A 226,625-nucleotide genomic window follows, 5' to 3' on the forward strand; every position below is an offset into this window, starting at 1 on the left:
TCGCCGTCGTACGCACGGGATCCTTCGAGCGCGCCGCACGCGAGCTCAACGTCACGCCGTCTGCGGTGTCCCAGCGCGTAAAACTGCTGGAGGAGCGTGTGGGGAGCCTGCTCGTGAAGCGTGGCCAGCCCTGCGAAGCAACGGCATCCGGTGCGCTGCTGTGCCGCCATACCGAACGCGTGCAATTGCTCGAAGCGGAACTCGGCGGGCGCATGCCGGCTTTGCCGGGTACGCCGAACGAGCGGCGCGCGAAGCTGCGCATCGCGGTGAATGACGACAGCATGAGCACCTGGTTCATCGATGCCGCGGCGGACTTCTGCATCGAGCGGGGACTGATACTGGATCTCGTCGTCGACGATCAGGATCACACCGCGCGGCGCATCCGCGAAGGCGACGTGCAAGGCGCGATCACGACGCAGGCCGAACCCGTGCCCGGCTGGCGTTCGATGAAGCTCGGGCGCATGCGCTATCGCGCCGTATGTTCACCCGCATACTTCGCGCGCCATTTCGCCGATGGCCTCACGCGCGACGCGCTGCGCCGCGCGCCATGCGTCAACTTCAACGAAAAGGATGAATTGCAGAAGCGCTTCATCAAACGTGTGAGCCGCGCGGATATCGAGCCGCCCGCGCATGTCGTGCCGCACGGCGAGGGCTTCGTGCGCGCGTGCACGTCCGGACTTGCGTGGGGTATGTGTCCAAGCCGGCTCGTCGCGCGGCAACTCGATAGCGGCGCACTCGTGGAAGTGTCGCCCGGTTCACGCTTCGATGTTGATCTCTATTGGCAAAGCTGGCGTCTTTCCCTCGGCTGGCTCGACAACTTCAGCGCGATGCTGAAGCACCGCGCAAAAACGTTCCTCGACTGAGGGTCATGCGTCGCGCGTTTCGAACGAATCGACGCGATCGCGATAGAAAGCAAGATGATCTTTGATCGGCGCAACCGCATCGTAGGGCGACTCATAGGACCACACTGCGTTGGCCGATTTTTGTCCACCCGACACAATGCTGTAATAGCTGCACTCGCCTTTGTAAGGGCAGTATGTCGTGTGAGCGGTGCGCTCGAGTTGCGTCATGTCGACGTCCTTGCGCGGCACGTACAGCACTTCGGGATACGATGCCTCGCGCAAGGACAGCGCCTCGGTCGTATCGACGATGACACGCCCGCCTGCTTTCACGGTCACGCGTAACGGACTAGCTTCGATCGTGATCGGATGATCGGGGCCGGGAATCTTGACGGCTTTATCCATGAGTGTCTTCCTGCGAATGAACGCGACAATGCACGCGGAAGAATCGATGGTAGCGTCGTTGCGTCAAACGTGCAGAATGCATCCCCGGCCCGAGCGGTCAACGGCCGAAATATATTGGCTTCGTGCCGTCGTTGTCCAAAGGCGGCATCGTGTTGCGCGTGCCCGAGGCCGACGCGCCGGGGACGGTCCCGCCGTAGCCGCCGTTCTGACGTGATACGCGGCTTTCAGCGGCCTGAATATCCGACGGATACGAGGTCTGATCCGCGCGCGATGGATCATAGCCCGCGGCTTCGACCTGCCGCAGATCCTGCTTCACCTGGTCGCGCGTAAGCGATGAATCGGTTTGCGCGAAAGAAAGCGCCGGCGCCACCGCTACAGTTGCGACGGCCACGGCCTTGACGAACAATTTCATGGCGAACCTCCGGTATGTTGGGCTGCGCACGGTGTTTTCTGTGCGTGCTGCATAACACAGCATCGGCCGTGCCCGCCTGCGCGCTCCCACCCCGGATTGCGGCTATGAAGCCTTGCTTTCGATCGCCTTGACCAGTGCATGCAGCAGGCGATTTGCGGGCGTCGGAATCCCGAGCGCCTCGCCGCGCCGCACGATCAGGCCGTTCAAATGGTCGATCTCGCTCGTCTTGCCACGCGCCAGATCTTGCGCGGTCGACGAGTACTGGTTCTGCATCGTCTCGGCGATGCGGCGCACGGCGGCATCGACGTCACCCGGAATGATCACGTTATCGGCTTTCGCAACGGCAAGGCATTCGTCGACCACATCGCGCATCGCACGCGTGATGCCCTCGCCCTGCACGAGCTTGCCGTACGGCAGTTGCGTGATCGCGGACAGCGCGTTGTAGGCGCAATTGAGCACGAGCTTCGCCCATAGCGCGCCGCGCACGTTCGTGGATATCTCGGTCGGTACGCCGGCCTCGACGAAAGCGCGTGCGACATTCTCGCTTTTCGTCGACGGCTCGATCACGAGCTCGCCGCGCCCGTTGTGCTTCACGTGCCCCGGCCCCGCCATCTCCGCCGCCACATACACGACCGCGGCCGCCGCTTCCTGCGGCAACAGTTCGCGCAGACGCTGCGCATTCTCCACGCCGTTTTGCAACGACAGCAGCAACGCGTCGCGTTCGAGATGCGGCGCGAGCGCCTGTGCCGCGCTGTCGGTATCGGTGGATTTCACGCAGAAGAGCACGAGTTGCGCGCCCTGCACCGCGCGCGCGTCGGTGCTCGCGGCCACGCGCACGCGCTCGTCGAAATGCTGTGTGTCGAGCCGCAAGCCGTCGCGTTCGATCGCTGCGACATGCTGCGGCCGCGCGATCAGCACGACTTCGTGACCCGCACGCGCGAGCATGCCGCCGTAGTAACAACCGACCGCGCCCGCACCCATGACGGCGACTTTCATGTTTCGCTTCTCCTTCATTCCTTGTTGCATTGCTGTGGCTCGAAAAGGTAACACACAGGCACTGCATCGACCGAAAGAGACCGGTGTGTTCGATGCTTCGCATAACCGACGACGCGCAAACGCTTGCGTGTTTCAAGGCCATTCGCGCGGCGCTGCGTGCCCGCGAGATTTTGTGGGCGGACGCACGATAGTCAGTCGAATTAGCGGTGCGCCATATTGTTAAAACAGGGCACGCAGAGATACGCTTCTTTCAGCGGATCGACGATGCTGTCCAAACAATGCCGACCGCTGCGGGGTTAGGCGGCGCATGCCGCATCGACAAGGTGAATCCGGGGACCAAATACACGGCGTGCCGGGGGGGAGCACTGCGCGAGCGTCCGGGCGCGCGGCGCACCGGCACGCCGTGAACTTAGACAAGCGCTGGCTCTGCCGCTCGGCGACGAGTAGCGGAAAGCCACAAGCGTGGGCGTTATCACGAGAACAAAAACATGAATCATGGCTATGAAGCATCGCTCGTCAAGCGCGTGGTGAATCAGCTCGTTGCGGGCATCGTGAGCGGCGAATACCAGGACAACGTGCTGCCGCCACAAGTCATTCTTTCGAAGCAGCACGGCGTGAGCCGGACCATCATGCGCGAGGCGCTGAGCATTCTCATCTCGCGCCGCATGCTCGACGTGCGACCCAAGACAGGCACGCGCATCAAGCCCGCGCGGGAATGGCTCATCATGGATCCCGAGGTCGCCGAGTGGCGCATGCGTGCGCTGCACGATCCGGACTGCATACGCAGGCTCATCGAGTTTCGCTCGCTGGTCGATCCGCCCGCCGCCGCGCTCGCCGCGACGCGCGCGAACCGGCATCAGCGCATCGCCATCAACGCGGCCTTCCAGCGCCTCCTGCATGCGAGCCCGTCCGAACCCTTGCAGTCCGCCGCCGAAGAGGCGCTGCAGGCCGCTATCGTCGATGCGAGCGGCGACGAAGTGCTGCGCCAGATGGGCAGCGTCGTGCGCGTCGGCATCCGTACGCTGAAAGCCGCCCTGCGCGCGCAGCCGCATGCGTTGCCGCGCGTGCCCGACTCGCAGCTCGGCGATTACGGCCGGGTCGTGCGGGCTATCGAAACGGCCGATGGCGACGGCGCGCGCACGGCCATGTCGCAGGTCCTTGCGCGCACGGCGTCGCTCTGGGTCGAAGAAATCGCCTGAACGCAGGGTTTTCCGCCATGCCGGTGCCGCGGTCGCGAGACCGCCCGCATCGCCTCCACAGCCGTTCCGGGAGCGCATCTTGCGCGCTCCACTGCCGCAGTTTCGCCTCGCATGCGCCCTGCGCGTGACTACAATGAGTGATGCCGCGGCATGCGACGAGTCATGGCCTCCCCGTGACACGGAGCGCCTGGCGTTGGACACACGGAGGCAGGAATGGCAGAGCTCGAAAAGGAAAAGGTCGTCGGCGTCCTGAACAGGATTCTCGAATCCGAACTGGCGGGCGTCGTGCGCTACACGCACTATTCGTTTCTCGTGTTCGGCTTCGGGCGCATACCGATCGTGTCGTGGCTGCGCGCACAAGCCGACGAATCGCTCATGCATGCGCATCAGGCCGGCGAATGGATCACGACGCTCGGTGCGTATCCATCGCTTGAAATCGGCCCGCTGCTGGACAATCACACCTTCGACATCGCGACGATCCTGCGCGAATCCCTGCAGGCGGAGAACGTCGCGCTCGATCTCTATCGCGACTTGCTGAAGCTCGTCGAAGATCGCTCCGTCGCGCTGGAGGAATACGCGCGGCAGATGATCGAGGTCGAGGAGATGCACGCGGGCGAAGTGGACAAGATGTTGCGCAGGCCCGGCGAAGTCGAAACGTCGCCTGAACGCCGCAGCGGTCACAACTGAGCCGAAAAAAACGCCGGCCCGCGTGTGCGGACCGGCGCCTCTTCGCACTGACACGCGTGCGTTACTTCGGCTGCGCCACCGTGCGCAGATAAGGCTTCAGCGTCTTGAAGCCGTCCGGATACTTCTTTTTCGCGTCCTCGTCCGACACGGACGTCGGGATGATGACGTCGTCGCCCGGCTTCCAGTTCACGGGCGTCGCGACCGTGTGCTTCGCGTTCAGTTGCAGCGCGTCGAGCAGGCGCAGCACTTCGTCGAAGTTGCGGCCCGCGCTCATCGGATACGTGAACGTCGCCTTCACCTTCTTGTCCGGGCCGACGATGAACACGGCACGAATCGTCGCGTTGTCGTTCGCGGTGCGCGGGCTACCGCCGCTCGCGTTCGGGTGGATCATGTCGTAGAGCTTCGCGACGTTCAGATCCGCGTCGCCGATCATCGGATAGTTGACCGCGGTGCCCTGCGTCTCCTCGATATCCTTCGCCCACTGCGAGTGATTCGTCACCGGATCGATCGATAGACCGATCACCTTCGTGTCGCGCTTGTCGAACTCCGGCTTGAGCTTGGCCATGTAACCGAGCTCGGTCGTGCAGACGGGCGTGAAGTCCTTCGGATGCGAAAACAGGATCGCCCATTTGTCGCCGATCCACTCGTGAAAGCGAATCGTGCCTTCGGTCGTCTCTGCCGTGAAATCGGGGGCTTCATCACCAATGCGTATAGCCATATCAAATCTCCACGTGAGGAAAGTCCGGTGAACGCTCCGCGTGCAAAAGGAACGGATTCCGGGTTGAAAATCGCAACTGTCGAACTGATTATAGTTCGCCGCGCATCGAGGTCCGGCGCACTTGGGGTATGTCCTTGACTGCCGTGGGGTCTTGCGCTGCGCCGATGACACCAAACCTCGCGGGGGAGCGCGGCATGTTTCCTGCTGCCAGGCCGCTCGGCGTGAACCGGCGTTCTCGTAAAACGCATCGTTGCACGCAAATCGCTTAGCGGCGCTCGAATTCCCCGGCAAAATCTGCTATCACGAAACGACAATACGTCAGAACGAACGTGCAGGTGTGAAGCAGCAGGCGTGCATCATCCCGCACTTGAACGGGCGACAGACTTCGTCGCGCCACGTGGCGCGGCCTCGCTGCGCCGCACAGGAGGCGAACGTGACTGTCATGCAAAGAAAGTCCGTTGCTTCGCTGCAAAGCGAAGCGGCCGAAAGCGAAGAAGTGCTTCAGGAACACGGCGGCCACTCGCTGAAACGTTCGCTCAGCGCACTCGACGTCGTAATGCTCGGCATAGGCTGCATCATCGGTGCGGGGATTTTCGTGCTGACGGGCCACGCGGCCGCGGCCAACGCCGGGCCCGCGATCATCCTTTCGTTCGTGCTCGGCGCAATCGTCTGCGCGCTCGCAGGCCTTTGTTACGCCGAAATGGCTTCCACGGTGCCGGTGTCAGGCAGCGCCTACACATACGCCTACGCGACCATGGGGGAGTTGATCGCGTGGCTCATCGGCTGGGATCTGATCCTCGAATATGCGGTCGGCGCGACGACGGTCGCCATCGGCTGGTCGGGGTATGTCGTGAGCTTTCTGCATTCGCTCGGCATCGACATACCGGAGCGGCTTGCGAAAGCGCCCTTCGCCTACGATCCCGGCCACGGCTGGAGCCATGCCGGCGCGATTCTCAACGTGCCCGCAATGGTGATCGTCGGGCTCATCACGATCCTGCTCGTCATCGGCATACGCGAGTCGGCGCGCGTGAACAGCTTCATCGTCATCATCAAGGTGCTGATCGTGCTCGCATTCATCGCGGCGGGCATCGCGTATGTGGATACGAGCCACTGGGTCACCGCACAAAACCCGACGGGCGCGTTCATTCCGCCGAATACCGGCGAATCGGGTGTGTTCGGCATGAGCGGCGTGCTGCGCGGCGCGGCGGTCGTGTTCTTTGCCTATATCGGTTTCGATTCGGTGTCGTGCGTAGCGCAGGAAACGCGCAACCCGAAACGCGACATGCCGATCGGCCTGCTCGGTTCGCTCACCATCTGCACGATCCTCTACGTGCTCGTGTCGTATGTGCTGACGGGTATCGTCTCTTACGACAAGCTCAACGTGTCCGATCCGATCGCGGTCGGCGTCGATGCGATCGGCATGCGCTGGCTCTCGCCGATCGTGAAGCTGGGCGCGATCTTCGGCCTCACGTCGGTGATTCTCGTACTGCTGCTGTCGCAGCCGCGCATCTTCTATTCGATGGCGAGAGACGGCCTCCTGCCGCCTTTCGCATCGAAGATCCACCCGCGCTTTCATACGCCCTACATCACGACGATCTTCACCGGCATCATCGTGATGATTCTGGCGGGGCTCTTGCCGATCGGGCTCGTCGGCGAGCTCGTGAGCATCGGCACGCTGTTCGCGTTCATGGTGGTGTGCATCGGCGTGCTGGTGCTGCGCATCACGCAGCCGAATCTCGAGCGCGCATTCAGAACGCCGGCGGTGTATGTGGTCGCGCCGCTCGGTGCGCTCTCGTCGCTCTTCCTGATGTCCGGCTTGCCCGCCGATACATGGATACGACTCATCGTATGGATGGCGATCGGCGTCGTTATCTACTTCGGTTACGGCATACGCCATAGCCGCCTGCGCAATCAGCGCGAGACTCCGCAGCAACGCACCGCGCGAGGATGATCCGCAATAGGGCCGCATTCAGCGCGGCCCTTTGTCACGAATCCGACGCGCGTTTCGATTCGTGTTCGCGCGCTTCTTCCGGGCTTTCGTAAATATACGGCGCGACGCCGCGGCGCTTCAATGCGTCGCCGAGCTTCAGGCGCAGGAAGCTGCTCGTCGTATAGCGCGTCACGCGGTCATAATGACCATCGACGAGCTTCGTTACCATCTCCGAATACGCGTCGAGCATGTCGGGGCGAATCGAAAAGTTATCGTAATTCACGATTGCATGCGGTTTCGTCCTGGCACCCGCCAATTGCTTTTCGACTTCGCGGCGTATGGCTTCGACGTCGTTCAGCGTCTTCACTTCATGGCCTTCGAAGTTGATGAAGAAGAGATTCTTTTCCGCGTCGTAGCTGAAGCGTTCCGAGAGATCGAGCCGCAGCAGCACGTTGCGCAGGCCCATCGGCGCATCGCGGAAGATGCGTTCGTCCATCAGACGCGGCGGCGTATCCATGATCGGCGTAAAGCCCATTTGCGCGACGATGTCCCGCTCGATATCGATGCCGGGCGCGACTTCCGTGAGCGCGAGGCCCTTGTCCGTGAGTTCGAACACGCAGCGCTCGGTGATATACAGCACCGTCTTCCCGCGCTCGGCCGCATAACGGCCGCTGAACGTGCGATGCTCCACCGCATCGACGAACTTCCGGCAATCGCCTTCGCGGCGAATCCTGAGCTTGCCTTCGTCGATCGCGATATCGAGCTTGCCCGCGTTGAACGTGCCCACGAACACGACTTTCTTCGCGGCCTGGCTGATGTTGATGAAACCGCCCGCACCGGCCAGCTTCGGCCCGAACTTGCTCACGTTGAGATTGCCCTCGCGATCAGCCTGCGCAAGGCCGAGGAACGCGATATCGAGGCCGCCGCCATCGTAGAAATCGAACTGATAAGGCTGATCGATGATCGCCTGCGTATTCGTCGCCGCGCCGAAGTTGAGGCCGCCCGCCGGAATCCCGCCGATCACGCCGGGCTCGGTCGTCATCGTGAAGAGGTCGATCACCTGCTCTTCGTTCGCGACGCTCGCAATGCCTTCCGGCATGCCGATACCGAGATTGACGACGCTGTTGGCCATCAGCTCGAATGCGGCGCGCCGCGCGATGATCTTGCGTTCAGTGAGGGCCATCGGCGGCACCGAACTCGCGGCCACGCGCAGTTCGCTCGAGAATGCCGCACTGTATTGCTCGCCGAAGGTCTGCCAGTGATTATCGGGTTTCGCGAGCACGACGCAGTCGACCATCACGCCGGGAATCTTCACCTGACGCGAATTGAGCGTGTTCGATTCCGCCAGCCGCTCGACCTGCGCGATCACGATGCCGCCGGAATTGCGCGCGGCCATCGCGATGGACAGCGCTTCGAGCGTCAGCGCTTCCTTTTCCATCGTGACGTTGCCGTTGAGATCGGCCGTGGTGCCGCGCACGATCGCCACATCGATCGGGAAGGTCTTGTAATACAGATAGTCCGTGCCGTCGATGGGCATGAGCCGCACGAGATCGTCCGTGGTGCGCGCGTTGAGCTTGCCGCCGCCGTTGCGCGGATCGACGAACGTGCCGAGGCCGACCGTCGAAAGCTGCCCGGGCCGATGCGCAGCGATATCGCGAAAGAGTTGCGAAATCACGCCTTGCGGCAGGTTGTACGCTTCGATGCGGTTCTCGATCGCCATCTTCTGCAGGCCCGGCACGAGTCCCCAATGACCGCCGATCACCCGCTTGATCAAGCCTTCGTGCGCCAGATGATTGAGGCCCTTGCCACGGCCATCGCCCTGACCTGCCGCATAGACCAGCGTCAGATCAGCGATCGGATCATCGCCTTCGACAAAGCGCGCCTCCAGCGCGATCGCCACTTCCTCCGCGAAGCCGATGCCCACGAAGCCGCTCGTCGCGAGCGTATCGCCCGAGCGGATCAGGCGCACGGCCTCGCGCGCAGAGACGATCTTGCCGCGCTCGACGAGGCGCACGGTCGAGGGAAAAGAATGGCGGCCTGGCGTGCTGCTGGCGGTCATGGCGTCTCCTCGGTGCCGATTTTCTGTCATGAGTCTCGCGCAATCCTTCGCCGACTGCTTGCGTCGAATGCACGCGAATCAGCCGATTTCCGCCGTCATATCTCGACCCGCGCGCCAAGCTCGATCACGCGATCGGCCGGTAATCGCAGATAGGCCGCCACGTTCCCCACATTGTGCAGCATGATCGCGAAGAGCCGTTCGCGCCATAACGCCATGCCGGTGCCCGGCGTGGGCACCACGGTGGCGCGCGAAAGGAAATACGAAATCGTCGCGCGATCGAACTTGAGCCCCGATGACCGGCACTTCTCCAGCGCGGCGGGAAGATCGACTTCGTCCTTGAAGCCGTAGCTGACCGTCACCTGAAAACAGCCGTTGCCGAGCGCCTCGAGGGACACGCGGCGCGTCTCGTCGACCCACGGCACCGGCTCGGTCGTGACCGTCAGGAACACCGTGTGTTCGTGCAGCACGCGGTTATGCATGAGGTTGTTCAGCAGCGAATGCGGCACGCCGCTCGGATCGTTCGACATGAAGATGGCCGTGCCCTCCACGCGTGCGGGCGAGCGCGCGATGAGGCTCTTGAGGAACGGCTTGAGGGGCGTCGCGCCCGCGCGCGCGCGGGCTTCCTGGATCATCATTTGCGCGCCGCGCCCCCACGTCGCCATGACCGTGAACATCACGAGACCGATGGCGACGGGGAACCAGCCGCCCTCCCTGACTTTCAGGCAGTTCGCCGAGAAGAACATCGCGTCGATGACGAAAAAGAACGCCGTCGCGAAGACGCACAGCGCCCAGTTGTAGCGCCACGCGTAGCGGATCACGAAGAAGGTCAGCACCGTCGTGATGAGCATCGTGCCGGTGACGGCGATGCCGTACGCGGAGCCGAGCGCCGTCGACGAGCCGAAGCCGAGCACGGCGGCGACCACCGCGAGCAGCAGCGTCCAGTTGATCCCTGGCACATAGATCTGCCCGATCTCCTTCGCCGACGTGTACACGACGCTCATGCGCGGCAGGAAGCCGAGCTGCATGGCCTGCTTGGTCATCGAATAGGTGCCCGAGATGACGGCCTGCGACGCGATGACGGTCGCGATGGTCGAGAGCACGACCATCGGATAGAGCATCCACGATGGAAACAGCCGGTAGAACGGATTCTGCAACGCGCTCGGATCGGCGATCAGCAGCGCGCCCTGACCGAGATAGTTGAGCGCGAGCGCCGGAAAGACGACGGCGAACCACGTGAGGCGGATCGGCCGCGAGCCGAAGTGGCCCATGTCGGCATAGAGGGCTTCCGCGCCCGTGAGCGAAAGCACGACGGCACCGAGCGCGACGAACGCGAGCCAGCGATGATGCGCGCAGAATTCGAGCCCCGCGAGCGGATTGAGCGCGAGGAGGATCTGCGGCGCGTCCTTGATGTTCATGACACCCGACACCGCGAGTATGACGAACCACAGCACCATCACCGGCCCGAACACCGCGCCGATGCCCGATGTACCGTGCTTCTGCATCACGAAGAGCGCGATCAGCGCGACGAGCGTCACGGGCACGACATAGGGCTGCAAGCCCGGTGCGGCCACTTCGAGCCCTTCCACCGCGCTCAGCACGGAAATGGCCGGCGTAATCACGCCATCGCCATAGAAGAGCGCCGCGCCCATCACCCCGACGAGCAACAGCACGTGTTTCAGCCGCTTCTTCGATTCGACCGATGACGCCGCGAGCGCAAGCAGCGCCATGATGCCGCCTTCGCCGTGATTGTTGGCGCGCAGGATCAGCGTCACGTATTTGAGCGAGACGATGACCGTGAGCGACCAGAAGATCAGCGACACGATGCCGATCACGTTCGCGGGCTGCAACGGCAGGCCGGACGCTGGATCGAACACGGTTTTGAGCGTATAGAGCGGACTCGTGCCGATGTCGCCATAGACGACGCCGAGCGCCGCGAGCGAGAGCCCGAGCAACGCCGGATGGCCGTGCGGCTCGGGCGCGTGCTTGTCGTCGGCCGGAATGCCGGGTGCAGTCGATCCCATGATTCCTCCCTGCCTTTTTCCGGGCCGCCGCGTAGGCGGCCTATTTGTCAGAGGATGAGCGTCTGCGCTGCTGTGTCGATCAAAGCTGGGTCAATCGAAGTATAGAAACGATGCGCGTTCATGTCCGCGCGAGCTTCGTTACGCGTATTTGATCTGCGCGACCGCGCGCAATTCGTCGGCGGTGGCGGTGCCGTAGCCGAAGAATTCCAGATATGCCGGGATCATTTCGAAAAGCATGTCCGTGCCGACCTGCACGGCGCAGCCCTTGTCCTTCGCCGCGCGCAACAGCGGCGTGTACTCCGATTTCATCACCACTTCGCCGACGAACGTACCCGGCGCGATGCGGTCGATATCGAACGGCAACGGGTCTGTTTCCTTCATGCCGAGCGGCGTCGCGTTCACGATCACGTCGAAGCCCTCGGGATCTTTCGTGTCGGTTCTTACGATCAGCTCGGAATAGTGCTCGCGCAGGCGCGACGCAAGTCCTTCGACCGAAGCCGTGTTGGTATCGAAGATCGCGAGTTCCGCGACGCCCGCCGCCGCGAGCGATGCCGCGATCGGCGAGCCGACGCCGCCGCTGCCGAGCACGAGCACGCGTGCGCCTGCGAGCTTGCGGCCCTTGCGCTCGACGCCGCGCACGAAGCCTGCGCCGTCGAACTGATCGCCGACGAGCGTGCCGTCCGACCGTTTGAGAATCGCATTGCAGGCCCCGGCGATGCGCGCGGTCGGACTGACTTCATCCATGAGGCCGACGGTCGTGATCTTGTGCGGCATGGTGACGAGCGCGCCGCGAATGTTCGTCAGCTTGAACAGATGCGGCAGGAACGCGACGTAATCCTCGGGCTTGACGCCCATCGGCACGACGACTGCGTCGATGCCCTGTTTGTCGAACCATGGGTTGTAGATCATCGGCGCCTTGAACGCTTCGGTCGGGTAGCCGAGGTGAGCAATCAGAGTGGTCTTGCCGCTGATCATGGCAGCTCCTTGTGAGGATGTCGCGCTCGCGTGTTCGCGCGCGCCCGTCACCATGATAGTTCGGCTTGCGGTTGCCGCAGTGCGGCATTTGCTCGAGTGTCAGTGACTCGCGCCGAGATAGGCGGCCTTCACCGATGGATCGTTGCGCAACTGCTCGGCCGGGCCGTGTGTCGCGACGCGGCCATTTTCCAGCACGTAGCCGTAATCCGCGACATTGAGCGCTGCGGCGGCGAACTGCTCGACGAGCAGCATCGTGACACCATCCGCCTTCAGCCGCTCGATGATGCGGAAGACTTCTTCGACGAGAATGGGCGCAAGGCCCATCGACGGTTCGTCGAGCAGCACGAGGTCGGGGTTGAGCATGATCGCGCGCGCCATCGCGAGCATTTGCTGTTCGCCGCCCGACAGCGTGCCTGCCAGTTGATTGCGCCGTTCCTTCAGGCGCGGAAACAGCTCGATCGCGCGTTCGAGATCGGCGTTGATGTCGCCTTTCGGGCGTGACCATGTGAGACGCGGGAACGCGCCGAGGAGCAGATTGTCGGTAACGGACATCGTTGCGAAGACGCGGCGTCCTTCGGGTGAATGCGCCAGTCCGAGGCGCGCGATCCTGTGCGACTCGAGCGAGTCGATGCGCTTTGTGTTGCTGCCGACGCCCATTGTGATTTCGCCTTCTGTCGGCCTGATCATGCCGGAGATTGCCCGCATGGTTGTGGTCTTGCCCGCGCCGTTGGAGCCGATCAACGTTACGACCTTTGCCTTCGGCACGTTCAGGGAGATGCCGTGGAGGACTTTTACTTTGCCGTAGCCGGCGTGGAGGTTTTTTATCGTCAGCATGGTGTTTTCGCTGTTGTTTCCGCGGGGTTTCTGGCGGTCGCGTGGGCGTCTATTGCTTTCGTGAAAATCCTGTTTTCGTGTCGGTCTATTTGCTCGGCCCCGCGTGGGGCAACGCTAATAAACCAACACGAATAAGGAAAACATCAAGCCACCTGAGCAGCCTGCCCCCCCAAATAAGCCTTGATTACCTTCTCATTAGCCTGAATCTCGGAAGGCTTCCCTTCAGCAATCTTCTGCCCGAAGTCGAGCACGGAAACCGTATCGCAAACACTCATCACCACATCCATGTGATGCTCGATCAACACAAGCGTAATGCCATGATTTCGCACCTTGCGAATGATCGCGACAAGCTCGCGAATATCCGGCGCGGTCAAACCGGCCGCCGGTTCATCGAGCAAAAGCAATTGCGGATCGAGCGCCAAGGCCCGCGCGATCTCGAGCAGACGCTGCTTGCCGTAAGGAAGATTGCGCGCTTCCTCCGCAGCAACATTCTCCAGCCCGACAAAGCGCAACATGTTGAACGCCCGCTCACGCGCCGCGCGTTCTTCACGCCGATAGCGCGGACTCATCACGCCGACATCCGCGAAGTTCGACCTGAACGTGTGATGCAAGCCGACCAGCACATTCTCCAGCGCCGTCATCTCGCCAAAGAGCTGCACGTTCTGAAACGTCCTCGCAATACCCGACAGCGCAATCTTCGACGACGTCCGCCCCGCAAGCGACTGCCCCTCGTATTCGATCGCACCGGCCGTCGGCACATAGATACCCGTCAGCACGTTCATCATCGTGCTCTTGCCCGAACCGTTCGGGCCGATCAAGCCGTGAATCGTGCCGCGCTTGACCGTGAGGTCCACGTCGTTCAATGCCTTCAGGCCGCTGAACTGCATCAGTACGCCGCGCACGTCGAGGATCGCGTCGGTGCCGTGCGTTCCGACCGCCGACACCGCATCGTCCTCACGCGTGTCGGTCGCGAGTGCATCGGTATCGACCTTCGTCACACGCACGCGGCCCAGATTCAGCGTCTTGCGTACGAAGCCGACGATGCCGTCCTGCAAGTAATACACGACAAGCAGGATCATCAGGCCGAAGATGGTGAGGCGCCAGTCAGTCAAGGCCTCGATCCAGAAGGAAAACACCGCAAGACCCGCCGTGCCGATGATCGGCACCGCCACGCGCTGCGGCGTCGTGGTCCTGCGCGCGAGCGCGAGCACCGCACCCGCGACGACGATCACCGCCAGCGCGGTCGCGACGACGCGAAAGGTCGCTATATCGTCGAGCAACTTCGGCAACATCACAATGACCGTCGAGCCGATGATCGCGCCCGTGCGCGTCTTGCGTCCGCCCATGATGATCGCGAGCAGGAACAGGATCGTCAGCTCGAAGTTATACGTGTTCGGCGAAATGTACTGCTCGGAATATGAATACAGACAGCCCGCGAGTCCCGCGAAGCCCGCGCTGATGACGAACGCATACACCTTGTACCGATAGACCGACACGCCCATGCAGTCCGATGCGATCGGGCTGTCGCGCAAGGCCTCGAACGCTCGTCCGAGATGCGACTTCAGCACGCGATGCACGACGATAAGCGACACGACGAGCAAGGCCGCGACGAGCCAGTAATACTGCACCTCGTCGAGCCGGTGACCCGCGAACATCGGCTTCGGGATCTTGAGGCCCATCGGCCCGTTGGTCAGGAAATCCATCTCGTTGATGAGGATCTGGATGATCGTGCCGAACGCGAGCGTGACCATCGCGAGATAAGGGCCGGACACGCGCAGCGCGGGCAAGGCGAGGATCGCACCGAAGCCGGCCGTCACCAGAATCGAAAGCGGCGCCGTCACGTAGAACGGCATGCCGAGCTTCATGAACAGCACGCCCGCCGTGTATGCGCCCACGCCGAACAGCCCCGCATGACCGAGCGATACCTGGCCGGTATAACCCACCACGATATCGAGCCCGAACAGCAGGATCGCGTAGATCATGATCGTTTCGACGAGGTGGATGTAGTACGGGTTGCCCGACACCACCGGAAATATCGCGAGCGCGGCAAGTCCGGCCAGCGCCGCAATCCAGTTCTTTGCTTTCATCGCCGCCTCAGACTTTCTTGATCGCCATCTTGCCGAAGAGACCTGCGGGCTTGACCGCGAGCACGATCAAGAGCAGCACGAGTCCCGGCACATCCTTGTAGCCGGTGGAAATGTAGAAGCCGGTCGTCGTTTCGGCGATGCCGAGAATCATCCCGCCGACGATGATGCCCATGCCGCTCGACAGGCCGCCGATGATCGCCACGGCGAACGCCTTGAGGCCGAGCACCGCGCCCATCGTCGCGCCGGTCAATGTGAGCGGCGCGATCAAAACCCCTGCAAATGCAGCGGTCAGCGACGAAAGCGCATACGAGAAGGTGATGACGAGCCCCGTGTTGATGCCCATGAGCGACGCCGCATCGCGATCGTTCGCGGTTGCGACCACGGCCTTGCCGAAGATCGTCTTGCGGTTGAAGAACTCGACCGCGAGCATCATCACGAGCGCGCCGCCGACGACGAGCAGTTCCATCGGCAGCACGTTCGCGCCGAACACGTTGAGCGGCGCTTCGGGCAGCGGCGACGGAAAGCGCAGATCGTCGCGGCCCCACACGTTTTCCGCGACGTTCTTGAAGATGATGCCGAGCGCGATCGTCGACATGATCCAGCCGAACTCGGACTTGATCTTGATGGCGGGCCGCACGCCGATGCGCTCGACGAACGCGCCCTGCACGAGCCCGAAGAGGCATACGAGCGGAATCATCAGCCAGTAGTTGACGCCCGCCGAGACGAGCGTGAGGCCGACGAGTGCGCCGAGCATCAGCGCATCGCCCTGACCGAAATTCAGCGTGCCCGATGTGGCGAACGTGAGTTGATAGCCGAAGGCGATCACGGCGTAGATCATGCCGAGGGCTATGCCGCTGTAGATGAGTTGCAGAAGGATCATGGGAGGCTTGCGTTTGGGTGCGATGCGGTTTGCGCTTCTGTGAAATCCTGAATTCGTGTCGCTCCATTGGCACTGCCCCTGTGCGGGGCGGCAGTCACTTTGCAGCAGCAAAGAAAGGATCAGCGCCAAACGGCTCCAGCCCGCTTTGCGGCCGATGGGTCAATCGGGTCCGCCCGTACCTCTTCAGTAACGCGTCCATCTCACTGCATGTACAGACCGATGTTGTCCCTTCCATACCTGTCGGCAGCGCGTGCTGAACCAGCGCCCTATGACTGCTGGCTTGTCAGACCGTGCGCGATCCAAGCCCGGTATTCTTGTGAGGGCGACACTCAGGTAGCCCACGATCACATGGCAAGCATGGCCAGACTGCGTGTGACCGCGGGCATATCGAGCTGCCTTCTTTGGTTACTTTCTTTGCAGCAGCAAAGAAAGTGACTGCCGCGCCGCACAGGGGCGTGCTAAGGTCAATTAGAAGCAGTAGTAGCCTGCTTGCTACGCAAAGTCCCGCCGCCTTTCTTGTCGTCGTCATACGCATAGACCACGCGGCCGCTCTTCACTTCGCCGATCACCGGCACGTTCGGCGAGATCGCTTCGTGATCGCCCTTCTTGAAGGGTTTGTCGTAGACCATCACGACGCCTTCGACCTTCGTGTTCAGGCTTTCGAGCGCGTCCTTAACCTTCGGGCCGTCCGTCGTGCCCGCCTGCTTGATCGCGGCCGCGAGCAGATACACCGAGTCATAACCTTGCGCCGCCGACACTGGCGAATCGATGCGATCGTTCTTCGGCTTGAATTCCTTCAGGTACGCATCGATGAAGGCCTTGCGCTTGGGCGTATTCGCTTCCTGAATGAAGGTCTGCGGCATGCGCGCGCCTTCGCCGTTCGTGCCCGCGTTGTCGATGTAGTTCGCCATCGAAAGCGTCCAGCTGCCGATCAGCGGCACCTTCCACCCGAGCTTGGCCATGCCGTTCGCGATTTGTGCAAGCTCGGGCCCGATGCCATAAGTCAGCACGGCTTCGGCGCCCGCTTCCTTCGCCTTCAGCAACTGGGCCGTCATGTCGACGTCCTTGATGTTGAACTTTTCGACGGCCACGGGCTTCACGCCTTTTGCGGCCAGCGCCTTCTCCAGATCTTCACGGCCGAGCTGGCCGTAGTTGGTCGAATCGGCGAGAATCGCGACCTTTTTGAAGCCGCGCTTCGTCACCGCTTCCTCGACGATCATCGGCGCCTGGATGCGGTCGGCGGCCGCGTTGCGGAACACGTAGTTATCGGGCTGATCGTCGAACTGCTTGGTCACCACCGTGCCGGTCGCGACGTTGTTGAAGACGGGAATCTTCGCTTCCTGGAAGAAACGCTGCGACGCGAGCGCCACACCCGTATTGATGTAGCCGACGACCGCGACGACCTTCTCCTTGTTGATGAGTTCCTGCGCGATCTGCACGCCGCGCTCGTTCTTCGCTTCGTCATCGCGCTCGACGAGCACGATCTGACGGCCCAGCACGCCGCCGGACTTGTTGATCTCCGCGGTGGCGAGACGCACGCCGTCGCGCATGCTGACACCCATGGAAGACGAACCGCCCGTGAACGGCCCATCGACGCCGATCTTGATCGGATCGGCCGCGTGCGCCAACGAGAAAACGCCGAACGCGAGCGTGCTCGCAATGAGCTTCATCTTCATTCCCATGTGTGTCTCCGTCGCCTGATTCGTTATTTGAAGTCCCATGCAACGCGGGAAATGCCAGCAATGCTTTTTAAATGCATTACGCGTTATCGATTACATAGGCTGTGAGCGAGTGTAGAAAAATGTAAGGATATGACCATATTCGGACATACCCGAAGAGCACGAGCGTTAGCGCACACCTGACGCCTCGTAAGGGTGCAGAGCGATGAACCGGCGCGAAAACAGGCATTGCGAAGGCGCGATTTGGACAGCATCCCGAAGCGTTTTTTAAGTCACGGGCAAGCGAAGAGACAGCGGGTATACGCGTAAAGCATCGAATAAAAAACGCGCGGGTTCCCGGAGGATCGCCGCGCGCAACCTTGCGCACTCTCAGGTTCTTTCAGCGAATTTCTTCATGCACCTCTTTAGCGCGGCGCACCGGTTTCGATCGCGTGAGCGAACTGGCGCAGCACCGCGCCCGATGCATCGGTGACGGCCCAGAACGTCATGCCGTCGTGGTTCCAGCGCGCAAGCGCGTAACCGTCGTCGGACTGCGTGACGACCGGCGAGAACGCCTTGTCGTTCGCGTCGCTCTTCACGTCGCCCTTGCGCTCCGGAAACACGTACACGTCGATCGGATGCTTCAGGTAGCGATACACCACGACCGCCACCGGCCGATGATCGATGTAATCCAGCCGCCCGCCGACGAGCGCGAAGCCCGGCCCCGCCGGATCGATCACCGGCGGCGCGTAGTCGATGCGGCCGTTGAACCACGGCTTCACCGTGTGCTTGTCGCTGGAAAGCACGTCGATCGGACGGTCCGACATCAACGCGCGCACATGACTCGACACGATCTCCTGCGCAATGGGCGAAGCGCCCGCTACGCCGGTCATGAGCGGCGCCGCCTGGAACCACAGCATCGTGCCGAGCACGAGCGCGCAGAGCGTCGCGCCCGCGAATGCGCCGCCGAAAAACGGCCAGGGCGCAGCCAGCAGGTCGCTCCAGCCGCGCTTGCCGGCGCGCGCCGGCTCACGTTTGCGGGCGTCCCGCTCGGCTTCCTCCCGCACGCGCGCGAGCACTTGCGCCCGCAGATGCGCGGGTGCGCGCTGATAGAGCGAACCATCGGTGAGCCTCGTATCGAGCGAGGCGGTGTCGTTATTGTCCATTTCCCGACTCCTCTGCATGTCCCGGTCCCGCACGGCGCACGAGGCGCACGCTCGGCTTGTCCTGCCCGCCCTGTGCCGCGCGTACCGCCCCCGCCAGCATCTTGCGACCGCGCGCGAGCCGCGACATCACCGTGCCGATGGGCACGCCCGTCACGGATGCGACTTCCTTGTAACTCATGTCTTCGAGCTCACGTAACACCAGCACTTCGCGAAAGACGATCGGCAGCGCCTCCAGCGCGCGATGCACCAGATGAACTTCGTCGCGGCGCACGGCGAGCGTCTCCGGGTCGGCCGCGCCTTCCTCGGACCAGCCCGGCAATGCTTCGTCGCCGCCCAGCTCTTCGTCATAGGGCGTCGCGTCCGCGAGCTGCACGCGCCGCCGCCATTCCGTGAACCACGTATTGCGCACGATCGCGAGCAGCCATGCCCGCGCGTTCGCTTCCTCGCCGCCCTCGAATCCGCCGAAAAATCGGAACGCGCGCAGATACGCTTCCTGCACGACATCGTCGGCGTCGCTCGCACTGCCCGACAGCCAGCGCGCGAGGTTGTACGCGGCGTCGAGGTGCGGCATCACCGTCGCCTCGAAGCGCGCGTGCATCGCCTCGGCGCCCGCCTGGCCGCGGCGCCCGGACTTGTCTTCTCTCGACCTGCCTGGCCACATCGCGCGAGTCTCCTTTTACAGCCACGTTCGGAAAACATTCCTTCGGGCGCGGCTGGCATTGCTTTTCCGCGCCTTCCCCTCCGTTACTCCCCGCGCGGACGGTTTATTCCCATTTGCGGCAGCGACTCGAAAAAATATAGCGGGAATATCCCGCCCCCTTCGCCGGTTCGATGAACGGATGCCCAAGCGACCTCGCCCGAGCGAGCGGACGTCGCCGGCCTCGCGCCCATGCATCGAGCCGCCGTGGGCGCGACTTTGCCGATTCGAACGACAAGAACCGCGGCCGCAATCCCTAGAGGAACCATCATGACACCCGACCCGACCGCACTGCCGCCCGCGCCGGAACGCGACGAACTCGACGAGCACGGCAAACGCCGCCGCACCGCCCTCTCCTGCATGGCCTGGGCGGGTGCCGGCGTCATTTGGACCGTGAGCGGCGGCGTGCCCGTTTCGCGGCTGATTTCGTCGGCGGAGGCTGCAGAGAAGACGAGCTCGTTCAGCTTCGTGCAGATCAGCGACAGCCATATCGGCTTCAACAAGGACCCGAACACCGAGCCGACGAGCACGCTCGAAGAAGCGGTCAACCGCGTGAGCACGATGAGCACGCGCCCCGCCTTCATGATCCACACGGGCGATATCACGCATATGTCGAAGCCCGCGCAGTTCGACACGGCGACGCAGATCATCGGCCGGGCGGGCATGGACGTGCATTACGTGCCGGGCGAGCACGACGTGCTGGTCGAGGAAGGCAATCCGTTCTTCGAACGCTTTTCCGGGCAGTACGGCAAGGACAGCACGCGCCACTGGTACAGCTTCGATCAGGCCGGCGTGCATTTCATCGGCCTCACCAACGTGATCGACCTGAAGGGCGGCGGCCTCGGCTTTCTCGGCGATGCGCAGCTCGCGTGGCTCAAGGCCGACCTTCAGGGCAAATCGAGCAGCACGCCGATCGTCGTGTTCGCGCATATCCCGCTTTGGGCGCTGTATCCGCAATGGGGCTGGGGCACCGACGACAGCGCGCAGGCGCTCGCGCTACTGAAACGCTTCGGCTCGGTGACGGTATTGAATGGCCACGTTCATCAGGTGGCGCAAAAAGTGGAGGGAGAGATGCGTTTCTATTCGGCGATGTCGACCGCGTTTCCGCAACCCGCGCCCGGCGCGCCGTCCGGCCCTGGGCCCATGAAGGTGCCGGCGGAGCAATTGCGCACGATGCTCGGCTTGCGGGAGGTCACGCATGTCGCGGGACGCGGGCAGCTTGCCATCACCGACACGGCGCTCGCCGCCGCGCAATCATGAACGCCGCCACGATCGCGAGCTACGTCTCGCCTGCCAATCTGCGCCCGCTCGCCGGCAAGTTCCTGCGCAAGGCCGCGTTTGCGCTCGTCGTGAAGGGCGTCATCAGCGCCGCGATTCCGACGGCCTGCGCGCAGGAGCCAGCGCAACAGGTCGCCGTGGCGAACGCGCCGACCATTTCCATCGACAACTTCGCGTTCAGTCGGCCGGCGCTCACCGTGCCGGCCGGCACGAAGGTGACGTGGGTGAATCACGACGACATGCTGCACACCGTCGCCGATGAAGGAAAGAGCTTCAAGTCCGATCCGCTCGACAGCGGCGAGAGCTTCTCACACGTGTTCGACAAGCCGGGCACATACAAGTATTTCTGCTCGCTGCATCCGCACATGACGGGGACGATCGTCGTGCAATGAACGCCGCCCGCCGCGGCGCGCGTGGTGGTCCGGTCAGCCCCGCGCCTTCGCGATCGCGGCGAGGTTGCCTTCGCCGAATCCGTGATGCCCGCGCCGCTCGACGATCTCGAAGAACATGTCGCCGGGCTGGCGCTCGACGAAGGTCTGGAGGAAAAGCTGCGGCGTGCCATCGGGGAGAATTTCGCCGTCGACGAGAATGCCGCGCGTGCGCAGCTTGTCGATGTCGAGGCCGTGGCCCGGAAGCCGTTCGCCGATCTCGTCGTAATAGCGCGCAGGCGGCTGCAGGAAGCGCACGCCGCGCGCCATCAAAGCATCGACGGAAGCGAAGATATCGGCCGATGCCAGCGCGATATGCTGCACACCCTCGCCTTCGTGATCGGGCAGATACTGCTGCATCAGGTCCGTGCGATACGTGCCTTCCTCATAGACCGGAATGCGGATCGAGCCGCACGGCGACAGCGTGACCGCCGAATCCTGCGACACGTGCCAGTCCGGGTGCACCTGATGAATCTCCGAGAAGTGCAGGACTTCACGATAGAAATCGAGCCATTCCTGGATGCGGCCCGCGCCGACGGTCTGCGTGAAGTGATCCACCTCCAGGAGGCCGGTGCTCGACGGTTCAGCGCCCGCGCCCGCGCATGACGAATCAAGCGGACGAAAGTCGATATCGTAGATCGACGCCTCGCCGCTGTTCTTGCCCGGCCAGTGATCGACGAAATAGATATGTGAGTCGCCGATGCCCTGAATCGCCGGAATCGCGAGTTCGTTCGGGCCGATCTTTTCGCCTTCGAAATCCCACGCGCCGAATTCGAGCGCGCGCTCATGGGCGACCTGCGCATCGAGCACACGAATGCCGATGGCGGCGATGCCCACGCCATGCGACTGGGCGAAGCGCGTCGCGAACGAATCCGGCTCGGCGTTCAGCAGGAAATTCATGCTGCCCTGGCGAAAGCGCGTGACCGCCTTGCTGACGTGCCGCGCGACAGGCACGAAGCCGAGCGTCTCGAAGAGCCTGGCGAGCCCCTCGGGATCGGGACTGGAGAACTCGACGAACTCCAGCCCCGCGATGCCGAGCGGATTGTCGCCGAGGGTCGATTCGGGCGTCGCGCGGGCGGAGGAAGAGGAGTCGGGCTGGGTCATCGGCAATACCTCGAAAATGTACGATCTGGTTCACGGACGCAAAACTACCACGACCTGCCGCATCCGTGCGACCCGGCGACTTCAATGGCCGCGATGGGTCCACCTAGAGTAGCGGCAGCGGGATTGCCGTGTCAAAGCCGGGGCAGCCCGACGCGCGCCGGCTTGATCGTACGCGCTTCAGGCGGCGAGCCGCTGCGCGCTCATCGACGGACGCTTCGCCTGCGGCGGGAACACGTTCCAGGTGCCGTCGTCATGGCGGAAGAAGATGATCGCGAGCGGGCCGCCCGGATGCTGCGCCTCTATGCACACATAGCGCGCGCCGGTGACATGCGAGCGGCACAGACGCACGACGCGTGCCGGACGCGCGGGTGTGGGGGCGAGCCACTTGTCGACAGCCCAGTGCAGCGAGTTTTCGATGGTTTGCATGATGGTCTCCCCGGAATCGATGGCAGGACGTGCGGTTCAGGCTGCGAGCGCCGCGTTCATGCGGCGGCGCTCGGCGGCGACATAGGCGCGGAACAGTCCCGACACCGCACGAAGCGCGGCGCGCGGATGCACGAAGCACGCTTGCACCTGACGGCTGCGGGCGCGGCCGTCGAGGCACCACGTGACGAAGTGCTCGCAGTTGTTGGTCAGCAGGTGGTATTGGTCTTCGCCGAGGCGGCTGCGCGCGCGGCGCACCGCTTCCATGCCGACGAACTTCGCGGCCGGGTTCTGACGGATCGTGACTTCGTGGCCTGCGGCGAACTGCGCGACGGTGACTTCCTCGACCGGGCCGCGATGCAGCGACTTCGCAAAGCCGGCATAGTGGATGACCATGCCGTTGCCCGCATAGATGCCGTGGTGTTCGTAGCCCGAGCGGCGCGTGACGAGTTCGGTGCCGAGCGCCGGTTCGTCGTCGAGCGAGAAACCGCTCGCGGCGGCTTGCTGGTCGATCACTCCGGATTGCTGGTTGGTTGACATGGCTGGCTCCGATGCTTTTCTGCTTGGCGCCAGGGTGTTTGTTTGGCGCCGGGTTGCCATGTCATTTGCATCTTCCCTGCCAGCCCTCATAACTTATTGATTTTGCTAGATTAACCATTGTTCGCTGCCGATTCGCAACGAGGTTGTGTGCTTGGCCAGCCAACACTTTCGAAGTGTGTTTGTTGGGTTGCATGCGCCAGAACGCGTCTCGCCCGGCCGCGTGCCTGCGAGCGTGGGAAGCGCCGGCATGTGTTGGTTGTTCAGCACTGCGCCAACATCGCTTGTTGGCGAGGACCCAACGGATGTCACCCCTCGCGATGCGGCCCATGCCGCGAGAACGCCGCCCGATCGGCCACGCGCGGAAAAACGCTAGGGCGGCCGCGGATCGGCATGGGCCTTGCATTGACTCCGGACGTCCTGCTCACAGGCCCATCCCGGAGAAAACGACATGTGCGCCCTCACCGTCACCGATCTTGAATACGACCGCGAGCTGGATCACGCGGCGATGTCGGCCATCAGCGGCGGAGGCGGTGCGCCGTGGGTGTACGGCTGGATCACGCCCTACGTGGATCGTCCGTCGGGCGGCGCAGGGGCAGGCGGCGCCGTGGTGACTCTCATCGACGTGACCAACAACGTCTATGAAGTCACCAACAACATCACCAACATCACGGTCGGGCAGATGGTCAATCAGTTTCAGAACGTCGCGGTCAGCAACACGGGCAACGGCGCAACGCTTACGGTCAATCCGAGCTCGGTGGCAGGCAATCGCGCGGGTTGAACGGTGCATATCAAGATTCGCTTCGGGCGCGCGTTGGTTCACAATGAGCGGGACCGTCCGCGACGCGCGGCCGACGCCGCGCCACCCAGGATTCCGGAGGTTGCCGTGACCTTCAACACTGAGTTTCGATGGACTTCCGCCGCCCGCACCGACACCGGCTGCGTGCGGCAGATCAACGAAGACGCGCTGCTCGACGCCCCCGAGCGCGGCTTGTGGGCCGTGGCCGACGGCATGGGCGGACACGCGGTCGGCGATCTTGCGAGCCGCATGGTGATCGAGAGCCTGGCGAGGGTATCGGCGGCGAACGACCTTACGGGCGTGATTGACGATGCGCGCACGCGGCTTCTCGACGTCAACGATGAGTTGCGCGCGGAAGCGGCGCGGCGGACGGTATCGCGCATCGGCAGCACGGTGGTGCTGCTCGCGGCGCGCGATGGCGCATGCGGCTACATGTGGGCCGGCGACAGCCGCATCTATCTGCTACGGCAGGGGCGCCTCGTGCAGCTCACGCGCGATCACAGCCATGTCGAGGAACTCAAGGCGCGCGGTCAATTGACGGCGGAGGAAGCGCTGCATCATCCGGCGCAGCATCTGATCACGCGTGCGGTCGGCGCGCTCGACGTGCTCGAACTCGACGAAAACACGCTCGCATTGAACGACGGCGATACGTTCCTGCTGTGCAGCGACGGCTTGTCGAACGAGGTGAGCGAAGCGGAGATCATCAGCGAACTCGCGCCGGGGAATTGCGAGATGGCGGCGCAAAGGCTGCTGGAGATCGCGCTGGCGCGCGGCGGGCGCGACAATATATCAGTCGTCGTCGTGCATGCAGAGGATTTGACGGCGCCGGACAAGACGCAGGTGAATCCGTCGGTTTAGCGGCGTTCAGGAATGACGCCGTTGCTGAGTCTGCAAAAAATCGACGTCGGCGTCCTTCATCTTCGCCGACCGCGCGCCGAGATGATACGGATCACATCCGCCAATGACGCGGACAAGCACTCGACGCCAAGATGCTTTGGGCGGTCAGGCCGCTACTCTGCCGCTTCCTTGTTCTTCTGCGCCGCCGCTCGAAACTCCTTCGAATGCAGCCCATGCTTCTTCAGAAGCATCTGCAGATGCGACCGGTTCATCTCATACCGCCTGGCAAGCTCGGCGACCGTCCCGCCGGTTTCCTGCAACCCGCGCTCGAGAAACGCGCGCTCTGCCTCATCGCTTGCGACGCGCTTCGCTTCCGCCAGCGAACTCGCCGTCGCGATGACGTTGCCGCTTGCGGCCGGCCCGCCCATTGCCAGCGAGAGCGATGACTTCGGCCGGATATCGACGGGCAGATGATCGATGTCGGCCATATCGCCCGCAAGACACGCGATCCGGTACACCACGTTCCGCAACTCGCGGATATTGCCGGGATAGTCATAGTTGCGCAGAAAGTCGCGCAGCCTCGGCGACAGCTTCACCGGCCTGCGCTTCAGGGTCGCGGCGGCTTCATCGCCGAAATAGGCGAGCAGCAGCGGAATCTCGTCGCGCCGCTCGCGCAACGCCGGCAGCGTCAGATGAATCACGCTCAGCCGATAGAACAGGTCTTCGCGAAAGCGCCCCTCGTCACAGAACTTGCGCAAGTTGCGATTCGTCGCCGCGACGATGCGCGTGTCCACCCCGATCGGCTCATCCGAGCCCACGCGCTGAATCTCGTGCGCTTCGAGCACACGCAGCAGCTTCACCTGTCCCGACAAAGGCAACTCGCCGATCTCATCGAGAAAGATCGTGCCCGTATGCGCGCTTTCGAATTTGCCCTTGCGATCGTTGGACGCGCCCGTGAACGCGCCCTTGCGATGCCCGAACAGTTCCGACTCCAGCAGATTGTCGGGAATCGCGCCGCAGTTCACCGAGATATACGGCTTGTCCGCGCGCGAGCCGTTGGCGTGAATGACCTTCGCCATCAGTTCCTTGCCGGTGCCGCTCTCGCCGTCGATCAACACGGGCAGATCCGTCGGCGCGGCTTTTTCCGCGATTTCCAGCGCTTCGAGCAGCTTCGGGTTATCGCCGAACGTGCCTTCGAACACGAAACTGCGTTCGATCAGCGCCTGACGCCGCGCGCCCGCCGGCAGGTCGCGCTTCGGCTCCGCGGCAGCCGCCTGCACGAAGCGCTCCTTGTGCGACAGTTGCATGACTTCGTCGCGCAAGGTGCTCGCCTGCCGCAGCAGCTTCTCGATTTCGGGCCGCTCGAGACGCGAGGTCCATCTGAGTGTCGAGCGCAGGATCTCGATCTTCTCGATGAGCCCCGCATATGAAATCGCCGATGACGCGGGCGCGCTGGTGTCACCTTCCGGTTGGTCGAGTATTTTCATGCTGCGCTCAGTTGCTTTTGCACGAGTTGGTAGTACATGCCCTTTCGCGCGACGAGTTCGTCGTGCTTGCCCTGCTCGACGATGCCGCCTTCGTATAGCACGAGAATCTTGTCGGCGCGCATGATGGTCGAGAGCCGGTGCGCAATAATCACGGCCGTGCGGCCCTTCAATATCTCCTGCATGTTGCCGAGAATATTGCTTTCCGATTGCGTATCGAGCGCGGACGTGGCTTCATCGAACACGAGCAGGCGCGGGTCGTGATACAGCGCGCGCGCAATGCATAGCCGCTGAATCTGTCCGCCCGAAAGCCCCACGCCGCGCTCGCCGACCACTTGCTCATAACCGAGCGGCATCTTGACGATGAACGCATGCGCGTCGGCCATCTTCGCGACTTCCTCGATGCGCCGCCTGTCGGGTGCTTCGTCGCCGCTCGCGATGTTCTCGGCGATCGTCCCCGAGAACAGCAGATTGCTCTGCATCACATAACCTATCTGCGCGCGGAAAAAACCTTTGTCGACGACGTTGATATCGTAGCCATCCACAGTCATCTTGCCCTCGCTCGGCGCATAGAAACCGACGAGCAGCTTCGCGAGCGTGGTCTTGCCCGAGCCGCTGCGCCCGACGATCGCGATCAGCTCACCCGGCTTGATATCGAAGCTGATGTTCTCCAGCACGTAGGGCGCGTCGCCTTCGCCATAACGGAAATACACGCCGTTGAAGCTGATATCGCCCTGCAAATCCGGCAGCATCACGCGCTGCTGCATGTCTTCGGGCTTCTGCTCCGGCTCGATGTCGAGCACGTCGCCCAGGCGCTCCATTGCGACGCCCGCGTCGTTCAAGAGACTCCACAAGTTGATGAGACCCATCAGCGGCGCCAGCACGCTGCCCATGTAGGCGTTGAACGCGATCAGTTGCCCGATGGTCAGTTCGCGCGCGAGCACGAGATTCGCGCCGACCCACAGCACGCCGATGGTCGTCGCCGCGTTCAGCAACTGGCTGCAGAGGCCCACGGCGATATTGAAGCGCTGCGACTTGTACTGCACTTCCAGCGACTTCGCGTACTTCTTCTCCCACTTCAGGCGCACCGGGCGCTCGATGCCCATGCCCTTCACCGTCTCCACGCCGCCGAGCGCTTCCATCAGATACGAACGCGCATCCGTGCCTGCCGAAAAGGTCTCGCGCGCGTTCTGCTTGATGCGGGGCGTCGCGACGATCGTGAGCACCATCATCGGAATCACGAACGCGATCAGCAGCAACGTGAGCTTCACGTTGTAGAGGAACATGATCGTGAAGTAGATGAAGATCATCAGCAGGTTCAGCACGGTCGATACGGTCGATTCCGTGAGGAACGCGCGGATCGTGTGATTCTCCTGAAAGCGCGCGAACACGTCGCCGGTCTTGCGCTTCGCAAAGAAGCCAAAGGGCAGCGAAAACGTATGCCTGAAGAACTGCGACATCATCGCGAAATCCATGTTGCGGACCATGAAGTTCGCGAGGTAAGCGCGGATCGTCGTCATGAGTTGCGTGAACAGGCTCGCGATGACGAGCCCGCCGATCAGCACGTGCAGCAAGTTGACGTTCTGATGCACGATCACGCCGTCGAGAATGTTCTGGATGATGAGCGGCGGAATCACGCCCAGCACCTGAATCACGAATGTGGCGAGAAAGAGATGCAGCAGGATCTTCTTGTACGGCTTCAGATAACCGACGAAACGCAGCCACGGCGAGCGCGACACGGCCCTTTGCGTGAGATCCTGGCCCGGCGTGAACAGCAGGCACGTGCCGCTCCAGCCGCGCTCGAACTCGCCGACCGTCATCTTCCTGAAGCCGATCGCCGGGTCCGCGACCCACACGTTCTCGCTCGACACGCCGTAGATGATGATGTAGTGATAACCCTCCCAGTGCGCGATGAACGGCATCTCGAAGCCGCGCAGCGATTCGAACGTGCACTGCACACCGCGCGTCGTGAAGCCAAGCGATTCGCCCGCACGGGCGAGTGAATCGAGCGTCGCGCCGGACGTCGTCACGTTGGCGAGTTCGCGCAGCTTCCCGAGCGTCATGTTGATGCCGTAGTGACGGCAGATCATCGCGAGACAGGCCGCACCGCAGTCCATCTCTTCGGCCTGCTCGACCCACGCGAAGCGCTTGATCACACGCTCGCCCAGTTCGGGCTTCGTGTGCAGGTCGAGCATCGCGGGCAACTTGCGGCGCTCGGCAAGCTTCTTCTGGCGCTGCAGTTCGCGCTCGGTGAAGCGGATGCGCTCTTCGAGCACTTCGCGCAGCTTCACGTTGCGCTCGATGATGAAATGCACCGTTTTTTCGGGGATCACGAGCAGGCGCGTATCGGCGCTGGCGATTGCCGAAGCCATCTGCTCCTGACGCATCACGCAGGCCTTCTCTCCGAAGATCTCGCCGGGGCCGAGCGTGGCGAGCACATGTTTTTCGCCGCCCTCTTCGCGCACGATGCGCACTTCGCCCTGCCGCACGACATAAAGACGCCGGTCGTCGCGCGATTCCTGCTTGAGAATCTCCTTGCCCTCGGCGACGCGCTTCACGCCGACGCTGCGCACGCATTCCTCGAGCTCCGCCTTGTTGAGCTTGCCGCGCAGATCGAAGAGCTTCGCAACGAAGCCGCCCGCCGAATTGATCGCGACGTAGCTCGTCACGAACGCGAGCGCGGCGGGATTCTTCGCGATGACCGGATCGATCGCGGCGCGCGGGATATACAGCAGCTCGGTCTTGCCGGAGGAGCGCACCGACGACTCGTGCCGGTAATCGCGCAGCATCGCGATATCGGCGAAGGTCTCGCGCTCCTTCTTGACCCCCATGCTGATTTCCTTGCCGTGCTCCTCGGTGAAGATGCGCACGGACCCTGCCTTCACGATATAGAGCCCGTCGGCCGCATCGCCCGCATTGCATACAGTCTCACCGAAGCCGAAACGGCGCGACTCGGCATTGGCCGCAAGATGCTCGATCTCTTCGCGCGTGAATGGCGAAAGAATCTCGACCGACGACAGAAAGTCGGCGGGGGAATCCAGGCTCGATGGCGCGTCCATGTTCTGTCGCGTTCCGTCAGTCAACGTGCTTCGATGACATGTTCCTGCGCGCGCGCCAGCATCCACTCTTCGCGCAGCAGGCGGCGGATTTCCGCGGATACGTCTTCGTCGAGCTTCGCGGGATACTTCGCCGTCACCGCGAAAATTTCATACGACGCGCCATCCGCGGAAATGAACGGTCCGAGCAGATCGCCGACTTCCGCGTTGAACACTTTCGCCTCGACGTCCGGCTTCATCTGACCGCGCATCACCCGGCCGATCACGCCGCCCGCGTCGCGCGTGTCGGCCAGCGAATGCTCGCGCGCCATCTCGGCGAAGCTCTCGGGATCGTCGTTGAGATAGGAGATCATCTCCTTCGCGCTACCCTCGGTATCGAGCAGGATGTGACTGACTTCGATGCTGTCGAACTTCGGCGAGTTGAGCTGGAAGTATTCTTCGATCTCGCGCTCGGTGCCGACCTTGTCGAGCATCTTTTCCTGATAGAGCGTGTCGGTGATATAGACCTCGAACTCGTCGAGGCTCACGTGCAGCGCGTCGAGATAGTTGTTCATGTCCGCCGCGCGATGCAGCCCGCGAATGCGGCGAAACTGATCGGCGCGGTTCTGGATTTCCTCGTCGCTCACGGCGACGCCCGACTTCTTCGCCGCGCGCACGGTCAGCTTGTCGCGCACGAGTTGCTCGATGAGACCGTCGAACTGGCCGTTCAGCTTCAATAACCTGACAAATTCGCCGACGTCGACCACTTCGTCGTCGATACGCACAATCGCCGTCATGTCGTTCTCCGTTCAGTTCTATGTTGAATTGCGCATCATGTCCGCGTTGCGGCGCTCGTGTAACCCTCCATTCCTATCCCGCCACACTGCGGAATGGATCGAGCCCGAGGTCGATCAGGCGCCGCTCGCGCACTACGATTTCCGCGGTCGCCGTCATGCCGTAGCGCAGCGGATACTTCGTGTCCGCGATCTGATAGAAATCGCGATCGAGCGTCACGCGTCCTTCATAGACGGGTTGCTTGGTCGACGGGCTCGGCTTGGTCGCGGGCGAGATGAACGCGAGCGTGCCGTCGATCACGCCATAGCGCTGATAGGGAAACGCGTTGAACTTGAGCTTCACGCGCTGCCCTTCGCGCAGGAACGCGCGGTCGTGCTCGGCGATCTCGATCTTAAGCACCGGCTTCGCATTCGCCGGCGCGATGCCGCCGAGCGGCGTGTTCGCCTGAATCTTGTCGCCCGGCTGCGTCGATGTGACGTCGGTGACCACGCCCGACACCGGCGCGAGAATCAGCAGAAAATTGTCCTTGTCGATGTTCTCGAACCTGATGCGCGCGGCCGCATCCGCGACGAGCCGCGCCGTCTGTAGTTGCAGACGCAACTTGTCTTCCGTGCTCGCGACTTCGCGCATCGCGGCTTCGTACTGCAGCCGCAGAGTCGTCGCCTCCTGACCGCTCGTTTCCAGTTGACGCTTCGCCTGCGTGAAATCGTGGCTCAGGCGGAAATCGAGTTCGGCGAGCCGCGATTGCTCCACGCGATATGCACCGTCCGCTTCCAGATACGCATTGCGTTTCGCATCGACCTGCGCCTCCGCCACGCCCCCGCCGCCCGGCAGCGCGAGCAGACGTTGAAAGCGGTCGAGTTCCACCTTGGCCGCATCGCGCGCGCGGCGTGCGTTTTCGAGCGTGCTGCGCGCTTCCTGCAACTGCGCCTTCTGGCCTTCCGCGAGCTTGCTCGTGCCTTCCGCCACACGCTGCTGATGCTGATGCTCCTCCACATCCATCTGGTCCTTGAGCGCGGCGATCTTGCGCTCCATCAGCAGCTTTTTCTCGGGAAACTGCTTCCACTCGCGCTCGGCATCGTCGAGCTTCAGTTGCGCTTCGAGCGCGTTGCTGGCCGCCTCGATTGCACCACGCGCGTTCAGGCGCGCGACGACATCGTCCTTGCGCACCGGCTGCCCTTCGGCGATATAGAGGTCGGCCAGTTCGCCGTCGATCGGTGCATAGAAGCGCCGCACTTCCGATTCCGGCGCGAGCGTGCCCTGGGCGCTGACCATCACGTCGGCATGGCCGACGAACGACCACACGAGCGCCGAAGCGACGAGCGCCACCATCGCGAAGACGAGCCCTTGCGTGAGCCCGAGCGGCTCGGCCGTGAGTATCGCGATGCCTTCTGCGCCGTGTTCCCCGAGCGCCTCCGACAACGGCTTAAGGTGTGTGTCTCTCTTCACTGCGCGTGCCTCCGCCGATCAGACTCAGCTTGGTATTGAGAAGTCCCGGTTCGAGCACCATGCGCAGATCCTGCAGCGAGCGCCGCTGCAAATCCGCCTCGGTGTCGATCTCATTGGCGAGCGCGGTCCACTTCGCCGTCGCGCTGTCCGCCTTCACTTGCCTGAAGATGCGCATGCCGCGCGTGGCCGCATCCTCTGCGTCCGACAAAAGCCGCGCCTGGGTCCTGAACGTATCGGACACGCCCGATTCGAGCCGCTGGGACCCGCCGATGCCGCCATTCGTCCGATACTGCTGCCAGAGCGTCTGCGCCTGCGTCATCAAGGCCTGCGCGCGCGCCGTCGCCTTGTCTTTCAGCGATGCGACATCGGGCGCGACCGCCTTCGCATAGAACGGGTCGGCATCGAGATCCAGTGTTTCGTAGAACGACAGCAACGCATCTTCATAGCCCTTCGTCCCGCGCGCCTTCTGTAAATCCGCAAACTGGGCGGCCACGGCCTTCTTGTGGGCGAGCTCCTTTTGCACGGTCGGCGACCACGAACCTTGCGGCAGCTTCTGCAGGCCGTCGATCGCCTGCGCGCTCTGGCCGCGGTTCCACGCATCGGCGACGCTCGCGTATTGCGTGAGCATATCGGGTGGCGGCAGCTGGCTCGCGCTCATCTGCCTGAATTTCTCCTTGAACGGCGGCGTCGAGAAATTCGTCTTGCTGACCGATCCCGCGAGCGGCGCGAGGCTTGCGGCGTCGAGACCGCGCCGCAGGCCGGTATAGGCATCGAGATCGGCGCGCACGCGATCGAGGCCCGCGAGGCGCGGGTACTTGTCCGCGTATTCTTTCAGCGATGCGTTGATCGCATCGGGATCGTCCTGGCCGAGGCTCTTGACGATGCTCGCATCGAGCCTGTCGATGGCCGCGAGATACACGGAATCGTCGCTTTGCAGCTTGCGCAGATGACTCAGCGCGAGCGCATACGGATCGCGAAACTCCGGCACGTAGCCCGCGATGCGGTCGAGATCGCGCTGATGGCCCGCCGCATCCGCTTCCCAGTGCTTCAGGATCGCGCCGATGCGCGGCTCGTCGGCGTACATGCGGATCGGCGCCTCGGCGCCGCCGCGGCTCATCACGAAGCTCTCCAGCTTGCCGATCCACTCGAGCTCGTCGACGAGCGAATGCACATCGGCGTTGTGCGCGGCGAGCGTTCGCATCTGCGCGATGATCGCGTCCGCGCTCGCGAAATCGCCCTTTTTCAGCGCGGCGAGCCAGCGCGGCACGTTCGACTTGAGCACGGCCTCGGTGTTCATCGACGTGAACTGCGCGTCTTGCGGATGCGTATTCAGATAGTCGTTCGTGACGGTCGCCGCCTCGCCGAACTCGCCGTGCGACATCAGCGATTTGGCGTGACGCTCGGGCGAGCCGCTATAGAAGAGCGCCGTGCCGCCCGCGACGAGCATGGCCAGCACGCACACGATGATGATGCGCGTGCGGCGCGCGGCGCGTCGGTCATCGCTTGCGAGCGCACGATGCAGTTCGGCCACGAAGAGCGCGAACTTGCTGCGCTTCTTTGCGGCGCGCGTGTCATGACGGCTTTCGATTGCGGGTTTCGGCTGCGCCTCCTCGTTGACTTCGTCCTCGCGCGCGGCGGCCTGATCGACGCAAAAGATATCGAGGAACGAGTGCGCCGAGCCGACGAAGGTCGTCTTGTCGCTCTCAAGCTCGTCGTCGTGGGTCTGCGCTGCCTGTGCGACCATTTCGGTGAGCGTCGACTCGCCCTCTTCGCCGTGCAGATGCACCGTGTACGCGAAGTGCGTGCCGCCGAACGCGACGGTGTCGCCGTTCTTCAGCTCGACCGCCGACGCGCCGAGCCGCTCGCCATTCACGAAGGTGCCGTTGGTGCTGCCGAGATCCTCGACGAACGGCGCGCCGCCCTTGATGAACACATGCGCGTGCCGCCGCGACACGTAATTGACCTGATGCGGATACTGCTCGCGATAGCGCGAAAAGGTCTCGTCGGTCTTGCTGACGAGAAACGGAAATTGGGCGAGCTCGACGGGATGAAGACCGAGATCGTTGCGCTGCGGCGTGAGCGTGATGCCGATCGGCTTCGGCATGTTCACACGCCGCGTGCGCGGCGCGAACTGCACGCGATACGACAGCCGGCTGCCGAACGAAACGATGTCGCCGTTTCTCACGCGCGCGGGCGTGTCGCGCACGGGCGTGCCATTCACGGCGGTGCCGTTCTTGCTGGCCAGATCGGCGATATAGACGAACCCGTGCTCGATGAAAATGCGCGCGTGCCGCCGCGAGAGTTGCGCGACGGCTTCGGGCGGGCTCGTGTCGAACGGCGCTTCGGCGCGGCCGATCGCAAAGAGATTTTCGTCGATGCGGATTTCCGTCAGCCTGTCGGCCATCTCGCCGGCAAGCTCGGGACCCGGCATGGGCTTCAGGATGACGTCGAATGCCTCGCCCACGCCCGGCTGTGGTTCCGCTATGGAGAAGCCTTGAGCCATGTCCATGTCACGAGGTACGTCCAGCCGCTGCCGCCGACGCGCCAGAGGAATGCCCGGCATCGTCGGGCGCATGGACAGGTTGGTCCGCGCCGTCATGGAAGTCATTCGTCACCGGCGGCTGTTGAGAGTTTAAGTCACGCATCGTCGTAGTCAATCGTGCGGCACCGGTTCGTCACGCAAATGGCGAGCCATCCTGGAACGATCGTTAGTTATTCATATCATTGCGAAGGAGACAATGAATGAAGCGCTTCACTTCGTCGTGTCCTTGCTTGCGCTTTGCACATCGATCATCGGCCAGCCGCCGCCTAACGCCTTATAGAGCGTCACGGTGTCGGAAAGAATCTGCTGATGGTTCGCGAGCAGCGCGAGTTGCGCCGCGAGGAGCGTGCGCTCCGTCTCGAACACCTGGAGTTGCGAGATCACGCCTTCTTTCAGTTGCGCGTCGATCTGCGCGGCGACCACCGTCAACTGATCGACTTCCTGCTGCAACTCGACGCGCTGCTTCGTGTGCGAATCGAGATTGACGAGCGCGTTCTCCACTTCCTCGAAGGCGTTCATCACCGTGCTGCGATATTGCTGTTCCGCGACCGTCGTCTGCGCTTCGGTCGTCTTCACGTGCGCGCGCACCGACGGATCGAGAATCGGGATATTGATGCTCGGCACGAAGCTCAACGTGAACATCTTCAACAGATCGGTCAACTGAAAGCTCGCCGTGCCGCCACGCCCGGTCAGGTTGATGGTCGGCAGTTGCGCGAGCTTCGCCTGCCCGACGAGGTCGTAGGCTTCGAGCACGCGATATTCGGCCGCGATGAGATCGGGACGGCGCGCGAGCAACTGCGACGGCAGTCCGCCCGGCACCGGGGGAATCTGCACGCGCTTTTGGAGCTTGCCGTCGGGCATTCTGAACTCGCCCGCGGGCACGCCGATCAGCGTCGAGAGCGCGTTATTCGCGAGGTCGCGCGAGCGGCGCAGTTCCAGCAACTCGCGCGTCAGACGATTCAGTTCCGCACGCTGCGTGAGCACCTGCGTCTTCGGCACGAGGCCGTTCTTCTGCATGCCTTCGAAGATCGTCAGGATCTGCTGGTTCGTTGCGATGGTCTGCTTCTGCTGCTCGATCTGATCGTCGAACTGGAGTATCTGGAAGTATGTCGTCGATACGAGCGCGACGAGTTCGAGATAGCCCGCGCGCCAGTCCGCTTCGGTTGCGCGAAATTCGGCTTTCTGCGCCTGCACGCCCTTCTGGACCGAGCCCCAGATGTCGATGTCCCAACTCACCTGCGTCGCGAGGTTGTACTGTTTCGAGAACGGCTGGCCGGTCGTCTTTTCGAAGCTCGCGCCCGCGCCGAGATCCATCGACGGCAACGCGCCCGCACGCGCCTCGCCGATCTGCGCGCCTGCCACCTGGATGCGTGCGGCCAGCACCTTGATATCGAAGTTGCCGTTGATGGCCTTCTCCACCAGCGCGTCCAGAGTCGGATCGTGAAACTGCTTCCACCAGTCGGGCTGTATCGTGTCGGCCGCGGCGACCTTCGCTGCGTCGATCTTCGTGAAGGCGGTTTTCTCGGGTGTGTCGGGCCGCTGATAAGTCGGCACCTTCAAGTCGATACAGCCGGACAGCAACACAGCGGCAATCAGCCCTGGCAGCACGGCCCACTCGCGCCTGATGGTCACGCGCAACGATGGCAACAAGGCTCGCACGATCTCGCTCCCGGTGAACGCGCACCGACGGTCAGTTTGATGGGTGAGAAGCGCGGCGCCGGCCGTTCGGTCCTTCAAGTAAATCACACGGCGCGCCGGGACTCCATACGGGTTAAGTCACGTGGCGCGCGCGTGCTCTGTGGCACGTCGCGCTTCGTGACGCGGTCCGGCGGGATGCGACCCCGGCCGAACCGCAGCGCCCGATGTCGCGGGCGGTGTTACAGCAGAGCTCCCCGTGCCCCGCTTTTACTGCCGACTGCATGACTGCATGAATGCTTACCGCACCGGCATCCGGTTCATTCCTCGCGGCGTTCGCCTCACGCGAGGTTGCCCGCCACACCGAAGTTGACGTTGGCGATGTTCTTCGCGTCCTGCGTCGGCGCGACCGTCGATTGCGACTTCAGCGCCTCGGCGAACGCGATGTTGCTGCCGTTCTGGTTGAACGTGGTCTGCGTCTGGTTGATGATCTGCTGCGGGTTGAACGGCATCGAGAGCGTCGCCCCGTTCATCGAGATATAACCGGGGAACAGGGTCGCATAGCCGCCGCGCACCGCGGACATCGCGCGGCTGTCCAGTTCTTCGGTGACGGGAAGGTCCTTGATGATCAGCGTCTTCATTTCCGCTCCTTGGGTGCGCGTCGCGCGTTTCGGTGGTGGCTTCGAGCAACTTGTCTGCTCGCGACCATGTAATGCATAGGGTGTGCCAATTACATCGGGCGTCGGCTGCTTTTCGCCGTGTGCGTTGCTGTGCAAGGCTTCGATCATTCGATGCTGCGCCGGCATCCGCGCCTTCGTGGTGCTGTTCCCCCAACACTTCGCTATTGCACTGTCGGTTGTCAAGCGACACCCCTACGGATTGCACTCACGAGCGTTTCCCTCCGCCATACAGCGCGCGGAATCGAAGTCGATAAAAGAAATCGGGAAAGGCGCCGCTCAGTGCCTCACTCGGCGCCCGAACTCATTTGACGTAGATCGTGATCTTCTTGGAATAGACAGGCGGGTTATGCGGTATGTGCTTGTCATCGCCCATCAGAAGCTGAATCGTGTGCTTGCCCGGCGGCAGTTCGAGCATCGTTTCGGTTTCGCCGGCGCCGTAGTGCAGGTGATTGCGATCCGATGGAATCTCCTGATCCATCGGCGGCAAGTCGACATCGATCAGCAAATGATGATGCCCCGTGTTCGGAAACTTCACGCCGCGCGGCGCGACACCCATGAAGCGCAGCCCGAACCAGACCTTGAAGGGCTTGCCCGCGGGCAAGGTCTGCCCGTCGTTCGGATAGCCGATGTACGCATAGGCGTTGGCGGGCGCGGGCGTCGGCCCGGCGAACGCGCAAGGCGCGGCGATCGCCGTCGCCAGCGCGGCCGCAACGAGGAGCGAACGCGCGAGCGCGAGTGCGTCAGCGGATCGTTTTTTCATGTCATGTGCCCTCGGCAAGTGCACAGCTCATTTCACGGTGATCGTGATCTTCTTCGAATACACCGGCGGATCATGCGGAATGTGGTTGTAGTCGCCCATCAGCAACTGCAGGGTGTGCTTGCCCGGCGGCAGTTCGAGGCGCGCATCGGTTTCGCCCGCGCCGTAATGCAGATGGTTGCGGTCGGACGGTATCTCCTGATCGAGCGGCGGCAGATCCGCATCGACCAGCAGATGGTGATGCCCCACGTTCGGAAGATCGACGCCCTTCGGACAGATGCCCATGTTGCGCAAGCCCATGCGCACCCAGAGCTTGCCGCCCGAAATCACGGCGCCGTCCGGCGGCCAGATGATGTACGCCTCGGCGTTCGGCGGAGCGGGCGTGCGCGCACGCGCGGCGGCGGAGAACGACGAATCGGCGGCCAGTGCGGCCAGGGAAGCCAGCGCGCCAAGCACGGTTCTTCTCAGCATGTTATGCACGCCTCTCGTTGAAAGGCCTCGCGGATGGGCCAGGGAAAACGTTCCTTGCACGTGCGAACGCTCGTGCCCGGAGCGTGATGCGGGTTGCGTGATGCACCGTCGTTGGCTTTTAGATTAGGACGTAACGTTTAAAAAAGATACGTACACAGGGGTGTCCTTCAGCCCTCATGACGGATACCTCCCTTCAGGGGATTAAGCGGCGCGTGAGTGCGTGCTATCGTTGGTAGTGCTGGACGCAGAGCCTCGGCATCGGGCCCGAATGCAGCACGATGCCCTCCACTCAAAGCCGGACGGACAGGGTGTGAATATGTGGCGAACTCTTCTTATCGCGGGCGTGCTGCTGACGATCGGCCTCGCCCCCGCACCAGCGAGCGCGGCGTCTGTCGCAGCGCTGTCTTCTCCTTCTACCGCGACGACCGCGCACGCGCCCAGGCATCTCGCGCTCGTGATCGGCAATGCAGACTATGTCGACCATCCGCTCGCGAGCGCATCGCACGATGCCGATGACATAAGCAAAGCGCTCGGCGCCCTCGGCTTTCACGTCACGCACCGCACGAACCTCGATGAAGCGGCAATGCGCGAGGCACTCGATGCCTTCGCCGCGCACCTTGGCCCGAACGATACGGCGCTCGTCTATTTCGCCGGCCACGGACTTCAAGCGGGCGGCGACGCGTTGCTCGTGCCGCTCGGCGCACGCGAGCGCCGTCCCGCGACGCTCGTGCGGGATGCGCTCTCCGCGAAAGAAATCGTCGAGCGCATGACGCGCGTGCGCCCGGGCGCGGCGAACATCGTCGTGCTCGACATGTGCCTCACCGATCCTTTCGAGAAAGCGAACGCGCGGACGTGGACGCTGCCGCCGCGCACGCTCGTCGCTTATGCCGCCGCGCCCGGCGATGCCGCGATAGAAGGCGAGCGCAACGGACGCTATACCGCGGCGCTCTTGCGCGCGCTGGGCACGCGTTCACCGGTAACGTCGTCGACGTTCGCGGCGGCTGCGTCCGATGTCACGCAGGCATCGCGCGGCGGGCAGCGGCCGTGGATCGCGTCGACGCTCGATGCGGGCTTTCCGATCGCGGAGGCATCGGTGAACGCGCGCATCGCGGACGCGAACGCCATCTTTCCCGCCGATTCCGCCAATGCCGTGCGCACGCGCGGCATCCTTCCTAAGGACAGCAACGAGCAGTACGAACTGACGTTCTGGGAATCGATCAAGGACAGCACCTATCCGGGCGATTACGAGGCGTATCTGAAGGCATATCCGAACGGGCGTTTCGCCACGCTCGCCAAGGCGCGCATCGAGCGTCTGCGCGCGGCGGGCAACGCTAAACCAGCGGCATCGTCGCCAGCGGCGCCCCCGGCGGCGACGGCGACGCCCGCCGCCCCGACGCCGAAGCCTCCGCCATCCGCGCCGGCGACCGCGGCCGCGCCGGAAAAGCCTCGCCCGAGCCCGCCGGCCGCGCCCGCCGCCGCTGTGACCGCGCCGCCCGCCGCCATCACCACGAAGCCTGCGGCGAAGACGGCGAGCGGCGGCGAGATCAAGGATTGCCCGGCATGCCCCATCCTGATTCCGCTTTCGTCCGGCAGCTTCACGATGGGCAGCAACAACGATGATCCGGCCGAGAAGCCGCCGCATCGGGTGTCGATCGGGCGGGCGTTCGCCATCGGTAAATACGAAGTCACGGTCGAGCAATGGAACGCCTGCGCCGATGCGGGCGCGTGCACGCGCGTGGCGGCGGAGGGCGAGTCGGCGACACCGCCGCCCGGCAACGCGCCGATGCGCAACGTGAGCTGGGACGACGCGCAGGTCTACGTCAAATGGCTGAGCAAGGTGGGCGGCAAGCCGTATCGCCTGCCGACGGAAGCGGAATGGGAATACGCCGCGCGCGGCGGCACGCAATCCACGTACTGGTGGGGCGATCAGATGAAGAAGGGCACGGCCGACTGCAAGGATTGCGGCGACCCGTACAAACCCGATGCGCCGACGCCCGTCGGATCGTTCGCGGCGAATCCCTATGGCCTGTACGACATGAACGGCAGCGTCTGGGAATGGGTCGCCGATTGCTGGCATAGCTCGTACAGGAACGCGCCCGTCGATGGCCGCGCCTGGGACGATCCGTCTTGCTCCGTGCGCGTGATTCGCGGCGGCTCGTGGCGCGAAGGCGCGCCCTACATGCAGTCGGCGACGCGCTTCAAATACAGTTCGAGCGTGCGGCAGTCGCAGAACGGCTTTCGCGTCGCGCGGGACATGGAGTGAGCTTCACCGGCCGGCTGCCTTGACGATGATCTGCGCCTGCGCATCCCGCTCGATTGTCTTCAGCGCGGGAAGCGCCGCCCGGAATTCGTCGGGCGTGCAGACCTGCTTGCCGAAGCGTGCTTCCAGCGTGCGCGAAATCTGGACGACGTTGGTCGACGGATCGAAAAGATAGCGCGAGCGGTAGCGGAAGAAATCGCTCGTCAGATCCTGATCGACGGGCACCTCGGCGACGCGCATCGTTTTCGGCAGCGTGATCTGCGAGACCTCGTCGAACGTGCCGCCGATGCACAGATACGGCTGCGTGCGCGTGCGCTCGGCGAGCCAGTTGCGCGTCGCCGTCGCGATGCCGCCCGACAGGCTCGTGAGCGCGGGCAACGCCGTCGTGCCGGTCGGCCAGACGACATCGTCGAGCGTGCCGCGCAAGGTCGTCGCGAATGGGCCGCCGGTTGCATCGACATCGCTCGTCGTCAGGGCGCCCGCGCCGCGCAGGTTCGTGTAGCGCAGCCGGTCCGCCGCGATCTGGTCGCGCCGCTGCGCGTTCGCGAGCCGCAGGTTCATCCGCTCGATCTCCGCGCTCCATCCCGAATCTTCCACCCAGTACGCGAAGCTCGCCTCGCCTTGCGGCGCGACCTCGATCTGCAGCCGCGCCGTGCGCGCGAGCGGCTGGGTCGCGGGCGTGCGGGCGAGCACGCCGGTGTTCACGAGCAGCGCGGGGCGATCCATGTCCGCGAGCGGCAGAAAGCCGAACTCGACGCTCGACGCGGTGCTGTCCGCATACGTGTTCAGATCCGGCAGCCACGTGACGATGTGATTGATCGCGCCCGAACCGTAGCCCGGCACCGACGGCAGCGTATAGACCGAGCCGAGGCCGATCAGCGCGGGCTCGTTGCGAATGCCGACGGCATCGAGCAGCGCACCGTAGAGCGCGACGTCATCCTTGCAATCGCCGTAGCGGTTCGCGAGCACTTCGGTCACGCGATGCGGCACGGCGGGACTCTGGCCGATGAACATCGCGACGTAGCGGATCGTGTGGCGCACCCAGTCGTAGAGCGTTCTGGCTTTCGCGCGGTCGTCGGTGTCGTTCTGCGTGAGCGATTGCGCGAGTGCGCGGATGGCGGGATCGTCCGTTCCCGGGTCCGCGGCCGCTTCCCGATAGCGCTTCGCGAAGCTCGCGTAATCGGGGAAGGTCGTGACCATCAGGCGGTCGCCGTACTGGGCATAACCCACCGAGCCGCTTTCGATGCGCGCGATACGCTCGCGCCGATACGTGAACGCATGACGCGTGCGGCCGTTTTCCGTGACGGGCGGCTCGGCGACATAGCCGCGCGCATCGGCGAAAAGCGGCTTGTCCGCCGGCAGATCGAAGACGAGCCGCTGCTGCAACACGGGCCGTTGCCCCGGATCGACGTAATAGTTGAACTGCCCGGGAATCACCGCCGCCGCCTGGCTCTTGCGGGCGCGCAAATGCACCGTCGAGCCGATGCCCACCGCCGGGAAGATCACCGCGCGCAGTTTCGCGTCCTGAAACGTGGGCGCGCCCGCCGAGCGCGGCTCCTGAATATCGCGGATCTGCCCGGGCGAGACGTCGTGGCGCGCGCCGTTCGCATCGACGGAATACGCCTCGACGATATCCACCTTCGACACGCTCCTGTCGTACCAGACGTAACGCTGCGCGATCTCGTCGACGCCCGCCGACGTATTCGCGCGCAGCACGGCGGTGTCGTCTTCGGTCAGCGAGCCATCGGCGGCGACGACGAACTCGTGAACGTCGCTGACGAGGGTCGACGGATCGTCGTCCGTTGCGGCGGCCGCGCACGACCACGTGCACGCGCCGACGATGACGCACGCCAGACCGGAAATGAAGCGACGAGCCATGTAGAAGTGTCCGCGACCTGCGGGAGATAAGTGATCGTACAGGAGGACGCGCGCGTCCGTTCAGCCGCGACGCACCACGACGCGCGACAATTTGTATCATATTGCGATATAATTTTGCGTTCGTCGCACGCTTGCTTTCGCGCCATCGACCCGGCCGGCCAGTGTGACCCTCCACTGACTTTCCCGGAACGCTGAAAAAAGTGTCGCGTATCGCATTGCTTCGCTGGCTGCATGGCTTTCTTCCCGCGCCCGTCACGCTGCGCTGGACCGAGCGGCTGCGCGCCGGTCTGGGCGCGCTGATCGGCATTGCGCTGACGGGCGGGCTCGCGCATCTCCTGATCGGCGATGCCTCGGCCACTCCCTATCTCATCGCGCCCATGGGTGCCTCCGCCGTGCTGCTCTTCGCCGTGCCGGCGAGTCCGCTTGCGCAGCCGTGGTCGATCATCGGCGGCAACATCGTGTCGGCGACGGTCGGCGTCGCCTGCGCGATGCTCGTGCACGATCCGATCGACGCCGCCGCGCTCGCCGTCTGTCTCGCGATCTGCGCGATGTTCGCGCTGCGCTGCGTGCATCCGCCTTCGGGCGCGGTCGCACTGACCGCGGTGCTCGGCGGACCGTCGATTCATGCGCTCGGCTTCGGATTCGTGGTCGCGCCGGTGGCGATCCAGTCGGCGGCGCTGCTGTCGTCGGCGATCGTGTTTCATGCGCTGACGGGCCATCGCTATCCGCACGGGCACGCCGCGCCGCAACCCGCGAACGCGCCGCCCGACGCCGCCTCGTTCACGCGCGCCGATCTCGAAGCCGTGCTTTCGCGCCGCAGCGAAATGCTCGATGTCGATCCGGACGATCTCGAAGCGCTTCTTCGCGAGACGCAGTTGCAGGCCTATGCGCGCCGTTTTACCGAGTTCACGTGCGCGGACATCATGTCGCGCGCGGTCGTGTCGGTGACGCCCGATACGAGCGCACAGGCGGCGCTCGCGCTCATCGACAAACATCACGTCAAGGCACTGCCGGTGATCGACGCGACGCGCCGCGTATGCGGCATCGTCACGCGCGCGGATCTCGCGCCGGTGCGCGGCGGCGGCATCGTCGAGGGCATGAGGCGCGCGATCGAGCGGGTCATGCGCGGCCCGTCGACGACACCGCCGCTCGTCGCCTCGCTGATGACGACGGACGTCTGCACGGTGAAGACGCACACTGCGATCGCCGAGCTGGTGCCGATGTTCGCGCACTTCGGGCACCACCACGTACCGGTGGTCGGCGCGCACGATCAGCTTGCGGGCATGATCACCGAGACCGACCTGATCTCCGGCCTCTATCGACAATCGTTCGCGGGCGAGCGCAAAAGCGCCTGAACCGCCCCGCGCTGACTGGAATCCGATGACAACCCCGCGCAACCTCAACAAGCCGGACTTCGAGCAGTTGTCCGAATTCCGCTATCAGATGCGCCGCTTCGAACGCTTCTCCGAGCGCGCCGCGCAGGACGAAGGCATCACGCCGCTGCAGTATCTGCTGCTCCTGCACATCAAGGGCTATCCGGGCCGCGACTGGGCGACGGTGGGCGAACTCGCCGAGCGGCTGCAATCGCATCATCACGGCGTGGTGGCGCTCGTCACGCGCTGCGAGGCGGCCGGGCTCGTGCGCCGCGCGCCGAGCGACGAGGATCGCCGTCAGGTGCGGGTGCATCTCGAAGCGCGCGGCGAAGACGTGCTCGAACGGCTCGCCGCGCTGCATCGCGCGGAGCTGAAGTCGCTCGAAGGCGCGTTCCGCGTGCCGCGCATCGATCTTTGAATATCCTGGAGCGCTGATCATGGACCATCACAAACGCGACTTTTCGGTCAACGACCGGCTGCTGAAAATCTGCGGGCTCGCCGCGGTCATCGGCGGGATCGCCACGCTCGCGGCCGTCCTGCTCCTCGGGCTCATCCATCTCTTCACGAACCTGTTTTTCTTCGGCACGTTCTCGATCGCGGACCGCTCGCCCGCGCTCAACACGCTCGGGCCCTGGGTAATCGCGATTCCGGTGATCGGCGGCCTGATCGTCGGGATGATGGCTCGCTTCGGCTCGGAGAAGATTCGCGGCCATGGCATTCCCGAAGCCATCGAAGCGATTCTGTTCGGCAAAAGCCGCATGTCGCCCAAGGTGGCGATTCTGAAGCCGTTGTCGTCGGGCATCGTGATCGGCAGCGGCGGGCCGTTCGGCGCGGAAGGCCCGATCATCATGACGGGCGGCGCGCTCGGGTCGCTGATCGCGCAATGTTTCGACGTGACGGCCGCCGAGCGCAAGACGCTGCTCGTCGCGGGCGCGGCGGCGGGCATGACCGCCGTGTTCGGCACGCCGGTCGCGGCGGTGCTGCTCGCGGTCGAACTGCTGCTCTTCGAGTGGCGTCCGCGCAGCTTTTTGCCGGTCGCGCTCGCTTGCGCCGTCGCGGGTTTCGCGCGCGCCGCGGTGTTCGGCACGGGCGCGCTCTTTCCGCTCGACACGCAGCCGCCGCAGATGATCTCGCTGCTTTCGTGCCTCGTGGCCGGGCTGCTGTCGGGCGCGCTGGCATCGGGGCTGTCGGCGGCGCTCTACAAGCTCGAAGACGTATTCGGCAAGCTGCCGATCCACTGGATGTGGTGGCCTGCGATCGGCGCGGTGTTCGTCGGCATCGGCGGGTACATCGAGCCGCGCGCGCTCGGCGTCGGCTATGACGTGATCGGCGACTTGCTGCATCAGCACATCGCGATTCAGGTGGCGCTGTCGATCCTCGCCGTGAAGGCGATCAGCTGGGTCATCGCGCTCGCCTCGGGGACCTCGGGCGGCGTGCTCGCGCCGCTCCTGATGCTCGGCGCAGGCTTAGGCACCGTGCTCGGCGCGATCCTTCCGGGCCATGACGCCGCGCTCTGGCCGCTCGTGTGCATGGCCGCGACGCTCGGCGCGACACTCGGCGCGCCGCTCACCGCGATCGTCTTCGCGTTCGGCCTCACCCACGATGCGAACGCGCTGTTGCCGCTGCTCGCCGCGACGCTCGTCGCGCACGGCTTCGCGACGGTCGCGATGAAGCGCTCGATCATGACCGAGAAGATCGCGCGGCGCGGGTATCACATCTATCGGGAATACGGCGTGGATCCGCTGGAGCGTCATCACGTCGAGGAAGTCATGACGCGCGACGTGCTGACGGTCGATGCCGCCACGCCTTTGAGCGACGTGCTCGCGAAGCACTTCGGACCGCATCAGGTGCATCGCGCATATCCGGTCGTGCAAGACGGCGCGCTCGTCGGGATGCTCGATCGGGCGGCGCTCGGGACGCTGACGGATGGGCAGGCGAGTGTGGGCATCGGCGAGGCGTTGGAGCAGCTTCAGCGTGGCGCGCCCGTGTTCGCGCTGCCGGGTGAGCCGTGCCGGCTCGCCGCGACGCGCCTCGCCGTGCATGAACTGGAGCGCCTTCCGGTGGTCGCGGACGAGCAGTCGCTGCGGCTCGTCGGCATCGTTTCGCGCAGCGATCTCGTCAAGCCCGCGCGCGCGCACTTCGACGAGGAACATCGGCGCGAGCGTTTCAGGGGCTTTCGGCGGACGACGGCGCTACGGAAGCACTGAGCGCGGCGAGGTCGGCCTGCATGTCCGCGAGCGGCTGGGCCCAGTTGCCGAGCTCGGTCTGACGATAGAGGCGCATCGACGGATACCACGGCGTAAAGCGCTGGCAGTCGAGCCAGCGTGGATCGCATGCCTGCGGCAGCAGCACCCAGACGGGGCGATTCAGCGCGCCAGCGAGATGCGCCGTGCCCGTGTCGATGGTGATGAGCAGATCCAGCTTTTCGAGCACGCGAGCGGTGTCGCCGAAGGTCGAGAGATGCGGCGCCATGTCGGTCACGCCGTGGCGGTTCATGACGGCGCGCTCTTCTTCGCTGATCTCGCCTACCTGCAGCGAATAGAGACGACAGGTGCCGCTTGTTAGCACAGATTCGAGGCGCTCCAGCGGAATCGAGCGATACGGCTCGTGACGCACGCCGCTCGCGCTTTTCCAGATCAGGCCGATTTTCGGGAGCGTCGTTTCGACGCTCAACTGCGCGCTCGCCTCGTCGGACAACACCCTGGCTGGATCGATGGCAATGCGCGCCCCGGGATTCTCCGCAGGAAAGTACGGCGAGCGCTGATATCGCGCGTAAAGACTGAAGCCGAAGGTGATGCGATCGCAGCGCTCGATTTCGATCGCGCGCTGCTCGGCTGTCGCCTTCGACAATGTCACGTCGTCGCTCTGGCGAAAAATGCCTTCCCATGCCGGGATGTGCTCCACGACGACCGCACGCGCCCCGTCCCGAAGAAGGAGATCGATGTAGCGCGAGAAATGCACGAAGTCGCCGAAACCGCCCTCCCCGCAAATGAATATCCGTTTGCCCGCGACAGGTTCTTCCATGCTGAGGAAATCGTCAGCCCCTACGCCCTGCCAGACGGGATCATCTCCGATAATCAGACGGTGAAAGGCTTGGGCATACTCACGCCCGCGCAGCGCGCGGTATCCCTCGTGCGCTTCGTGAAACTTGCCGAGGATGAATTGCACGCCGCACAACTCGTCGATCACAATATAGCGATCGACGTAAGAGAGCGACTCGTTCGCTAATGCGCGTTTCAGTTGCGTTTCGGCGTCGGCATACATGCCGAGATAGCTCAAATCGATTCCAAGCTGGGCGATCACGCAGCCGGGATCGTCGCAGGCGGACAACTGCGCGCAAAGGGCGCGGGCTTCGGCGGCGCGGCCAGCCAGACGCAGCGTGCGAATCAGTTCCAGGGGCTGCATGTTTTGCAGATCGTTTCGGCGGGTCATGGCGGATTATTGTGGACTGAGATCGCTGGCGAGAGCGAGGTATGCTAATTCCTCGAAACGTCCGAAACGCAAAAAAGCATAGCTTCAAACGTAGACGCAACGGCCTGAAAGCAGGAACGAACTTGCGTCATCGTGCGTTCCTCACGGCGAAAGAATCGAACGGACCGTCATCGAGCAGGAATTCGCGACATGCCTTTTCCCCCAGCCGAATCGCACAACCCGCGCTCACCGCCCATGACCACCCGCCGAGATTTCCTCTGCCTCACCGCCGCCGCGCTCGCCGCACAAACCGCCCTTGCAGCCAAACCGCCCGTCCAACCCATGAACAAGCGCCCGATCCCCGCAACCGGCGAGCCCTTGCCCATCGTCGGCTGCGGCACCTGGCGCACCTTCGACGCAGGCAACGACGCAACCCGTCGCCGCGAGCTCGCCGACGTGCTGGGCGCGCTTTTCGCCGCGGGCGGCTCGGTCATCGATTCATCGCCGATGTACGGCTCCTCCGAAGCCGTCGCGGGCGCGCTGCTCGCCGAGTCGCACGCGCGCGACAAGGCGTTCATCGCCACCAAGGTCTGGACCGACGGACGCGAGGCCGGCATCGCGCAGATGGAGCAGTCGATGCGCCTCTGGCGGACCGATCGCATCGATCTCATGCAGATTCACAACCTGCTCGACTGGCGCACGCATCTCGCCACTCTGCGCGACTGGAAAGCCGCGGGCAAGATCCGCTACATCGGCATCACGCATTACACGTCGAGCGCATTTGCCCAAGTCGAGGCCGTGCTGCGCTCGGAGCGCGTCGATTTCATGCAGATCAACTACGCCGCCAACGACCGCGACGCCGAAGCGCGCCTCCTGCCGCTCGCCGCCGAGCGCGGCGTCGCGGTGATCGTCAATCAGCCGTTCGGCGGCGGGTCGCTGCTCGCGAGCCTGCGCAACCGGCCCTTGCCCGCGTTCGCACAGGAACTCGGCTGCGCGTCGTGGGCACAGCTTCTGCTCAAATTCGTGCTGGGCAACGCCGCCGTGACCTGCGTCATTCCCGGCACGGGACGGCGCGAATACATGATCGACAACGCGCGCGCGGGCATGGGCATTTATCCCGACGCGGCGATGAGACAGCGCATCGCCGACGCGCTCCCTTAAGGAGAGAACCATGAGCGATCCCTACGACCTTCAGCGTTTCGTCGACGCGCAGGAGAGCGTCATCGACGACGTGCGCGCCGAACTCTCGGCCGGCCGCAAGCGCACGCACTGGATGTGGTTCGTGTTTCCGCAGATCGCCGGCCTCGGGCACAGCGCGATGGCGCAGCGCTATGCGATCTCGTCGCGCGACGAAGCCCGGGCGTATCTCGCGCATCCCGTGCTGGGCGCGCGGCTCGTCGAGCTGACGCGCATCGTCGGCGGCGTGCAGGGGCGCAGCGTCGGCGACATCTTCGGCTATCCGGACGACATGAAATTTCATTCGTCGATGACCCTTTTCGCGCACACGGCCGACGACCCCGGGGTCTTTCAGGAAGCGCTGCGCCGCTATTTCGGCGGCCAGGACGACGAAGCCACGCTCGCACGCCTGCGATGACGGGCATGGCGGTTGCGCCTTCTGAAACGTCCACGTTCCTTCAGGAGCCAAGCGCCATGCGCAAGTCTTTCAAGCTGCACGATCACGTCCGCTGGAACACGCCGCAAGGCGAAACGACGGGGCATATCGTGCGCATCGTCACCGAGCGCACGACGCTCGACGGCCATACCGTCAACGCGTCGCGCGAGGATCCGCACTTCGAAGTCGAAAGCGACAAGAGCGGCAAGCGCGCCGTGCACAGGGCCGACGCGCTCACGCGGCTATTGCATTGATTCCGTTTCAAATCCCGCGGCAGCACGCGCCGCACGTTCGCACTATTGCAGTGCGCGCGGCGCAAGCTGACACCGTTCCTGCATAATCCACGATTAACGTTCAAACTTCTACCGCGCCGGAAGCTTGAATCGCGCATTTCCATTGACGGCTTTCCTAATCCTTTGAGGAATCGAAACAATGAAATCGAAACTCGTGGCACTGCTCGTTGCATCGTCGGCACTCGGCCTGACTTCCACGGCATCCTTCGCCCAAGTCGCGGGCACGCAACCGCTCGGCGTATCGGTCGAGGTCTCGACGGCCATCATCGATGGCTGGAGCATCAAGAAATCCGTCCTCAACAAACCCGTCGTCAACGATCAGGGACAACGCGTCGGCGTGATCAATGACATCATCGTCGCGCCGGACAAATCCGTTTCGTTCGCGATCATCGCCGCGAACAAGTTCCTCGGCGTGGCGCGCCACGACGTCGCGATTCCCATCGATCAACTCGACGTCAAAAACGGCCAGTTCGTGCTCGCGGGCGCGACCAAGGACGCGATCAAGGCGCTGCCCGAGTTCCAGTACAACAAGGTGAAGGCGACGCCGAAGCCGCGCGCGGAATTCGAGCATCATTAAGCTTGCCGGGAGGCGGCCGCGCGCCGCCTCTTTCGCTCAACCTCCTCCGGAATCCGACGATGTTCAAAGCCCTCATGCTCGACAAACAGGACGACCGCACGGTCGCGTCCATTCAGTCGATCGACGAATCGCGCCTGGCTTTGTCCGGCGACGGCGGCGACGTGCTCGTGCGCATCGACTTCTCCACGTTGAACTACAAGGACGGCCTCGCGATCACCGGCCGGGCGCCGGTCGTGCGCATGTGGCCGATGGTGCCGGGCATCGACTTCGCGGGCGTCGTCGAGGCGAGTTCGCATCCGGATTACGAGCCCGGTGACAAGGTCGTGATGAACGGCTGGGGCGCGGGCGAAACGCATTGGGGCGGGCTCGCGCAGAAGGCGCGCGTGCCGGGCGACCATCTGATCGCGCTGCCCGCGAACATCACGACGCGCCAGGCGATGGCCGTCGGCACCGCGGGCTATACCGCGATGCTGTGCGTGCAGGCACTCGAAAAACATGGCATCGGCCCGAAAGACGGCGACGTGCTCGTGACGGGCGCGAACGGCGGCGTCGGCAGCTTCGCCGTCGCGATTCTGGCCAAGCGCGGCTTTCGCGTGATCGCGTCGACCGGCCGCCCCGAGGAAGCCGCGCGGCTGCGCGAGCTGGGCGCGGCGGATATCGTCGAGCGCGCGACGCTTTCGGACCCGGGCAAGCCGCTGCAGAAGGAACGCTGGGCGGCGGCCGTCGATTGCGTCGGCAGTCATACGCTCGCGAACGTCTGCGCGAGCTTGCGCTACGGCGGCGCGGTTGCCGCGTGCGGGCTCGCGCAAGGCATGGATCTGCCGGCGTCCGTCGCGCCGTTCATCCTGCGCGGCGTCGCCTTGCTGGGCGTGGACAGTGTCTACGTGCCGCGCGAGCGGCGCGTCGCGGCGTGGAAGGCGATCGCCGACGAAGTGCCGGTCGCGACCATCGAAAGCGTCGCGACCACCGTCGCGCTCGCGGATGCGCCCGATGTCGCCGCGCGCTTGCTGCGCGGCGAAGTGAAGGGCCGCGTCATCGTCGATGTGAACGCCTGAACCGGCGTCAGAAGGTGCTCCAGCCGTCGGTGGTCGCCGGCTTCGCGACCGCAATCTGAGCGACCCGGGCAACGCGAGGTGCGGACTTCGCAACCGGCGCGCGGGCCACGTGCGTCTCAGAGCGCGTGAACGTCGATGCCGGCGCGTCCACCGTGAAGAACGCGACCGCTTCGTTGAGCCTGCGTCCCTGTTCTTCGAGCGACGATGCCGCCGCGGCCGCTTCTTCCACCAGCGCCGCGTTCTGCTGCGTGACTTCGTCCATCTGCGTGATGGCAAGATTCACCTGCTCGATGCCGCGTCCCTGCTCCGCCGAAGCCGCCGCGATCTCCTGCATGATGTCCGTCACGCGCGCGACGGCCTGCGTCACCTCGGTCATCGTCGTGCCTGCTTCGCCCGCCAGCACGGAACCGTCGCGCACCTTGTCCGTGGAGGCCGCGATCAGTTCCTTGATCTCCTTCGCCGCCGTCGACGAGCGCTGCGCGAGACTGCGCACTTCGCTTGCGACGACCGCGAAGCCCCGGCCCTGCTCGCCTGCCCGCGCCGCTTCGACCGCCGCGTTGAGCGCGAGAATGTTCGTCTGAAATGCGATGCCTTCGATGATGCCCGTGATCTCCGCGATCTTGTCGGAGCTGTCGCTGATGCCGTTCATCGTCGCAACCACGCGGCCGACGACATCGCTGCCTTTCCTCGCGATATCCGATGCATTCGACGCGAGCGAACTCGCCTGCTGCGCGTTCGCGGCGTTCTGGCGCACCGTCGACGTGAGCTCTTCCATGCTCGCCGCCGTCTCCTGCAAGGAAGCGGCCTGCTCTTCGGTGCGCTGGCTCAGATCGGTGTTGCCGGTCGCGAGCTCCTTCGCCGCGCCGCCGACCGCGCCGCTGCCTTCGCGCACGCGGCCCACGGTTTCGGTGAGGCGCGCGTTCATCGTCGCGAGCGCGCGCAACAGGTCGCCGGTTTCGTCCTTCGCATCGGCGACGATATGGCTCGTCAGATCGCCGCGCGCCACCGTCTGCGCGATGCCGACCGCTTTGCCGATCGGCGTCGTGATCGAGCGCGTGATCGCGATGCCCGCACCGACCGCGAAGAGCGCCGCGGCCGCGCAGAGCGCGATCAGCACGTTGCGTTGCATCCGATAGCTGGCCGCGTCAGCGCGCACGATGTCCTCGCGGCGCGCGGCGGTGTAGGTCGCGTAATCGTCGGTGGCCTTGACCAGTTGCGCGAGCAGCGGGCGGCATTCGTCGTCCATTTTTTGGATCGCCTCGTCGCGCTTGCCCGCGAGCGCAAGTCCGGCGATATTCGTCGCGACCGGCCCGTACAGGGTCTCCACGCGTCCCATCTCGGCGACGAGGCTCTTCGCCTTTTCGCTGGTATCGGTCGCGGCGGCGATCATGTCGTTCAGTTGCTTCAGGCGCGCCTGCACGTCCTCGTGCGCACGCGTGACGTTGGCTTTCTCGAGATCGATATCGGAAGGTTTCGTGACGAGCACGAGATTGCGCGCGGCGATGGCGCGCCGGTCGACGGCGGTGCGAAGCTGGCTGGCCACGTCGGCGCGCGCGTTGATGCCGTTCACGTAGTGCGCGAAGCCGTCTGACGCGACGGATAGCGCGCGCAGGGACATGCCTGCCACAAGCACCACCAATACGGCCAGAATACCGAATCCAGCAACCAGCTTGTTCTTGATCGTGATGTTCTTCAGGTTCATGTTTCAGGTTCTCTCAGGGTCCGTTCAAGGGACATACGGCGTCGTGCGCGCGCTTCGCGCGGACTGCCCCGCACGAGCGGACGTTTCGCCGCACCGGGCGCGTGACGCTCTTCCTGCTGATTACGGCCCGCCGGTTTGAGCTCTGAAGGCGAAAGATGCAAATAGTCCGCATTTTGTCCGGGCGCAGCGGTAAGCCCGTGCCATGAAGCATGATCACGCCAAGTAATTTTTTCCACCCTCATCGACTTCCGATTCCGATGCCCGACCTCCTCGACTACCGCACGCCCGATTTCGAAGCCGCGCTCGCGGCGCTCCCGCCCACGCCGGCGACCGGCCTCGCCACGAACGAAAACTACTGGGACGCGGTACGCGCCTTGTGGCGCCAGTCGGACGCGCTGATCAATCTGGAGAACGGCTTCTGGGGAGCGATGACCGAGCCGGTCAAGGCGATGTTCCATCACTGGACCGAACGCGTGAATCGCGAGACGACGCTGCTGATTCGCCCGCATCTGATGACGCTGTATCAGGGTCTGCGCGAGCGCGTCGCGAAGGAAATGGGATGCGCGGTCGAGGAAATCGAGCTGACACGCAACGCGACCGAAGCGCTGCTCGCGCTCATCAGCGGCTACAACCGGCTCTCTCCTGGCGACACCGTGCTTTACAGCGATCTCGACTATCCCTGCGGCAAGGACGCGATGGAATGGCTGCGCGAGCGGCGCGGCGTCACGCCCGTGCGCATCACGATGCCCGAGCCGGCGACGCGCGAGGCGGTGCTGCAAACCTACGCCAGGGCCTTGAGCGCGCACCCGCGCACGCGGCTCGTGCTGCTCTCGCACGTGTGCTTCGCGACGGGACTCGTCCTGCCGGTCGCGGACATATCGGCGATGGCGAAGGAAGCCGGCGCGGACGTGATCGTCGATGCAGCGCATTCGTGGGGGCAGCTCGACTTCGACGTGCCGGACCTGAACGCGCCCTTCGCCGCGCTGAATCTGCACAAGTGGATCGGCGCGCCGCTCGGCTGCGGCGCGATCTATATCCGCCGTGGACACGTCGCGTCGATCGATCCGTATCTGGGCGACCGGACCTGGCCCGCCGACGATATCCGCGCGCGCGTGCATACCGGCTCGCCCAACTTCGCCGCGTGGTTCACGCTGCCGGCGGCGCTGGACGTGCATCTGTCGATCGGGGCCAAGGCGAAGGAGGCGCGCCTGCGTGCATTGCGCGATGCCTGGGCAAAGCCGGCGCGCGAACTTCCCGGCGTACAGATCATGACGCCCGACGATCCCGCGATGACCGCAGGCATCACCGCTTTCCGCCTGCACGGACGCGCGACGAAAGAGGGCTGCGATGCGATCGTCGCGGCGCTGCGCGAGCGCTTCGGCGTGTTCACGGTGACGCGCCCCGGTCCGGATGCGGGCGAAGTCGTGCGCGTGACGCCTGCCCTCTTCACGCGCATGTCGGACGCGGCGCGCCTGCTCGAAGGCATCGCAGCGCTCTCGCGCGAGCTGAAGTAGCCGCTAGCCCGCCACCGGCCGCGCGTCGAGGCGCTCGATCAAGCGTTCGAGCGCCTCCGAGCACGGCGCTTCGACTTTCAGCGCGAGGAGCGCATCGGCGCGCGTCTTGCCGATGTTGATCGCCGCGATCGGCTTGCCGCTCTTCGCGGCCCACTCGCAAAAGCGGTAGCCCGAGTACACCATCAGCGACGAGCCGACGACGAGCATCGCGTCGGCGGCTTCCAGCGAGCGCGCCGCGTCGTGGACGAGCGCGCGCGGCACGCTCTCGCCGAAGAACACCACGTCGGGCTTGAGCACGCCGCCGCAGCGCGTGCAGCCGGGCACGTCGAACGATGCGAAGTCGAGATCCTCGATGTGCGCGTCGCCGTCCGGCACCGCGGGCGCCGTATGACCGACGAAATCGGGATTCGCCGTTTCGAGCATGCGCTGCACCGCTGCGCGCGTATGTCGCTCGCCGCAATCGATGCAGCGCACCCGCCCGATATTGCCGTGGAGCTCGATCACATCGGGATTGCCCGCGCGCGTGTGCAGCCCGTCGACGTTCTGCGTGACGAGCCGATGCACCCGCGAGCGCGCCTCGAGCGCCCGCAACGCGTGATGCGCGCCGTTCGGCTGTGCGTTCTGCACGATCGGCCAGCCGATGAGACTGCGCGCCCAATAGCGGCGCCGCGCGTAGTCCGAGCCGAGAAAATCCTTCAGCAGGATCGGCGCGCGGCCCGTGCGCTGGCCTTCGCGGTCGCGATAGCACGGAATGCCCGACTCCGTGCTGATGCCCGCGCCCGACAGCACGAAAAGCCGCGGATGCCGCTCGACAAATTCATGAAGCTGCTGCACGTGCAGTCCTTTTTACGTGTTTTTGCGGGGTTCGCTGTGATGAAAATATAAGGCGAAACCGCGCCCGCCGCTGGCCGCGATTCTGGCCTTACCACTTTCGCATTAATGAAATTGGCTTGACCAAATCGACCGGCATCGTTAGATTGTCGAACGCCCCACTCCAACGACATCACGAGACAAAGCATGCTGACCGTCATTTGCGAAACGCCCGGAACCCTGAAAGCCGAACAGCGCGAGAAGCCGCAGCGCGGCGAGAACGAAGTGCTGTTGCGCGTGAAGCGCGTCGGCGTGTGCGGCACGGACCTGCACATCTTCACCGGCAATCAGCCTTATCTGTCGTATCCGCGTGTGATGGGCCACGAGTTGTCCGGCGTGATCGAGGAAGCGGATCCGGCGAGCGGCCTGAAGGCGGGCGACACGGTCTACGTGATGCCCTATCTCTCGTGCGGCGAATGTATCGCGTGCCGTCAGGGCAAGACCAATTGCTGCGTGAACATCCAGGTGCTCGGCGTGCATCGCGATGGCGCGTTCACCGAATACCTGAATTTGCCCGCACAGTTCGTGCATAAGGCCGAGGGCGTCACGCTCGATCAGGCCGCGATGGTCGAATTCCTCGCGATCGGCGCGCACGCCGTGCGTCGCGCGGACGTGACGCCGGGCCAGCGCGTGCTGGTCGTCGGCACAGGGCCGATCGGCATGGCGGCCATCACGTTCTCGCGCCTGCGCGGCGCGAACGTCACCGCGCTCGACACGCGCGAAGACCGCCTCGCGTTCTGCAAGCGGGAACTGAAAGTGGATGCCACCGTGCAGATCGGCGAGCAGGACAAGCAAGCTCTGTCGGCGCTCACGAATGGCGAATTTTTCGATGTCGTCTTCGATGCGACCGGCAACTCGCGCGCGATGGAACGCGGCTTCGAGTTCATCGCGCACGGCGGAAAGTACGTGCTGGTCTCGATCGTGCCGGATCGCATCTCGTTCGCCGATCCCGAGTTCCACAAACGTGAGGCGACGCTGCTCGCAAGCCGCAACGCGACGCCGGAGGACTTCGAGACCGTGCTCGCGGCAATGCGCAAAGGCGAAGTGCCGACCGATGCGCTCAACACGCATCGACTGACGCTGAGCGACGTGCCCGAGCGCTTCTCGTCGCTGCTCGATCCGAAGGCGGGCGTCGTGAAGGCGATCGTCGAATGCTGATGGTTTGATCAGGGCGCGCCGCGCGCAAAACGCGGCCGTCCCTGCGCGTCGTGCCAGGGCTCCGCGCTCTTGCACCAGATTTCGTATTGCGGCGGATAGAGACCGGTTTCGTCGAAGATGCCGGTCGGCACTTCGATTTCGTCGACACCGTCGAACGCCAGATAGACCGGCGACCCGCACGTCGGGCAATGGTGCCGCTTGCCTGTGGTCGAACTCTCCCACGCCACCGTGTCGCCCGACACCTGAAACGCGTCGCGCGCAAAGATCGCATAGACGCCGAACGGCGCGCCGTGAATGCGCCGGCAGGTCATGCAGTGGCACAGATTCACTTCCTTCGGCTCGCCCGCGACACGCACGCGCACGGCGCCGCATGCGCATCCGCCTTCGTGAATCGGCCGAGAGTTCATCCGTCGTTGCTCCCGCAATCGACGCACGCCCGCGATCGATCGGGCGCGCTTCGACGATTCATCGCGTGAAGTAGCCGCGATTCTGCATGCACTCGCTGTAAGCGCGCCAGTAACGCGTCATCGGCGGCTCGGGCGGCGGCAGCGGCGGCATCTTCATGTCGCCGCCGTAAATCGCATCCGATGCGCCGGACGCGCCGGCCGCCATCGATGCGGGCATCGCGGGCATGCCGGGCATCGGACCAGATGCGCCGGGCAGCCCGGATGCACCGGAGACCCTTCCCGGCGGCAAGCTCGACGCCGCGATCGCCGCCGATGCGCCCGATGCCGGCGCAGCAGCGGACGCCGCCATCGCGCCCGACGCGCCCGACGGCAAGGGCGGCTCGACGGGGCGCGGCGGCGTGAGCACGCGCGTTTCACGCTGGGCATCGCGCGGCGGCGCCTGCGGCTCGCGCGCCACGTTCACTTTCGTCGTCTGATTGGCGTAGCCGTAGCAGGCGGCGTTATCGACGGATTGCTGCCACGCGCTCTGGCTGCGTCCGGGCACGGCGAGCGGCTGTTGCGCGAAAGCGGCGCCACACGCCGCGAGCAAGGCGATTCCCGCGTAAGTGGAAGGTCTCATTGGCTTGCAGTTCCCCGATGCGGTTTTATTAGTCGTTGCAGGTCGCACGCCGTTCGCGCATGCGCGAGCGGCGCGAGTCTGCGCCGGGCCTGCTGCCAAGGATACCGCGCCCGCGAAACCGTCCACGCCAGAAGCACCGGTATCTTCCGCCAATTTCCAGACACAAGGCGGCGCGGCGCACACTCGCCGGAAAAGCGCACATGTCAGAACTTCATGCCGACGCCGATACCGATGACCCACGGATCGATCTTGAGCGAGCCGAGATCGGCGCCGTCCGCCGACGCGCTCGTGCGCATCCAGATCTTTTTCAGATCCGCGTTGACGAAGAGATTTTTCGCCACCTGCACGTCGACGCCCGCCTGCAGCGCCGGGCCGAAGCTGCTGTGCCGGATCGACACCGGCGTATCGCCCGCTTTCAGCTTGTCGTTGTAGAAATACGTGTAGTTCACGCCCGCGCCGACATACGGACGCACGCGGCCCGCGTGATTGAAGTGGTATTGCAGGAGCAGTGTCGGCGGCAGCACGCTCACGCCGCCCAGCCCGCCGATGCTCGACGTCACCTGATGCCGCGACGTAGCCAGGATCAGCTCCACGCCGATGTCATCGCGGATCATGTAGGTGAAGTCGAGTTCCGGCACGATCGCATTGTTCACGTCCACGCCGAGCGTGCCGAGTGCGCCGCCCGCTGTCACATCGGGCTGGATGCTGATCGCGCGCAGGCGCACCAGCACGTCGCCGGCGTGGATGCCGCCCATCGAATCACTCGACGGCGCATCGCCCGCCGCGTGTGCCACGCCTGCAAACAAGGAGGCGCACGCCATCACCACTGCCCCGAAGACTTTTTTCATTTCTATCTTTCCCGCGTTAAAAGCGGGAATTTTCCCGGGCGGGGGCGCACACGCCATTGACCGCGCGCAAGGCATGATCGCGCGCGCTCGTCAGCGGCGACGAGGTTTGAGCGACGACAAGCCTGCGCTCGAACGCCGCAAACCGCGGGTCCGCGCTTTGCTAGATAAAGTTAAAGTACAAAGGGAGGCAGCAGATGAGACCCACACTCGGCACGCTCGGGCGCATGACGGGGGGTCTGCTCGGTGGCACGCTCGCCGTCGTGGCGAGCGCTCAGCAGGCGCCGCAAAAACCGAACAAGCTCGAATACGACAGCACGCCCGCGTATCAGGAGAAAAACGTCACGCCGCCTGCGGCAGCGGCCGCGAACGCCAGCGATGCACTGAAGACGCGGCCGGGCAAGACATCATCGGGCAAGGGCGCCGCGCCCGACCGGCCCAACGGCCTCGGCTTCGATGCGGGCGCGAGCGGCATGAGCAAGAAGCAATAGCCTTCGATTACGCGTCGCCTGGCTTGTCGGGCCACGGCCATGTCGAATAGCGCGATGGCTTTTCGGACGCGGCCTTGCTCTTCTGCTTCTGCCGAGCCGGCGCCTGCGCTTCATGCGCCGGAGCCGCGCTCTTCGCGGTTTCGGGCAGCTCCTCGCCGAACCACGGCACGTCCTTGCGCCGCTCTTCCACATAGGCGCCCCAACCCTTCGCGTTGTCTGCGAAGAGATCGTGCCTGACGGTGTTGGCGAGCAGTTGCCGATTCAGCGTCTCGTCGAGAAGCGCCTTCGGCCAGACGAAGAACGCGCCCGATGCGCGCCGGATGAAATCGCGCGGCGTCATCTTCTCGTCGATGAAGCCGAGCAGCGTGAAGCCAGCAAGCGCGTCGTTGCCCTTCACCGCTTCGCCGATGCTCGCGTATTCGTCGGCGCATTGGCTCAGGCAAAACACCGACTCCATCACGTCGCCGAGATGCAGCAGCAGCGCGCGTCGTTCGTAGGGATCCTGCGTGGCGGTCTCTTGTTTCGTCATTCGCTGTTCCGATATGTCGAGGGTGGATTCGGCGGCGCGCGCGCACTGCTGCACGTACCGCATCATCACGAAGTTTAGCGAACTCGGCGTGAGGCGTCGGCGTACAAGCGCGCCAATTACTTCGTGAAGCGCGTGCGGAAGCTCAGCCGATAGTCGTTCGGCGACACGCCGAGCCGCCGCGTGAAAACGAGCCGCATCCGATCGGCCGTGCCGAAGCCGCACTCGTATGCGACGGTTTTCAGAGGCGTGTCGCTGCTCTCGAGCATATTGCGGGCCGCGTCGACGCGCGCCCGTTCGACGAACTCATGCGGCGTCATCTGCGCGAGTTGCACGAAGGCGCGCGCGAAGTTGCGCTCGCTCATGCCGGCGACGCTCGCCAGTTGCGCGACCGACAGCCGCTCGCCGATGTGCTCCATCACATACGCCTGCACTTTCGCGACCGGCGAAGTCTCATCGGCGGGTGCGCTCAAGTACGGGCTGAATTGCGATTGCCCGCCGCGTCGCTGCGCGAAGACGACGAGGCGCTTTGCAACCGCGAGCGCGACCTGCGCGCCATGATCTTCCGCGACGAGCGCGAGCGCGACATCGATGCCCGCCGTCACGCCCGCCGAGGTGACGAGCCTGTCGTCGCGCATGTAGATGCGGTCCAGCTCGACGCGTGCGCGCGGAAAGCGCTCCGCGAGGCGCGGCGCGTTCTGCCAGTGCGTGGTCACATTGCGGCCGTCGATCAGGCCCGCGTGTCCGAGCGCGAATGCGCCCGTGCAGATCGAGCCGTAGCGCTCGCAGTGCGAGGCGACATCGGCGAGCCAGGCCGTCAGCCGCGAATCCGGCGCATCGGCGGGAAGCGCCGGGCCGCCCGCGACGAGCGCGGTGCCATAGCGCCGATGCGCTTCGTCGAAAGACAGGTCCGCGACGAGACGCGTGCCGTTCGACGCGCGCACGATGCGCTCTGCGGGACCGACGAGCGTGATCTCATATGCGTTCGATTGGGCAATGAAGCCGTTCGCTTCCGCGAACACATCGACGGGACCGGCCACATCGAGCGCCTGCACGCCCTGGAAGATTGCGATTGCGACTGTAGGCATCGAATGGAAGGTCCGTGATGAGCGCGCATGGCAGAAGACGGCGTGCGCTTGGCAGGGTTCGACGCGCCGTTTCGATTGAGACGTGAAGGCGTTTTGACGAGACTAAAGCCATCCGACGCGCTGCGCGATTTTAGCAACGCACCCGCATCCGCGTCGTCGATCGACCCACATCACGGAGCCATACTCATGAGCGAAATCATCGCAGGCATCAGGATTCCCGACAGCCAGATGGCGCGCGAAGCCACGCAACTCGTGCGCGATACCGAGCCCGATCTGCTCTACCACCATTCGCGCCGCGTGTTCCTGTTCGGCGCGCTCGCGGGCGAGCGCAAGCAACTGAAGTACGATCCCGAACTGCTGTATATCGGCGCGATGTTCCATGACATGGGCCTCACCGAAGCGTACAGCAGCGCGCACGACCGCTTCGAAGTCGATGGCGCGAATGCGGCGCGCGATTTCCTGCGTCGGCATGGCATCGGCGAATACGAGATCGAGCAGGTGTGGGACGCGATCGCGCTGCACACGACGCCCGGCATTCCGCAGTACAAGAAGCCGGTGGTCGCGCTGGTCACGGCGGGCGTCGAGATGGATGTGCTCGGTCTCGCCTACGACGAGTTCAGCGCGGATGAGCGGCGCCTCGTGGTCGCGGCGCATCCGCGCGAGGCGAACTTCAAGGAAGGCATCATCGACGCATTCGCCAAAGGCACGATCGGCAAGCCCGAATCGACCTTCGGCAATGTCAAGGCCGACGTGCTCGCGTTGAAGGACCCGAATTACAGGCGGCTGAACTTCTGCAGCATCATCCTCGGGTCGGCGTGGAACGATCAGCCTCACGATCATGCGGCGTGCCGCGACCCGGCGCACCGCCACGCGTAGGTCAGCGGCACATGCGATACGGTCCCATGTCGACGTGAAAGTGCGTCTCGTGCAGCGCGTTGTAACCGGGGCCCAGCGCGGTGGCGAACGCATGGCACGCGCCTTCGTGAACGCGGCGCAGGAACTGTCCATCGGGAGAGGCCGCATCGCTCCAGCGCGCGAGCGTGATGCGGCGTCCGTCTTCGAGCACGAAGCCCGTCAGGTCGATGGCGTTCGCGCTCGCATGCTGGCTCAGCGCAGCGTCCTGCTGATGATTCACGTTGCGGCACGCATAGCTGCCGACATGCTCGATGCGCGCGACGCGCTCGCCGTAGATGTCGAGCGCGGCGGGCTGAAGATACTGATGCTCGAAATAGGCGATGCCGAGCGCGAGCGGACACGTCGCGAGAAAGGGCGAACTGATGCGCAGGTCTTCCATCTGCGTGACGCGCACTACGTCCTTGAGCGCACAACCGCCCGGCCCTGTTGCATCGGCCATCGCGCGATACACGAGACCGGAGCGCGCGAGCGCGGCGTCGCAGAGTGGCGCGTCGTGCATCGTGCGCCATAGCCTGAAGCGCGTGAGCGGACCTTGAGGCGCACGCACGTCGAGCGGGGCGAAGGGATCGTAGCGCTCGGACAGCACGATGCGCTTCGAGTACACCGCGTAGCCGAATGCGGCCGCGCCCACGAGCGACGCGAGCAGCAACCACGCGACGATGCGCGCGATCATGCGAAGCGCTTACGCGTCGCCGGTTGCGTGCGCGGCGTTCACGCGTTCGGCGAGCTTCGCGTCATAGCTCGAATGCACGTGCACGCGCTTCTTCTCGGGATACGCATACGAATAGGCCTTGCGCAACGCGAGCGACGCTTCATGGAAGCCCGACAGAATGAGCTTCTGCTTGTTCGGATAGTTGGCGATATCCCCGACCGCGAAAATGCCCGGCCGAGAGGATTCATAGTTCGACGTATCCACTTCGATGCGCCCGCCGCGCACATCGAGGTTCCAGGTGGCGATCGGGCCGAGTTCGGAGACGAGACCATAGAGCGCGACGATCTTGTCGGCGGCAACATCCGTCGAACCTTCCACCTGCTTGATGCGCGCGCCGCGCAGCGTGTTATCGGGCGCATCGAGCGATTCGATCATGCCGATGACGAATGCCATCTCGCCCGCGTCCACCGCGCGCTTCATCGTCGCAACCGAGTTCGCCGCCGCCGAAAAGCCGCTGCGCCGATGCACGAGCGTGAGCTTCTTCGCGATGTCCTTCAACGCGAGCGCCCAGTCGAGCGCAGAATCGCCGCCGCCCGCGACGATGACCTCTTTGTCCGCGAAATCCGCCACGCGCGAGACGCTGTAGTGCACGTCCTTGCCTTCCAGCGCGGCGACCTCGGGCAATTGCAGCCGCTGCGGCACGAACGCGCCGTTGCCGGCCGCGATCAGGATCGCGGCGCAGTCGACGGTCATGCCGCGTTCGGTCGTGACCGTCCAGCGATGATCGTCTTCGCGCTGCGTGACGGACTGCACGCGCTGATCGAGATGGATCGGCACATCGAAGGGGCGGATCTGCTCGAGCAGGCGATCGACGAGCTCGCGTGCGGTGCATGAAGGAATCGCGGGAATGTCGTAGATCGGCTTGTCGGGATAGAGCTCGATACATTGGCCGCCGATGCGCCCGAGGGTGTCGACGATTTGACACGTGAGGCCGATCACGTTTGCCTCGAAGGCGGCAAATAGGCCTACCGGGCCGGCGCCTATGATCAATACGTCGGTTTTTATCGCTTCGCTTTGAGATTCCATTTCGGTTCGCTTTCCTTTGCTTGCTGAATTTTTCAGCATTCTTCGGGTCACGATACAGAAAGGTTTTTGCGGGGGCAATGAAGTCCCTGTTTGCTTAGCGGCGATTTTTTTTCGCCGGATCCCGTTTTCTTGTTGGTTTATTAGCACTGCCCCTGTGCGGGGCGGCAGTCACTTTCTTTGCTGCTGCAAAGAAAGTAACCAAAGAAAGCAGCTCGATAGGCCCGCGGTCACACGCAGTTTGGCCATGCTTGCCATGTGATCGTGGGCTGCCTAAGTGTCGCCCTCATAGGCCCAACCGCGCTTGGATCGCGCACGGTCTGTCTCATCGCACCACTCCACTTGCTGGTTCAGCACCAAATAGCTTCGGCACAGCGCTGCGCGCTGCCGACGGGTCTACCAGGGAAACCAACCTATCGCACATGCAATGAGATGGATGCGTTAGCGACGAAGCGCGCGCAAACCCGATGAACCCATCGGCCGCGAAGCGGGCCAGAGCCTTTTGGTGCTGAACCGCTCCGCTGTGCGGCGCGCGGCGACAGACCGTGCGCGAGCCAAGCCCGATTAGTCTTGTGAGGGCGACACTTAGGCAGCCCACGATCGGCTGGCAAGCGTGGCCAAACTGCGTGTGACCGCGGGCGTCTCGAGCTACTTTCTTTGGTTACTTTCTTTGCAGCAGCAAAGAAAGTGACTGCCGCCCCGCATAGGGGCAACGCTAATAAACCACAAAGAAAACGGGATCCGGCGAAATCAAAGTCAACCCCAAAAACAAATCACTTAGCATTCGCATTCAACTCCCGCGCGTAATACATCGCCGCCGCATCGATCTCCTCCGGCGTCATGTTGCGCGCAACATTGCGCATCACCTCGTTAACATCGTTCGTCCGCGTGCCATTGGCAAACGCGATCAATTGCGACTTGGTATAAGCCGCCGGCAAGCCATCGAGCCAAGGGCTACCGGCCTTGTTATCGATGCCCCCATGACACGCCGCACATGGCGCGATATTGCGCATCGGCGCACCATGCGCGACGATCGCCGGCGCGAGCGCGTCGCTCACCTTCCGCTGCGCCGGCGGCCGCGGCAAATTCGCGTAATACGCCGCGAGATCGCGCATATCCTGATCGCTCAGGTTCATCGCCATCGGCGACATCACCGCGTTGGTGCGCGCGCCCTTCTGGAAATCGATCAGCTGCTTGTAAATCACCGACGCATACTGCCCCGCCAGATTCGGCGAATTCGCGTCGCTCATGCCGCGTTCCCCGTGGCACATCGTGCAGCGCAAGGCCAGCGTCGCGCCACGCCCGATCGAATTCGCGCTTACGTTAGTGAGCAACTGCGGGGTGATCTCGACGCCCGTGAGCTTCACCTTCGGCTCGACGGCCGCGCCGCCCGCATACCACTCGCGCGGCACGCCCGCCGCGCTGCAGATCGCATTCCAGATACCGGTGAACGGCGCGTCGCGCTGCACGGAAGGCAGCCATACGAAACCGATCAGCGCCGACACCACGGCGATGCCGATCGTCCCCAACACGCTGACGGCGAACCAGCGGTTGCGGAAGGTGAAGAGGCGTTCGTCGCTCATCGCTGCGCTCCGATCGGCACTGCGGGCACCGCCGTATCCGAACGCGCGAGCAACTGCGCAATCGGGTAGCCGTAGTTGACGAGCGTAAGGCCGATCATCAGCACGAGCCACAGCGCAAAACTGTTCAACGCCACGGGAAGCGTGCGCGGCTCATGCACCGCGCGGCTGAAGCGGAACTCCTCGATCGCCGTGCGCGGCGCGCGATGCGCCTTGATCAGGACGATGAAAAACAGCACCGCCGATACGACCAGAATCAGCCCGCCCAGCACTGAGATCACCACATAGACCGCTTGCGCGGCGATCGCCGGATCGCTGTAGTCGTAGAACGCCATGCGCCGCGGCATCCCCAGAATGCCGACGAAATGCCACGGGAACGTGAGCACGATCATGCCGATGAACCATAGCCACAACTGCCAGCGCATCAGCTTCACGCTCTCGAGTGCGCGCCCGGTCAGATGCGGCCACAGATCGTACGCGATCACGAAATACATGATGACGATCGCGCCGCCGAAGATCAGATGAAAGTGCCCCGTCACCCATTGCGTATTGTGGACCGTCGAGTCGAGCTGATAGCTCATGTTGATGAGCCCGCCCGCCCCGCCGAAGCCGAGCATCACGAAAGAGAACGCGACGGCCAGCATCATCGGGTTGTCCCACGGCAAAGCCTTAATCCAGCCGAGCGGCCCGCGTCCGCCGCGCAGCCGCGCTGCAATCTCCACCGATGCGCAGATCGTGAACACGGTGAGCAGTGTCGGCACCGCGACGAGCGCGGTGAACACCGAGTGCATGAACTTGAAGCCCGAGCCCACTTGCGGATCGGCGAAAAGGTGGTGAATGCCGATGGGCATCGACACGACGAGGAACAGGATGAACGAGATGCGCGCCATCGAATCGCTGTAGAGACGGCCGCCGATCGCACGCGGAATGATGGTGTAGTACGCGATGTACGCGGGCATCAGCCAGAAGTAGACGATCGCGTGCAACGTCCACGAGAAGAACACGCGCGCGAGGCCCGCGTCGATCGTCGACTTCCAGCCGATCGCGACGGGCAGGATCATGAACAGCACTTCGATCGCCGCGCCCACCGCCGTCCAGCCCCACAGATAGGCACCGGCGACGGTCGCGAACATCGCGAGCGGCACCGGCTTGCCCGCGTTCTCGCGCTTCCACGACGCGAGGTTCACCGACATCAGCGCGACCCACACCCACGAGCCGACCACCACGAACACGACGCCGATGTAATAGAACACGTTGCCGATCATCGGCGGATAGAAGGTGTAGAGCACGGACGCGAGGCCCATTGCGACGGGCACCGTCGCCGTGACCGCGCCCACCGCGACCAGCCAGAAGCCGAGCCACGCCCAGCGCAGGCCGACGAGCGGGCGCTTCAGCGCAAGCTCGCTCACCGCGTAGCCGAAGCCCATCGCGATGAGCGTCGGGAACGCATAGCCCATCACGGTGCCGTGCTCCGTCACCGAGCGATAGTAGAGTTCCGGATTCTGCAGCCACGGATGCAACGGGCTGCGCACGAGCATCTGCCATGCGCCGAGCAAAAGCGCGACGCCGAAGGCGATGAAAGCCAGCCAGAAATGCGCGAGTACGAGGCGCTTGCTATTGAACACAGGACACTCTCCGCGAATTGGCCGGCATCTTGTCGGCCATCTGCATGAATTCGGCGCGGTCCACCACCTTCACGTGCGCCCACATGTTCTGATGCCCGGTGCCGCAGTACTCGTGACAGGGCATCAGATGCTCGCCGGGCTTGTCGAAAGTCGTCTTGAACGTCGAGACATAGCCCGGCTCCAGCATCGAATTGATATTCGTGTCGGTGATCAGAAAGCCATGCACGACATCCGAGCTCGTCGCGCGGAAGGTCACCGGCACGCCCGCCGGCACCACCAGGCATTGCGGCGTGAACGAGTACTGCTGCGCGACGATGCGCACCGTCACCGAGCCATCCGCCTCGGGCGCGGCGCCGAGATTGCTTTCGATGAATTCGCCCGACACATGCAGCGTTTCAGGGCGAATCGTCTCGACGCGCGACGGCGGCATCATCGACCAGTGCACGCCGGTATAAACGACCATGCCGACGAGCACGACGACGATCGCGAGCACGAGAATCGCCCAACGCCGTTCGACCCGTTCGGCGATGTCGTGCGAGCTTGGATTGATGGCCATATGCGATGCCTTAGTGAACCTTCCGAATCGTTGAGGTCGCTGAGATCACTGAATCACGCCACGCGGCAGGAACACGGCGAAATAGAAGACGAACCAGAGGCCGATGACGATCGCCGTCGAGATGCCCGCGAGCGCAATCGCGCCCGATGGGCCGCGCTTCACGATCTCGTCGAGCTTCGCGTCCTGCCTCGCGATTTCATTCGGGTCTTCAGTCATGGTGTCGTCGATGCTCAGTAAAGTGGCGCCGAACGCAGCTCGTTCACTTCCTTCACGCTGACCGGCGTGCCGCGGTTGCCCCACGCGGTGCGGATATACGTGACCACGGCCGCGACCTCGACATCCGAGAGCGACTGCGCGAACGGCGGCATGCCGTAGGGCTTCGGGTTTTTGAAAGTGCCGGGCGGATAGCCGCCGTTCAGCACCATTCGAATCGGGTTCACGGCCGAACTCATCACGATCGACTGATTGTTCGCGAGCGGCGGAAAGTCGGGTGGCTTGCCCTGGCCCTGCGCGGCATGGCATTCGGCGCATTGCGCGTCGTAGATCTTCTTTCCGAGCGGCGAGAGGCTCGTCTTTTCTTCGACGGCCGCCTGGCTCGGCGGCGCCGACTTGTCGCCGGAGCGCGCGGGCAGCGCCTTCAGATAGACGGCCATCGCGCGAACATCTTCCTCGGTCAGATATTGCAGGCTGTCGTAGACAACTTCGGCCATCGGCCCGTACACGGCGCCGCGATTCGACACGCCCGCATGCAGAAGACCGACGATGTCGTCGAGGCTCCAGTCGCCCAGACCCGCTTCCTTGTTCGACGTGAGCGACGGCGCATACCAGTTCTGGATCGGGATCAGGCCGCCTTCGAACGCCTTCGATTTCACGTTGCCGCCGAGCGCGTTGATGGCCGTATGGCACATCGAGCAGTGTCCGAGGCCTTCCACCAGATACGCGCCGCGATTCCATTCGGCCGATTGCGACGCATCGGGCTCATACGCGCCTTCGCGGAAGAAAAGCGAACGCCAGCCGAGCAACAGCTCACGACGATTGAAGGGGAAACGCAGCTCGTGCGGCCGGTTCGGCTGATGCACCGCCGGCGTGGACATCAGGAATGCGTAGATCGCGTCGGAGTCGGCGCGCGTGACTTTCGTGTATGACGTGTAGGGCATCGCCGGATAGAGCAGCGAGCCGTCGCGGGACTTGCCCGTGTGCATCATCGCGAAGAACTCTTCGGCGGTCCATTTGCCGATGCCCGTCTCCTTGTCCGACGAAATGTTCGGCGTATAGAGCGTGCCGAAGGGCGTGTCCATCGGGCGGCCGCCGCCGAACGTCTTGCCCGCGGGCAGCGTATGACACGCGATGCAGTCGCCCGCGCGCGCGAGATATTCGCCGCGCTTGACGGTGGCGGCATCCGCGCCTTGCGCCGCGGCCTGGCCGATCGGCGCGGCGCACGCCGCAATGAAGACCGCGACGGTCAGCGCTCGGAAATGTCGAAAACGGAGCACGTTGGGGTCTCGGTTAGTTATGGACGCTGCCGCAGGCGAGCGGCATCCTGAGCGAGCCGGCGGCGACCGGCACCGGATTCGCCGGCGCGGGCAGCGACGCGAGATAGGCCGCTATCGCGGTGATGTCGCGGTCGTTCAACAGTTTCGCGACCTGCCCCATGCAATCCGGCGCGACGGTCGAGCGCGTGCCGTAACGCCACGCGCCGAGTTGCGCGCTGAGATAGTCGGCATGCAGGCCGAGAAGGCCGGGAATCGCGGGCTCCATGCCCGTCATCGCCGCGCCGTGGCAACTCACGCAGGCGGGCACATTGCGCGATGCATCGCCCTTCGTGACGAGCGTCTTGCCGAGATCGAGCGTTTTCTCGTCGACCCTCACGGCCGCGGGCGGCGCGAACGGCGGGCGTTCGCCCGCGAAGTAATCGGCCATCTGCTTCAGGTACGCGTCGGGCAGATAAGCGAGCAGGTAGTTCATCGGCGGATATTTGCGCCGGCCGTCGCGGAACGCGAGGAGCTGGTTGTACAGATAACCGGCGGGTTTGCCGGACAGGCGGGGGAAATAGTCGTTGTCGGTGCCCTCGCCGTGCGCGCCGTGGCAGGCCGCACAACCCATCACGCGGGCCTGCATGGTATCGGGGGCGCGTTCGAGCGCCGCGCCTCGCGCGGGGGCGTCCGCCGCGAGTACGCCGAAGCTGAAAAACGCGAAAAGCGCGGACAAGAAGAAAGCGCAGAGCTTTGCCACGTTTCGCACGTAACCCCCGTTGTCTTTGCCGTGTTCGATTTGCCGGGCGTGTGAGGCATGCGTCCGACGCGGTTTTTCAAGGCGCTGCGATGTTCTTGATGCCGATGGGTTGCGCTTGGCTTTTCTGATCTTAGAAGAGACGGCCTCTTTTTCCCAGTCTGGAGATTGTCTCAATGCACGACGTCGATGCGCATGACACAACGCATCGTTATTTGCGCTCGAACAATGAATCGCACATTTTTGAGATGGGCAATTGCGCCAGATCAACCCGCTGGGGATTGCATACAGCAGCTTTGAACGATCAGGTCGATTATTTCGAGACGGGTAATGAGTTGCGGCGCGTTCACTTGAGGCCGAGGCGCCGGGCGAGGCGATTGAGATTGGCGCGATCCAGACCGAGCTCGCGCGCCGCCGACGCCCAGTTCTGGTTGTGACGCTTCAGCACATCGAGAATGAGCGTGCGTTCGTAGGCGGTCACCGCGTCGCGGAAGTCCGTGCCCGGCGCGGGCAACGGCGATGCCTCCGCCCGCGGCGCGCTAACCGTGGCTGTCGCGCCATCGCCGTTGAGCGTCAGATCGGCGGCGGTGAGCGTGAGGATGCGCGGACGCTCCCGATGCGCCGCGAGCGCCTTCAACGCGCTGCGCCCGATCAGATGCTCCAGTTCGCGCACGTTGCCGGGCCAGCGATACGCGAGCAGCGCGGCCTGCGCGTCGGCGGAAAGACGCAGACTCAGGAGGCCGAGGCGCGAGCGGTTCTCTTCGAGGAAGTAACCCGCGAGCAGCAATACGTCGCGCCCGCGCTCGCGCAGCGGCGGCACCACGAGCGGATACACCGACAGGCGATGATAGAAATCCGCCCGAAAGCGCCCTTCGCGCACTTCCTCGGCGAGATCGCGATTGGTTGCGGCGATGAGCCGCACGTCGACCTTGTGCTCGTTGTCCGAGCCGATGCGCTGCAACTGCCCGTTCTGCAGCACGCGCAGCAGCTTCGCCTGGACGGGCAGCGGCAGTTCGCCCACTTCGTCGAGAAAGAGCGTGCCGCCATCGGCGAGCTCGAACTTGCCGCGCCGATCCGACGACGCCCCCGAGAAAGCGCCGCGCACGTGCCCGAAGAGCTCGCTCTCGACGAGCGTATCCGGCAGCGCCGCGCAATTGAGGCTGACGAGCGGCTTGTCCGCGCGCGGCGACAGCGCGTGGATCTCGCTCGCAACGAGCTCCTTGCCGACGCCCGTCTCGCCGGTGATCAGCACGGTCAGATCGCTCGACGCGACGATCGCGATTTCCTCCAGCAAGCGGTTATGCGGCCCGCTGCTGCCGATCATTTCTCGCCGCCGCGGCCCGTTCGCCTGCCGATACACCTCCGCGCGCTGACGCTCCGCCTCGCCTCGTCTCGCGAGCGTGTCGATGCGCTCGGCCACGCGCACGGTCGCCGCCGCGAGACTGAGAAACGCCTGGAGCGATGCCATGTCGATACCGTCGAAGCGCGCAGGATCGAGCGCGTCGAGCGTCAGCAGACCCCACGCGCGCCCGTCGATGATGAGCGGACAACCGAGGCAATCGTGCACTTCGAGATGGCCGCTTACGCCCTTCACGAGGCCATCGTACGGATCCGGCAGGTCGGAGCCGGCGGCAAACCGCGTCGGCGCCTCGCGCGCGAGGATGCGCGCGAATCGCGGATGCTCGCTGACGCGAAACCGCCGGCCGAGCGTATCGCTCGACAGACCGTCGATGGCAAGCGGCACGAGTGTGTCGCCATCGAGCCGCAAAAGCGCAGTGGCGTCCCCCGGAAAGAGCGCGCGCAGCGTGTGCAGCAAACGACGGTAGCGCTCGGTGTCGGGCATCTCGCTCGACAGGTCCTCGATCAGCGGCACGAGGGCGTCGAGCAGCACCCTTGAAGTCATTGCGACTACTTCTGTAGTCTTTTGGACCAGAGTCGAATCGACCATGAATTTCGATAAACGATTGATTTAACGCCAATTCTACTCTGGCACGGAACGTGTATTGGTCTTGCCCGAGGATTGCGACGCGGAAGCGCCCGCTTCCGCCTTTCATCATGAGGAACCGAAGAATGCTGTCAGCCGAACACCGAGCCATCGTCAAGGCAACCGTCCCCCTGCTGGAAAGCGGCGGCGAGGCGCTCACCAGGCACTTCTACAACAAGATGCTCACCGAATACCCCGAAGTTCGCCCGATGTTCAATCAGGCGCACCAGGCAAGCGGCGCGCAGCCGCGCGCGCTCGCCAACGGCGTGCTGATGTATGCGCGGCATATCGACGAACTGGAGAAGCTCGGCGGCCTGGTCGGTCAGATCATCAACAAGCACGTCGCGCTGAACATCCTGCCGGAGCATTATCCGATCGTCGGGCGCTGCCTGCTCGCGTCGATCCGAGAAGTGCTCGGCGAGGAAATCGCCACCGACGCCGTCATCGAGGCATGGGCCGCCGCCTACGGGCAACTCGCCGATCTGTTGATCGGGCTCGAGGAAGGCATCTATAGCGAGCGCGAAAAGGCGCCGGGCGGATGGCGCGGCACGCGGCGGTTCGTCGTCGCTCGCAAGGAGCAGGAAAGCGACGAAATCACGTCGTTCTATCTCGTGCCCGAGGACGGCGGCGCCCTGCTCGACTTCCATCCGGGCCAGTACATCGGCCTGCGCCTTGTCATCGACGGCGAGGAACTGCGTCGCAACTATTCGCTCTCGGCGGCGCCCAACGGCCGCGACTATCGCATCAGCGTGAAGCGCGAGGCGAACGGCAAGGTGTCGAACTTTCTGCATGCGAACGTCCGCGAAAACGACGTGCTCGAGCTTTATCCGCCCGCAGGCGACTTCAGGCTGGAAAAGAGCGAGAAGCCGCTCGTGCTGATCAGCGGCGGTGTCGGCATCACGCCGACGCTCGCGATGCTTCAGGCCGCGCTCGAAACCAGGCGCCCGGTGCACTTCATCCACTCGGCGCGGCACGGCGGCGTCCATGCGTTCCGCGCGGTCATCGAAGAGCTGGCGGCGCGTCACCCGCAGCTCGAGCGCTTCTACTGTTACGAGCACAAGCGCGACGGCGATCACGAAGCGCATGGCATCGGCTTCGTCAACGAAAAGCTGCTCGACGCGTGGCTACCGAAGAACCGTGATGTCGATGCGTACTTCCTCGGCCCGAAGGCGTTCATGAAGGCGGTGAAGAAGCATCTGAAGGTGCTCGGGGTGCCCGAGGCGCAGAGCCGCTACGAGTTCTTCGGCCCCGCCGCCGCGCTCGACTGATTCCGCGCGCGAGGCTGCGCCTGTGGACCCGCGGCGCGTGCCGCCGTGGGTTTTTTTGCGTCCTGATTCGAGCGGAAAGCAGTCCGGCGCCGATGCGGTGGCTACCTGAAATTCCATAAAACCGGTCATTTCAAACAGCCACTCCGAGGCCTAATCTTCTCTTGCCGCGCCGCTCTGGCGCGCTTTCCGAACCAAGCAAAGAGGATACGTCAATGGAACCCCGTCTCGACTTCTACAAGGCCAGCCCCGCCGCGATCAAGGCGCTCGTCGGTGTCGAAGAGCGCATCGCCAAGTCGGCGCTCGAAAAATCGCTGACCGAACTGGTGCGCCTGCGCGCATCGCAGATCAACGGCTGCGCGTTCTGCGTCGACATGCACACGACCGATGCGCGCAAGGGCGGCGAAACGGACCGGCGTCTGGCGACGGTCGTCGTGTGGCGCGAGACGCCGTTCTTCACCGATCGCGAACGCGCCGCCCTCGCATGGACAGAAGCGTTGACGCTGGTGTCGCAGGATCACGTACCCGACAGCGTGTGGGAAGCCGTGAAGCCGCACTTCAGCGACGAGGAAATCGTGGACCTGACACTTCTCATCTCCGCGATCAATAGCTGGAACCGCTTCGCCATCGCGTTCCGCAAGACGCCTGCATGAGGACATGGACATGAGCATGCGCAAATCTTTCGTTCTGGCCGCTGCGCTGATGATCGGTGCGGCGAATGCCGGCGCGCACGATACGAAGGGCGCGGAGGTCGTCGCGCCGGTGATGAAGCAGGCCATTCCCGAGGCAGCCGGCAAGAACGTGCTCATGGCGACCGTCTCGTACAAGCCGGGACAGGCATCGGAAGCGCACATGCATCCGGGGTCGATCTTCGCTTACGTGCTCGCAGGCCACGTCACATCGCAGCTCGAAGGTTCCGCCGCGAAGACGTATGGTCCTGGGCAATCATGGTACGAGCCGCCGGGCGCGCATCACATCGTGTCGAAAAATGCGAGCGCGACGAAGCCGGCGAAGCTGCTCGTGTTCGCGATCGTCGGCGACAACGATCCGGTCAAGCAGCCGATTCCGCACTGATCGAGGCGATGACATCGTGAACCGTCCGCGCGTTGCCGCTTGGCTCTTGAGCATCGTGCCCGGGCTCTGCGGGCTCGGGCAAGCGTGGTGTGTCCCGGCGCGGCTGTGACGCGCCGGTGCAGCTTCGGCCTGGCCTTGGGGACGCTCGCATGCGTGAAGCTAGCGCTCGCGTTGCCGATGTTCGCCGGCGCGAACCTGTTCATCGGTTACCCGTGCGCGCACTCGCGCGCACGGCGGTTCCATCGTGAGGATGTCATGAAGATCGCAGAACCCAGCACCGTTTTTGTCGCGGCGTCGCAAAAGCGCGAGCCGAGCCATTATCAGCGCGGCGCGCTATTCAATCTCGGCTTCCGGCCGTTCTATTTGTGCGGCGCGGCGTTCGGCGCAGTCGCGTTGACGGTGTGGTTGCTCGTGCTGTCGGGCGTGCCGCTTTCCGGCGGCTATCTGCTGCGTGCGGACCCGATCGGCTGGCACGCGCATGAAATGGTGTTCGGCTTCGCGGCGGCGATCATCGCCGGTTTTCTGCTGACGGCCGTGCGCGCCTGGACCGGACGCGACACGGCCAAAGGCGCGGTGCTCGCAGCGCTCACGCTGCTGTGGCTTGCCGGGCGCGTGCTCGTGTGGAGCGGTCCCGCGCTGCCGGCTGCGATCGTCGATAGCGCGTTCTTGCCCCTCGCCGCACTCCTGCTGCTCCGCGTGCTCATGAAGGCGGGCAACCGGCGCAACTATTTCCTCGCCGTCGTGCTGCTTGCGTTCGGCGCGCTGAACGCCCTGTTTCACGGCTTCGCGATCGATACGCGCGCCGATCTCTCGATGCGCGCCGTGTATGCATCCGCGGGCATCGTCGTATTGCTCGTCAGCGTGATCGGTGGACGCGTGATCCCGATGTTTACCGCCAACGCGATCCCCGGCTTCGTCGCGCGGCGCCGGCGCATCGTCGAGGCGACGGTCGCGCCGCTCACGCTCGCGGCGTTTTTCGCCGATGCCCTCGCGCTCGATGGCGCGATCGTCGCGCCGCTCGCCTTGCTGGCGTGCGGGGTGCATCTCGCGCGGATGATCGGCTGGCGCTCGTACGCCGTGCGCGGACGGCCCATTCTCGCGATTCTGCATCTGGCTTATGCGTGGTTGCCGCTCGGCTTCGCGCTGCTCGCTGCGTCCTCGCGAGGATGGACGCGCGTGCCCCATGGCCTCGCGATGCACGCGTTCGCGGCCGGCGCGATCGGCGGCGCGATCATCGCGATGATCACACGCACCGCACGCGGACATACGGGACGCCCGCTCGTCGCGGACAAGCGCGATATCGCGTGCTATGCGCTCGTGATCGCGGCAGGCGCGCTGCGCGTGCTCGGGCCGCTCGCCGCGCCTGCATGGCATTCGACGTGGATCTTCGCCGCGGGCATCTGCTGGGTGCTCGCGTTCGCGCTGTACGTCGCGGCGTACGCTGCGCCGCTATTCAGACCGCGTGCGGATGGCAAGCCGGGTTGAGAGGCAACACGTTTTGACATCGGGATGCGCCGGTTCCGCGAGAATCGCATCCCGCTTTCCCATTCCGATGTCACCATGAAGCACCTTCGTCATATTTGCGCCGTGGCGCTCGCCGTCGCTGCGCTCACGCTTTCCGGCTGCGGCCTTCTCGGTTGCAGCGCCTTCGCCACCAATGGCGGCGGCTTCGGCGGCTGTAGCGTCGGCACGCGGTTCTGATTCACCATCCCTCCATATGCGGGGCTCGCTTCATCCGTCTCCTGAATAATCGTGCGTTCCCCGCGCGAGCCGGGTTGGCCCGCGCGCCCTTCGCGACGACACTACGTTCATTGGACAACCGTCGGCGACATCTAGCGCCGACATCGACTGGAGACAGCATGAGCGCTCACGTAAGTCTGGTTCTTCTCGCTCTCGTGTCGCCGGCGTGCGCGCTGGCATTGCGGGCGGGGATCGCCAGCATCGATACACGCGTGCCCCGCCTGGCGTTCTGCGCCGCGCTTCGAGGCGTGTCGAATCCGCGGCGTCATCTGCTTTCGTTTCGCGCGTCGCCGTAGCCCGCGACGGCGCTGAACGCCCATCCTGCTGCCGCAGGATCGCTCGAATCACGGGGATAAGGGAGCGAGGAGACCACCTGCCGGCGGCAAGACGAAACGCGCATCCGCAACGCGGCCTCGAGCGCCGCATCATCAGTCGCAAGCCGCGGAAAGCGCGAGCTCGATAACTAGAAACGGGCGACACGCCGGGTCGCCCGCCCAGCCGACCTCACGCCGTACGCATCACTCCTTCACCGCCGTGTAGGACATGTCCAGCGACGCCGCGCGCGCGTGCTTCTGCGAATGCGCGTTACGCATCGGCTTCAGCACGAAGAGCGCGAGCAGCGCCGATATCGCCGCCATGCCCGCCGCGAGCATGAACACCGCGTGCCAGCTTCCGGTCGTCGTCGTGATCACGCTCGAGAATGGCACGAGCAACGCAGCCGTGCCCTTCGCCGTATAAAGCAGACCCGCGTTGGTCGCCGCGAACTTCGGACCGAACGTGTCGCCGCACGTCGCCGGGAAAAGGCTGTAGATTTCGCCCCACGCGAAGAACACGATGCCGGTCAGCACGACGAACGCCGTCGGATTGTGCCCGTACTTCGACAGCGCGACGATGCCCACCGCTTCGATTGCAAACGCGACGAACATCGTGTTTTCCCGCCCGATGCGATCCGACACCCAGCCGAAAAACGGTCGCGTCAGGCCGTTGAGCACGCGGTCGATGGTGAGCGCGAAGGTCAACGCGGGCAGCGTCAGACCGAGTATCGACACGGGCGAATCGTGCAGCCCGAAGTCCTTCGCGATCGGCCCGAGCTGGGCCGTCGCCATCAGTCCGCCGGCTGCCATCATGACGAACATCAGATACATGACCCAGAAGATCGGCGATGCCAGCACCTGTTTCGGACTCGCGTTGTAGACCGCCGCCTTGACCGCGCTCTTCACCGACGCGATCATCTGCGCGGGCGGCGCGTAGAGCGCCATGCCGAGCAGGAACACCACGAGTCCCTGCCCCAGACCGAACCAGAGGAACGTCGCTTCGTAGCCGCTCGACTTGATCATGTGCGCGATCGGCACGACCGTCGCGGCGGAGCCCATCCCGAAACCCGCCGCCGTGATGCCCGCAGCCAGTCCGCGTCGCGCCGGGAACCACTTGAGCGCATTGCCGACGCACGTGCCGTACACCGCGCCCGCGCCGACGCCGCCGACAGCGGCCGCGAAGTACAGAAGCGGCAGCGACGACGCCACCGAGTTGATCGCCCATGCGATCGCGCACAGCAGGCCGCCGCCGACCACGACCGGCCGCGGCCCGTACTTGTCGACGAGATAACCTTCCACGGGCACGAGCCATGTTTCCGTCACGACGAAGATCGTGAACGCCACCTGAATGGCCGCGCGGCCCCAGTGATATTTCTCGTCGATCGGGTTGACGAAGAGCGTCCAGCCATACTGCATGTTCGCGATCATCGCCATGCAAATCACGCCGAAAACCAATTGCACCCACGGCGACGCCAGGCGCGACGCCTTGTCGTCGCGGTCCATCTGGTTCATTCCCATGCCTGTCTCCTTGGCAAATTGCCTTGTGTATTCGGACGCCGAACGGCGCCTCACGCGACGCATTTCATGTCGCATCGCATATACACAGTATGTGATATATCAAGTAAGTCAAGCGAAAGAAATGGCGGGGTTTTCACTAAGCGGATCTTGCTTCGAAAGCGCATGAAAGCTGCAGTGAGGAACAACCGCGCAGACAAAAAAAAGCCCGGCAGAAACAGGCCTGCCGGGCGATGAGCGTGGGCGAGACATGGCAATCCGCAGCACGCCCTTCCTTTATAAATGAAAGTTAAACGTAATGTAAACGGGTATTTCTGTAGGGTTTACGCTTTACCGCGTTTCGACAATTTCAGAAGATGTTGACGGGCACGTTGACCATCAGCCGGTACACATCGCTGGTGCCGTCCGGGTAGTAGGCGCTATTGCTGTGATGGTGCATGTAGTAGAACTTGACCGACGTGTTCTTGAACTTGCCATCCGGAATCGTATAGCTCGGAATCACGCCGATTTCATAGTGCGTGCCGTGGATCGGTTCACCGTTGACGAGATAGTTGGCCGCCTGAGCCGTGCCGCTGTTGGCCATCGCACTGCCATCGGCGTCCCAGCCATATGCACCCCACATCGTGAACTTGAGTCCCGGCACGCCGTACTGCTTCATGTTGAGCGTGTAGGACAGGCTCAACGACTTTTCATGCGGCTGGTTGTAGTCCACGTCGAGCGAGTTCGAGAGATAGTCGCCCGCCGACTGGCCCATGTAGTCGAACGTCTGATCGCTCACGATCTGCTGGAACGCGACCTGCACCGTATGCGCGCCGTGCGTGCCGGCAAGTGCCAGCGAATACGCGTTGTTGTTGATCGCGCCTTGCCGCTTGTCGCCGATCGCGCCCGTGTAGTAGTAGTTCAGCGAGCCGGTCCAGCGCACGGTCTTGGGATCGCCGATGCTCTGCGTCGCCGTCAGGTAGTACTGTTGCCACACGTTGTTCGCGACGCTGCCATACAGCGACACCGACGTATCGTCACCGTGCGTCCAGTCGCCGCCGAAGTACGTGAACTGCGAGACGTGCGTGCCGCCGTATTCGGTCGTCAGGCCGGTGACGGTCGTCATGCCGCGCGCGAGCACGCCATCCACCGTGCCGGCCTTGAGCGTCAGGTTCTTGATTTCATCGCTCGCAAGCGAGAAGCCGCGATAAGTCGGCGGCAACGCGCGGTTGTCGTGCGGTACGAGAAACGGGTTGTCGAAGAGTTGCTGACCGTACTTGAGCACCGTGTTCGACACGCGCGCCTTGACGTCCCACACGCCCGGATAGGCCCACGCCAATTGATTCGATCCGCCGCCGTCCGTGCCCACGTGCACGCGATTACCCGCCCCGTTGCCGCCGTTCAGCTTGAACGCGCCGAAGAGCGACACGTCGCCGCCGAGCCCGATCAGGCCCTTGGTATAGCCCGATTCGAAGACGGCCTGCGCGCCGAGCACCCACGCGTCCTTCTTGCCCGCGCCCTTGAATTCGTCATGCTCGGTAAAGGAGCGCATCAGCACGTTGAAGTGCGAATCCTCGAGGAAGCCCTTCGACTTCGCCTGACTGCTCACCGGCGCGTCCGCTTCGGTGTTGGGCGGCGAATCCGGCGGCGCTTCGGTGTGACGCGAAACAGGCTGAGTTTCGGCTTCATCGGCGTGCGCGGCGACTGTCGCGGCCATGAAACCGCTGAACAACAAAATCGATAGCGCTAGTGAACGTTTTTGTTTTGTCACGAAAAAGATCTCCACTTATTTTGATTCAACTGCTGACGGCTTGATCGAAACGAAGGATTGCGAAACACCTCGCCCGGCGACGCTAGAAGCGTCGAGGCGTACAGGCGGATGAGCAAACGGAGCAAAGGACGGGCGACGCGTGTACTTTATTTATTGCGGGTGTGTCTTCCTCGAATATCGTTGATTTTCTGATTGGCGCGGATTGGCGCGAATCGCCATTCAAGCAAACAGGCACGCCGCCGATGAATCCGCCCCGAACGTGCGCAGCGCCGGCACTTCGCGCGAGCAGCGCGTCTGTGCCATCGGGCAGCGCGTATGGAACACGCAGCCCGAAGGCGGATCGATCGGGCTTGGAATGTCGCCCGACAGGATCTGCACGGTCTTGGCGCGCTCGACCGACGGATCGGGCACCGGCACCGCCGACAACAGCGCGCGCGTGTACGGATGGCGCGGCGTGCCGTAGAGCGCATGTTTCTCCGCGAGCTCCATCACGCGGCCGAGGTACATCACCATCACGCGATCGGAGATGTGACGCACCACGGCCAGATCGTGCGCGATGAAGATGAGCGCGAGCTTCATCTCCTTTTGCAGCGACTTGAGCAGATTCACGATCTGCGCCTGAATCGACACATCGAGCGCCGACACGGGTTCGTCGCAGATGACGAGCTTCGGCTCGACGATCAGCGCGCGCGCGATGCCGATGCGCTGGCACTGCCCGCCGGAAAACTCATGCGGATAGCGGTTGATCATCTGCTCGCGCAGGCCGACCTTCGCCATCATCGCGCGCACGCGTTCGTCCATGTCCCGCTTTGCGATACCAGGCCGATGCTCGACGAGCGGCTCCGCGATGATCTGTCCGATCGTCATGCGCGGATCGAGCGATGCGAGCGGGTCCTGGAAGATCATCTGCACGTCGCCGCGCACGCGATGCCATTCGCGCGCCGATGCACCCGAGAGCGTGGCGCCCATCCATACGATGTCGCCGGCCGTCGCGGGAATGAGGTTCAGGATCGCGCGCGACAACGTGGATTTGCCGCAGCCCGATTCCCCGACGACGCCGAGCGTCTCGCCCGCCTTTAAATCAAAGCTCACGCCGTCGACGGCCTTCAGCGTGCGGCGCGGCGCCCACGGCAGGCGGTTTTTCGACTTCACCTGAAAATGCACGCGCATGTCGCGCACGGAGAGGATCGTCGCGTCAGACATGGCTCGTTTCCTTCGTGACTTGATGAACCGGACGATGACAGGCCCGCAGCCAGCCCGGTCCGACGGCCTTCAGCGCGGGCGCATCGACGGCGCATTCGTCGCCGGCATCGGCGCAGCGCTCGTGGAACGGACAGCCCGCCGGCGGATGCGCCATGTTCGGCGGATTGCCCGGAATGCCGGTCAGCTCACCACCCTCGTGATCGAGGCGCGGCAGCGCGCGCAACAGGCCGATGGTGTACGGATGCGAAGGCTTCGCGAACAACGTGGCGGCATCGCACTGCTCCATCACGCGGCCGCCGTACATCACCATCACCTTTTCGCACAACCCGGCGACGACGCCGAGATCGTGCGTGATCAATACGATCGACGTGCCGAAATCGTGTTGCAGGTTGCGCAGCAATTGCAGGATCTGCGCCTGCACGGTGACGTCGAGCGCGGTGGTCGGCTCGTCGGCGAACAGCACTTCGGGTTCGCACAGCAGGGCCATCGCGATCATCACGCGCTGGCGCATGCCGCCGGACAGCTCGTGCGGATACTGCCCGATGCGATGCGCCGCCTCCGGAATGCGCACGGCTTCGAGCATCGCAATCGCGCGCTTCTTCGCTTCACGGCGCGTGACGTTCTTGTGCAGTTCCAGCACTTCGGTCATCTGCCGCTCGATCGTGAGATACGGATTGAGCGAGCTCATCGGATCCTGAAAGATCATCGAAAGGCGATTGCCGCGGATGCGGTTCATCGCGCGATCCGACATGCCGATGAGATTCTCGCCGCGATACATCGCCTGTCCGCGCGCGCGCCCGTTCGATGCGATGAGGCCCAGCATGGCAAGCACGCTCTGGCTCTTGCCCGAGCCCGATTCGCCGACGATGCCGAGCGTCTCGCCCTCTTCCAGCGAAAAGTTCACGCCGTTCACGGCGCGCACGGTGGCGTCGTGCGTCCTGAACTCGACCTGCAGGTCATTGACTTCGAGTAACGGCATGGCTCACCTGTCCTTCGGATCGAGTGCGTCGCGCAGCCCGTCGCCGACAAAATTGATGCAGTAAAGCGTGATCGACAACAGCGCCGCCGGGAACAGCAAGATCCACGGCGACGATTCCATCACGCCGACGCCGTCCTGAATCAGCACGCCCCAGCTCGTCATCGGCTCCTGCACGCCGAGTCCGAGAAACGACAGCACCGATTCCGTGAGGATGACGGCGGGCACGGTGACGGTCGTGTAGATCGCGACGATGCCGAGCAGATTCGGCACCACATGCCGCGCGATGATGCGTCGCGTCGGCACGCCGATCGCGCGCGCCGCCTCGACATACTCCTTCGAGCGGATCGAAAGCGTCTGGCCGCGCACGACGCGCGCCATGTCCATCCACGAAAAAATGGTGATGGTGACGACGACGAGATAGAACTCGCGGCCGAGCAGCGTCACCATCAGGATCGCGATGAGCAGGTACGGGATGGCGTACATCATGTCGACGATGCGCATCATCGCGTTGTCGACGCGTCCGCCGACGAAGCCCGCGATCGCGCCCCACACGATGCCGAGCGTGACGGACGTGAGCGTGGCGAGCGCGCCGATCATCAGCGAGACGCGGCCGCCGATCAGGCAGCGCACGAGCAGATCGCGGCCGGTGTCGTCGGTGCCGAAGAGGTGCCAGTTCGCGAGCGTGGGCGCCGCGCTCGTCGCGTTCCAGTCGGTGGAGTCGAATTCGTTCGGCAGGAGCCACGGCCCGACGATGCACGCGAGCGTGACCAGAACGAGCAGGATCAGGCTCACGACGGCGGCCTTGTTGCGCAGGAAACGCGCGCGCGCGTCCTGCCACGGGCTGCGGCCCGCGACGGCCTTTTCGAGCATGGGTGCAAGAGAAGCAGATTTCATCGCGCGCCCTTTCAATAACGGATCTTAGGATCGAGCCACGCATACGCGAGATCGACCAGCAGGTTGAGCACCACCGCCACGACCGTGACCAGCACGACGAGGCCGAGCACGAGCGTGTAATCGCGATTGGCCGCGCCGTTCACGATCAGCTTGCCGATGCCCGGCAGCGAGAACACCGATTCCGTGACGACCGCGGCCGTAATCGACGAAATGGCGAGCGGCCCGATCACCGAAACGACCGGAATCAGCGTCGGCTTCAGCGCATGACGCAGCACGACGGTGCGCATTGGCAGTCCCTTTGCGCGCGCGGTGCGGATGTAGTTCGTGTTCAGCACCTCGATCAGGCTCGCGCGCGTCACGCGGCCGACTGTCGCCACGTTGATCATCACGAGCAGCGCGACGGGCAGCGCCATGTAGCGCAGCTGGAAGTCGTTCCAGCCGCCCGCGGGCAGCCACTTCAGCAGGATCGCGAAAACGAGGATCAGCACCGGCCCGAGCACGAACGACGGGAACACGTTACCCGCGTTGCTGACGAGCATGAGCGCATAGTCCGCGATGCTGTTGCGATAGAGCGCCGCCGCGACGCCCAGCGCCACGCCGATCACGATCGCGAGGAGCATCGACACGCCCCCGATCGTGAGCGACACCGGCAGCGCCCGCAGCACGAGGTCGTTCACGCTCCAGTCGGCATAGCGGAACGACGCGCCGAGATCGCCGTGCATGAGACCGTCGAGATAAAACAGATACTGCTTCCACAGCGGCTCGCCGAGGTGGTACTTCGCCTGCAGGTTCGCAAGCACTTCGGCGGATACCTTGCGCTCGCCGTCGAACGGTCCGCCGGGCGTCGCATGCAGCAGCAGATAGCAGATCGTCACGACGATCAGCAGCGTCGGCAGCGTGAGCAGCACGCGCCGCAACGTGTAGGACCACATGAGCGTTCCCCTTCGCCTATGGCAGTGAATTCAGCGATGTCAGTGCTTGACGATGTAGAGATCCTTGCTGCCGTAGTGATCCATCGGGTTCTTCAGCGAGTAGCCGCCGACATAGCTCTTCACGAGACGCGGCAAGCCGTATTGCAACAGCGGCAGCATCGGGTAGTCGTCCATCACGAGCTTCGCGGCCTCAGTCTGCAATTGCGCGCGCTTCGCGAGATCCGCGGTTCCGGCCGCATTCTTGATGAGTGCGTCGGCCTTCGGGTTGCAGTTGAAGTTATCGTTCTGCTCCGACTTGCATTGCACGAGCGTAAGGAAGGTCGTCGCGTCGTTGTAGTCGGCCACCCAGCCATTGCGCGCGATCTGATAGTCGCCTTCATGGCGCTTCTTCAGCAGCACCTTGAACTCCATCGACTCGATGTCCATCGTGAGGCCGAGCTTCGTCTTCCATTCCGACGCGACGAAGATCGCCATCTTCTTGTTGTAGTCGCTCGTGTTCATCGCGAAACGCAGCTTCGTGCCCGGCTTCACGCCCGCCTGTTCCAGCAGCTTCTTCGCTTCCTCGACGCGCTTCGCCATCGGCCAGGCCGACCATTCGTAGTTCGAGACGTCCGCGCCGCTCACGCCCTTCGGCAGCAGGCCGTACAGCGGCGTCTGGCCATCGGCGGTCACGCGCTGCGCGAGCAGATCGCGGTCGATGACCATCGAGAGCGCCTTGCGCACGCGCACGTCCTTCAGCAGCGGATCGCGATTGTTGAAGCTGTAGTAGCGCGTGCCGAGAATCAGCGAGTTGCGGATGTCCTTCGGAAATTGCTGGCTGTACTTCGCGTACGTGCCCGTCGGCAACTGATACGTCATGTCGTTCTCGCCGGACTGGAACAGCTTGACGTCGGTGTTCTCGTCCTCGACCGGCAGGTAGGTGACCTGCGTCAACTGGACGTTCTTCTTGTCCCAGTAGTTCGCGTTCTTCGTCAGCACGAGCTTGCTGTTGACCTGCCAGTCCTTGAGCTGAAAGGCGCCGTTGCTGACGAGATTGCCTGGCTTCGTCCAGTCCTTGCCGAATTTTTCGACCGTCGCGCGATGAACCGGCCCGAAGTTCGGATTCGACATCAGTTCGGGCAGGAACGGCACGAGGCCGTCAGTCCTGACTTCGATCGTGTTCGCGTCGATGGCGCGCACGCCGAGCGCGCTCGCCGGCTTCTTGCCCGCCACGATATCCGCGCCGTTTTGCACGAAGGGGCCAAACACGCTCGCATACGACGACGCCGTTTTCGGATCGACGAAGCGCTGGCAGCCGTACACGAAATCGTTTGCGGTGACGGGATCGCCATTGGACCAGCGCGCGTTCTTGCGCAAGTGGAAGATCCAGGTCGTCGCGTCCTTCTGTTCCCACTTTTCCGCGACGCCCGGCACAACTTTGCCGTCCGGGTCGGTGGCGGTCAGGCTCTCGAACAGGTCACGCGAAACGTTGGCCGCCACCACGCTTTCGACCAGCGCGGGATCGAGCGTTTCGACCTCGGAGCCGTTGTTGCGCACGAGTTCCTGCTTCGCGGCGAGCGTAACGCCAGTCGGCACGATGGCGGCCGTCGCGTGCAGCGCGGAGAGGGCCAGCAGCGTCGCGGCGGCGGCGAGCTTCGTGCGTCGGATCGATACGTGGGGAACAGCAAAAAACGTCATGGGGAATCCTCTTTCTTTGTCTCGACTATTGGTTGTTGACTTTCGTTTTCCTTGCGTACGTTCGCAGTCCTTCGTGTAAGGGGTGTTTATCGCAAGTAGGATAAACAAGCTGACCGCAAACTTGGCAAATCTAACGAAAAGCTTTCTTGATGCCACCGCGTCGCTGCGGCGAAGTCACGTACAGATCACGCGCCTGGCGGACGATTCTTTTGCGGGACGCTTTCATTCGCGCTTCAGGCTGGCGGCGAGTATTTCGCATCAATAAGTCAGATGCCACTCACATGTGCTTATAGTCACTAAATTTTTCGAATAGTCGTTCAATTTGTTGAATCGAGGCACTTTGCGGTTTTTGCTGCATAGCTGGCCTTAAGGCAGCAAGTGCTTGTTTCCTATAAGATTGCGTCGCCGTATAACTGCCGCTTCAATGCCGTCCGAAAGATGATCCGTTTTCGCCAGATCGAGGCTTTTCGCAGCCTCATCATGACCGGCACCAGTGTCGGTGCAGCAAAAAAACTCCATGTGACGCAACCCGCGATCAGCCGGCTGATTGCCGACCTCGAAGCCGATCTCGGTTTCAGCCTGTTTTCGCGCATCGGCGGCCGTCTGAATCCGACGACCGCAGGGCTGCGCTTCTACAAATCCGTCGAGGAGAACTTTCTCGGCCTGGAGCGCCTGAAGCAGGTCGCCGACATGATCCGCGAGGAAGCGTCCGATGGCCTCACGGTCGCGTGCATGCCCGTGCTCGCAACGACGCTCCTGCCGCCCGTGCTCGCCGATTTCACCGAGCGGCACCCTGGCGTGCCGATCAAGGTGGACTCGGTGAAGGTGCCCGAGGTGCTCGTGAACCTGCAGAATCACAAGGCCGATATCGCGCTGAGCCTCGCGTTTCCGGCGGTCGCGGGCATCGAGGTCGAGACGCTGCTCAAGGCGCGCGCTTCCTGCGCGATGCCCGCCACGCACAAGCTCGCAAAAAAGAAGATCGTTCGACCATCCGACTTGCGCGGCGAGAAGCTGATCGGCTGGTTGCCGAATTCGCGCCAGCCTTACGAAGCCGAGCAATCGCTCATTTCATCCACCGAGGACCGGCCGCGTTATACGGTCCTCACCGACACGGCCCACACCCGCTATGCGATGGTCGCGGGCGGCCTTGGCATTTCGATCGTCGAGCCCTTCGGGGCGAAGGTCTGGCGCGCGCATGGTGTCGTCGTGCGGCCGTTCGAGACCGACATCGAGTATGAATATGTGTTGTCGTATCCGAGCAGCGGAATTCGCTCGGACCTTGTCGCGTCGTTCCGCAATTCGGTGAAGCGCGTCGTCGAGCACTATTCGTTCGAGGCCCCGCAGGAAGTCCTCTCGGGGGACGCCCCGAAGCGAGTCCCCCAAAACGACGCGCCGCACGATGACGCCGCAAGTGATACACCGGACGCGGTTTCTTCGAGCGCCGACTGACGCCCTGCGCGCCGTTCAGCCGCCGAGCAGTTTTCGCGCGCGCTCGCGCATCTGCCCGGCGGAGACATCCTCGATGTGAGTCGCGATCCACCAGACGTGCCCGAACGGATCGCGCAGCTTGCCACCGCGGTCGCCGTAGAACTGGTCTTCGACCGGGCGCAGGATCGTCGCGCCTTCGTCGGTGGCGCGTTGCGCGACCGCGTCGACGTCCGTCACGTAGAGATGCAGCATCACGGGCGTGCCGCCGACCGAGAGCGGCCCGATCGTCCCGTGATCGGGAAACTCGTCGCACAGGTAGATGACGTTGCCGCCGATTATCAACTCCGCATGTCCGATACGTCCGTCCGGCTGCTCGATCCTGAACGTTTCGGTCGCGCCGAACACTTTCGTGTAGAAGTCGATGGCGCTGGCGCAGCCCGCTACCGCCATGTAGGGAATCACGCCACGACGGTCATGTGGAATCGGATCGACTTGCGAGGCCATGTCACTCTCCTGGAATGTCGCGGACGCCCTGCCCGCGTCTGCTTCGACACGCATGCACCGCCGATGGTGCCCGGCCTTGATCCGGCTCCGCGTCTCGGGCATGCTGTGGGCCAATTCCGGCGGCCTCGCCTCGAACGCGCATTCGCGCTTCGCTTCATACTCTTGCTTGTCGTAGTCGCTTCAAACCCCATCCACACGGAGCACTCATGCACGATCTGAAAGGCAAAACGATCCTCATTACCGGCGCGAGCACCGGCATCGGCGCGGCGGCAGCAAGGGCGTTCGCGCAGTATGGCGCGAATGTCGCGGTGCACTACAACAGTTCGAAGGACAAGGCCGAGGAAGTCGCGAAGGACGTGCGCGCGCTCGGCGTCACGGCCATCACGGTCGGCGCGGACGTACGCGACTCGAAGGCAATCGACGCCGCCGTCGCGCAAGTCGTCGATACCTTCGGCAAGATCGACGTGCTCATCAACAATGCGGGCAGCCTCGTGAAGCGCGAGCCGATCGCATCCGCGAGCGACGAACTCTTCGACGAGATCATGCACATCAACGCACGCTCGGTGGTCGCGTTCACGCGCGCGGCGCTGCCGTCGCTGCGCTCGGGCGGCGGCGGGTCGATCATCAACGTGACGTCGGTGGCGGCGCGCAACGGCGGCGGCCCCGGCGCGCTGCTCTATGCGGCATCGAAAGGCTTTGTCAGCACGATCACGAAAGGCATGGCGAAGGAACTGATGCCTGACCGCATCCGCGTGAACGCGGTGGCGCCGGGCGTGATTCAGACGCCGTTCCAGGAACGCTTCACGACGCCCGAGCAGCTCGAATCGTTCCGCAAGTCGATTCCGATGGGCTTCATCGGCGAGCCCGACGATTGCAGCGGCGCGTTCCTCTACCTCGCGTCCGAGGCGATGTCGCGCTATGTGACGGGGCAGATCATCGACGTAAACGGCGGGCAGCTGATGCCCTGATCGTCGCACCGCGGCGCTCGTGGTATATAAAACGTCTGCTCTTTCGTCGCATGCAATAAAGGAGAAATACAGGAGATGCTTTTGAAAAAAGAACCGCGCATCCGGTCCCTCGCGCTCGGCGCCATCGTCGCGTCGGCGCTCATGACGGCGGGTTTCGTCGAGACAGCGCCGGCCTATGCGAAAACCGCCGACAACCAGCCGGCCGTTCTGACCGCGTCGGCGGTCGCCGTCGCGGACAAATACGCCGCCGACACCGCCGAGCAGATCTTCAAGCAGGGCGGCAATGCGGTCGATGCAGCCGTCGCCATCGCCTTCACGCTCGCCGTGACGTATCCGGAGGCGGGCAATATCGGCGGCGGCGGCTTCATGACGCTCTACGTCGATCATCGCCCGTACTTTCTCGACTACCGCGAGCGCGCGCCGCTTGCCGCCACGCGCAACATGTACCTCGACGACAAGGGCGAGGTCATCAAGGGCATGAGTCTCTACGGGCACCGCGCGGTCGGTGTGCCCGGCACGGTCGACGGCATGTGGGAAGCGCAGAAGCGCTTCGGCAAGCTGAAGTGGAAGCAGGTGCTCGCGCCCGCCATCAGGTACGCGCAGGACGGCTTCGAAGTCGACGATCAATTGATCAAGCGCCGCGACGACGCCTCGAAGGATTTCGCCGGCAAGACCAACTTCGACCTCTACTTCGGCGGCATGAAGGCGGGCCAGGTGTTCAAGCAGCCCGACCTCGCGAAGACGCTGCAGCGCATCTCCGACAAAGGCGCGAAAGGCTTTTACGAAGGCGAGACCGCCAACCTGATCGCCCGGTCGATGGAAGGCCACGGCCTCATCACCGCGCGCGACCTGAAGGACTACAAGGCCGTGTGGCGTCAGCCGATCACCGCGAGCTGGAACGGCTATCGCGTGATCACCGCGCCGCCGCCGAGTTCGGGCGGCGTCGGCCTCGTGCAGTTGCTGAAGATGAAGGCCGATATCAAGGACAAGTTTCAGGACGTGCCGCTCGATTCCGCGCAGTACATTCACCTCGTCTCCGAAATCGAAAAGCGCGTCTTCGCGGACCGCGCGCAATATCTCGGCGATCCCGATTTCTACAAGGTGCCGGTCGCGCAGCTCATCAACGACGACTACATCCTGAAGCGCGCGCAGGAAGTGAATCCCGATACGCCTTCGGACACGAAGAGCGTCCAGCCGGGACTCGGCACGTCGATGCCCGAGAAAGCGGAGACGACGCACTTCTCGGTGGTCGACAAGTGGGGCAACGCGGTATCCAACACCTACACGATCAACGGCTACTTCGGCTCGGGCGTGGTCGCGGAAGGCACGGGCGTCGTGCTCAACGACGAAATGGACGACTTCGCGTCGAAGCCGGGCGTGCCGAACATGTTCGGTGTCGTCGGAAGCGATGCGAACTCCATCGCGCCGAAGAAACGCCCGCTTTCGTCGATGACGCCGACCATCCTCACGAAGGACGACAAGGTCGCGATGGTGATCGGCACGCCGGGTGGATCGCGCATCTTCACGTCGATCTTCCAGGTCATCACCAACGTCTACGACTTCAACATGCCGCTCGCCGAAGCCGTGGGCGCGACGCGCTTCCATCATCAGCTGCTGCCGCCGAACACGATCTTTCAGGAGCCGTTCCATCAGCTCGATCCGGAGGTCATCAAGCAGCTCGAGGAGAAGGGCTACAAGTTCACGATGCAAGGCTTCAACGGCGACATTCAGGCGATCCGCATAGACGGCGACAAGCCCGAGCCGATGTCCGACCCGCGCGGACGCGGCGTGTCGCGCGTCATCCAGTAATGCGCCGCACAACGGCGAGCAAGTAAAATAGCGGACCGCGCCGGACTAGCGTTTGCCCTAGTCCGGCGTCGTGCCGGTCTTGCCAAAGCCCCGCCCCGCGAGCGATTCCGGGCATATAAGCCCCTCGGCATGACCGGCATGTTTTTCATGGGATTGGACCCCGCGTTCTGTTCCCCTAGTCTCTGTCCTGACCGAGTGCAGCCGCAAGCGCACGTCACTCGGCATCATCCAGAACTACATACGAGACGACCCTGACGATGGCCCCGCAGTGCCCGCCCCGCCACGAGCGCGGCGCACGGTTGCCGTTTCAGCGTGCTGATAAAGGAGCAGCTCATGATGGAATCCCCCGCCCAGCAGCTTGGCGACATCGATATCACCTCCACGGAACGAGACGAAAGCGAGCAGGCCGCGAGCGGCGGATTTCTCGATCGCTACTTCGGCATTTCGCAAACCGGCAGCACGGAAAAGCGTGAGGTCGTGGCGGGCGTCACGACGTTCCTCGCGATGGTCTACTCCGTGTTCGTCGTGCCGGGCATGCTCGGCAAGGCCGGTTTCGACACGAGCGCGGTGTTCGTCGCCGTGTGTCTCACCACCGCATTCGGCTCGCTCCTGATGGGCGTCTGGGCGCGCCTGCCGATCGCCATCGGCTGCGCGATCTCGCTGACCGCGTTCACGGCCTTCGGCCTCGTGCTCGGCAAGGGACTCCCGCCGGCGATCGCGCTCGGCGCGGTGTTCCTGATGGGCGTCGTGTTCACGGCGATCTCCGTCACCGGCGTGCGCTCGTGGATCCTGCGCAATCTGCCGACGGGCGTCGCGCACGGCACGGGCATCGGCATTGGCCTGTTTCTGCTGCTGATCGCGTCGAACGATGTCGGCCTGATCATCAAGAATCCCGCGCCCGGCATGCCGGTTTCGCTCGGGCATATCACGGCGTTTCCGGTGCTGATGTCGGTCGCCGGTCTCGCCGCGATCTTCGGTCTGGAGCGCCGGCGCGTGCCGGGCGGCATCCTGCTCGTCGTGGTCGGTCTGTCGGCAATCGGCCTGATCTTCGATCCGTCCGTGCGCTTTCACGGCATCTTCGCGCTGCCGTCGCTGTCGGCGCCGGGCCATGCCTCGCTGATCGGCGCGATGGACATCAAGGGTGCATTGTCGATGGCCGTGCTTCCGAGCGTGCTGGCGCTCGTGATGACCGCCGTGTTCGACGCGACCGGCACGATCCGCGCCGTGGCCGGCCAGGCGGGCCAGATCGACAAGAACGGTCGCATCGTCAACGGCGGCCGCGCGCTGACCGCCGATTCGCTCAGCTCGATCTTCTCCGCGTGCTTCGGCGGCGCGCCGGCGGCGGCATACATCGAATCGTCGGTGGGCGTCGCGGCAGGCGCGAAGACGGGCCTCGCGGCCACGGTCGTCGGCGTGTTGTTCCTCGTGGTGATGTTCCTCTCGCCGCTCGCCGCGCTCGTGCCCTCCTATGCGACGGCGCCCGCGCTCATGTACGTCGGTCTGTTGATGCTCGGCAATGTCAGCAAGCTGCATTTCGAGGATACCGTCGACACGATGTCGGGCCTCGTCTGCGCGGTGTACATCGTGCTGTCGGCGAATATCGTGACGGGCATCATGCTCGGCTTCACCACGCTCGTGATCGGGCGCATCGTCGCGGGTGAGTGGCGCAAGCTGAATGTCGGCACCGTGGCGATTGCGGTCGTGCTCGCGGTGTTCTATCTCGGCGGCTGGGCGATCTGAACGCTGGCTGCATCGTTTGAAACGCAAACGGCGCGCTGTCCGAAAGGACAGCCCGCCGTTTTTTCTCTGAAGCCCGCGGGCCCGTCAGCCAGCGACGCGCGTGCCGGCCATCTTGCGAATGCTGCGATCGACACGGAACATGATCAGCGAAAGCACCAGCGTAATGAACAGGGCTGTCGCACCGGCGACTACGCTGAGCGACTGAAGCGCCGAAATACGCTTTTCGGAAGCCTCTTCCTCCGCCGCGGTCTTTTTCAACGCGATGGCGGCGTGTTGCGTCTCCCACTCGGAACTGAACTGCGTGATGGCCGAACTGACCACCGAGAAGAATTGGTCTTGCGAGCCGTTGACTTTCTTGCCCACGTCGGCCCGCGACAGCACGTCGTCCAGATACTTCGTTTCCGCTTTCCCGAAGTTTGCGCCGCGATCGGGATTGTCCATCCATGAACCGACGAGTCCTTGCAGGTCGCTCTTCTCCAAGGCGAATCCGGTCCCCACGAGACGCTTTCCATGCTTGAGCAGGACGGTATGCACGCCGTCGACGAGCGCGGCTCTTTCCTTTTCCGCCGGGTCTGTCGGCGCGGCGTCGGTTTCATGCTGATCGGCGGCTGGTTCTGCGTTTTCCAGATGGAACGCCGACGCGCTGACTGAGATATCCGAAGGTACGGCCACTGCCTTCGCTTTGTAATTCATCGCGGCCGGCACGCCAGCCACGACCGCGACGATCAACGCCAGTGTCGCGAGCACCAGAAAGATGATTCTGACGAGTTGCAAATAGCCGTTCTCCAGCTTGCTTATGAAGTACATCGTGTGCGCCCTCTTATTCGAGATTTTTTGTCATGCCGACCACGTGGCGCGGCGGCATGGAGTCGAGACCGTCCGCTCGCGCGAACCGGTACGATTATCTCTGAGAGGAATCCTCACGATCCAGGCTTTCTGTAAATTTTCGAATTACCTGCGCGCTGGCGACACGGGCCGCCAGCACGCGTTGCTCGGGCGCTTCTACTTGTCGACGAGCGCCACTTGCCCCGTCTCCAGCAACGACTTGAGATTCGACAGAATCTTTGGCCACCCGCCCGACACGGCCTCGATGAACGGTTTGCTGTCGCTCACGTGCGTAATGGTGAGTTTGACCGCATCGCCCTGCTGCTCCAGTTCGTAAGTGCAGCGCGAATAGCCCGCGTCCTTCAGATCCTCGCGAAACTCGTTGCGCCATTTGAGCACGAGGCGTTTGCCCGGCTCGGCTTCGAGCACTTCGCCCGCGTCCGCGACGCGCCCGTCGGAGAACAGCATCTTCCATGACGAACCGGCCTGCCAGTCGGATTCCTGGTGCATGCCGAACCAATAACGTTTTATATGTTCCGGCGTCGTCAATGCTTCCCATAATTTATCGGGCGTCGTGCGGATGTAGGTCACATATACAAAGGTGTCGCTACTCATGATCGTCTCCTTCAAGCGTGCGTTTGAGGTCGGACAGAGCGTCCAGGCGCGGACGCTCGAACTTGCTGATCCAGCGTTGCGCGATCTCGTGGATCGGCACCGGATTGAGGAAATGACGCTTCTCGCGGCCGTGACGCTGCGTCGACACAAGATTCGCGGCCTCGAGTATCGCCAGATGCTTCGACACGGCCTGTCGTGTCATGCGAAGGCCATCGCATAGTTCGCCGAGCGTCTGCCCATTAGCTTGATGAAGCCTGTCGAGTAGTTGCCTGCGGCTGGCGTCCGCGAGTGCGCGAAAAACCGAATCGTCATCCATGAGCGCATTATGCAACCATTTGGTTGCATGTCAAGCGGCTTCGTTCGATAAAGCAGCGGCCCGAATGCAACAACGCCCCGGAAGCCTAGCGCTTCCGGGGCGTTGTTCGATGCTCTGACCGGGATGCAGTCGCGCGGTGCTTACTTGCGGCGATAGGATTCGACGAGAATCTCGCAGTTTTGCAGATGCAGTTGCAGCGCACGGTTCCACTCGCGACGCACCGCAGCCTTCGACGCGCGCAGCCAGGAACCGAACGAAACGAGCAGGGATTGTTGTGCAGTGGTTTTCATGAGCGGCTCTCAGGGTAAGTAGCTAGGGAATAACCCTAACTATACGCCCGTTTACGCTGCATTGCAACAATTTCACAAAAATGCAACAGGGTATCCCCTAGGTCGCCGGTCAGACTTACTGCGGCACGTCCGGCGCGAGTTGCACGCCTTTCTTGAAAATGAAGCAGCCGTAGCCGCGCGTCTCGCCGGTGGCGATCACGCAATACGCCTTCTTCGCGCGCTCGTAAAACGCGAAGCGCTCGACCGACGCAAACGGCACGGCGCGACCTTCGGCGACGTCGATCTCGCGCTGGGCCTCGCGTTGCACGGCGGGCAGCGCGGCCGCGTCGCCGACGACTTCCATCCGCTCGGCGGGATGATCGACGAAGGTATCGAGCGGCAGCACCGAGAGCACCGCCTGCACCGCGCGCGGCGCGCCAACGCCATCGAGCCGCAGCACGCGGCCGAGCACGGTCTGACGAGCGACCGAATCGGCGGGAAAGTTGGCGTCGCAGATCACGACCTCGTCGCCGTGGCCCATCGCGCAAAGCGCGTGCAGGATGTCGGCGTTGAGCAGCGGATCGATATTCTTCAGCATGTTTTCTTGTTCTCCATGACGTTAGGCCCAGTCGATTTATGGTACGCGCCGCCGCGCCGCTAGGGCACGAGCAAGTCGCCCTGCCGCGCCGCGCCGTCGCCCGCGATGCGCGCGACCAGCATTCCCGCCGTCGCGAAACGTGTCCAGTGCCGCGCGTACAGCACGCCCTCGGTCTGCGCGACGAGCGGCACGAGCCGGTCATCGAGCGGGTCGAGCACGTCGGCGATGACGTCGCCCGCGCGCACCGTCTCGCCGATATCCCGCCGATGCAGAATGACGCCCGACACCGGCGCGTGCACGTATTCGCATCCGGCGAGTGGGGTCGCGCGATGACGCAGCGGCGGCGGTTCCTGCGCCTCGCCCGCGATCATGCCGATATGCGTCAGATAATCGACGATGGCCTGAGCATCGCGCGCAGCCATGTCGTGCGACACGTCGCGCACGCCGCGCAGTTCGAGCGTGACGGAGCGCGTGGCCATCGGAATCGGGAAACGATCTTCGAACGCGCCGCGCAGATAGCGCCACGCCGCCGTGCACGCCTCGTCGAACGGCTCGCCGCCCGACACGTCCGCGAGCAACTGCGCCTCGCTGCCGAGATAGCGCGCGAGCGGCTCGATCGCGGGCCACGCGTCAGGCGTCGTATAAAGATGCGCAACGGCTTCCCAGTCGCAATGAAGGTCGATGACGAGATCCGCATCGCACGCGAGCTTCATCAGTTCGAGGCGCTGCGACTCCAGTTCGGTCGCGGGCCGGCGCGCCGCGAGCGCATCGGAAAGCGCCGCGCGGATCACGCGCGCGTTGTGCGCTTCGTCATCGGCGAGACGGTCTTTCAGTTGCAACGCGAGTCCGGCGCCGAACTCGGGAAAGCGCCGGTTGAAGTCCTGACCCGAGCGCATCTCGAAGCGGCCCATCTGCGCGCCGAACCAGTGCTGATTCAGGCCCGCCGGATTCGCGACCGGCACGAGCACCACGCGCGCACCCAGACGTCCCGCGGCTTCCAATCCGGCAAAGTGCTGCTTGAGAATCCACGCGACGACCATGCCGGGCAATTCGTCCGCATGCAGCGACGCCTGGATATAAACCTTTGGGCAAATCGCCGTCCTGCGGACCGAACCGATAGCTCGTGATCGCCCGCCCGGTGCCCAGCGACGCACCGACGAGCGGATGGTGATGAATCTGCATCTGCGAAAGTTCTCTCGTCGAAAAGAAAAGGCATCGCGAGCGATGCCTTTGCGGTCGAATGCGTCGGACGGCGATTAGTGGATCGAGATATCCGTCTCGAAGTACTTCGCCATGATGCGCTTGAACGTGCCGTTCTTCCTGATTTCGACGAACGCGTTGTTCAGGCCGTTCTTCAGATCGGCGTCGCCCTTGCGCAGCCCGATGGCCGTGCCCGGACCGATGATCGCCTTATCCTCCACGATCGGCCCGACGAGCGCGAACGGCTTGCCTTGCGGCTTCTTCAGAAAGCCGATGGCGGCTTGCGCGGCGTCGGTAAACATTGCGTCGATACGGCCCGCGACGAGATCCGCCTCGACCTGTTCCTGATCGCCGTACGGCACGACCGTCACGCCCTGCGGCTCCCACTTCACCTTCGCGTAACGCTCCTGCACCGTGCCCTGCTCGACGCCCACGCGCTTGCCCTTGAGCGATTGAGGCGTCGGCAGAATGCCCGAGCCGGCGCGCGCGACGAGTTGCGCGTGAGTGTCGTAGAGCGGCTCGGTGAAATCGATCTGCTTGAGGCGCTCTTCGGTGATGCCCATGTCGGACAAGACGGCGTCGAACTTGCGGGCCTTCAGGCCGGGAATCATGCCGTCGAAATTGTTTTCGACCCACACGCACTTGACCTTCATCTGCGCGCAAAGCGCATTGCCGAGGTCGATGTCGAAACCGGCGAGTTTGCCGTCGGCCTGCTTGGATTCGAACGGGGGATAGGAGGGATCGACGGCGAAGCGGATTTGCGTGATCTCTTTGGCGTGCGCCGAGAATGACACAGCGGCGAGTGCGGCCAGCACCGCCAATGATGCGGACTTCTTGAATGACATGCTTTTCCTTCTGGACTTTCGATGAGACGGCGAACCATCGCGCGCGAACGCGCGAAAAACCGTGAATGGTAACAAAAGCACACGATTGGCCGCACGACGCCGGTCAAGGCACGACCGAAAGAAACAGGAAAGTCGCAAATATCACGAGATGCACGACGCCTTGCAGGACCGTCGAGCGCCCGGTGCCGAGCGTGATGACGGACACGAGCAGCGTCAGCGCCAGCATGACGATTTCCTTGGGCGCGAGCCCGAGCGAAATCGGCTGGCCGATGACGATGGACACGACCGCGACCGTCGGAATCGTCAGGCCGATGCTCGCGAGCGCCGAGCCGAGCGCGAGATTCAGGCTCGTCTGCAGCCGGTTCAGGCGTGCCGCGCGCACGGCGGCCAGGCCTTCGGGCAGGAGCACGAGCGCGGCGATCACGATGCCGACCACGGCTTCGGGCGCGCCCGCCGCCGCGACGCCCGCCTCGACCGCCGGCGAAAGAAGCTTCGCGAGGCCGACCACCGACACGAGCGACAACATCAGAAAACCGAGCGCAAGCCACGCCTCGCCGTTGCTCGGCGGGGGCGCGTGCGGCGCGTCGTCTTCGTCGTGCGCGCCGGCGGCGACGGGCGGGGTGAACGGCAGGAAGTAATCGCGATGGCGGATCGTCTGCACGAACACGAACGTCACATACAGCACGAGCGAGATCACGCCGACGAAAATCAGTTGCGATGTGGACAGCGCAGGACCGACGACCGTGCTCGTGAAATTCGGCAAAACGAGCGTGAGCACGGAAAGCGCGCAGAGAATCGCGAGCGCGGCCGCCGCGCCCTGCAGTTGAAAGTCCTGAACGTGATGCCGCAAGCCGCCGATCAGCAGACACAAGCCGACGATCGCGCCACTGCAGATCATGATCGCGGCGAACACGGTATCGCGGGGCAGTCCGGCTTTTTCGGGGCCGCCGGAGAGCATCACCGAGACGATCAGCGCGACCTCGATCACCGTGACCGCGATGGCGAGCACCAGCGTGCCGAACGGCTCGCCGACGCGGTGCGCCACCACTTCCGCGTGATGCACGGCCGCGAACACGGCGAACGCGAGCGCAATCGCCGCGAGCACGATCATCACGGTGCTGTGGATGAACGCGGCGGCGGCCAGCACGACGAGCGCGAGAATCGGGGTGGCGAGGGTCCAGTCCAGCTTGAGTTTCATCGGCGCTCCGGGCGGATCGGGTGAATGGGATCGTCGGCTCAATGCGATGTGGCCGCAAGGTCTGCAAATCGCGCCGAATGAATCGGACCCGCTCGGGCGCCGGGCGTGCGAAGTGACTGCCGTGACAAGGGGCCGCAGACCCATCGGCATGATAGCGAAAACGCGGCGTGGCGCGTTCGCCCGTGTGCACGGTCGGTTATGCCGGGAAACTCGAGAGACTTGCTCCTCGCGCCGGCACGCCCGCCGGACAGCGCGCGAACCGGCGGAGGTGCCGATTGCGGCCGTGCGCCTCGCCGTCGGTCACGCCGCCTTGCGGGAGGCGTTGCGGGAAAGAGATGTGATCGAACCAAAGGGCGGCGAACGAGTTCGTCGCCCTTCTGACTACGAGAACACGAAGCACGCGACGAAAAGCGGCACGAAGCGCCCGAACACTTCGCGGTGGACCGGAGCGAAGTCGCGCGGCGCGGCTATGCAATCCACGTGCCTTCGATCTTGTGTCGGGTGCGACGCTATCCGCTATCAGTAAGTCGCGCGTCCTCCGGACAAGTCGAACACCGCGCCCGTCGTGAACGAATTTTCCGACGACGCCAGGAATGCAACCATCGCCGCGATCTCCTTCACTTCGACGAAGCGCCCGCGCGGAATCTTCGACAACATGTAGTCGATATGCTCCTGCTTCATCTGATCGAAAATCTTCGTGCGCGCGGCGGCCGGCGTCACGGCGTTCACCGCGATATCGAGGCCCGCGGTTTCCTTGCCGAGACTCTTCGTCAATGCGATCACGCCCGCTTTCGCCGCGCTGTACGCCGATGCGTTCGGATTGCCCTCCTTGCCCGCAATCGACGCGATATTGACGATGCGTCCGTAGCCGCGCGCGATCATCGTCCTGACGACTGCCTGATTGACGTGAAACGCGGCGTTCAGATCGACGTCGATCACGCGCGACCATTCTTCCGGCGCGTAGTCGGCGACCGTCGCGTTCGCGCCCGCGATGCCTGCGCTGTGCACGAGGACGTCGATCTTGCCGAAGCGATCCAGCGTGCGCGAAGTGGCGTTGGCGACCGCATCGCGATCGGTCAGATCGACGTGCATGGTCTCTACATCGCCCAGACAGACCCGCGCCTCGGACAGCGCGCCTTCATCGCGGTCCCACAGCGCGACGCGTGCGCCGCCTTCTCGCAGACGCTCCGCCACCGCGTAGCCGATGCCTTGCGCGCCGCCCGTCACCACGGCCGCGCGATTCGTGAAGTCGTACTGGTTCATGCGTCGACCGTCCGTTGCCGTTGTTCGCCGAGCCCTTCGATGCCAAGGCGCATGGTCTGCCCGGCGCGCAGATAGACCGCTTCGGGCTTCTGTCCCATGCCGACGCCCGGCGGCGTGCCCGTCGAGATGACATCGCCCGGTTGCAGGCTCATGAAGCGCGACAGATAGGACACGATTTCGCCGACCTTGAAGATCATCGTGCTGGTGTTGCCGTTCTGATAGCGCTTGCCATCGACTTCGAGCCAGAGCGGCAGCTTATGCGGATCGGGCACTTCGTCGGCGGTGACGAGCCACGGCCCGATCGGGCCGAACGTGTCGCAGCCCTTGCCCTTGTCCCAGGTGCCGCCGCGCTCGATCTGATACTCGCGCTCGGACACGTCGTTGATCACGCAATAACCGGCGACGTGGCTCATCGCATCGGCTTCCTCGATGTATGCGCCGCCTTTGCCAATCACGACGCCCAGTTCCACTTCCCAGTCGGTCTTCTTCGAGCCGCGCGGAATGCGCACGTCGTCGTTGGGGCCGACGACCGCCGACAGCCACTTGTTGAACACGACCGGCTCGGTGGGCACGGGCAGATTCGATTCCGCCGCATGATCGGCATAGTTCAGCCCGATGCAGATGAACTTGCCGATGCGCCCGACGCACGGGCCGATGCGCTCGCCCGAAGGCACGACCGGCAGCGTCGACACATTGAGCTTCGCGAGGCGCGCGAGCGATTCGGGCAGCAGCGCGTCGCCCGCAATATCGCCGATTACGCCGGACAGGTCGCGGATCGCGCCGCTGGAATCGAGAATGCCGGGCTTTTCCCGGCCGGGCGCGCCGTATCTAAGCAGCTTCATGAGTCGGTGTTTCCTTGACGGTTGGACAGAAGCCCACAATGTAGAGAAGCGGCTCACGCCTGGATAATGAAAGCTGCTGCCTGGGTGATAACTTTCAGTTATCTTCTCGTAGTCCCCTAGCCGCTCTCAGCCATGCTGCCGAATGCCGATTCCATCGCCGCGCGCCTGCGGCTCAAGCAACTGCGCCTCCTGATCGCCCTCGACGATCATGGATCGCTTCATCGCGCCGCCGACGAAATGGCGCTCACGCAGCCAGGCGCCACGAAGTCGCTGCGCGAAATCGAAGCCACGCTGGGCGCAACGCTCTTTACGCGTTCGCCGCAAGGCATCCAGCCCAACGAACTCGGTCGCTGCGTGATCCGCTATGCGCGGCTGATTCACATGGACGTTGCGCACCTGCGCGAGGAAATGGCGGGGATTCTGCAAGGCACGGGCGGGCGGCTCGCGATCGGCGCGATCACGGGTGCGGTCTCGGGCGTGCTCGTCGATGCGCTCGCGCGCCTGCGCGAGCGTCAGCCTCTGCTTACCGTCGAAGTGGTCGAAGACACGAGCGCCCGGCTTCTGGCCCTGCTCGATCAGGGCAGACTGGATGTCGCGATCTGCCGGGCGAGCGTCGCGCGCCAGCCGGATCAATATCACTACGTCGAATTGCGAGATGAGCCGCTCGCGATCGTCGCGGGCGTCGCGCATGCGCTCGTCGATGCGCCGCGAGTCGAACTGAGCGAACTGGCGTCCAGCCGATGGATCGTCTATCCGGCCATCATGCCGATCCGCAGCCTCTGCGAGCGCGAGTTCAAGGAAGCGGGCCTGCCGCTGCCGTTGCATCCGATCGAGACGGCATCGACCATCACCACCGTCCTGTTGCTGCAACGCGACCCCACGCTCGTCGCGATGATGCCGCTCGATATGGCGAGCTTTCTCGCCGATCACGGACTTGCAAGGCGGCTCGCAATCGCCGTGCGATCGCGCACGGAGCCGTATGGCGTCGTGACGAGGAAAGGCGCGACGCTGCCGGCGCCCGCGCGCCTCGTCATCGAAGAACTGACGCGCGTAAAAAACGCGGACGGGTGATGTGCCCGTCCGCGCCTTTGCATTTCTGTCCGACTGCCCGCCCGATTACGACACGAGTTCCGCGTTCAGCGTGATCTTCGCGTTACCCGCGAAGAGCTTCGACACCGGACAGCCTTCTTTCGCGGCCTGCGCGGCCTTGTCGAAGGCGGCTTTATCCGCGCCGGGAATCTTCGCCTTCAGATCGAGCTGGCAGGCGGTGATCGTGAAGCCTTCGCCGTCTTTTTCCAGCGTGACCGTCGATTTCGTTTCGAGGCTCTCGGCCTTCATGCCGGCCATCTCCAGTTGCAGCGAAAGCGCCATCGTGAAGCAGCCCGCATGCGCCGCGCCGATCAGTTCTTCCGGATTCGTGCCCGGACCTTCCTCGAAGCGCGATTTGAAGCCGTACGGCGCTTCGTTGAGCACGCCGGTTTGCGTCGAGATGAAACCCTTGCCGTCCTTGATGCCGCCGCTCCATTTTGCCGATGCTGTCTTTTGCACGAGAGTTTTCCAGAAGATGAAGTGGAACTGCGATGAACGGCGCCGCGCGATGTCGGCGCACGCGTAATGCACGTCTTGGTAATTCGCATGCGCCGTGCCCGGACCGGCACGCTCCGAGCGCGTCGCTTGCATCGTAGCGGATCGCGCCAGCGGGCGCAGAGAGCTTGCGCACCGGCCTATGGCGTTCGGACTATGCCGCCCGCTTTGCCTTGTGCAGCGAGGATTCTCGGGGTCCGGCTGCCGCTGGTCGATTTCATTCGTATGGTCAAAAGCGCTTGCTTCACTTAGCATCCTCTGACCCGCGGATCGACACGCCGCAACCACACGATAACGAACACCACCTCACATGGGTCCACCCACCGAACGCATCCCCGAAGATCGCACGCTTCCCAGTCACGTCGATGTCGTCATCGTAGGCGGCGGCGTCATCGGCATCAGCACCGCGCGTGCGCTAATCGAGAAAGGCCTGTCTGTCGCCGTATGTGAAAAGGGGTACATCGCCGGCGAGCAGTCGAGCCGCAACTGGGGCTGGTGCCGCGCGACGCACCGCGACTTGCGCGAGCTCGAGCTGAGTCTGGAAAGCCTCAAGCTCTGGCGACACATCGATGCCGAACTCGGCATCGACACAGGGTTTCGCCAATGCGGCATCCTCTACGCCGCCGACGATGCGAAAGCGCTCGCCGATCACGAAGCATGGCTCGCGCGCGCCGTGGCGCTCGTCGGCCGCGACGCGCTCGATTCGCGCATCGTTTCGCCGGATGAGACCGGCACGTTGATGTCGGGCGCCGCGCGGCGCTTCGCGGGCGGCATCTACACCCCGAGCGATGGCCGCGCCGAGCCGCAACGCGCCGTGCCTGCGATGGCCGTCGCATTGCGCGAACGCGGCGTGAAAGTGCTGACGCCCTGCGCGGTGCGCGGCATCGAGACGAACGGCGGCGCGATCAGCGGCGTCGTCACTGAGTACGGACGCATCGCGTGCGGGAGCGTGGTCGTCGCGGGCGGCGCATGGACGCGATATTTCGCCGGCAGCATCGGCGTGGATGTGCCGCAACTCATGGTGCGCTCATCGGTGATGCGCACGTCGCCGCTGGAGAATGGCCCCGACGTGAGCGCATGCAATCAGGAGATGGGATACCGCAAGCGTCTCGACGGCGGCTACACGATCGCCAACGCGTTTCATAGCTATCACGACATCACGCCGGACAGTTTTCGCCTGTTCACGAAGTTCCTGCCTGCGCTGAAAAGCCAGTTCGGCTCGACCAAGCTCGCACTGAATGCGCGGTTCTTCGAGGAATTGCGCCGGCCGCGCCGCTGGCCGCTCGATCGGCCGACCGTCTTCGAGACCTCGCGCACACTCGATCCCGCGCCCGTCGAGGCCTTCAACAAGGCCGCGGTCACGGAGTTCCGCGCGCTCTTTCCGGCGCTTGCCGGACTGCGCATCGAACAGGCGTGGGCCGGATACATCGACGTGACGCCGGATGCCGTGCCGGTCATCTCCGCCGTCGACGAAAAGCGCGGGCTCTTCATCGCGACGGGCTTCTCGGGGCACGGCTTCGGCATCGGGCCGGCTGCGGGCAGGCTGATGGCGGACCTCGTCGCCAACGACGCACCGCTCGTCGATCCGCGCGCGTTTCGCCTGTCACGATTCTTCGATGGCAGCAAGATCGAGATGGACGGCGGCTTCTGATACATCGGGCATGCGCGCGCCTGCGGTCGGCACGCGCTAACATACCGGTTTTGCGGACGCCGCCGTCTCGTGGCGTTCGCCCGGTTCAGTTAAACGGCGCACACGCGCCGTTCGTTTTTGAGGCTTACATGGCATCCACGTCTGTCCTTTACATCGACGTCTGGTCGGACTTCGTGTGTCCGTTCTGCTATCTCGAGACGCCCGTGCTCGATCAGTTCCGCAATGCCTACGGCGATGCGGTCGAGATCCGCTGGCACGCGTTCGAGTTGCGCCCCGAGCCCGCGCCGCTGGTCGATCCGAACGACGAGAAGATCGTCGAGTCCTGGGAAAACTCGGTCCGTCCGCTCGCGGAAGAACGCGGCGTGACGATGCGCTTGCCGCCGGTCACGCCGCGCAGCCGCAAGGCCTTCGAGACGGCCATGTTCGCGCGTGAATCCGGCCGCTTCGATCTCGTGCATCGGGCGATCTTCAAGGCGTATTTCGAGGAAGGCATCGATATTGGCGACACGGACTCGCTGCTCGACATCGCGGCAACCTGCGGTGTCGATCCGGAGATGCTCGAAGAAGCGCTCGATGACGGCACGTACACCGATCTCGTGATCGAAGATGAAGAGTTCGCGAAGAAGCTGGGCGTGAGCGGCGTGCCGTTCGCGGTGCTCTCGCGAGAGGCCGCGCCCGGCCAGGAACCGCCGCCGCCGATCGCGCTGCGCGGCGCCGCGCCGATCCAGCATTTCGAGGCGGCCGTCGAGCGGCTCTTTCCGGACGGCTTTCCGGGGGTCTGAACCGCCTTCGCGGTCGGTCGCGCGCGAGCCTAGCTGTGCTCGGCCATGAACGATTTCAACGCGATGCGCTGCGCCGGTTCGAGCGATTCGAACTCGAGCCCGTAGGCCGCACTGCCGTCGACGGGATCGGTCGAGCCCACATGACGCACGATCGCGATGGTGTCGATCTTCACGTCGACTCCATCGGTCTTGAACTGAAACGCGAGGTGCAGACGACCGCCCACTTGCGCGGCGGGATTGGCGACGGTCAAGGACATCCCGTAAGGGCTGATGTCGCTGACACGGCCCAGTTGCCGCGCAGTCTGCGGCTCACCATCGGCCACAAAGTGCGCGGCAAGCCGCGTCGGCATGCGCGCGAATTTGCGCGTGCGCAATCTGCGGATCGCGCCCGGCGCGGACAGCACCGCGTAGTTGAACGGCTCGCGACAGGTGGCATCGACGGTACAGGCGAAGCGGAACACGCCCCGCCCCGTGAGCGCGACCAGATCGACTTGCTCGCCGAGCGTCAAATCGAGCGGATCGAACCCGGCCATCAACGGTTGCGTCACGAATAGCGAGCGCTCTCCATTGCGACGCGGCGTCGAGAATCCGATCACCCGGCTCGCGTACATTGCGGAGCCCGTACCGCCGGTGCCGCGCAACCCGACCCGCGCGCCGATGGTGAGACCGATGTCTTCGAGCGTCAGCGGTCCGTCCTTGACGGCGTCGTCTTCAGCCACGCTCGGTGCCGGCTCCCGGAGCGCGCGGTGCGGCTCGAAATGGCGGAACATGAATTCGAGCGAGTGAGTGTCGGGCACGGTGGCGCCCGCATCGAAGAGCAGGGCGCCATCGGCGGCGACGATCGGCCATTCGAGGCAGGCGTTGAGCGGAATCTCGGAAGCTTCAAGGCGCACCAGCGACTGGCGCGCGTCCACGGCGGTTTCGGCGGTCATCTTTCGGACGATTCTTAAGTTTTTCGCAATCGTCGTGCTTGCCGAGTTTGCCGTCAAGTGCCGCCTGGCAAATTTTACGTTGGCGCACTTAGGTTTTTATCGCCAAATGGACTTCCTACCGGTTAGCGGCGGCCGCCGGTTTATGCGCATAAACGTTTTGATGCGAATGCGTTCTCAGCGAATCGTCGCGCCGGACTCGGCTGAACGAGAGAGCGGCGTGGAGCGCGCATTCGTCACGCTCTCGATCGCGGCGAGTACTTGCGGCACATCGGGTGGCGCGCCCTCTTCGCCGACCGAAATGGAACGCCCCGGATCGTCTACGCCGAAATGTTCGCGCGAGGTCGCGGCGAACAGCATGACCGTGCGACGCTGCAGCGCATGCGCGAGATGCACGAGCCCGGTGTCCGTGCCGACAACGAGTTCCGACGCCTGAATCCAGTGCGCGCATTCGACTACGGATAGCTTCGGCAGAACGACGGCGCCCGGCACGAGCGCTGCAATGGCTTGCGCTTCGCCCTGCTCGCGTTCCGTGCCCCACGGCAGCGCGATCGAGTAACCACGTGCGGCGAGCCAGCGGCCCACCTCGCCCCAATGCTCCTTCGGCCACTTCTTCACATCTGCCGACGTCGCGTGAAAAAGCATCGCAAAACGCGCGTCACGCGGAATATTCAGTTCGCGTGTGAGAGCCGGAAGGCGAATGTTGTAGTCCGGCGTGTCGTCGAGTTGATAGCCGAGTGCGTCGGCGACACTCACGCGCATGCCGCGCCACGCGTCGGTGAGCGGCCGAGGGCCGAAGCGCGCGTTGTACGCGAACGCCGCGCCGCGCTCGCCGAGATCCTGATTCTGGTAGCCGTAGCGCCGCCGCCCACGGGCGATGAACGCAATGATCGCGCTCTTGTACACGCCGTGAATATCGACGATAACGTCGTACTTCTCTGCCCGCAACTCGCCGATCGACGCCGCGATCTCCTTGAGATCGTTCCAGCTGCGCGCCTTCTTGAACTTGCGCAGCGGTGCGCTCAGCACGCGGTCGACGCCCGGATTCCAGCGGATGATATCGGCGAAGGCGGCGTCCGCTGCCCAGTCGATTTTGGCGGACGGAAACGCGCGCCGCAGATCGGACACGACCGGGAGCGTCTCGACGATATCGCCGAGCGACGTGACTTTGACGATCAGAATTCGCTTCATGGATGGTACGGGAATGCTCCGGTGCATGTTTCGGCACAGCAACACGCTGTGCCAGGACCGGAAAACCAGCGATTCTAATGAATTTGAGACAAAGGCACTGTCAGCGTTTGTAAGCGTCGTGCGTAAGCGGACGCGGCGACGGTTCCAGAATAGTCCAATCGGGCATGCCCGTCGCCGCGCGCGATGACGATCAGAGCGAGCGCGCCGAGAAGGTGTCGCACTGGCCGACGTCGCCCGACGACATGCCGCGCCGCAGCCAGCGCTGGCGCTGCGCGCTCGTGCCGTGCGTGAACGCTTCGGGCACGACACGCCCTTGCGACTGCTGCTGCAGACGATCATCGCCAATCGCGGCAGCCGCGTTCAGCCCTTGCTCGAAATCGCCCGGTTCGATCAGCTTCGCGTTGTCGCGTTGCGCGACCGCCGCCCAGACGCCCGCGAAGCAGTCCGCCTGCAACTCGACGCGCACCGACAGCCCATTCGCCTGCTCGCGCGTCATCCGCGAGCGCGCCTGATCGACCTTACCCATGATGCCGAGCACGTTCTGCACGTGATGCCCGACTTCATGCGCGATCACGTACGCCTGCGCAAAGTCGCCGCCCGCGCCGAAGCGGTCGCGCAACTCGCGATAAAACGAAAGATCGATATACACCTTGCGGTCGCCGGGACAATAGAAGGGGCCCATCGCCGACTGTCCCGTACCGCACGCGGTCTGCGTCGCGCCCGAGAACATCACGAGCCTGGGCGCCGGATAATCCTGATTCAATTGCGCCCGGAAGATGTGCTGCCACGTCTGTTCCGTGTTGCCGAGCACGCGGCGCACGAACACGGCGCCGGGATCGTTGGCGGGCTGCGCGTTGCGCGGCGCGGCCTGTTGTTGCGGCGCGTTGCCCTGCAAGACTTGCGCGCCGTTGATGATCGTCATCGGATTGATGCCGAAGAAATACGACGCTGCAAGCGCCACGATGATCGTCCCGATGCCGAGCGACCCGCCGCCGATGCGCAAGCCGCCTCCGCCGCGCCGGTCTTCTACGTTCTGACTTTCTGGCTGGTCATCGAGGCGCATGATGCTTCTCCTACCCGCGCGGTGCGCGTGGTCAAAAGCCATTATGGTACCCGCGCCCGCCGCACGTCTCGTGCCGCTTCAACGTAAAAGTTGTTTCTCAGCGCTTCATCGTGCGGCGTGCGATCAGTGCGGTCGATTGTCGCGAAAGCGTGTGCGCGCTCGTGCCGCACTGCACTATGCCGTCGCCCCGAAATAATCGAGGAATCAACCTCATAGCACCGCTAACCCCTTGAAACCGCGGCATTTGCGCGCAATGCACATTCACTGACGCAGCGCAACACTTTCTCGAAATAGCGCTAAGCTCCGCCCCGTTACACGTCTGGTGTGAACTTCAAGGCACAAGTCATCATGCATTCGACTCCCGAAGCACTCGATCTGGCGCGGATCCAGTTCGCGTTTACCGTCTCTTTCCACATCATATTTCCTGCGCTTTCCATCGGACTCGCGAGTTTCATCGCGGTGCTCGAGGGCGCCTGGCTCAAAACCGGCAAGCCGGTCTACAAGGAGCTGTGTCTTTTCTGGTCGAAGGTCTTTGCTGTCGCATTCGGCATGGGCGTCGTGTCGGGCGTCGTGATGGCGTACGAATTCGGCACCAACTGGGGCGGCTTTTCGAGCTTCGCCGGTCCCATCACCGGGCCGCTGCTCACGTACGAAGTGATGACCGCCTTCTTCCTCGAAGCGGGCTTCCTCGGCATCATGCTGTTCGGCTGGAACAAGGTGGGTCCGAAGGCGCACTTCGGTGCGACGCTGATGGTCGCCATCGGGACGATCATCTCCACGTTCTGGATTCTCGCGTCCAATAGCTGGATGCAGACGCCGCAGGGCTTTCGCATCGAAGGCGACCATGTGGTGCCGGTGGACTGGTGGGCGATCATCTTCAACCCGTCCTTCCCGTACCGGCTCGCGCATATGGCGATTGCGGCGTTCATCGTCGCGGCGCTCGTCGTCGCCGCTACCGGCGCGTGGCATCTGCTCAAAGGCCGGCGCGATCCGGCCATCAGAAAGATGTTTTCGATGTCGCTCTGGCTGCTGCTCGCATTGACGCCGGTCCAGGCGCTCGTCGGCGACGCCCACGGCCTGAACACGCGCGAACATCAGCCGGCCAAGATCGCGGCGATCGAAGGCATCTGGGACACCGAGAAAGGCGGCACCGCGCTCAATCTCTTCGGCATTCCCGACATGGAAGCCGAAACCACGAAGTACGCCGTATCGATTCCGCATCTCGGCAGCTTGATCCTCACGCATAGCTGGGACGGCGAGATTCGCGGACTGAAGGAGTTTCCCAAGCAGGACCGCCCGAATTCGACGCTCGTGTTCTGGAGCTTTCGCGTGATGGCGGGTCTCGGCGTGCTGATGATCGTGATGTCGGTTGCCGCGTGGTGGCTGCATCGCAAGCGCAGGCTGTTCGATGCGCGCTGGTTCCATCGCTTTGCACTGGCGATGGGCCCGACCGGATTCATCACGCTGCTCGCGGGCTGGGTCACGACCGAAGCCGGGCGCCAGCCGTGGGTCGTGTACGGCGTGATGCGCACGGCCGATGCCGTGTCGCCGGTCACCGCGCAGCAAGTCGGCGTGTCGCTGCTCGCGTTCGTCATCGTCTACACGATCGTGTTCGGCACCGGCATCTACTACTTGCTCAAGCTGCTGCGTCACGGTCCCGCGTTGCCGGGGTCGCACACGCCCACATCCGACGGCAGCGCGCGCCGGCCGCTCAGCCTTCCGCATCAGTCCATCGAAGGAGCCTAAGTATATGGACCTCACACTCGCCTGGGCCGCGATCATCGCGTTCGGTCTTTTCCTCTACGTGGTGCTCGACGGCTTCGATCTCGGCATCGGCATTCTCTTTCCGTTCTTCCCCGACCAGCGTGATCGCGACGTGATGATGAACACCGTCGCACCCGTCTGGGACGGCAACGAGACCTGGCTCGTGCTCGGCGGCGCGGGACTCTTCGCCGCCTTCCCGATGGTCTACTCGACCGTGCTGTCCGCGCTTTATCTGCCGCTCGTGCTGATGCTCGTGTGCCTGATCTTCCGCGGCGTGTCGTTCGAGATCCGCGCGAAGGCGCAGCGCACGAAGCCCATGTGGGATCTCGCGTTCATCGGCGGATCGGCGGGCGCGACCTTCTTTCAGGGCGTGGCGCTCGGCGCGTTCCTGGGCGGCATTCCCGTCGCCGATGGCCGTTTCGCCGGCGATCCCTTCGGCTGGTTCTCGCCCTTCTCGATCTTCACGGGCGGCGCGCTCGTCGTCACGTATGCGCTGCTCGGCGCGTGCTGGCTGATCGCGAAAACCGAAGGCGATCTGCAGCGGCGGATGTATCGCGTGGTATGGCCGCTGACGCTTTTGCAGCTCGCGACGATCGCGGTGGTCAGCGTCTGGACGCCGCTGCAGGATGCGGGCATCGCGTCGCGCTGGTTCGATTCGCCGCTGTTCTACCGCCTGCTGCCGGTGCCGGTGCTCGTCGCGGCTTGTGCATGGGCGATGCGCCGCTCGATTCAGTCGCGTCACGAGAAGCGTCCGTTCGCGGTGGCGCTCGGCTTCGTGCTGCTCGGCTACGCGGGACTCGTCGCGAGCATTTCACCGCACGAGATTTTCCCCGGCGTGTCGATCTGGGACGTGGCCGCGCCCCGTTCGAGCCAGCTCTTCACGATCATCGGCGCGGCGGTGATCCTGCCCGTGATCGTCGCTTATACGACGTTCGGTTATTGGGTCTTCAGGGGAAAGGTACGTCATGGCGAACATCATTACCACTGAACGCGCACGGAAGATTTTCTGGTTCGTCGCGCTGTGGATGGCGGGCGTCGGCGGCACGATGCTGCTCGCGCTCCCGTTCAAGTTGCTGATCCGGGCGGGAGCCGCGATTCACTGACGCGCGAAGCCCGCCCGCTCAGAACCACGCCGCCGCGATCAGCCCGCCCACGATCCCGAACACCACCACCGCGGCCGCCACGAACGCGAGCACGCGTGGAGGAAACGACCGCGCGAGCATCGCGAGCGACGGCACGCTGACGGGCGGCAGCGTCATCAGGAGCGCGCCGGCCGGGCCCGTCGCCATGCCGAGCGACAGCATCGCCTGAATGATGGGCACCTCGCCCGCCGTCGGAATCACGAAAAGCGTGCCCGCGACGGCAAATGCGGCGATCCACAGCATGCCATTGCCGATATCCGGCCCGATGTGCGGAAAGAGCCACGCGCGCGCCGCGCCGAGCAGCAGCACGAGCACGATGTACTCCGGCACGAGCCGCAAGGTCATGCGGCCGAGGATCTTGACCCAGCGGGAGAACGCAGTGCCGGGCTCGTCTTCTTCGATCAGCTTCGCGAGCGCCTGACGCGACGCTGCCGCCTGCGCCGGCGTCACCATGCGGTTCACCGCGTAGCCAAGGCCGAACACCATCAGAACGCCGAGCACGAGGCGCAAACCGGTCCATTGCCAGCCGAGCACGAAGCCCATGAAGACCAGCGCCGCCGGATTGAGCACCGTATTGCCGAGCCAGAACGCGACAGCCGCGCCCGGCGCCGCCTCGCGCGCGCGCAGGCCCGCGACGACCGGCGCCGCGCAGCACGTGCACATCATTCCCGGCAAGGACATGAGGCCGCCATTCACGACGCTGCCGAAATTGTGCTCGCCGAGCGCCCGCGCGACCCAGCGCGGCGGAATCAGCGCCTGCACCGCGGAGCCGAGCAGCAGGCCGAGCACCATGGCCTGCCAGATCGCTTTGCCGTAGGCCATCGCGTAGTCGAGCGCAGCTTGCCATGAAGGTTCCGGCGCGCTGGCGGACGTGCCCATCAAAATTGACTTACCGATCGAATGCTGGCTCGCCGCGACGAACGCGCGGTTGTAGTAGGGAAACCATTTCACGTAGAAGAGGCCTGCGACGGCGATCAGCAGGAACACCATCCAGCCGAGGGCGACGCGCGGTTGTCGGAGCGTGGTCATAATTTTTTGTTTCGTGGGGTGAAAATGGGTCAGCCGAGCGCGGGCGTCGTCTCGGCAAGTTGCGCGAGAAGGGCCTTCGCCTGCTCGATGTTGTCGGCGTCGTTCGGACGGAACAGCACGTGCGCCGCGTGCGGCAATTGCGTGTAGAGCGCCTGATTGCTGCGCCGGTACGCGGGATCGTAATGGTGGTCGATCAGTTCGGCAAAGAGCGCGGCGCGCGCGTTCTCATCGATCAGCCGATGCCAGTGCGCCACGCGCTCGCGGCTATGCAGTGCGACGAGCTTCGTCAACTGCGCCTTGAAGAACGCGGGATCGTCGAAGAGATGGCCGTAGTCCTGCAACAGAAACGCGATGCGGTCCTCGCGGCGCGCTTCCACCTGCACGCACGACGCCACGTGCAGATTGTCGAGCACGGCATCGGGCATCGTGATCGAGCCGATGCGCCGCCCTTCCGCCTCGACGAAAACCGGCTTGGCGGGATCGAAACCCGAGAGCGCGTGCACGAGCGCCGAATCGAATGCTTTTTGCGACGGCTGCGCGCGCCCCGGCAGCGCGCCGAGCAGCGATCCGCGATGCGCCGCGAGCGCTTCCAGATCGAGCGTCTGCGCGCCCGCCGAGTCGAGCGCCTGCAATAGCCGCGTCTTGCCGCTGCCGGTATGGCCGATCAGTGCGATATAGCGAAACCGCCCGGGCAGCGTGCCGAGCCGCTCGATCACGTCGCGCCGGTAGCTTTTGTAGCCGCCGTCGAGTTGGCGCGCCTGCCAGCCGATCATGTTGAGCCACGTCGTCATCGAGCCCGAGCGTTTTCCTCCGCGCCAGCAATAGACGAGCGGCCGCCAGTTGCGCGGCTTGCCGGCGAAGATCGTGTCGAGATGCGTTGCGATGTTGCGCGCGACCATCGCCGCGCCGACGCGCGTCGCCTCGAACGGCGACACCTGCTTGTACATCGTCCCGACGATCACGCGCTCCTCGTTGCTGAGCACGGGCGCGTTGATCGCGCCGGGAATGCGGTCTTCGGCGAATTCGAGCGGCGTGCGGACGTCGACGATTTCGTCGAAATCGCTCAGACGATCGATGGAAACGAGCAGGTTTTTCACGGGCTGCGGGCGGGTTTTGGCTGAATCAAGCGGAAAATTATCGCATGCAGGCGGATTTCGGCCCGACGGCGCATTTTTGAGCGCGGCGCGGCGCGCGCGAAGCGGCTAAAGTGCATCAATCGATCCATCCGGGGGAAGCGATGAGCTATCACGAGACGATCGGCGCGCGCCGCTACCGCTTCGACGATCTGAAGACGCTGCTCGCGCGTGCCAGCCCGCGCCGCTCCGGCGACGAACTCGCGGGCGTCGCCGCGGCGACGGAGGAAGAGCGCGTCGCCGCGAAAATGGCGCTCGCGCAGGTGCCGCTCGCCGCGTTTCTCGACGAGCCGCTCATCCCCTATGAAGACGACGAAGTCACGCGCCTGATCGTCGATACGCACTCGCGCGAGGCCTTCGCACCGATCGCGCATCTGACCGTCGGCGAATTCCGCGAGTGGCTGCTCGCCGACAGCACCGACACCGCCGCGCTCGAAAGCATCACCATGGGCGTCACGCCGGAAATGGCCGCGGCCGTTTCCAAGCTGATGCGCAACCAGGACCTGATTCTCGCTTCCAGGAAGCGCCCGGTCGTCACCCGCTTTCGCACGACCATCGGATTGCCCGGACATCTGTCGGTGCGCCTGCAGCCGAATCACCCGACCGACGATCCGAAGGGCATTGCCGCATCCATGCTCGACGGCCTCCTTTACGGCTGCGGCGATGCGGTCATCGGCGTGAATCCCGCCTCGGATTCGCCCGCCGCCATCGGCAAGTTGCTGGCGATGATGGACGACTTCCGCCAGCGCTACGACGTGCCGATGCAATCGTGCATTCTCACGCACGTCACCAACACGCTCGCGGCGATCGAGCAAGGCGCGCCCGTCGATCTCGTGTTTCAGTCGGTCGCGGGCACCGAGCGGGCGAACGCGAGCTTCGGCGTATCGCTCGGGCTGCTGGAGGAAGCGCACGATGCGGCGCTGTCGCTTCGGCGCGGCACAGTTGGCGACAATGTCATGTACTTCGAGACGGGACAAGGCAGCGCACTGTCGGCGAATGCGCATCACGGGCTCGATCAGCAAACGTGCGAAGCGCGCGCATACGCGCTCGCGCGGCGCTTCAGACCGCTTCTGACGAACACGGTGGTCGGCTTCATCGGCCCGGAGTATCTTTTCGATGGCCGGCAGATCATCCGCGCCGGACTCGAAGATCACTTCTGCGGCAAGCTGCTCGGTGTGCCGATGGGCTGCGACATCTGCTACACCAATCACGCCGAAGCGGATCAGGACGACATGGACACGCTGCTCACGCTGCTCGGCGTGGCGAACGTCAACTTCATCATGGGCGTGCCGGGCGCGGACGATGTCATGCTCAACTACCAGAGCACGTCGTTTCATGACGCGCTCTACATCCGCCGCGTGCTGAACCTGAAGCGCGCGCCGGAGTTCGAAGCATGGCTTGCGAAGATGCGCGTCACCGATGGTCACGGCAGCCTTCTCGCGGCGCCCGCGCAACCTCTGCTCGAATGGATCGACTCATGACGGACGCCGACGCATGGAACGCGCTGCGGCGCTTCACCAACGCGCGCATCGCGCTCGGCCGCGCGGGCAGCAGTCTGCCGACCGCGCCCTTGCTCGCGTTCGAACTGGCGCATGCCCAGGCGCGCGACGCGGTGCATCAGCCGCTCGATACGGCCGCGCTGGGCGCGACACTGCGCGCCGCCGGTTTCGAGACGCTGGACGTGCAAAGCGCCGCGCCGGATCGCGATCATTATCTGCGTCGCCCGGATCTCGGCCGCATGCTCGACGAGGCGAGCGTTGCCCGTTTGAGCGCGCACTCCGCCGCGACCGACGATCCGCCCGAACTCGTCTTCGTCGCCGCCGATGGCTTGTCGGCTTTTGCTGCGCAACGTCATGTCGCACCGTTGCTTATGTGTCTGCGCGGAACATTCGACGGCTGGAAGGTGGCGCCCGTCGTGATCGCGACGCAGGCGCGTGTCGCGCTGGGCGATCGCATCGGTGAGCTTTTACGGGCGAGGATCGTCGTCGTGATGATCGGCGAGCGGCCGGGACTCAGTTCGCCCGACAGCCTCGGGCTTTATGTGACTTACGCGCCGCGCGCCGGGCGCCACGATGCCGAGCGCAACTGCATCTCGAACGTGCGGCCCGAAGGACTCGATTACGAGAATGCGGCCTTCAGGCTGATGTGGCTGTTGAATGAAGCGCGCAGGTTGAAGCTCACAGGTGTCGGTCTGAAGGATCATAGCGGCTCGTTACCCGCGCGGGATGATGGGATTGTTGAGGGTTAGGTTTTTGTTTCGCCGGATCCCGTTTTCGTATTGGTTTATTAGCACTGCCCCTGTGCGGGGCAACGCCAATAAACCACAAAGAAAACGGGATCCGGCGAAAAAAACCAGCCATCCACGGCAATCTCGCTGGCCGAGCAAAAAAAACCGAAGCGTCGTCAAACCCGCAACTTCCGATACAACGTCGTACGCGAGATGCCGAGCGCCCGCGCCGTCGCCGACACATTGCCCCCGTGCGCCCTGAGCGCCGCGGCCACCGCGCTCGCTTCGATATCCACGAGACGCGCCCCGCTCACCGGCAGCGGCGCGTCTTCGATCAAACCGCCTTCACCGAGCTCATCGAGAAAATCATGCGGCAGATGTTCGACACCGATATGCGTGTCGTGATCGTCGAGCATGGCCGACGCGGTGCGCAGCACATTGCTCAATTGCCGGAAGTTGCCCGGCCACGGATGACGCGCGAAGAGCGCGAGCACGTCGTCATCGATGCCGACGATGCGGCCCGCGAAACGCTCGTGGCGCAGCATCTCGTCGACGACCGCGCGCAGATCCGTCCGTTCCGCGAGCGGCGGCAGCGTCACCGAAAGGCCATTGATTCGGTAATACAGGTCCTCGCGAAACGTCCCCTGCGCAACGCACTCACGCAACCGGCGGTTGCTCGCGCAGACGAGCGTGAAATCGACCGGCACCGCGCGCGCCGCGCCGAGCGGCTCGACGACGCGTTCCTGCAGCACGCGCAGCAAGCGGCTTTGCATCGCGAACGGCATATCGCCGATTTCATCGAGGAAGAGCGTGCCGCCGTTCGCCTGCACGATCTTGCCGATCGCGCCGCGCTTCGCCGCGCCCGTGAATGCGCCCTGCGTATAGCCGAAAAGCTCCGATTCGATCAGCGTCTCCGGCAACGACGCGCAGTTCACCGCGACGAACGGCCCCGTGCGGCGCGGCGAATCGCGGTGAATCGCGCGTGCGAGCATTTCCTTGCCGGCGCCCGTCGGCCCGCCGATCAAAATGGCGATGTTCTTGCCGATGACCTTCCGCACGCGCGCCACGATGTCGTTCATCTGCGCGTCGCCGGTGCAGAGATCGGCGAGGCTCGACCCGCTTTGCTCGCGCACGGCCATCGCGGTTGTCGCAGGCGACACGCTGGATGCCGGACGCGCATGAAATTCGATACTCGCGAACACCGCGACGCCGCTATGCAGTTCGAGACGGCACGGTGCGTCGCCCGCGCACGCGATCAGCGAGTCGACGCGCTCGCCGAACAGCGCCTCGAGCGTCTGTGAGCGCAGATGCGCCAGTTCGAACCCGAGCTGGAATTGCGCGCTGCGGTTCGCGCACAGAAGGCGGCCGTCGAGATCGAATACGGCGAGGCCCTCCATCAGCGTGCCGATAAACTCGGGCCGGCTGTGAAAGCGGATGCGCAACCCGTCGCCGAACGCGCTCGCGATCAGGCGGTTCTCAATCATCTGCCCGGACATCTTCACGAGCGCCATCGTGTGCTGGTGATAGCCGCGCCGGTCGCCAGTCACATCGAGGACGCCGGAGAGATTGCCGTGCGGATCGAGGATCGGCACGCTCGAACAACTGAGGAAATGATTGGCGCGCAAATAATGCTGGTCGCCATGAACGGTGACGGCGGTGCGCTCCGCGATCGTCGTGCCGATGGCGTTGGTGCCCTGATGCGCTTCACTCCACACCGCGCCCGCCCTCAGCGCGACTTTTTCGGCACGGGCGAGAAAATCGTCGTCGCCGAGCGAATGCAGGATAAGACCGCTCGCATCCGTCAGCGCGATCATGCTGTGCGTATTGGCGATCTGCGCATACAGCGTTTCCATCACCGGCAGTGCGTGCGCAAAGAGCGCGCGGCTCTCGCCGACCTTGACGGCGAGTTCCGCGCCCGACAGCACGGCGTAATCCGGGCGCATCGTCTCGCACAACCCGAATGTGGCGGAGCGCTCGTGCGAATGACGGATGACGTCGCATTGCGCAGGCTGCAAGGCCGCGCCGATGGCATGCTGCATCGCCTCCTCCTTTCCGGTTCACTGTCGCTCGCTTGTCTCTCGCGGCAATGTAACACCGTCGCGGCGTGCGGGTCGATGCGAGGAAGCACGCAGACGCGCCCGCACGGCGTTTCCGACGTTCCCGGCGCTACAGCACGAGCGAACCCGCCGTGATCGCGATGACCAGGAACACGACGAACAGGATCAAGAAGATGAAGAAAAAAATCTTGGCGATGCCCGCCGCGCCGGATGACACACGTGTAAAACCGAAGAAACCGGCGACGACGGAAATGATTGCGAACAGGATGGCGAGCTTCAGCATGACGAGTCCGTTGTGTGTTGAACTGCCTTCAGCGTGCAAGCTGCATGCCATGACGGTCATCGTCGATTTTTGTCGCGTGCGACGAGAAAATTCGACAGTTAGTTGCGCATCGGCTCAGAAAAAAGCGGGCAGCGAACTGCCCGTCTGAATAGCGTTCTCAGCGTACCGCCCGCGCCCGAGTGTCGGCGGTTGCTGCGACGGTCGCACGCGCGGCAGTGGCTACCGGCGCCGGCTGTCGCGTGCCGAGCCACGTCGCGACCCGACGGTGCGCGTGCGGCACGGCGAGCAGCGCGCCGATCGCGATGGCATCGGCGGCAAGGCCGGCTGGCACGTTGACGAGGCCATCGGTGAGGGTGAACAGGATCGAATCGACGACGAGCGAGATCACCGTCCCCGCAACGAAGGACACCATGCCGTCACGCCCCAACGCGCCGACCCACGGCAAACGACGCGCCACGGCCTTGACGACGCCGTAACGCGCCAGATTCGCTGCAATCCACGCGATGGCCAGGAAATTGACGACGCGCGGTCCGGCCAGATCGCGCTTGAAAGCGCTATCCAGCACGGGCGGCAGCACGAGCAGCTTGTAGTACGCCATGCCCGCGATCAACGCGACCGCGCCCGCACTCACGATCCAGCCGAAGCGGTTCGTGCTCACTCGCCGGTAAACCGGCTGGCAGCGCGCCAAAACGCCCAGCACGAACATCAACTGCCACGCGGCGGGATTGAAATCCCACAGGTTGTCATCGACGGACGGCATGTATTCGCCAATCTGCGATGCGAAGGCCCACAACGCGAGGCTCAGACCCAGCAACAGCCAGGGCTTGCTGCGCGCGAGCGGCAGCATGAGCGGCACGGCGAGCGCGAAGAGCGCGTACATCGGCAGAACGGCGGCAAGATACGGCTGGCGCTCGAATGTGAGAATCTGCGCGATCGACGAAAGCGGCTGCGACATCAGGCTGTCGAGGTCATGCAGCGCGAGATTCGGCGCGTGGCCGAAAAACGGCCGCAGCAGGAAGGACGCGACGAGCATCAGCGAGGCGGTGACCAGAAACGCGCGATAAAGCTCGAACGCGCGTTTGAGGAAGCGCACGCGGGCCACGCTTTCGGAGCGTCGCTGCGCGAGCGACCCATACGCCGTCGCCGTGGCGAAACCGCCGAGGAACACGAAGACTTCGGCGGCGTCGTTCAGCGCGAACGAATGAAGCGTGAAGCGCGACACCATGCTGCCGCCGATATGATCGACGACGATGATGAGCAACACCAGTCCGCGGAAGAAGTCCAGCTCGACGAGACGTTGTGATTTTCCCTGCATGCGGCTTGAGTTCGGTGTGTCCTGGCGACAGGAAGTTGGACGGCGGCCACGGACACGCGGCACGAAAGCATAGGAGTTTACCCGTAAATGCGGCGGCGCATCATCAGAACAGGCGCAAATAATCGTTTTAATTCCGGTATTTGCGACCGATAACGACCACAGCGCGACGACGGGTGGGCTTGTCACCGCGGCTTGAGCATCACGATTTGCATGAAGTTTTCAAGTTCCTTTCACTATCGGCGGCGATCAGGCTAATATCTCGCCCTCACCTGTCGAATCATTCCCCGGACCATGGACTATCTCGTCGCCCTTCTCGCCGATCCCGCCGCCTGGGCCGCGCTCGCAACGCTCGTCGTCATGGAAGTCGTGCTCGGCATCGACAACCTGATCTTCATTTCCATCCTGACCAACAAGCTGCCTGCGGCGCACCGGGAGCGCACGCAGCGCATCGGCATCGCGCTCGCGCTCGTCATGCGGCTCGGGCTGCTCGGCACCGTCGCGCTGATCGTGCGGCTCACAACGCCCATCTTCGAAGCGTTCGGTCACGGCTTCTCATGGCGAGACCTGATTCTCATCGCGGGCGGCGCGTTTCTCGTCTGGAAGGCGACGACCGAAGTCCATCACCACGTTACGCACGACGACGACGGTCATGCCGGCGCCGAATCGGCCAAGTCGCTGACGCCGCTGTCGGCGATCGGCCAGATCCTGCTGCTCGACCTCGTGTTTTCCATCGACAGCATCGTGACCGCGGTCGGCATGACCGAGCACATTCCGATCATGTTCGTCGCGGTGATCGCCGCCGTGACCGTGATGCTCTTCGCCGCAGGCCCGCTGTCGCGCTTCATCGAGCGCAATCCGACGATCGTGATGCTCGCGCTCGGCTTCCTGCTCGTAATCGGGATGACGCTGATCGCCGAAGGATTCGGCACGCATGTGCCGAAGGGCTACATCTACGCGGCGATGGCGTTCTCGGCGCTGGTCGAGGGGCTGAACATGCTGTCTCGCCGGGCGAGGGGACGACGAGCCCCGGGCCCGCGATGAACGGCGCCCTTGCTCGCGAACGCGGCTAGCGCTCACCCGGCGCCGTGCGCGGGAGCGCCTGTTGCGCCATCGTCCTGCCCGCCGGACGAGTCACGCTGAACGGCGCATCAGAAAGGTAATTCGCGCTGCGGATTGTCGGGCGCGGCGTCCTTCGCAGCCGGCAGCGGTTGCGCGCGCAGCCAGCGCGCGATCGCATCGACGACATGTTGTCGCCCGGCGTCGTCGAGCGCCTTGCCTGCCGCGATGCCGTGCCACTTGGCGAGGCACGTACGGCAGCACGTCGCCGTCGCGTGCTGCGCGATGAACACCGGATGCCCGCGAAACGGCGTCTGCTTGCCGTCGTTCAACGGCGCTTGCGGCGCGAGCCGCTTGCCGATCAACTCATGCGCCTGCGCGATCACCGTGTCGACGCCCTTTTCCCGCAGATATTTCCCCTCGCGCACGCCGAGCGCGAAACGCCGCCGGAAAGCCGATTTCGCGAGCGCGTCGAACACGGTGTCGAGGTCGCGCATGGCGTGATCAGTCCTTCGCGTAGAGCGTCGAATCCGCGAAGCCGTCGGCGGCCAGCACGCGGCCGACGAGAATCATCGCCGTGCGCTCCACGCCCGCCGCACGTACTTTCGACGCAATCTCCGCGAGCGTTCCTTCGATGCGCGTCTCGTCCGGCCAGCTCGCGCGAAACACGACCGCCACCGGACAATCCGCGCCGTAGTGCGGCACCAGGTCCGCGACGATGCGCTCGATATGCCGCACGCCGAGATGGATCGCGAGGGTCGCGCGATGACGTGCGAGATCCGCGAGACTTTCCCCTTCCGGCATCGACGTTTTCGTCGCGTAGCGCGTGAGGATCACGGTCTGCGAGATGCCCGGCAACGTCAGTTCCCGCTTCAGCGCCGCCGCCGATGCCGCCGTCGCCGTCACGCCCGGCACGACTTCGTAGGGAATCGCGAGCGCGTCGAGCCGGCGGATCTGCTCGCCGATCGCGCCGTAGAGCGACGGATCGCCGGAATGCACGCGCGCCACGTCCTGCCCGTTCGCGTGCGCGTCCTGCAACAGCGCGACGATGGCGTCGAGGTCGAGCTCGGCCGTGTCGATGCACTTCGCCGCGCGATGCCCGTCGAGCACGTCCTTCGGCACGAGCGAGCCGGCATAGAGAATCACGGGACACGTGCGGATGAGCCGCTGTCCCTTGACGGTGATGAGTTCGGGATCGCCCGGCCCCGCGCCGATGAAATAGATCGTCATGTTTCCGATGTGTCGATTGAGTCGAGCCAGCGCAGCAGCGCGTCGCGCGCGCTCGCGGCGTCGTCGAACGTTCTGTGCGCGTCCGGCAGCGACGGCCGCGTGAGCATCACGACCGGCAAGCCGCGTTCGCGCGCGACGGCGAGCTTCGCTTCGGTCGCGCGGCCGCCGCTGTTCTTGCTGACGACCACATCGACGCCCGCCGCGTCGAACAGCGCGCGCTCGCCTTCGAGATCGAACGGGCCGCGCGCGTCGATGATCTTCGCGCGTTCGTTGCCCGGATGCGCTTCGAGACAGCGGACCGTCCAGCGCTGCGACGCGGGAATTTCATGCAGATGCGCGAGCGCCTCGCGCCCGAGCGTGAAAAGCGGCCGTTGAAATGCCGCGATACGCGCCACGATTTCGCGCCAGTCGGCGGCATCGCGCCAGTCGTCGCCCGGCTGCGGCTGCCACGCGGGACGTCGCACCGCCCAGAGCGGCACGTCCGCGAGCGCACAGGCGGCGTGCGCGTGACGGCTCATCTGCGCGGCATACGGATGCGTCGCATCGACGACGAGCGCGATGTTCTCCGCGCGCAGATAGCGGGCAAGTCCGTCGATGCCGCCGAAGCCGCCGACGCGCACCGTGCACGTCAGGTCGCCCGGCACGCGCCCGAGGCCCGCGAGACTGTAGACATGCGCGGCGGGCAGTTCGCGCGCGATGGCGAGCGCGTCGCCGGTGCCGCCGAGCAGCAGCACGCGCTTCGAGTTTCCCGGCATTTCCTTACGCATGACTCGTCACGGCTTGCTCGCATGCAACAGCGTGATCGGCAGCGCCTGACGCCACGTATCGAAGCTGCCGAGCGGCTCCGCCTGCGCGACACCGATGCGCGTCAGCTCGCCGCCATGCCGCCCGCGCCATTCGACGAGCGCCGCCTCGCTTTGCAGCGTCACTGCATTGGCGACGAGCCGCCCGCCCTGACGCAGGCGCGCCCAGCACGCATCGAGCACGCCCGGCACCGTCAATCCCCCGCCGATGAATACGGCGTCAGGCGCGGGCAGGCCGTCGAGCGCGTCGGGCGCCTCGCCCTTCACGAGCTGCAGCGCGGGCACGCCGAGCGCGTCGCGGTTGTGCTCGATGAGACGCTGCCGGCTTTCGTTCGCTTCGATCGCAATCGCGCGGCACGCGCCATGCGCGCGCATCCATTCGATACCGATCGAGCCGCAACCCGCGCCGACATCCCACAAGAGTTCGCCCGGTTGCGGCGCGAGGCGCGCGAGCGTCACGGCACGCACGTCGCGCTTCGTGAGCTGGCCGTCGTGACGATAAGCGTCGTCGGGCAGGCCCGGCGTGAGCGGCGGACCCGCGTGCCCGGCGTGCGTGCGGCATTCGATCGCGACGAGATTGAGCGCGGCGACGAGGGGCTCGCGCCAGTCGTCGGCACGTTCGTCGATGCGGCGCTCCTCGTCCCCGCCCAGATGCTCGAAGACGGTCATGCGGCTCGCGCCGAAGCCATGCGCGGTCAGGAGCGCGGCCACGGCGGCGGGCGTCGCGCCGTCGGCGCTCAGCACGAGCAGACGCACGCCGCGATGCAGGCTCGCGAGCAGCGACGCGACCGGCCGCCCGACAAGCGATACGCACACGGCATCCTGCAGCGCCCAGTGCAAACGCGCCGCCGCGAACGACAGCGACGACGGCGCGGGAATGACGCGCATTTCGCCGTTGGCGACTTCACGCGCGAGCGTCGCGCCGACGCCAAAGCACATCGGATCGCCGCTCGCGAGCACGCATATGCGGGTCTTGCCGTCGCCGCGTCCGGCGAGCACGGCGTCGAGTGAAAAGGGTTTAGGCCACGGCACACGGCTCGCGGCAATGCGCGCCGGCAGCAACGCGAGATGGCGCTCGCCGCCGTGAATCGACTGGGCGTCGAGCAGCGCGCGGCGCGCGACGCGGGACAGGCCGTGCCAGCCATCTTCGCCGATCCCTACCACGGTCAGCCAGTTCGACATGCGCGGCCTCCTTCATGCGATTTGGAATGCGCTTCGGGCGGCGGCCCTGAAGCGCCTGGATGGTCGATAAAAGCGGGCATAATACAGGTCCGTCGGTGCCCGGAGTCGAAGAGACCCAGGGCCTAAGAGGGAACACAGAAAACTGTGGCTGCCCCCGCAATTGTACGCAGCGAGTCCGCGCTCCACTGCCACTGGTTTCTACCGGGAAGGCCGGCGCGAATGAAGACCTGCCAGCCAAGAGACCTGCCGACTCACCGCATTCGCGCGACGCCGACCGGGCGGGGTGTACCGGTTCGCTCATGACGCGCGAAGCCCAACGGGTCACGCTTTTGACTTCATTCGACCGCTCATCGCTCACGACCGCGCCGCGCGCTTTTGCGTGCCCGGGCCTGATGCGCATCGTGCCCGCGCGGGACGGCGGCCTCGCGCGCCTGCGACTGGCGGGCGGCGTGTCGAGCGCGCACGCGGCGCGGGCCGTTGCGCGGGCGGCGCGCGAATGCGGCTCCGGCGTGATCGAGGTGACCAATCGCGCGAATCTGCAGTTGCGCGGCATCCGCGACGACGCCCACGCCGCGCTGATCGACATTGCGCTCGAGGCGGGCCTCGGCCCCTCGACGGCCGGCGCCGACGACATCCGCAACGTGATGCTCAGTCCGCTCGCGAGCGACGACACGCGCGCGCTCGCCGATCGGATCATCGACGCGATGCAGGCCGACGCATCGCTTCATGCGCTCTCGCCCAAGTTCGCGCTGCAACTCGATGCCGGCGAGCGCCTCGCGATGCTCGATCATCCACACGACCTGTGGCTTTGCGCAATCGACGATGGCGCGCGCTTCGCGTTCGGCTTCGCGGGCACGATGCGGCAGCGTCCGTCCGGCGCGATTCATCGCAGCGATGTGGTGACGTTCGTGTCGGGCGTGCTGCGCAGGTTTCTCGCGCTGGCCACGCCAGAAGAGCATCGTATGCGCGATCTGCTCGCGCGTATCGGCGTCGCGCGCTTTCTCGAAGCATTCGATGTCGATGCAGCCGTTCAGAACTGGCGACGCGGACCCGCCGATGCATCGCTGCGCCTCGGCGCCCACGCGGAGCCGTTTCGCGCGACGTGGTACGCAGGCGCGCAAACACCCCTCGGACGCCTCGACGCGACCACGCTCGAAGCCCTCGCCGATATCGCCGACACGCAAGCCGAAGGCCGCCTGACGATGACGCCGTGGCAAAGCGTGCTGATACCCGGCATCGCTGCGCATGACGCGCATGACGTACTGCAGCGCCTTCACGCGCTCGGCCTTGCGATCGACCCGCGCGAACCGCTCGCGCGCCTCATCGCGTGCGCGGGCTCCGAAGGCTGCGCGAAAAGCCGCGCCGACACCAAAGCGGACGCGCATCGCCTCGCTTCGCTTCTGCCTTCGGATGAAGGCGAAGTGCATCTGAGCGGCTGCGAGCGTTCGTGCGCGGCGGCGCATCCGGTCCCGGTGACGCTCTATGCAGTCGCGCCGGGGCGCTATGACCTACATCGCGGCGCACGAACCGTTGCGCACGATCTGACCATCGAAGAGGCGGCCGGACGGCTCGCCCGGAGCCATGCCGATGCCTGACTACATCCGCGACGGAGCGGAGATTTATCGCCAGTCCTTTGCGACGATCCGCGCCGAAGCCGACCTCGCCGCCATTCCCGCCGATCTTGAAAAGCTCGCGGTGCGCCTGATCCATGCGTGCGGCATGGTCGATATCGTGAGCGATCTGCGCTTCTCTTGCGGTGCGGGCATCGCCGGCCGACGCGCGCTCGCAACCGGCGCGCCGATCCTGTGCGATGCGCGCATGGTCGCCGAAGGCATCACGCGCGCGCGGCTTCCCGCCGATAACCGTGTCGTCTGCACGTTGAGCGATCCATCGGTTCCCGAACGCGCCCGCGCGATGAACAACACGCGCTCGGCCGCCGCGCTCGAGTTGTGGCGGCCGCATCTCGAAGGCGCGATCGTGGCGATCGGCAATGCGCCCACCGCGCTCTTTCATCTGCTCGACATGCTCGATGCCGGCGCACCGAAACCCGCGCTCATCCTGGGCTTTCCGGTCGGTTTCATCGGCGCGGCGGAATCCAAGGCGATGCTCGCCGCCGATAGCCGCGGCGTGCCCTTCGTCGCCCTGCTCGGCCGCCGCGGCGGCAGCGCGATGGCGGCAGCGGCGGCGAACGCACTTGCTTCGGAGGCCGAATGATGCGCGGGCATCTCTTTGGATTGGGCGTCGGCCCGGGCGATCCCGAGCTGATCACGCTGAAGGCGCTGCGCTTGCTCAAGTCAGCTCCCGTAGTCGCTTATTTCGTCGCGAAGGGCAAGAAGGGCAATGCGTTCGGCATCATCGAATCGCATCTCGACGATACGCAGACGCGGCTGCCGCTCGTCTATCCGGTGACGACCGAGGCGCTCGAACCGCCGCTCTGCTACGAGACGATCATCAGCGCGTTCTACGACGAAGCCGCGCTCACGATCTCCGGTCATCTCGAAGCCGGGCGCGATGTCGCGGTGATCTGCGAAGGCGATCCGTTCTTCTACGGCTCGTACATGTATCTGCACGACCGTCTCGCCGGACGCTTCGATGCGCATGTGGTGCCCGGCGTATGCTCGATGCTCGGCGGCGTCGCGGTGCTGGGCGTGCCGCTCGTGTATCGCAACCAGAGTCTCTCGGTGCTGTCGGGCGTGTTGCCGGAAGACGATCTGAAGCGCCGTCTCGAAGCGGCGGACGCGGCCGTCATCATGAAGCTCGGCCGCAACTTCGAGAAGGTGCGGCGCGTTCTCAGCGAGCTCGGACTCGATGAACGCGCGCTATACGTCGAGCGCGCGACGATGGCCAATCAACGCATCGTGCCGCTCGATGAAGTCGATCCGATGGCGTCGCCGTATTTCTCGCTGCTCGTCGTGCCGGGGAAGAAATGGCGCGCGTGAGCTCTTCCATGCCGATGGCGATCGTCGTGCTCGGTGCGGGGGCGCTCGACACGGCGCGGCGCATTCAGGCGAAATTCCAGCAATCGCGCGTGCATGGCCTCGCCCGCCGCGTGAACGCGGACATCGCGTATGACGACTTCGGGGCGCACGTGCGCGCGCTGTATGCATCGGGCACGCCGGTCGTCGCGCTGTGCTCGGCGGGCATCGTGATTCGCGCGCTCGCGTCATCTCTTGCCGACAAGGGCGCCGAACCACCCGTGCTCGCCGTTGCACAGGATGGCAGCGCGGTCGTCCCGCTGCTCGGCGGCATGAGCGGCGTGAACGTGCTGGCGCGCGAAATCGGCACTGCGCTCGGTGTCGCGCCCGCGATCACGACGAGCGGCGAACTGCGCTTCGGTCAATGTCTGCTCGCGCCGCCCGAAGGTTACGCCCTCGCGGATATCGAGCAAGGCAAGCGCTTCGTGTCCGGTCTGCTCGCGGGCGACGCCACGCGCATCGAAGGCCACGCGCCCTGGCTCGACGATGCCGACCTGCCCCGCGCCGACCATGCGCGTTTTGCCGTGCGCATCACGCCCTTCGCTGCGCACGATGATGACAATCTCGTGATCCATCCGCGTTGCGTGCTCGCGTGGATCGGGCATGTATCGCCCGATGACGATGTCGCTGAACGCATGCGTGCGGTCATGCGCGCGCAGGGACTATCGCCGCTTGCGCTCGCGGCCCTGGCAGCGCCTGTGCGTTACATGACGACGCGATCACTGGAAGACGCCGCGCATGCCTTGAATGTGCCCCTGCGCTTTTGCGATGCCGCGCCATTCGACGCCGGCGATGCGCCGCGCATCGCATTGCACGTAAGCGATGCGCCCATCGACGCGCAATCGATCGGGCGTGCGCGCGGCACGCTGACCGTGATCGGACTCGGCCCCGGCAGCGCGGAACTGATGACGCCGGCCGCACGCGCCGCGCTCGTCGCAGCGCAAGACGTGCTCGGCTACGAAACCTATGTGCGCATGGCTGGTCCTTTCCGTGACGATCAGCGCGTGCACATGACCGACAACCGCGAGGAACTGCAACGCGCGCGTCACGCCTTCGAACTGGCGAGCGAGGGACGGCGCGTGGTCGTGGTGTCATCGGGCGATCCGGGCGTCTTCGCGATGGCCGCCGCCGTGCTCGAAGCACTGGACGAAGGCCACGCGGCGCATCCCGAATGGAGCGCGGTGAAACTCGCCATCGTGCCGGGCGTGTCGGCATCGCTCGCGACCGCCGCGCGTGCAGGCGCGCCGCTGGGCCACGATTTCTGCGTGCTGTCGCTGTCGGATAACCTGAAGCCGTGGAGCGTGATCGAGAAACGCATCGCGCATGCGGGCGAAGCCGATCTCGTGATGGCGTTCTATAACCCGCTGTCGAAAGCGCGGCCGTGGCAATTCGATCGTGCGATCGGCATCGTGAAGCGTTATCGCGATCCGCACACGCCCGTCGTGCTGGGAAGAGACATCGGACGCCCGGCTGAAGCGTTGCGCGTCGTCACGCTTGGCGAACTGAAAAGCGAACTCGTCGATATGCGGACGATGGTGATCGTCGGTTCATCGACCACGCGTGTAGTCGGTGATTGGGTCTATACGCCGCGATGGTATGAGTAATCATCGCCTTCGCTCAGCGCATCGGCGGTGATGTATCGTGCGCCCCAGTCATGCGCGAGTGCCTTGCCGCGTCCGGCTGGAATCGAACCCTCTTCGAAATCGACGACGACGATCTCATCCGCCGACGCCGGCGCCTGCGGCTTTTCATTCGTGCGCCCGTCGGTCAGCACCCACAACCAGCGCCGTTGCGACGGTCTTTGTCTTGCCGCGCGTTCGAGCACCGTGGCGGCGCTCGCCAACCCGAGCGTAAGCGGCGTGCCGCCACCGCCGCCGATCGGCGCGACCCAGCGTTCATTGAACCAATGCGCCACGCCCGGCTGCCGACGCACTTCGGCACGCCCGCCGCCGAAGCACACGAGCGCGATCTTCGCGCGCTCGCGATAGGCCCGATCGAACAACGCAACGAGCATGCCTTTCGCGCGCGCAAGCCGCTCGCCCGCGAGCATCGAGCCGGAGCAATCGAGGAGAAAGCAATGCAGCACCGCGCCCTCGCCCTGCGTGCGTCGATAGCGAAGATGCCGCGCCTCGAAACGCATCGACCGCTTCGCGCGCAACGTGGACAGCCAGTCGATCGACGCGCTCGCGTCACCCTCGCGCCCAGCGTAGCGGCCTTTCGTGCGCGATTCGTTCCATCGAGGGCGACGCCCTGCGTCGAGGGCATCCGCGTCTCGCCTTCGATGGATCAGGCTTTTTTTGCGGCGAGCGACCTCACTTCCTTGACCTTCGCGGTTCCGGCCGGCTCCGGCGGCATGTAGCCCCAGTCGGATTCCGCCGCGCTCGCATCCCGCGGCGCGGGTTCACGTCCGGCCGGTTCGCGTGAAGGCGATCCGGCTTCTCGCCGGCGATGCTTCAACACCGCATCGGCGACACGCTCGACATGCGTTACGGCCACGTTCGCTGCATTCTCCAACGCGGCCAGCGCCCGCGCCGCGCGCAGCATCACGATGTCCGCACGCAAGCCGTCCACATGCGCCTCGATGCAAAGCTCGCTCACGCGCGCATGAACCGCATCGTCGAAATCGAATTGCGTGAGCGCCGCGCGCGCCGCATGAATGCGCTCGGCCAGCGACGCCTGTTCGGTCGCGTGCCGCGCGCGAAACGCATCGGGATCGGTATCGAATGCAAGCCGCGACTTGACGATGCGCTGCCGCACGAGCGCATCGAAGCAATTGCTCATCTCCACAGCCAGACCAAAACGATCCAGCAGTTGCGGGCGCAACTCGCCCTCTTCCGGATTCATCGTGCCGATCAGCACGAAGCGCGCGTCATGCCGGTGCGAAATGCCATCGCGTTCGACGATGTTGACGCCGCTCGCCGCGACATCGAGCAACTGATCGACGAGCGGATTCGGCAGAAGATTCACTTCATCGACATACAGCACGCCGAGATGCGCCTTCGCGAGCAGGCCGGGCGAAAACTTCACGCCGCCGTCACGCAATGCGCTTTGAATGTCGAGCGTGCCGATCAACTGCTCTTCGCTTGCGCCGAGCGGCAAGGTCACGAGCTTTCCCTCGGGCAACAGTTCCGCGAGTGCGCGCGCCGCCGTGGATTTTGCCGTGCCGCGCGGCCCGCTGACGAGCACGCCGCCGATCGAGGGATCGACTGCCGCAAGCAAAAGCGCTTGCTGCAAGGGCGCTTGTGCGACTAACGCGGTGAAGGGAAAAGTGAGCGGGTTCAATTGTGTCGGCCCTCGATGCTTTGTTCGACATCGAGCAGATGCCGTTCTATCTGCTCGCGGTAGCCGGCGGGTTCCTGCCACAGGCCGCGTTGCATCGCTTCGAGCAGGCGCTCGCAGATCGATTGCAGCGCGTGCGGATTGTGTCGCGTGATGAAGTCGCGCGTGTCGGCGTCGTTCACATAGGCGTCGGTGACGAGCGCGTATTGATGATCCGACACGACGCGCGCGGTGGCGTCGTAGCCGAAAAGATAATCGACGGTTGCGGCGAGTTCGGATGCGCCCTTGTAGCCATGCCGCTTCACGCCATCGATCCACTTCGGATTGACGACGCGCGAACGCACCACCCGCGCGATCTCTTCGTTCAATGTGCGCACGCGCGGCGCGGCGGGATTGCTGTGATCCGCGTTATACGCCTGCGGCTGCAAGCCCGATAAATAACGCACGGCCGCGACCATGCCGCCCTGAAACTGATGATAGTCGTTCGAGTCGAGCAGATCGTGTTCGCGGTTGTCCTGATTCTGCAGGACGACATCGAGCGTCGAAAGCCGCGTGCCGAAGGTCGCGCGCGCTTCGACGCCATCGCCCGTCTGCGAATACGCGTAACCGCCCGTGCTTTGATAAGCCGCGGAAAGATCCGCGTCGGATTGCCATTGTCTTGCGTCGATCAGTTCCTGCAAACCCGCGCCATAGGCCCCCGGCTTCGTGCTGAAAACGCGCCAGCCCGCGCGCCGCCGCGCTTCCTTGCCTTCGATGCCGCGTGCGATCAATTCGTCGCGTTCGCGCAGGATGCGCGCGCGGATCGGGTTGACGTCGTCGGTCTCGTCGTCGAGCTCGGCTACGGCCTGCACGGCGGCATCGAAGAGATGGATGAGGTTCGCGAACGCATCGCGGAAAAAGCCCGATACGCGCAGCGTCACGTCGATGCGCGGCCGGTTGAAGATCGATATCGGCAGAACCTCGAAGTCGGTCACACGATGGCTGCCCGCCGCCCATTTCGGCCGCACGCCAATCAGCGCGAACGCCTGCGCGATATCGTCGCCGCCGGTGCGCATCGTTGCCGTGCCCCACACCGACAAGCCGATCGCGCGCGGAAAATCGCCGTGATCCTGCACATGACGCTCGACCAGCGCGTTCGCCGACTTGAGCCCGAGCGACCAGGCCGCTTGCGTCGGCAATGCGCGTGTATCGACGGAATAGAAGTTGCGGCCCGTGGGCAGGACATCGGGCCTGCCGCGCGATGGCGAACCGCTCGGACCCGGCGGCACGAAACGCCCCTCGAGGCCGCGCTTGAGTTGCAAAAGCTCTTGCGGGCCGCATGCGTCGAGGCGTGCGAGCACGTCGCCGCGCAAGCGTTCGAGCACGAGCGATGTATGCGAACCGGGCGCGGCGGCATCGTCAGTTGACAATAGTTGCGTCGCTAACGATTCGAGGCGTTCGCGCGTATCGCCCTGATGACGCCACGGCGCATCGTTCACTTCGACGAGCGCGCGCGGGCGCGGCCCGCTCCACGGCGCCGCCCAGTCGGCGTCGAGCGGATCGAAGTGATCGGGCAGTTGCAGATCGCGCGCGATCGCCGTGATGAGGCTCGCGTTCGCGCCCTGTCCATCGCCGATCGGAAAGCGGCCGAGCGCGAGCAACGTGTCGCGGCGCTGCACGCCTTGCGGCGATACGCCGAACACGTGCAGCCCGTCGCGAATCTGCGCTTCCTTCAACTCGCACAGATACGCATCGGCGCGCGTGAGCAAGGCGTCTTCGCTCGTGACGTCGCGTGGCGCATCGAGGCCAAGTTCTTCGTGCAACCTGTTCTCGACGATGGTCGCGAGGATCGACTTGCGCAACAGCTTCGCGCGGCGCGCATCGACCATCAGCGCTTCGTAGTATTCGTCGACCTGACGCTCCAGATCCTGCAACGGCCCGTAGTTCTCGGCGCGCGTGAGCGGCGGCATCAGATGATCGATAATTACGGCCTGCGCGCGGCGCTTCGCCTGACTGCCTTCGCCCGGATCGTTCACGATGAACGGATAAAGATGCGGCATCGGTCCGAGGATCGCATCGGGCCAGCACGACGACGACAACGCGATGCTCTTGCCCGGCAGCCATTCGAGATTGCCATGCTTGCCGACATGCACGAGCGCATCCACCTGAAAGCGCAGACGCAACCAGAAATAGAACGCGAGATACGAATGCGGCGGAACGAGTTCGGCGTCGTGATAGCTCGCGTAATCGTTGCGTTCGCGCGAACGCGAAGGCTGAATCCCCACGAAGACTTCGCCGCAACGATAGCCCGAGATCATGAAGCGGCCGCGTCTCACCGTAGGGTCGTCTTCGGGCGCGCCCCAGGTCTTTTCCAGCGCGGCGCGCGCATCGGCGGGCAGCGTGCGGTACGCATCGAGATATTCATCGACCGAAAGACTTTGCAGCGCGGGCCGCAAGTCGCGCACGATGGGATCGTTCGTGACGCCTTCGGTCAGCGCGGCGATGAGCGCATCGCCAGTCTCTGGAATGTCGCCCACGCGATAGCCTTCGCGCGCGAGCATCGACAGAATGCCGATGGTCGATGCGGGCGTGTCGAGTCCCACGCCGTTGCCGATGCGCCCTTCGCTTGCCGGATAGTTCGCGAGCACGAGCGCGATGCGCTTCTGCGCGTTCGGCGTCTGGCGCAGCCTGCACCAGCGGCGGCTCAGTTCGGCGACGAAGCGCACGCGTTCCGCATCGGCCTGATAGCGCACCACGTCCACCTGCGTATGCTTGCAGTAATAAGCGAGTCCCTTGAAACTGATCGCGCGCGTGATGATGCGGCCATCGACTTCGGGCAGCGCCACATGCATCGCGACGTCGCGCGAGTTCAGGCCGTGATTGTCCTTTTGCCAGTCGTCGCGATTGCCGCCGCTCAGGATGACCTGGAGCACAGGCGCATCGCCCGCGACTTCGAACGTTTCGTCTTGCCCGATCACGCTCGCGGCGAAGGCCGTCGTATTCAACACGAGCGATGCGCGATGCTCCGCGCATAAACGTTCGACGACTTCGCGGCTCACGCTTTCCTTCAGCGATGAAATTGCGATCGGCAGCGGATTCATGCCTTCTTTCTCGAGCGCTTCGATGAGCGCATCGAACACGGCGGTATTGCCCGACTGCAAGTGCGCGCGATAGAACAGGATCGCGGCGACGGGTGCGCCTTCTGTCCATCGTGCCTGCCAGTCTTCGATGGCGGCGGTATCGCGTTCGGGATGATAGATCGCGACCGCGGGCAGCGGCCTCGGCGGTTGCGGTTCGCGCCCGAAACCGAACGCGCGATGCGCAATCGAGCGCAGGAATTCTTCCGCATTGCGCGCGCCGCCTTCGCGTAGATAGCGCGACAGCTCGCGGCAAAACTCCGCATCCGCCGTGCTCTTGCCGATGAGATTCGGATCCTCCGTGAGATCGCCTGAAAACATAGCGAGCATCTGTTGCTCTTGCTTCGCGAGCGCGACGAGCCGCTCGATGCCATAGGGCCAATACGATTCGCCGCCGAGGTGATCGACGATCACGACCCTCGCGTGACGCAACACGTCGTCGACATAGAAATCGACCGATGCCGGCTGGCGTAAAAACGATTGATTCGCGAGCCGCACGTCGGGAAAGCCCGCTTCGAGTCGCGGAAAGACGCTCGCGAGCAACGCAAGCGTCGTGTCGGCGGAACTGAGCACCACGATCGGCGCACGTGTCTGCTCGATGCGCATGACGCCTTGCGCATCGTCGACGAAGCCTCCCGGTGTCGTGCGAAGCAGATGCATGGCTGTTACGCCTGCACGGAGGCGCTTGCGAGCGCCGCGTCGAAGGCACGTTGCAGCGCGTCGCGATCGAGGTCTTCGCCGATCAGCACGAAGCGGCTTTGCGTCTTCGCTTCATCGGCTTGCCACCGGCGATCGAAATAGCTGTCGAAACGACGTCCTACGCCCTGCACGACGAGCCGCATCGCCGCGCCCGGCAATGCCGCGAAACCCTTCACGCGATAGATCGTGTGATGCTCGACGAGCGTGTGCAACGCCGCGATGGCCTGCTCGCGGGATTCGACCCTGCCATGAACGACGACCGAATCGAACGCGTCATGATGATGATCGGCATGGCCTTCTTCGTCGGGCGAGCCGTGATGATCGTGCCGCAGATGGATCGTTTCTTCCGATGCAGCTCCGAGGCCGAGCAGCGTATGCACGTCGAGCCTGCCCATTTGCGCGGGCACGATCTTCACTTCGGGCGGGATCTCGGGGCGCACGAGCGCTTCGACTTTGTGCAGCGCTGCCTCGTCCATGAGGTCGGTCTTGTTCACGATGACGAGATCCGCCGACGAAAGCTGATCTTCGAACAACTCATGCAACGGCGATTCGTGATCGAGATTCGGATCGGCCTTGCGCTGCGCATCGACGGCGACGGGGTTCGACGCGAACTGGCCGCTTGCGGCAGCGGGGCCATCGACCACGGTGACGACCGCATCGACCGTGAACGCGTTCTTGATCGACGGCCAGTTGAACGCCTGCACGAGCGGCTTCGGCAACGCAAGACCCGATGTTTCGATCAGCACGTGATCGATGCCATCGCGCCGCTCGACGAGCTGCTCCATCACCGGATAGAACTCTTCCTGCACGGTGCAGCACAGGCAACCATTTGCGAGTTCATACAGATTGCGGTCTTTTGAGCCGGCTTCGTCGTCGCAGCCGATGCCGCAACCCTTCAGGATTTCCCCGTCGATGCCGAGCTCGCCGAACTCGTTGACGATGACCGCGATGCGCTTTCCTTTCGCGTTGGACAGGATATGGCGCATCAGTGTGGTCTTGCCGCTGCCGAGAAAGCCGGTCACGACCGTGACGGGGATCTTGCGGGTTTGCATCGTAGCTCCGTGGCTTCGTATGCGTGCGCTTCGTGTCGCGCGATGCGTGGCAACGCTGCGGCATGAAAAAGGAAAGCACACGCTTGAATGAACATGGGCCGCGCCGCATCCCCGCGACAGCGATCCTCCGTGAAAGTCTGGCCGGTATCCGGGCTGACGACCGCGCCGCTTCGCCTTCCCGCGCGTTACTACGCGCAGTGGCCTCGAAGCCGGCTTCCCGATCGTGCGATGAAAACATCGCGCGCGCGGGGAATCGCTTACCGTTGCGGGGGCAGCGCAGGTTGACGTCCGCTCGATCGGTCGAAAGGAACGTGTCCTGCTTCCCGTTTAACTGCGCACGAGAGAATCCGCGCGCGAGCACCAAAACTGCGTGAAAGTCTAGGCCCGGCGCGCGCGAGCGTCAAGAAATGACGCCGCTCGCGCGGTGTCATAATGTCGGCCCACGCAGCGCACTCTCGTCATTCACCATGAAATCTTCGATCGTTCGCATGAATGTGCCTGCAATCATGCGGCTCGCCGTCGGCATCGGCTGCAGGCGCGACACGAGCGCCGATGCGATCGAACATGCGGTGCGCGTCGCGCTGGGCACGCTCGAATTCGGCGACATCGCGATCGTCGCGAGCATCGATGCGAAGCGAAACGAAGCGGGCTTGCTCGCTTTCTGCGCACGTCATGGCCTGCCGCTGCGCTTTTATACCGCCGATGAGATCGCGCGCACGCCTCGCACGGCGATGTCACATCACGCGGCGAAACATATGAACGTCGATGGCGTATGCGAGCCATGCGCGCTGCTTGCAGGCAACGCGCACACGCTCATCGTGCCAAAGACGATCGGTTGCGGCGTAACTGTCGCGGTCGCAATGGCGCATGAACCCGATGCGAACGGAACATGAACACCGGTTTGGCCGTGGTGCGCGGGCGCGCCGTTTCGGCGAGCGGCTTTGCAACGGGTGGCTTGAACTTATCGCGGCAAAGCCAGACGAGAACGGCCAGCGCCACGAGTTCCAGATAGAGATAGAGCGCGTCCATTTCCTTGCTCCTGAAGTCGGTGATTGCGTGACTGCATGATGCCCACCGTCTGTTAGCGCAGAATTAAGCCGAAAACGCGGCCGCTGCTGATGTACGATACGGCCGTCTTTCGTCATGCAAAGACCCGCTGCAACCCCATTCGAATGGAGTCGATGTGAAAACCGATACCGAATCGCATCTGCGCATGACCCAGCGTCGCAAGGAAGGTCACGAGAAAAAGCAGGCCGCCGCCGATCATGAAAAAGGCCTGCTGATCGTGAATACCGGCAACGGCAAGGGCAAGACCACGGCGGCGTTCGGCATGGCCGTGCGCGTGCTCGGTCATGGGATGAAGCTCGGCGTCGTGCAGTTCATCAAGGGCGCGCTGCATACGTCCGAGCGCGATTTCCTCGGCGCGATCGCGCATTGCGATTTCGTCACGATGGGCGACGGCTATACCTGGAACACGCAGAACCGCGAGGCCGACATGGCCACTGCGCGCAAAGGCTGGAACGAGGCGCGGCGCATGATCGAAAGCGGCGATTATCAGATGGTCGTGCTCGATGAACTGAACACCGTGCTCAAGTATGAATATCTGCCGCTCGATGAAGTGCTCGACGTGCTCAAGGCGCGGCCCGCGATGCTGCACGTGGTCGTGACCGGCCGGCATGCGCCCGATGCGCTGATCGAACTCGCCGACCTCGTCACCGAGATGCGGCTCGTGAAGCACCCCTATCGCGAGCAGGGCGTGAAGGCGCAACGCGGCGTCGAGTTCTGAACGCAATGCCCGACTGCCCCGCTCTTTTCATCGGCGCAAGCGCGTCGCATCAAGGCAAGACCACGGTGACGGCCGCGCTTGCGCGCCATCACACGCGCCGTGGCCTGAACGTGCGCGTGTTCAAGACCGGCCCGGATTTTCTCGATCCGATGATCCTCGAGCGCGCATGCGGCGCGAGCGTGTATTCGCTGCATCTCTCGATGGTCGGGTTCGACGCGTGCCGCGCCTTGCTTGCACAGGCCGCCCGCGAGGCCGATCTCATTCTCATCGAAGGCGTGATGGGTCTTTTCGACGGCACGCCAAGCAGCGCCGACCTCGCCGCCGCGTTCAACGTGCCCGTGCTCGCGGTGATCGGCGCGCACGGCATGGCGCAGACCTTCGGCGCGATCGCGTTCGGGCTCGCGCGTTATCGCGCGGACGTGCCGTTTCATGGCGTGCTCGCCAATCGCGTCGCGTCGGCGCGCCATGCGCAGATGCTGTCGGAGACCATTCCAGAGGGGCTGCTTTATTGCGGCCATCTGTCGAACGCGGACGATATCGCGCTGCCCGAGCGTCATCTCGGTCTCACGCAGCCTGACGAAATCGCGGGCCTCGACGCGCGCCTCGATCGCGCCGCCGACGCGATCGCGCAAACCGCGCTCGCGGATCTGCCGCCGCCCGTTCATTTCGACGATACGACCCTTCCCGCGCCCCCGCGTCTGCTCGACGGGATGCATATCGCGATTGCGCGCGACGCAGCGTTCTCGTTCGTCTATCCGGCGAACGTCGATCTGCTCGCCGAGATGGGCGCGCGCATCAGCACATTCTCGCCGCTCGCCGACGAATCCGCGCCCCACGATGCGGATGCGCTCTATCTTCCCGGCGGTTACCCCGAGCTGCATGCGGCAAGTCTCGCGGTAAATGCGAACGCGCGCGCGTCGATCGCCGAACACGTTGCAAAAGCGAAGCCGGTCGTCGCGGAATGCGGCGGCATGCTCTATCTGCTCGACACGCTGACGGACATCGAAGGCACACGGCACGCGATGCTCGGCATTCTTCCGGGCGATGCCGCAATGCAACGCAAGCTGTCGCGCCTCGCGATGCAGCGTATCGACACGACGCACGGCGCGATGATGGGCCACACGTTCCATTACTCGACTCTGCACACGCCGATGCAGGCCGTCCTCGAGGCGAAACACGCGACGACGGGCACATCGGGCGAAGCGCTCTATCGACACGGGCCGGTCACGGCCACTTACATGCACGCTTACTGGCCGTCGAATCCGGCCGCCGCTGCCGCGCTCTTTCGCGGCGAATCACTATGACGACGACGCAAGACATTCGCACGCCGCTCGATCTCGCATTCACGATCGAGCGCGCAAAGACGCAGGAACCCATCGGCTCGCCCTGCACCGACGTCTGCAAGCTCGATCCGGAAACGGGCTTATGCCTTGGATGCTTCAGAAGCCGCGAAGAAATCAAGACCTTCAAATCGATGGACGAAGCCGCGAAGCTCGATTTATTCGACGCGTTGCTCGCACGGCGTGCGGCAAGCGCGAAATAGAAAGCCCACGCTTCGATCGAAACGTGGGCCGGACAATCGAGCCTGCAAGAAGCGTCAAGCCGCCGCCATTCTCCTGACAGCCGGCCGGTCCAGTTCACGTGCGGCGAGTGCGCCGAACACGAGACCGAGCGTCGTCCAGATCAGCGCCTGAATGCCGATCGCGGCCAGGCGGAAGTTCCACAAGAGCGACGCGGAGAAATCGGCGGGCACTTCGTCGATGCGCGGCAGTGCAAGCTGCGCCACCACGATCACGACGAGATACGCGGCCGAGGCGATAAGCGTCGCGTTCCAGCCGTCATGTCGCGCCGCCATGCGCCGCCAGAGCCACAGCGCGAACACGGCCGCCGCGATGGAAATGGCCACCATGCCGAAGAAGAGCGCCGTGCGCGGCCCGATGGTGTCGGGATTGCCGACCGCCGGCGGATTCGGCGGGTACTTGAGGAACGGCACGATGGCGACGCTCACGAAGCCGAACAACGCCAGAAGCGCCGACGTGCCGCGCGCGTGCAACGCGCCGAGGCGCCCATAAGCAAACGCGAACACGAGCGAGAAGAGACCGCCCAATGCGGTGCCGAACACCGCAACGCCCGTCAGGAGGCCGAGACCCGCTTGCGTATCGCGGGAGACGAGTTCTTCGTCGCCGTGATCGTGCGAATGCGCGGCGCCTCTCGCGGCATCGGCATGCTCATGGTCGTGCGCCTGCTCGTGATGTTGCTCGAACGCGATGGCGCGCGCCACCGACGGCTCCCCGAACGCACGAGCGAAACCGAAGCCGATCAGGCCCGCGATCAGCCCCGCGATCATGCCGCGTATCAGCAAAGTGCGAATCATGACGCGTCCTCAGTGGCACGGAAAGCCGAGCAGATGCCGGCCATCGTGAACGAACTCGTGGACGTACATGCCCGAGAAGATCGACGTCGCGCCCTGCTCCGCGCCGACGAAATAGATTGCGATCAACAGAAGAAGGCCGATGAAAACGGCCCACGGGAGCACTTCGCGCACCGGAAGGGGCACGGGTGCGTCGAGCGACGGGGAAACCGGAGCGGAAAAGGCCGGCGTGTTGGAAGCATTCATGGTGGTTCTCCAGGGAAAAGCGCGTCCCGATTGACGAAGAGCATGCAGCGGGGTCTGACTCGCGGCGCAACGCTTTCACGCTGACGAACGCATACAGTGGCGCGACCGTGCCGGATTTGCACCGGCTTCCTCGCACTGCAAGCTTGCCATTCTATGATGATCGGCGGCAAAGTAAAACGATTCCGATTCGCCCGGCGACTCCCTTGGAACTCATTCTGTTGTGCCACGCCGCTACGCGCGCGATGAAAACCGGCCACTTTCCCGGAGGCGACGATCATGCCGAGCATGATGCACGCATTCAACTCGCGCCGCTGCGGGTGGGGCCGCGCTCCGTGCGGGATACACGCGTGATCGCGAGCCCGGCGCGCGTAGCGCGCCAGACCGCGCAATGGATCGCCGATGCTTTCGAAATCGCGCCCGCGTTCGACGATATCGACTATGGCCGCTGGCGCGGGCACTCGATACGCGAGACAGCCGAGCGCGAGCCCGAGCAGGTCGCCGCGTGGCTTGCGGATCCAGAAGCGCGCGGACACGGCGGCGAGAGCGTTGCCATGCTCGCAGCGCGCGTCGCGCAGGGGCTTGCATTCGTCGATCGCCTGAATGCGCGCGAGCGCTGCATCGTGGTCACGCATGCGATCGTCGTCAAAGTGGCGCTCGCGCATATGCTCGGCATGCCGCTCCAGTCCGTGTACGGAATGAATTTCGCGCCGCTTTCATCGACGGTGCTCAAACGCGCCTCGCCCGCCGACGCATGGACCGCCGAATCGCCGCATGAAGCGGCCTGAACTTCGTTGCTGACACATCGCTCAAACGAGCAGCGCATCGCACGCGCGGTCCGCTCTCGAACCGATTCAGGAGACTCAGATGCCGCATTACGTGGATGGATTCGTCGTACCCGTGCCGATCGACAAGATCGACGCCTACCGCACCATGGCCGAGGCCGCCGGCAAGATCTGGCTCGAGCATGGCGCACTGCAGTTCGTGGAGACCATCGCCGACGACGTCAAGCCCGGCAAGCTCACGTCGTTTCCGCAGAGCGTGCAAATGAAGGAAGGCGAGACCGTGGCGTTCTCGTATTCGTCTACGCGTCGCGCGAGCAGCGCGACAGCGTCAACGCGAAGGTGATGGAAGACCCGCGGCTCAAGGCGATGATGGAATCCGGCGATCCGCCATTCGATCCGCAGCGCATGTTCTTCGGCGGTTTCACGACGCTCGTGGAACTGGGGCGTAGCTGATTCTTATGTTTTTGACCTGACGAGAAGGAAACGCTTCGACATGTATATCGCCATGAACCGCTTCAAGATCGTGCCCGGCGCCGAAGCCGACTTCGAACGCCTCTGGAGCAGCCGCGACACGCATCTCAAGGATGTGCCGGGGTTCGTCGAGTTTCATCTGCTCAAAGGACCGGTCAAGGACGACCACGTCCTCTATTCGAGTCATACGATCTGGGCGAACCAGGCGGCCTTCGAGAATTGGACACGATCCGACGCGTTTCGCGCCGCGCATCGCAACGCCGGCGGCGAGACGCGCCAACTCTATCTCGGCCACCCCGAATTCGAAGGCTTCGAAGTGATTCAGACCGTCAAATAAGCGCTCCGAGCGTGCCCTCGAACGACCGGGCGCTTTTCCGTGAGCACGCGCGTTTTACACTGATGTGAAAAAACGCGCGTTCAGCGAACTCTCGTCAGGCCTTTGCGCCGCGTGCCATGCGCTGCAACGTCGACGAATCGATCGCTGCGGCGCAGATGCGCACCGCTTCTTTCAGCGTGCGCGGCCGGCCCTCGCCGAACTGCGATTCGAGCATGGCCACGGCGCGCAGACGCTCGTCGTTGCCGAGCTTTTCGCCTGTCGCAAGCTCCAGCACGGAGATGAAGTAGCCCGCGGGCGGCGCGGCGCTCGCCTGGGGAGCCGCCGGGCGCTTCCCTTTAGCGCTTTCGCGCCCGTCACCTTGCGCCGGAATCCACGGGTGCCATTTGCTGTCATATCGACTTGTCATGGGTCAGTTCGCTGGCTTGATTGCTGTGGCGCACATTGCGCGCCGTTAGTCTCGGGACGCTGTCGCCCCTCTTTTCAATAGACAAACAATTAGCAAGTCGCGTTCCAAGCAGCATTTCCCTCGTGCGGTCTATCGCACCTGCGAGCTTTCCTCCGACAAAACCGCCCGCGCCACGCGACAGGTCGCGAGATCCCACGCCGCACAGCCGACCGATTTGAACACGACGGGCCGCTCGGCCTTTTTCGGAGCGGCGAGCGCTTCGGCGAGCGCATGCACCGCGTTCCAGTCGACGCCCGCGAGAATGAAGTCGCCCGCTTCGTGACGCGCGCCCGCGAGGTCATCGACATAAAGCTCGCTCGCGTGGACGGTCGCGGCGGCGATCTCTGCGGCATCGGCGGTAAAGGCGCCCACGCCGATCACGAGCCGCCCCGCACGCGCGGGCATCGTGTAGACGGGCGTCTTGCTCGTGGTGGCGGCGATGACGACATCGACCGAATCGGGAATCGTGGTGTCTTCGAGCACGGCGAGATTGCCCGAAGCCGACGCATGCGCGGCGCAAAAATCGCGTGCGCGTTCAGGACGGGAGCCCTGTACGCGAATGCGCGCATCCGGATAAACGGCGGCGAGCGCCTCGACGTGATACGCAGCCTGCTTGCCCGTGCCGATCACGAGCACCTCGCGCGGCGCGACGACGTGAAGGGCGCGGATCGCGAGCATCGACACGGACGCCGTGCGCCGCCCCGTCACGGTGGGACCGTCGAGCATGAATTGCGGCACGCCCGTCGTGGCGTCGTACGCGGTGACCTGACCGTGGATCGTCGGCAAGCCGCGTGCGCCATTGCCGGCGCATACATTGACGAGCTTGTGCATCGCGATATCGGCGGCGCTCGCGGGCATCGACAGCATGACGCCGCCCTCGATCGGCACGACCATGCGCTCCGGACTCACGATGCGGCCCGCCGCGTAGTCGAGCATCGTTGCGGCGAGCGTGTCCACGAGCCGGTCATAAGGCACGAGGCGCGCGGTTTGGGCTTCGTCGAAACTCTGGATCGTTGCGGTCATCGTGTTCGCTCGCGGTAGATGTTGAGATGAGGTCGACAATGCCATTGGCATGCCATCGAAATGCCGGAACATTCTAACGGCGCGCGGCGCCGTGTCACAAAGCCGTGCGCCGGATTTGAGGCCGCACGCGCGGCTTTCTACAATGTTTGAATCGACCGTTGTCGTATGAATGCCATCGAATACCGTCATAATCGCCCGGCCCGCGCCGCGACCGGTCAAACGCGACGGCGGCAGCCCAGGAACGCCCACGGAGCCCTTCATGAATCAGACGGAAAAACAGCGCCGCTTCCACGCCGACATCATCGACAGCTACGACGAAGAGTTCGAGATGGAAGTCGACGACCGCTTCCTGGACGGCGAATCGACCTTCTCGGAAGAAGAACGGCGCTTGCGCAAAACCTATTTCCGCGAGCTGTTCCGTCTGCAGGGCGAGCTCGTGAAGCTGCAGGACTGGGTCGTGAACAAGGGGCATCGTCTGGTCGTGCTGTTCGAGGGACGCGATGCGGCGGGCAAAGGCGGCGCGATCAAGCGCATCACGCAGCGCCTGAATCCGCGTGTGTGCCGCGTGGCGGCGCTTCCTGCGCCGAATAATCGCGAGCGCACGCAGTGGTATTTCCAGCGTTACGTGTCGCACTTGCCCGCGGCGGGCGAGATCGTGCTGTTCGACCGAAGCTGGTACAACCGCGCGGGCGTCGAGCGCGTGATGAACTTCTGCACCGACGAAGAATATGAGGAGTTTTTCCGCTCGGTTCCCGAGTTCGAGAAGATGCTGGTGCGCAGCGGCATCCAGATCATCAAGTACTGGTTCTCGATCACCGACGACGAACAGGAAGTGCGCTTCGAGGCGCGTATCGAAGACCCGCTCAAGCAGTGGAAGCTGAGCCCGATGGATCTGGAGAGCCGACGCCGCTGGGAAGCGTACACGGTCGCGAAGGAAGTCATGCTCCAGCGCACGCACATTCCCGAAGCGCCGTGGTGGGTCGTGCAGGCCGTCGACAAGAAGCGTGCGCGCCTGAACTGCATTCATCACCTGTTGAGCCAGGTGCCGTATCACGAGATCGAGCATGAGCCGATCAAGCTGCCCGAGCGCGTATTCAATCCCGATTATCTGCGGCAACCCGTGCCGGATGAAATGTACGTTCCTGAGGTGTATTGACGTTCGATGATACGGCTCGCGTCAGCAGCAGTTGCTGCAGGGAACGCGCTTCACGGCGACATTACCGCGCTGACGCGCCACGGTGTGACGCAGCGCGAACTGATATGCGTGCTGCGAACCCTTGAGCACCATCACGAACATGACCTGCGCGAGATTGAAGTCGAGCGTGACCATCAGGCGCGTCAACAGTAGCAGTGGCAGCACCACCGCCGGCTGATACAGTTGTCTTGCGATCAAGTCTTTCATCATCGGCTCCCTATCCCATGATCAGAATTCTAAGGAATGGAGCCTCGCGGATAAACGCCGCCCAGGTGAAGACATATGTTCCGGGAGACGAACAATCCACTGCGTCTCTCCGATCCTTCTTTTCAGCGAACACTAACGAATTGGCCCCGCGCAATGCGGGGCCATATTCACGTCACTTCTGAGCGAGACTCGGTTCGGGCACCGGCGCGGGCTTTGCATCGCCCCAGCCGCCGCCCAGTGCGCGGATCAGATTCACCGTCGATACCGCCTGTGTCCCACGCAGCTGGACCGACGCGCGCTGCGTCTGCAGCACGGTACGCTCCGCATCGATCACGTCGAGGTAGTTCACCGCGCCTTCGGTGTACTGCGTGCGCGAAAGCTGCGCGGCACGCACCGATGCTTTCACGGCATCGTCCTGTGTCGCTGTCTGGTCTTCGAGGATGCGCAGATCGGAAAGGTTGTCCTCCACCTCGCGGAACGCAACGAGCACCTGTTGACGATAGCTCGCGACATCCTCTTCATAAATGGCGCGCGCATTCGCGAGATTGCCCTTGCGCCGGCCGCCATCGAAGATCGGGATGTTCAGCGCCGTGCCCGCGAACGGCCCGAGCAGGAACGTGCGGCTCGACCACTTGAAGAGATCGCCGAGCGTCGCGGATTCGAAGCCGCCCGAGCCCGTGAGCGTCAGCGACGGGAAGAACGCCGCCTTCGCCACGCCGATGCGCGCGTTCGCCGCCGCCATCGCGCGTTCCGCCGATGCGATATCCGGCCGACGTTCGAGCAGCGCCGAGGGCAGCCCCGGCGGCACGCGCACCGTGACCGGCTTGAGCGGGTTCGCGGCTATAGAGAACTCGGCGGGCGCCTTGCCGAGCAGCACGGCGAGACTATGTTCCGATGCCGCGCGCAGACGTTGCACCGTCATCGCATCCGAGCGCGCCGTCGCCAGTTCCGACTTCGCCCGCGCAACATCGAGCTCGCTGATATCGCCTTCGGTGTAGCGGCGTTGCACGAGCTTCAGCGCTTCCTCGCGCAACTGCACGGTGCGCGTGAAGACATCCGTCTCGGCATCGAGCTCGCGCAGATTGAAGTAGTTCTGCGCGACGTCCGCCTGCAACGCCAATTGCACGGAGCGGAACAAGGCCTCGCTCTGCTGCGTGTCCGCATTCGCGGCCTGCACCGAGTTCGATACGCGGCCGAACAGATCCACTTCATACGACGCACTCGCCTGCGCGCGCCACAACGTCTGCGCGGGCACGTTGCCATCGGCCGGCAGGAACTGCGATGCCGGCGAGAGCTTCTCGCGCGTCGGGCCGAAACCCGCGTCGAGCGTCGGAAAGAGGCCCGCGCGGGCCGTCTGGTTGATCGCGCGCGCTTCCTTCACGCGCGCCGCTGCCGCCTTCAGGTTCTGGTTCGCGTCCTGCGCCTGCTTCTCCAGATCGTTGAGCGCGGCGTCGTCGAAGATCGTCCACCATTCGCCGCGCATCATCTCTTCCGAAGGCTGCGCGGTCTTCCAGGTGCCCGCTTCCGATGCATCGAGCGGCTTTTGCGGCGTTTCCTTGTACGCGGACGGCGCATTCACGTCCGGCTTCTCGTAAGTGGGCGCGAGCGAGCAGCCCGCCACCAGCAACAGCGAAGCCATCAGACTCGATAACACATGTAGCTTATTCATCATCGACCTCATTGCGCCTCGTAGGAGGCACCGATACCGCGCATCTGCGGATGCGAGCCGTGCTTGTCCGTCACATGCTCGGTGCGGGACAGCTTGCGCAGGATCACGTAGAACACCGGCGTCAGCATCAGACCGAAGAGCGTCACACCCAGCATGCCGAAGAACACCGCGACGCCCATTGCGTGACGCATCTCCGAACCCGCGCCCGTCGAGAGCACGAGCGGCACCACGCCCATGATGAACGCGATGGACGTCATCAGAATCGGGCGCAGACGCAGGCGGCTCGCTTCGATCGCGGCCTGCACGATCGAGCGGCCCTGCATCTCCAGCTCGCGTGCAAACTCGACGATCAGGATCGCGTTCTTCGCCGACAAGCCCACCAGCACCATCAAGCCGATCTGCGTGAAGATGTTGTTGTCGCCATCGGTGAGCCATACGCCGAGCAGCGCCGACAGAATGCTCATCGGCACGATCATGATCACCGCGAGCGGCAGCGTCAGGCTTTCGTACAACGCGGCAAGCACGAGGAACACGAGCAGCACGCTGATCGGGAACACCCACAGTGCCGCATTGCCCGCGAGGATCTGCTGATACGTGAGATCGGTCCATTCGAACTTGATCCCGCGCGGCAGCACTTCCGCCGCGATGCGTTCCGCCGCCGCCTGCGCCTGGCCCGACGAATAGCCCGGCGCCGGGCCGCCGTTGATGTCCGCGGCGGTATAGCCGTTGTAGCGAACGACCATTTCAGGGCCATACGTCGGCGTGACCTTCACGAGCGACGACAAAGGCACCATGTCGCCATTCGCGTTGCGCGTCTTCAACAGGCCGATGTCTTCCGGGTTCGCGCGAAACGGCGCATCCGCCTGCACGCGCACCTGATACACGCGTCCGAAGCGATTGAAGTCGTTCACGTAGAGCGAGCCGAGATAGACCTGCATCGTGTCGAACACGTCCGTCACGGACACGCCGAGTTGCTTCGCCTTCACGCGATCCAGATCGACATTCAACTGCGGCACATTGATCTGATAGCTGGAGAACGTCGGTCCGAGCTCGGGCGTCTGCGATGCGCGCTTGATGAACGCCTGCGTCGCATCGGCAAGTGCCGCATAGCCGAGCGCGCCGCGATCCTCGAGCTGCATCTTGAAGCCGCCGAGCGTGCCGAGACCGAGGACCGGCGGCGGCGGGAACACGGCGATGAACGAACCCTTGATGCCCGCGTACTTCTGATTCAGCGCACCCGCAATGGCATTCGCCGACAGCGCCTTGTCATGCACGCGCTCCTTGAAGGGCTTCAGCGTGACGAACACGATGCCCGCGCTCGACGAGTTGGTGAAGCCGTTCACCGACAAGCCCGGAAACTCCACCGCGCTTTCCACGCCCGGTTGCTTCAGCGCGATATCCGACATCTGACGGATCACGCCTTCGGTGCGATCCAGTGATGCACCGTTCGGCAGTTGCGCGAAGCTGATCAGATACTCCTTGTCCTGCGCGGGCACGAAGCCGCCCGGCACGACCTTGCCCATCAGCACGGCGCCGGCGAGCAGCACGGCATACACCACCATCATCAAGGCCTTGCGATTGATGACGCTCTTTACGCCCTTGCCATACGCGTCCGAGCCGCGATGAAACACCTTGTTGAAGCCGCGAAAGAAGCCGCCGAACACGCGGTCCATCCCGCGCGTGAGCCAGTCCTTCGGCTCGTCGTGGCCTTTCAGCAGAAGTGCTGCGAGCGCGGGCGACAAGGTCAGCGAGTTGAACGCGGAGATCACCGTCGAGATGGCGATGGTCATCGCGAACTGCTTGTAGAACTGGCCCGTGAGACCCGACATGAACGCGAGCGGCACGAACACTGCAACCAGCGTCAATGCGATCGCGATGATCGGCCCGCTCACCTCGCGCATTGCCTGATACGTGGCTTCTCTCGCCGACAAGCCCGCCTCGATGTTGCGCTCCACGTTCTCCACGACCACGATCGCATCGTCCACGACGATACCGATCGCGAGCACCATCCCGAACAATGACAACGCGTTGATCGAGAAGCCGAACGCGAGCAGCAGCGAGAACGTACCGACGATGGACACCGGCACGGCGAGCAACGGAATGATCGACGCGCGCCACGTCTGCAGGAACACGATCACCACGAGCACCACGAGCGCGATTGCTTCCGCGAGCGTATGAATCACCGCTTCGATGCTCGAACGCACGAACTGCGTCGGGTCATAGACGATCTGATATTCCAGGCCCGCGGGCATGTCGGCCTTCAGCTCCTTCATCGTCTTGCGGACTTCGTCGGAGATCTGCAGCGAGTTCGCGCCCGGCTGCTGATTGATTGCGATTGCAACCGCCGACTTGTTGTCGAGCAACGAGCGCAAGCCATATTCCGATGCCGCGAGTTCGACGCGCGCCACATCGCTCAGATGCGTCACCGCGCCATCCGGCGATGTCTTCAGCACGATGTCGCGGAACTCCGACTCGTTCTGCAGGCGGCCGCGCGCATTCACGTTCAGTTGCAGCGGCACGTTCGGCAGCGTCGGCGAACCGCCGATCACGCCCGCGGCGACCTGCACGTTCTGCTCGCGGATCGCGTTGACGACATCCGTCGCCGTCATGCCGCGTTGCGCGACCTTCTGCGGATCGAGCCATACGCGCATCGAGTAATCGCCCGAGCCCCATAGCTGCACTTCGCCCACGCCCGCAATGCGTTCGAGCCGGTCCTTCACGTTGATCAGCGCGTAGTTGCGCAGATACGTCATGTCGTAGCGGCCGTTGGGCGAGTTCAAGTGAACCACCATCGTCAACGTCGGCGATGACTTGATCGTCGTCACCCCCAGGCGCTGCACGTCCTGCGGCAGACGCGGCAACGCCTGATTCACGCGGTTCTGCACGAGCTGCGTGTTCTTGTCGGGATCGGTGCCGAGCTTGAACGTGACCGTGGTCGTGAGGTTGCCGTCGCTATTGGCCTGCGACTGCATGTAGAGCATGTCCTCCACGCCGTTGATCTGCTCTTCCAGCGGCGAGGCCACGGTCTCCGCGATCACCTTCGGGTTCGCGCCAGGATACTGCGCATGCACGACGACCGAAGGCGGCACGACTTCCGGATACTCGGAGATCGGCAGCTTGAACATCGCGATGATGCCTGCCAGCAGCACGACCACCGATAGCACGCCCGCGAAGATCGGGCGGTCGATGAAGAATTTGGATATGTTCATGACGGGTTCTGTGTGTTGCGGATGACGCGCATCACTGTGCCGATGCGGTCTTCACGGCGGGCGCGGGCGCAGCGCCGCTGTCGTTCATGGCGACGTTGTTGGCCTTGATCATGTCGTTGGGACGCACGCGCTGCAAGCCGTTGACGACGATGCGCTCGCCCGGTTGCAGGCCCTTCGAAATGACACGCAAGCCTTCATGCGTCTGCCCGAGCGTCACTTCGCGGTACTGCACGCGGTTGTCCTTGTCGACGACCATCACGTACTTCTTGTCCTGATCGGTGCCGATGGCTTCGTCTTCCACGAGCACGGCCGGATGCGGCGTGCCGCCACCCACTTTCACGCGCGCGTAGAGGCCCGGCACCAGCGTGCCGTCCGGGTTGCTGAAGCGCGCGCGCACGCGGATCGTGCCGGAGGTCGTATCGAGCCGGTTATCGACGGAATCGACAACGCCCTCGCGCGAATAGCCGTCTTCGTTCGCGAGACCGAGCGACACTGGCACCGCGCTGCCCGCATCGCGGCCGAGATAGCGCAAGTACGTTTGTTCATCGACATCGAACGATGCGTAGATCGGCGACACGGACACGAGCGTCGTCAGCAACGGCGCATTCGCGCCCGTAGACACGATGTTGCCGACGGTGAGCTCCGCGCGCGACACGCGCCCCGCCACCGGCGCGACGATATGCGTGTAAGCGAGATTGATCTTCGCGGTCTCGAGCGCAGCCTGCGCGGCCTTCAGGTTGGCGACGGCCTCGCGCGCGGCGTTCTGCTTTTCGTCGTAGTCGCGCTTGGCGATCGCGTTATCGGCGAGCAGCCGCTCTGCGCGCGCCGCATCCGTCGACGTGTAGCCATTGCGCGCCTGCGCCGCCGCGAGCTGCGCCTGTGCGCGATCCACTTCGGCTTCGTAAGGGCGCGGGTCGATCGTAAAGAGCGCATCGCCCTTCTTCACGAGCTGGCCATCCTTGAAATGTACGGCGACGATCGTGCCCGGCACGAGCGGGCGAATGTCGACGTGATCGACCGCTTCGAGACGGCCCGAATAGCTCTGCCAGTCGGTGATGGTCTTCGACACCACGGCCGCGACGTCGACTTCCGTCGCGGTCGGACTGTGAGCGGCAGCCTTGGCTTCGTTTATTGCTGAATCGCCGTGTCCGCGCCAGGCGGTATATCCGCCCGCGCCCACGATGATCAGCGTCGCGCCTAGCGCGGCGTAGATGCGTTTGCGAGTGAAAGACATGGTGAGAGCTCCGGTTGCGTTGAGATTGTTGTTGTGTATTGCGTGCGATGCGCGCCGTTTCTTGCGCTTGCTTCCGTATTTACTTCGCGCGCGCCAGCCGTTTTCTGAAGAACGTCACGACGTCGGCGAGCGCATCGGGATGCGCGGCGAGCGCCTGATGGGACGTCTTGCCATGACGCGTAACCTCGGTCGGCACGCCCGCCGCGATCAGTTCGCCCGCGTATTTCTCCGCTTCGATATGCAGGAGGTCGTGCTCGGCGCTCGCGATGATCGCTGGCGGCAAGCCGCCGAGACGGCGCGACTCGAGCGGCGCGGCATACGGATGCAGGCGTTGCGAAGCATTTGGCAGATACGCGCGATACCACTGCGCGCATTCGCATGCTTCGAAATCGGGGCACAGCACTTTGCGTTCGTCGGCGAGACGCGTCATGCTCGGATCGAGCAGCGGCGCGAGCAGCGCTTGCGCGGACATGCGAATATCGCCGCGATCACGTGCGATGGCAGCGACGCAAGTCGCGAGATTGCCGCCCGCGTCATGACCGGCGACGCCGATACGCTGCGGATCGGCGCGCTGCGCGCGGGCCTGCGCGACGGCCCATTGCGCCGCGCGATAGCCGTCCTCGGGCGCGGCCGGAAACGGAAACGCCGGCGCGAGCGAATAGCCGACCGATACGACCCACGCGGGCGTATCGCGTGCGATCGTCGCGGCGGCAATATCCGCGTCGTCGAGCCCTCCGCGAATAAAACCGCCGCCGTGGAAGTAAAGAACGATGGGCAACACCGTGCCATCCGATGCGGGACGATAGCTGCGCAGCGTGATGGGTTGCGTGTGTCCCGTGATGTGCACATCTTCGATGCACAAGCGGGGGCTCGACTCCAGATCCAACAGTGATGCCATGGTTATTTCCGGTGCAAGGCCTGTGCTGCAAGGCCTGCACGCATAAGTTGCGATGCTGCGAATTCTGGAGTCCGCGCCTTTTTTAATAAATGCCTATAATCCGGCAACACAATTCGGTCGCACCGAACAATCGTGGTTATCCCTTGCGATCGTTCATTCCGTTATTTTTTAGCGCTCGCTTAAATAGTTGCGTCGCTAAGTAAAGAAGGTGAGAGAACATGGATCGGCTACAAGCAATGCAGGTATTCACCCGCGTCGTGGACACCAATAGCTTTTCGCGCGCAGCGGATACGCTCAATCTGCCGCGCGCCTCCGTCACGACGATCATTCAGAATCTGGAAGCGCATCTGAACGTGCGTCTGCTTCAGCGCACGACACGCAGGCTCAATCTCACACCCGATGGCGCCGCGTATTACGAGCGCTGCGTGCGCATCCTCGCGGACATCGAGGAAGCCGAAGGCTCGTTCTCGAACAACGGAAAGGGTCCGCACGGCAAGTTGCGTGTGGATATGCCGGGGGCGATCGGGCGGCTCATCGTGATGCCGCAGCTATGCGATTTCCATACGCGCTATCCGGAGATCGAGTTGATGATGGGCTTTGGCGACAAGCCGGTCGATCTCATTCAGGAAGGCGTCGATTGCGTGATTCGCGTGGGCACGCTGCAGGATTCGAGTCTCGTTGCGCGCCGTATCGGCGTGTTTCAGGGCGTGACGGTAGCGGCCCCGCAATATCTCGAACGCAACGGCACGCCGAGAACGATCGAGGATTTGCAGAATCACACGGCGGTGAATTATTTTTCGAGCCGCACCGGGCGCGTCATGGATATGGATTTCGTCATCGACGACGAAACCATCGAAGTGAAGATGCGCGGCATGATCGCGGTGAACGACGCGGAAGCGTATCTCAGTTGCGGGCTGAAGGGCGTCGGCATCATTCAGGTGCCGCGTTTCATGGCGTTGCCGCATCTGCGGGCGGGCGAGCTCGTCGAAGTGCTGCCGCAATGGAATCCGCTGCCAATGCCGATTTCCGCGGTGTATCCGCATAACCGGCATCTGTCGCCGAAGGTGCGCGTGTTCGTCGACTGGGCAGCCGAATTGTTCGAACGCTGCCCGCTTCTGCAAGGCCAGAAGGATGCGGAAGAACGCTGCCTTCCTACGAGCACGTCATCGCCGACCATCGTGCGGCACGGCACGCCTGAAGTCGCGGGCACCGAAGATATCGTCGCATAGCCGATTATCTTCCGGGGCGGTGCAAACGCCCGCCCAACAAGCCCTCGCGCCATTATTCGCCGAAATCGATAAATCTATTCGCGGATACGGCATTTATCCGCGTGTGCCGCGCGACTACATTCACTCCCAACGCAGCGTGCTCATTTTCCAATTGCAATTCGCAATTGCCCGCACGCCGCAATCGGAATGAAAGGAGTCGCAAGCATGAAACAGCTCATCACGGGATTTTCTCTCGCAGCCATCTCCGCTGTCGTCACGACTACCGCATTCGCGGAAGGCGGCCAAGGCATCGGCCGCGCAGGCACGTATCAGGTCCAGACGCAGACGGAAGCGACCTCGAGCGATACGCCCAAGACGCGCGCCCAGGTGCGTGCCGAACTCGTTGCAGCGTATTCGAACGGCTCCCTGCCGGCATTGAATCGCAACTCGTATCCGGAACGCGGCATGTGGGGCGATGCCGTCGCTGCGCAAAGCGAGCAACGCGCACGCGATGCGGCGCAGGCGGAAGCGCGCAACCGCGAGATCGTCGAGTACGCCAATGGCTCGGCGGCGCAAGGCAATGTGACGACGCGCTGATCGTCGCGTCAGAAAGGATTCAAGAGGCCATCATGTTCGAAAACACGTCACTCGATCAGTTCTCGCTTCTCGACGAACTGCCTTCACTCACGCCGGTGTGGCACCCGTTCACGCAGCACGCTGCGCATGCGCCGGCCGTTGCGCAAGAGACGAAGCAGGAGAGCACTGAACGCTCGCACTGAGCGAGACATGAAAGGCGCGGACAAAAGCCCGCGCCTTTTTTATTCAACTCAACCGCACGCGCCGATTTCGCCGCATGCCGTGCAGAAGTCGCAGCCGTCCTTGCGGATCACTGCATTTGCACCACACGTCGCGCATTTCCGGCCGTGCATCAGGGAAAGGCTATGCGGATCGATCTCACCTCCCGCGATACCCTCGGATACCTCCTCGCGTTCATCGGCTACAGCTACCGGATGCGGCGCGCAATCGGCACGCTTGCGCGCAAGCACGCGCGACGGTACCTGGTTTCCTTCTGCGTCGAGAAAACCGCGACGATAAAGAATCTGCTGGATCGCATACGCTAACGCGGCGACTTCCGAATCGTGCCAGCGCGGACTGCGATGTCCGTCGAGCCGTTCGACATCGCCGAGTCGCACCTGTCCGCGGTCCCACGACACTTTTCGCATGTCCTGCAGCGTGCGCGCCGCGAAACCGCCGCGCGCGGCCAGTGACAGCGAACGCATCGTCGCCGTGATCCATTGCTGTGATTCGTCGCGCTGCCCCGTGGGAATGAAGAACTCGATGGGCCGCTCGATCGTCACGTCCTCGCCGCCGATACGCCCCGTCACTTCGATGAACGAGACCGCGAGATAAAGCGACTTCTTTCCCGCCTGCGTCAGATACTCGACCTTCTCGATGATCGCGGGCAACTCGCCTCTCGGCCGATGATCGATCGCAATGCGCAACGGATCGAGATCGAGTTCGGGGTCGGGCGAATCGCTCGGCGTCTCGGCGGGCGTGACGGAGAGCACCGCGCCCAGCGTCTCGTTCGGCCGATATGTCGCAAGCCCCTTCAGTCCGCGCCGCCATGCCTCGAAATAGAGATCCTGAAACTTGTCGAATGGATAATCTGCGGGCACGTTCACGGTCTTCGAAATCGATGTATCCACGAACGGTTGCACCGCGGCCATCATCTCCATGTGATCGTGCGCGGACATCTGCAGCGCGCTGATGAAATAGTCGGGCAGCGCGTTCACGTCGCCGCCCATCTCGCGATATAGCCGGTACGCGTGATCTTCGACGGGGAAGGTCTGACGTGAACCGTCCGCCATGCGTTTCGTGCGTTGATAGGTCCACGAGAACGCCGGCTCGATGCCGTTCGATGCGTTGTCCGCGAACGCGAGGCTCACGGTGCCCGTCGGCGCGATCGACAGCAGATGACTGTTGCGAATGCCATGCTCGCGTATCGCGCGCTTGATGTCGTCGGGCAGGCGCGAGGCGAACGTGCCCTCTGCCAGATAATGCTTCGCATCGAAGAGCGGAAACGTGCCGCGCTCTTTCGCGAGTTCGACCGATGCGCGGTACGCCTCGTCGCGCATCGTGCGCGCGACCCGCGTGGCGAAGTCGCGCCCTTCCTGCGCGTCATAGCGAAGCCCGAGCATCACGAGCGTGTCGCCGAGGCCGGTAAAGCCCACGCCGATGCGGCGCTTCGCTGCGGCTTCGCGTGCCTGCTCTTCGAGTGGCCAGAGCGTGACGTCGAGCACGTCGTCGAGAAAGCGCACTTGCGTGCGCGTCGTGCGTGCAAGGCCGTCCCAGTCGAAGGACGGCGCGCCGCCGCGCATCTGCGCGAACGGATCGTGCACGAAGCGCGTGAGATTGAGCGGACCGAGATTGCAGCAGCCGTATGCGGGCAGCGGCTGTTCGCCGCATGGATTGGTCGCGCGAATCGATTCGACCGCGCGCAGATTGTTATCGTCGTTCATGCGCGACATGAACACGACACCCGGCTCGGCGACGTCGTAAGTCGAGCGCATGATCGTGTTCCATACTTCGCGCGCCTGCACTTCGCGATAGACCCAAAGGCCGTCCTCGCGCTGGTGCATGTCCTCGGCGGCACGCTGCGCCGGTGACGGTTCGGCCTTGTGCACGAGCTGCCATGTGGCGTCGTCGGCGACGGCCTGCATGAACTCATCGGTCACCGCGACCGATACATTGAAATTGTTCCAGCGCCCTTTCGTATGTTTTGCCGCGATGAATTCGAGCAGATCGGGATGCGAGCAATCGAGAATGCCCATTTGCGCGCCGCGCCGCGAGCCCGCGCTTTCGACCGTGCGGCACGATGCGTCGAACACGTCCATGTAGCTGCATGGACCCGATGCCGCCGATCCCGTCGAATGCACACGCGCGCCGCGCGGACGGATCGCCGAAAAGTTATACCCGACGCCGCCGCCGCGACGCATCGTCTCGGCTGCCTGCAGCAGCGCGACGTAAATACCCGGCAAGCCGTTGCTGTCGACGTTCTGTATCGCATCGCCTACGGGCTGCACGAAGCAATTGATGAGCGTCGCGTCGATGCCCGCGCCGGCCGCGCTCATGATGCGCCCCGCGCCGAGCGCGCCGCGCTTGAAGTTATCGACGAACTCCGCTTCGATCTTCGCGCGCGACTCTTTCGGCTCGGCAAGCGCGACACCGCGCGCCACGCGCAGGTAAATATCCTCGACGCGCGTCTCGTCGCCCTTGGCATATTTTTCGAGCATCACGTCGACGGAGAACTGCTGCGGTGCGAGAGCGGTGCTGGGATTGTCTTCAGCCATGTCGGAGATCCTTTGATTGCTGAGCCTTGCGCGATGGGGTCGGAAAGGCGTTGCGCGCGCTTGGCATGAACTGCCGCAAAGGCAATGCCCGACGATAGCGCGATTTCTCGACGCTCGCCATCGACCCGTTAAACTCGTCTGATCGAAACCAGTTCAATCAGCCGACCATACGCATGAATTCGCGTCATCCGCCGTTCTTCGGCATTTCGGGCCGCTCGGGCCAGGGCAAGACCACGTTGATCGAAGCGCTGCTGCCGTGGCTGCGCGCACACGGCCTCATGGTCAATGTCATCAAGCACAGTCATCACTCGATCGAACTCGAGCCGCCGGGCAAGGACAGTGCGCGCTTTCGCCGCGCGGGCGCCGCGGAAGTGCTGATCGCATCGCCTTACCGGTATGCGATCGTGCGCGAATTGAACGGCGACGCGGAGCCGCCGCTTGCCGAACTGGCAGCACGGCTGTCTCACGCGGACCTCGTGATCGTCGAGGGATTCGCGCGTGAAGCGATGCCGCGGCTCGAAGTCGTGCGGCCCTCGGCGGGCCGCGATCCGCTTTACGAGACCGATGTGGAGATCGTTGCAATTGCAACCGATGATGCCGCCGCGATCGAATCGAGCTTGCCGATACTCGATCTGAATGACATCGCGGGCATCGGCGCGTTCATTTGCGAGCGCGTGGGCATCGTGCTGAAAGATCAGCTTTCGGCGAGGCCGTGACGCGCCATCGCGAGTGCTTCTTTCAAGACGTCGTTATCGCCGATATGGTTCGCGAGCAGCAGCACGAGCTTCGCGTTGAGCATCTGGCTCGCTTCGTCGGAGAGTCCGTTGTGCGCGTCGATGAGGCGCTCGTAGAACGCATCGTGATCTGCGATATTCAGTTCGAGATTGAGCTTCATACGATTCATCATCCGTTGCAGGTTGCACGTTTGACCGCCGCTGCGACCGATGCGGCATCGAAGGCGCGCCAGCGCGCGCACACATGTTGATCGGGACGCAGCAGATAGAACGTGCCGGGCCGTGCATCGAAGCGATGCGCGACCATGCCTTCCACGTCTTCGATCACGGTCACGCCCGGCACCGCGCAGGTCATGCCTCTCGGCACGACGATCAGCGCACGCACGGGCAACGGCGCCTTCGACAACGCCGCGAGGCTTTGCGCGCAAACCTCCGGGCCGTGACCGAGTCCGCAGAAATAGATGCCCGTGAACGCGCCGCCGTGAGTCTGAGGCAAGAGCCATGCGTCGCGGTCATCGACGCGCACGGGCGCATCCACGCACGGCGCGCCGGGAATCATCGCGCAATCGAAGGCATCGCCATCCGCGTCGGGTGTATTGAGCGTCGAGTCGCGCAGCACCGCGGGCACCGAAAGACGCCCGCTGTTCGCCATGCGCCGCGCGAATGCGCAATCCTTCGCGAGATTGAGCGTCGCATCGCGAAAGAGGCGTGATACCGCGCTCTTCGGGGTGATGAAGTCGGTGGCGCGCGTCGAGTTGAGGATGTTTTCGTCGGCGGCGTATTCGCGTTCGGACGCGTAGGTATCGAGCAGCGTGTGCGGCGCATCGCCGTTCGCGACGAGCCTGAGTTTCCACGCGAGATTGTCCGCGTCCTGCACGCCGCTGTTCGCACCGCGCGCGCCGAATGGCGACACGCCGTGGGCCGAATCGCCCGCAAAAATGATGCGCCCGTGTCTGAAGCTGTCCATGCGCAGACACGAGAACGTGTACACGCTCACCCATTCCAGTTCGAATTCGGCGTCTTCGCCGAGCAGCGCCTTCACGCGCGGAATCACACGCTCGGGCGCTTTTTCAGCGACGGGGTCCGCGTCCCAGCCGAGCTGAAAGTCGATGCGCCATACGTTATCCGGCTGACGATGCAATAGCACAGACTGGTTCCGATGAAACGGCGGGTCGAACCAGAACCAGCGCTCGGTGGGAAACGGCGCCTTCATCTTCACGTCGGCAATCAGGAAGCGATCTTTGAACGTGCGCCCGTGGCTGTCGAGACCGAGGGACTTGCGCATCGGGCTGCGGGCACCATCGGCGGCCACGACATACTGCGCCTTGAGCGAATAGTTTCCATCGGGCGTTTCGATCTGCAATTCGACGTGATCGTCATGCTGCGTGACGCCGGTGACAGTGCTCTTCCAGCGCAATTGCAGTTGCTCCAGCTCCATCGCGCGTTCGGCGAGAAAGCCTTCGACGTAGTACTGCTGCAAGTTGATGAACGCGGGCCGCGCATGTCCTGTTTCCGGCAAGAGATTGAACGTGTAGACGAGGTCGTCATGCAGAAATACCTTGCCGACGTTCCAGCTCACGCCCTTCTCGATCATCCTGTCGCCGCAGCCAAGGCGATCGAAAATTTCCAGCGTGCGCTTGGCAAAGCAGATTGCGCGCGAGCCGGTCGACACCGTGTCGTCGTTGTCGAGCAGCACGGTGCGCACGCCTTGCTGGGCGAGGTCGATGGCCGTTGCAAGACCGACCGGGCCCGCGCCGACCACGGCGACGGGATAAGGCGAGGACGCGGGCGCATCGTGCTCGGGCGCGCGCTCGTATTCAAAGCGCAGACTGGCGTAATTTACGGACATTCGATCGTCTCCATCGTCGAGCCTGGCTCGGCTCACGCGCGAATTTCTTCGCTCTCGGTTATCTGTTCATCATTGTACAAGTCGTTTTATATGGTTGAATTTAGGTTTACCCGTATGTCGACCGGTGCTGGCTCTTGACGATTGCAAACTTTCGGCTGGATCCCGTTTTCGTGTCGGTCTAATAGTTCCCCCTGTGGGGGCAGCACCTACTTTCTTTAGGACCGCGCCGCTGCCGAGGGATACGCGGGGGAAACCATCAAAAGGGAGCACACGCGGACCCGGTTGACCCATCGGCCGCAAAGCGGGCCGGAGCTATTTCGCGCCGAACCCGTTTGTCGTCCAGCGCAAGGTGACAGACCGTGCGCGATCCAAGCCCCGGGCGTTTTGTGGGGGCACTCGCTATTGCCGGGCCATTAAGTCAATCGCCTGTGCGGCGGCCGGCATGAAGCACTTTGGATGGGAGAAGCTGTTTCTTTGGTCACTTTCTTTGCAGCAGCAAAGAAAGTAACTGCCGCCCCGCACAGGGGCAACGCTAGCAAACCAATAACAAAACGGGATCCGGCGTCAAACCGAGAGGAACCACCTACGGACGCTCGGAACGCACCGAATCAGACAGCGACGAAACCGAGCATCTTCGATACGCGCTGCGCGCACGCGTGCAGTCCCTTCGCGATGTCGCCATCCCATGCGCCGTCGAACGAGCCGCTCGGTCCGATCGCCGTGATCGCGAGCACGATATGGCGCGTGTGATCGAACACCGGCGCGCTGATCGCGCTGATGCCGGCGACGGGTTCGTCGATCGCTCTCGCGATACCGTGCTCGCGCACTTCGGCGAGCATCGCGTCGATCTGCGCGCGCGTGTACTCGCGACGCTCGGCGCCGGTCTGCAACGCGCCCGCGCGCTCGATCGCGACGAGCGCATCGACCGTCATCGGCGGCAGGTAGGCGGCGAACGCGCGGCCCGTCGCGGTCTGCAGCAGCGACATCACCGTGCCCGTGCGCATTGTCACGTGGATGGGCACGCTCGCCTGCTGGATGTGAACGATGGTCGGTCCATAACTACCCGCGCTCGCGAGCGCGACCGTATGCTCGATGCGCGGCGTCATGTTCGCCACTTCCGCAATCGCGAGACGCACCGGATCGACGCGCTGCAGGCTGATCAGCCCCATTTGCAGCGCGAACGGGCCGAGTTCGTAGCGGCCCGTTGCGGGGTCCTGCTGAATCAGGCCGAGATTGCCGTACGACACGAGATACGGATGCGCCTTCGCCGAGGGCATGCCCGCCTTTCTCGCAAGATCGCCGAGCAGCATCGGGCCGCCATGATCCACCAGCGCACGCAAGAGCGCGCCTCCGACTTCGATCGATTGAATCCCGCGGCGCACTCCGCTCATGCCTGACCTTCTGTTGTTGTCGATGATGCGCGCGATGATAACCGCATCGTCACGGCTTGAGGCCTAGCCTGGCGATCAACTCGCGATGTTGCGGATAGCGTGCTTCCAGCGTCCCAGGCGTGGCGAGTTCGAACTCGCTGAACTCGAAGCCCGGCGCGACCGTGCAGCCGGCGAGCGCCGCGCCTTCTTCATCGTGACATTCGGCCGCGAACCAGTCGCCCGCTTTGACGACGGCCTGAAACAGGGTATCCGCATGCTCGAGCGCGTTGCCGAGGCGATGCGTGACGAGCGTGCCGTTCGCATCGAGCACATGGACGTCGATGGGATCGCCGGCGTAGAAATGCCAGACTTCGTCGGAGCGGATGCGATGCCATGCGGAATGCCCGCCGTCACAGAGCAGGAAATAGATCGCGGTCGAGGCCGAGCGCAATTCGCCTTCGCTTTCGCGCGTGACGTTGCCGCTCGCGCGATAGGTCTCCCGGAAGAACCCACCTTCAGGATGCGGTTCGAGCTTCAGCCGCGCGATCAATTCCCGGCTGTCGATGCGTGTGCGCTGCATGTCGTTCCTTTGCCAGAGCGGTCGTGGTTCGCGTATTCTGCATCGGATTGCCCGTGTGAATACTTTCCTTCATTCAAGCGACGGACACCATGACTCTCTCCTCTTCCTTGCTGAACGCCTTCGCGCCGACAGGCACGCTGCGCGCATCGATCAATCTCGGCAATCCGATTCTCGCGCATCGAACCGACAGCGGCGAGCCGGGCGGCGTATCGGTGGATATCGCGCGCGAGCTCGCATCGCGGCTCGGCGTGCCTGTCGCCTTCACGTCGTTCGACCGGGCCGCGGAGTCGGTCGAAGCGGTCACGAACGATGGCGCCGATATCGGCTTCTTCGCGATCGATCCGCTGCGCGGCGCGGGCATCGCGTTCACCGCACCCTACGTGCTGATCGAAGGCTGCTACCTCGTGCGCGATGCGTCGCCGCTCACGCGCAACGAGGATGTCGATCGCGAAGGCAACCGCATCATGGTCGGCAAGGGCAGCGCATACGATCTCTTTCTCACGCGCGAGATCAAACATGCGCAAATCGTGCGCACGGCGTTGTCGCAGACCGTCGTCGATGAGTTTTTGCGCGACAACCTGGAAGTCGCGGCGGGCGTGAAGCAGCAACTCGAAGCCGATGCAGCGCGCACGCCCGGCTTGCGCCTGCTCGAAGGACGTTTCATGGTGATCCAGCAGGCGATGGGCCTGTCGAAGACCCGCAGCGACGAAGCTGCGCGCTATCTGAGCGAATTCGTGGAGGATGTCAAACGCTCAGGCTTCGTCGCCGAGGCGCTCGCGCGGCACGGCATCAAGGGCGCGTCGGTCGCGCCGGCCGCGCAGAGCTGAGCGATCCGATATGAGCGCAGACGTCACCGTCGCCGTGACCGACTGGATCGACGCGACTTTCGAGCAAGACGTCGCGGGCGCCCTCGCCGCATTCAATCGCGCGCGGCTCGGGCCGAGCCAGCAGCGCGATCTCGCCGTGTCGCTGTATCGCGATGACGATTTTCTCGGGGGGCTCGCGGGCTACACCGCGTGGGATTGGCTCTTCGTGAAATGGCTGTGGATACGCGAGGACGCGCGCGGCGCCGGACTCGGCGCACGCGCGCTCGAAGCCGCCGAAAACGAGGCGAGAAAGCGCGGCTGCCGCGCCGCGTGGCTCGATACGGTCAACCCCGCGGCGCGCGCGCTCTACGCGCGCTGCGGTTACGAGACCTTCGGCGAGCTTGCCGATTTTCACGCGGGCCAGGCGCGCTATTTCATGCAGAAGCGATTCTGAACACCCGGCGTTTTGCATTCTGCATTCATTGAGCCTTCTTGCATGATGCGTTTTGTATTACGCATTCAATTTCAGTCGCGCTGCGGCGCGCGCCGTGATCGCGCCGCGCGCCGCCAGCGACGGCGCGCAACGTTCGCGCACATCGCTGACGACGGCCGCGGGCGCATGCGCCGGATCGCCCGCGTCGAACGGCGGCGCGGGCGCGTATTCCATCTGCAGTTGGATCGCCTGCGCCTCGTGCTCGCCGACGAGTTCCGCCGCGAGCGTCAACGCGAAATCGATCCCCGCCGTGATGCCGCCACCCGTGAACAGATTGCCGTCGCGCACCACGCGCTCGTGCACCGGCATGGCGCCCAGCTCCGCGAGCAGTTCGTGGTAGGCCCAGTGCGTCGTCGCACGCTTGCCGCGCAGCAGGCCGGCCGCGCCGAGCACGAGCGAACCGGTGCAAACCGACGTCACGTAACGCGCGCTCGCCGCCTGCTCGCGAAGGAACGCGAGTGTCTCCTCGTCTTCCATCAGATCTCCGACGCCCGAGCCGCCGGGCACGCACAACACATCGAGCGCGGGGCAATCGGCGTAGGTCGCGTCGGGCGTGAGGATCATGCCGGCGCTCGATTTCACCGGCTCGCGCCTCTTCCAGACGAGATGCACCTTCACGTCGGGCATGTGCGCGAAAACGTCGTAGGGGCCGGTCATGTCGAGTTGCTGCAGGCGCGGGAACAGCAACAGGCCGATATGTAGCGTCATGGTCTTCTCCTTGGTCGATGGTGTGTGCAGTGGACGAACCGATGCTACGCCGCTAGGCTATGGCGAAATTGACACACGCCCCACGTTTTCCGCCAACTTCGTTTCCGGAGACCGCCATGCCGGCCGACGCCCCACGCACCATCGACGTGCTCGCCTTCCCTGATGTCCAGTTGCTCGATGTCGCCGGTCCGTTGCAGGTCTTCGCATCGGCGAACGATCTTGCAAAGGCTGCGGGCTTGCCGCCGCCGTATCGTCCGCGCGTCGTCGCGCGAGGCGGTACGGTGCGCGCCTCGGCTGGACTGGGGCTCGTCGGCGACGCGCTGCCCGCGCCGAACGAAGCGTGCGACACGCTGATCGTCGCGGGCGGTTGGGGCGTGCACGAAGCGGTGCACGATCGCGAACTGGTCGACTGGGTGCGCGCGCGCTCGGCGCACGCGCGGCGCACGGCGTCGGTCTGCACCGGCGCATTTCTGCTCGCGGCGGCGGGCCTGCTGAACGAGCGGCGCGCCGTCACGCACTGGACGCGCTGCGCGGAACTCGCCACGCGCTTCCCGTCGGTCCACGTCGAGCCCGATCCCATCTTCATCCGCGACGGCGACGTGTGGACTTCCGCCGGCGTCACGGCGGGCATCGATCTGTCACTGGCGCTGGTCGAGGACGATCTCGGGCGCACGCTCGCGCTCGACGTCGCGCGCCAGCTCGTCGTGTTCCTGAAGCGCCCCGGCGGGCAGGCGCAGTTCAGCGCGGCGCTGTCGCTGCAGAAATCAGGCGAACGCTTCGGCGAACTGCATGCGTGGATCGCCGAAAATCTGGCGGGGGATCTGTCGGTCGGCGTGCTGGCTGCGCGCGTCGGCATGAGCGAGCGCAGCTTCGTGCGCCATTACCGAGCGCAGAAGGCACGACGCCCGCGCGCGCGATCGAACGCATGCGGCTCGAAGCCGCGCGGCGCCTGCTCGGCGATACGGCGCTGCCCGTGAAGCGCGTCGCCGCGCGCTGCGGCTTCGGCACCGAGGAAACCATGCGCCGTGGTTTTCTGCGTTCGCTCGGCGTGTCGCCGCAGGCTTATCGCGAGAGATTCACCGGGCACGACCGCGCCGACGCCGCGCAACCCGCATGAACGCCCGCACGTGCCGGCGCGACGGCTTTTTTTGTCCTGCGTACTCAAGGCTGTAAGCTCGCTGCCGTTACCCCATTAAGAACGTTTGCTTGAGGCGCGCGCCCCGGGCGGCGTGCGAGCGCAGTCGCTGAACGAGAACCGCCCGCCGTGGCGACAAAATGGCCTGGAGCGCCGATGAGTGTGTTTCCCGCGTACGACGCGCAGGTTGCCCGCGCAACCGCGGTCGAACCTGCAGCCGTAACGGCGACCGACGACAAGGTCTTCGCCAGCGTCGCGCCATCGATCGACGCCCTGTTGCACGAGGCCGCCGCGATGGGCTGCCCGCAACAGTGGGCGTGGTATCGCGCGGGCGAGCAATTGCATCTCGAGCGGCGCGGCGATACGCCGCTGCCCGGCGCGCAGACATGGCCGCATAGCATCGCCGAGGAACGGCTCGCGGAGATCTGCGGCGCGCAGGGCTGGCACTGCTGGCCGACCGGGCGCGGCGAAAGCGTGCTCGGCTGGCTGCTTGCGCCCGTCGCGCATCGCGACGACGCGCATCTCATCGAACTCGCGCGCACGCTCGGCGAGCGCGTGCAGGCCGACGCGCTCGCGCGCGCGCAACTCACGCAGCGCGTGCTCTATGAGATTGCCTATCTCGCGAGCTCGGTGCCCGAGCGCGCCGATTTTCTGCGTGGCGTGCACGAACGGCTCGGCACGCTCATCGACGCCGAGAATTTTTATCTGGCGCTCTACGATCGCAAGTCGGGGAAGATCACGTACCCGTATTACGTCGATGTGATCGATACCGATGTCGTCGCGGCCGAGAACTACGACATTCTGAATCCGGCGCGCCTGTCGATGACCGGCCAAGTGCTCACGAGCGCGCAGCCGCTTTTCATCACCGCCGCCGATATCCGCGCGGCCGAGCGCGCGGGCCGTTTCTACTGTATCGGCGATCGCCCCGAGTTCTGGATGGGCGCGCCCCTCAAGAATGCGAGCGACGAAGTGTTCGGCATGCTCGCGATGCAGGTCTACGACGTGTCGCGCATTTACACCGCCGAGGACCGCGCACTCTTTCTCGTCGTCGCGCGCCATGTGGCGATGGCGCTCGACCGAATCCTGCACCGCGCGGATCTCGAAGAGCAGGTCGCGCGCCGCACCTCCGAACTGTCGAAGCTCAACGCGGCGCTGCGTCATGGCATCGCGGAGCGCGAGCGTTCCGAGCACTTGCAGGCGGCGCTGTATCAGATCGCCGAGCTGTCGAGCCGTCCGGGCGACATGATGGAATTCTTTCGCAGCCTGCATGGCATCGTCGGCGAGTTGCTGTATGCGCGAAACTTCTTCATCGCGCTCTTCGAAACGGAAACGGGCGAAGTGTCGTTCCCGTATTACGTCGACGAGATCGTGCAGGAGCGCCCCGCGCCACGACGCGGTCAGCGCGGCCTCACGGAATACGTGATACACGAGCGGCGTCCCCGCCTCATCGATCATTCGGAAGCGTTGCGTCTCATCGAAGAAGGCGCATTCGAGATCGAGCATCGCGAAGTGCGCCTGCGTTCGTGGCTCGGCATTCCGCTCTTCGATGGCGACGTCGTGCGCGGCGTGCTCGCCGTGCAAAGCTATTCGCCGCTCGTGCGCTATTCGCTGCGCGATCAGGAGTTGCTGACCTTCGTGTCGCGCCATATCGACACCGCGCTCTCGCGCCGTCGCGATGCCGAAGCGCTGCATGCCGCGAATCTGGAACTCGAAGCGCGCGTGCAGGCCCGCACGCGCGAACTCGACGATGTCAACGCGCGCCTGCTCTACGAGAACTCGCACGATTCACTGACGGGCCTGCCCAATCGCAGCCATCTGATGCAAAAGCTGCGCTGCGCATGGCGCGACTATCAGACGCGCGGCGACCAGCTCGCGGTGATGTTCATCGACCTCGACCGCTTCAAGGTCGTGAACGACAGTCTCGGCCATCACTTCGGCGACATGCTGCTCGTGCAGGCGGCCGCGCGTCTGCGCGACTGCCTGCGCTCGACCGATCTGCTTGCGCGTTTGGGAGGCGATGAATTCGCCGTGCTCTCGCCGAATGCGCACGTGCGCGACGCGGTATCGATCGCCAAGCGCATCCTGGCCGCGTTCGATCTGCCGTTTCATATCGAAGAGCATGTCGTGTTCTCGTCGTGCAGTATCGGCATCGTGAGTGCGGACAGTCAGTTTCATACCGAGCCCGCCGATCTGTTGCGCGATGCCGATACGGCGATGTATCGCGTGAAGAACGCGGGCCGCGACAGCTTCGTCGTATTCAATCAGGAACTGCGACGTCAGGTGTCGGATCAGGTGGAACGCGAAGGCGCGCTGCGCAACGCCATCAAACGCGACGACGAACTGGTGCCCTACTTCCAGCCTATCGTCGATGTGAAAAGCGGCGAAGTCGTTGCGCTCGAAGCATTGATCCGCTGGCGTCAGCCCGATGGTCACCTCGTCGGGCCGGGTGAATTTCTTCCTTCGGTCGAAGGCTTGAGGCTCATCGGCAGGCTCGATCTGTATATGCTGGAGCGTGTCGCGGCCATCCTCTCCAATGCGCGCTTTGCGCACTGGCCGCCGGTGCATGTGAACTGCTCCAGCTACAGCATGACGCGTCCGGAATTCGCCGACGACGTGCTTGCATTGTTGCGGCGTTATCGCGTGTCGCCGTCGCGCGTGTGTCTCGAGTTGACGGAAGGCGCGCTCGTCGCCGAACCTGCGCTTGCGCGCCGCACCATGCAGCGCCTCGCGGACAACGGCATGTCCGTCGTGCTCGATGACTTCGGCGCGGGCTTCTCATCGTTGAGCTACGTGCATCAGTACCAGTTCACGGGCCTGAAGATCGACAAGTCGTTCATTCTCGAACTCACCGAAAGTCCGCGCAGCCGTGCGATCGTGCGCGCAATCGTCCGCATGGCCGAATCGCTCGATCTGACGCTCGTTGCCGAAGGCGTCGAGGACGCAGCGACGCTTGCCGTGCTTCGCGACATGGGTGCCGCGCAAGCGCAAGGCTATTTCTTCGACAAGCCGCTGCCGCTCGACGCGCTCACACGCGCATCGCTTGCGCCGCGCTCGACGACGGCAAGCGCGGCGCTATGAGTGCACCGCGCTTCAAGGCATGCCGCCCAGCGACGGCGAGATGATGCTGCCCGGCTCGCCCTTGGGCTCGCCGCTTTCATCGAACGCGGCGCGTGTCGAAACGGGCGCGTGATTCTTCGCGCAGGTCTCGACGCTGTCGTTGCCGAGGCATTGCTGAAAGCTGTCGGCGGTGGCCTTGGCGTCGAAGGTATAGATAGTGTCGCCGACCTTTATTTCTGTGTCGGACACGCGGTCTGCTGAGATAGTCATGTTGCGCTGCCTCCATTTTCGTTGAGTCGCGCCGACGAGACAGCATCAAGCGCGCCGAGGACGGGTACAGCCGTTGCTGATTCGTAAGCGTTATCGTCGCGTCGAACAGGAGGCGTAAATGGCACAGCATCCCGCGCATTCGCAGAATCATCGGCATCCGGACGAGCCGCCACCCCAAGAAATCGCCCGCGCGCTCAAGGGCGCCGAGTATCCGATGGGCAAGGAGAAACTTATGGCGCTGGCCAAAAGCAATGGCGCGGACGGCGAAGTTATCGCCGTACTCAACAAAATGACCGATCGTAATTTTGATAGCGCAGACGCCGTGCTGCGTGAAGCAGCCCGTGCGGAGTGATATGCGCGGCTTTCAAATGTACTCCGCGATGCGGCATCCATCGTGTTGCATCGCGCGACCGACACTTGTCTGAGCAATAGCTATTCTTGGCAGGTCCGACAGGGTTATCCCTCATCCGGACGGTGTTCGAGGGTTTCCATCACCGCTATAAATAAATTAAATGAACGCCGGTGCAATTTCCAATCGTGCATATGTCTTTATCGCGCTAGGATGAGAATGCGTCGATTTGGGATGCGCGGCTTTGCACGGCGCCCGCAGCAGTTGAACCGCGCAATGGCCCGGCATCCGTCTGGCCAATCATTGCACACGGAGGCTCTATGAAGTGGGAAACCCCGAGTTTCACCGATATGCGCTTTGGCTTTGAAATCACGATGTATATCGCCACACGCTAAATCGAAAATGACAAAACGGCCATAAAAATGGCCGTTTTGTTTTTCAGCTTATCGGATAGCCGTCATTTGCGCTGTAACGGTTCGGTATGTTTATTCGCCGGATCGGGAAGATCCGCGTTCTGCGCATCGAGCCCGCCCTTGCCCGGGACCTCCGGCTCATTGCCCGACCCATACGGCACTTCCGCCGTCTGATGCGGGTGTTGATCGAGCCGCCGGTTCTCCGGCTCGATTTCCGCTGCATTCGGCTTGGGAGCGGAATGCGGTTGCTCATGGCGCTTCTCTTCGCTATCGCTCATCGTAAGTCTCCGTTCGCTTGTTACGTCGAAGATACGAGAGCAACGCGCGTACCACTACGCGAAAACAAAGAGGCCCGCATCTGCTGCGGGCCTCCGTTAGCACCACTGCAGTGAGAAGCTCAGATTGCCTGCGTCGACAGTGCCGAGCCGATCACTTCGTTCGCCACCGCATCCACGGCCTCTTTCACGATGCCGACGATTTCGTCCACTTCTGCACGCGTCGTGACAAGCGGCGGCGCGAAGCCGAGGATATCGCCATGCGGCATTGCACGCGCGATCACGCCGCGTTCAAGCGCCGCCGCCGATACCTTCGGGCCGACCTTCAACGCCGCATCGAACGGCTTGCGCTCGCCCTTGTCGGCCATGAATTCGAGCGCCGCGAGCATGCCCGCGCCGCGCACTTCACCGACGAGCGGATGCGCATCGAACGCTGCATGCAGTTGCTGCTGCAAATACCCGCCGACATCGGCGGCATTCTGCGTGAGGTTCTCGCGCTCGAGAATATCCAGGTTGGCGATCGCCGCGGCCGCGCAGATCGGATGCCCCGAATAGGTCCAGCCGTGGCCCATCGGACCGAACTCCTGCGAACCTTTCTCGATGACATCCCACACCTTCTCACCGACGATCACGCCCGACAACGGCGCATATGCGCTCGTGAGCCCCTTCGCGACGGTGATGAGATCCGGCTTGATGCCGAAATGCTGCGCACCCATCTTCGAGCCGAGACGACCGAAGCCGCACACGACTTCATCGGAAATCAGCAGGATGTCGTGCTTCCTGAGCACGTCCTGGATTGCTTCCCAATAGCCTTGCGGCGGCGCGATGATGCCGCCCGTGCCCATCACCGGCTCCGCGATGAATGCGGCGATCGTATCCGCACCTTCCTTCGCGATCAGCCTTTCCAACTCTTCCACGCAATATGCGGTGAACGGCGCTTCGCTCATGCCGGCCGGCGCCTTGCGATACCAGTGCGGACAAACCGTGTGCTTTACGCGATCGATCGGCAGATCGAAGTTCTGATGGAAGCTCGGCAGTCCCGTGAGACTGCCCGTCACGATGCCCGAGCCGTGATAGCCGCGCTCGCGCGAAATGATCTTCTTCTTGTTCGGGCGGCCGAGCACGTTGTTGTAGTACCAGACGATCTTGATCTGTGTTTCGTTCGCGTCCGACCCGGACATGCCGTAATACACCTTCTTCATGCCTTCGGGCGACCAGCCGATGATGCGTGAGGACAATTCGATGATCGTATCCGTCGAGTGACCGACATACGTGTGGTAATACGCGAGCTTCTTCGCCTGCTCATAGATCGCTTCGGCTACTTCGGTGCGGCCATAGCCGATGTTCACGCAATAGAGACCCGCGAACGCATCGATATAGTTCTTGCCCTGATGATCCTGGATCCGGATGCCCTTCGCGCCGGTGACGATCTTGCCGGGCAGCGCGCCGCTTGCATGATCGTGCGCATGCGTCGACGGATGCATGAAGTGCGCGCGGTCTTCGGCGAACAGTTGCTCGAGCGATTGATTGTGCTGGGTCATGTGCTTCTCCTTGATTCGATGATGCGTGTCTTTGAGGATAGTTCTTTCAGGCCGCGCTCGTGAGCGGCAGGCCGAGATTGCCGAGGCAGAAATATTTCGTTTCGACGAAGGGCTCGAAGCCTTCCGCGCCGCCTTCGCGGCCGAGACCCGATGCTTTCATGCCGCCGAAGGGAATCGGCGCGCCGGTGAATTTCACGCCGTTCACCGACACCATTGCGAAGTCGAGTCGACGCACGAGCTGAAAGATCGTGTCGATGCGATTCGCGCACACGTAGGCGGCGAGACCGTATTCCGTGTCATTCGCGCGCATGACGGCTTCGTCGAGCGTATCGAACGCGGAAATCGCGGAAACAGGCGCGAAGTTCTCTTCGTCGTATATGCGCATGCCCGGTTTGGCATCGGCGACGACGGTCGGTTCATAAAACCAGCCGCCGAGCGCATGGGCGTTGCCGCCTGCGGTGATGCGCGCGCCCTGCGCTTTCGCATCCTCGACACGCGCGACGGTCGCATCGAAAGCGGCCTGATGCATGAGCGGGCCGACATCGACATCGGCTTCGAATGCCGTCCCCACTTTCAGCGCCTTAACCGCTTCCGTATAGCGTTCGACGAATCGTTCATAAAGCGAACGCGCGACGAGAATGCGATTTGCGGCGCAGCAGTCCTGGCCCGAGGTCTGGAACTTCGCGCCGACTGCGACGCGCACGGCGTGCTCCAGGTCCGCATCTTCGGTCACGATGAAAGGCGCATTGCCGCCCAGTTCGAGCGCGAGCTTCTTGATGCCCGCCTGCGCCGCCGTCTTCGCGACGAGAGTGCCGACGCGCGTCGAACCCGTGAAACTCACGGCGCGCACGCGCGTATCGCTGACGAGCGTTTCCATCGCCATTTGCGGTTCGCCGATGACGACGTTGAACACGCCCGGGGGAAAGCCGGCTTCTTCGGCGAGTTGCGCCAGCGCGATCGCGGAGAACGGCGTTTCGTGTGCTGGTTTCACGACGACGGAACAGCCCGCTGCAATGGCGGCGGCGGCCTTGCGCGTGATCATCGCCACAGGGAAGTTCCACGGCGTGATGAGCGCGGCGACTCCGACCGGCTCCATCACCGTGCCGAGATGCGCGCCGTCGATATGGGTCGGAATGGTGCGGCCCGTCAGACGCTTCGCTTCGTTCGCGAACCATTCGATGAAACTTGCCGCATACGCGATCTCGCCTTTCGATTCGGCAAGCGGCTTGCCTTGTTCGAGAGACAGAATGCCCGCGAGGTCGGATTGATGACGCATGATGAGCTCATGCCAGCGCAACAGCAGTGCGCTGCGCTTTTGCTGCGGCATCCAGCGCCAGGACTGGAATGCGCGATCGGCGGCGTCGATTGCGCCGACGATTTGCGCACGATCGAGCATCGGCACATGACCGATGACGTTTTGATCGGCGGGATTGGTCACTGCGATGGATGCGGCGCTGTCGCTATGGACCCAGCGGCCGTCGATATAACAAAGCGATTTGAATAGAACGGGATGACCCAGCAGCATGTTCGTCTCCTTGCTCGAAGCGTGCATTCGCTTGATTGATTCGATGCATCTAGTCTACGGTTCGTGCGGTCGGGGGATTTTTTGTTATCGGCTGGGCGTGTTGTTGTTTTTTCTGTCTGGGTTGAGGGTTTTTGGGGGTTTTTGGGGCGGGGCATTTGCGTGGAATCCTGTTTTCTCGTTGGTTTATTAGCGTTGCCCCTGTGCGGGGCAGTGCTAATAAACCAATAACGAAACGGGATCCGGCGAAACCACAAAGTCACATCACATCATCAGCCCAATCCGGCGGCCCACTAGCCACATCCTTCACGACTTTGGTAACGATATAGGTGAAGTACCTCTCGATCCCCAACTCCTCCACGAGCAGTGAATCAATGAACCGCTGATAGTGATCGATATCCCGCGACACGACCTGCAGCACGTAATCCACGCCACCCCCGGTGGCATAGCACTGCACGATCTCGGAAGCCGCCGCGACGCGCTCCTCGAAGCGCCGCATATCCTGCGCGGTATGACGCGATAGCGTCACCTCGACGACGATGCGGCTGCCCTTGAACGCACCGGTCCAGTCGATATCCGCGCGATACCCCCTGATGAGTCCGCTGTCTTCGAGCTTCTTCACGCGCTCCCACGCAGGCGAGATCGACAGATTGACCTCCTCCGCAAGGCGCGATTTCGTAATGCGGCCATCCCGCGCAAGAATCCGCAGAATAGCCAGATCGTAGCGGTCGAGCTTGATCAAGTCACACGCTCACGGCAATGTTGCGCTCGACGATATCCGCGACCACGGCCACGGTATCGCCCGTTTGTACAAGGCCCGGAAAGTGCCGCGCCGCCAGCAACCCGTCACGCTTCGCACGATATTCAACCGGCGCCGCCCCCGTGCGCGTGATGTCGTACACGCGCGCCAGCACGTCGCCCGCCTTCACCATGTCGCCGAGATCACGGCACATTTCGAGCAGGCCCGCATGCTCGCTCGTCGTGTAGCAGGAGCCATCCGGCATGTCGAGCAGCGTCGTCGTGCGCGCCTGATCATGCGTCACATCTTTCTCGATGATGCCCGCATACGCGAGAAATCCGTACACACCACGCTCCGCGACCGCGACGCTCTTCGCCGTCGACGAGCCGCCGCCGCCCAGTTCCGTCGATACGAACACCTTGCCCGCCTCCTCCGCTGCACTGTCATAGAGGCCGATGCTATCGAGCTCGAGCATGCGCATCGAATACGGCGCGCCGAACGCGCGCATCGCAGCTTCGCAACGTGATTGCTGTGTACCGTCGCTCAGCACGTGAATCGCCGCGAACGGCAGGAAGTCGAGCGTGCGGCCGCCCGCGTGGATATCGAGCACATAATCGGCGAGCGGCAACAGATGACGCTGAAAGTAATCCGCGATCTTCTCGGTCACCGTGCCGTCCGGCTTGCCGGGAAAGCTGCGATTCAGGTTGCCCGCATCGATCGGCGAGGTGCGCGAACCCGCACGAAACGCGGGATAGTTCATGAACGGCACGATGATCACGCGGCCGTTCACGTCGCCGGCCCTGAGTGTCGATGCGAGCTTCGCCAGCGCGATCGGCCCTTCGTACTCGTCGCCATGATTGCCGCCCGTGAGCAGCGCGGTCGGTCCGTCGCCGCGCTTGATCACGGTGACCGGAATCATCACCGCGCCCCACGCCGAATCGTCGCGCGAATACGGCAGCTTCAGGAAGCCGTGCTGTTCTCCATCGGCGTCGAAGTCGACGGTCGGGCTGATCGGTGACGCGCGCATCGTGCTACTCCTTCACGAACAATTTGCGAGGCGTGTTGCAGAAGGTCTCGACGCCGGTGTCCGTAATCAGGATGCTCTCCGTGATTTCGAGGCCCCAGTCGTCGAGCCACAGGCCCGGCATGAAGTGAAACGTCATGCCGGGTTCGAGGACGGTCTCGTCCCCGGGACGCAGGCTCATCGTGCGCTCGCCCCAGTCGGGCGGATAGCTCGCGCCGATCGGATAACCGCAACGGCTGTCCTTCTCGATGCCGAACTTGCGCAGCACCGCGAAGAATGCATTGGCGATGTCCTCGGTCTTGTTGCCCGGCTTCGCCATCGCAAGGCCCGCTTCGATGCCTTCGACAACCGCCTTCTCTCCTTCGATGAAATGCTGCGGAGGCTTGCCGAGATACACCGTGCGCGAGAGCGGGCAGTGATAACGCCTGAAGCATCCGGCGATTTCGAAGAACGTGCCCGCATTCGCGGTGAATACCGAGTCGTCCCATGTGAGGTGCGGCGCGGCGGCATCGGCACCGGTCGGCAACAGCGGCACGATCGCGGGATAGTCGCCGCCGTAACCGTCGGCGCCCGTGATGCCGGCCTCGTAAATCTGTGCGACGAGGTCACTCTTCTTCATGCCCGGCTCGACCTTGTCGAGGATGCGCGCATGCATCTTCTCGACGATGCGCGCCGCCACCCGCATGTACTCGATTTCACGCGCCGACTTCACCGCGCGCTGCCAGTTGACGAGCGCGGTGGCGTCGACGAACTTCGCGTCCGGCAGATGCTGGGTCAACGACGCATACGCCTTCGCGCTGAAGTAGTAGTTGTCCATCTCCACACCGATGCGCTTCTTGTCCCAGCCGCGCGCGGCGATCACTTCGGTCGACAGGTAATCCATCGGATGGCGCACCGGCGACTGCACATAGTGATCCGGATAGCCGACGATATCGTCGTGCGACATGAACACCGTGCGCTTCGCGCCGTTCGCGTCCTGCCCGCGGCCGTACCAGACAGGGTCGCCGTCCATCGCGAGCAGCACACATTGATGCACGTAGAACGACCAGCCGTCGTAGCCGGTGACCCATGCCATGTTGGTCGGGTCGGTCACGATCATGAGATCGATGCCCGCCTTCTCCATCGCACGCCGCGTCTTCGCGATGCGCGCGTCGTACTCGCCGCGCTCGAACGGCAGGCGTACCACGGGCGCCCTGCGTTCATCCGCTTTCTTCTGTTGCATGATTTCGGACATCGTCCCCTCTATCAAGCGGTCACATCGTTGTGAAAAATGGTTCCTGCCTGGACCGCGCGCGCACGCTGAATGGCGAGCGTTGCGATCGCGGTGTCCTGCGCGCCGGTGCCGGTCAGATCGCACACGGTCACTTCATCGTCGTTTACGCGGCCCTGCGCCTTCTTCGCGATGACGTCGCCCAACTCCGGGAAAGACGCATCGGCAGCGATCACGCCGGCCTCGATCGCGTGATGCAATTCGCCCAGCACACGCACTTGCTGCACGCGATCGCATACATAGCGCGCCTTCGCAAAGACATCCGGTGCGATCTCGTTCTTGTGCTCGGCGTCGGAGCCCATCGCCGTGATATGCAGGCCGGGATGCAGATCCCGCGCGTGAATCAAGGGCTCGCGGCTCGGCGTCGTCGTGATGGCGATATCCGCATGCTTGAGCGCCTGACTGACACTGTCCGCGACATCGCATGGCAAGCCTTCGCAGTCACGCGCAAATCGATGCGCGCTTTCGGCATCGCGCGCCCATACGGTGACGTGCTCGATATCGCGCACGAGACGCAACGCCTTCAATTGCAGACGCGCCTGCTCGCCCGCGCCGATGATCGCCACGCGCCTCGCATCCTTGCGCGCAAGCCAGCGTGACGCGACCGCGCCCGCGGCCGCGGTGCGCACCGCGGTGAGATAGCCGTTGTCGAGCAATACGGCCTCGGTGAGGCCCGTGCGCGCCGACAGCACCAGCATCAGCCCGTTCAGGCTCGGCAAACCCAGCGACGGATTGTTGAAGAAGCCCGGACTGACCTTGATCGCGAAGCTCGGAAAGCGCGGCAAATAAGCGGTTTTCACGTCGACTTCGCCTTCGTGCTCGGGTATGTCGAGACGCAGGATCGGCGGCATCGCAACCGCTTCGGTCGCGAGCGATTTGAACGCGGCTTCGACTTGCTCGATCGCGTCGAGGTCGAGCGGCACGAGCTTGCGCAATTGCGCCTGCCCGAGCAGCACGGTGGAGGTATCGATGTTGGACATGGGTTCAGGCCGCTCCGATCAGGCGGCGATGCGTTTCGATATCGATATTGCTGCCGCTCACGACGATGGCGATGGGCCCGTCCTGCACCGCAATCGCGCCATCGAGCAGCGCCGCGATGCCCACCGCGGCCGCGCCTTCGACGACGAGCCGCTCTTCGCGATACGCATGCACGATGCCGCGCGCGATCGACACTTCATCGAGCAGCACGACGTCGTCGATGAGATCGCGCGTCATCGCGAAGGTATGCCGGTTTTCGAGGCCGATTCCGCCGCCGAGCGAATCGGCGAGCGTCTCCAGTTCATCGACGAAAACCGGCTTGCCCGCCGCGAGACTCGCGTGCATCGCGGCGCCGCGTTGCATGGACACGCCGATCAGCTTCGTACCGGGACGGATGTTCTTTGCCGCGAACGCGATGCCGCTGAAGAGCCCGCCGCCCGACAAGGGCACGACGATGCTCGCCGTATCCGGCAGCGCTTCGAGAATTTCGAGGCCGATGGTGGCCTGTCCCGCGATCACGCGTTCGTCGTCGAAAGGCGGCACGAATGCATAGCCTTCTTCGCGCACGAGACGTTGCGCTTGCACCTGCGCATCGTCCTGACTCTTGCCGTGGATGACGACGCGCGCGCCGAGCGCCGCCACCGCATCGACCTTGTTCTTCGGCACGAGCGACGACATGCACACCGCCGCTTCCATGCCGAGCGCGCGCGCCGCGTGCGCGACCGCGCGGCCATGATTGCCCGTCGATGCCGTGACGACACGGTTGCATCCCTGCTCGGCGAGTTGCGCGAGCGCATTGGTCGCGCCGCGCAACTTGAAGCTGCCCGTGGGTTGCAACGTTTCCAGCTTCAAATGGACCGGCACCCCCGCGATGCGCGAGAGTGACAACGAATGAACCAGCGGCGTGACGAGCGCGCGGCCTTCGATGCGCTGGCGGGCGCGGTAGACATCGGCGAGCGTGAGTGCGGACATGAGTGACTGGGTCGCGTGTTGGGTAACGATGCAACCCAGTCTAATGTCCTAAAAAATCGTTTTCGATTGTCCTAGTTCATTTAGTTGAAGTCGTGCACGTGCGGGTACTGGCCGAAGACCTCGCGCATGGTTTCCACGGCCGTGCGGAACGTACTCTCGCCGACTTCCGCGCCCACGCACAGCCGCACGGCATTGGGCCGGTCCGCGCCGCGCACGAGAAACGGATCGGGCGATGTCACCGCGATATTGCGATTGCGCAGCTCGCGCGTGATGCGATCCGCTTCCCATTCGTCGGGCACGCGCAGCCAGACCGACAGCGCGTTCGGATGACTGCCGAGTACATAGTCGCCGAGCACTTCGCGCACTACGCCCTGGCGCGCGGCAAGCCGCTCGCGCTGAATCTGCACGAGACGTTGCGCCGTGCCATCCATGATCCAGCGTGCGCTGACTTCCGCAATCGGCAATGTCGCCATCCAGCAACTGACGCGCAGCACGCTTTCCGCGCGCAATGCAAGACGCCGCGGCACCGTCATGAAGCCGGTACGCAGGCCGCTCAGCACCGATTTGGTCATGCTCGTGCAGTAAAACGCGAGTTCCGGAATCAGGCTCGCAATGGGTGTCTGCGTCCTGGCGGGCAGCGCACCGTAGACATCGTCCTCGATTACATACACGCCATAGCGCTCCGCGATACGAGCAATGGCGCGGCGGCGCGAATCGGGCATCAGCGCAACCGTGGGATTGTTCAGTGTCGGCGTGCACACGAGCGCGCTCACGCGCTCGCTGTCGCAGACCTCCTCGAAGTGCTCCGGGCGAATGCCGTGCTCGTCGATTTCCAGGCCTTTGAGCGTAAACCCCAACACATTTGCAGAGCCGATCACGCCGTGATCCGTGAGGCTTTCGCACAGCACCGTATCGCCGGGCCCGACGATGCTCGCCAGCGCGAGGAAGATGCCATGCGCGGCGCCATTGGTGACGAGCAGGGTCTCCACCTTCGCGGGCATGTTGAGCGACGCGAGCCATTCGACGCCCGCCTGGCGATGACTGTCGAAGCCCGCTATCGGCCTGATTGCGCGAATCCACGGCTGATCGTCGATGGTCGACAACGTCGCGCAGACCTTGCGCCACATCGCGTCGTGCTCGGCCGTATGCACGATGCGCGCAATGGAAAAATCGACCACCGAACGCTCGGCCGTGTCGAGCATGTAATTGGACATCGTTTCGGTCACGCGCGCGGTGACGAAGCTGCCGCGCCCGACTTCGCAACGAATCAGCCCTTGCCGCTCCAGTTCCTTGTACGCGTTGGTCACGGTCTGCACGCTGATCGCGAGATCCGACGCGACTTCGCGCTGCGGCGGCAAACGTGCGCCCGATGCGAGCGCGCCGCTTTCTATGTCGGCCGCCATCGCCTTGACGAGCCGCTTGTATTTGGACTGCACGCCTTGCACCGTGCGCACGGCGTCGCGCCATCTTTCATTCACGTGCCTGCTCCTCGCATGCCTGGTTCCATGCGCAATAGTGGCGCAAAAGCGCGCGTGAAAATAATTGTCCTAGAGCAATCGGAACAAATATATGGCTTTGTATTCTGCGTCGGTGGCTGCGCTGCGAGTCGATTCAAAGCCCTGCGGGATAAGGGTTTTCTCGGTGATTCGCGCATTCGCGCCATCGGATGGCCTACTCGATCACGCTTGAAAAACCATCACTACGGGAACGATATGAACACGAAGCGACTGTCTGGAATGCTGGCAGCAGCGTGCGTCGCGGCAGCTAGCCTTGCCGCCTATGCCACGAGCGCGAGCGCGGAAACCACGTTGCAGCGCATCCAGCGCACCGGCGAGGTGCGTATCGGCTATGCGAACGAAACGCCTTTCGCCTACACGACGCCCGATGGCACCGTGACCGGCGAATCGCCCGAGATCGCGAAGAAAGTGTTCGCCAAGCTCGGCGTGAAGAAGGTCGATGCGGTGCTCACCGAATGGGGCGCGCTGATACCGGGCCTGAAGGCCGGGCGCTTCGATGTGATCGCGGCGGGCATGTACATCACGCCGGAACGTTGCAAGCAAGTGGCGTTCGCCGATCCGCAATACCAGATTCCCGACACGCTGCTGACGATGAAGGGCAATCCGAAAAACCTGCACAGCTATGCCGATGTCGCAAAGCAACCGGACACGAAACTTGCTGTGATGGCAGGGACGGCCGAACTCGGTTATGCGCGCCAGGCCGGCATCAAGGACGACCAGATCCTGCAGGTTCCGGACACCACCGCGCAATTGCAGGCCGTGCGCGCGCGCCGCGCCGACGCAGCGGTCGGCACCGCATTGACGATGAAAGGTCTCGCCGGAAAAGGCGGCCCGCAGGTCGAAGCGATCAGCCAGTTCAACGACGATCCGAAGCACACCGGTTACGGCGCGCTCGCGTTTCGCCCCGAAGACACGGATCTTCGCGACGCCGTCAACAAGGAACTGCATCAGTGGCTCGGCACCGACGATCACCTGAAGACGGTCGCGCCCTTCGGCTTCGACAAGTCCAACGTGACGACCAAGAAAGCGCCGGAGCTGTGCGCCGGTTGAGCGGGCTTCAATAGCGACGCGCAGCGTCCATCCATTCGCGAGGAACCGTCATGAGTGACCTCAATGAGCTTTTGCCCCTGATGATGAAGGGCACGCTCGTCACGATCCAGATCGCCGTCATCAGCATCCTGCTTGCGATCGTCATGGCGGGTGTCGCGACGGCGTTGCGCGCCGCGCCCTACCGCGCCGTGCGCTGGGCCGGCAATGTCTATGTCGAGGTGTTTCGCGGCACGTCGTTGCTGGTGCAGCTATTCTGGCTCTTCTTCGTGCTGCCGCTGCCGCCCTTCAACGTGCAACTGACGCCTTTCACCGTCGCGATCGTCGGTCTCGGACTGCACTACGGCGCCTATGGCTCGGAGATCCTGCGCGGCGCGCTGCGCTCCGTGCCCGGCGGGCAATATGAAGCGGCGCTGGCGCTGAACATGCCCGCGGCCGCGCGGCTGCGCCGCATCGTGCTGCCGCAGGCGATGATCAACGCGCTGCCGCCCGCGACCAACCTGATGATCGAGCTTCTGAAAGGCACCTCGCTCGTCTCGCTGATCACGCTCTCGGACCTCACGTTCCGCGCGCGCCAGCTGGACGAGGCGACCTTCAAGACGGCGGAAGTCTTCGGACTCACGCTTCTCATCTACTTCGTGCTTGCGCAGGTGATCGTCGCCGTCATGCGCGTGTTCGAACGGCGCGTAAGCAGTCATGTCGCCATTCGCCGCACTGTCCCGGGGGCTGCATCATGACATCGCTGGGTCAACTCTTCGATGTGAAATACGCGCTGCATATCCTGCCCGAACTCGCGCGCGCGGCGACCTACACGATCGGCATCACGCTTGTCGGCTTCGCGATTGCGCTCGTGCTCGGCCTCGTGCTCGCGATCATGCGACGCAGCGAATTCGCGCCGCTCGCCAGGACGACCGCGTTCTTCATCGAGTTCATTCGCAGCACGCCGCTGCTGATCCAGGTGTACGTGCTCTTCTATGTCGCGCCGCTCTATGGCTTTACGATGTCCGCGCTGACGGCCGGCACGCTCGGCATCGCGGTGCACTATGCGTGCTACGTGTCCGAGGTGTATCGCGCGGGGCTCAACGGCGTCGCGCGCGGACAGTGGGAAGCATCGTGCGCGCTGTCGCTCTCGCCGTGGCGCACATATACCGGCGTGGTTCTGCCGCAGGCGATTCGCCCGGTGATTCCCGCACTCGGCAACTATCTCGTCGCGATGTTCAAGGACACGCCGGTGCTCTCCGCGATCACCGTCGTCGAACTGATGCAGCAGGCGAAGAACATCGGCTCCGAGACGTTCCGCTATCTCGAGCCGATCACCATGACCGGGATCTTCTTTCTCATCATCAGCGTGACGTTCGCTTCGGGCGTGCGTCATCTCGAACGGCGCGTGAGGCTGCCATGATGGTTCAGCATCGCGTATCGACCACTCAGACCCCGCTGGACGGCGCACGGTAATGCAACTCCAGGAGCAGCAGATGAAACGAGACCTCGACCCGGCGCTCGGCGCAGCGGCCGACGCCAGCGCGACCACGCCCATGGTGCGCTTTCGCAACGTCACCAAGCGCTATGGCGCGCTCACCGTGCTCGACGGCCTCGACCTCGATGTCGCCCGGAACGAAAAGGTGGCGATCATCGGGCCGAGCGGCTCGGGCAAGTCCACGCTTTTGCGCGTGTTGATGACGCTGGACCCGCTCACCGATGGCGTCATCGACGTGGACGGTGAACCGCTCACGCACGAAATGCGCGGCGGCAAGCTCGTGCCCGCATCGCCGCGACATGTTCGCCAGGTGCGCAGCAAGATCGGCATGGTGTTTCAGAGCTTCAATCTCTTTCCGCACATGAGCGCGCTTGCGAATGTCATCGAAGCGCCGATGAGCGTGCTCGGATTATCGAAGAAAGAAGCGACCGAGCGAGGGCGCGACCTGCTTTCGATGGTCGGTCTTTCCGAAAAGTGCGATCACTATCCGTCGCAGTTGTCGGGCGGACAGCAGCAGCGCGTAGCGATTGCTCGCGCGCTCGCAATGCGCCCGAAGATCATGCTCTTCGACGAAGTGACCTCCGCGCTCGATCCTGAACTGTGCGGCGAAGTGCTCACTGTGATTCGCCGGCTCGGCGAAGAACATAGTCTGACGATGCTGATGGTCACGCACCAGATGGGCTTTGCCAAAGACTTCGCCGATCGCGTGTGCTTCTTCTCGCAAGGCAAGATCATCGAGCAGGCGCCGCCGCAGCAGTTCTTCTCCGCGCCGCAGCATGAGCGCACGCGGCAGTTTCTGCGCGCGGTGACCGAAGCGCTTTGATCACGCGTTTTCTCGCGGTCCGATAATTGCTTCGCGCTCTTCGCATGGCCTGTTGCTTCAGCCACCGGAGAGTGCGATGTCCCCCACCCTGAATAAAGTCGCGCGCTTTGAGGATCTTTCCATCGAGCGCGGCACACGCGTATGCGTCAAAGCCGGCGACGACGCGAAGGAAATCCCCATCCTGCTCGTGCGCGACGGCGACGACGTGCGCGCCTATACCGCGCAATGTCCCCATGCGGGCGGCCCGCTCGATGAAGGCGCGATCTGCAACGGGCGCATTGTGTGTCCCTGGCACAAGGGCACGTTCGAGGTGCGCGACGGCAGTCTCGTCGAGCCGCCGCCGCTGAAAGCGTTGACACGCTACGAAGCCACGATAAGGGACGGCGACGTGTACGTGTCCGCGCAAGCCATCGACAGCGGTGACGTCTCGAAGAAGCAGACGAACGCGAGCCGGACCATGCTCGTCGTCGGCGCGGGCGCAGCGGGCGCGGCCGCATGCTCGGCGCTGCGCGAAGCGGGCTTCGACGGACGCATCGTGCTTGCAGGCGACGACGCGCGCGAGCCCTACGATCGCACGTCGCTCAGCAAGTTCACACTCGCAGGCGACATGCCGCCCGATGAAGTCCCGCCGCTGCTCGACGACGATTTCTTCGCGAAGCACGATATCGAACGCATCGAATCGCAGGCCGTTCGTCTCGATCCGAAGGAGAAGCGCGCCGAGCTCGCGAACGGACAGAAGATCGAATACGAAGCTGCGCTCGTGTGCACCGGCGGCGTTCCGAAGCCACTCGATATTCCCGGCGCAGAACTCGAGCATGTGCATCTGCTGCGCACGCGCGAGGATGCACGCGCGATTCTCGCATCGCTCGAAGGATGCAAGCACGTGGTGATCGTGGGGGCGAGTTTCATCGGGCTGGAAGTGGCTTCGTGTCTGAGGAAGCGCGAAATCGACGTGACCGTCGTCGCGCCGGGGAAGACGCCGTTTGCCAGGCAGTTCGGCGAGCGCATCGGCGAGATGTTCAGATCGTTGCACGAAAAGAACGGCGTGACGTTTCATATGAATGCGCGCATCAGCGCATTCGCAGGCGATGGTGCAGTCAGCGAAGTGATCCTCGATTCGGGCGGCAAGGTCGCGGCCGATGTCGTCATCGCGGGCACGGGCGTCGAGCCGGCGACGTCGTTTCTGTCGGGCCTCGCGCTCGCGGACGATGGAGGCGTCGACGTCGACGCAACCATGCTCGCCGCGCCCGCGTTATACGCCGCCGGCGATATCGCGCGCTTTCCCCTGCCGCGCTCGGATCAGCGACTGCGCATCGAGCACTGGCGCGTGGCGCAACAACATGCGCGTGTCGCCGCCTACAACATGGCGGGCAGCGCGCGGGAATATGTCGGCGTGCCCTACTTCTGGACGTTCCACTACGAGAAGACCTTCGACTATCTCGGGCATGTCGAGAAGCCGGATAGCATTAAAATAGACGGCGATCTCGATGCGCAGCATTTCATTGCCTACCTGATGAAAGACGGACGCGTGGGCGCGGTGATCGCATGCAAACACGAAACCGCGGTATGCCGTCTCGCCGAAGCGATGCGCGAGCCGCTCACGCTCGATGACGCGCGGCGCGTCGCGAACGCTTGAGAAACCGACATGGCCACGAAGCAGCCCGGCGTCGAACCGGATCAGGCTCCCGAGTCGCTGGACGAATGCCGCCGCTGCGCGCTCTGGGAACATGCGACGCAAGCGGTCCCCGGCAAAGGCCCGCGTCACGCGCCGATCATGATCGTCGGCGAGCAGCCCGGCGATCAGGAGGACTTGCAGGGCAAGCCTTTCGTCGGGCCGGCGGGCGCGATGCTCGATCGTGCGCTCGAAGAAGCCGGCGTCGCACGCAGGGAGGTCTACGTGACGAATGCCGTGAAGCACTTCAAGTGGGAGCCGCGCGGCAAGCGGCGATTGCACAAGACACCCGCGCAGCGCGAGATCGACGCATGCCGCTATTGGCTCGATCGCGAGACGGGTGATGTCGGGCCGAAGGTGATCGTCGCGCTCGGCTCGACCGCGCTCAAGTCCGTGATGCGCGATTCGAAAGCGACATTGCAGGCGTCGATGGGACAGGCGATCGAGCACGAAGGCCATGCAATCGTCGCGACCTATCACCCTTCGTTCGCGTTGCGGGCGCCCGATCCCGAAACGCGCGAGCGCGCCTACGTGGCTATCGTCGACGCGTTGCGCGAGGCGCATAGACTCGCCACGCATCATCGGAAAGAGCGTTGAGGTATGACTATGGCAACGAGCAAAACCCCATCGAAGAAGACAAGCAGCGGCAAGCGGCCCAGCACGCGGCAAAGGCATTCGCTCGGGAGTGCCCGCAAGAAGCCGGCGCGTTCCACGCATCGCTGGTCACATCATGTGATGGAAACGAGCGATGCAATGGATATTCAGCGCGATATCTTCAAGACAGGCAATGCGCAGGAAATCGCGGATTCGCTCAAACGGTCATCGACACGCAGTACGCGACGCAAAGGCTCGCCGTTTCAATCGGCCATGTCGATGCTCAACTTCTATATCAATCGCGCGGGACGCAATCTGCCCAAGTCGCGCAAGAGCACGCTCGAGCGCGCAAAAAAACGTCTGCGCGAGGCATTCGGACGCAAGCCCTGAAAAAGAGGCCCGAAAACGATCGCGCGCGGCCTCGTCGAAACGAAACCGCGCGCATTGCTTCCTGCCACTTCTCCAGAACGATCAAGGTTGCCGCTGGCCGCCCTGATGCTGCGGCAACGGCTGGTTCTGCTGCCGCTGACCGGATTGCTGATCCTGTTGCGGCTGCCCCGGCGATTTTTCCTGTTGGCCATGCTGCCGGTGTGACGGGTTCGATTGATTGGGCGTAGACGGCTGATTGCCCGTTTGCTTTTGATTTCCGCTCATAAAAGCCCTCCTGGCTGTGTCATCGCGCATCGAAGACGCGTAATGACGTTGCAGTGGTGAAAGCCGCGGCTCGCGCCGCATCGACATTCGAGCATCACGCGTACCAGACACGGCAGCCGCGCGTACGAAGGTGGCGCGGCGCGATGTACGCTGCGGGCGTGCAAAAACTGCCAGACGAATGCAAGCCTTGCAAGGTCATGAGGAACGGCGCTTGCTGCCGCTACGCATGACGCAACCCCAAGGAGACATCGATGGCTCAGGAACCCCCTCTCAATCCCGGCGATGAAGCCGAACCCGGCACGCCTGGCACGGGCGAAGATCTCTGTCCGGACTGTAACGGCTCGGGCAAGCTCGACGGCGCCGACTGCGAGACCTGCGGCGGCACGGGCAAAGTGACGCAAGGCATCGGCGGCGGCTGAACCGGACGTTCGACTCGTCAGGAGCGCAGGTTTGAAAACGAAAACAAAGCTACTTATGCGAGCGACGGCGCTCGCCTTGATGATCGCGAGCGGCGCGGCCACCGCCGATACCACCGCCGGCGATTACGCGCAGGGGTTCGGCCCGAATCCGACGCTGCCCGCGCCGCACAAATCGATGATGCCCACGGTCAACATCGCGCCCGCGAGGCCGTGGGCGCAAGGACAGAAGCCCATTCCCGCCGCGGGCTTCGACGTCACCGCCTTTGCCGCGGGCCTCGATCATCCGCGCTGGGTCGCGACCTTGCCCAATGGCGACGTGCTCGTTGCCGAAAGCAACGCACCCGCCCAGCACGACGAACACGCCGGCATCAAGGGTTTCGTGATGAAAAAGGTGCAGAAACGCGCCGGCGCCGGCGTGGAAAGTCCGGATCGCATCATGCTGCTGCGCGATGCCGACGGCGATGGCGTCGCCGAAACACGCACCGTGTTCATCGACAAACTGCATTCGCCCTTCGGCATGGCGCTCGTCGGCGATGAACTCTATGTTGCGGATACCGATGCGATCCTGCGCTTCAAGTACGAAAACGGCGCGACGCAAATCTCGACGCCCGGCGAGAAGTTCATGGACTTGCCAGCGGGCGAAATCAATCATCACTGGACCAAGAACATCCTCGCGAGCCGCGACGGCAAGAAGCTGTATGTGACGGTCGGTTCGAACAGCAACGCGGCGGAGAACGGCATCGACGCCGAGAACGGCCGCGCGGCGATCATGGAAGTGGATATCGAATCGAAACAGGCGCGTCTGTTCGCAACGGGCTTGCGCAATCCGAACGGCATGTCGTGGCAGCCGCAGAGCGGCGCGCTGTGGACGGTCGTGAACGAGCGCGACGAACTCGGCAACGAACTCGTGCCGGACTATCTGACGTCGGTAAGGGATGGCGCGTTTTATGGCTGGCCATACAGCTATTACGGCCAGCATGTCGATGACCGCGTGAAGCCGCAGCGCGCGGATCTCGTGCAATCGTCGATCGTGCCCGACTATGCGCTCGGCGCGCACACGGCTTCGCTCGGGCTCGCGTTCTACGACGGCAACGCGTTTCCGGAGCGTTATCGCAACGGGGCGTTCATCGGTCAGCACGGGTCGTGGAATCGCAAGCCGAGAAGCGGCTACAAGGTCATCTTCGTGCCGTTCGACAACGGCAAGCCTTCGGGTCCGCCCGAAGATGTCCTGACGGGCTTTCTATCGTCGGATGGCCATGCGCTCGGGCGGCCTGTCGGCGTCGCGGTGGATCGCAAAGGCGCGTTGCTCGTCGCCGACGATGTAGGCAACACGGTATGGCGGGTCGCGCCCGCCACGAAGTGAATGGCCGCGAAGAAGCCGACTCGGGAAGCAAAGAGCTATTTTGCGCTCGCGGAACGGCAGATCGTTGGTCTCTATGACGCAGGTGTGATGTCGCCTGCCGTATTGCATCACGTGGTTGCGGCTTATGCGGATAGCGGCATCGACTGGAACGAGGATGCCGCGCTGCGAACCGTGGATGGCCATTCCGTGCACGAAGCCGTGGTGCTCGTCATGATGCCGGGGCGCGCGCTGAAGAATGCGAGGAAGGACTTCATGTCGGTCGTCGCGCATCTTGCGGGCGGCGAATCGTCGTCGGCAGACGACGAAGAACCGAAAGCGGAAGACGACGAAGACCTGCTCAGTCAGCTAGGCGGCGATACGTCATCGCGTTCCAAGACCCGTCCCGCCAAGAAAAGCGAACAAGCACCGGAGCCGAAGCGCGCGGCCTTCAATCCGCTCGTCGGCGCGCGTGCCGTACCGGGGCACGACAAGCGCTGAACGCGTTCAGTGCGGGACGCCCGGCGCGATCAGATCGAGCAGATCGTCCATGTCGAATGGCTTTGCGAGGATCGGCACACCGAGATGCTTCGCGCGCTCCAGTTCGTCGGCGTAGCCCGTCATCAGCACGAGCTTTTGCGAAGGAAGACGCTTGATGATCTGCTCGGCCAGATCGATGCCGTTCATGCGGCCAGGCATCTGCACATCGGACAGCACGAGGTCGAAGCCATAGCCTTCGCCCAACAGCGCGAACGCGGCATCCGCGCTTTCCTCGTGATGCACCGTGCAGCCGAACACTTCGAGCACCGCCCTCACGCCCGCCGCGACATCCGCGTTGTCCTCGACGAGCAGCACCGTGGTGCCGCGCAGCGGCTCTCCCTCGTCGTCCGTCGCGGGTACGAGCGGCGGCGTCGTTACATCGGGTGGCACGCATGCCTTGGACGCCTCGGGCATCGGCCCATGATGACGCGGCAGATAGAGCCGCACCGTCGTGCCGGAGCCCGTCACGCTCGTGATGCGCGCGGTGCCTCCCGCCTGCTCGCACGCGGCGAGCACCTGCGTGAGGCCGAGACCGGCGCCCGCGCCGCGCTGCTTCGTCGTGAAAAGCGGCTCGAACGCGCGCCGCCGGACTTGCTCGGTCATGCCTTCGCCGTTATCGGTGATCGAGACGAGCACGTACTCACCATCCGGAATATCCGTTTCCGCGCCGCGCACGCGGGCATTCTGGCAGCGGATCAGCACGCGTCCGCCATGCGGCATGGCATCGCTCGCATTCACCGCGATATTCACGAGCGCAAGCTCCAGCTCGACCGGATCGGCCATCACGTTCCACAGATCGGGCGACAGCTCCAGCGTCACCATGACGGACGGATGCACCGATTTCTTCACCAGATCGAGCACGTTTCGCAGCCAGGCGCCCGGATCGATCAATTCCTGCCTGAGCGGCTGCTTGCGCGCGACGCTCATGAGCCGCCGCGCGAGCGACTCGGCGCCGGCGGTGGCGCGCTCCACCGCGAGCACTTCGCTTTCGACGTCGTTGAAGCGCTTGCGCCGTGCGAGCTCCATGTTCGCTCCGACCACCATCAGCAAATTGTTGAAGTCGTGCGCGACGTTGGCGACGAGATTGCCGAGCGCGCCCATGCGCCGCAGTTGCCGGCGCGACGCCTCGATGGAAAGGCGCGTCGCGACTTCGGCCTGCCATCGCTCCCATGCGGCCTGTTCGGCATCGAGCCGGCGAATCGAGAACGCAATCAGCAGCCACACCGCGATGCACGGCAACAGCGCGATCGCCGCGACGAGCGCGAGATTGTCGCGCCAGCGCTTTTCAACCACGGATGTCGCGTAGCCCGCCGATACATAGAGCGGCGAGTCGCCCACGCGCCTGAAGGCGAGCAGCCGATCGACGTGATCGATGCTCGAGCGCATGCGCATGCTGCCGTAGAGTTCGTTGTTGCGAAACGCGCGCGTAAAGCCCGTATTGGTTGCCGGTTGCGTGCTGCCGGCGCTCTCCGGAAAGCGGGCGAGGACGCTGCCGTCGCGGCGATACAGCCCGATGACGAGCGCGCGATCGCCCGCCGCGATCTCGCGATAAAAATCGGTGAAATAGCCGCGCTTCAACGCGATCGACACGACGCCGAGAAACTGCCCGTTGCGCGCGATGCGGCCCATCGTCGTCGTGAACACATCTGAACTCGCCACCTTGCCGCGCAACGGCAGCGAGAAGTACGTGACGGGCGCGACGGCACGCGCGGACCGGAAATCGTCGCGCTCCGCAATCGACACGGCCGGCGCCGGATACCAGCGGCTATTCGCGAGCAGCGCGCCGTTTTCGCCGAAGACGGAAATCGCGGCGATCTGCGCGAGCGTGCCGCTCATGTCGTCGAGCGTGCGGTGCAGACCTTCCTCGCGGCGCTTGATGAGCGCGTCGTCGCTGTCGCCGAGCAGATCGACGATGCGCGTCTCCAGTTGCTGATTCAGGTCGATCACTTTCAGCGCATGCTCGTCTGCAATGCGCGTGAGGCGCTCGATCAGTTCCTGTGCTTCAGCAAAGCGACGCTGATGATCGTAATAGCCATAAATGCAAAGGCACGCGAGCGGGATCACGATGGACGCGCCCAGCACGAGCAGTAGCATCCTTCGCATCGATGCGAAATTGCGCACGGGCAGCGGCAGATCGAATGTCGCGGTCTCTGTGGAGTCCAAGCGATGCGCCTCCGAGGGAATCGACCGGTATATCCTACCCGGCGCGCGCTGGAAGCGATATGAGGAATAAAGACCGTGCCGGACCTGGCATGCTCTTTTGGCGCGGCGAGTGCGTCGATCGCACTCGCCTTCCTGCCGTCATTCGATGCGACGCATCACGATGCGAGCGCCGCCTGTGACCTCCGATAGCGCGTGAAAGCGCTGGCTGCTCTCCGCGTCACCCCGCCATTTCCCGATCCGGCGTTGCCGAGATGCGATGAATCGCGAGATCGGCGCCATTGAATTCTTCTTCGCGATCGAGCCGCAACCCGACCGTCGCCTTGATCGCGCCATACACCGCCGCGCCGCCCGCGAGCGCGAGCGCCACCGCACCGACCGTGCCGATGACCTGCGACCACATCGACACACCGCCGATGCCGCCGAAGCCCTTCTGCCCGAAGACGCCCGCGGCGATTCCGCCCCACGCGCCGCACATGCCGTGCAGCGGCCACACGCCGAGCACATCGTCGATGCGCCAGCGGTTCTGCACGCACGTGAACATCTGCACGAAGAGCACGCCCGCCACCGCGCCGACGATCAGCGCGCCAAGCGGATGCATGAGGTCCGAGCCCGCGCACACCGCGACCAGACCCGCGAGCGGGCCGTTGTAGGTGAAGCCCGGATCGTTGCGGCCGGCGAACCACGCGGCAAGCGTGCCGCCGACCATCGCCATCAGCGAGTTGACCGCCACGAGGCCGCTGATCTTGTCGACCGTCTGCGCGCTCATCACGTTGAAGCCGAACCAGCCGACCGCGAGCACCCATGCACCGAGCGCGAGGAACGGAATGCTCGAGGGCGGATGCGCGGCGATGCGTCCATCCTTGTGATAGCGCCCGTGACGCGGCCCGAGCAGCAGCACCGCCGGCAGCGCGACCCAGCCGCCGAACGCATGGACCACGACCGAGCCGGCGAAGTCGTGAAACGGCGCGCCGAATGCCTGCGTCAACCAGCCCTGAATGCCGAAGCGCTCGTTCCACGCCACCCCTTCGAGCAACGGATAAACGAAGCCGACGATCACGCAAGTCGCGAACAGTTGCGGATTGAACTTCGAGCGCTCGGCGATGCCGCCCGACACGATCGCCGGAATCGCGGCGGCGAAGGTCAGCAGGAAGAAGAAGCGCACCAGCGCGTAGCCGTTGTGCTCGGCGAGGATATCGGCGCTGTGCATGAACTGCACGCCATACGCGATGTTGTAGCCGATGAAGAAATACGCGAGCGTCGAAACCGCGAAGTCCACGAGGATTTTCACGAGTGCATTCACCTGATTCTCGCGGCGCACGGTTCCGAGTTCGAGAAAGGCGAAGCCCGCGTGCATCGCAAGCACCATTGCGGCGCCCAGCAGCAGAAAAAGAGTGTTGGTTCCGGATTGGAGTGCCTGCATGTTTTTCAACGGTCGTCTGAAAGAGGCGCTGGTTTTGCAAGTTCCGGGCCAAGTTGGCGCAAACAGCATCGGAACGGTGCGCAATGGGCGTTGGCGCGGTAAAGCGTGGTGCAACGTGCGCCGCGAATGGTCATTTCGCATCGCTCGAACTTGGTGCAATGCTCCGTCGTGTTGCATCTCATGCACCGGATATGCGCCAGATATTTCATCACGACAGCTTTTAGCATGGTGAACGAAAGCATTTCACGTGGCGCACCGATGCGTCGTGCCGCGAGTATCCTGACGTGTGTAGCCGCGAAAAACTGGAGCCGTCGATGTCTTCTCACATCGAGTATCTGGGCGAGCATGTGCGCATGGAACCGCACGCGCTCGATCCGCGAGTCGTCACGGTCGTGCTCGACCGTGCCGAGCGGCGTAACGCGGTGGATCGCCACATCGCGGATGCGCTGCGCCAAGCGTTCGAGCGCTTCGACGCCGACGATGCGCTGCGAGTCGCCGTGCTGTGGGGCGCGGGCGGCACGTTCTGCGCAGGCGCCGATCTCTCCGCACTCGAGGACGACGCGCGCCGCAACGAGATCCATTCCGACGGCAGCGGCCCCGGCCCGATGGGACCGACGCGGCTCGCGCTGAACAAACCCGTGATCGCGGCGATCGCGGGACATGCGGTCGCGGGCGGGCTCGAACTGGCGGCGTGGTGCGATTTGCGCGTCGTCGAGGAACACGCGGTGCTCGGCGTGTTCTGCAGGCGCGTGGGTGTGCCGCTCATCGACGGCGGCACGATCCGGCTGCCGCGTCTCATCGGCATGTCGCGTGCGCTCGATCTGATCCTCACCGGACGAGCGGTCGACGCGACGGAAGCGCTTGCCTTCGGCCTTGCGAATCGCATTGCGCCGCAGGGCGAAGCGCGCGGCGTGGCGGAAGCGCTTGCGTGCGAACTGGCCGCGTTGCCGCAGGCCGCATTGCGTGCGGACCTGCGCTCGGTGCACGAGAACGCGTTCGACGCCGACATCGCCCGGGCATTGCAGCGAGAAGGCGCGAACGGATATCGCTCGATATTCGATGAAGGTCTCGACGGCGCGTCGCGTTTTCTCTCGCGCGCGTCGAGTCCGAAAGGACAGGCAACATGAACTCAGTATTCGAGAACCGCAGAGCCGCGGGCCGCGCGCTCGCGCAGCATCTCGGCGCTTATCACGGCCGCGCCGACGTCACCGTGCTCGCGCTGCCGCGCGGCGGCGTGCCGGTTGCGTATGAAGTGGCGCGCGCGCTCGGCGCGCCGCTCGACGTGCTCGTCGTGCGCAAGCTCGGCGTGCCGGTGCAACCCGAACTCGCGATGGGCGCGATCGCATCCGGCGATGCTTTCTATCTCGACGAGCGCATCGTGCAATACGCGGGGGTCGCGAAGGACGATCTCGAACGCGTGATCGCGAAAGAACGCGCCGAGCTTGCCCGGCGCGAGAAGCTGTATCGCGGCTCGCAGCCGCCGCTCGATGTCGAAGGACGCGTCGCGATCATCGTCGATGACGGCATGGCGACCGGCGCGACGATGAAGGCCGCGGCGATGTCCCTGCGTCATGCGCATCCGTCGAAGATCGTCGCGGCGCTGCCGGTGGCGCCGCTCGATTCCGAAGCGCGCGTGGACGAAGTGGTCGATGAATTCGTCTGCGTGCTGCGCCCGCATCAGTATTACGGCGTCGGGCAGTTCTATATCGACTTCGATCAGACAAGCGACGACGAAGTGCGCGAGCTGCTCGACGCCGCGCGCAAGGCCGCCTAGCGCATCCAGGGCGCGTCGTGCGCTTCCTGCGTCTTGCCGTACTTCACGCGCGCGGTCTTCAAGACTGATTTATCGATGACGCCTTCGTCCACGAGCGACTTCAACGCGGCGATGACGATCGACACGCGATCCACTTCGAAGAACGCGCGCAATGCCTGCCGCGTGTCGCTACGGCCGAAGCCATCCGTGCCGAGCGTGACATAGCGGCGCGGCACGTAGGCGCGAATGAGTTCCGGCACCGCGCGCACGTAATCGGTCGCCGCGATCACGGGACCACGCGATCCTTCGAGCGCACGCGTGACGAACGGCGTGTTCACATCGTCGTCGCTCAGGCGGGCAAGACGTTCGGATGACGCGCCGTCGCGATGCAATTCGGTATAACTCGTCACGCTCCACACGGCGGCGTCGATGTTCCAGTCGTCCTCGAGCATCGTGCGCGCAGCGATCGCTTCGTTGAGAATCGCGCCGGAACCGAGCAATTGAACCTGGGCTTCGGCTGCGTCGCCGCCGATGCGATAGATGCCGCGCAGAATCCCTTCGCGCGTTTCTTCATCCAGTGAGCCGCCGGGCGCGGAAGGCTGTGCGTAATTCTCGTTGGTCACGGTGACGTAATAGAACACGTCGTTCTGGCGCTCCATCATGTCTTTCATGCCTTCATCGACGATCGCGGCGACTTCATAAGCGAACGCCGGATCGTAGGCGCGGCAGTTCGGAATCGTCGAAGCCGCGAGATGGCTCGTGCCGTCCTGGTGCTGCAGGCCTTCGCCGCCGAGCGTCGTACGCCCCGCCGTCGCGCCGATGAGAAAGCCGCGCGAGCGCTGGTCCGCCGCCGCGAAAATCAGATCGCCGATGCGCTGAAAGCCGAACATCGAGTAGTAGATGTAGAACGGCAGCATCGGCAGATCGTGCACGCTGTAGGACGTCGCCGCCGCGATCCACGACGACACCGCGCCCGCCTCCGAGATGCCTTCTTCGAGAATCTGCCCGCGCGTGTCTTCCCGGTAGTAGAGCATGGAGCCCATGTCCTCCGGCTCGTACAACTGGCCGAGCGGCGAATAGATGCCCACTTGCCTGAAGAGATTCGCCATGCCGAAGGTGCGCGCCTCGTCCGCGACCACCGGCACGACGCGCTGCCCGATGGTCTTGTCCTTCAACAGGCTGCCGAGCATGCGCACGAAGGCCATCGTCGTCGACATCTCCTTGCCGGATGCGTCGAGCGCGAATTGGCCCCACGAATCGAGCGCGGGCGGCGCAATGCCTTGCGATGCCTTCGCGCGACGGCGCGGCAGATAACCGCCCAAAGCCGCGCGGCGCTCATGCAGATAGCGCATCTCGGGTGCGCTGTCCGCAGGCTTGTAGAACCTGACTTGTTCGACGTCTTCATCCGAGAGCGGCAAACGGAAGCGATCGCGAAACTGCTTGAGATCGTCGAGATCGAGCTTCTTCTGCTGATGCGTCGTCATGCGGCCCTGTCCCACCGTGCCCATGCCGAAACCTTTCATCGTCTTGGCGAGAATCACGGTCGGCTGGCCCTTATGCGACAGCGCTTTCGCATAAGCAGCGTGCAGCTTGCGTACATCGTGGCCGCCACGGCGCAAGCGGTCGATATCTTCATCCGACATATGCGCGACGAGTGCCGCGAGTTCCGGATTCTGGCCGAAGAAGCGCTCGCGGTTATAACGGCCGTCGTTCGCCGAGAAGGTCTGGAACTGACCATCGACGGTATGCGCGAAGGCGCGCAGCAAGGCATTCGTGCGATCGCGCGCGAACAGGCCATCCCAGTCCGATCCCCACAGCACCTTGATCACGTTCCAGCCCGCGCCGGTAAACTGCGCTTCGAGTTCATCGACGATGCGTCCGTTGCTGCGCACGGGACCGTCGAGCCGCTGCAAGTTGCAATTGATGACGAACACGAGGTTATCGAGTTGTTCGCGCGCCGCGAGCGACAGCGCGCCGATCGATTCAGGCTCGTCCATTTCGCCGTCGCCGAAGAAGCCCCACACCTTGCGCCCTTCCGTGCGCAGCAGATTGCGGTTTTGCAAATAGCGCATGAAGCGCGCTTGATAAATCGAGTTGATCGGGCCGATGCCCATCGAGCCCGTCGGAAATTGCCAGAAGTCGGGCATCAGCCATGGATGCGGATACGAGCACAAACCCGGTCCCTCGATCTCGCGCCGATAGTGCTTCAGATGTTCTTCGTTGAGAAAGCCTTCGAGATAAGCGCGTGCATACACACCCGGCGACGAATGCGGCTGGAAATAGACGATATCGCCGCCGTTGTTCGCATCGGCCGCTTTGAAGAAGTGATTGAAGCCGACTTCGAACAAATCCGCCGCCGACGCATAGCTCGCGATATGGCCGCCCAGTTCGCCGTATGCGCGATTCGCGCGCACGACCATCGCGAGCGCATTCCAGCGCAGCACGGCGGCGAGTCTTTCTTCGATGTCGAGATTGCCGGGATAAGGTGGCTGCTGCGATACGGGAATCGTGTTCGTGTAGGGCGTCGCGCGCGCCCGCGCCGATTCGATGCCCACCGACAGCGCGTGCTCCGCGAGCCTGTCGAAAAGATATTGCGCCCGTTCCCGCCCGACATGCGCGACGACGGCATCGAGTGCCTCCAGCCATTCTGCGGTTTCGCCGGGATCGATGTCCTCACGTCCCTTGGCAAGAGAAAGAAGCTGGTTGGTTCCGCTCGATAAGTCGGTCATGGTGCGACTCCGCTGTGGCTGAAAGATGATTCAAGCATATCCATTGACGCGCAGAATGTGCGTCTTATTTGGCTGCGGCCGCGCTTTGCGGTAGTGTGTTTATTCTTCCAGAATGCCAAAAACCGGAATCTTTCGACTATGACGGCCAGTGTGAAGCAACGGCTCGACCGCACCGACATCGGAATATTGAATCAGCTTCAGCAAAACGCGCGCATCACCAATTCGGAACTCGCGCACGCGGTGAATCTTTCGCCGACGCCCTGCTTCAACCGCGTGCGCGCGCTGGAAAAAGCCGGGCTCTTCAAGCAGCACGTGACGTTGCTCAATCCCGAAGCGCTCGGGCTTTCCATCAATGTTTTCATTCAGGTGAGTCTGGAAAAGCAGATCAAGGATGCGCTCGCGCGTTTCGAGCAGGCGATCAGCGAGCGCCCCGAAGTGATGGAGTGTTATCTGATGACGGGCGACGCCGATTACCTGTTGCGCGTCGTCCTGCCCGACGTGGCCGCGCTCGAGCGCTTCATTCTGGAGCGGCTCACGAAAATGCCGGGCGTTTCGAACATTCGTTCGAGCTTCGCGCTCAAACAGGTGCGTTACAAGACCGCGCTGCCGCTGCCCGCATCCGGGCTTACCCTGCCCGATCAGAACTCCGACGAAGCAGAATGGACCTGATCGTTACGCAATGAGCGATCGACCCGCGATTACTGGCGCGATCATCGTCGACCCGATTTTCACGCTCCATTGCTGAACTAGAATGGGTTGAACCGGCGCGGCCTCGCGCCGGATCACCGGTCGCGCGCGGAGGATGACATGCCGACTTATCAATACCGTTGTCAGGATTGCGGCGAAAACTTCGAGCACGCGGAGCACATCGCCGAGCATGCGACGGTGCAGCTCAAATGCCCCAAGTGCGGCAGCGAGAAAGTCGCGCACGCGCCCGCACCGTTCGTCGCGAAGACCACCAAGAAAAGCTGATCCTCACGCCGCGCGGAAGCGGAGCTCGTGTGATGGCAGTCCGCCCAGACGCTGCGCGACGTGATCGATGAACGCGCGCAGTCGCGGCGCTTCGTGACGGCTCGGCGGCCAGAGAATCTGGAACACGCCTTCCGTACGCATATGCGCGCCGAGCACCGCCCGCAGCAAGCCGGCTTCCAGCGCGCTCTTCGCGACGAAATCCGGCACGCATGCGAGGCCTAAGCCCGAGATGCAGGCGGCGAGCACCGCTTCCATGTCGTTGAATGCGAGCGTCGCGTGCGGATCGATGGCGAAGGTGTGATCGTCGCGCGCGAAACGCCAGGGCTCGGACCGGCCGCTCGTCGGAGAACGGAAACGGATGCACGCATGGCCTTCGAGATCAGTCGGCGTCACCGGCTCGCCGTGTCCCGCGAAATAGGCGGGCGAGCCGACCACCACCGGCCCGTATTGCGCGAGCGGCCGTGCGAGCAACTGCGAATCGGCGAGACGTCCCGTGCGGATCACGGCGTCATAGCCTTCCTGCGTGACATCGACGACGCGATCGCTGAAATCGATATCCAGTTCGATGTCCGGATAACGCCGCCTGAAGTCGGGCACGAGCGGCATCAGGAGCCGGCTGCCGAGCGACGGCGCGCTGATGCGCAACCGGCCGCGCGGCGAAGAGGTCGAATGGAACAGTTCGTTCTCCGCTTCTTCCAGATCGGCGAGCATGCGTTTGCAACGTGCGAAGAAGCGCGCGCCTTCGTGCGTGAGTCCTATTCTGCGCGTCGTGCGATTGAGCAGTTGCACGCCGAGCTTCGCTTCGAGCCGCATCACGCTCTTGCCGACCGCCGACGCCGAGAGCCCGAGCGCGCGCCCCGCCGCCACGAAACTGCCGGACTCCGCCGCACGCACGAAGGCGACCATGCCGGAGAGACTTTCTGTCGAAGGAGGCGCGCCTGGTGAACTCCGGGCAAGAGATCCATGCGGAGCCTGCGATGGAACGGTCGTCATATTCATGATCTGGCGAGAAGTGAGGCGCGACGGAATGCGCCTGTCTCCTGCATGAACGTCCGCCACGCTGTTTTATTCCCGAAATTGCGTGCGGCGGACGCCTACCAGACGAAGGGCACGAGCCGAAAGCGCACGCGTTGCGCATAATCGGCATAGCCTTCGAGATGCGCGACGAGCTCGCGCTCCTCCATCACCGTGCGCCAGACGAGCCCCGCGAGCAGCAGCATGGAGCACGCGAGGCCCCACCACGAGCCGAGCACGAGCGCGCTCGCCGGGATCATGATGCAGGCAGCCGCATAGAGCGGATGACGAACGACCGCATACGGCCCGTTCGAAATGACACGATGCCCGCGCTCCGTCTGAATCCTCACGACCGGCGCGAGGAACGTGTTCGCGAGAAACACGCGCGCGACGAGCCAGAACGACACGGCCACGAGCGCAGCGCCGGCCGACGCGAGCCAGAGCGGCATGACGGACCAGCGAAAGCGCACGGCGTCGAAACCCATCAATACGAGCCACGCGCACCACAGCGCGCCCATCACGACGAGAAACACCTTGTCCCAAAGCGGCTGGCCGGGCTGCATCGGTGAGCGCATGCGTTCGGCTAGCAATGCGGGGTCGCGCCGCGCGATGAGCACGGTGACCGCGCCGCCGCCGCCGAACATCAGGAGTATCCACGCCCAGCCCGCGCCCCATTCGAGCGTGCCCGCCGCACCGAACAGCAGCGCGATGAACACCGCCGCTTCGACGATGGTTGCAATCGCAACTTTCGACGTGACGGGCATGGCGCGATGGTCTGTTCGTGCCGGGTCAGCCGTTCAATTCCTCGTGCAGCGCGACATATTCCTGCGCGAGCTTGTGACGCGGTTCGAGATAGATCATCGGGCGCGCGTGCTGATGGCTCTCGCGGATTTTCACGGAGAGCGACAGATGCGAATTGAGCACGGGCAGATCCTCGCCGCGCAGTTCGTCGACGAGTTGCTGCGGCAGGCTCGCGCGCGGCTGGAACTGATTGATGACGATGCCTTCGACGCTCAAGTCGGGATTGTGATCGTGACGAATTTCCTGCACGTTATCGAGCACCGAATAGAGCGCGCGACGCGAGAAGTCGTCGCAATCGAACGGGATCAGGCAGCGCTCTACCGCGATCAGCGCCGAGCGCGTGAAGAAGTTCAGCGCGGGCGGCGTGTCGATATAGACGGCGTCGTACTGTTGCAGCCCCTTTAGCGCGTCGCGCAGCTTGTAGATCTTGTAGCGCGATTCGAGCTTGCTTTGCAGCCCCTCGAGATTCGGATGCGACGGCACGATGTCGAGATTGTCGAACGGCGTCGAATGGATGAAAGATTCGAACGCCGGCTCGCGAAAACTATAGCTCAATGCCGATTCGAAGAAGCTCGCGAGATTCGGCTGGGCGTCGCGGGCTTCGGCGCCGAGCAGGTACTGGCTCGCGTTGCCTTGTGGATCGAGGTCGATGACCAGTGTGCGCAGGCCGCGGGAGGCGCTGATCGCGGCGAGATTGCAAACGATGGTGGACTTGCCAACGCCACCCTTTTGATTGAAGACCACACGGCGCATCGGGTTTTTCATCCTGGGTTTATGAACGCTCGTTTTTTTATGCGTTCTGTCTGTCTGGTAGATCGGTTCCCGGGATGTGATCTTAGCGCATCAAAATGACGGAGCTTTCGGGTTTGTTTACCTACTGCCGGATCCGGTTGCCCAGGCGACTTCCGGCGACCGCATGCTGTCGAATTCGACCGTCACCTCAGCGCCAGCGAAGCGTTTCCAATGCTGTCCGGGCTGAACGGAACTCCGCCGAGTTCTACGATGAAGCGCGTGGCGCCTTCAAAGCAGATCGTTGCCTTACGCTGGATCGACAGAGATCAAGGAAACGCAGGAATCGTAGGATCGGCCCCTTCGACATCCGCCTCCGGATGATGACTCTTCACGAGCGCCTCGATCTCCTCGACGCGATCCTTCGGCACATCCACCATCATCAGCAATTCGCCTTCTTCGATCGCATGCTCGAAGCGCCGCAAGCGCGTATTCGGAATGCCGACGCCGATCATCGTCGCGGCCCATGCGCCGAAGCCCATGCTCGCGAGCGTCATGCAAACGACTGCGCCGCCGGCAATCGTCAAACCCGCGGGCGGAAACGCCATTGCCACAAGTCCAGCGAGCGCGCCCGTCACGCCGCCGGCAGCCGTTCCGCGCGCGAGTGCGGGCAACAAATCCGTGCGTTGAACGAGTGTCGCCTGCGGCAAGTCCTCAAGCGGCTCGTGAGCCCGCGCGAGCACATGAATATGCCGCCATTCGATTCGCTTGAGCAGCAGTTCGTCGATGATCCCCTTTGCGCTCGCCACACTGGGGAGCAAAAAATAGATGCGCCTCATCTCGCACCTCCCTATCGGATCGTCATAAATCCAATATAGACGACGCGCACGAGAACGCTTTGCGGCACGCGTGAAGGCTTACGTTTTTCAAACGCTCGAACGAATGCGTGCGCCGCTCTCCTCGAAGAAATAGATGCGCTCGCGATTCACGCGCACACCCGCAGCCCCGCCGATCTCGCCCGCGAACGTATTCGGCACCTTCACGACCACCTGCTGCTCACCGACGTTCATCGTGACGAGCGAATGATCGCCGATCAGTTCGACCGAATAGATGCGCCCCTCCAGTTCGCCTTCGCCTTGCGCCACGAGCGAGCATTCTTCGGGGCGTACGCCGAGCGTCGCCTGGCCTTCATGACGAACCGCCGTCGCGAGCGAGATACCGGGCGCATCGAAGCGCCCTTGCGCGAGCTTGCCGCGCAGGAAATTCATCGGCGGGGAACCAATGAAACCCGCGACGAACAGATTCGCCGGGTCCGAATAGATGCGCGCGGGCGTATCGAGTTGCTGCAGCGCGCCCTTGTCGAGGACGGCGACGCGGTGCGCGAGCGTCATCGCTTCGATCTGATCGTGCGTGACATAAATCGTCGTGATGCCGAGTTCGTGCTGCATGTGCTTGAGTTCCGCGCGCATATGGCCGCGCAGCTTGGCATCGAGATTGGAAAGCGGCTCGTCCATCAGGAACGCGGCGGGCCGCCGCACGATCGCGCGCGCGAGCGCCACGCGCTGACGCTGTCCACCGGACAGCTGCCGCGGAAAACGCGACAGCAACGGCGCCAGTTGCACGCTTGCGGCCACTTCGCGCACGGCGGCATCGATCTCGCTTTTCGGGCGCTTTCGCACGATGAGCGGATACGCGATGTTCTCGAACACCGTCTTGTGCGGATAGAGCGCATACGACTGGAACACCATCGCCACATCGCGGTCTCGCGGCAACTGGTGCGTGACATCGGTATCGCCGACGAACACCGCGCCTTCCGTCGCCGACTCGAGTCCCGCGACGATGCGCAGCGCCGTCGTCTTGCCGCAGCCCGATTCGCCGAGCAGCACGAGGAATTCGCCCGCCTGCACGTCGAGCGACAGATCGCGCAGCACGCGCGTGTCGCCGAACGTCTTGCCGACGCTTCTCAACGACACGCTCTTCGACTGGCGCGCCGCCGCGATCTTCGTCAGGCGGGCGTCGTCGACCTTCACCGCCTCGCTTTCCATGACCGTCATCCTTTCACGGCTCCTACGAGAATGCCCCGCACGATGAAGCGCTGCAGCGTAAGCGTCAGCAGCATCACCGGCAGGATCATGATGAGTATCAGCACCGACATGTTCCACCATTGCGGGCCGCGCGTCGCGTTCTGCGCGGCGACGAGCAACGGCATCGTCTGGGCCTTCGCGGTCGTCAGAAAGAGCGCGAACAGGTACTCGTTCCACGAGAGGATCAGCACGAGCAGACCCGTTGCGACGAGACCCGGCGCGACGAGGGGCAGCACGATGCCGAAGAGTATCGAGAAGCGCGTCGCGCCGTCGATCTGCGCACTCTCTTCGATCTCGCGCGGAACGCCGTCGAAGAAATCGAACATCAGCCATACGACGATCGGCAGGTTCGCTGTCGCATACGTGATGATGAGCGCGAGATGCGTGTCGAGCAGGCCGACGTCCTTGAAGGTGAGATAGATCGGGATCACCGTGACGACGGGCGGCAGAATGCGCTGCGATACGACCCAGAAGAGAATGTCGTCGTTGTTCAGATGCTTGCGCGCGCGCCGCACGATCGGGCGCAATACGAGGAAGAACAACGCGAGCGCGACGGCCAGCGCGATGCGCAGATCGACATGCCCCCACGCGACCGCCGCGATCAGCAATGCGATCAGCAGGATGCCAAGGCCCACCGCCGCAACCGGCGGCCGATACTCGATGCGCGCGAGCGCATACGCCGCCATCGATCCGAGAAACACCGAAGCCGCCGTGCCACAGGTCGCGACGATCAGCGAATTCATATAAGGGCGATACGTGTCCGGCCCGAGATCGACGAAGATGTAATGCCACGCATCCAGATGCGGCTCGAAGTCGACGAAGGGAATGTAGAGCGGTCCCGTCGATACATCCACCGGCAGCTTGAACGACGTGATCGCCATCCAGTAAAGCGGAAACAGCACGACGAGCGACCAGAATCCGAGCAATAGATACGCGATCGCCTTGGCGCCGATCGGCAACTCATCCAGACGCGCGGGCACGAACCAGCGTTTCAACGCGCTCATCACTGATCTCCCCGCGCGCGCCGCACGACGAACTGAAAGAAGGACACGCATGCGATCGTCGAGACGAAGAACAGCATGTACGCCACCGCCGAAGCGCCGCCGAGATTCAACGCGCGCCATTCGATGAACGCGTGCAGCGTCATCGATTCGGTCGCGATGCCCGGACCGCCATTCGTCAGCACGTTGGGCAAGTCGACGATCTTGAACGCTTCGATCAGACGGATCAGCACCGCGCTCGCGGCGACAGGCGCAATGGACGGCCACGTGACATCGCGGAACACGCGCCACGCCGATGCGCCGTCGAGCTGCGCCGCTTCGATCTGCTCGCGCGAGGTGCCTTCGAGCGCGGCGAGCATCACGAGGAACATGAAGGGCACCCATTGCCACGTATCGCCGATAACGACGACGAGCCGCGCGAGCCACGGGTCCGCCGCCCACGCGATCTGGCCGAGGCCGAGCCATGACCATACCGGCGCGAGCGGTCCGATGGACGTATCGGCCATCATGCGGAACATGTACGCGATGCCGACGGGCGTCACCATGAGCGGCAGGAAGAACAGAAGGCGAAAGAAGCGCCCGCCCTGGAGCGGCAGCGTGCACAGATAGGCAAGCCCGAGCCCGACGAAAAATTGCAGCGCAACGCCGAGGACGACATAAAAGATCGTCACCATCAGGCTGCCGAGCGCGCCGCCGCCGCCGAGCGTGTTCGCCGCGAGCCACACGAGCGCTAGAAACGCGGATGCGCTGATCGATCGGCCGAGCGTGCCCATGATCGAGCGGCCGTCGCTTCTGAAGTAGCGATAAAACCACACGATCACCGCCAGCACGGCGATCACGATAGTTGCAATGCTAACTATCCCCGGCGCGCGGAACACGCCGGTGAAGTGATATTGCTGGCTGCCGGAAAAGAGCCGCACGTAGTTGCGCAGGCCCGTGAAGGTCAGTTGATAACCGCCCTCGCCCAGCTCGAAACGCGTGAGCGAAAGATAGGCCGACGTCACGAGCGGAAAGATCGAGAACGCGAGAATCAGCAGCACGGTAGGCAGCACGAAGACGAACGGCGCCTGCCGGTCGAGCCAGTTGGCGACGCGCGCGCGCGAGCCGGGCTCGTTCGCGGCCACGGACGATGCATGCGACGGCGTATTCATCGAGTCTCCATTGCGAAGCGAGCGCGTCACGAACGAACGCGCCCGCCTTCGTCATCACTTCGCGCCGATCGACGCCTTGTACGCGCGCAACTGGGCGTCCTTGCCGAGATCGTCGGTGATCTCGCTCCAGCCGCTGTCGATGGCCTTCATCGTCGCGTCCGCATCGATTTCGCCGGCGACGAAGCGCGCGACCGCCGTATCGAGCACGACCTGCTCATAGCGCTGATTCTGCGGAATGCGCAGATCGATGATCATGTTCGGGCTTTGCAGGCTCTGCTGGATTGCGCCGAGATACGACTTCGCCGCCGCGTCGCTCATGCCGGCCTTCTTCCATGCCGACATATCCGTGAATTGCGAACGCCGATACGGATTGAAGCCCGACGCGCCGATGGTCACGTCGACGTTCGATTGCGCCGGCTGGCTCATGAACGACAGGAACGCATAAGCGGCGTCCTTCACCTTCGGCTTCGCCTTTGCGTTGATGCCGCCCGACCAGCCGCCGAAAGCCGCAAACGGTGCATGATTCACGCCGTCGATCGCATAGGGACATGTGGTCTTGTCGCACGGCACGAGTTTGCCGGTATCGCGATCGACCACCTTGCGCGAGCCGGGCAGAATCACCGCGCCGACCTTGTCGATCACCTTCGACTGCTTCGGATCGATCGCCAGCACGCCGATGTCGCCCCAGTCGAGCGTCAATGCGCAATGTCCGGAGATGAACGCGCTGCGCGTGTCGCCGACATCGAGGTTGATTTCGTTGGGCGGTCCGTAAGTCGTCGATTCCTTGTAGATGCGCAATGCTTCCTTGAAGCCGTCGTTGTTCACGAGCGACTTGAAGTTGCGCGGATCGAAGAACGCGCCTTGCGCGGTGCCCTTCGATTGCAGATAACCGCCCGCGATGGAGATGATCGCCCAATACGCTTGCGCGTTACGTTTCTTGGAGATGCACGAACCCGCGACCGGCTTGCCGTCGCCGCCGAAGACCTTGCCGTTCGCGGCTTTTGCTATATCGAGGTAATCGTCCCAGGTTTTCGGCGGCTGCTTGCCGAGCTGCTGAAGAATGTCCGTGCGGTAGTAGACCATCTGGAAGTCGCCATCGAGCGCGACGAGATAGGTCTTGCCGTTGTACTTCTGCGAGAAGTCGACGAAGAACGGCATCACGTCGTCTTCCTTCAATGCCTTGTCATTCGCGACACGCTGCGTGAGGTCTTCGAGGAAGGCGCCTTTCGTGTAATCGACCATCCATTGCGGCGCGAAGACCGCCGCATCGACAGAATTCGTGCCCGAGGCCCAATCCGTCAAAAGCTTCTGATAAAGATCAGAGAACGGCACCGTCAACACGTTCACCTTCGCACCCGTCAGCTTCTCGAACTCGGGCGCGCGGCGTTGCAGCGGCTCGGCGATCTGCGGACCGACGAACGTCATCACGTTGACGGTCACGCCCTTGAAGTCCTCGGCCGCCATTGCCGGTGATGCACCCAGGCACGCCGCCGCGAGCGCCGCCACGGCGCCCACTTGCTTGAACAGGTTCATTGTGTGTCTCCTCCATTGCGGTTGACCACATGTGTCGCTTGTCTTTCTTGTCTCCTACTCCCTGAACAGGTCCGGTCTTTCAGCGGAAAAGCGCCGCAATTCCGCGACGACTTCATCCAGGTGATCGTGCATCGCGCGCGCGGCGGCATCGCCATCGCGTGCGCGAATCGCGCCGGCGATGCGTGTATGCTCGGCGAGCGTATGCGCGTGGCGCTCGGGACTCGCCATCAGACGGCGCGCACGATCGAGCGCATTGCGCGACGCCGCCACGATCTCTTTCACGCGCGGCAAGTTGATCGCATCGAGCAGCAGTTCATGAAATGCGAGATCAAGCAAATGGAACTCGCGCCGCAGGCCTTGCTGCACTGCGTCGGCCTCGCGCTCGAGGTTGGCGTCGAGCGCATCGAGGGTGGCTGCATCACATGCGGCGGCCAGCGTGCGCACGGTTTCCACTTCGAGCGCGCTGCGAATGAAGAGATGCTGACGTATGTCGTGCATGACGATGGGCATGACGCGTGTGCCGCGCTGCGGCAAGACTTCGACGAGCCCCACAGCCGCGAGCTTGGCCAGTGCCGACGAAACCGGGAAGCGCGACACGCCCATGCGCTCGCATACCGCGAGCTTGTCGATCATCATGCCGGGCTCCATCGCCAGGTTGACGATGGCCGCGCGCAGTGCCTCCTCGACTGCGTCGGTGAGGCTGCCGCGCTCTGAACCGTGCAATCGGGGCAACGCGCGGTAAGGGTCGGCGGCAAGACTGTTTTCATTCGTCGATGAGCTCACGCCGCCCTTGATTTCGCACTAACATGCTAGCAGGCTAGGACGTCGAACACGCGTTGTCAATGTCGTTCGCTTGCGTGCATCGCAGCATATTCAGGCCTGTATAAAAGCCTCCGTTCAAACCCTGAGCATCGCCGTCACGCCACCTTTCGAGGAGATGAACATGACCAGCATCACGAAGCTCTCCGTGCGCGATATCCGTTTTCCCACTTCGCGTTCGCTCGACGGCTCGGACGCGATGAACGCCGCGCCCGACTATTCCGCCGCCTACGTGATACTCGAAACCGATGCGCCCGGACTCGCGGGACACGGCCTCACCTTCACCATCGGACGCGGCACTGAAGTCGTCGTCGCGGCGGTGGAGGCGCTTGCGCCGCTCGTCGTCGGCAGGACTATCGAAGATATCGCCGCCGACATGGGCGGCTTCTGGCGCGCGTTCACATCGGATAGTCAGTTGCGCTGGATCGGCCCGGAGAAAGGCGCGATTCATCTCGCGACGGCGGCGGTCGTCAACGCCGTGTGGGATCTCTGGGCCAAGAGCGAGAAGAAGCCCGTGTGGAAGCTGCTCGTCGATATGAGTCCGGAACAGCTCGTGCGCTGCCTCGACTTCCGCTATGTGACCGATGCCATTACGCCATCCGAAGCGCTCGCCTTGTTGAATCGCCTGCATGCGACACGCGGCGAACGGGAAAAGGAAATGCTCGCTCAGGGCTTTCCCGCATACACGACATCCGCCGGCTGGCTGGGCTATGACGACGACAAGATTCGCCGGCTCGCGCGTGAAGGCGTCGCCGCGGGCTGGACGCATTTCAAGCAGAAGGTCGGCGGGAATCTCGACGAAGACATCCGGCGCGCGCGCATTCTACGGGAGGAAATCGGCCCCGACCGCAAGCTGATGATGGATGCGAACCAGGTCTGGGAAGTCGATGAAGCCATCGCGAACATGCGCCGTCTCGCGGAGTTCGATCCATGGTGGATCGAAGAACCCACGAGTCCCGACGACGTGCTCGGCCACGCCGCGATCCGCCGGCGCCTTGCGCCGATGATCGGCGTTGCGACCGGCGAGCATTGCCAGAACCGCGTGATCTTCAAGCAGTTGCTGCAAGCGGAAGCGATCGACTTCTGTCAGATCGATAGCTGCCGTCTCGGCGGCCTCAACGAAGTGCTCATCGTTCTTCTGATGGCTGCGAAGTTCGGCGTGCCGGTGTGTCCGCATGCGGGCGGCGTCGGCTTGTGCGAGTATGTGCAGCATATTTCGCTGTTCGATTACATCTGCGTGTCGGGTTCGCTCGATCGTCGTGTGCTCGAATACGTCGATCATCTTCACGAGCATTTTCTCGATCCCGTCGTCATTAGAAGCGGACGCTATATGCCACCCCAAGCACCCGGCTACAGCATCGAAATGCACGCGGCATCGCTCGATCGATACGAGTTCGGCAAAGGAGAAGCATGGCGCGAATGAACGCCCCTTCGTGGCAGGACGTCGTCACGCAAACGGAACGCGCGCTCGCATGCGGTGCGCTGCGTTCGTTCGATACCGTGCAAAGCGTGATCGAAGACGGCGGCGTGCCCTTCCTCGTGCGGCAAGCGGCGAACCTCGTACGAAAGGAGGAAGCGTCGAAGCTCGCGGCCAAGTCCGCGGCCGATGCGGCGAGCGCATGGCGCGATCCGTTCTCGCCGTGCGAAGAAGCGTTGCGTGTGGGCGATATCGGCGAGCGGCACTTCCTGTTGCTCAACAAGTTCAACGTGCTCGCGCATCATCTGCTGATCGTGACGAAGGACTTCGAGCCGCAGGATTCGCTTGTCGGCGAGGATGACTTCGCCGCGCTCTTCTCCTGCCTCGACCGCTTCGATGGTCTCGGCTTCTACAACGGCGGCACGGTCGCCGGATCGAGCCAGCCGCACAAGCATCTGCAAATCGTGCCGCTGCCGCTCGATGGACACGCGTTACCCGTCGAACCGTTCATCGAAGCCGCGCATACGAGAGGCGTTTTTCGCGCGCCGCAACTCGCGTTCGCGCACGCGGCAGCATGGCTCGATGACGATGCCGCCGCAAACCTGCACGCAACTTATCTGCAACTGATGAACGCGATCGGCGTGCAGCCGTTCGACGTCGCCGGTGTCGCGCACCAGAGCGCGCCTTACAACCTGCTCGTCACGCGCCGCTGGATGCTCGCGGTGCCGCGCAGCGTCTCGCATGTCGAAGGCGTCGCGGTGAATGCGCTCGGCTTCGCCGGCTCGCTGTTCGTGCGCGACGATGCACAGCGCAACGTCGTCGAAACACTCGGGCCGATGAAACTACTGGCAGACGCAACTATCTCTTGAAAACCACGGCAGCGCCCCGCATGTCCGCATCCAGACATCGGGAGTCCAACGAACATGGGAAGCCGGCCTCAATTCATCGACGATCTTGCGCGCGGGGCGCAGGACGCCGCGCCCTCCGTCCCGCTCGACGATACCGCCTTGCTCGACGCCTATTCGCGCACGGTCATCGGCGCGCTCGAGCGCGTGCAGCAAGCCGTGGTGTTCATCTCTGTCGAGCGCCAGCTCGCCGACGCGCGCGGCACGCGCCGTAACGTCGGCGGCACGGGCTCGGGATTCATCTTTACGCCGGATGGCTATCTGCTGACCAATAGCCATGTGGTGCATGGCGCGACGCATATCGTCGTCACGCTCGCCGACGGCGCGCGCTTCGATGCCGATCTCGTCGGCGACGATCCTGCGAGTGATCTCGCGGTGCTGCGCATCGGTTCACCGGAGCCGCTGCCGCATGTCGAACTGGGCGATTCGGGCAGTCTGCGCGTGGGGCAGATCGCGATCGCGGTGGGCAATCCGCTCGGGCTTGCGCAGACCGTGACGACAGGCGTCGTGTCCGCGCTTGGCCGCTCGCTGCGTTCTACTTCCGGCCGCATGATCTACGACGTGATCCAGACCGACGCCGCGCTCAATCCCGGCAACTCGGGCGGGCCGCTCATCAACTCGGCGGGGCACGTCATCGGGGTGAACACCGCCATCATTTCCGGCGCGCAGGCCATCTCCTTCGCCACCGCGATCGATACGGCCAAGTGGGTCATCATGCAGATCTTCGCGTACGGGCGCGTGCGGCGCGCGTATATCGGCGTGGCGGGCACGACGACGCCGATCTCGCGGCGCGTGCAGCGCTTCTTCGAGCTCGCCTCGGCGAGCGGCGTGCATGTGATGGAGATCGTCAAAGGCAGTCCGGCCGCGCTCGGCGGATTGCGCACGGGCGATCGTATCGTCGCGGTGGATGGTATCGCCGTCGACAGCGTCGATGGCTTGCAGCGCACGCTCGATGCATCGCGCATCGACAAGCCCGTGAAGATCGCGGTGCTGCGCGGCACGCAGAAGCTCGATATCGACGTGACGCCCGTCGAGCAGACGGGTTGACGCTGCGGCGGCGCATGTGATCGTCACACGCGCCGCCACGCGCGTCGCTTCGCTTCATTTTCTGCTGCCGGTCTCCCGCGCCGCTTCTCCCGCGTGCCCCGTGTCCCGTTCGGGCGCATTGGCGAACAGCTCCGCCAGGCGCTCGCGCAGCGCAGCCGCATCGCGCCGCAACGGCTCGTTCGTCGACGCGACGATCAATGCATCGATGCGCCGCTGCCAGTACTCGGGCCGCATGACGGCATGCCGCATGGGTTCGCCGTGCCCTTCCGTCGCGACACGCTCCAGTTCCGCGATCATCCGCCCAATGTGTGCGAGTTCCTCTTGCGCATGTTGATCGGCGCTCACAGGCGTCTCCTCCCTCGTCCCGCATCTGGATTCCCGCGCGGGTTCACACATGCTAAACGGCAAGACCGAAAGGTTTATTCCAGCGGCGAAGGGAAAACCCGAGCACATATTCGGGTCCGCGCCTTGCGCTATCTGTCACGTCTTGACGGCTATGTGCGCTAACAGCCGGTGCCGCTTGTGCGGCTCCGGCTTAATGTGAAAGCAGCAGGCAGTGTTCGCGCGCATGGGCCGCCCCGTCGAACGATCCTGCCCTGTCGGGGAAGGTCCTAAAAAGGATTGCCATGACCACGCACAAGAATAAACAGACGGCCTCGCGCCGCGGAGCGTTCCGTTGCACTGGCGCACAACTTGACGCCATATTGCGATTCGCTGAGGAACGCAAGCTCGACGATCAACCGCTGCATATCGTCGTCGCCGAATACTGGCGCTATCAGGCGCACGCGAAAGCGGCCTGATCGTTCGTCCTTCTCGCTGGTTTTTACGCTCGCCTGTGCGGGTCGCGGAGCGCTATTGTCCCGAAAGCACCCGCTGCTTGAGCACCCAGATCGCAGTCGGCACTGCGTAGTAGCCGCTGACATTGCCGGTGACGAGCTTGCCGGTTACCTGTATACGCGCGTTCTCGGTTGGCGTCGCATCGATGATCTGCACCGCCGACACGTTCGACTGCTGCCGCCCGCCCTGGCCCGCGCCTTGGCCCGCGCCTTGGCCGGTATTCGCGCTCAGCACGCAGATGGGGCCTGGCAGCGACAGCACCCACGCGGATTTCGCGGATGCATCTCCCTCGTGCGCGGCCTGGCGCGTCGCCGTGCCTTCGAGCGTGACGACATCGCCGTCGTTGTAGCAAGGCGCCGCCGCTGCGGAGCCTGCCATCAGTACCAGTACCCAAGCACAGGCTTTCGCAATCATTCGGACCTCGCGAAGAGCGCGTTGCGTGACGCGCGAATCCGGCAAATAAGTTCAGCTACTTTAGGTGATACGGGTTGGGGTCGCAACCTGCGCAAGACCGTGTTTGCCAAGCTTCCTTTCAAAACATTCATGCGGGAACGCGTGTTGCTGATGATCATCTGACGAATCGAACAGCGCGAGAGATGGATCGAAAACCGCGCACGAATACATCTGTTGCTTGGTTCGTGAAACGATGCGGGCCGACAGAGGGGGCGACGATGAATCAGGTCATAGTTGGAGTGTTCGGCTGCTATAGGGACGGGCATGACGCGCTTCGCGCATTGCAGCTCGCGGGCTTGCGACGCGACGATGCGCATCTGTATCGCGCGGGACGCGGCGAAATCGACATCGATGCGCTCCTGCCACCCACGCACGACGAAGACGACGCGGAGTACGTCGCGCATGGCGAACATCAGGGCGTGATCGGCGCCCGCAACCGTTTCGTGCCGCAAGATCCTTTGCCGCAGCGACCATCGGCACCGCCGTCCAGCGACGACACGACGCCGCAGCGCACGTTGCTCGTCATTCGCATCTCTGACGACATCAAACCTGGCGCCATCGGCGAAGTGCTGCACGAGCATGGCGCGATCGCCGTGAAAGACGCGAGCGGACACTGGCGCTTTTCGCCGTTCCGAAATCCGGCAGGCGTCTGAACGCGCACAAGTCAGTGCAGGCCGGGATGCGGCTTGCGCGTGGCGGGATGCGCTTCAGCCTCGGCACGCTCGTCGTCTTCGGGCGTGTCGTCGGAGGACGCCTCATCCGCCAGATCGCGTGCTTCCTGCGCCGCCGCCGCGGCGCGCAGCCTTCGACACTGCGCCGAATGGCGGAATGCCGCGAGCATGCGCACGACTTCGCGAGTTCTCGTTCTCATTGTTGCCTCCCTCGAAGCAGTTGAGAAACTACTTTAAGTGTAGGCGGCAAATCCTCAGGCGCAAGGCGTTCGCACGAAATAATGGCTTGCAGGCTTTCCCTTATTTGCGCGCATTTGAAGCCGGGCGACTGCTTGCGCAGATGTCCGGGTTTCTTGTCACTGCTTCGTTTGTCAACACCAACTTGCCGCTTCATATTCCGTTGGCATAACGCGGACCTCGCCGCAGAGGCACTGCTGACCGACAACGCACATGACGGCGGCGGCGAGAATAAAGAACTTAAACTGCGTCTTAATTCGGAAGACGCGATGACGCCGAAAAGCACGCCCGACCGATCGTGCCGATCGCAGCCGCACGCGATTATCCGAACCGTCTAGTACATTTGCCGCATCGTGACCTGTGCACAACACGGCGGAAAAGAACTTTACTGTCGCCTTGCCAGCGGTCTGCGATGCCGGGAGAATCGAAGCAACGGCCTGCAAGCCGTTCCTTCACACATGCCGTCAGCATGAACGCCGGGCAACGGTTTGCTGCACGCGACGGCGCATCACGAGAACTCGATGGCAACCTTAGAGGGCAAGGCGCGATACCGGATTGATACCGATAACACCGGCGCCGGTATCGCGATCATGATCCTGACGACAGCGACCTTCGCGGCAAGCGATTCCACCGTCAAGCTGATCGGCAACGCAGTCCCTCTACTGGCGCTACTCTGGGTGCGCTATCTGTTTCAGATGATCGTGATGGGGATCTGGCAAGTCCGGCGCCGCGCATTCGGTCTCTTCCGTTCCGGCAGCGTGAGGCTCCAGGTCGTGCGCGCGGTGCTGCTGCTCATCAACTCCGCTTGCACGTTCGCGGGCTTGCGCCATCTGCCGCTGCCGGTCACGACGTCGCTTGCGATGCTCGCGCCGCTCATCTCCACGCTGCTCGCCGCGCTCGTGCTCAAGGACGAGGTGCCGCGCAGCAAATGGGCGATGGTCGTCCTCGGTTTCATCGGCATGTTGCTGGTCGTGCGCCCGGGTGGCAGCCAGTTCAGCTGGACCGTTATCTTTCCGATCGGCGCCGCGACGTCCTTCGCGTGCTTCCAGGTGGTGTCGAGCCATCTCTCGCGCGTCGACGATGCAATCACAACCAACTTCCTCACGGCGCTCGTCGCCACCATCCTGTTATGCGTGCTCGTATGGATGGATCAGGCCGAAACCTTGCCCGCGCTCGCACAGGTGCGGGCGGCGAGCTGGCTGCTCGTCGTCTTCATGGCGACGATGGCAACCGTCGGGCACGGGTTCATGCTTCAGGCGTTGAAACGCGCCCCGCTTTCCGTGCTGACGCCGTTTTCCTATGGCCAGCTCGCGTTCGCGGCGCTCTTCAGCTGGCTGCTGTTCGGGCAGGCGCCTGACGTCTGGATGGCGATCGGCATGTGCGTGATCGCGGCGAGCGGCATCGGCACCGTGCTCCTGCATGGACGCAAGACGGCACCGGCCGTATCGACCGAAGTCTGACTTACAGGGAAGCGCGACAAACGGGCGCCCGAAGCGCCCGCGATCAGTTGGCGGAATGCGCGTGCAGCGCCTGGCCGGTACAGAGCCAGTGCGGATCAATGTCCAGCACCCGCGCGATGCGGTTGAATGCCGCGAATGGTGGAACCGTGATACCGCGCCGCCAGAATTGCACGTCGTGCTCGCTCACGTCGAGCCAGCCAGCGGCTTTTGCGGAACTGACGTTCGCCTTTTGCAAGGCGCGGTCGAGTCGTGCGGCCATGGCGCGCCGCAAGGCGTTGTCTTCGTGACTGCGTTCAAGATGGCCAAGGGTTTGGGAATGTCGCCCCATTTTCTTCAATTCTCTCAGATTTATATCTTTATGCCGTTCAGCGCCGGCTCATTCGCGCGAAAGTGAATCCTACGGATTTACGATGACGGAGCAGTGACAAAAATACCGACTACGTTCTCGCCCCGCTGGGTGCTCCGTCGCGCGTGTTGCAGTGCGACATTCTTTCAATTGACGCATCAAGGCGTCAAGTGGGGAAACAACGCATAAGCCAAGTTTTGGCTTAGGTGTTTACGATAGGTCGTAATGACAGCGCACCCGCGAGCGCTTTCATCTTATGGAAAATAACAGTCCTGATCGGGATCTATGCGCTTGCCGCAATACCGTCAGCGAAAACTAAATGACCGTTCGTATGATGTGATGTGTGATCAGGTTGTCGGATTAAATGAGCCTGCTTATTTACTTATTGCCACTCTGATTTTTGAATGATGGGCGATATGGTTTAAAGTCAAGCGGGGAAAACGTAATTGACACTCCACACGCTTTCCTTAAAATAGACCAATCGCTGCACTGCACAATCAATTGCAAAATCAATTGGCAACTTCCCAATGGAGTCCAGAATGAGCAGTCTTGCGCCGGAAAATGTAGTCGCGTCACAGAAGGCGGGGGTCGACACGACTTTCGGTCTCGCCGCACAAGCCGTGGGGGGCTTCGAAAAGTTGATCGACCTGAACGTGCGCACCGCCAGGACGGCACTTGACGAGCAACAGGCACTCGTCGCCAAAGCGCTTTCCGTGCGCGATCCGCAGGAATTATTCGCCCTCCAGAACCAGCATCTGCAAAACAGCGCCCAGCGGGTGCAGGCGTACTGGCAGAGCGTCTATGAGATCACGACAGGCGTGCGCGGCGGCTACATGGAAGCGGCGCAGGATCAGCTCGAGAAATCGCAGCGTAATGTGCAGGCATTCTTTGAAAGCCTCGTGAGCAACGCGCCCGTCGGCAGCGAAGCGGTCGTTTCGGCGTGGAAGAACGCGATCGATGCCGCGACGCAATCGGCGAATTCGGCTTACGAAGCCGCCAAAAAGGCTGCGAAACAAGTGGTCGAAGCGGCGCAGAACGACGCCACCATCGCGGGCCAGACGGCCGTGCGCACCGTAGCCTCGAAACCGGCGAGCGCGAAGAAGTAAATCTCGCGAATGCCGGGAAGAAAGGCGGACACGTTCCGCCTTTTTCTTTTCCCGTGTCAGGCGGCGAGACTCTTCAGCACCAGTTCATGCGAGCGGCCGATCCACACCGCCGAGTCGCGATGATCGACGAGCGCATTGCCCGTATTCGGATGCATGAAAACATCGAGCGTGCCGTGATGGAGGGTGAGCCAGGCGAGCATCGGCGCGAGCAGTTCGCCGCCGAAACCCAACTGGAAAGACCACATCGGATGCGGTCCGACCGGACGTTCGTGAAAGCGTCCCAGGCGCAATGCGCCGCTTTGCAATTCCGTCGCAAACTGTTGCTCGATGACGAGCCGAAGCTGCCACGCCGCGTCGCGGCTCGCGGCGTCGAAATACACGTGCGCGTGCCAGTCGGCGATCGTGCGGGTGTCCGTGGCGTTCATCGTTTCATCCGTGCGCGGCAATATTGAGACACGTCTCATTCTACCGAACGCGTTTCAGCAACGTTCGAGCGTCCAGAGCACGGCGCCGTCATCGAACGCGCGATGGTGCGTTGTGCGCATGCCGATCCCCGCGCCGAGTCGCGACAACACGAACGCGTCGGCGAAGCGCGTCAATCCGCCGATCGGGTGCGGCGACGAGATCGCTTCTTCAGACAAGCGCTCGATCCACAGCCAGCCCGCATCGCCCGACAGGGATTGGACGCGCCCGTTCGTCAGACGCGCCCGCCGCACGAGGACGCGGCTTTGCGGCAACGCTTCATCGACGACCCAGATGCGCGCCGATGTCCGCGTCGCGCCGCCAAAAGCAATCCACGGCAATCCCGATGTGCCCGCCGCGATGAGAAACGCGCGCCGCGTCGTGGTCATCGCCCTTCTCCTTTTGCGACGTCCGAACGCTTCGCGGGCCAGATGCCCTGTTTGCCCGGCGACAGAATCCCGTTCGGATCGAGCGCCGTCTTGATCGTGCCGGACAGTCGCATCAGCGCGTGATCGTTGAAGTCGTATTGCGCGGCGGCCAGATCCATATACGAGAGATGCGTCCGATATTGCCCGTAGCCGGCCGCGCCCGCCTCGCGGATCAGCGTTTCGATCAGCGCGCCGGCAGCGTGCGATTGCTTCGGATCGTCGCGATCGAAAATCGCCGCGAAGATGTGATGCATCGCGCGCTCGCCCGCCGTGAAACCGCCGTAGTAATCGAAGCCGAATTGCGCGGCGCGCTCGCGAACCATGCGGACCTGCTTGACGGCATCGCGTCCGATCGGCGGGCAGATCGGCGAAAAATCGATATGCGCGCCTGTGCCGCCGCGCCAGTTCAGCAGATTGAACGCTTCGAGTCCGGGAATGCCGACTTGCGCACGATCGCCGCCGCCCTCGGGTTCGAGGGATGCATCGCGATACGGCATCTCGAAGAGCGTCGCGCCCGCGATCGGCTGAAAACGCGCCCGCACGATATCGCGCCGCGCCTTCACGAGCGACGGCGGTCCATATAAACAGAAGCGCAGATTCCAGCGCCCGATGCCGATCTTGCGCGTCATGGCGTCGATGGCGTCGTCGGGCATCGCGCCTTCGCCGTCGTACCAGGTTTTCCGCGTCGATACGCCCGCGGCCCAGCGCACCGCGCTTTCGATGACCGCGTTGCTTTGAATCGTGCCGTCCATTCTGAGCGGACGCAGCGTATCGACGACGCGTTCGAGATCGTCTTCGCGCGCGAACGCGTAGCGGCAGATCATGTAGCCCTCGGGCGCGGGCATGAGCCGGATGCCGAGCTTCGTGACGACGCCGAAGTTCGACTGCTTGAACATGTCGTCGTAAGACGGCCCGAAGCCGCTCCTGAAAACCTGCCAGTCACGGCTCGACGTCATCGCGCCCATGCCGGTGCGCACGACATCGCCGTTTGCAAGCACGACCTCCATGCCGCACTGATGCGCCGCGTGGTCCCCGTACGGCGTCGTGCCATAGCCGCGTTCGAGCGTGTTGCCGATCACGCTGCCCCAGCCGGCCGCAGGCGGATCGAGCCAGAACCGCCGTGGTGTCCCGAGCGCACGATGCAGCTCGTAATACGTCACGCCCGGCTCGACCAGCGCATAACCCAGCGTTTCGTCGATCTCGATGATGCGGTTCATCCGGCGCAAATCGAGCACGACACAGCCGCGCATGCGCGGCGCGGCGCCGCCGTAGGCGAAGTTGCGTCCGGTCGATACGGTCCAGAGCGGCACCTGATACCGGTTCGCCACAGCCAGCGCCGCGCGCACGCCTTCGACATCCTTCGGCAGCACGACAGCGGACGGCGCGTGCGCGAGTGCATCGCCGGGTGCGAATGGATCAAGATACGAAGCCGGATCGTACGACACCGCGTCGCTGCCGAGCGCCGCCGCGAAGGCCGCGAGCGCCGCCCGGAACTGCGCCGCCGACAAGCCCGGCGGCAGCGGCGTCGCGCTCAATATCCGCCGCTGCTGCCGCTGCCGGACGTCGTGCCGGATGATGTCGAACTGCCATCGGTCTGACATCCCGCGAGCAAACCGGCGAGCAGAGCGAGCACGACTGTTGCGATTCTGGCGAGCTTCATGGAAGCACCTCCGAAAGGTTTGAAAAGCGGACACGGCGATTAAGCCGCTTGTCCATTAAACGCGCGGCGGTGTGCCGATATTCCTTCGCGAGGCCGTATGAGACAATTTCGCGCCGCGCAAAGCCCTCGCGCGCACTTTCACCCACGTCACGCGATGAAGCGCTACCAAGCCCTTGCCGACACGATGGCCGCCGAGATTCGCGCGGGCCGGCTGCCCGTCGGCACGCGCCTGCCGTCGGTGCGGCATCTGACGACGCAATACGGCGTCGGCCAGTCGACGGTCTTTCGCGCGTATTACCTGCTCGAAGAATGGGGCTTGATTCGCGCGCGCGAACGTTCCGGCTATTACGTCGCACCGGGCGCGAAGGTAGCGACGCAAGCTACTTCGCCCACGCCGCTCGCGGAGCCCGCGGCCATCGACGTGAGCAGCCTCGTCTTCTCCGTGCTCGATGCGGTCAAGCGTCCGGACGTCGCGCCGCTCGGCTCCGCGTTTCCGTCGCCGAAACTCTTTCCGCTGGCACGTCTTGCGAAGTCGCTCGGCCACGCGGCGCGCATGCTCGATCCGTGGAGCACGGTCGTCGACATGCCACCGGGCAACGAGCAACTGCGGCGGCAGATCGCACTGCGTTACATCGGCATGGGCATCGCGCAGCCGGTCGAGGAACTCATCGTCACGAACGGCGCGATGGAAGCGCTCACGCTCAGCCTCATGGCCGTCACCAAGCCGGGCGATGTCGTCGCCATCGAATCGCCCTGCTTCTACGCGGCGTTGCAGGCGGTCGAGCATCTGGGCCTGCGCGCGGTCGAGATTCCCGTCGATCCGCGAGAAGGGCTCGATCTCGACGTGCTCGCCGAAGCGCTCGTCAAGCATCCGGTGCGCGCCTGCTGGTTCATGACCAACTTTCAGAATCCGACGGGCGTGACGCTCTCCGTCGAGAAAAAGCGCGCGCTGGTCGGCTTGCTCACGAAGCATGACGTTCCGCTCATCGAGGACGATGTCTACGGCGAGCTGCATTTCGCGCCGGATCGTCCGCCGCCCGCGAAAGCCTTCGATACGACAGGTCTCGTGATGCATTGCGCGTCGCTGTCGAAGACGCTCGCGCCGGGTTACCGGCTCGGCTGGGTCGCGGCGGGCCGCTTCGCCGACGCGATCCGCCGGCTCAAGCTGATGACGAGCATCTCGACCAGCATCCCGGTTCAGGCGGGCATCGCCGACTATCTTCAGCACGGCGGCTTCGACAAACACCTGCGCAAGCTGCGCGGCGCGCTTCTCACGCAGCGCGGTGCGATGGAACACGCCATCGCGCGCTGGCTGCCGCCGGAGGTCGCGCATCAGCAGCCGGAGGGCGGCTATTTCCTCTGGCTGCGACTGGCCGAGCATGTCGACGCGATGCAGTTGCACAAGCGCGGACTCGAACATGGCATCAACGTGACACCCGGACCGATCTTCTCCGCGCGTCACGCGTTCGGGAATTACGTGCGCATCAACTTCGGCCATCCGTGGTCGCCGCAGGTCGAGGGCGCCGTGAAAACGCTCGGAGAACTTCTGCGCGCCGCGTCGTAGAAGGCCTTTGCGGCCGATTCGCCCATGCTAGACTGCTGTACATGCATACAGTATCCGAGCCCGCCTACACCGTCGCCGTGCGCGCGCTCTGCGAGTTCACCGCGAAACAGGGCGACCTCGATCTGCGCTTCACGCCCACGCCAAGCGCGCAGGAAGGCGTCGCGGGCCACGTCGCGGTGACGAGCCGCCGGCCGGCCGGATATCAGAAGGAAATATCGCTTTCGGAAACCTACGGGCCGCTCTTCGTGCGCGGCCGCGCCGACGGGTACGATCCCGCGCTCAACCGTCTCGAAGAGATCAAGACGCATCGCGGCAAGCTCGAATCGATGCCGCAGAATCATCGTCATCTGCATTGGGCGCAGGCGCGTGTCTATGCGCATCTGATGTGCCGCAAGCTCGGGCTCGACGCCATCGAGGTCGCGCTCGTGTATTTCGATATCGTCGATCAGACCGAGAGCGTGCTCGTCGAAACGCAGACCGCCGAAGCGCTCGCGACGCATTTCGCGGCGCAGTGCGAGCGCTTCATCGCGTGGGCAGAACAGGAGCTGGCGCACGGCGCGGCGCGCGATGACGCGCTCAGAGCACTCGTGTTTCCTCACGCGGATTTTCGGCCCGGCCAGCGCGCACTCGCGGAAGCGGTGTATCGCTCGGCGGTGTCCGGCCGCTGTCTCGCGGCGCAGGCGCCGACCGGCATCGGCAAAACGGTCGGCACGCTCTTTCCGCTGCTGAAGGCGTGGCCGGGCCAGCGGCTCGACAAGATCTTCTTTCTCACGGCGAAGAGCGCGGGACGGCAGCTCGCGCTCGATGCGCTGACGACGCTCGCCGCCAGGCCGTTACGCGTCGTCGAACTCGTTGCGCGCGACAAGGCTTGCGAATACCCCGATCGCGCGTGCCACGGCGAGTCGTGTCCGCTCGCGCGGGGCTTCTACGATCGCCTGCCCGGGGCGCGTGCCGCCGCCCTCGACTGCGCGCAGCTCGACCGCGCGTCGGTTGCCGAGGTCGCACGAGAGCACGAAGTCTGTCCGTACTATCTGAGCCAGGAACTGTCGCGCTGGGGCGACGTGATCGTCGGCGACTACAACTATTACTTCGATACGAGCGCCATGCTCTTCGCGCTCGCGGAGGCGAATCGCTGGCGCGTGTCGGTGCTCGTCGACGAAGCGCATAACCTCGTCGAACGGGCGCGCGGCATGTATTCCGCGACGCTCGATCAGGCCGCCTTCAATGCGATGCGTCGCGGCGCGCCCGTTTTGCTGAAGCAGGCGCTCGGCCGCGTCGCGCGAAGCTGGAGCGAAGTGACGCGTGAACAGGACGCGGCGAACATCGAATACGCGGCACATGCGGAACCGCCCGCGCGCCTGCTCACGGCGCTGGGGCAAGCCGTCTCGCTGATGACGGAAACGCTCGGCGAGCAGCCCGACGTCTTCACGCCCGAAATCTTGCGCTTCTATTTCGATGCCATGCATTTCACGCGCATCGCGGAACGCTTCGGTTCGCATTCGATCTTCGACATCACGCTTGGCCGGGTGGGTGCAAACGCCAAAAAACGCAATGCCGTGCTGTGCCTGCGCAACGTGATTCCCGCGCCGCATCTCACGCCGCGTCTGGCGCGCGCCCACAGCGTCGCGCTTTTTTCCGCGACGCTCACGCCCGCGCACTTCTACGCGGATACGCTCGGCCTGCCGGAGTCGAGCGTACGCATCGACGTCGAATCGCCCTTCTGCGCCGAACAACTCGACGTGCGCGCAATCGCCGACCTGTCCACGCGCTATCGCGACCGCGCGCGCTCGGTGGACCGTATCGCCGACCTCATCGCCGCGCAGCTCGAAAGCGCCGAGGGCAACTACCTGAGCTTCTTCAGCAGCTTCGAGTATCTGACGCAAGTCGCGGCGGCGCTCGCGCTCCGTCATCCGTCGATTCCATGCTGGCAGCAATCCCGCGCGATGAGCGAAGCGGCGCAACGCGAGTTTCTCGCGCGTTTCGTGGCCGGCGGGCGCGGCGTCGGTTTCGCGGTGCTCGGCGGCGCGTTCGGCGAAGCGATCGATCTGCCCGGCACGCGGCTCATCGGCGCGTTCGTTGCGACGCTCGGTCTGCCGCAGCTCAATCCTGTCAATCAGCAAATGAAAGCGCGCATGCACGAGGCGTTCGGCGAGGGCTACGCATACACGTATCTTTTTCCCGGCTTGCAGAAAGTCGTGCAGGCGGCCGGGCGTGTGATCCGCGGGCCGCTCGATCGCGGCGTGCTCTATCTGATCGACGACCGCTTCGCGCGCGCGGAAGTCCGGCGCCTGCTACCCGCGTGGTGGCAGGTGAAAGTGCTGCGGCAACGTGACCTGGGCGTATCGGGAAATCCGACTATCTAGACGCGCACGGTGCCGCCGTTAACGGGTCTATCGCGGGCATTCGTCTTGCTGCTCTCAGGCGCCTCAGGGACACGAAGATGTCCCGGCAGGGTCGAGAGAGCCCATTAAAGGAGAACCCACATGTCTGCCGCTCATACCCCGCGACCCATCGATGCGCTCGACGTGCTCGAAGCCGATCACCGCGCCATCGAACAACTGTTCGATGCGTTCGAGCGCGCGGAACGCAACGATTTCGAACGCAAGAACACGCTCGCCCAGCGCGCGTGCGAATTGCTCACGATCCACGCGATCGTCGAAGAAGAAATGCTGTATCCCGCCGCCCAGGAGGCGCTCGGCGCAGATCAGCGCATCGATGTGGACGAAGCCTACGTCGAGCATTTTCTGGTCAAGACGCTGATCGAACGGTTCGCGAGCCTGAAGGCGGGCGACGACGGTTTCGATGCGACTTTCAAGGTACTCAAGGAGAACGCGACGCATCACATCGAGGAAGAGGAAACGACGCTGTTCCCCGAAGTGCGCAGGACGCAAATGGATCTCGTCGCGCTCGGCGCGAGGATGGCGGCGCGCAAGGCCGCGTTGAAGGAGCGCATCGCGGAGACCGCGACGGCGCATTGAAGGCGCGTCGTTCCGAATTGCGCAGCAAGACCCGGAGTGCGTGCGCAGCGCGCGTGGCGCACACTGCAGGCAATTAACGCCCATCCGGAGAAACGACATGAAGGTGCTCGAACGCGCGACGGCAGACGATATCGGCGAACGCATCGACGCGCTCGACTGGGCCGATCTCGAAGCGCAACTCGATAGCTTCGGCTGCGCCACCGCGCCCGCGCTCTTTTCGCGCGACGAATGCGAGGCGCTCGCCGCGCTATACGATCGCGACGGCATCTTTCGCAGCCGCGTCGTGATGGAACGCCACGGCTTCGGGCGCGGCGAATACAAGTACTTCGCCTATCCGCTGCCCGAAACGCTGGAGCGCGCGCGCCGCGCGGTCTATCCGCATCTTGCGCCGATCGCCAATCGCTGGAATGAGGTGATGGGCGTCGAAACGCGCTATCCGCGCGAGCACGCCGCGTTCATCGAGCGCTGTCACCGCGCGGGGCAGACACGGCCGACGCCGCTCCTGCTACGTTACGTGCCCGGCGATTTCAACTGCCTGCATCAGGATCTCTACGGCGAGCACGTCTTTCCAATTCAGATGGCGGTCCTGCTTTCCGCGCCCGGCCGGGATTTCACCGGCGGCGAGTTCGTGATGACGGAGCAGCGTCCGAGAATGCAGTCACGTGTAGAAGCCGTGCCTCTTTCACAAGGCGATGCGGTGTTTTTCGCGGTGCATCATCGGCCGGTGCAGGGCACGCGCGGGCCGTACCGGGTGAACATGAAGCACGGCGTGAGCCGCCTGAGATCGGGGCGGCGGCATATGCTCGGCGTGATCTTTCACGACGCGCAGTGAGCGCAGGCGTTATTCGTTTTCGTCGAAGTAATGCCCGAAGCGCGCCTGCTTCGTCTTGATGTAGCGCTCGTTTTCCTCGCGCATCGGGATGGCGAGCGCGACGCGTTCGGACACGGGAATATCGTGCTTGAGCAGCGTGTCGAACTTCGACGGATTGTTGCTCATGAGGCGCACCGACTTCACGTTCATCGAGCGCAGGATCGCGGCGGCGGAATCGTATTCGCGGGCGTCGTCGGGCAGGCCGAGATGCAGGTTCGCATCGACGGTATCGAGCCCCTGCTCCTGCAGCGCATACGCGCGGATCTTGTTTGCGAGGCCGATGCCGCGCCCTTCATGGCCGCGCAGATACAGCAGGATGCCGCGATCCTCGGCGGCGATATAACGCAGCGCCAGATCGAGTTGCTCCCCGCAATCGCAGCGGTACGAGCCGAACACATCGCCGGTCACGCATTCGGAATGCAGGCGCGTCAGCACCGATTCGCCGTTGCTCACGTCGCCCATCACGAACGCGATGTGTTCGACATCCGTGTGCTTCACGCGATAGACGTAGGAATCGAAGGTGCCGTAGCGCGTCGGAATGGTGGCGGTCGCCACGAGTTCGACATCCGCGCACTCGTCGCACTCGCCGAAGCGGTGTTGCGGGTCCTGCACGTCCTGCGGGGGAGAAGCGGTTTTCATAGGTCAATCTGCGAGTCCACGACGCCGGACGCGGGCCCGATGGATCGTGCTCATCGCGCCAGCCCGGCTGGTCATGTTAAAGCCCATCGGGAAAGTTTGCAGATTGTCTCACGGCACGCGCCGCTTCCCCCGCTTTCCCGTACGGGCGTTCCGCTTATCGAACGCGTTCTCTCACTCCCGCTCTCACGCCCTCTGTCACGCCGGATTCTCGAAATTGCCGGGACTTCTATCCGTCGCGCGCCATTCGGGCTTGCGCACCGGGTCGGCCTTTTGCAGCGCAGCGCGCACGCCGGCTGCGTCGAAATCGCCGGTATAGACGGGCGTTGCGGGCTGCTGTCGCCATGAATCGTCGATTTCGCCTGCATCGACGGGATCGAAGCCGATTTCATCGACGAGCTTCATCACGACGGCTTTCGCCTTCGCGTCGTCGCCCGCGACCGGCAGCGCGATGCGCCCGGGCGTACCCGGAGGCTTGCCGCGATTGCGCAGATGATCCGCGTAGATATTGTTGAAGGCCTTCACGACCGGCCGCCCGATCTGCTGCTCGACCCAGCGGCTTTCCGGTGTGCCCTTCTCGATGCCATCGATACGACCGTCGCGCTGCTGCGGATAATAGTTGCCCGTGTCGATGACGACGACGCTCGCCGGCACGCCCGCAAACAGGTCTTTCGGCAGATTCGGCACTTTTGCCTGCGGAATCGTCACGACGACGACGTCCGCATCCTTCACCGCGTCGCGCGCTTGCACGGCCGTCGCACCGGTCTCGCGTTCGATGTCCGCGAGCGACGCCGGTCCGCGCGAATTGGCGATGCGCACGTCGTGGCCGTTCTCGCTGAACCGCAGCGCGAGCACGGAACCGATATTCCCGGCGCCGATAATTCCGATTTTCATACTGCCTCCTGGATAAAAGTGAAGCGACGAAGTGCCCTCGAGGAACCTGCAAGGGACGCGCGCAATCAGAATGCCTCATGCGGGAAAACGACAAATATGGCGCCGATAGCTCCGAGCTATCCCGACAATAAAATCAATCCACTTCGCAGGAGCGATAGTTTTCCTGTATAGTTCACCTACTTCTTCAACACCACTCCAAAAGGAACCTGGTAATGCCTATCATCAACAGCCAAGTCAAGCCGTTCAAAGCAACCGCCTATCACAATGGCGAATTCGTGACCGTCACCGATGAGAGCCTGAAGGGCAAGTGGTCGGTGTTCGTGTTCTACCCGGCCGACTTCACGTTCGTGTGCCCGACGGAACTGGGCGACCTGGCTGACCGCTACGAAGAATTCAAGAAGCTGGGCGTGGAAATCTACTCGGTCTCGACCGACACGCACTTCACGCACAAGGCATGGCACGACACGTCGGACACGATCCAGAAGATCAAGTACCCGATGGTGGCCGACCCGACGCTCGCGATCTCGCGCAACTTCGACGTGCTGATCGAGGAAGAAGGCCTGGCGCTGCGCGGCACGTTCGTGATCAATCCGGAAGGCGAGATCAAGCTGTGCGAAGTGCACGACAACGGCATCGGCCGTGACGCCGGCGAACTGCTCCGCAAGGTTCAGGCTGCTCAGTACATCGCGAAGAACCCGGGCCAGGTGTGCCCCGCCAAGTGGACGCCGGGCGCTGAAACGCTGACCCCGTCGCTGGACCTGATCGGCAAGATCTAAGTCTCGTTTTTTACGAGCGCTGCATCGGATCTGCCGCGGTTCAGCGGCAGGTTCACCCCTAAAGACGCCTTCGTCCGGCGCTGCGATAAACGCAGCGTCGCGGCGAGGTGCGTCTGCACCACCCAAAGTCAAGGAACGGACATCGCCATGCTCGACGCCAATCTCAAGAATCAATTAAAAGCGTATCTGGAAAAAGTCACCCGGCCGATCGAACTCGTCGCCTTCCTCGACGACGGCGACAAATCGCGCGAGCTGAAAAGCCTGCTCGGCGAAATCGCCTCGCTGTCGCACCAGATCAGCGTCGTCGAGAAAGAGGACGCCAGCGTGCGTCGTCCGTCCTTCACCATCGGCGAGGCGGGCAAGCCCGCGGGCATCCGGTTCGCCGGCATTCCGATGGGCCATGAATTCACGTCGCTCGTGCTTGCGCTTCTGCAAGCCGGCGGCCACCCGATCAAGCTCGACGACGCCACCATCGAGCAGATTCGCAATCTCGACGGCGACTACGCGTTCGAGACGTATTTCTCGCTGTCGTGCCAGAACTGCCCGGAAGTGGTGCAGGCGCTGAACGTGATGGCGATCATCAACCCGCGCATCAAGCACGTCGCGATCGACGGCGCGCTGTTCCAGAAGGAAGTGGAAGACCGCCAGGTCATGTCCGTGCCGATGATGTTCGTCAACGGCGACAGCTTCGGTTCAGGCCGCATGGGCGTAAAGGAAATCTTGGCGAAACTGGACACGGGTGCATCGGCGCGCGCGGCGAAGGAACTGGAAAACAAGCCGGTTTTCGACACGCTGATCGTCGGCGGCGGTCCCGCAGGCGCGGCGGCGGCGATTTATTCGGCGCGCAAGGGCATCGCGACGGGCGTCGTCGCGGAGCGCTTCGGCGGCCAGGTGCTCGACACGATGGCGATCGAAAACTTCGTCTCCGTGAAAGAGACCGAAGGACCGAAGTTCGCGACCGCGCTCGAAGAGCACGTGAAAAGCTATGAAGTCGACGTGATGGACGTGCAGCGCGCCGAAAAGCTCGTGCCGGGCCGCATCAACGAGATCCATCTGGCGAGCGGCGCGGTGCTGAAGGCGAAGACGGTGATTCTGTCGACCGGTGCGCGCTGGCGTGAGATCAACGTGCCGGGCGAGCGCGAGTATCGCGGCCGCGGCGTGGCGTACTGCCCGCACTGCGACGGCCCGCTCTTCAAGGGCAAGCGCGTCGCGGTGGTGGGCGGCGGGAATTCCGGCGTGGAAGCGGCGATCGATCTCGCGGGCATCGTCTCGGCGGTCACGCTGATCGAGTTCGGCAACGAGCTGCGCGCCGATGCAGTGCTGCAGAAGAAGCTGCGCAGCCTGTCGAACGTGACCATCGTCACGCAGGCGCAGACGACCGAAATCACCGGCGACGGCAAGAAAGTGAACGGCATCACGTACACGGAGCGCGCGACAGGTGTGAGCCAGCATGTCGAGCTGGAAGGCGTGTTCGTGCAGATCGGCCTCGTGCCGAACACCGAATGGCTGAAGGGCACGGTGGAACTGTCGAAGCACGGCGAGATCGTCGTCGACGCGAAGGGCGCGACCTCGCTGCCGGGCGTGTTCGCCGCCGGCGACGTGACGACGGTGCCGTACAAGCAAATCGTGATCGCGGCCGGCGACGGCGCGAAGGCATCGCTGTCGGCGTTCGATCATCTGATCCGCGCGTCGGTGGAAGACGAGGCAGTGGTCGAAGAAGAAGCGGCGGCCTGAGCGTAGCGGGCGTCGTAGTGACCGGAAGGCGGACGGGGCAACCCGTTCGCCTTTTTTATCTGGTTTGCGCGGGCTTCGGCTTCAGCACCATCGGGAACGTCACCTCGAACACGCTGCCGTGGCCTTTCGCCGACTGGAACCGCAACTCGCCTTCCAGTGTGCGCGACAATTCCTTGACGATCGCAAGCCCGAGTCCCGCGCCGGGAATGTCGTCATCGGCGGCGCGCTCGAATTCCTGGAACACGCGCTCCTGATCCGCCGCGCCGATGCCCACGCCCGTGTCGGCGACGCGCAGCTTCCATTGCTCATCGGGCGCCGCCGCGATCGCCAGGACGATCTCGCCCGACGACGTGTACTTGATCGCGTTCGTCAGCAGATTCAGCGCGACCTGCTTGACCTTCAGCCGGTTCGACGTCACCGCGCCGAGCGCCGGATCGAACTGGCCGATGAGCTTGAGCCCCTTCGCCTCGGTCGAGACGCGGCACGCCTGCATCAGTTCGTCGAACAGGCCGACGAGATCGAACGGCTCGACCGTGAACAGCGAATCGTCGCCGAGCACTTTCGAATATTCGACCATTTCGTCGACGAGCGTCGCCATGTCGGCGACCTGCCGGTTCGCGAGACCGAGCGCCGTATCGCGCTTCGCGGGCGAGCGCCCGGCGAGCTGCAGCGCCGTCGAAAACACGTTCAGGAAGTTGCGCAGATCGTGCGCGACGCGCCGCGCGATCTGCATGCGCGTCTCATAGAGATCGCCGATGAGTTTCTGCCGCAGCGTCAGTTCGTAGTTCGCGCGCTCCAGCATGCCGGTGTATTCGTCGATCTTGCGATCGCGCTCGCCAATCGCCTCGCGTATCGACGCGAGCGTGACGAAGCTCACCACCTCGTCGGTCATGAGGCGCGCGTGCTCCTCGTCGGCGCGGGACAAATCCTCGTGCGTGCTGGCGTACTCGCCGATCGCGAGCAGCAGCGCCTGACGGAACAGATCGAGCTCGCGCACGAGTTCGTCCACACGATAGCCCTGCTGCCAGCGCCATTGCCCGTGCTGGCGCGCGTCGCGCTCGATCGCGCCTTCCTGGTCGCGCAGATTGCGCGATTCCAGCACGACGCAGATTTCCTCGAAGATGCTCGGCAGATGATCCGCGAGCTGCCGGTAGGTGAGTTGATCGGAATGTTCGACTTCCTGATCGCCGAACACGAGCTTCATCCATCGCTCGGTGAGTGCGTGTTGTTGCTCGCGCAGCGCGGCAACGAGACCCTTCAAGCCGACCGACGTGTCGTTCATCTGCGAGCCCCCGATTGCTTAAGGCGCCGGAGGACGGCGCGCGGTGATCGTGATATGCAGTCGAAAGCACGTCCCGGTGTCGCCCGCGGCCGCACGCGAATGCTTCGCCAGTATAGGCGCGATGCCCGCGCCGATGGTGCATATCCCAGTCTTCCCTTGAACTTTCCGAGACTTTCCCTGAAGCCTCGATCGGGCACTGGATTCAGTGTTCCTTTCAAATTCCGCCACGAGGTTTCGGCACGCATACGATCGACAGATCGGCTGGAACGTGCAGAATTGCGCCTGTTCCCTTCACACAATCGACCGGAGCCCGATATGACGACATCCTCGGCCGACTGGCAGGCCCGCCAGTACACGCTCTTCGAAGCGGAGCGCACGCGCCCCGTGCGGGACCTCCTGAACGCGACGCAGGCAAAGGCGGCGCGCACGGCGGTGGATCTCGGCTGCGGCCCCGGCAACTCGACCGAAACGCTTGTCGACTACGCGCCGCACGCGCGCGTCGTCGGCGTCGATAATTCCAGCGACATGATCGAGTCGGCGAGAAAGCGCCTCCGGGACGTCGAATTCGAACTCGCCGATATTTCCGCGTGGCAGGGCGAAGGCCCGTTCGATCTGATCCTCGCGAACGCGTCGCTGCAGTGGGTGCCCGATCACGAGACGGTGTTTCCATCGCTCGTCGGCAAATTGTCGAAGGGCGGCCAGTTGGCCGTGCAGATGCCGGACAACCTCGACGAGCCCGCGCATCGGCTGATGCGCGAAACCGCCGCCGACGGTCCGTGGCGCGACAAGCTGAAAGGCGTGGAACGCACCGCGCGCTATCGGGCGGATGCGTATTACTCGCTGCTCAAACCGCATTGCGCGGGCGTCGACGTGTGGCGCACCACGTACCATCACCCGCTCGCGGGCGGCGTCGATGCTGTCATCGAATGGTTCAAGGGCAGCGGGCTGCGGCCGTTCCTCGCAAAGCTCGATGCACAGGAAACGACCGCGTTCCTCGAGCGCTATCGCGCCGGGCTGGAAGCGGCCTACGCGGTGCTCGACGACGGCACGGTGCTGCTGCCCTTCCCGCGCATCTTCATCGTCGCGACGCGCTGAATCTCAATGCGGCCGGCTCTGCTCGCGCAGCATCTGCACGAACTGGCGCGCGGCCGGCGAGAGTTCCCCGCCCTTGCGCGTGACGATGCCGTAGGTCTGCGACTTCGATTTCATGCGCACCGGGAGGATGCGCAGCATGCCGTGACGCTCGAAAACCTTCGCGACGCTTGCCGGCAGGATCGACACGAGTTCCGGGCTCTCCTGCAGCAGCGTCACGGTCATGAGCGGCGAGGCGGTAGAAATCGGGTTTGACGGCATCGGCAGGCCGGCGAGATCGAGCTCGCGCTCGAGCAGCGCGCTCATCGGCATGTAGCTCGGATAGGTGACCCAGCGGTAACGGGCGAGATCCGCGAAACGGACGTCCTCTTCGCCCGTGCGCTCGTGAGCGTGGCCGACGACGATGCAAAGCGGCTCGTCCGCGAGCGGCTGATAGTGATATTTCGACGGCTGATCCGACACGCTCGACCTGCCGATCACGAGATCGACGCGGCCGTCGTCGAGCATCGGCAGCATGCGCGCACTTGTATCCTCGACGATCTCGATGGCGAGATCGGGGTGCCTCGCGTGCATCTCATTGACGATCGGCGCGACGACGCCCGGCACCGCGCCCATGATCGTGCCGACCGTCAGGCGCCCGCCCGTGCCCGCGCGGATTTGCGCGACTTCCTGGCACAGCGCGTTCAGATCGGCGGCCAGCACGCGCGCGTAGCGCACCACGCAGCGGCCGAACGGATTCGGAATCAGTCCGCTCTTCGCGCGCTCGAAGAGCGGCGCCTCCAGCATCGATTCGAGTTCGGCGAGCGCCTTGCTCGCGGCGGATTGCGTCATCGCCATTGCGCTCGACGCCTTGTGCAGCGATTTGTGGTCGTCCAGCGCGATCAGCAACTGCAACTGCTTCATGCGCAGCCGCGACATCAATACATCGAGCGTGTTCTTCATTCGTCGGCCTGCGGGAGCGCGCGAGGTGATTCCTAAAAGCGATCAAGCGATGGAAAGGTTTCAGTATACGGGCCACGCGCAACGCCGTATAGTCGGGCATGAGGCAGTCATCGTACAACTGGCCGCCACGATCATTCAAAGGAAGGACGAGACAACATGCAACTCACTGGCAACCTGCTCATCGGTCAGCAATCGGTTTTCGGCTCGAACGGCTCGATCAAGGCCGTCAACGCGTCGACCGGCGCGGCCATCGAACCGGCTTTCGGCGGCGCGACGCTCGCCGATCTCGACCGCGCGTGCGCCCTCGCATGGGCCGCGTTCGACGTTTATCGCGAAACCGCGCCCGAGGCGCGCGCGAAGTTTCTTGAAACGATCGCGCAGAACATCCTCGAGATCGGCGACGACCTGATCGAGCGCTGCATGATCGAAAGCGGCCTGCCGCGTGCGCGCCTCGAAGGCGAGCGCGGCCGCACGGTCGGCCAGTTGCGCATGTTCGCGGACGTGGTCCGCAACGGCGACTTCCTCGGCGTGCGCATCGATCCCGCGCAGCCCGAGCGCAAGCCGCTGCCGCGCGTCGATCTGCGCCTGCGCCACATCGGCGTCGGCCCGGTCGCCGTGTTCGGCGCGAGCAACTTCCCGCTCGCATTCTCGGTCGCGGGCGGCGATACGGCTTCGGCACTCGCAGCCGGCTGCCCCGTCATCGTCAAGGCGCACTCGGCGCATCCTGGCACGGCGGAGCTGGTCGGCCGCGCGGTGCAGAAAGCGGTGAAAGATTGCGGCATGCCCGAAGGCACGTTCTCGCTCCTGTTCGACAGCGGCCGTGACGTCGGCCAGGGCCTCGTCAAGGACAACCGCATCAAGGCGGCCGGCTTCACCGGCTCGCGCGGCGGCGGCACGGCGCTGATGAAACTCGCGGCAGCCCGCACCGAGCCGATTCCCGTCTACGCGGAAATGAGCAGCATCAACCCGGTTCTGCTGTTCCCGGCGGCGCTCAAGAACCGCGGCGAAGCCATTGCCAAGGCGTTCGTGGGTTCGCTCGTGCTCGGCGCGGGCCAGTTCTGCACGAATCCAGGCCTGGTGCTTGCCGTCGACGGTCCGGATCTCGACAAGTTCATCGCGGCGGCGTCAGCAGCGCTTTCGGAAACCGCCGCGCAGACGATGCTCACGCCGGGCATCTGCAAGACCTATCAGGGCGCCGTCGAGCGCGCCGCCGAACATGCGGGCGTGACGACCGCCGCGCGCGGCGTCGAGGCGAAAGGCGAGAATCAGGGCCAGTCGGCGCTGTTCGTCACCACCGCCGACGCGTTCCGCGCAAGCCACGAACTGCAGGAAGAGATCTTCGGCGCGTCGTCCCTCGTCGTGCGTTGCCCGGATCTCGCAACCATGCTGGATCTGGTCGAATCGCTGGAAGGCCAGTTGACCTCGGCGCTGCACATCGACGAGGCGGACTACGCCGATGCAAAGCGCGTCCTGCCCGCGCTCGAACGCCGCACCGGCCGTCTGCTGGTGAACGGCTTCGGCACCGGCGTGGAAGTCGGCCACGCGATGGTTCACGGCGGCCCGTTCCCGTCCACGGCCGATGGCCGCTCGACCTCCGTCGGCAGCCTCGCGATCAACCGCTTCCTGCGTCCGGTGAGCTATCAGGATCTGCCTGACGCGCTCCTGCCCGACGCATTGAAGACGGACAATCCGCTCGGCCTGAACCGCCGCATCGACGGCAAGCTGCAACTGGCCGAGTAAGGCTTCGGCTTCCGGTCAGCCTGACGAGGGCCGCGGCGCGACATTCGCGTCGCGGCCTTCGTCGTTTGCGGACTCTGCGGATTTTTTCGCAATACTTCGGATAGCTTATCAATGGCTTATCGGCATCCGTCGATTCGATCAAATCGTGTTTAAACGCCCGGCGTGGGCGCGGAACAACGCTTCGGCGAGCGCGGGAAACGCTTTGGCATCAGTGGGTTATCCGGCCATCGCGCGGCCTTGTCGGCTAACGGCTAAGGATTGGCGGTTCAAAACCGCCGGCGCGATCCCAAAATGTCAGAAATATCGTGAGCGAGAGAAGCGAGACGCTTTGCGCGGCCCGGTCAGGCGTCGCATGCGCCAGACGGCCTACGAGGCACGACACAATGGTGTAGTCGCTTAAGTCGTGGGGGCCGGAAATAGGTGCGAAAGGCAATTGACGTCCGATAGCGCTTGAACCATAGTCGGAATTCGTTCCCGCCGGCGCGCATGGCGCGCGGTGAGAGAATACGAAGGATTGCTGTTGCGGGACTGCGTTCCTGCGTACAGGCGCGACGACCCGGCGCGCATTGGCGGCCACGCGATTTTGGCAACCTCACGCACATGTCCTTCGAGGGCTCCAGCATGACCACGCGTCTGACGTTCCCCGCATCCATGTTCTCCGTCGTCTGCCAGCGGTGCGGCAGCACGGTGCGCAAAAACGCCGACAGTTGCCCCAATTGCGGCGCCGACCGCAACGCCGCGTTCGGCCAGCAGCGCGAGACCGCCTCGGGCAAGCCGCGCAAGAATGTTTTCGAAGAAGCGGCCGCGCCGCTCGCATCGGCATCGGCATCGGCATCGGCATCGGCGTCTTCTGCGATCGGCTCCGATGGCACCGAGCGTGTCGAGCCGGGCCTGC

General features: G+C 63.9%; 215 protein-coding genes, 3 pseudogenes and 3 riboswitches (2 of these 221 only partly in view). Of the genes and pseudogenes, 91 read left to right on the forward strand and 127 right to left on the reverse strand.

The features are described from left to right. A protein-coding gene (locus NCR38_RS17440) for a LysR family transcriptional regulator ArgP (RefSeq protein ID WP_061115791.1) crosses the window boundary here: on the forward strand, positions 1-863 show its 3' portion. Its footprint begins 31 nt before the window's first position; the window shows 863 of its 894 coding nt (coding positions 32-894); the start codon falls outside the window, past its left edge; it ends in the stop codon at positions 861-863. 3 nt (positions 864-866) lie between these two features. On the opposite strand, the gene NCR38_RS17445 is transcribed toward NCR38_RS17440, so the two are convergent. The 3 genes from NCR38_RS17445 to NCR38_RS17455 form a co-directional block, all read right to left on the reverse strand. Next, a complete protein-coding gene (locus NCR38_RS17445; RefSeq protein WP_061115790.1) occupies positions 867-1,244 on the reverse strand; it encodes a DUF427 domain-containing protein in 378 nt (125 codons plus the stop codon). A 97-nt stretch (positions 1,245-1,341) separates the two neighbouring features. Next, entirely contained in the window at positions 1,342-1,656 is a 315-nt protein-coding gene (locus NCR38_RS17450) for a DUF4148 domain-containing protein (RefSeq protein WP_061115789.1), read from the reverse strand. Between the two features lie 102 nt (positions 1,657-1,758). Next, positions 1,759-2,652, reverse strand: coding sequence for a ketopantoate reductase family protein (locus tag NCR38_RS17455; RefSeq protein WP_061116074.1), 894 nt, complete (start codon positions 2,650-2,652; stop codon positions 1,759-1,761). Positions 2,653-3,140: 488 nt separating this feature from the next. Between NCR38_RS17455 and NCR38_RS17460 the strand changes: the two genes are divergently transcribed. Next, positions 3,141-3,851, forward strand: a complete 711-nt coding sequence (locus NCR38_RS17460) for a FadR/GntR family transcriptional regulator (protein WP_061115788.1) — start codon at positions 3,141-3,143, stop codon at positions 3,849-3,851. A 213-nt stretch (positions 3,852-4,064) separates the two neighbouring features. After that, on the forward strand, positions 4,065-4,538 hold the full coding sequence (locus NCR38_RS17465; protein WP_061115787.1) for a bacterioferritin: 474 nt from the start codon (positions 4,065-4,067) through the stop codon (positions 4,536-4,538). Between the two features lie 61 nt (positions 4,539-4,599). Here the strand turns inward: NCR38_RS17465 and NCR38_RS17470 are convergent, their stop codons facing one another. Next, positions 4,600-5,256, reverse strand: a complete 657-nt coding sequence (locus NCR38_RS17470; RefSeq protein WP_061115786.1) for a peroxiredoxin — start codon at positions 5,254-5,256, stop codon at positions 4,600-4,602. 442 nt (positions 5,257-5,698) lie between these two features. Between NCR38_RS17470 and NCR38_RS17475 the strand changes: the two genes are divergently transcribed. After that, positions 5,699-7,207, forward strand: coding sequence for an amino acid permease (locus NCR38_RS17475; RefSeq protein ID WP_061116073.1), 1,509 nt, complete (start codon positions 5,699-5,701; stop codon positions 7,205-7,207). Positions 7,208-7,241: 34 nt separating this feature from the next. Here NCR38_RS17475 and NCR38_RS17480 read toward each other — a convergent pair whose 3' ends face one another. The 9 genes from NCR38_RS17480 to NCR38_RS17520 form a co-directional block, all read right to left on the reverse strand. Then, complete coding sequence (locus NCR38_RS17480; protein WP_061115785.1) at positions 7,242-9,245, reverse strand: acyl CoA:acetate/3-ketoacid CoA transferase; 2,004 nt, start codon at positions 9,243-9,245, stop codon at positions 7,242-7,244. A gap of 95 nt (positions 9,246-9,340) precedes the next feature. Further along, positions 9,341-11,266 carry a potassium transporter Kup gene (locus tag NCR38_RS17485; protein ID WP_250477424.1) on the reverse strand — a complete coding sequence of 642 codons (1,926 nt, stop codon included), beginning with the start codon at positions 11,264-11,266 and terminating at the stop codon, positions 9,341-9,343. A gap of 138 nt (positions 11,267-11,404) precedes the next feature. Then, positions 11,405-12,241: a shikimate dehydrogenase gene (locus NCR38_RS17490; RefSeq protein WP_061115783.1), complete on the reverse strand. Its 837-nt coding sequence runs from the start codon at positions 12,239-12,241 to the stop codon at positions 11,405-11,407. A 99-nt stretch (positions 12,242-12,340) separates the two neighbouring features. Next, positions 12,341-13,075, reverse strand: coding sequence for an ABC transporter ATP-binding protein (locus tag NCR38_RS17495; protein WP_061115782.1), 735 nt, complete (start codon positions 13,073-13,075; stop codon positions 12,341-12,343). 143 nt (positions 13,076-13,218) lie between these two features. Next, positions 13,219-15,162, reverse strand: a complete 1,944-nt coding sequence (locus NCR38_RS17500) for a branched-chain amino acid ABC transporter ATP-binding protein/permease (protein ID WP_061115781.1) — start codon at positions 15,160-15,162, stop codon at positions 13,219-13,221. Positions 15,163-15,169: 7 nt separating this feature from the next. Continuing rightward, a complete protein-coding gene (locus NCR38_RS17505) occupies positions 15,170-16,042 on the reverse strand; it encodes a branched-chain amino acid ABC transporter permease (RefSeq protein ID WP_061115780.1) in 873 nt (290 codons plus the stop codon). A 464-nt stretch (positions 16,043-16,506) separates the two neighbouring features. After that, positions 16,507-17,718: an ABC transporter substrate-binding protein gene (locus NCR38_RS17510; RefSeq protein ID WP_409219295.1), complete on the reverse strand. Its 1,212-nt coding sequence runs from the start codon at positions 17,716-17,718 to the stop codon at positions 16,507-16,509. A gap of 407 nt (positions 17,719-18,125) precedes the next feature. After that, on the reverse strand, positions 18,126-18,866 hold the full coding sequence (locus tag NCR38_RS17515; RefSeq protein ID WP_061115778.1) for an anti-sigma factor: 741 nt from the start codon (positions 18,864-18,866) through the stop codon (positions 18,126-18,128). Then, the gene (locus NCR38_RS17520) at positions 18,856-19,527 is read right to left on the reverse strand and encodes an RNA polymerase sigma factor (RefSeq protein WP_061115777.1); all 672 of its coding nucleotides are present in this window, start codon (positions 19,525-19,527) and stop codon (positions 18,856-18,858) included. Before NCR38_RS17520 ends, NCR38_RS17515 begins: the two co-directional genes overlap by 11 nt. A 306-nt stretch (positions 19,528-19,833) precedes the next feature. Here NCR38_RS17520 and NCR38_RS17525 point away from each other — a divergent pair, with 306 nt between their 5' ends. After that, entirely contained in the window at positions 19,834-20,823 is a 990-nt protein-coding gene (locus tag NCR38_RS17525; protein ID WP_061115776.1) for a metallophosphoesterase, read from the forward strand. Continuing rightward, a complete protein-coding gene (locus NCR38_RS17530; protein WP_061115775.1) occupies positions 20,820-21,233 on the forward strand; it encodes a cupredoxin family copper-binding protein in 414 nt (137 codons plus the stop codon). The genes NCR38_RS17525 and NCR38_RS17530 overlap by 4 nt, the downstream gene beginning before the upstream one ends. Positions 21,234-21,266: 33 nt before the next feature. On the opposite strand, the gene NCR38_RS17535 is transcribed toward NCR38_RS17530, so the two are convergent. The 3 genes from NCR38_RS17535 to NCR38_RS17545 form a co-directional block, all read right to left on the reverse strand. Beyond that, complete coding sequence (locus NCR38_RS17535) at positions 21,267-22,373, reverse strand: 4-hydroxyphenylpyruvate dioxygenase family protein (protein WP_061115774.1); 1,107 nt, start codon at positions 22,371-22,373, stop codon at positions 21,267-21,269. Positions 22,374-22,550: 177 nt separating this feature from the next. Further along, entirely contained in the window at positions 22,551-22,799 is a 249-nt protein-coding gene (locus tag NCR38_RS17540; RefSeq protein WP_061115773.1) for a hypothetical protein, read from the reverse strand. A 36-nt stretch (positions 22,800-22,835) separates the two neighbouring features. Continuing rightward, the gene (locus NCR38_RS17545; RefSeq protein WP_061115772.1) at positions 22,836-23,336 is read right to left on the reverse strand and encodes a lecithin retinol acyltransferase family protein; all 501 of its coding nucleotides are present in this window, start codon (positions 23,334-23,336) and stop codon (positions 22,836-22,838) included. Positions 23,337-23,784: 448 nt separating this feature from the next. Between NCR38_RS17545 and NCR38_RS17550 the strand changes: the two genes are divergently transcribed. Both NCR38_RS17550 and NCR38_RS17555 read left to right on the forward strand, forming a co-directional pair. Further along, a complete protein-coding gene (locus NCR38_RS17550; RefSeq protein WP_061115771.1) occupies positions 23,785-24,114 on the forward strand; it encodes a hypothetical protein in 330 nt (109 codons plus the stop codon). A 105-nt stretch (positions 24,115-24,219) separates the two neighbouring features. After that, on the forward strand, positions 24,220-24,990 hold the full coding sequence (locus NCR38_RS17555) for a PP2C family serine/threonine-protein phosphatase (RefSeq protein WP_061116072.1): 771 nt from the start codon (positions 24,220-24,222) through the stop codon (positions 24,988-24,990). 152 nt (positions 24,991-25,142) lie between these two features. On the opposite strand, the gene NCR38_RS17560 is transcribed toward NCR38_RS17555, so the two are convergent. The 9 genes from NCR38_RS17560 to NCR38_RS17600 all read right to left on the reverse strand — a co-directional run bounded on the left by NCR38_RS17560 (position 25,143) and on the right by NCR38_RS17600 (position 37,817). Continuing rightward, positions 25,143-26,456: a sigma-54-dependent Fis family transcriptional regulator gene (locus NCR38_RS17560; protein WP_061115770.1), complete on the reverse strand. Its 1,314-nt coding sequence runs from the start codon at positions 26,454-26,456 to the stop codon at positions 25,143-25,145. Further along, positions 26,453-29,512: a peptidase domain-containing ABC transporter gene (locus NCR38_RS17565; RefSeq protein ID WP_061115769.1), complete on the reverse strand. Its 3,060-nt coding sequence runs from the start codon at positions 29,510-29,512 to the stop codon at positions 26,453-26,455. The genes NCR38_RS17560 and NCR38_RS17565 overlap by 4 nt, the downstream gene beginning before the upstream one ends. A 20-nt stretch (positions 29,513-29,532) precedes the next feature. After that, positions 29,533-30,285 carry a peptidylprolyl isomerase gene (locus tag NCR38_RS17570; RefSeq protein WP_061115768.1) on the reverse strand — a complete coding sequence of 251 codons (753 nt, stop codon included), beginning with the start codon at positions 30,283-30,285 and terminating at the stop codon, positions 29,533-29,535. A 73-nt stretch (positions 30,286-30,358) separates the two neighbouring features. Continuing rightward, a complete protein-coding gene (locus NCR38_RS17575) occupies positions 30,359-31,732 on the reverse strand; it encodes an HlyD family efflux transporter periplasmic adaptor subunit (protein WP_061115767.1) in 1,374 nt (457 codons plus the stop codon). Beyond that, complete coding sequence (locus NCR38_RS17580; protein ID WP_061116071.1) at positions 31,710-34,235, reverse strand: FHA domain-containing protein; 2,526 nt, start codon at positions 34,233-34,235, stop codon at positions 31,710-31,712. Before NCR38_RS17580 ends, NCR38_RS17575 begins: the two co-directional genes overlap by 23 nt. Before the next feature lie 249 nt (positions 34,236-34,484). After that, complete coding sequence (locus NCR38_RS17585; protein ID WP_061116070.1) at positions 34,485-35,933, reverse strand: efflux transporter outer membrane subunit; 1,449 nt, start codon at positions 35,931-35,933, stop codon at positions 34,485-34,487. Positions 35,934-36,250: 317 nt separating this feature from the next. After that, positions 36,251-36,550, reverse strand: coding sequence for a hypothetical protein (locus tag NCR38_RS17590; protein WP_061116069.1), 300 nt, complete (start codon positions 36,548-36,550; stop codon positions 36,251-36,253). Positions 36,551-36,890: 340 nt separating this feature from the next. Then, a complete protein-coding gene (locus tag NCR38_RS17595) occupies positions 36,891-37,349 on the reverse strand; it encodes a DUF4399 domain-containing protein (RefSeq protein ID WP_061116068.1) in 459 nt (152 codons plus the stop codon). Between the two features lie 27 nt (positions 37,350-37,376). Beyond that, positions 37,377-37,817: a DUF4399 domain-containing protein gene (locus NCR38_RS17600; RefSeq protein ID WP_061115766.1), complete on the reverse strand. Its 441-nt coding sequence runs from the start codon at positions 37,815-37,817 to the stop codon at positions 37,377-37,379. Between the two features lie 316 nt (positions 37,818-38,133). Here NCR38_RS17600 and NCR38_RS17605 point away from each other — a divergent pair, with 316 nt between their 5' ends. Further along, the gene (locus NCR38_RS17605) at positions 38,134-40,080 is read left to right on the forward strand and encodes an SUMF1/EgtB/PvdO family nonheme iron enzyme (RefSeq protein ID WP_061115765.1); all 1,947 of its coding nucleotides are present in this window, start codon (positions 38,134-38,136) and stop codon (positions 40,078-40,080) included. Positions 40,081-40,083: 3 nt separating this feature from the next. On the opposite strand, the gene NCR38_RS17610 is transcribed toward NCR38_RS17605, so the two are convergent. After that, positions 40,084-41,955: a DUF3857 and transglutaminase domain-containing protein gene (locus NCR38_RS17610; protein WP_250477425.1), complete on the reverse strand. Its 1,872-nt coding sequence runs from the start codon at positions 41,953-41,955 to the stop codon at positions 40,084-40,086. Between the two features lie 200 nt (positions 41,956-42,155). Between NCR38_RS17610 and NCR38_RS17615 the strand changes: the two genes are divergently transcribed. Genes NCR38_RS17615 through NCR38_RS17625 form a run of 3 tightly spaced genes read left to right on the forward strand, consistent with a single transcriptional unit; the run spans position 42,156 to position 45,535 of the window. Further along, on the forward strand, positions 42,156-43,310 hold the full coding sequence (locus NCR38_RS17615) for an HPP family protein (protein ID WP_061115764.1): 1,155 nt from the start codon (positions 42,156-42,158) through the stop codon (positions 43,308-43,310). A 25-nt stretch (positions 43,311-43,335) separates the two neighbouring features. Then, entirely contained in the window at positions 43,336-43,746 is a 411-nt protein-coding gene (locus NCR38_RS17620) for a MarR family winged helix-turn-helix transcriptional regulator (RefSeq protein ID WP_061115763.1), read from the forward strand. A gap of 19 nt (positions 43,747-43,765) precedes the next feature. Beyond that, positions 43,766-45,535 carry a chloride channel protein gene (locus NCR38_RS17625; RefSeq protein ID WP_061115762.1) on the forward strand — a complete coding sequence of 590 codons (1,770 nt, stop codon included), beginning with the start codon at positions 43,766-43,768 and terminating at the stop codon, positions 45,533-45,535. Here the strand turns inward: NCR38_RS17625 and NCR38_RS17630 are convergent. Continuing rightward, positions 45,495-46,733 carry a glycosyltransferase family 9 protein gene (locus NCR38_RS17630; RefSeq protein ID WP_250477426.1) on the reverse strand — a complete coding sequence of 413 codons (1,239 nt, stop codon included), beginning with the start codon at positions 46,731-46,733 and terminating at the stop codon, positions 45,495-45,497. The genes NCR38_RS17625 and NCR38_RS17630 overlap by 41 nt on opposite strands. 261 nt (positions 46,734-46,994) lie before the next feature. On the opposite strand from NCR38_RS17630, the gene NCR38_RS17635 reads away from it, so the two are divergent. The 5 genes from NCR38_RS17635 to NCR38_RS17655 all read left to right on the forward strand — a co-directional run bounded on the left by NCR38_RS17635 (position 46,995) and on the right by NCR38_RS17655 (position 50,276). After that, on the forward strand, positions 46,995-47,900 hold the full coding sequence (locus tag NCR38_RS17635; RefSeq protein ID WP_061115760.1) for an aldo/keto reductase: 906 nt from the start codon (positions 46,995-46,997) through the stop codon (positions 47,898-47,900). 10 nt (positions 47,901-47,910) lie between these two features. Beyond that, the gene (locus NCR38_RS17640) at positions 47,911-48,333 is read left to right on the forward strand and encodes a DUF1810 domain-containing protein (protein WP_061115759.1); all 423 of its coding nucleotides are present in this window, start codon (positions 47,911-47,913) and stop codon (positions 48,331-48,333) included. Positions 48,334-48,389: 56 nt separating this feature from the next. Beyond that, a complete protein-coding gene (locus NCR38_RS17645) occupies positions 48,390-48,605 on the forward strand; it encodes a DUF2945 domain-containing protein (protein WP_061115758.1) in 216 nt (71 codons plus the stop codon). Positions 48,606-48,783: 178 nt separating this feature from the next. Further along, positions 48,784-49,221, forward strand: coding sequence for a PRC-barrel domain-containing protein (locus NCR38_RS17650; RefSeq protein ID WP_061115757.1), 438 nt, complete (start codon positions 48,784-48,786; stop codon positions 49,219-49,221). Between the two features lie 59 nt (positions 49,222-49,280). After that, positions 49,281-50,276, forward strand: coding sequence for an MDR family oxidoreductase (locus NCR38_RS17655; protein ID WP_061116066.1), 996 nt, complete (start codon positions 49,281-49,283; stop codon positions 50,274-50,276). A gap of 7 nt (positions 50,277-50,283) precedes the next feature. On the opposite strand, the gene NCR38_RS17660 is transcribed toward NCR38_RS17655, so the two are convergent. Continuing rightward, positions 50,284-51,978 (reverse strand): methyl-accepting chemotaxis protein, encoded by a 1,695-nt coding sequence (locus tag NCR38_RS17660; RefSeq protein ID WP_061115756.1) that lies wholly within the window; start codon positions 51,976-51,978, stop codon positions 50,284-50,286. Between the two features lie 257 nt (positions 51,979-52,235). On the opposite strand from NCR38_RS17660, the gene NCR38_RS17665 reads away from it, so the two are divergent. Beyond that, positions 52,236-53,492, forward strand: coding sequence for an aminotransferase class V-fold PLP-dependent enzyme (locus NCR38_RS17665; RefSeq protein WP_061115755.1), 1,257 nt, complete (start codon positions 52,236-52,238; stop codon positions 53,490-53,492). A 3-nt stretch (positions 53,493-53,495) separates the two neighbouring features. Here NCR38_RS17665 and NCR38_RS17670 read toward each other — a convergent pair whose 3' ends face one another. Further along, positions 53,496-54,326 (reverse strand): NAD-dependent protein deacetylase, encoded by an 831-nt coding sequence (locus tag NCR38_RS17670; RefSeq protein WP_061115754.1) that lies wholly within the window; start codon positions 54,324-54,326, stop codon positions 53,496-53,498. Positions 54,327-54,509: 183 nt separating this feature from the next. Here NCR38_RS17670 and NCR38_RS17675 point away from each other — a divergent pair, with 183 nt between their 5' ends. Further along, a complete protein-coding gene (locus NCR38_RS17675; protein WP_061115753.1) occupies positions 54,510-55,520 on the forward strand; it encodes a zinc-binding alcohol dehydrogenase family protein in 1,011 nt (336 codons plus the stop codon). An 8-nt stretch (positions 55,521-55,528) separates the two neighbouring features. On the opposite strand, the gene NCR38_RS17680 is transcribed toward NCR38_RS17675, so the two are convergent. The 3 genes from NCR38_RS17680 to NCR38_RS17690 form a co-directional block, all read right to left on the reverse strand. After that, positions 55,529-55,927, reverse strand: coding sequence for a GFA family protein (locus NCR38_RS17680; RefSeq protein WP_061115752.1), 399 nt, complete (start codon positions 55,925-55,927; stop codon positions 55,529-55,531). 58 nt (positions 55,928-55,985) lie between these two features. Next, entirely contained in the window at positions 55,986-56,546 is a 561-nt protein-coding gene (locus tag NCR38_RS17685; RefSeq protein WP_061115751.1) for a hypothetical protein, read from the reverse strand. A 203-nt stretch (positions 56,547-56,749) separates the two neighbouring features. Continuing rightward, positions 56,750-57,367, reverse strand: a complete 618-nt coding sequence (locus NCR38_RS17690) for an OmpW family protein (protein ID WP_061116065.1) — start codon at positions 57,365-57,367, stop codon at positions 56,750-56,752. Positions 57,368-57,588: 221 nt separating this feature from the next. On the opposite strand from NCR38_RS17690, the gene NCR38_RS17695 reads away from it, so the two are divergent. Then, a complete protein-coding gene (locus tag NCR38_RS17695) occupies positions 57,589-57,882 on the forward strand; it encodes a hypothetical protein (protein ID WP_061115750.1) in 294 nt (97 codons plus the stop codon). Positions 57,883-57,889: 7 nt separating this feature from the next. Here NCR38_RS17695 and NCR38_RS17700 read toward each other — a convergent pair whose 3' ends face one another. Next, the gene (locus NCR38_RS17700; protein ID WP_061116064.1) at positions 57,890-58,411 is read right to left on the reverse strand and encodes a hypothetical protein; all 522 of its coding nucleotides are present in this window, start codon (positions 58,409-58,411) and stop codon (positions 57,890-57,892) included. Positions 58,412-58,527: 116 nt separating this feature from the next. Continuing rightward, on the reverse strand, positions 58,528-59,496 hold the full coding sequence (locus tag NCR38_RS17705; protein WP_061115749.1) for a GlxA family transcriptional regulator: 969 nt from the start codon (positions 59,494-59,496) through the stop codon (positions 58,528-58,530). A 186-nt stretch (positions 59,497-59,682) separates the two neighbouring features. On the opposite strand from NCR38_RS17705, the gene NCR38_RS17710 reads away from it, so the two are divergent. Next, entirely contained in the window at positions 59,683-60,372 is a 690-nt protein-coding gene (locus tag NCR38_RS17710; RefSeq protein WP_061116063.1) for an HD domain-containing protein, read from the forward strand. A gap of 1 nt (position 60,373) precedes the next feature. Here the strand turns inward: NCR38_RS17710 and NCR38_RS17715 are convergent, their stop codons facing one another. The 9 genes from NCR38_RS17715 to norR form a co-directional block, all read right to left on the reverse strand. Continuing rightward, complete coding sequence (locus tag NCR38_RS17715; RefSeq protein ID WP_061115748.1) at positions 60,374-61,084, reverse strand: extensin family protein; 711 nt, start codon at positions 61,082-61,084, stop codon at positions 60,374-60,376. Positions 61,085-61,093: 9 nt separating this feature from the next. After that, on the reverse strand, positions 61,094-62,149 hold the full coding sequence (locus tag NCR38_RS17720; RefSeq protein WP_061115747.1) for an NAD(P)/FAD-dependent oxidoreductase: 1,056 nt from the start codon (positions 62,147-62,149) through the stop codon (positions 61,094-61,096). A 770-nt stretch (positions 62,150-62,919) separates the two neighbouring features. Then, entirely contained in the window at positions 62,920-63,729 is an 810-nt protein-coding gene (locus NCR38_RS17725; RefSeq protein WP_061115746.1) for a cytochrome c, read from the reverse strand. Next, entirely contained in the window at positions 63,726-65,351 is a 1,626-nt protein-coding gene (locus NCR38_RS17730) for a b(o/a)3-type cytochrome-c oxidase subunit 1 (RefSeq protein WP_061115745.1), read from the reverse strand. Before NCR38_RS17730 ends, NCR38_RS17725 begins: the two co-directional genes overlap by 4 nt. Beyond that, entirely contained in the window at positions 65,341-65,907 is a 567-nt protein-coding gene (locus NCR38_RS17735) for a cupredoxin domain-containing protein (protein WP_061115744.1), read from the reverse strand. The genes NCR38_RS17730 and NCR38_RS17735 overlap by 11 nt, the downstream gene beginning before the upstream one ends. Before the next feature lie 45 nt (positions 65,908-65,952). Continuing rightward, on the reverse strand, positions 65,953-66,123 hold the full coding sequence (locus NCR38_RS17740; RefSeq protein WP_086960614.1) for a hypothetical protein: 171 nt from the start codon (positions 66,121-66,123) through the stop codon (positions 65,953-65,955). A gap of 14 nt (positions 66,124-66,137) precedes the next feature. After that, positions 66,138-67,355 carry a cytochrome c gene (locus tag NCR38_RS17745; protein ID WP_250477493.1) on the reverse strand — a complete coding sequence of 406 codons (1,218 nt, stop codon included), beginning with the start codon at positions 67,353-67,355 and terminating at the stop codon, positions 66,138-66,140. A 58-nt stretch (positions 67,356-67,413) separates the two neighbouring features. Then, positions 67,414-68,025: a c-type cytochrome gene (locus tag NCR38_RS17750; RefSeq protein ID WP_250477494.1), complete on the reverse strand. Its 612-nt coding sequence runs from the start codon at positions 68,023-68,025 to the stop codon at positions 67,414-67,416. A 457-nt stretch (positions 68,026-68,482) separates the two neighbouring features. Then, on the reverse strand, positions 68,483-70,084 hold the full coding sequence (gene norR, locus NCR38_RS17755; protein ID WP_061115743.1) for a nitric oxide reductase transcriptional regulator NorR: 1,602 nt from the start codon (positions 70,082-70,084) through the stop codon (positions 68,483-68,485). Between the two features lie 122 nt (positions 70,085-70,206). On the opposite strand from norR, the gene hmpA reads away from it, so the two are divergent. The 6 genes from hmpA (at position 70,207) to NCR38_RS17785 (ending at position 74,495) form a co-directional block, all read left to right on the forward strand. Continuing rightward, on the forward strand, positions 70,207-71,388 hold the full coding sequence (hmpA, locus tag NCR38_RS17760; RefSeq protein ID WP_250477427.1) for an NO-inducible flavohemoprotein: 1,182 nt from the start codon (positions 70,207-70,209) through the stop codon (positions 71,386-71,388). Between the two features lie 212 nt (positions 71,389-71,600). Then, entirely contained in the window at positions 71,601-72,038 is a 438-nt protein-coding gene (locus NCR38_RS17765) for a carboxymuconolactone decarboxylase family protein (protein ID WP_061115741.1), read from the forward strand. A 16-nt stretch (positions 72,039-72,054) separates the two neighbouring features. Beyond that, the gene (locus NCR38_RS17770; protein ID WP_086960666.1) at positions 72,055-72,459 is read left to right on the forward strand and encodes a cupin domain-containing protein; all 405 of its coding nucleotides are present in this window, start codon (positions 72,055-72,057) and stop codon (positions 72,457-72,459) included. A 255-nt stretch (positions 72,460-72,714) separates the two neighbouring features. Beyond that, entirely contained in the window at positions 72,715-73,944 is a 1,230-nt protein-coding gene (locus NCR38_RS17775) for an NnrS family protein (RefSeq protein ID WP_061116059.1), read from the forward strand. A gap of 75 nt (positions 73,945-74,019) precedes the next feature. Beyond that, entirely contained in the window at positions 74,020-74,160 is a 141-nt protein-coding gene (locus NCR38_RS17780) for a hypothetical protein (RefSeq protein ID WP_250477428.1), read from the forward strand. A gap of 158 nt (positions 74,161-74,318) precedes the next feature. Then, positions 74,319-74,495, forward strand: coding sequence for a hypothetical protein (locus NCR38_RS17785; RefSeq protein ID WP_250477429.1), 177 nt, complete (start codon positions 74,319-74,321; stop codon positions 74,493-74,495). Positions 74,496-74,717: 222 nt separating this feature from the next. Here NCR38_RS17785 and oxlT read toward each other — a convergent pair whose 3' ends face one another. From oxlT to NCR38_RS17820, 7 genes are all read right to left on the reverse strand, one after another. After that, the gene (gene oxlT / locus NCR38_RS17790; protein WP_250477430.1) at positions 74,718-76,031 is read right to left on the reverse strand and encodes an oxalate/formate MFS antiporter; all 1,314 of its coding nucleotides are present in this window, start codon (positions 76,029-76,031) and stop codon (positions 74,718-74,720) included. A 346-nt stretch (positions 76,032-76,377) separates the two neighbouring features. Beyond that, positions 76,378-77,724: an OprD family outer membrane porin gene (locus tag NCR38_RS17795; protein ID WP_250477431.1), complete on the reverse strand. Its 1,347-nt coding sequence runs from the start codon at positions 77,722-77,724 to the stop codon at positions 76,378-76,380. Between the two features lie 273 nt (positions 77,725-77,997). Further along, positions 77,998-78,981 carry a murein tripeptide/oligopeptide ABC transporter ATP binding protein OppF gene (gene oppF, locus NCR38_RS17800; protein ID WP_061115686.1) on the reverse strand — a complete coding sequence of 328 codons (984 nt, stop codon included), beginning with the start codon at positions 78,979-78,981 and terminating at the stop codon, positions 77,998-78,000. Further along, a complete protein-coding gene (locus NCR38_RS17805; protein WP_250477432.1) occupies positions 78,974-79,960 on the reverse strand; it encodes an ABC transporter ATP-binding protein in 987 nt (328 codons plus the stop codon). Before NCR38_RS17805 ends, oppF begins: the two co-directional genes overlap by 8 nt. Before the next feature lie 3 nt (positions 79,961-79,963). After that, positions 79,964-80,854 carry an ABC transporter permease subunit gene (locus tag NCR38_RS17810; RefSeq protein WP_061115684.1) on the reverse strand — a complete coding sequence of 297 codons (891 nt, stop codon included), beginning with the start codon at positions 80,852-80,854 and terminating at the stop codon, positions 79,964-79,966. Positions 80,855-80,865: 11 nt separating this feature from the next. Beyond that, the gene (oppB, locus tag NCR38_RS17815) at positions 80,866-81,786 is read right to left on the reverse strand and encodes an oligopeptide ABC transporter permease OppB (RefSeq protein WP_061115683.1); all 921 of its coding nucleotides are present in this window, start codon (positions 81,784-81,786) and stop codon (positions 80,866-80,868) included. 39 nt (positions 81,787-81,825) lie between these two features. Further along, a complete protein-coding gene (locus tag NCR38_RS17820; RefSeq protein ID WP_086960599.1) occupies positions 81,826-83,463 on the reverse strand; it encodes a peptide ABC transporter substrate-binding protein in 1,638 nt (545 codons plus the stop codon). Between the two features lie 438 nt (positions 83,464-83,901). Between NCR38_RS17820 and NCR38_RS17825 the strand changes: the two genes are divergently transcribed. After that, on the forward strand, positions 83,902-84,912 hold the full coding sequence (locus NCR38_RS17825; RefSeq protein ID WP_250477433.1) for a LysR substrate-binding domain-containing protein: 1,011 nt from the start codon (positions 83,902-83,904) through the stop codon (positions 84,910-84,912). Between the two features lie 15 nt (positions 84,913-84,927). Here NCR38_RS17825 and NCR38_RS17830 read toward each other — a convergent pair whose 3' ends face one another. Then, positions 84,928-85,395, reverse strand: coding sequence for a VOC family protein (locus tag NCR38_RS17830; protein WP_061115682.1), 468 nt, complete (start codon positions 85,393-85,395; stop codon positions 84,928-84,930). A gap of 206 nt (positions 85,396-85,601) precedes the next feature. Here NCR38_RS17830 and NCR38_RS17835 point away from each other — a divergent pair, with 206 nt between their 5' ends. The 3 genes from NCR38_RS17835 to NCR38_RS17845 all read left to right on the forward strand — a co-directional run bounded on the left by NCR38_RS17835 (position 85,602) and on the right by NCR38_RS17845 (position 89,912). Beyond that, a complete protein-coding gene (locus NCR38_RS17835) occupies positions 85,602-86,363 on the forward strand; it encodes an SDR family NAD(P)-dependent oxidoreductase (RefSeq protein WP_061115681.1) in 762 nt (253 codons plus the stop codon). A gap of 141 nt (positions 86,364-86,504) precedes the next feature. Next, the gene (gene ggt, locus NCR38_RS17840) at positions 86,505-88,172 is read left to right on the forward strand and encodes a gamma-glutamyltransferase (RefSeq protein ID WP_409219296.1); all 1,668 of its coding nucleotides are present in this window, start codon (positions 86,505-86,507) and stop codon (positions 88,170-88,172) included. Between the two features lie 333 nt (positions 88,173-88,505). Continuing rightward, positions 88,506-89,912, forward strand: coding sequence for an NCS2 family permease (locus tag NCR38_RS17845; RefSeq protein WP_061115679.1), 1,407 nt, complete (start codon positions 88,506-88,508; stop codon positions 89,910-89,912). Between the two features lie 84 nt (positions 89,913-89,996). Here NCR38_RS17845 and NCR38_RS17850 read toward each other — a convergent pair whose 3' ends face one another. The 10 genes and pseudogenes from NCR38_RS17850 to NCR38_RS17895 all read right to left on the reverse strand — a co-directional run bounded on the left by NCR38_RS17850 (position 89,997) and on the right by NCR38_RS17895 (position 97,883). Beyond that, entirely contained in the window at positions 89,997-90,719 is a 723-nt protein-coding gene (locus NCR38_RS17850; RefSeq protein WP_250477434.1) for a hypothetical protein, read from the reverse strand. A gap of 195 nt (positions 90,720-90,914) precedes the next feature. Further along, positions 90,915-91,352 carry an SRPBCC family protein gene (locus tag NCR38_RS17855; protein ID WP_061115677.1) on the reverse strand — a complete coding sequence of 146 codons (438 nt, stop codon included), beginning with the start codon at positions 91,350-91,352 and terminating at the stop codon, positions 90,915-90,917. Next, positions 91,345-91,668 carry a helix-turn-helix transcriptional regulator gene (locus NCR38_RS17860; protein ID WP_250477435.1) on the reverse strand — a complete coding sequence of 108 codons (324 nt, stop codon included), beginning with the start codon at positions 91,666-91,668 and terminating at the stop codon, positions 91,345-91,347. The genes NCR38_RS17855 and NCR38_RS17860 overlap by 8 nt, the downstream gene beginning before the upstream one ends. Positions 91,669-91,808: 140 nt before the next feature. Further along, complete coding sequence (locus NCR38_RS17865; protein ID WP_160147434.1) at positions 91,809-91,958, reverse strand: hypothetical protein; 150 nt, start codon at positions 91,956-91,958, stop codon at positions 91,809-91,811. A gap of 115 nt (positions 91,959-92,073) precedes the next feature. Further along, positions 92,074-92,535: an RbsD/FucU family protein gene (locus NCR38_RS17870; RefSeq protein ID WP_061115676.1), complete on the reverse strand. Its 462-nt coding sequence runs from the start codon at positions 92,533-92,535 to the stop codon at positions 92,074-92,076. Between the two features lie 59 nt (positions 92,536-92,594). Next, positions 92,595-93,717: pseudogene (locus NCR38_RS17875) on the reverse strand (succinylglutamate desuccinylase/aspartoacylase family protein). Between the two features lie 74 nt (positions 93,718-93,791). Next, positions 93,792-94,580 carry an ABC transporter substrate-binding protein gene (locus tag NCR38_RS17880; RefSeq protein ID WP_061115674.1) on the reverse strand — a complete coding sequence of 263 codons (789 nt, stop codon included), beginning with the start codon at positions 94,578-94,580 and terminating at the stop codon, positions 93,792-93,794. Between the two features lie 103 nt (positions 94,581-94,683). Continuing rightward, positions 94,684-95,778: a calcium:proton antiporter gene (locus NCR38_RS17885; RefSeq protein WP_061115673.1), complete on the reverse strand. Its 1,095-nt coding sequence runs from the start codon at positions 95,776-95,778 to the stop codon at positions 94,684-94,686. A gap of 519 nt (positions 95,779-96,297) precedes the next feature. After that, positions 96,298-97,041, reverse strand: a complete 744-nt coding sequence (locus tag NCR38_RS17890) for an SDR family NAD(P)-dependent oxidoreductase (protein WP_061115672.1) — start codon at positions 97,039-97,041, stop codon at positions 96,298-96,300. Then, the gene (locus NCR38_RS17895) at positions 97,038-97,883 is read right to left on the reverse strand and encodes a fumarylacetoacetate hydrolase family protein (RefSeq protein WP_061115671.1); all 846 of its coding nucleotides are present in this window, start codon (positions 97,881-97,883) and stop codon (positions 97,038-97,040) included. Before NCR38_RS17895 ends, NCR38_RS17890 begins: the two co-directional genes overlap by 4 nt. Before the next feature lie 132 nt (positions 97,884-98,015). Between NCR38_RS17895 and NCR38_RS17900 the strand changes: the two genes are divergently transcribed. Further along, positions 98,016-98,954: a LysR family transcriptional regulator gene (locus tag NCR38_RS17900; protein WP_061115670.1), complete on the forward strand. Its 939-nt coding sequence runs from the start codon at positions 98,016-98,018 to the stop codon at positions 98,952-98,954. Positions 98,955-98,999: 45 nt separating this feature from the next. Here the strand turns inward: NCR38_RS17900 and NCR38_RS17905 are convergent, their stop codons facing one another. Then, on the reverse strand, positions 99,000-99,431 hold the full coding sequence (locus tag NCR38_RS17905; RefSeq protein WP_061116053.1) for an OsmC family protein: 432 nt from the start codon (positions 99,429-99,431) through the stop codon (positions 99,000-99,002). Positions 99,432-99,777: 346 nt separating this feature from the next. On the opposite strand from NCR38_RS17905, the gene NCR38_RS17910 reads away from it, so the two are divergent. Together NCR38_RS17910 and NCR38_RS17915 are read left to right on the forward strand one after the other, a co-directional pair. Next, positions 99,778-101,118 (forward strand): FAD-binding oxidoreductase, encoded by a 1,341-nt coding sequence (locus tag NCR38_RS17910; protein ID WP_061115669.1) that lies wholly within the window; start codon positions 99,778-99,780, stop codon positions 101,116-101,118. Between the two features lie 128 nt (positions 101,119-101,246). Further along, positions 101,247-101,900, forward strand: a complete 654-nt coding sequence (locus tag NCR38_RS17915) for a DsbA family protein (RefSeq protein WP_250477437.1) — start codon at positions 101,247-101,249, stop codon at positions 101,898-101,900. Positions 101,901-101,929: 29 nt separating this feature from the next. On the opposite strand, the gene NCR38_RS17920 is transcribed toward NCR38_RS17915, so the two are convergent. The 3 genes from NCR38_RS17920 to NCR38_RS17930 all read right to left on the reverse strand — a co-directional run bounded on the left by NCR38_RS17920 (position 101,930) and on the right by NCR38_RS17930 (position 105,083). Then, positions 101,930-102,832: a flagellar brake protein gene (locus tag NCR38_RS17920; protein WP_061115667.1), complete on the reverse strand. Its 903-nt coding sequence runs from the start codon at positions 102,830-102,832 to the stop codon at positions 101,930-101,932. Between the two features lie 174 nt (positions 102,833-103,006). After that, a complete protein-coding gene (gene waaC, locus NCR38_RS17925; RefSeq protein ID WP_061115666.1) occupies positions 103,007-104,020 on the reverse strand; it encodes a lipopolysaccharide heptosyltransferase I in 1,014 nt (337 codons plus the stop codon). A gap of 190 nt (positions 104,021-104,210) precedes the next feature. After that, on the reverse strand, positions 104,211-105,083 hold the full coding sequence (locus NCR38_RS17930; protein ID WP_061115665.1) for a neutral zinc metallopeptidase: 873 nt from the start codon (positions 105,081-105,083) through the stop codon (positions 104,211-104,213). Positions 105,084-105,431: 348 nt separating this feature from the next. Here NCR38_RS17930 and NCR38_RS17935 point away from each other — a divergent pair, with 348 nt between their 5' ends. Genes NCR38_RS17935 through NCR38_RS17945 form a run of 3 tightly spaced genes read left to right on the forward strand, consistent with a single transcriptional unit; the run spans position 105,432 to position 107,950 of the window. After that, positions 105,432-106,829, forward strand: a complete 1,398-nt coding sequence (locus tag NCR38_RS17935; protein WP_061115664.1) for a cytochrome ubiquinol oxidase subunit I — start codon at positions 105,432-105,434, stop codon at positions 106,827-106,829. A 4-nt stretch (positions 106,830-106,833) separates the two neighbouring features. Beyond that, positions 106,834-107,835, forward strand: coding sequence for a cytochrome d ubiquinol oxidase subunit II (gene cydB / locus NCR38_RS17940; RefSeq protein WP_061115663.1), 1,002 nt, complete (start codon positions 106,834-106,836; stop codon positions 107,833-107,835). Then, positions 107,813-107,950 (forward strand): hypothetical protein, encoded by a 138-nt coding sequence (locus NCR38_RS17945; protein ID WP_250477438.1) that lies wholly within the window; start codon positions 107,813-107,815, stop codon positions 107,948-107,950. Before cydB ends, NCR38_RS17945 begins: the two co-directional genes overlap by 23 nt. 18 nt (positions 107,951-107,968) lie before the next feature. Here the strand turns inward: NCR38_RS17945 and NCR38_RS17950 are convergent, their stop codons facing one another. Beyond that, positions 107,969-109,021 (reverse strand): permease, encoded by a 1,053-nt coding sequence (locus NCR38_RS17950; protein ID WP_061115662.1) that lies wholly within the window; start codon positions 109,019-109,021, stop codon positions 107,969-107,971. 26 nt (positions 109,022-109,047) lie between these two features. Beyond that, positions 109,048-110,115 (reverse strand): tRNA 2-selenouridine(34) synthase MnmH, encoded by a 1,068-nt coding sequence (mnmH, locus tag NCR38_RS17955; protein ID WP_061115661.1) that lies wholly within the window; start codon positions 110,113-110,115, stop codon positions 109,048-109,050. Positions 110,116-110,255: 140 nt separating this feature from the next. On the opposite strand from mnmH, the gene NCR38_RS17960 reads away from it, so the two are divergent. Both NCR38_RS17960 and eutC read left to right on the forward strand, forming a co-directional pair. Continuing rightward, entirely contained in the window at positions 110,256-111,632 is a 1,377-nt protein-coding gene (locus tag NCR38_RS17960; protein WP_061116051.1) for an ethanolamine ammonia-lyase subunit EutB, read from the forward strand. After that, positions 111,629-112,399 (forward strand): ethanolamine ammonia-lyase subunit EutC, encoded by a 771-nt coding sequence (gene eutC / locus NCR38_RS17965; RefSeq protein ID WP_061116052.1) that lies wholly within the window; start codon positions 111,629-111,631, stop codon positions 112,397-112,399. Before NCR38_RS17960 ends, eutC begins: the two co-directional genes overlap by 4 nt. A gap of 155 nt (positions 112,400-112,554) precedes the next feature. On the opposite strand, the gene NCR38_RS17970 is transcribed toward eutC, so the two are convergent. The 3 genes from NCR38_RS17970 to NCR38_RS17980 all read right to left on the reverse strand — a co-directional run bounded on the left by NCR38_RS17970 (position 112,555) and on the right by NCR38_RS17980 (position 116,033). Then, positions 112,555-114,417, reverse strand: coding sequence for a sigma-54-dependent Fis family transcriptional regulator (locus tag NCR38_RS17970; RefSeq protein WP_061115660.1), 1,863 nt, complete (start codon positions 114,415-114,417; stop codon positions 112,555-112,557). Between the two features lie 127 nt (positions 114,418-114,544). Further along, positions 114,545-114,718, reverse strand: coding sequence for a DUF1328 family protein (locus NCR38_RS17975; RefSeq protein ID WP_086960659.1), 174 nt, complete (start codon positions 114,716-114,718; stop codon positions 114,545-114,547). Positions 114,719-114,875: 157 nt separating this feature from the next. Continuing rightward, positions 114,876-116,033 carry an OpgC domain-containing protein gene (locus tag NCR38_RS17980; RefSeq protein ID WP_061115658.1) on the reverse strand — a complete coding sequence of 386 codons (1,158 nt, stop codon included), beginning with the start codon at positions 116,031-116,033 and terminating at the stop codon, positions 114,876-114,878. Positions 116,034-116,324: 291 nt separating this feature from the next. On the opposite strand from NCR38_RS17980, the gene NCR38_RS17985 reads away from it, so the two are divergent. Then, complete coding sequence (locus tag NCR38_RS17985) at positions 116,325-117,074, forward strand: TerC family protein (RefSeq protein WP_061115657.1); 750 nt, start codon at positions 116,325-116,327, stop codon at positions 117,072-117,074. A 107-nt stretch (positions 117,075-117,181) separates the two neighbouring features. Here the strand turns inward: NCR38_RS17985 and NCR38_RS17990 are convergent, their stop codons facing one another. The 4 genes from NCR38_RS17990 to NCR38_RS18005 are packed head-to-tail and all read right to left on the reverse strand — an operon-like array spanning position 117,182 to position 120,304. After that, a complete protein-coding gene (locus NCR38_RS17990) occupies positions 117,182-117,586 on the reverse strand; it encodes a DUF4186 domain-containing protein (protein WP_061115656.1) in 405 nt (134 codons plus the stop codon). Between the two features lie 7 nt (positions 117,587-117,593). Further along, positions 117,594-118,319 carry a precorrin-4 C(11)-methyltransferase gene (cobM, locus tag NCR38_RS17995; protein WP_061115655.1) on the reverse strand — a complete coding sequence of 242 codons (726 nt, stop codon included), beginning with the start codon at positions 118,317-118,319 and terminating at the stop codon, positions 117,594-117,596. Next, entirely contained in the window at positions 118,316-119,074 is a 759-nt protein-coding gene (locus NCR38_RS18000; protein ID WP_061116050.1) for a cobalt-precorrin-6A reductase, read from the reverse strand. The genes cobM and NCR38_RS18000 overlap by 4 nt, the downstream gene beginning before the upstream one ends. A gap of 18 nt (positions 119,075-119,092) precedes the next feature. After that, complete coding sequence (locus tag NCR38_RS18005) at positions 119,093-120,304, reverse strand: bifunctional cobalt-precorrin-7 (C(5))-methyltransferase/cobalt-precorrin-6B (C(15))-methyltransferase (RefSeq protein ID WP_061115654.1); 1,212 nt, start codon at positions 120,302-120,304, stop codon at positions 119,093-119,095. A 76-nt stretch (positions 120,305-120,380) separates the two neighbouring features. Continuing rightward, positions 120,381-120,570: riboswitch (cobalamin riboswitch) on the forward strand. Between the two features lie 33 nt (positions 120,571-120,603). Between NCR38_RS18005 and cobG the strand changes: the two genes are divergently transcribed. Genes cobG through cobJ form a run of 4 tightly spaced genes read left to right on the forward strand, consistent with a single transcriptional unit; the run spans position 120,604 to position 124,883 of the window. Further along, positions 120,604-121,899, forward strand: coding sequence for a precorrin-3B synthase (cobG, locus tag NCR38_RS18010; protein ID WP_250477439.1), 1,296 nt, complete (start codon positions 120,604-120,606; stop codon positions 121,897-121,899). Next, complete coding sequence (locus NCR38_RS18015; RefSeq protein ID WP_061116048.1) at positions 121,892-122,518, forward strand: precorrin-8X methylmutase; 627 nt, start codon at positions 121,892-121,894, stop codon at positions 122,516-122,518. The genes cobG and NCR38_RS18015 overlap by 8 nt, the downstream gene beginning before the upstream one ends. Further along, entirely contained in the window at positions 122,515-123,243 is a 729-nt protein-coding gene (locus NCR38_RS18020) for a precorrin-2 C(20)-methyltransferase (protein WP_061115653.1), read from the forward strand. Before NCR38_RS18015 ends, NCR38_RS18020 begins: the two co-directional genes overlap by 4 nt. Beyond that, positions 123,231-124,883, forward strand: coding sequence for a precorrin-3B C(17)-methyltransferase (gene cobJ / locus NCR38_RS18025; RefSeq protein ID WP_061115652.1), 1,653 nt, complete (start codon positions 123,231-123,233; stop codon positions 124,881-124,883). The genes NCR38_RS18020 and cobJ overlap by 13 nt, the downstream gene beginning before the upstream one ends. Here the strand turns inward: cobJ and NCR38_RS18030 are convergent. The 4 genes from NCR38_RS18030 to cobW form a co-directional block, all read right to left on the reverse strand. After that, positions 124,859-125,419 carry a VWA domain-containing protein gene (locus NCR38_RS18030; RefSeq protein WP_086960656.1) on the reverse strand — a complete coding sequence of 187 codons (561 nt, stop codon included), beginning with the start codon at positions 125,417-125,419 and terminating at the stop codon, positions 124,859-124,861. The two genes, cobJ and NCR38_RS18030, sit on opposite strands and share 25 nt — an antisense overlap. 146 nt (positions 125,420-125,565) lie before the next feature. Beyond that, a complete protein-coding gene (locus tag NCR38_RS18035) occupies positions 125,566-126,561 on the reverse strand; it encodes an ATP-binding protein (protein WP_061115650.1) in 996 nt (331 codons plus the stop codon). Next, positions 126,558-130,334, reverse strand: a complete 3,777-nt coding sequence (gene cobN / locus NCR38_RS18040) for a cobaltochelatase subunit CobN (RefSeq protein WP_250477440.1) — start codon at positions 130,332-130,334, stop codon at positions 126,558-126,560. Before cobN ends, NCR38_RS18035 begins: the two co-directional genes overlap by 4 nt. Positions 130,335-130,339: 5 nt before the next feature. Beyond that, positions 130,340-131,425, reverse strand: a complete 1,086-nt coding sequence (gene cobW, locus NCR38_RS18045) for a cobalamin biosynthesis protein CobW (RefSeq protein WP_061115648.1) — start codon at positions 131,423-131,425, stop codon at positions 130,340-130,342. A 121-nt stretch (positions 131,426-131,546) separates the two neighbouring features. Continuing rightward, positions 131,547-131,805: riboswitch (cobalamin riboswitch) on the reverse strand. 108 nt (positions 131,806-131,913) lie between these two features. Between cobW and NCR38_RS18050 the strand changes: the two genes are divergently transcribed. The 4 genes from NCR38_RS18050 to NCR38_RS18065 all read left to right on the forward strand — a co-directional run bounded on the left by NCR38_RS18050 (position 131,914) and on the right by NCR38_RS18065 (position 134,754). Beyond that, on the forward strand, positions 131,914-132,318 hold the full coding sequence (locus NCR38_RS18050; protein WP_250477441.1) for a cobalamin biosynthesis protein: 405 nt from the start codon (positions 131,914-131,916) through the stop codon (positions 132,316-132,318). A gap of 290 nt (positions 132,319-132,608) precedes the next feature. Beyond that, a complete protein-coding gene (gene cobO, locus NCR38_RS18055) occupies positions 132,609-133,211 on the forward strand; it encodes a cob(I)yrinic acid a,c-diamide adenosyltransferase (RefSeq protein WP_061115646.1) in 603 nt (200 codons plus the stop codon). 5 nt (positions 133,212-133,216) lie between these two features. Next, a complete protein-coding gene (locus tag NCR38_RS18060; RefSeq protein WP_061115645.1) occupies positions 133,217-134,515 on the forward strand; it encodes a cobyrinate a,c-diamide synthase in 1,299 nt (432 codons plus the stop codon). After that, positions 134,512-134,754 carry a DUF1289 domain-containing protein gene (locus NCR38_RS18065; RefSeq protein ID WP_061115644.1) on the forward strand — a complete coding sequence of 81 codons (243 nt, stop codon included), beginning with the start codon at positions 134,512-134,514 and terminating at the stop codon, positions 134,752-134,754. The genes NCR38_RS18060 and NCR38_RS18065 overlap by 4 nt, the downstream gene beginning before the upstream one ends. 54 nt (positions 134,755-134,808) lie before the next feature. Here the strand turns inward: NCR38_RS18065 and NCR38_RS18070 are convergent, their stop codons facing one another. Then, on the reverse strand, positions 134,809-135,585 hold the full coding sequence (locus NCR38_RS18070; RefSeq protein WP_061115643.1) for a CbtA family protein: 777 nt from the start codon (positions 135,583-135,585) through the stop codon (positions 134,809-134,811). Positions 135,586-135,594: 9 nt separating this feature from the next. Beyond that, a complete protein-coding gene (locus tag NCR38_RS18075) occupies positions 135,595-135,828 on the reverse strand; it encodes a CbtB-domain containing protein (RefSeq protein WP_061115642.1) in 234 nt (77 codons plus the stop codon). A gap of 28 nt (positions 135,829-135,856) precedes the next feature. Beyond that, positions 135,857-135,983: riboswitch (cobalamin riboswitch) on the reverse strand. A 48-nt stretch (positions 135,984-136,031) separates the two neighbouring features. Between NCR38_RS18075 and NCR38_RS18080 the strand changes: the two genes are divergently transcribed. From NCR38_RS18080 to NCR38_RS18090, 3 genes and pseudogenes are all read left to right on the forward strand, one after another. Then, the gene (locus NCR38_RS18080) at positions 136,032-136,613 is read left to right on the forward strand and encodes a histidine phosphatase family protein (protein ID WP_061115641.1); all 582 of its coding nucleotides are present in this window, start codon (positions 136,032-136,034) and stop codon (positions 136,611-136,613) included. Positions 136,614-136,692: 79 nt separating this feature from the next. Next, a pseudogene (locus NCR38_RS18085) lies at positions 136,693-137,063 on the forward strand (DUF1428 domain-containing protein). Positions 137,064-137,103: 40 nt separating this feature from the next. Continuing rightward, complete coding sequence (locus tag NCR38_RS18090; RefSeq protein WP_061115639.1) at positions 137,104-137,418, forward strand: antibiotic biosynthesis monooxygenase; 315 nt, start codon at positions 137,104-137,106, stop codon at positions 137,416-137,418. A gap of 94 nt (positions 137,419-137,512) precedes the next feature. Here NCR38_RS18090 and NCR38_RS18095 read toward each other — a convergent pair whose 3' ends face one another. Beyond that, complete coding sequence (locus NCR38_RS18095) at positions 137,513-137,824, reverse strand: hypothetical protein (RefSeq protein WP_061115638.1); 312 nt, start codon at positions 137,822-137,824, stop codon at positions 137,513-137,515. Between the two features lie 129 nt (positions 137,825-137,953). Next, on the reverse strand, positions 137,954-138,886 hold the full coding sequence (lhpI, locus tag NCR38_RS18100) for a bifunctional Delta(1)-pyrroline-2-carboxylate/Delta(1)-piperideine-2-carboxylate reductase (RefSeq protein ID WP_086960595.1): 933 nt from the start codon (positions 138,884-138,886) through the stop codon (positions 137,954-137,956). A gap of 259 nt (positions 138,887-139,145) precedes the next feature. Between lhpI and ppk2 the strand changes: the two genes are divergently transcribed. After that, positions 139,146-140,042 (forward strand): polyphosphate kinase 2, encoded by an 897-nt coding sequence (gene ppk2, locus NCR38_RS18105; protein ID WP_061116047.1) that lies wholly within the window; start codon positions 139,146-139,148, stop codon positions 140,040-140,042. Positions 140,043-140,063: 21 nt separating this feature from the next. On the opposite strand, the gene NCR38_RS18110 is transcribed toward ppk2, so the two are convergent. The 5 genes from NCR38_RS18110 to NCR38_RS18130 all read right to left on the reverse strand — a co-directional run bounded on the left by NCR38_RS18110 (position 140,064) and on the right by NCR38_RS18130 (position 147,298). Next, the gene (locus NCR38_RS18110; RefSeq protein ID WP_086960591.1) at positions 140,064-140,291 is read right to left on the reverse strand and encodes a hypothetical protein; all 228 of its coding nucleotides are present in this window, start codon (positions 140,289-140,291) and stop codon (positions 140,064-140,066) included. A 169-nt stretch (positions 140,292-140,460) separates the two neighbouring features. After that, positions 140,461-141,969: an efflux transporter outer membrane subunit gene (locus NCR38_RS18115; protein ID WP_061115636.1), complete on the reverse strand. Its 1,509-nt coding sequence runs from the start codon at positions 141,967-141,969 to the stop codon at positions 140,461-140,463. Beyond that, complete coding sequence (locus tag NCR38_RS18120; RefSeq protein ID WP_061115635.1) at positions 141,966-145,166, reverse strand: efflux RND transporter permease subunit; 3,201 nt, start codon at positions 145,164-145,166, stop codon at positions 141,966-141,968. The genes NCR38_RS18115 and NCR38_RS18120 overlap by 4 nt, the downstream gene beginning before the upstream one ends. A 31-nt stretch (positions 145,167-145,197) precedes the next feature. Continuing rightward, a complete protein-coding gene (locus NCR38_RS18125) occupies positions 145,198-146,400 on the reverse strand; it encodes an efflux RND transporter periplasmic adaptor subunit (protein WP_061115634.1) in 1,203 nt (400 codons plus the stop codon). 79 nt (positions 146,401-146,479) lie between these two features. After that, complete coding sequence (locus NCR38_RS18130; RefSeq protein WP_061115633.1) at positions 146,480-147,298, reverse strand: alpha/beta hydrolase fold domain-containing protein; 819 nt, start codon at positions 147,296-147,298, stop codon at positions 146,480-146,482. A gap of 218 nt (positions 147,299-147,516) precedes the next feature. Between NCR38_RS18130 and NCR38_RS18135 the strand changes: the two genes are divergently transcribed. From NCR38_RS18135 to NCR38_RS18145, 3 genes are all read left to right on the forward strand, one after another. Continuing rightward, a complete protein-coding gene (locus NCR38_RS18135; protein ID WP_061115632.1) occupies positions 147,517-148,527 on the forward strand; it encodes a LysR family transcriptional regulator in 1,011 nt (336 codons plus the stop codon). 204 nt (positions 148,528-148,731) lie between these two features. Next, positions 148,732-149,103: a DUF4148 domain-containing protein gene (locus NCR38_RS18140; protein ID WP_061116045.1), complete on the forward strand. Its 372-nt coding sequence runs from the start codon at positions 148,732-148,734 to the stop codon at positions 149,101-149,103. 32 nt (positions 149,104-149,135) lie between these two features. Continuing rightward, positions 149,136-149,285 (forward strand): hypothetical protein, encoded by a 150-nt coding sequence (locus NCR38_RS18145; protein WP_250477442.1) that lies wholly within the window; start codon positions 149,136-149,138, stop codon positions 149,283-149,285. Positions 149,286-149,333: 48 nt separating this feature from the next. Here the strand turns inward: NCR38_RS18145 and NCR38_RS18150 are convergent, their stop codons facing one another. Further along, the gene (locus NCR38_RS18150) at positions 149,334-151,856 is read right to left on the reverse strand and encodes an adenosylcobalamin-dependent ribonucleoside-diphosphate reductase (protein ID WP_061115631.1); all 2,523 of its coding nucleotides are present in this window, start codon (positions 151,854-151,856) and stop codon (positions 149,334-149,336) included. A gap of 173 nt (positions 151,857-152,029) precedes the next feature. Here NCR38_RS18150 and mobB point away from each other — a divergent pair, with 173 nt between their 5' ends. After that, positions 152,030-152,572: a molybdopterin-guanine dinucleotide biosynthesis protein B gene (gene mobB / locus NCR38_RS18155; RefSeq protein WP_061115630.1), complete on the forward strand. Its 543-nt coding sequence runs from the start codon at positions 152,030-152,032 to the stop codon at positions 152,570-152,572. Here mobB and NCR38_RS18160 read toward each other — a convergent pair. The 4 genes from NCR38_RS18160 to NCR38_RS18175 form a co-directional block, all read right to left on the reverse strand. Continuing rightward, on the reverse strand, positions 152,551-152,760 hold the full coding sequence (locus NCR38_RS18160) for a DUF2783 domain-containing protein (protein ID WP_061116044.1): 210 nt from the start codon (positions 152,758-152,760) through the stop codon (positions 152,551-152,553). The two genes, mobB and NCR38_RS18160, sit on opposite strands and share 22 nt — an antisense overlap. After that, complete coding sequence (locus tag NCR38_RS18165) at positions 152,760-154,439, reverse strand: FAD-dependent oxidoreductase (protein ID WP_061115629.1); 1,680 nt, start codon at positions 154,437-154,439, stop codon at positions 152,760-152,762. The genes NCR38_RS18160 and NCR38_RS18165 overlap by 1 nt, the downstream gene beginning before the upstream one ends. Positions 154,440-155,047: 608 nt before the next feature. Further along, entirely contained in the window at positions 155,048-155,830 is a 783-nt protein-coding gene (locus tag NCR38_RS18170; RefSeq protein WP_061118122.1) for an IclR family transcriptional regulator, read from the reverse strand. Positions 155,831-155,879: 49 nt separating this feature from the next. Next, on the reverse strand, positions 155,880-156,389 hold the full coding sequence (locus tag NCR38_RS18175; RefSeq protein ID WP_250477443.1) for a cupin domain-containing protein: 510 nt from the start codon (positions 156,387-156,389) through the stop codon (positions 155,880-155,882). Positions 156,390-156,478: 89 nt separating this feature from the next. Between NCR38_RS18175 and NCR38_RS18180 the strand changes: the two genes are divergently transcribed. Together NCR38_RS18180 and NCR38_RS18185 are read left to right on the forward strand one after the other, a co-directional pair. After that, complete coding sequence (locus tag NCR38_RS18180) at positions 156,479-157,216, forward strand: ABC transporter substrate-binding protein (protein ID WP_061118120.1); 738 nt, start codon at positions 156,479-156,481, stop codon at positions 157,214-157,216. 10 nt (positions 157,217-157,226) lie between these two features. Continuing rightward, positions 157,227-157,649 (forward strand): N-acetyltransferase, encoded by a 423-nt coding sequence (locus NCR38_RS18185; RefSeq protein ID WP_061118119.1) that lies wholly within the window; start codon positions 157,227-157,229, stop codon positions 157,647-157,649. A gap of 57 nt (positions 157,650-157,706) precedes the next feature. On the opposite strand, the gene NCR38_RS18190 is transcribed toward NCR38_RS18185, so the two are convergent. Continuing rightward, complete coding sequence (locus NCR38_RS18190; protein WP_061118118.1) at positions 157,707-158,396, reverse strand: DJ-1/PfpI family protein; 690 nt, start codon at positions 158,394-158,396, stop codon at positions 157,707-157,709. A gap of 59 nt (positions 158,397-158,455) precedes the next feature. Here NCR38_RS18190 and NCR38_RS18195 point away from each other — a divergent pair. Together NCR38_RS18195 and NCR38_RS18200 are read left to right on the forward strand one after the other, a co-directional pair. After that, positions 158,456-159,513 (forward strand): annotated as a pseudogene (locus tag NCR38_RS18195) (GlxA family transcriptional regulator). A gap of 174 nt (positions 159,514-159,687) precedes the next feature. Continuing rightward, entirely contained in the window at positions 159,688-162,609 is a 2,922-nt protein-coding gene (locus NCR38_RS18200; protein WP_061118116.1) for an EAL domain-containing protein, read from the forward strand. Between the two features lie 12 nt (positions 162,610-162,621). Here the strand turns inward: NCR38_RS18200 and NCR38_RS18205 are convergent, their stop codons facing one another. Continuing rightward, positions 162,622-162,858, reverse strand: coding sequence for a hypothetical protein (locus NCR38_RS18205; RefSeq protein ID WP_061118115.1), 237 nt, complete (start codon positions 162,856-162,858; stop codon positions 162,622-162,624). A 118-nt stretch (positions 162,859-162,976) separates the two neighbouring features. On the opposite strand from NCR38_RS18205, the gene NCR38_RS18210 reads away from it, so the two are divergent. Further along, on the forward strand, positions 162,977-163,210 hold the full coding sequence (locus NCR38_RS18210) for a DUF2795 domain-containing protein (RefSeq protein WP_061118114.1): 234 nt from the start codon (positions 162,977-162,979) through the stop codon (positions 163,208-163,210). A gap of 317 nt (positions 163,211-163,527) precedes the next feature. Then, complete coding sequence (pqqA, locus tag NCR38_RS18215; RefSeq protein WP_008353049.1) at positions 163,528-163,602, forward strand: pyrroloquinoline quinone precursor peptide PqqA; 75 nt, start codon at positions 163,528-163,530, stop codon at positions 163,600-163,602. 62 nt (positions 163,603-163,664) lie between these two features. Here pqqA and NCR38_RS18220 read toward each other — a convergent pair whose 3' ends face one another. From NCR38_RS18220 to NCR38_RS18260, 9 genes are all read right to left on the reverse strand, one after another. Continuing rightward, positions 163,665-163,898 carry a hypothetical protein gene (locus tag NCR38_RS18220; protein ID WP_250477444.1) on the reverse strand — a complete coding sequence of 78 codons (234 nt, stop codon included), beginning with the start codon at positions 163,896-163,898 and terminating at the stop codon, positions 163,665-163,667. A 119-nt stretch (positions 163,899-164,017) separates the two neighbouring features. Next, positions 164,018-165,436 carry an aspartate aminotransferase family protein gene (locus tag NCR38_RS18225; RefSeq protein WP_061118113.1) on the reverse strand — a complete coding sequence of 473 codons (1,419 nt, stop codon included), beginning with the start codon at positions 165,434-165,436 and terminating at the stop codon, positions 164,018-164,020. 46 nt (positions 165,437-165,482) lie between these two features. After that, the gene (locus NCR38_RS18230) at positions 165,483-166,961 is read right to left on the reverse strand and encodes an NAD-dependent succinate-semialdehyde dehydrogenase (protein WP_061118158.1); all 1,479 of its coding nucleotides are present in this window, start codon (positions 166,959-166,961) and stop codon (positions 165,483-165,485) included. A 256-nt stretch (positions 166,962-167,217) separates the two neighbouring features. Then, on the reverse strand, positions 167,218-167,700 hold the full coding sequence (locus tag NCR38_RS18235; protein ID WP_061118112.1) for an Lrp/AsnC family transcriptional regulator: 483 nt from the start codon (positions 167,698-167,700) through the stop codon (positions 167,218-167,220). A 1-nt stretch (position 167,701) separates the two neighbouring features. Continuing rightward, a complete protein-coding gene (gene doeB / locus NCR38_RS18240) occupies positions 167,702-168,724 on the reverse strand; it encodes a N(2)-acetyl-L-2,4-diaminobutanoate deacetylase DoeB (RefSeq protein WP_061118111.1) in 1,023 nt (340 codons plus the stop codon). Positions 168,725-168,728: 4 nt separating this feature from the next. Next, positions 168,729-169,955 (reverse strand): ectoine hydrolase DoeA, encoded by a 1,227-nt coding sequence (gene doeA, locus NCR38_RS18245; protein WP_250477445.1) that lies wholly within the window; start codon positions 169,953-169,955, stop codon positions 168,729-168,731. Positions 169,956-169,966: 11 nt separating this feature from the next. Then, entirely contained in the window at positions 169,967-170,971 is a 1,005-nt protein-coding gene (locus NCR38_RS18250) for a cyclodeaminase (protein ID WP_061118109.1), read from the reverse strand. A 4-nt stretch (positions 170,972-170,975) separates the two neighbouring features. Next, complete coding sequence (gene eutB, locus NCR38_RS18255) at positions 170,976-171,941, reverse strand: hydroxyectoine utilization dehydratase EutB (RefSeq protein ID WP_061118108.1); 966 nt, start codon at positions 171,939-171,941, stop codon at positions 170,976-170,978. Between the two features lie 80 nt (positions 171,942-172,021). Then, a complete protein-coding gene (locus NCR38_RS18260) occupies positions 172,022-173,419 on the reverse strand; it encodes a PLP-dependent aminotransferase family protein (protein WP_061118107.1) in 1,398 nt (465 codons plus the stop codon). 234 nt (positions 173,420-173,653) lie between these two features. Between NCR38_RS18260 and ehuB the strand changes: the two genes are divergently transcribed. The 10 genes from ehuB (at position 173,654) to NCR38_RS18310 (ending at position 181,984) form a co-directional block, all read left to right on the forward strand. After that, entirely contained in the window at positions 173,654-174,508 is an 855-nt protein-coding gene (ehuB, locus tag NCR38_RS18265; protein ID WP_061118106.1) for an ectoine/hydroxyectoine ABC transporter substrate-binding protein EhuB, read from the forward strand. Between the two features lie 50 nt (positions 174,509-174,558). Beyond that, positions 174,559-175,242: an ectoine/hydroxyectoine ABC transporter permease subunit EhuC gene (ehuC, locus tag NCR38_RS18270; RefSeq protein ID WP_250477446.1), complete on the forward strand. Its 684-nt coding sequence runs from the start codon at positions 174,559-174,561 to the stop codon at positions 175,240-175,242. Beyond that, positions 175,239-175,907, forward strand: a complete 669-nt coding sequence (ehuD, locus tag NCR38_RS18275) for an ectoine/hydroxyectoine ABC transporter permease subunit EhuD (protein ID WP_061118105.1) — start codon at positions 175,239-175,241, stop codon at positions 175,905-175,907. The genes ehuC and ehuD overlap by 4 nt, the downstream gene beginning before the upstream one ends. A gap of 73 nt (positions 175,908-175,980) precedes the next feature. Further along, entirely contained in the window at positions 175,981-176,805 is an 825-nt protein-coding gene (gene ehuA / locus NCR38_RS18280; protein WP_061118156.1) for an ectoine/hydroxyectoine ABC transporter ATP-binding protein EhuA, read from the forward strand. A 76-nt stretch (positions 176,806-176,881) separates the two neighbouring features. Beyond that, positions 176,882-178,441, forward strand: coding sequence for an FAD-dependent oxidoreductase (locus NCR38_RS18285; RefSeq protein WP_250477447.1), 1,560 nt, complete (start codon positions 176,882-176,884; stop codon positions 178,439-178,441). A 9-nt stretch (positions 178,442-178,450) separates the two neighbouring features. Then, positions 178,451-179,074, forward strand: a complete 624-nt coding sequence (locus NCR38_RS18290; protein ID WP_061118103.1) for a UdgX family uracil-DNA binding protein — start codon at positions 178,451-178,453, stop codon at positions 179,072-179,074. Positions 179,075-179,083: 9 nt separating this feature from the next. Further along, positions 179,084-179,461: a DUF3175 domain-containing protein gene (locus tag NCR38_RS18295; protein ID WP_061118102.1), complete on the forward strand. Its 378-nt coding sequence runs from the start codon at positions 179,084-179,086 to the stop codon at positions 179,459-179,461. 515 nt (positions 179,462-179,976) lie between these two features. Then, positions 179,977-180,144 (forward strand): hypothetical protein, encoded by a 168-nt coding sequence (locus NCR38_RS18300; RefSeq protein ID WP_250477448.1) that lies wholly within the window; start codon positions 179,977-179,979, stop codon positions 180,142-180,144. 55 nt (positions 180,145-180,199) lie between these two features. Next, positions 180,200-181,507, forward strand: coding sequence for a sorbosone dehydrogenase family protein (locus NCR38_RS18305; RefSeq protein ID WP_086961014.1), 1,308 nt, complete (start codon positions 180,200-180,202; stop codon positions 181,505-181,507). Next, positions 181,508-181,984 carry a hypothetical protein gene (locus NCR38_RS18310; RefSeq protein ID WP_061118101.1) on the forward strand — a complete coding sequence of 159 codons (477 nt, stop codon included), beginning with the start codon at positions 181,508-181,510 and terminating at the stop codon, positions 181,982-181,984. A gap of 6 nt (positions 181,985-181,990) precedes the next feature. Here NCR38_RS18310 and NCR38_RS18315 read toward each other — a convergent pair whose 3' ends face one another. Next, a complete protein-coding gene (locus NCR38_RS18315; protein WP_061118100.1) occupies positions 181,991-184,186 on the reverse strand; it encodes a hybrid sensor histidine kinase/response regulator in 2,196 nt (731 codons plus the stop codon). 217 nt (positions 184,187-184,403) lie between these two features. After that, the gene (locus NCR38_RS18320; protein WP_061118099.1) at positions 184,404-185,606 is read right to left on the reverse strand and encodes an ammonium transporter; all 1,203 of its coding nucleotides are present in this window, start codon (positions 185,604-185,606) and stop codon (positions 184,404-184,406) included. A 314-nt stretch (positions 185,607-185,920) separates the two neighbouring features. On the opposite strand from NCR38_RS18320, the gene NCR38_RS18325 reads away from it, so the two are divergent. Together NCR38_RS18325 and NCR38_RS18330 are read left to right on the forward strand one after the other, a co-directional pair. Next, positions 185,921-186,733: a crotonase/enoyl-CoA hydratase family protein gene (locus NCR38_RS18325; protein WP_061118098.1), complete on the forward strand. Its 813-nt coding sequence runs from the start codon at positions 185,921-185,923 to the stop codon at positions 186,731-186,733. Continuing rightward, positions 186,730-187,380: a phosphoribosyltransferase gene (locus NCR38_RS18330; RefSeq protein ID WP_061118097.1), complete on the forward strand. Its 651-nt coding sequence runs from the start codon at positions 186,730-186,732 to the stop codon at positions 187,378-187,380. The genes NCR38_RS18325 and NCR38_RS18330 overlap by 4 nt, the downstream gene beginning before the upstream one ends. Here NCR38_RS18330 and mdeB read toward each other — a convergent pair. After that, positions 187,377-190,088, reverse strand: a complete 2,712-nt coding sequence (mdeB, locus tag NCR38_RS18335) for an alpha-ketoglutarate dehydrogenase (protein ID WP_061118096.1) — start codon at positions 190,086-190,088, stop codon at positions 187,377-187,379. The genes NCR38_RS18330 and mdeB overlap by 4 nt on opposite strands. Positions 190,089-190,226: 138 nt before the next feature. Between mdeB and NCR38_RS18340 the strand changes: the two genes are divergently transcribed. Both NCR38_RS18340 and NCR38_RS18345 read left to right on the forward strand, forming a co-directional pair. Further along, entirely contained in the window at positions 190,227-190,757 is a 531-nt protein-coding gene (locus NCR38_RS18340; protein WP_061118095.1) for an Lrp/AsnC family transcriptional regulator, read from the forward strand. 138 nt (positions 190,758-190,895) lie between these two features. Further along, the gene (locus NCR38_RS18345) at positions 190,896-191,060 is read left to right on the forward strand and encodes an FmdB family zinc ribbon protein (RefSeq protein ID WP_061118154.1); all 165 of its coding nucleotides are present in this window, start codon (positions 190,896-190,898) and stop codon (positions 191,058-191,060) included. Positions 191,061-191,063: 3 nt separating this feature from the next. On the opposite strand, the gene NCR38_RS18350 is transcribed toward NCR38_RS18345, so the two are convergent. From NCR38_RS18350 to NCR38_RS18390, 9 genes are all read right to left on the reverse strand, one after another. Next, the gene (locus tag NCR38_RS18350; RefSeq protein ID WP_250477449.1) at positions 191,064-191,966 is read right to left on the reverse strand and encodes a LysR family transcriptional regulator; all 903 of its coding nucleotides are present in this window, start codon (positions 191,964-191,966) and stop codon (positions 191,064-191,066) included. A gap of 188 nt (positions 191,967-192,154) precedes the next feature. Beyond that, positions 192,155-192,838 carry an isoprenylcysteine carboxylmethyltransferase family protein gene (locus tag NCR38_RS18355; protein WP_061118093.1) on the reverse strand — a complete coding sequence of 228 codons (684 nt, stop codon included), beginning with the start codon at positions 192,836-192,838 and terminating at the stop codon, positions 192,155-192,157. Positions 192,839-192,863: 25 nt separating this feature from the next. Next, the gene (locus NCR38_RS18360) at positions 192,864-193,628 is read right to left on the reverse strand and encodes a ParA family protein (protein WP_061118153.1); all 765 of its coding nucleotides are present in this window, start codon (positions 193,626-193,628) and stop codon (positions 192,864-192,866) included. A gap of 305 nt (positions 193,629-193,933) precedes the next feature. After that, the gene (locus NCR38_RS18365) at positions 193,934-194,443 is read right to left on the reverse strand and encodes a hypothetical protein (protein WP_061118092.1); all 510 of its coding nucleotides are present in this window, start codon (positions 194,441-194,443) and stop codon (positions 193,934-193,936) included. A gap of 87 nt (positions 194,444-194,530) precedes the next feature. Beyond that, positions 194,531-195,649, reverse strand: a complete 1,119-nt coding sequence (locus NCR38_RS18370; RefSeq protein ID WP_284502293.1) for an ABC transporter ATP-binding protein — start codon at positions 195,647-195,649, stop codon at positions 194,531-194,533. A 5-nt stretch (positions 195,650-195,654) separates the two neighbouring features. Then, the gene (locus NCR38_RS18375) at positions 195,655-196,692 is read right to left on the reverse strand and encodes a carbohydrate ABC transporter permease (RefSeq protein WP_061118091.1); all 1,038 of its coding nucleotides are present in this window, start codon (positions 196,690-196,692) and stop codon (positions 195,655-195,657) included. Then, positions 196,692-197,840, reverse strand: a complete 1,149-nt coding sequence (locus NCR38_RS18380; RefSeq protein WP_061118090.1) for a carbohydrate ABC transporter permease — start codon at positions 197,838-197,840, stop codon at positions 196,692-196,694. Before NCR38_RS18380 ends, NCR38_RS18375 begins: the two co-directional genes overlap by 1 nt. Before the next feature lie 54 nt (positions 197,841-197,894). Beyond that, complete coding sequence (locus NCR38_RS18385; RefSeq protein WP_061118089.1) at positions 197,895-199,373, reverse strand: extracellular solute-binding protein; 1,479 nt, start codon at positions 199,371-199,373, stop codon at positions 197,895-197,897. 54 nt (positions 199,374-199,427) lie between these two features. Further along, the gene (locus tag NCR38_RS18390) at positions 199,428-200,156 is read right to left on the reverse strand and encodes a GntR family transcriptional regulator (RefSeq protein ID WP_250477450.1); all 729 of its coding nucleotides are present in this window, start codon (positions 200,154-200,156) and stop codon (positions 199,428-199,430) included. A 160-nt stretch (positions 200,157-200,316) separates the two neighbouring features. On the opposite strand from NCR38_RS18390, the gene NCR38_RS18395 reads away from it, so the two are divergent. The 3 genes from NCR38_RS18395 to NCR38_RS18405 are packed head-to-tail and all read left to right on the forward strand — an operon-like array spanning position 200,317 to position 203,561. Next, positions 200,317-201,615: an L-fuconate dehydratase gene (locus tag NCR38_RS18395; RefSeq protein WP_250477451.1), complete on the forward strand. Its 1,299-nt coding sequence runs from the start codon at positions 200,317-200,319 to the stop codon at positions 201,613-201,615. Then, a complete protein-coding gene (locus NCR38_RS18400; RefSeq protein ID WP_250477452.1) occupies positions 201,603-202,478 on the forward strand; it encodes a phosphorylase in 876 nt (291 codons plus the stop codon). Before NCR38_RS18395 ends, NCR38_RS18400 begins: the two co-directional genes overlap by 13 nt. A 54-nt stretch (positions 202,479-202,532) precedes the next feature. After that, entirely contained in the window at positions 202,533-203,561 is a 1,029-nt protein-coding gene (locus NCR38_RS18405) for a S1C family serine protease (RefSeq protein WP_061118086.1), read from the forward strand. 54 nt (positions 203,562-203,615) lie between these two features. Here the strand turns inward: NCR38_RS18405 and NCR38_RS18410 are convergent, their stop codons facing one another. Continuing rightward, the gene (locus NCR38_RS18410) at positions 203,616-203,906 is read right to left on the reverse strand and encodes a hypothetical protein (protein WP_061118085.1); all 291 of its coding nucleotides are present in this window, start codon (positions 203,904-203,906) and stop codon (positions 203,616-203,618) included. Between the two features lie 507 nt (positions 203,907-204,413). Further along, positions 204,414-204,776, reverse strand: coding sequence for a hypothetical protein (locus NCR38_RS18415; protein WP_250477453.1), 363 nt, complete (start codon positions 204,774-204,776; stop codon positions 204,414-204,416). 293 nt (positions 204,777-205,069) lie between these two features. Here NCR38_RS18415 and NCR38_RS18420 point away from each other — a divergent pair, with 293 nt between their 5' ends. Then, entirely contained in the window at positions 205,070-205,504 is a 435-nt protein-coding gene (locus tag NCR38_RS18420) for a hypothetical protein (protein ID WP_061118083.1), read from the forward strand. A gap of 11 nt (positions 205,505-205,515) precedes the next feature. Here NCR38_RS18420 and NCR38_RS18425 read toward each other — a convergent pair whose 3' ends face one another. Next, entirely contained in the window at positions 205,516-205,722 is a 207-nt protein-coding gene (locus NCR38_RS18425) for a hypothetical protein (protein WP_061118082.1), read from the reverse strand. A gap of 558 nt (positions 205,723-206,280) precedes the next feature. Between NCR38_RS18425 and NCR38_RS18430 the strand changes: the two genes are divergently transcribed. Continuing rightward, positions 206,281-207,219, forward strand: a complete 939-nt coding sequence (locus NCR38_RS18430) for a DMT family transporter (RefSeq protein ID WP_061118150.1) — start codon at positions 206,281-206,283, stop codon at positions 207,217-207,219. A 43-nt stretch (positions 207,220-207,262) separates the two neighbouring features. On the opposite strand, the gene NCR38_RS18435 is transcribed toward NCR38_RS18430, so the two are convergent. After that, positions 207,263-207,478 (reverse strand): helix-turn-helix transcriptional regulator, encoded by a 216-nt coding sequence (locus NCR38_RS18435; RefSeq protein WP_086961010.1) that lies wholly within the window; start codon positions 207,476-207,478, stop codon positions 207,263-207,265. Positions 207,479-208,104: 626 nt separating this feature from the next. Between NCR38_RS18435 and NCR38_RS18440 the strand changes: the two genes are divergently transcribed. Then, on the forward strand, positions 208,105-208,671 hold the full coding sequence (locus tag NCR38_RS18440) for a phasin family protein (protein WP_061118080.1): 567 nt from the start codon (positions 208,105-208,107) through the stop codon (positions 208,669-208,671). Positions 208,672-208,727: 56 nt separating this feature from the next. On the opposite strand, the gene NCR38_RS18445 is transcribed toward NCR38_RS18440, so the two are convergent. From NCR38_RS18445 to NCR38_RS34170, 4 genes are read right to left on the reverse strand one after another with little or no spacing between them, the layout of a single operon-like run. Then, entirely contained in the window at positions 208,728-209,096 is a 369-nt protein-coding gene (locus NCR38_RS18445; protein ID WP_061118149.1) for a DOPA 4,5-dioxygenase family protein, read from the reverse strand. A gap of 54 nt (positions 209,097-209,150) precedes the next feature. Next, positions 209,151-209,522, reverse strand: coding sequence for a hypothetical protein (locus NCR38_RS18450; RefSeq protein ID WP_061118079.1), 372 nt, complete (start codon positions 209,520-209,522; stop codon positions 209,151-209,153). Next, positions 209,519-211,096: an FAD-binding oxidoreductase gene (locus NCR38_RS18455; RefSeq protein WP_086961006.1), complete on the reverse strand. Its 1,578-nt coding sequence runs from the start codon at positions 211,094-211,096 to the stop codon at positions 209,519-209,521. The genes NCR38_RS18450 and NCR38_RS18455 overlap by 4 nt, the downstream gene beginning before the upstream one ends. Continuing rightward, positions 211,093-211,221, reverse strand: a complete 129-nt coding sequence (locus NCR38_RS34170; RefSeq protein ID WP_284502295.1) for a hypothetical protein — start codon at positions 211,219-211,221, stop codon at positions 211,093-211,095. The genes NCR38_RS18455 and NCR38_RS34170 overlap by 4 nt, the downstream gene beginning before the upstream one ends. Before the next feature lie 154 nt (positions 211,222-211,375). Between NCR38_RS34170 and NCR38_RS18460 the strand changes: the two genes are divergently transcribed. The 4 genes from NCR38_RS18460 to NCR38_RS18475 all read left to right on the forward strand — a co-directional run bounded on the left by NCR38_RS18460 (position 211,376) and on the right by NCR38_RS18475 (position 216,595). After that, positions 211,376-212,785: a PLP-dependent aminotransferase family protein gene (locus NCR38_RS18460; protein WP_061118078.1), complete on the forward strand. Its 1,410-nt coding sequence runs from the start codon at positions 211,376-211,378 to the stop codon at positions 212,783-212,785. Positions 212,786-212,826: 41 nt separating this feature from the next. Further along, entirely contained in the window at positions 212,827-215,148 is a 2,322-nt protein-coding gene (locus tag NCR38_RS18465; protein ID WP_061118077.1) for an ATP-dependent DNA helicase, read from the forward strand. 120 nt (positions 215,149-215,268) lie between these two features. Next, the gene (locus tag NCR38_RS18470; RefSeq protein ID WP_061118076.1) at positions 215,269-215,763 is read left to right on the forward strand and encodes a hemerythrin domain-containing protein; all 495 of its coding nucleotides are present in this window, start codon (positions 215,269-215,271) and stop codon (positions 215,761-215,763) included. 97 nt (positions 215,764-215,860) lie between these two features. Then, positions 215,861-216,595, forward strand: coding sequence for a 2OG-Fe(II) oxygenase (locus NCR38_RS18475; RefSeq protein ID WP_061118075.1), 735 nt, complete (start codon positions 215,861-215,863; stop codon positions 216,593-216,595). A gap of 9 nt (positions 216,596-216,604) precedes the next feature. Here NCR38_RS18475 and ribA read toward each other — a convergent pair whose 3' ends face one another. Further along, entirely contained in the window at positions 216,605-217,273 is a 669-nt protein-coding gene (gene ribA, locus NCR38_RS18480; protein WP_061118074.1) for a GTP cyclohydrolase II, read from the reverse strand. 195 nt (positions 217,274-217,468) lie between these two features. After that, positions 217,469-218,164, reverse strand: a complete 696-nt coding sequence (locus NCR38_RS18485) for an NADPH-dependent F420 reductase (RefSeq protein ID WP_061118073.1) — start codon at positions 218,162-218,164, stop codon at positions 217,469-217,471. 212 nt (positions 218,165-218,376) lie between these two features. Between NCR38_RS18485 and ahpC the strand changes: the two genes are divergently transcribed. Both ahpC and ahpF read left to right on the forward strand, forming a co-directional pair. Beyond that, entirely contained in the window at positions 218,377-218,940 is a 564-nt protein-coding gene (ahpC, locus tag NCR38_RS18490; protein ID WP_061118072.1) for an alkyl hydroperoxide reductase subunit C, read from the forward strand. 147 nt (positions 218,941-219,087) lie between these two features. Further along, positions 219,088-220,674 (forward strand): alkyl hydroperoxide reductase subunit F, encoded by a 1,587-nt coding sequence (ahpF, locus tag NCR38_RS18495; RefSeq protein ID WP_061118071.1) that lies wholly within the window; start codon positions 219,088-219,090, stop codon positions 220,672-220,674. Positions 220,675-220,729: 55 nt separating this feature from the next. Here the strand turns inward: ahpF and NCR38_RS18500 are convergent, their stop codons facing one another. Then, the gene (locus tag NCR38_RS18500; protein WP_061118070.1) at positions 220,730-221,956 is read right to left on the reverse strand and encodes a sensor histidine kinase; all 1,227 of its coding nucleotides are present in this window, start codon (positions 221,954-221,956) and stop codon (positions 220,730-220,732) included. A 315-nt stretch (positions 221,957-222,271) separates the two neighbouring features. On the opposite strand from NCR38_RS18500, the gene tam reads away from it, so the two are divergent. Next, entirely contained in the window at positions 222,272-223,051 is a 780-nt protein-coding gene (tam, locus tag NCR38_RS18505) for a trans-aconitate 2-methyltransferase (protein WP_061118069.1), read from the forward strand. Between the two features lie 3 nt (positions 223,052-223,054). Here tam and NCR38_RS18510 read toward each other — a convergent pair whose 3' ends face one another. After that, positions 223,055-223,990: a LysR family transcriptional regulator gene (locus tag NCR38_RS18510; RefSeq protein WP_061118068.1), complete on the reverse strand. Its 936-nt coding sequence runs from the start codon at positions 223,988-223,990 to the stop codon at positions 223,055-223,057. Positions 223,991-224,146: 156 nt separating this feature from the next. On the opposite strand from NCR38_RS18510, the gene NCR38_RS18515 reads away from it, so the two are divergent. Together NCR38_RS18515 and NCR38_RS18520 are read left to right on the forward strand one after the other, a co-directional pair. Then, positions 224,147-225,730 (forward strand): aldehyde dehydrogenase (NADP(+)), encoded by a 1,584-nt coding sequence (locus NCR38_RS18515; protein WP_061118067.1) that lies wholly within the window; start codon positions 224,147-224,149, stop codon positions 225,728-225,730. A gap of 621 nt (positions 225,731-226,351) precedes the next feature. Further along, on the forward strand, positions 226,352-226,625 hold the 5' end (the start) of the coding sequence (locus NCR38_RS18520) for a zinc ribbon domain-containing protein (protein ID WP_061118066.1). The gene runs 1,694 nt beyond the window's last position; only the first 274 of its 1,968 coding nucleotides appear in the window; its start codon is at positions 226,352-226,354; the stop codon falls past the right edge of the window.

The sequence above is a fragment of the Caballeronia sp. INML1 genome, assembly GCF_023631085.1.
GTDB lineage: Bacteria > Pseudomonadota > Gammaproteobacteria > Burkholderiales > Burkholderiaceae > Caballeronia > Caballeronia turbans.

Bases quoted from the DNA above. Each gene is read 5' to 3' on its own strand.
- NCR38_RS17665 (WP_061115755.1), top strand. From the start codon at position 52,236: ATGCCCGACCTCCTCGACTACCGCACGCCCGATTTCGAAGCCGCGCTC.
- NCR38_RS18220 (WP_250477444.1), bottom strand. From the start codon at position 163,898: ATGAGCGATAGCGAAGAGAAGCGCCATGAGCAACCGCATTCCGCTCCC.
- NCR38_RS17805 (WP_250477432.1), bottom strand. From the start codon at position 79,960: ATGCCGTTACTCGAAGTCAATGACCTGCAGGTCGAGTTCAGGACGCAC.
- NCR38_RS17825 (WP_250477433.1), top strand. From the start codon at position 83,902: ATGATCCGTTTTCGCCAGATCGAGGCTTTTCGCAGCCTCATCATGACC.
- NCR38_RS18005 (WP_061115654.1), bottom strand. From the start codon at position 120,304: ATGTCGAACTGGCTGACCGTGGTAGGGATCGGCGAAGATGGCTGGCAC.
- eutB (WP_061118108.1), bottom strand. From the start codon at position 171,941: ATGTCCGCACTCACGCTCGCCGATGTCTACCGCGCCCGCCAGCGCATC.
- NCR38_RS17625 (WP_061115762.1), top strand. From the start codon at position 43,766: ATGGACCATCACAAACGCGACTTTTCGGTCAACGACCGGCTGCTGAAA.
- NCR38_RS17910 (WP_061115669.1), top strand. From the start codon at position 99,778: ATGGGTCCACCCACCGAACGCATCCCCGAAGATCGCACGCTTCCCAGT.
- NCR38_RS17945 (WP_250477438.1), top strand. From the start codon at position 107,813: ATGGCGAACATCATTACCACTGAACGCGCACGGAAGATTTTCTGGTTC.
- NCR38_RS18360 (WP_061118153.1), bottom strand. From the start codon at position 193,628: ATGCGCCGTGTGGTCTTCAATCAAAAGGGTGGCGTTGGCAAGTCCACC.
- NCR38_RS18200 (WP_061118116.1), top strand. From the start codon at position 159,688: ATGAGTGTGTTTCCCGCGTACGACGCGCAGGTTGCCCGCGCAACCGCG.
- eutC (WP_061116052.1), top strand. From the start codon at position 111,629: ATGACGGACGCCGACGCATGGAACGCGCTGCGGCGCTTCACCAACGCG.
- NCR38_RS18180 (WP_061118120.1), top strand. From the start codon at position 156,479: ATGACTCTCTCCTCTTCCTTGCTGAACGCCTTCGCGCCGACAGGCACG.
- NCR38_RS17830 (WP_061115682.1), bottom strand. From the start codon at position 85,395: ATGGCCTCGCAAGTCGATCCGATTCCACATGACCGTCGTGGCGTGATT.
- NCR38_RS17510 (WP_409219295.1), bottom strand. From the start codon at position 17,718: ATGAAGATGAAGCTCATTGCGAGCACGCTCGCGTTCGGCGTTTTCTCG.
- NCR38_RS17785 (WP_250477429.1), top strand. From the start codon at position 74,319: ATGAGCGCTCACGTAAGTCTGGTTCTTCTCGCTCTCGTGTCGCCGGCG.
- NCR38_RS17640 (WP_061115759.1), top strand. From the start codon at position 47,911: ATGAGCGATCCCTACGACCTTCAGCGTTTCGTCGACGCGCAGGAGAGC.
- NCR38_RS17880 (WP_061115674.1), bottom strand. From the start codon at position 94,580: ATGTCATTCAAGAAGTCCGCATCATTGGCGGTGCTGGCCGCACTCGCC.
- NCR38_RS17700 (WP_061116064.1), bottom strand. From the start codon at position 58,411: ATGACGAAACAAGAGACCGCCACGCAGGATCCCTACGAACGACGCGCG.
- NCR38_RS18340 (WP_061118095.1), top strand. From the start codon at position 190,227: ATGACGGCCAGTGTGAAGCAACGGCTCGACCGCACCGACATCGGAATA.
- NCR38_RS18030 (WP_086960656.1), bottom strand. From the start codon at position 125,419: ATGCGTTTCGAGGCGCGGCATCTTCGCTATCGACGCACGCAGGGCGAG.
- NCR38_RS17600 (WP_061115766.1), bottom strand. From the start codon at position 37,817: ATGCTGAGAAGAACCGTGCTTGGCGCGCTGGCTTCCCTGGCCGCACTG.
- NCR38_RS17565 (WP_061115769.1), bottom strand. From the start codon at position 29,512: ATGGACGCGCCATCGAGCCTGGATTCCCCCGCCGACTTTCTGTCGTCG.
- NCR38_RS17850 (WP_250477434.1), bottom strand. From the start codon at position 90,719: ATGTACTTCATAAGCAAGCTGGAGAACGGCTATTTGCAACTCGTCAGA.
- NCR38_RS17770 (WP_086960666.1), top strand. From the start codon at position 72,055: ATGCGCAAATCTTTCGTTCTGGCCGCTGCGCTGATGATCGGTGCGGCG.
- NCR38_RS18370 (WP_284502293.1), bottom strand. From the start codon at position 195,649: ATGGAAAGCGAGGCGGTGAAGGTCGACGACGCCCGCCTGACGAAGATC.
- NCR38_RS18070 (WP_061115643.1), bottom strand. From the start codon at position 135,585: ATGATTCGCACTTTGCTGATACGCGGCATGATCGCGGGGCTGATCGCG.
- NCR38_RS18435 (WP_086961010.1), bottom strand. From the start codon at position 207,478: ATGGCCGCACGACTCGACCGCGCCTTGCAAAAGGCGAACGTCAGTTCC.
- NCR38_RS17720 (WP_061115747.1), bottom strand. From the start codon at position 62,149: ATGGAATCTCAAAGCGAAGCGATAAAAACCGACGTATTGATCATAGGC.
- NCR38_RS18050 (WP_250477441.1), top strand. From the start codon at position 131,914: ATGAATGTGCCTGCAATCATGCGGCTCGCCGTCGGCATCGGCTGCAGG.
- NCR38_RS18500 (WP_061118070.1), bottom strand. From the start codon at position 221,956: ATGAACGACACGTCGGTCGGCTTGAAGGGTCTCGTTGCCGCGCTGCGC.
- NCR38_RS18450 (WP_061118079.1), bottom strand. From the start codon at position 209,522: ATGACCACGACGCGGCGCGCGTTTCTCATCGCGGCGGGCACATCGGGA.
- NCR38_RS18395 (WP_250477451.1), top strand. From the start codon at position 200,317: ATGACCAGCATCACGAAGCTCTCCGTGCGCGATATCCGTTTTCCCACT.
- NCR38_RS17500 (WP_061115781.1), bottom strand. From the start codon at position 15,162: ATGAAAGCAAAGAACTGGATTGCGGCGCTGGCCGGACTTGCCGCGCTC.
- NCR38_RS17895 (WP_061115671.1), bottom strand. From the start codon at position 97,883: ATGAAGCTGCTTAGATACGGCGCGCCCGGCCGGGAAAAGCCCGGCATT.
- oxlT (WP_250477430.1), bottom strand. From the start codon at position 76,031: ATGGGAATGAACCAGATGGACCGCGACGACAAGGCGTCGCGCCTGGCG.
- NCR38_RS17605 (WP_061115765.1), top strand. From the start codon at position 38,134: ATGTGGCGAACTCTTCTTATCGCGGGCGTGCTGCTGACGATCGGCCTC.
- NCR38_RS18430 (WP_061118150.1), top strand. From the start codon at position 206,281: ATGGCAACCTTAGAGGGCAAGGCGCGATACCGGATTGATACCGATAAC.
- ahpF (WP_061118071.1), top strand. From the start codon at position 219,088: ATGCTCGACGCCAATCTCAAGAATCAATTAAAAGCGTATCTGGAAAAA.
- NCR38_RS17595 (WP_061116068.1), bottom strand. From the start codon at position 37,349: ATGAAAAAACGATCCGCTGACGCACTCGCGCTCGCGCGTTCGCTCCTC.
- cobG (WP_250477439.1), top strand. From the start codon at position 120,604: ATGACGCGCGAAGCCCAACGGGTCACGCTTTTGACTTCATTCGACCGC.
- NCR38_RS18485 (WP_061118073.1), bottom strand. From the start codon at position 218,164: ATGAAAATCGGAATTATCGGCGCCGGGAATATCGGTTCCGTGCTCGCG.
- NCR38_RS18000 (WP_061116050.1), bottom strand. From the start codon at position 119,074: ATGCCGGGAAACTCGAAGCGCGTGCTGCTGCTCGGCGGCACCGGCGAC.
- NCR38_RS18135 (WP_061115632.1), top strand. From the start codon at position 147,517: ATGGATCGGCTACAAGCAATGCAGGTATTCACCCGCGTCGTGGACACC.
- NCR38_RS18475 (WP_061118075.1), top strand. From the start codon at position 215,861: ATGAAGGTGCTCGAACGCGCGACGGCAGACGATATCGGCGAACGCATC.
- NCR38_RS17845 (WP_061115679.1), top strand. From the start codon at position 88,506: ATGATGGAATCCCCCGCCCAGCAGCTTGGCGACATCGATATCACCTCC.
- NCR38_RS17465 (WP_061115787.1), top strand. From the start codon at position 4,065: ATGGCAGAGCTCGAAAAGGAAAAGGTCGTCGGCGTCCTGAACAGGATT.
- NCR38_RS18420 (WP_061118083.1), top strand. From the start codon at position 205,070: ATGAATCAGGTCATAGTTGGAGTGTTCGGCTGCTATAGGGACGGGCAT.
- norR (WP_061115743.1), bottom strand. From the start codon at position 70,084: ATGGTCGATTCGACTCTGGTCCAAAAGACTACAGAAGTAGTCGCAATG.
- waaC (WP_061115666.1), bottom strand. From the start codon at position 104,020: ATGAAGCGAATTCTGATCGTCAAAGTCACGTCGCTCGGCGATATCGTC.
- NCR38_RS18225 (WP_061118113.1), bottom strand. From the start codon at position 165,436: ATGACCCAGCACAATCAATCGCTCGAGCAACTGTTCGCCGAAGACCGC.
- NCR38_RS17530 (WP_061115775.1), top strand. From the start codon at position 20,820: ATGAACGCCGCCACGATCGCGAGCTACGTCTCGCCTGCCAATCTGCGC.
- NCR38_RS34170 (WP_284502295.1), bottom strand. From the start codon at position 211,221: ATGAAGCTCGCCAGAATCGCAACAGTCGTGCTCGCTCTGCTCGCCGGT.
- NCR38_RS18205 (WP_061118115.1), bottom strand. From the start codon at position 162,858: ATGACTATCTCAGCAGACCGCGTGTCCGACACAGAAATAAAGGTCGGC.
- cobJ (WP_061115652.1), top strand. From the start codon at position 123,231: ATGGCGCGCGTGAGCTCTTCCATGCCGATGGCGATCGTCGTGCTCGGT.
- NCR38_RS17695 (WP_061115750.1), top strand. From the start codon at position 57,589: ATGAGACCCACACTCGGCACGCTCGGGCGCATGACGGGGGGTCTGCTC.
- NCR38_RS17630 (WP_250477426.1), bottom strand. From the start codon at position 46,733: ATGCAGCCCCTGGAACTGATTCGCACGCTGCGTCTGGCTGGCCGCGCC.
- NCR38_RS18405 (WP_061118086.1), top strand. From the start codon at position 202,533: ATGGGAAGCCGGCCTCAATTCATCGACGATCTTGCGCGCGGGGCGCAG.
- NCR38_RS17795 (WP_250477431.1), bottom strand. From the start codon at position 77,724: ATGGCCGCGACAGTCGCCGCGCACGCCGATGAAGCCGAAACTCAGCCT.
- NCR38_RS17870 (WP_061115676.1), bottom strand. From the start codon at position 92,535: ATGCTGAAGAATATCGATCCGCTGCTCAACGCCGACATCCTGCACGCG.
- NCR38_RS17690 (WP_061116065.1), bottom strand. From the start codon at position 57,367: ATGGCGTGCGCCTCCTTGTTTGCAGGCGTGGCACACGCGGCGGGCGAT.
- oppB (WP_061115683.1), bottom strand. From the start codon at position 81,786: ATGTGGTCCTACACGTTGCGGCGCGTGCTGCTCACGCTGCCGACGCTG.
- NCR38_RS17470 (WP_061115786.1), bottom strand. From the start codon at position 5,256: ATGGCTATACGCATTGGTGATGAAGCCCCCGATTTCACGGCAGAGACG.
- NCR38_RS18020 (WP_061115653.1), top strand. From the start codon at position 122,515: ATGATGCGCGGGCATCTCTTTGGATTGGGCGTCGGCCCGGGCGATCCC.
- NCR38_RS18190 (WP_061118118.1), bottom strand. From the start codon at position 158,396: ATGACGCTACATATCGGCCTGTTGCTGTTCCCGCGCCTGCAGCAACTC.
- NCR38_RS17985 (WP_061115657.1), top strand. From the start codon at position 116,325: ATGGACTATCTCGTCGCCCTTCTCGCCGATCCCGCCGCCTGGGCCGCG.
- NCR38_RS17620 (WP_061115763.1), top strand. From the start codon at position 43,336: ATGACAACCCCGCGCAACCTCAACAAGCCGGACTTCGAGCAGTTGTCC.
- NCR38_RS18510 (WP_061118068.1), bottom strand. From the start codon at position 223,990: ATGAAGAACACGCTCGATGTATTGATGTCGCGGCTGCGCATGAAGCAG.
- NCR38_RS18145 (WP_250477442.1), top strand. From the start codon at position 149,136: ATGTTCGAAAACACGTCACTCGATCAGTTCTCGCTTCTCGACGAACTG.
- NCR38_RS17975 (WP_086960659.1), bottom strand. From the start codon at position 114,718: ATGCTGAAGCTCGCCATCCTGTTCGCAATCATTTCCGTCGTCGCCGGT.
- NCR38_RS18380 (WP_061118090.1), bottom strand. From the start codon at position 197,840: ATGAATACGCCGTCGCATGCATCGTCCGTGGCCGCGAACGAGCCCGGC.
- NCR38_RS18375 (WP_061118091.1), bottom strand. From the start codon at position 196,692: ATGAGCGCGTTGAAACGCTGGTTCGTGCCCGCGCGTCTGGATGAGTTG.
- NCR38_RS18385 (WP_061118089.1), bottom strand. From the start codon at position 199,373: ATGAACCTGTTCAAGCAAGTGGGCGCCGTGGCGGCGCTCGCGGCGGCG.
- NCR38_RS17970 (WP_061115660.1), bottom strand. From the start codon at position 114,417: ATGCAGCATGCCATCGGCGCGGCCTTGCAGCCTGCGCAATGCGACGTC.
- NCR38_RS17450 (WP_061115789.1), bottom strand. From the start codon at position 1,656: ATGAAATTGTTCGTCAAGGCCGTGGCCGTCGCAACTGTAGCGGTGGCG.
- NCR38_RS17740 (WP_086960614.1), bottom strand. From the start codon at position 66,123: ATGACTGAAGACCCGAATGAAATCGCGAGGCAGGACGCGAAGCTCGAC.
- NCR38_RS17680 (WP_061115752.1), bottom strand. From the start codon at position 55,927: ATGAACTCTCGGCCGATTCACGAAGGCGGATGCGCATGCGGCGCCGTG.
- NCR38_RS17570 (WP_061115768.1), bottom strand. From the start codon at position 30,285: ATGACGGCGATTGTGCGTATCGACGACGAAGTGGTCGACGTCGGCGAA.
- NCR38_RS17495 (WP_061115782.1), bottom strand. From the start codon at position 13,075: ATGCTGACGATAAAAAACCTCCACGCCGGCTACGGCAAAGTAAAAGTC.
- NCR38_RS18320 (WP_061118099.1), bottom strand. From the start codon at position 185,606: ATGCAGGCACTCCAATCCGGAACCAACACTCTTTTTCTGCTGCTGGGC.
- ehuC (WP_250477446.1), top strand. From the start codon at position 174,559: ATGAGTGACCTCAATGAGCTTTTGCCCCTGATGATGAAGGGCACGCTC.
- NCR38_RS17505 (WP_061115780.1), bottom strand. From the start codon at position 16,042: ATGATCCTTCTGCAACTCATCTACAGCGGCATAGCCCTCGGCATGATC.
- NCR38_RS17685 (WP_061115751.1), bottom strand. From the start codon at position 56,546: ATGAGACCTTCCACTTACGCGGGAATCGCCTTGCTCGCGGCGTGTGGC.
- NCR38_RS18300 (WP_250477448.1), top strand. From the start codon at position 179,977: ATGGCTCAGGAACCCCCTCTCAATCCCGGCGATGAAGCCGAACCCGGC.
- NCR38_RS17520 (WP_061115777.1), bottom strand. From the start codon at position 19,527: ATGTGGCCAGGCAGGTCGAGAGAAGACAAGTCCGGGCGCCGCGGCCAG.
- cobW (WP_061115648.1), bottom strand. From the start codon at position 131,425: ATGCAAACCCGCAAGATCCCCGTCACGGTCGTGACCGGCTTTCTCGGC.
- cobM (WP_061115655.1), bottom strand. From the start codon at position 118,319: ATGACGATCTATTTCATCGGCGCGGGGCCGGGCGATCCCGAACTCATC.
- NCR38_RS17705 (WP_061115749.1), bottom strand. From the start codon at position 59,496: ATGCCTACAGTCGCAATCGCAATCTTCCAGGGCGTGCAGGCGCTCGAT.
- NCR38_RS17545 (WP_061115772.1), bottom strand. From the start codon at position 23,336: ATGTCAACCAACCAGCAATCCGGAGTGATCGACCAGCAAGCCGCCGCG.
- NCR38_RS18400 (WP_250477452.1), top strand. From the start codon at position 201,603: ATGGCGCGAATGAACGCCCCTTCGTGGCAGGACGTCGTCACGCAAACG.
- NCR38_RS18110 (WP_086960591.1), bottom strand. From the start codon at position 140,291: ATGATGAAAGACTTGATCGCAAGACAACTGTATCAGCCGGCGGTGGTG.
- NCR38_RS17715 (WP_061115748.1), bottom strand. From the start codon at position 61,084: ATGATCGCGCGCATCGTCGCGTGGTTGCTGCTCGCGTCGCTCGTGGGC.
- cobN (WP_250477440.1), bottom strand. From the start codon at position 130,334: ATGCATCTGCTTCGCACGACACCGGGAGGCTTCGTCGACGATGCGCAA.
- NCR38_RS17960 (WP_061116051.1), top strand. From the start codon at position 110,256: ATGAGCTATCACGAGACGATCGGCGCGCGCCGCTACCGCTTCGACGAT.
- NCR38_RS17775 (WP_061116059.1), top strand. From the start codon at position 72,715: ATGAAGATCGCAGAACCCAGCACCGTTTTTGTCGCGGCGTCGCAAAAG.
- NCR38_RS18365 (WP_061118092.1), bottom strand. From the start codon at position 194,443: ATGAGGCGCATCTATTTTTTGCTCCCCAGTGTGGCGAGCGCAAAGGGG.
- hmpA (WP_250477427.1), top strand. From the start codon at position 70,207: ATGCTGTCAGCCGAACACCGAGCCATCGTCAAGGCAACCGTCCCCCTG.
- ahpC (WP_061118072.1), top strand. From the start codon at position 218,377: ATGCCTATCATCAACAGCCAAGTCAAGCCGTTCAAAGCAACCGCCTAT.
- NCR38_RS17550 (WP_061115771.1), top strand. From the start codon at position 23,785: ATGTGCGCCCTCACCGTCACCGATCTTGAATACGACCGCGAGCTGGAT.
- NCR38_RS18185 (WP_061118119.1), top strand. From the start codon at position 157,227: ATGAGCGCAGACGTCACCGTCGCCGTGACCGACTGGATCGACGCGACT.
- NCR38_RS17885 (WP_061115673.1), bottom strand. From the start codon at position 95,778: ATGAAACTCAAGCTGGACTGGACCCTCGCCACCCCGATTCTCGCGCTC.
- NCR38_RS17660 (WP_061115756.1), bottom strand. From the start codon at position 51,978: ATGAACCTGAAGAACATCACGATCAAGAACAAGCTGGTTGCTGGATTC.
- NCR38_RS17675 (WP_061115753.1), top strand. From the start codon at position 54,510: ATGCTGACCGTCATTTGCGAAACGCCCGGAACCCTGAAAGCCGAACAG.
- NCR38_RS18170 (WP_061118122.1), bottom strand. From the start codon at position 155,830: ATGAGCGGAGTGCGCCGCGGGATTCAATCGATCGAAGTCGGAGGCGCG.
- NCR38_RS17920 (WP_061115667.1), bottom strand. From the start codon at position 102,832: ATGACCGCCGAAACCGCCGTGGACGCGCGCCAGTCGCTGGTGCGCCTT.
- ribA (WP_061118074.1), bottom strand. From the start codon at position 217,273: ATGAAAACCGCTTCTCCCCCGCAGGACGTGCAGGACCCGCAACACCGC.
- NCR38_RS18290 (WP_061118103.1), top strand. From the start codon at position 178,451: ATGGCCACGAAGCAGCCCGGCGTCGAACCGGATCAGGCTCCCGAGTCG.
- NCR38_RS18440 (WP_061118080.1), top strand. From the start codon at position 208,105: ATGAGCAGTCTTGCGCCGGAAAATGTAGTCGCGTCACAGAAGGCGGGG.
- NCR38_RS17480 (WP_061115785.1), bottom strand. From the start codon at position 9,245: ATGACCGCCAGCAGCACGCCAGGCCGCCATTCTTTTCCCTCGACCGTG.
- tam (WP_061118069.1), top strand. From the start codon at position 222,272: ATGACGACATCCTCGGCCGACTGGCAGGCCCGCCAGTACACGCTCTTC.
- NCR38_RS18230 (WP_061118158.1), bottom strand. From the start codon at position 166,961: ATGCTGCTGGGTCATCCCGTTCTATTCAAATCGCTTTGTTATATCGAC.
- NCR38_RS17855 (WP_061115677.1), bottom strand. From the start codon at position 91,352: ATGAGTAGCGACACCTTTGTATATGTGACCTACATCCGCACGACGCCC.
- NCR38_RS18285 (WP_250477447.1), top strand. From the start codon at position 176,882: ATGTCCCCCACCCTGAATAAAGTCGCGCGCTTTGAGGATCTTTCCATC.
- NCR38_RS18130 (WP_061115633.1), bottom strand. From the start codon at position 147,298: ATGGCATCACTGTTGGATCTGGAGTCGAGCCCCCGCTTGTGCATCGAA.
- NCR38_RS17445 (WP_061115790.1), bottom strand. From the start codon at position 1,244: ATGGATAAAGCCGTCAAGATTCCCGGCCCCGATCATCCGATCACGATC.
- NCR38_RS18310 (WP_061118101.1), top strand. From the start codon at position 181,508: ATGGCCGCGAAGAAGCCGACTCGGGAAGCAAAGAGCTATTTTGCGCTC.
- NCR38_RS17900 (WP_061115670.1), top strand. From the start codon at position 98,016: ATGCTGCCGAATGCCGATTCCATCGCCGCGCGCCTGCGGCTCAAGCAA.
- NCR38_RS18095 (WP_061115638.1), bottom strand. From the start codon at position 137,824: ATGACAAGTCGATATGACAGCAAATGGCACCCGTGGATTCCGGCGCAA.
- ehuD (WP_061118105.1), top strand. From the start codon at position 175,239: ATGACATCGCTGGGTCAACTCTTCGATGTGAAATACGCGCTGCATATC.
- NCR38_RS18295 (WP_061118102.1), top strand. From the start codon at position 179,084: ATGGCAACGAGCAAAACCCCATCGAAGAAGACAAGCAGCGGCAAGCGG.
- NCR38_RS17810 (WP_061115684.1), bottom strand. From the start codon at position 80,854: ATGAAATCTGCTTCTCTTGCACCCATGCTCGAAAAGGCCGTCGCGGGC.
- NCR38_RS17560 (WP_061115770.1), bottom strand. From the start codon at position 26,456: ATGAAAATACTCGACCAACCGGAAGGTGACACCAGCGCGCCCGCGTCA.
- NCR38_RS17980 (WP_061115658.1), bottom strand. From the start codon at position 116,033: ATGCAGGGAAAATCACAACGTCTCGTCGAGCTGGACTTCTTCCGCGGA.
- NCR38_RS17645 (WP_061115758.1), top strand. From the start codon at position 48,390: ATGCGCAAGTCTTTCAAGCTGCACGATCACGTCCGCTGGAACACGCCG.
- doeA (WP_250477445.1), bottom strand. From the start codon at position 169,955: ATGTCCGAAATCATGCAACAGAAGAAAGCGGATGAACGCAGGGCGCCC.
- ehuA (WP_061118156.1), top strand. From the start codon at position 175,981: ATGAAACGAGACCTCGACCCGGCGCTCGGCGCAGCGGCCGACGCCAGC.
- NCR38_RS18465 (WP_061118077.1), top strand. From the start codon at position 212,827: ATGCATACAGTATCCGAGCCCGCCTACACCGTCGCCGTGCGCGCGCTC.
- ggt (WP_409219296.1), top strand. From the start codon at position 86,505: ATGACGGCGGGTTTCGTCGAGACAGCGCCGGCCTATGCGAAAACCGCC.
- NCR38_RS17930 (WP_061115665.1), bottom strand. From the start codon at position 105,083: ATGCGCCTCGATGACCAGCCAGAAAGTCAGAACGTAGAAGACCGGCGC.
- NCR38_RS18015 (WP_061116048.1), top strand. From the start codon at position 121,892: ATGCCTGACTACATCCGCGACGGAGCGGAGATTTATCGCCAGTCCTTT.
- NCR38_RS18175 (WP_250477443.1), bottom strand. From the start codon at position 156,389: ATGCAGCGCACACGCATCGACAGCCGGGAATTGATCGCGCGGCTGAAG.
- NCR38_RS17835 (WP_061115681.1), top strand. From the start codon at position 85,602: ATGCACGATCTGAAAGGCAAAACGATCCTCATTACCGGCGCGAGCACC.
- NCR38_RS18330 (WP_061118097.1), top strand. From the start codon at position 186,730: ATGAACTCAGTATTCGAGAACCGCAGAGCCGCGGGCCGCGCGCTCGCG.
- NCR38_RS17455 (WP_061116074.1), bottom strand. From the start codon at position 2,652: ATGAAAGTCGCCGTCATGGGTGCGGGCGCGGTCGGTTGTTACTACGGC.
- NCR38_RS18250 (WP_061118109.1), bottom strand. From the start codon at position 170,971: ATGTCCAACATCGATACCTCCACCGTGCTGCTCGGGCAGGCGCAATTG.
- NCR38_RS18090 (WP_061115639.1), top strand. From the start codon at position 137,104: ATGTATATCGCCATGAACCGCTTCAAGATCGTGCCCGGCGCCGAAGCC.
- NCR38_RS17860 (WP_250477435.1), bottom strand. From the start codon at position 91,668: ATGGATGACGATTCGGTTTTTCGCGCACTCGCGGACGCCAGCCGCAGG.
- mobB (WP_061115630.1), top strand. From the start codon at position 152,030: ATGAATTCGCGTCATCCGCCGTTCTTCGGCATTTCGGGCCGCTCGGGC.
- NCR38_RS18470 (WP_061118076.1), top strand. From the start codon at position 215,269: ATGTCTGCCGCTCATACCCCGCGACCCATCGATGCGCTCGACGTGCTC.
- NCR38_RS18140 (WP_061116045.1), top strand. From the start codon at position 148,732: ATGAAACAGCTCATCACGGGATTTTCTCTCGCAGCCATCTCCGCTGTC.
- oppF (WP_061115686.1), bottom strand. From the start codon at position 78,981: ATGTCTGACGCGACGATCCTCTCCGTGCGCGACATGCGCGTGCATTTT.
- doeB (WP_061118111.1), bottom strand. From the start codon at position 168,724: ATGCGCGCGTCACCGATCAGCCCGACCGTCGACTTCGACGCCGATGGA.
- NCR38_RS17820 (WP_086960599.1), bottom strand. From the start codon at position 83,463: ATGACGTTTTTTGCTGTTCCCCACGTATCGATCCGACGCACGAAGCTC.
- NCR38_RS17935 (WP_061115664.1), top strand. From the start codon at position 105,432: ATGCATTCGACTCCCGAAGCACTCGATCTGGCGCGGATCCAGTTCGCG.
- NCR38_RS17540 (WP_061115773.1), bottom strand. From the start codon at position 22,799: ATGCAAACCATCGAAAACTCGCTGCACTGGGCTGTCGACAAGTGGCTC.
- NCR38_RS17780 (WP_250477428.1), top strand. From the start codon at position 74,020: ATGAAGCACCTTCGTCATATTTGCGCCGTGGCGCTCGCCGTCGCTGCG.
- NCR38_RS18160 (WP_061116044.1), bottom strand. From the start codon at position 152,760: ATGAATCGTATGAAGCTCAATCTCGAACTGAATATCGCAGATCACGAT.
- NCR38_RS18325 (WP_061118098.1), top strand. From the start codon at position 185,921: ATGTCTTCTCACATCGAGTATCTGGGCGAGCATGTGCGCATGGAACCG.
- NCR38_RS18305 (WP_086961014.1), top strand. From the start codon at position 180,200: ATGCGAGCGACGGCGCTCGCCTTGATGATCGCGAGCGGCGCGGCCACC.
- NCR38_RS17990 (WP_061115656.1), bottom strand. From the start codon at position 117,586: ATGCGCGACCTCGACACCGTGTTCGACGCGCTCGCGAAATCGGCTTTC.
- NCR38_RS17765 (WP_061115741.1), top strand. From the start codon at position 71,601: ATGGAACCCCGTCTCGACTTCTACAAGGCCAGCCCCGCCGCGATCAAG.
- NCR38_RS17475 (WP_061116073.1), top strand. From the start codon at position 5,699: ATGCAAAGAAAGTCCGTTGCTTCGCTGCAAAGCGAAGCGGCCGAAAGC.
- NCR38_RS18425 (WP_061118082.1), bottom strand. From the start codon at position 205,722: ATGAGAACGAGAACTCGCGAAGTCGTGCGCATGCTCGCGGCATTCCGC.
- NCR38_RS18415 (WP_250477453.1), bottom strand. From the start codon at position 204,776: ATGGCAGGCTCCGCAGCGGCGGCGCCTTGCTACAACGACGGCGATGTC.
- NCR38_RS17865 (WP_160147434.1), bottom strand. From the start codon at position 91,958: ATGAAAACCACTGCACAACAATCCCTGCTCGTTTCGTTCGGTTCCTGG.
- NCR38_RS18065 (WP_061115644.1), top strand. From the start codon at position 134,512: ATGACGACGACGCAAGACATTCGCACGCCGCTCGATCTCGCATTCACG.
- NCR38_RS18125 (WP_061115634.1), bottom strand. From the start codon at position 146,400: ATGTCTTTCACTCGCAAACGCATCTACGCCGCGCTAGGCGCGACGCTG.
- NCR38_RS17655 (WP_061116066.1), top strand. From the start codon at position 49,281: ATGTTCAAAGCCCTCATGCTCGACAAACAGGACGACCGCACGGTCGCG.
- NCR38_RS17710 (WP_061116063.1), top strand. From the start codon at position 59,683: ATGAGCGAAATCATCGCAGGCATCAGGATTCCCGACAGCCAGATGGCG.
- NCR38_RS17650 (WP_061115757.1), top strand. From the start codon at position 48,784: ATGAAATCGAAACTCGTGGCACTGCTCGTTGCATCGTCGGCACTCGGC.
- NCR38_RS18060 (WP_061115645.1), top strand. From the start codon at position 133,217: ATGCCCGACTGCCCCGCTCTTTTCATCGGCGCAAGCGCGTCGCATCAA.
- ppk2 (WP_061116047.1), top strand. From the start codon at position 139,146: ATGAATCAGACGGAAAAACAGCGCCGCTTCCACGCCGACATCATCGAC.
- NCR38_RS18075 (WP_061115642.1), bottom strand. From the start codon at position 135,828: ATGAATGCTTCCAACACGCCGGCCTTTTCCGCTCCGGTTTCCCCGTCG.
- NCR38_RS18460 (WP_061118078.1), top strand. From the start codon at position 211,376: ATGAAGCGCTACCAAGCCCTTGCCGACACGATGGCCGCCGAGATTCGC.
- NCR38_RS17490 (WP_061115783.1), bottom strand. From the start codon at position 12,241: ATGATCAGCGGCAAGACCACTCTGATTGCTCACCTCGGCTACCCGACC.
- NCR38_RS17485 (WP_250477424.1), bottom strand. From the start codon at position 11,266: ATGGGATCGACTGCACCCGGCATTCCGGCCGACGACAAGCACGCGCCC.
- NCR38_RS17915 (WP_250477437.1), top strand. From the start codon at position 101,247: ATGGCATCCACGTCTGTCCTTTACATCGACGTCTGGTCGGACTTCGTG.
- NCR38_RS17725 (WP_061115746.1), bottom strand. From the start codon at position 63,729: ATGAGCGACGAACGCCTCTTCACCTTCCGCAACCGCTGGTTCGCCGTC.
- NCR38_RS18210 (WP_061118114.1), top strand. From the start codon at position 162,977: ATGGCACAGCATCCCGCGCATTCGCAGAATCATCGGCATCCGGACGAG.
- NCR38_RS17635 (WP_061115760.1), top strand. From the start codon at position 46,995: ATGACCACCCGCCGAGATTTCCTCTGCCTCACCGCCGCCGCGCTCGCC.
- NCR38_RS18515 (WP_061118067.1), top strand. From the start codon at position 224,147: ATGCAACTCACTGGCAACCTGCTCATCGGTCAGCAATCGGTTTTCGGC.
- NCR38_RS18355 (WP_061118093.1), bottom strand. From the start codon at position 192,838: ATGCCCGTCACGTCGAAAGTTGCGATTGCAACCATCGTCGAAGCGGCG.
- NCR38_RS17890 (WP_061115672.1), bottom strand. From the start codon at position 97,041: ATGAACCAGTACGACTTCACGAATCGCGCGGCCGTGGTGACGGGCGGC.
- NCR38_RS17750 (WP_250477494.1), bottom strand. From the start codon at position 68,025: ATGCAGGCCCGCGTGATGGGTTGTGCGGCCTGCCACGGCGCGCACGGC.
- NCR38_RS18115 (WP_061115636.1), bottom strand. From the start codon at position 141,969: ATGAGGTCGATGATGAATAAGCTACATGTGTTATCGAGTCTGATGGCT.
- NCR38_RS17580 (WP_061116071.1), bottom strand. From the start codon at position 34,235: ATGGCTCAAGGCTTCTCCATAGCGGAACCACAGCCGGGCGTGGGCGAG.
- NCR38_RS18345 (WP_061118154.1), top strand. From the start codon at position 190,896: ATGCCGACTTATCAATACCGTTGTCAGGATTGCGGCGAAAACTTCGAG.
- NCR38_RS17590 (WP_061116069.1), bottom strand. From the start codon at position 36,550: ATGAAGACGCTGATCATCAAGGACCTTCCCGTCACCGAAGAACTGGAC.
- NCR38_RS18165 (WP_061115629.1), bottom strand. From the start codon at position 154,439: ATGTCCGTAAATTACGCCAGTCTGCGCTTTGAATACGAGCGCGCGCCC.
- NCR38_RS18445 (WP_061118149.1), bottom strand. From the start codon at position 209,096: ATGAACGCCACGGACACCCGCACGATCGCCGACTGGCACGCGCACGTG.
- mdeB (WP_061118096.1), bottom strand. From the start codon at position 190,088: ATGACCGACTTATCGAGCGGAACCAACCAGCTTCTTTCTCTTGCCAAG.
- ehuB (WP_061118106.1), top strand. From the start codon at position 173,654: ATGAACACGAAGCGACTGTCTGGAATGCTGGCAGCAGCGTGCGTCGCG.
- NCR38_RS17515 (WP_061115778.1), bottom strand. From the start codon at position 18,866: ATGGACAATAACGACACCGCCTCGCTCGATACGAGGCTCACCGATGGT.
- NCR38_RS17610 (WP_250477425.1), bottom strand. From the start codon at position 41,955: ATGGCTCGTCGCTTCATTTCCGGTCTGGCGTGCGTCATCGTCGGCGCG.
- NCR38_RS18350 (WP_250477449.1), bottom strand. From the start codon at position 191,966: ATGGTCGCCTTCGTGCGTGCGGCGGAGTCCGGCAGTTTCGTGGCGGCG.
- NCR38_RS17735 (WP_061115744.1), bottom strand. From the start codon at position 65,907: ATGGCCATCAATCCAAGCTCGCACGACATCGCCGAACGGGTCGAACGG.
- cydB (WP_061115663.1), top strand. From the start codon at position 106,834: ATGGACCTCACACTCGCCTGGGCCGCGATCATCGCGTTCGGTCTTTTC.
- NCR38_RS17535 (WP_061115774.1), bottom strand. From the start codon at position 22,373: ATGACCCAGCCCGACTCCTCTTCCTCCGCCCGCGCGACGCCCGAATCG.
- lhpI (WP_086960595.1), bottom strand. From the start codon at position 138,886: ATGACCGCAACGATCCAGAGTTTCGACGAAGCCCAAACCGCGCGCCTC.
- NCR38_RS18120 (WP_061115635.1), bottom strand. From the start codon at position 145,166: ATGAACATATCCAAATTCTTCATCGACCGCCCGATCTTCGCGGGCGTG.
- NCR38_RS17525 (WP_061115776.1), top strand. From the start codon at position 19,834: ATGACACCCGACCCGACCGCACTGCCGCCCGCGCCGGAACGCGACGAA.
- NCR38_RS17460 (WP_061115788.1), top strand. From the start codon at position 3,141: ATGAATCATGGCTATGAAGCATCGCTCGTCAAGCGCGTGGTGAATCAG.
- NCR38_RS18150 (WP_061115631.1), bottom strand. From the start codon at position 151,856: ATGGCTGAAGACAATCCCAGCACCGCTCTCGCACCGCAGCAGTTCTCC.